Below are 221,206 nucleotides of genomic sequence, written 5' to 3'. Positions count from 1 at the left end.
GTGTTCGGGCAGGGGGCGAGGATGTAGTGCAGGTGGCGGCCGGGTGGCGCGAGGGTGGGGTCGGTGGTGGTGGGGCGGGTGATGAGCAGGGAGGGGTCGCTCATCAGGCGTCCGGTCTGGGTGAGTTCGCGGAAGGTGCGCTGCCAGGCCGCGCCGAAGGAGATGGTGTGGTGGGCGAGCCACGGCCAGGTGCGGTCGGTGCCGGCGTGCAGGATCACGGCGGAGGGGGAGAAGCGCAGGGACAGCGGCCGTCGGGGGACGTGTCCGAGCAGGCGGTAGGTGACGGGCAGGTCGGGGGTCAGGACGACGGCGTCGCAGGGGATCCGCTCGTCCTCGGTGACGACGGCCGTGACGCGGTCCCCGGAACGCTCCAGACGGGTGACGTTCTGGCCGAAGCGCAGGTCGGCTCCCGCCGCCTCGGCGGCGTCCGCCATGGCCTGGGGGAGGGCGTGCATGCCGCCGCGTGGGAAGTACACGCCGGCCACGGTGTCCATGTAGGCGATGACCGCGTAGGCGGCGAGGGCGCGTTCCGGCGCCACCCCCGCGTACAGCGACTGGAAGGAGAACACCCGGCGCAGTCGCTCGTCGTCGAGGAAGCGGCCGATGCGCGCGTCCAGGCGGCCGAATCCACCGAGTGCGGCCAGCCGGCCGAGGTCGGGGGTGAGCAGTTGCAGCGGGGAGTCGAAGTTGACGTCGATGAAGCGCCGCAGCTGTGCCCGGTAGAGCTTCTCCAGCCAGACGCGCAGCCTGCGGTACCCGGCGGCCTCGCGCGCCCCGGCGAAGCGTTCGACCTCCGCCTCCATCGCCGCGGCGTCGGTGTGCACGTCCAGCGTGCTGCCGTCGGCGAACCGCGCCCGGTAGGCCGGGTGCAGGGGCACCAGGTCGACGCGGTCGTACAGGCTCTCGCCGACGGCGGCGAAGGCCTCGTCGGCGAGGTCGGGCATGGTCAGCACGGTGGGGCCGGTGTCGATGTGGTAGCCGTGGCGCACCAGCCGTCCGGCGCGGCCGCCGGGTGTGGCGTCGCGCTCCACCACGGTGACCCGGCGGCCGGCGCCGAGCAGGTGCAGGGCCGCCGCCAGTCCGGACAGGCCGGCGCCCACGACGACGACGTGGTCGGTGCGGCCGGGAACGGTTCGGGTCATCGGCGGGCCCCTTCTTCCGCGGTGGTCAGCGACAGGGATACGGGGACGACGTCGTCCGGGGTGGCGTCGGGCGCCTGCGGTGGCGGGGTGCCGGCCGCGGAGCGCAGCAGCGCGCGGAGCCGGTTTCCGGCATGCGGTGCGAGCAGTGCGCCGTCGAGGTGGCGCAGGCCCTGGGCCACGAGCCGTTCGATCTTGGCCTCGACGGTGCTGCGTGCCCCGGTGACCTCGAACACCTCGCGTACGGCGGCCAGTTCGTCCTCGCAGAGGTCGGCCCGGCCGAGAGACGTCCGCAGGACGGCGAGGGCGTGCCGGTCGCCCGCGGACTCGGCCCGCGCCTCGGCGACGGCGGCGAGGTAGGTGGGTTTGCCGCTGCGGATGTCGCCGCCCGGGGGTTTGCCGGTGTCGCGGGGGTCGCCGTAGACGTCGAGGAGGTCGTCACGCAGTTGGAAGGCGATGCCGACGCAGCGGCCGGCCGAGCACAGGGCGCGTGTCGTGGTGGGGGTGGCTCCCGCCAGCGCGGCCCCCAGCGCGAGGGGGCGCTCCACGGAGTACAGGGCGCTCTTGAGGCAGGCGGCGCGGATCGCCCGGGAGAGTGAGCGCGCCGAGGTCGCCTCGCCGTGGAGGTCGAGGTACTGCCCGGCGACCATCTCCATGCGCATGGTGCGCCACAGGTCCCGTACCTCCCGGGCGGTGGCCGGGGGCAGCTCGGTGTCCGCCACGACGTCGTCCGCCCAGGCCAGGGCGAGATCGCCGGCCAGGATCGCGGACGCCTGCCCGAGGCGCGCGGCGCGTGGACCGGAGGTCTCGCTCGCGTACCGGTCCGCTATCTCGGCGTGCAGCGAGGGGCGTCCACGGCGCAGGGGCGCGCCGTCCATCACGTCGTCGTGGACCAGGGCGCAGGTCTGGATCAGTTCCAGGGCGGCACCTATGCGCAGGGCGGGCCGCAGCATCGACGGGTCGCCGCCGCAGGCGCGCATCCCCCACCACACCAGGCTGGAGCGGCTGAACTTGCCGCCGTCCTCCGTGAAGCGGGCGACGCGGGCGGCCAGGTCCCGCGCGAAGAGCGGATCGACGGCTTCGGCCGCCGAGAGCCGCCGGGCGAGCAGGTCGGCGAGCACACCGCGTACGGCGCCCGGCACGTCCGCGTCGACGGCGCGCAGAGCGTCCGATCCGGTCGGATGTGCGCTGTGCCGTCGAGTGCCGTGGGGGCGGTGTTCCTGTGCCGCGGTGGGGCTCATGCCGGTTCCCGTCATCGAGATCCTCGTGATCAGAGCTGGCTTCGTCGTCATGGGTTCCGGCCGGGCGCGCAAGACGGATGCGGTGCGATCCGGAAAACGACATGTAGGTGGGCAGGGTTTCGGCCGCTGTGCTTGCGCGAACACACCTTCTGGCCGGTGAGCTGCCGGGTCGGGGCGTGCACGGGTTCTGTTCGCGAATGTGACACGGGTGGGCGGCGATCACAGGGCGCATTTTTCGACGCACAGACGATGCAAGTTGTTCTCGCTGCATCGATTTCGGAGGGTGGAGCAGTCACCGTCGCTCCAGGCGGGGCAACCGGCGATGCAGAGGAGTAGTCATGACGACCGCCCCCCAGATCAGCGCAGACCTCCTCGACGACGCCGAACTCGTCGACGGGTTCCTCGCCGGCGACGAGGCATGCCTGGAGGTCGTGCACGACCGCTGGCGCTCGCTCGTGTACGGCCTCGCCATGCGCTCGCTGGGAGACGCGAGGGACGCGGAGGACGTCACCCAGATGGTCTTCCTCGCGGCGTGGCGGGGCCGCGCCGGATTCGCTCCCGACCGCGGCACCTTGCCGGGCTGGCTGGTGGGCATCACCCGCCGGAAGATCGCCGACGCGCTCGCGGCGCGCACCCGGCGCTCCGAACTCGTCGCCGCCGCCGGTGCCAGACTGATGGTGGCGGCTCCCCAGGAGACGGTGCGGCCGGAGGCGTCGCTGGACCGCGTGCTCCTGGACGACGAACTGTCACGGCTGCCCGCCCCGCAACGCCGCGTGCTCAACCTCGCCTTCCACGACGACCTGACCCAGACCCAGATCGCCCAGCTCACCGGATGGCCGCTGGGCACCGTCAAGAGCCACGTCCGGCGGGGGCTGCACCGCCTCGCCCGCCGCCTCGACACGGACGACGCCGAAAATTCACCCCGCACGGGCAGGTGACCAACGCATCCGCACGGGTACCGCTCCGGAAATGTTGTCGACAGGCCGAGCAGTGACACGAGAGGGGCTGAGGCGGACGTGCTCGAGGCGGAGGTCGCCATCATCGGAGCCGGAGCGGCGGGGCTGTCCCTGGCCCACCGGCTGTCCCGACCCCTCACCGGCGGCCGTCCCCCGTCCGCGATCCTGCTGGACGCCCCACCCGGCCCGCTGCGGCCGCCCCAGCGCACCTGGTGCTTCTGGGAAGCGGGCCGCGGACGCTACGACGCCGCCCTGACCGCGTCCTGGCGGCGCCTGCGCGTGCACCCGCCCGCGGGAGAGCCCATCGAGGACGACATCTCGCCCCTGAGCTACAAGATGATCCGCTCCGAGGACTTCGAGGCCCTCGTCGCGCGCGATCTCGCGCGCAGCGGCCGCGTGGAGCGCCTGGAGGCCGCGGTCGACCACATCGAATCACTTCCGCAGGGCGCCGAGATCCACGCCCGCGCCGCGGACGGCCGGGAACGGTCCGTGCGGGCCCGCTGGGTGTTCGACTCCCGCCCGCCCGGCAGCCTGCCCGCCGCACGCACCACCCTCCTCCAGCACTTCCGCGGCTGGTTCCTGCGCACCCACCGCCCGGTCTTCGACCCGTCCCGCGCCGACCTCATGGACTTCCGCACGGCCCAGCCCGCCAAAGGCCTCTCCTTCGGCTACGTCCTGCCCACCGGCACACGGCAGGCCCTGGTGGAGTACACGGAGTTCTCGCCTTCCGTCCTGTCCCAGGACGCCTACGACGCCGCGCTGAGCCATTACACCGACTCCGTCCTCGGCCTGAAGGACTACGAGATCGTCGGGACCGAGACCGGCGTCATCCCCATGACCGACGCCCCTTTCGCGCGCCAGACGGCGCCGTCCGTCTTCCGCATCGGCGCGGCCGGCGGAGCCACCCGGCCCTCGACCGGCTACACCTTCGCCGGCCTCCAGCGCCAGACCGCGGCCGTCGCCGCCGCTCTGCGCCACGGGCGCCGCCCGGTGCCGCCGCAGCCCCACTCGGCCCGCTCGCGCGCCATGGACGCCGTACTGCTGCACGCACTCGACAGCGGCCTGGTCGACGGCGCCGCGTTCTTCTCCGGCCTGTTCGCCCGCGTCCCCATGGCGCGACTGCTGCGCTTCCTGGACGGCACCACCCGGCTGCCCGAGGACCTCGGCATCGGCCTGCACACCCCTGTCCTGCCCATGCTCCGCGCGGCCGCGGAGGTCCCGCGGCTGCCCCGGCGCCCCTTCACCGGTTCCTGAACCGCGGTGCGCCCCGCCCACCCCACCGACCCAGGAGAACGCATGACCCTGCTGCGCGACGCGGACCTGGCCACCGCGTTCGACCATGCGGCGCACTCGTACGACACGCTGGTGGCGGCCAACCCCGGCTACCACGCCCATCTGCGCCGCTCCGCCCGCAGGCTGGGTCTGCCCGGCCCCGGCCGCGGGCTGCGCGTCCTGGACCTCGGCTGCGGCACGGGAGCGTCCACCGCGGCCCTCCACAGCGTCCTGCCCGACGCCGACATCACGGCCGTGGACGCCTCCGCCGGAATGCTGGAGCGTGCCGCGGCCAAGCCCTGGCCGGAGAACGTCAGGTTCGTGTGCGCCCCGGCGGAGAAACTTGCCGACGCGGGCGTCGAGGGCCCCTTCGACGCGGTGTTCGCCGCCTACCTCTTCCGCAACGTCTCGGACCCCGACGCCGTGCTGTCCACCGTCTTCTACGACCTGCTCGCCCCGCACGGGCGGCTCGCCGTGCACGAGTACACCCTCAGCGGCCGCCCGGTCCACCGCGCGGTGTGGACGGCCGTGTGCCGGGGGCTGGTGCTGCCCGTCGCCACCGCGCTGGGCGACGGCGAGCTGTATCGCCACCTGTGGCGCAGCGTCGTCGACTTCGACACCGTCGACGCGTTCGCCGACCGGCTGCGGGCCACCGGTTTCGACCGGGTGCGTGCCCTTCCTTTGCCCGGCTGGCAGACCGGCATCACCCACACCGTCGTCGGCCGGCGTGCCGGCGCCACGGCGCGGACCGCGCGATGACCGGCCCGACGGCGCGCGGCGCCCACCCCGGCCGGGACCGTCGTGCCGTGCACCTGCCCGCGCCGCCCGGCGCGGCCCGGCTGAGCGGACCACCGCGCACCACGGCCGTGGTGGGCGGCGGCATCGCGGGGCTGGCCGCCGCGACCGCCCTCGCCGAACGCGGCGTCGAGGTCACGCTGTACGAACGCGAGCCCTACCTGGGCGGTCGCGTGGGCGGCTGGCAGGTCGAGCTGTACGACGGGTCCACCGCGACCATGAGCCGCGGCTTCCACGCGTTCTTCCGCCAGTACTACAACCTGCGCGCCCTGTTGAGCCGTACCGACCCGAAGCTGGCCGGCTTCACCGGTCTGCCGGACTATCCGCTGCGCCACGGCGCCGGACTGCACGACAGCTTCCGCAGGGTTCCGCGCACCCCGCCGCTGAGCGCGATGGGCTTCGTGGCGCTCAGCCCGTCCTTCCGCTCGCGGGACCTGGTCCGCATGAACCCGGCCGCCGCGCTCCCGCTGCTCGACGTCCGCGTCCCGGAGGTCTACGAGCGGCTCGACACCGTCAGCGCCCAGGACTTCCTGGAGTCCCTGCGCTTCCCGCGGGCCGCACGGCACCTGGCCTTCGAGGTCTTCTCGCGCAGCTTCTTCGCCGACCCCAGGGAGCTGTCGGCCGCCGAGATGGTCCTGATGTTCCACATCTACTTCCTCGGCAGCGCCGAGGGACTGCTCTTCGACGTGCCCCGGGAGCCGTTCCCGACCAGCCTGTGGGAGCCCCTGGCGAACCATCTGCGCGGGCACGGGGCCATCCTGCGCACCTCGACGGCCGTCGACCAGGTGGCGCCCACCGAGGACGGCGCTTTCACGGTCCTGGCCGACGGGCGCGCGACACGGCACGACACGGTCGTCCTGGCCCTCGACACACCCGGACTGCGCTCGCTGGTCGGCCGCTCGCCCGGGCTGTCCGACACCGCCTGGCGCGAACGCGTCCACCGGCTGCGCACCGCGCCACCGTTCCTCGTCTCCCGCCTCTGGCTGGACCGGCCCGTGGACCGACGCCGGCCCGGGTTCCTGGGTACCGCCGGATACGGGCCGCTGGACAACGTCAGCGTGCTGGAGCGCTGGGAGGGCGAGGCCGCAGGCTGGGCCACCCGCACCGGCGGCTCCGTCGTCGAACTGCACGGCTACGCGCTGCCCGAGGGCGGCGACCCCGAGGTGGAGGGCAAGCGCCTGAGGGAGGAGCTGTGGCGGGTGTACCCCGAGACCCGCCACGCGCGGATCCTCGACGAACGGCACGAGTGGCGTCAGGACTGTCCGCTGTTCCCGGTCGGCGGCTACGACGACCGCCCGGGCGTGCGCACCCCGCACGACGGCCTGGTCCTCGCGGGCGATCTGGTGCGTACGGACCTGCCGGTCGCCCTGATGGAACGGGCCGCGACCAGCGGATTCATGGCGGCCAACGTCCTTCTGCAGTCCTGGGGCGTGCGCGGCCACCCGCTGTGGACCGTGCCCGACCGCGGCCGCAGCAGGCTGCTGCGCGCCTTGGCCGCCCGCGGGCAGGATGCCGGGCCGCGCCCGTGAGCGCGGCCCGGCCGGTTCAGCCCGCGGGCACGTCCTGGCGGTCCGAGGCGGGCCACACATAGGGCAGATCGTCGGGCACGCCGGGAAACAGGTCGGCGTAGACCTCCGGGTCCTTGCGCACGAGGGCCGAGCGGTGACTGCGGTGGAAGGCCTCGTCGCCGAGCCAGGGCGGCAGCTCCCGGCCGGCGGCCAGGTCCGCCTGGTCACGCACGGGCGCCCCGGGGCGGTGCGCCGCGAGTCCGGCGACGAGGGAGGCGGCGCAGCTGTCCTGGTGCCCCTGCTCGCGCCACACGCGGCAGATCTCCAGGCCGTAGCGGACCAGCGCCTCCTCGTAGCCGGTCCACATCTTCACGGCGGGGTGGCGGCGCCAGCCGTAGCCCGGCACGGTCAGCCCCCGCAGCACCTGAAGGGCCTCGACGCGCTGCTTGCCCAGGCGGCGGCGGTCCAGCAGGAGAGCCGAGGCCCTGAAGTCCGGGTCGGGCAGGAACGTCTGCATGGTGGTCGTTCCTCGCTGTCCTTGCGGCCGCATGGTGGCCGCCGCGTTCAGGCGGTGGAACGGGCCGCGGCCTGGTCGGCCTGGCCCCCGGCACCGAGCGGACCGGTGTGCTGCCAGGGCTGCCGCTGCTGCAGCCGCGGCAGTTCCCGCCGGGACAGCCGCAGCACCACCGGGGGCATGGCCGCGCGCACCGGCTGCGTCAGACGCATCCAGGCGGGGGCGTAGACGGCCGTACGGCGCCGCTCCACGGACCGCACCAGCCGTGCCGCCGCCACGTCGGCCGCCATGACCCGGCGGGCCGGGGGCGGCATGTGGGCGCGCAGTTCCCGCAGCACGGCGTGCCGGTCGGCGTCGCGCACCATGTCGGTGTCGAGCCAGTTGAGGTAGGCGATGCCGACACTGACCCCCTCGTGCGCCACCTCAGCCCGCAGCGAGTGCGCGAACGCCTCCACGCCCGACTTGGACGCGCAGTAGGCGCTCATCAGGGGGGCCGCGCCGATCGACGCCAGGGAGGCCACCTGCAGGAAGTGGCCGGACGTGGCCACCAGGTCGGGCAGGAAGACCCGGGCGGTGTGGGCGCTGCCGACGAGGTTGACCTCGATGACACGGCTCCAGGTGGCCGGGTCCGAGGAGGCGAACGGGCCGCCCTCGGCGATCCCCGCGTTCGCGACGACGACGGAGGGGCGTCCGAGGCGGCGCCGGATGTGCCGGGCGGCGTTTCGCAGCGCCTCGACATCGGTGACGTCGGCTTCCACGGCAAGAGCCGGGCCGGGAAGGGAGGCCGCGACCGCGTCGAGCGCCGCCTTCTCGTGGCCCAGCAGGGCGACTCGGCCGCCGCGTTCGGAGAACGCGCGGGCCAGCGCCGCGCCGAGACCGCGCGCGGCTCCGGTCACCACGATCGTCCGGCCCGACAGGGGACTGCGGTGCGTCGCCATGGGCACTCCTTCCGGCTCGGGGCGAGCACGTCCTTTCGACGTGCTTCGGCTGTGGCGCCTGGATCGGATGCGGGTCACTCCCGGGGCAGCGGCGGTCGTGCCGTGTGGTCCGGGTGACCCTGCGTGCGGCGCTCCTCCTTCAGCTCCGCCTCGAACAGGTGGTCCCGGTGCTCGGCCAGCTCGCCCTTGGCCGTCGCCTCCAGTTCGGTGAAGGGCCGGTAGTAGGTGGCGTTGTAGGCCTCGATGATCTGGAAGGTCCAGTGCCCGGGAATCACGTTGCGGCCGAGAACCTCTTCGCTGATCTTCTCGGCCCATTCGTGATGGCCGGCCTCCCGCAGGAGCCGCACCGCGTCGCCCAGCTGGAAGTCGGCCGTTCCGGTGAGCTGGTGGAAGTCGTACAGGCGGCCTCTGGCCCGTTCGGTCGTCTCCAGGGCCTTCGACAGGGCGGCCAGCGCCTCCACGGTCTTGTCGTCGGTACCGTCCGGGCGCCGGTGGTGCGGGTCGGCGGGGGTCTGGTGGTGGTTCATGGGTGCTCCTGGTGTTGCCGCCGCGGTGGGCGTCGCGGCGCCGGCGAGGTCAGCGTTTCTTTCCGGTGCGGTCGCGGTGGGTCAGCAGGCGCTGGGCGCGGGCCAGGCCGGGCGGCCGATGGCGACGCAGGGCGGCGCGCGCTGCGTTGGCGCCCGGCGCGCCGTGGACACCGCCGCCGGGGTGGGCGCCCGCGGAGGCGAGGAACAGGCCCGGGATCGGCGTCTCGGGCCGCCCGGTGCCCGGCACGGGACGGAACACCAGTTGCTGGTGGACAGCGGTCGTACCGCCGTTGATGGCGCCGTTGAAGAGGTTGCCGTCGAGTGACTGCAGGGTGGGCGGGGCCAGGACGCGGCGGGCCCGTACGAGCGAGCGGAAGCCCGGTGCGAAGCGTTCCACCTGCTGCTCGACCCGGTCGGCCATGCGCTCCTGGTCGGTGGCCTTCCACTGCCCGGTGATGCCGTCGTCGCCGGCGTCCGCGGTGATCTCGTGCGGCACGTGGGTGTAGGCCCAGGCCGCTTCGGTGCCGCTGGGGGAGCGGGACGCGTCGGCCTTGGTCATCTGGCCGAACAGCAGGAAGGGCCGGTCCGGGACCTGGTGCATGGCGATCTGGGCCGCGAACCGGGTCAGCTCGTCCATGCCGTCGGCCAGGTGCACGGTCCCCGCGCGAGCCGCCTGTTCCGCCTGCCAGGGCACCGGGCCGTCGAGGGCCCAGTCGACCTTGAACGTCGCGAAGTCCCACTGGAAGCGCCGCAGGTCGGCCAGGAGCTGGTCGGGCAGATGCTCGGGGGCGACGAGGTCGCCGTAGAGGGCGGGCACCGATACGTCCGCGAGGACCGCCCGCCCGGCCGCGTACGACTGCCCGTCCTGCGTCCGCACGCCCACCGCCCGCCCGTCGCGGACGACGACCGATGCGACGCGCTGCCCGCAGCGCACCTGTCCGCCCGCGGCCTCCAGGCGGCTGGTCAGGGCATGGGTGAGGGCGCCCGCTCCGCCGACGGGGACGGGGAAGCCGTAGGTCTGGCCCAGCATGGCCATCAGCCAGCCGAAGCCTCCGCTGCCGGTCGCCTCAGGGGCGAGGTCGGCGTGCAGCGCGTTCCCGGCGAGCAGCAGCCGGCCGCCCTGTCCCTCGAACTCCTCCTCGCCCATGCGGCGCACCGGCAGCGCCAGCGTGCGGGCCATGCGCAGCCCGCCCGCGGCCCGCAGCCGGACCGCGAGCCGGGCTACCGACTTGACCGGCGGGAAGGGGGTGAACAGTGTGCCGAGCAGGTCGGGCCGCAGCTGTTCCCAGATCTCGTGCAGGCGGTGCCAGGCGGCGCCGTCGCCCGGCGCGAAGGCGTCGAGGGAGGCGGCCGTGGCGTCGATGCGCCGGTCGAGCACGGCGCAGCGGCCGTCGGTGAGCGGGTGGGCGAGCACGCTGGGCGCGTGGCTCCAGCGCAGCCCGTGGTCCTGCAGCCGCAGGGAGGCCAGGACGGGGGACGCGGCCGCCAGGGGGTAGAAGGAGCTGAAGAGGTCGTTGACGAACGCGGGGTCGACTCCCCGGTCATGGCGTACGGCGCCGCCGGGCTCGGGCTGTTCCTCCAGTACCAGCACGCTCCAGCCGGCGTCCGCCAGCAGATTGGCGGCCACGAGACCGTTGGGGCCGGCACCGACCACTACGGCGTCGGTCACGTCAGGTCCCGCCTTCCGTCTGCGCTGCCGCCGCGGTGACCGGTGCCTGGCCGGGGGCGGGGCGTTCGTCGCCGGTCCGGCCTTCGCACAGCCGGGCGAGGCGGGCGAGCATCGTGCGATGGCGCAGGTGGATGAGGGCTTCGAAGGCGAAGTTGTGCCACCTGCCGCCGGCTCCCTGCAGGGGGTGTTCGTCGACGATCACCAGGCAGTACTCGCCCCACGGTCGCAGTTCGATCGCGATCCGGGCCGTACCGAGGATGCCCGCGTGCGCCTCCAGCTCGATGCGGGACACGGGCTCGCAGAAGCGGACGGTCGTCTCGTTGGACAGCCACACGGGCCCCAGATGGACCTGGTACCGGATCGCCGCCCCCGTCTGCGGCCACGTACCGCGGACAGGACGGGAGCTGGAGGTGCCGACGACCCAGTCCGCGTACCGGTTGGGGTCCGACAGCAGGTCCCACACGACCTCAGGTGCGACTTTGATCAGGCGATGGCGTACGGCCACGCGGGCCTCCCGTGCTTCGTCGGCCGACAGGGGCAACAGCCATCGCCGGGTGCCCTGGATCACCGGAGCCCAACCAGGGCATATGACGAGCCGCGCCAGGGACCGGATCCGTGGCGGTGGATCACGCCGATGGGGGTACACGGGCCGCATGGCATCCCAGAATGATCAGTTCACGTCGCTGCCGGCCGCGAGGCAACTGCGCCGCATGCGGGCCTTCTACACGGCGGGCGTCGTGCTGTGGACCGCGTCGAGCATCTGGACGGGATGGGACTCTCCGGGCAGCCGGCCCATGTGGACGTCCCTGCTGCTCCTGGCCGTCTTCGCCGCCCTGCTGGGGCTGGCCTGCAGCTGGCTGCGGGGCCTCGACGGCGACGGTCAGGCCAAGGCGGCCCACCGGGCGGCACCCCGGCGGGCCCCCGCGATACGTCATACGAGCGCCTGAACCCCCTCGGAAACCGGGTCCCCTCTCAGGGACCCGGCCGCGTGCCGCCGCCCCGCAGTCGTCGTGCTCGACTGCGGGGCGGTGCTGTGCACGCTTCGCGGGCGCTCAGTTGGTGTAGACGGCCGGCGAGCCGCTGACGCTGCTGTCCGCGATGGGGGCATAGGAGGCGGAGAAGTAGCCGTTGGCCGCGCACAGCCCCGATCCGGACACCTTGCTGAACGCCTGGTTGGAGAAGGACAGGCTGTTGTCGCTGTTGGAGCTCACCGCCGCCAGGCTGGGCGCCTGGTAGACGCAGGTGACCGAGCCCAGCAGGGTCGACAGGACCACCGTGGTCTGGATCGTGCCGCCCGCGGCGGGCGTCACCGTGACGGTGCCGTCGGAGGCGGCGGAGGTGGTGTAGGGCAGGCCGTTGACGGTGATGCTGCGCACGCCGGTGACGCCGAAGACGTTGCTGCTGCAGCCGCTGAACGTCTGCGAGGTCGCGGACTCGGTGGCGGTGCCCGGCGCGGCGGGGTTGTCGGTCACGGTGGCCGAAAGGGTCGAGCCGGTGCAGGTGATGCCGGAGGAGCCGCCGCTGCTGGTGGCGAGGGTGGCCTTCGTGCCGGAGGCGAGCGACGAGGTGAGGACGTCGCCGACGGAGACGGCGTTGCCGCCGGCGCTGCCGTAGGTGAGCACGGAACCGTCGGCCGAGGCCGCGGTGGCCGGCAGGAGGGCCAGGGTGGTCAGGGCGGTGGTGGCGAGGATGGCGGAGGCCAGGTGTCTGCGCATGGAGGGTCCTCTGGTACGGGGGGTGGCGAAGAGGGCGGGGTGCCGCTCCGCCGGTGGGGGAGCGGCACCCCGCACGGCCGTTCCCGGAAGGGGGGGAACGGCGGACCGGTGCGGGTGTCCGGCCCGGCGTCGGGGACGCGGGCGCACTTGTTGCGGCCTTGCGGGTGCGTGAAACTGACGGCTCCGGTGGCGAATCGCCGCCGGTCCGGCCGAGTGGAAAACCTGTGAAGGTTGTAAACCTGACGGGTATTCAACGTCAAGGCACCGCACGCGAGTTGGTGATGAAGAAAGGTGCGCGATGGCAGAAAGCTCCTCGAAGCCACCTGTGTTGGTGCTGCCCGGAACGCGTACGGGACGCGACCCGCAGCGCTCCCTGCGGCCGGGACCGCGCCGGTCCTCGGCCGAGGCGGTCGCCGCCAACCAGCGCGACCGGCTGCTCGACGGATTCGTCCGCACCGTGGCCCAGGTCGGATACGCCGGTACCCGGGTCAGCGACATCTGCAAGGCCGCGGGCGTGACCAGGCCGGTCTTCTACGAGCTGTTCAAGGGCAAGGAGGACGTCTTCCTCGCCGCCCACCACCACGGCACCTCCCTCGTCTTCAACGCCATGGAGGAAGCCCACGGCCAGGGCCCCGACTGGCCCGGCCGGGTACGGGCCGGACTCGGAGCACTGCTCGGCATCCTCGCCGAGGCGCCGGCGTTCGCGGCCATGGCCATCGTGGAGATCGACGCGGTCGGTCCCGCGGGCCGGGCGGCGCGTGAGGAACTGCTGGCACGCTTCCGGTACTTCTTCACCGACGCGCCCGAGACCGACCTGCCCGTGCCCACCCAGGACGTGGTCGACACGGTGGTCGGCGGGGTCTACTCCGCGATCTACCGGCATATCGCCGCGGGCCGCACCGCCGACCTCCCCGCCCTGCTCCCCGTCCTGACCTTCTCCGTCCTCGTCCCCTTCCTCGGTCCGCAAGGCGCCGCCGCCCGCCTGGCCGACCCGCCGCCCTCCACCGGCCCGCTGCCGTCCTGCCTGACACCGGACGCCTGACCCCTCTGCCTGCCGTACGTCACGACGGCGGTCGGTACGGCAGCGAGGTGTCGGCGTCGAGGGCCGCCGCGTCAAGGGCCGCCGACACCCGGTCGGCCGCATCGGCGGGCGGGTGGGGGAGGCGGGCCAGGAGCACGCGCCGCTGCTCCTGGGGACCGCCACGGACGGGCAGGACGCGCACGCCCGACGGCGCGACGCGGGCCAGCACAGCGGGCACGGTGGTAAGACCGCAGCCCGCCGCGACCAACTGCAGCCTGGCTAGCCAGTCGCGGACGGTGTGCGCGATCTCGGGCCGCTCGTCCAGCCCCGGCCACACGCCCATCGACGTGTCCTCCCCGGACGCGGAACCGGTGATCCACCGCTGCCCCCGCAGATCGCCCACGTCGACGAAGTCACCGCGGGCCAGGGGGTGGGCGGCCGGCACCGCCAGACACAGGGCGCGCTCGGTGAGCGTCCGCAGGACCAGCGGGGGCGACTCGGCGTCCGGCGACCGGAACGGCGGCGCCGAGGCGATCAGCGCGAGGTCGAGGCTCCCGGCCCGCAGGGCGCGCACCAGCGCCGGAGTGCTGCCCTCCCGGCCGACGACCTGAAGCCCGGGGTCCGTGCGGCGCAGGGCGGCCAGGGCGCGGGGCACCAGGACGGCACCGGCGCTGGGGAACCAGCCTAGGCGGACGGTGCCGGCCTGCCCGGGCAGACCGGACAGCTCGCGCGCGGTCGCGTCGATCTCGTCCAGCACGACCGACGCACGGCGCATGACGACACGGCCGGCGGAGGTCAGTCGTACGCCGTCGCGCCGCCGCTCCAGCAGCTCCGCGCCCGCGGCACGCTCGATCGCGGCGATCTGCCGGGAGACAGCCGACTGGGTGTAGCCGAGCGAGACGGCCGCCGCGGTGAAGGTCCCCTGCTCCGCGACGGCGCGGAAGACGCGCAGCGCGGTCAGCGACACATCCCTGAAGTCCATGACGTTTACGCATACCACGCGTGCTGAAGTCTCGTTGGACTCATGGGCCCGACCGTTCCTAGCGTTGCCTGCATGAAGACCTCGCGCATCGCCCTCGTCACGGGCGCCAACCAAGGACTCGGCCGCGCCCTCGTCGAAGGGCTGGCGGCCCGGATGAGCCCGGACGACCTGGTCCTGCTCACGGGCCGCAGTCATCGGCGCGTGACGGACGCCGCCCACCAGGTCGCCCGCCTGCCCGGCAGCCGGGCCCGGGTCGAGGGCCGGGTCCTGGACGTCACCGACGCCGACGCCATCGCCCGCCTCGCCGAGGACCTCCGCTCCCGGCACGGCGGGGTCGACGTCGTGATCTCCAACGCGGTCGCCCGCGTGCTGCCCGAGGAGTCCCAGGCGGCACGGGCGGACGAGTTCATCGACGTCTCCAACACCGCCACGCACGCGATCCTGCGCTCCTTCGGGCCCGTCCTGCGGCCGGGCGGCCGGCTGCTGGTCGTGGCCAGCAGCCTGGGCACCCTCGGCCACCTCGACCCCCGGCTGCACCCCCTGTTCGACGGGGCGAGCCTGGAGCAGGTCGAGCACGCCGTCGAGGAGTGGCGCCGCGCCGTGCGGCACGGGACCGCCCAGGATGCGGGCTGGCCGGTGTGGCTGAACGTCCCCTCGAAGGTCGCCCAGGTCGCCGCCGTCCGCGCCCTCGCCGCCGAACGCCGCGACGGCGACCTGGCCACCGGCACCCTGATCGCCGCCGTGTGCCCCGGCATGGTCGACACCGCCACCTCCCGCCCCTGGTTCAGCGACTACCGTCACGCCCAGTCGCCGGCCCGGGCCGCGACGGCGGTCCTCGACCTGATCTTCGCCGAGCACGTCGACCCCACCCTGTACGGCGAGCTGGTCCGCTTCGGCAAGGCCCTCGACTGGCACGCGGGAGCGCCGCTGCTGGAACAGGACCGCCTGCTCACACCTTGATCGCCGCGCCGGAAGGCGAGTTGCACGAGAGGACGCATTCCGGCCAACGGCAAGCCGGTAGAGGCGCGGGCCGAAACGCCTCACGAGTACCTGAAAGGGGCGAACGTGTGGCCCGAACCGAGTACCTGGCAGGGGTGTGCCACCCCAGCCTCCGATGGGTGATTTTCAGCCAGAGACTCGTTCACGCATCCGATACTGCGTTAGACCGAGAATCCGGGGTATTCGGCAGCGCGAGCGGCTGACCGGCTGTATCGAGGACGAGGGAGAGACATTCATCATGACGGCGGCGTTGACCACGGAAGTCGGCACGGGACAGCTGTCGGAGCGCGTCGATGCCTCCCGTATCGCCCCCAAGGACGCCCGCGAGCTGACCCGTCAGTTCCTGGCGCGGCTCGCGGTCCTTGAAGAGGGCACGCAGGAATACCAGTACGCGCGCAACACACTGATCGAGATGAACATCTCACTGGTGCGCTACGCGGCCTCCCGGTTCCGCAGCCGCGGGCCCCAGGAGATGGAGGACATCGTCCAGGTCGGCGTGATCGGCCTGATCAAGGCCATCGACCGCTTCGAGGTCTCCCGCGAAGTGGAGTTCACCTCCTTCTCCATCCCCTACATCGTCGGCGAGATCAAGCGGTTCTTCCGCGACACCTCCTGGGCCGTCCACGTGCCCCGCCGACTGCAGGAGGCCAGGGTCCAGCTCGCCCAGGCCACCGAGGAACTCAGCAGCCGCCTGGGCCGCACGCCCACCGTGGCGGAGCTGTCGCAGCTGATGAGCCTGTCGGAGGACGAGGTCATCGAGGCCCGTCTGGCCTCCAACGGCTACACCTCCTCCTCGCTGGACGCCGCCATCTCCACCAGCGAGGACGGCGAGAGCGTCCTGGCCGACTTCATCGGCAACGAGGACAACGCGCTGCAGCTCGTCGAGGACTTCCACTCCCTCGCACCGCTGATCGCCGACCTCGACGAACGCGACCGGCTGATTCTCCACATGCGCTTCGTGGAGGAGCGCACGCAGGCCGAGATCGGCAAGGCCCTGAACATCTCGCAGATGCATGTCTCACGGCTGCTGAGCCGTCTGCTGGAGCGGCTGCGCGCCGGCCTGCTGACCGTGGAGTGACACTCACACCTCCAGCCGAATCGTCCCGAGCCGGTGGGCGGGGACGGCCACCAGGGCACCGGGTGCGGCGAACGCCGCAGCTCCTGCCCCCGGCGGCCGTCCCCGCCCACCGGCTCAGGCCTGCGCGTCAGCCGGCCGACGCCTCCGTCGCCTCGTGCCCGCGACCGCTCATACGACGCGTTCCATGCAGACGAGCCGCTCCCTCGCGTCCCACGACTCGGAGACGCTGAATCCCAGCCGTTCGTACAGCGCCACCGCGCTCGTCCGCCACTCCCACACCGACAACCGCACCACGTCGACGCCGCTCGTCCCGGCCTGCGCGAGCGCGGCACCGACCAGGCCGGAGGCGATGCCCAGGCCGCGGTGGTCCGGGTCCGTCCACAGCCGCTTGATCTCCGCTCGACCGTCGACGGGGGCGGTGAGCACCAGGCACCCCACCGCGGCGTCCCCGCTCAACGCCAGCAGCACGACGTCGTCGACGAACGCCGCCCGCGGATCCAGCACTTCGGCCCGGTAGCGTTCCGGCAACTCGTCCACACCGGCGACTTCCTCACCCTTCTCGGCCTGAGTCCGCAGATGGTAGGCCGCCAACAACGTCGCCGGCCCACCCTCGGGCAGATCGCCCGACCCCGGCCACCGGACGACGGAAACCCCGCTGTGATCAGTCATGACGCCAGCATCACATGACGCACGCGGGGGGACTCAAGGAGATCCCGGGGCGGCCGGTACCGCCTTTCAGCCGAGCTCCTCCGCCAGCCCGACGACGATGTCCTCGGGGCCGCGGACGTAGCAGAGCCGGTAGACGTTCTCGTACTGCACGATCTCGCCGACCAGCTCCGCGCCGCGGGCCCGCAGGCGGGCCACGACGTTCTCGATGTCGTCGACGGCGAACATGACGCGGCGAAGACCGAGCGTGTTCGCGGGCGCGTGCGCCGGCTCGGGGGTGACGGCCTGCGGCCGGTGGAACTTCGCCAGCTCCACGCGTCCCTGGCCGTTCGGGACGCGCAGCATGGCGACGTCCTGCCGGACGCCCTGGAGCCCGATGACCCGCTCCGCCCCAGGCCAGTCGAGTGGACCCCGGCCCTCGAGCTCCATGCCGAGTTCGACGAAGAACGCGATCACCGCGTCCAAGTCCTCGACGACGATGAGGACGTTGTCCATCCGGTGGATCGCCATGTCGTGTCTCCTTCGCGAGGCACGGCCACAGTAGACGCTTCCGAATCCCGTTCGGGCTCGGCGGCGGTTCCCCGACGTCCGCGGTACAGGCGGCGGTTGCTCGGGCGATGGCAAAGAACTTCTTACTCAGAAAGGCCCGTCCGCCTCGTTGACACACCATCAGCACGGGCGTTTCACTCGACACTTGTGCATGGCAACGTTGTCAGGCCGTCGTCGAGGCGACCCACGAGCGTTGCCTGCGGCCGGTGTTCCGCGCTTCTCGGGGTGCCGGCACCTGATGGGCGAAGCACGAACTGCCGCGGAGGCAACCGATGGTGAGACCCCGACGTTCAGCCGCGCAACGCAACCGAAAGAGACTCCGTCAACGCCTGGCCGTGGTCTGCGTCCTGGGCATGACCGCCCTCCCGCTCACGACGGCGGGCAGTGCCGAGGCCGCGGGCGCGCCGGCCCTGGTGAAGGACCCCGCGTCCCTCGTCCGTCCGCTCATCGGCACATCGGGCGCCGTGGACACCTTCCCCGGGCCCGACATGCCGGCCGGCATGGTCCAGTGGGGCCCCGACACCACCCCCCACCGTCCCGACGGCGGCGGCTACGAGTACGAAGACAGCAAGATCTCCGGCTTCAGCCTCACCCACGTCTCGGGACCCGGATGCCCCGTCGCGGGCGACCTGCCCGTCCTGCCGGTGACCGGCGCGCTGTCGGGCAAGCTCGGCGACACCTCCGTCGGCTTCAGCCACGACCACGAGCAGGCGGGGATCGGCTCCTACAAGGTCACCGATGACAACGGTGTCAGGACCGAACTGACCGACACCACCCGCGCGGGCCTGGGCCGTTTCACCTTCCCGGCGGGTCAGCAGGCGAACCTGCTGTTCAAGCTCAGCGGCGGTGCCACGCAGGTGGACGGAACGCGGGTCCAGGTGGTGAACGACCACGAGATCAGCGGCGCCGTCGACAGCGGTCACTTCTGCGGGGCGAGCAACCGGTACACGCTGCACTTCGACATCAAGTTCGATCAGCCGTTCACCGCGAGCGGCACCTGGGTCGGCGGCACGATCAACCCCGACGCCACGTCGCTGAAGGCGGGCAAGGTCCAGCCCGCGCCCACGGCATCCAGGACGGCGCCGCGGAAGGAGAAGCACTTCACCGTCCCGGCGCGGCCTGCCCCCACGATCCACGGCGGCGGCGCCAAGGGCTCGGGTGCGCCGTCCCCGGCGCCGAGCGCGAGCACCGGACAGCGGTCCTCCGCCAAGGCCGCCCAGCCGCCCACCACCGGCGCCAACGGTATGTACCTGACCTTCGACACCTCCTCCACGCCCACGGTGAACGCGAAGGTCGGCATCTCCTACACCAGCGACGCCAACGCCGCGGCCAACCTCTCGGCCGAGATCAAGAAGTGGGACTTCGACGGCGTCCGGCAGGCCAACCACGACGCCTGGAACGCCGTGTTGAAGAAGGTCCGCATCGGCGGCGGCACCGCGGACCAGCAGGCGCAGTTCTACACCGCGCTCTACCACGCCCTGCTGCACCCCAACGTCTTCTCGGACGTCAACGGCCAGTACATGGGCATGGACAACCAGGTCCACAAGCTGGCCAAGGGCCAGCAGGCCCAGTACGCCAACTACTCCGGCTGGGACACCTACCGCTCCCAGACCCAGCTGATGGCGATGGTCGAGCCCAAGGTCACCGCGGACGTCGTCACCTCGATGCTCAACGGGTACGACCAGACCGGCCTGCTGCCCAAGTGGGCCTCCAACAACGGCGAGAGCTATGTGATGGTCGGCGACCCGGCCGCCGGCATCATCGCCGGCGCGTACGCCTTCGGCGCGACGGACTTCGACACCGGCAAGGCGCTCGCCGCCCTCCAGCACGAGGCAACCGTCCCCAACAACGACCGTCCCGGCGAGTCCGTGCGGGACGCCAAGGGCTACCTCCCCCTGGACGAGAACGACTACGGCTGCTGCAACTTCTACGGCCCGGTCTCCACCCAACTGGAGTACGACTCCGCCGACTACGCCCTCGCCGCCTTCGCGAAGTCGCTGGGCCGGACGGACGTCTACGCGAAGTTCGCCGCGCGTGCCCAGGACTGGATGAACGTCTTCAACCCGCAGACCGGCTACCTCCAGGCCAGGAACAAGGACGGCCAGTTCGCGAACGGGTTCACCCCCGGCACCTCCAACGGCTTCGTGGAGGGCACCTCGGCCCAGTACACGCCCATGGTCCCCTTCAACCTGCGGCAGCTCATCCAGGCCCGGGGCGGCGCCAAGGCGTACTCGTCCTACCTGGACAGCCTGCTCGACGACATCACCCACCCGGGCGGCACCGACGCCGACCTGAGCAACGAGCCCAGCGTCGAGATCCCCTGGGAGTACGACTACACCGGACAGCCGTGGAAGACCCAGGCAGCCGTCCGCGCCGCCCAGCAGAAGCTGTACTTCAACGCCCCGGTCGGCTCCTTCGGCAACGACGACCTCGGCGCCATGAGCTCCTGGTACGTCTGGTCCGAGCTCGGCATGTACCCCGAGACCCCGGGTGCCGACACCCTCGTGCTCGGCAGCCCCGTGTTCCCGGTGGCCCAGGTGACGCTCGGCGGCGGCAAGACCGTGCGGATCAACGCGCCGCAGGCCGCGACCGACGCGCCCTACGTGCAGTCGCTCGACGTCAACGGCAAGGTGTGGAACACCTCTTGGCTGACGTACCGCCAACTCAAGGGAGCCGGCAGCCTCGACTTCACGCTCGGCACCCAGCCCGACACGGCCTGGGCGTCCGGCCCGTCGGCGGCACCGCCGTCGGACACCACGGGCGGCGACAGGGTGCTGGCCGCCACCGGTCCGTCGAGCGACGGCCTGGTGCTGGAACCCGGCACGTCCGGTGACGCCACCCTCGACGTGACCAACCTCGGGAGCAAGGCGGTCACGGTCGACTGGAAGGCCACCGCGCCCTCGGGCGTCACACTGGACACCTCCTCCGGGGCCCTGACGGTGCCCGCCTCGGGCAGTGCCGAGGCGAAGGTCCGGGCGACGGCGGGCGCGAGCGAGGGAACCTATCCGGTCGCGTTCGCGCTGACCGACCACGGCACCGGTGCGGCGCTGAGCGCGGCGACCCTCCGGGTGGCCGTGGCCAAGGCCGGTGCGCTGTGGCCGTACGCCACCAACGAGGGCGTCTACCCCGACGGAGCCGCCTTCTCGGGCGGCTTCGACAACGGCGGCTGGGCGTTCTCGCAGAACGCGCTGGCGGCGGCGGGCGTCACGAGCGGCTCGACCGTCACGGCCGACGGCATCTCCTACGCGTGGCCGAAGGTGACGGCCGGTCAGCTGGACAACCTGGAGATGGCCGGCCAGACCATCCGGATGCCGGCCGGCACATCGGGTGCCTCGCTGGGCCTGCTGGGCGCGGCGGCCAACGCGCCGACCGACGGCAGCGGCGTCTCGGGAACGGTGACCGTCACCTACACCGACGGCACCACCGCGAAGGCGACGGTCGGCTTCTCCGACTGGACGCTCAACGGCGGCTCCAGCAAGCCTCTCCCGGCGAACACGACGGCCGTCACGACCGGCTACCGCAACACCGGTGACGGTGGCCGGAACAACGTCAAGACGTACGTCTTCGCGACGAAGGTTCCGCTGGACGCGTCCAAGCAGGTGGCCTCGATCACCCTGCCGGTGACGGGCTCCACGGGCACCGACCACCTGTTCGCCTACGGCTTCGGACAGTAGGAGCCGTCGGCATTCGTCGGCGCGGGAGCGGTGCACGTCCGCCGAGGCGGCGGGCGTGCACCGCCGCGCAACACCATGCAGTGACAGGTTCTGGTCAAAGACTCGCCAAGACGTCGTCCGTGTCCTCCCTTCCATGATCGGGTCACTGCCGACGGCTTTTCGATGTCCGTTTGGGAGGACCTGGTGCCAGCACCAACCCGTAGAAGACGATGGCTCACGATCTGTGCCATCACTGCATCCGCCGGCCTCGTCGCGATACCCGCGGGCGCCGCGCCAGGCGGGAACGGCAACCCCTTCGGGGTCCGTGCGCTCGACCGGCTCGCCGCGCAACGCGCCCACGAGGCGGGGACGATGAGCCCGAAGGCGAAGGCCGAGGACGAGGACGGCGGCAACGAGGCGGACGAGATCGCCGAGGGCGCCGACCAGTACGCCGAGGCCCGCACCTCGCCGGGTGTCGTGGCCGCCGGCGCGTACGGCGCGGCGTGGAGCAGCCTCGCCAAGCTGCGCAGCACCGGCGGCAGTTGGCGCCACCTCACCGACCTGCCCTACAACTCCGACGACTCCCGCTACCGGGACATCGACTCCAACTCCAGCGGCGGATCCGGCAATGTCACCGGCCGCATGGCGGCGATGGCCGCCGACGACGACGGATACGTGTACGCGGGCAGCGCCGGCGGCGGCGTGTGGCGTTCCAAGCGGGGCGGCGGGCACTGGAAGCCCCTCAGCGACAAGCTGCCTTCCCAGTCGACCGGCGCGCTCGCCCTGGACGGCGCCGGGCGGCTGTGGCTGGGCACGGGCGAGGCGAACACCAACGCCGACGCCTACCTCGGCAGCGGTGTCTACGTCCTGACCCACCCGCACCACGGCACCTTCTCCGCGCGCAGCCGGGTCGGCGGCGACGAACTGGAGTCGACCACCATCCGCCAACTCCGCTTCGGCGGCGGCAAGGTGTGGGCCGCGACCAGCGAGGGCGTGTGGAGCCACTCCACGAAGAAGCTGACGGGCGCCTGGAAGCTGGAATTCGCCCCCAACCCCGACTACCTGCCGGGCGGTTCGAAGGCGAACGACGACGCGGCCGCATACAAGAACATCACCAACGACATCGCCGTCGACCCCAAGGACCCCTCCAAGGTGATCCTCGCGGTCGGCTGGCGCAGCGGTGACGACTACAACGGCTTCTACACCCAGGACGCCAAGGGCACCTGGACGCGCATCACCAGCGGCTTCGGCGACCTGCCGACCGACGCGGACAACGTCGGCACGGTCACCTTCGCGCACGCCGCCGACGGCTCGCGCTACTACGCCATCGACCAGTCGCCCGAGCAGATGGCGTCCGACCCGGACAGCGGCCTGGAGGGCATCTACAGCGCCGCCTCGCCGTTCGGGCCCTGGACGAAGGTCGCCGACTACAAGCAACTGGCCGCCGACGGCTCGGCGCTGACCTCCAGCGGCTACATGCCGGGCGTGCAGGCCTGGTACAACCAGTTCCTCACCGTGGACCCGGCCAACCCCCGGCACGTGTACGCGGGCCTGGAGGAGGTCTACGAGTCCAAGGACGGCGGCGCCACCTGGTCGACCGTCGGACCGTACTGGAACTTCGGCTTCTCCTGCTGGAGCATCGACCCGGCCAAGCAGACCGGTGACTGCAACCAGACCACGCACTCCGACCAGCACGGCGTCGCCATCGGCCGCTACCACGGCAAGGGCTTCGTGTACGTCGGCAACGACGGCGGCGTCTACCGGCGCCCGTTGAGCGGCTCCCAGGACGCCTCCGGTCACGCCACCGACTGGACGTCCCTGAACGACGGCACCATCGACGCCCTGCAGTACTACTCGGTCGGCGTCGGCAAGGACCTCGACCACGGCGGCGTCTCCGTCACCGGCGGTCTGCAGGACAACGGCCAGTCCGTCCTGCGCAGCAACGACACCGTGATGGGCTCCAACTTCGGCGGCGACGGCGGCGATACGCTCACCGACCCCGCCAACGGCTGTGACATCGCGGAGGAGTACGTCTACCTCGCGGTCCAGATTACCCAGAACTGCGCTGTCAACGACGGCAGTTGGACCACCGACCCGGCCAAGGCGACCTCGTACAACGTCGCCCCCGCCGACAACGCCACCAGCGAGGCCCGCTTCATCGCTCCGCTCACGGCGGACATGAAGAACAGCGACACCTGGGTCGCGGGCGGCCGGCACATCTGGGTGCAGACCCACGGCTACGCCATCCGCAGCGGCTCCGAGTGGAAGAGCGTGTACGACCTCGGCGCCGGGCGCACCGCCACCGCCGTCGCCGCCTCGGGCGGCAAGGTGTACGCGGCCTGGTGCGGCCCCTGCAACAACCAGGGCTTCGCGCGCGGCATCTCCGTCGGCAACGCGGACGGCACCGGCTGGCACGACATCACCCTGCCGGCGGACGGGACCGTGCCCAACCGCTACCTCAGCGGCTTCGCCGTCGACCCCAAGAACGCCGACCACGTCTTCCTCGCGGTCAACGGCTTCTCCCGGCACTGGACCGAGGGCCCCGGCGCGGGTGTCGGCCACGTCTTCGAGTCCGTCGACGGCGGCACCACGTGGAAGGACGTCTCGGCGAACCTCCCCGACGTGCCGGCCGACTCGGCGATCGTTCTGCCGGGCGGCGGCCTCGCCGTCGCCACCGACCTCGGCGTCGTCTACCGCGCGCCGGGCCGCACCCGGTGGCAGCGCGTGGGCTCGCTCCCGGCCGTCGCCGTGCTCCAGCTGAAGCTGAGCCCTGACGGACGTACCCTGTACGCGGCCTCCCACGGCCGCGGCATCTACACCGTCAAGGTGCGCGACTGCGACTGACCGCGCACGCGTCGTGGGGGAGCGGTGACCCGGCCTCGGGTCACCGCTCCTCGGCGTACGCGGCCTCTTTCGTCAGGCGTGGCCCTCGGCGGCGACCGCGGCCGCGGCGGCGTGGGCCCGGTCCGGGGCGAGATAGGAGCCGCCCGGTACCAGCGGGCGCAGCCCGGGACCCAGACGGTAGACGAGCGGTTCCGCGGTGGGGATGTTGAGCGCGCGGACGGCCGGTTCGTCGAGCCGGTCCAGGAGGGTGACCAGGGACCGCAGAGAGTTGCCGTGAGCGGCGACCAGGAGCGTGGCACCCCGTCCGAGCCTCGGTGCCAGTACGTCGCTCCAGTACGGCTCCACGCGCGCGAGGAGGTCGGCGAAACTCTCCACGGGCGGAATGGTCTCGCCGGGCAGGGCGGCATAGCGCGGGTCGGCTCGCAGCAGGGCCAGCCGGTCGGCGGACAGGGGCGGCGGAACCGCGTGCAGGGAGCGCCGCCAGCGCTCGTAGCGCTCGGCGCCGGCCTCATGCCGCATGTGCCGCTTGCTCCGGCCGGTCAGGGCGCCGTACTGACGCTCGTTGAGCCGCCAGGTGCGGCGCACCGGTATCCAGGAGCGGTCGAGGCGGTCGGTGACGATCTGCGCAGTGCGGACGGAGCGGTGCAGCAGCGAGGTGTGCACCTCGTCCGGCAGGAGCCCGGCGCCGGCGATGAGCCGGGCCGCGTCGGCGGCCTGTGCCTCGCCGTGCGGGCTCAGCCGGAAGTCCGCCCAGCCGCCGAAGACTCCGGCGGCGTTGGCCTCGCTCTGCCCGTGCCTGAGCAGGATCAGCGTGCCGAAAGGCGGATCGCCGGGGCGGCTCACGCGCGCTCGACCGGCGGGCGCGTGGCGCGTTCGCGGGAGGCGGCGATCTCTTCGTACGCCTGCTCGCGGCCCTCCCAGTGCGATCCCTCGACGTCCTTGCCGGGTTCGAGGTCCTTGTAGACCTCGAAGAAGTGGGTGATCTCCAGCCGGTCGAACTCGGGGATGTCGGTGATGTCCTGCACGTCGGCGTAGCGGGGGTCGTGGGCGGGGACGCACAACACCTTCTCGTCCGGACCGTGTTCGTCCTTCATCACGAACATGCCCACGGCCCGGCACTCGATGGTGCAGCCAGGGAAGGTGGGGTCGCCGGTCAGTACGAGCGCGTCGAGCGGTTCGCCGTCGCCGCCGAGGGTGCCGTCGATGTAACCGTAGTCCGCCGGATACTGAGTGGAGGTGAACAGCATGCGGTCCAGGCGGATGCGGTGCAGGGCGTGGTCCATCTCGTACTTGTTGCGAGAGCCCTGCGGGATCTCCACGGTCACGTCGAACTCCACGTCGATCTCCTCGTCTTGTCGGTGCGGTGCAGAGGTCAAGGCGTACGACGGCCGGTGAGGCCGGTGCCACCGCCCACCCTTCTCTTCGGTTACCCGCATATACGCCCCCGGACGGCATGCGCGCGCCCCTCGGCCCATTCCAGGCCAGGTCCGCCGCCGTCCGACAGGGGCCGGACGGGACAGACCACCAGGACGGCCGGTACACGATCAGGTGAGAGACGCAGGCCCTGCCTCAGGTCGACGGTGCGCTCGAGCCGGTCCATGGCGGATGATCGTGGTGAGGTCCGTGTTCATGGCCGAGCTGTGAGGGAGGCTGACCGAATGGCCGTTGTCGTCTGGGTCGTCGAGGGCACCTGGCCCGCGTGCGTGGACGCCGCGCACCGGCACGCCGCGGCGGACGCCGACGTCGTGCTGTTGCACGTCACCCCGTCCGACCTGCCGGAAGTGGCGCACGGCGTCTTCGCCGGGCTGCTCGGCCGAGGCCACCGCGAACGCGATCCGGGCGACCGCGTCGAACACCTCGCCGCCGCCTCCGCCGAGCAGCTCCTGCAGGCCGCCGCCGAGCGCCTGGACCGGCCCTGCACCCGCACCGAGCGGACCGGGCGCGTCGAACGCGAGGTCGTCGCCGCGGCCGAGGACGCCGACCTGCTCATCCTGGCCCGTGACGGCGACCGCACCCACCTGGGCCCGCACAGCCTCGGCCCGGCCAGCCGCTTCGTCGTCGACCACGCCCCCTGCCCCGTCCTGCTGGTCTGGCCCGAACCCGCCCCCGGCCTGGCCACCATCCCGCCCCCACCTCCGCATCCCCCACACCCCCCGCACCACTAGCCGCCGCATCCCGGCCCACCGCGTCACTCGTCGTGGAGCGAGCCGACGGTGCTACCGGCCACAGCGGCGAGGCCCGCGTCCGAGGGCCCGGTCCGACGCTCTCGTGGCCGCCTTCGGCGACATCGGTGATGACAACGTTGTACAGCCTCTTATCGGCACCCCTGTCCAGGACGTACTCTCACGCCACTCGTGTAGTTCCAACGACCCGAGAACGAAACAGCGTTGCAGGGAAGGGGAGTCGACATGACAGCCGGATCGAAGAGGCGGCGCCTGAGATCCATACGGCGGCGGATCGGCGGGGCCGCGGCCCTGGCGGTCGCCGCCGCAACGGCGTTGACGGGCGCGGGACCCGCTTCGGCGGGCGGTTCGCACGCCGCCCGCATTCCCACGGTCACCTCGGGGGACGCGCGGTTCGAGATCCTCTCGCCGACACTGATCCGCACCGAGTACGCCGGAGACGGCACGTTCACCGATGCCGCGACCTTCAACGCGATCGGCCGCGACGGCTTCACCCCGGCCGCCTACACGGCGACGACGTCCGACGGCTGGCTGACCATCAGGACGAGCGCGCTGACCTTGCGTTACCAGGTCGGCTCAGGACCGTTCGACGCCCGCAACCTGTCGCTGAAGCTGGCGGCGGGCGGCGCGCCGGTGACCGCCGCGCCCTGGCAGCGCCTGACCTGCGCCGTCGGCGCGCTGTGCGAGGCCGAGAACCTGCGGCTGAACGGACTGTCCGTCGCCTCGGACCACGCCGGCCACACCGGCACGGGCTTCGCCGCTGGGTTCGAGGGCACCGGCAGCTCGGCCTCCGCTGACATCGATGTCAAGACGTCCGGCGCCTACGCGTTCGCCCTGCGGTACGCCAACTCCCGTGGCGGCGACGGCCAGACCCGCACCCGCACCCTGACCCTGACGGTGGACGGGGGCTCCCCCCAGACCGTGACCCTGCCGACCACAGCCGACTGGGACACCTGGAACCGGGTCACCGCGAACCTCGACCTGACCGCGGGCCACCACACGATCGCGCTGACCCGCACCGCCTCGGACAGCGGTGACGTCAACGTCGACAGCGTCGCCCTGGTCCGCCCCGGTGACCCCTACCCGCCCGTCTCCAGCACCGCCATCACCGACTGCCCGCTCGACACGAGCTGCGAGGCGGAAGCCGGGCGGATCGGCGGCACCGCCGTCACCGCCACCGACCACCCCGGATACGCGGGCAGCGGATTCGTCGCGGAACTCGACAAGGGATCGAGCCTGACCACCCACCTGGTCGGCGTCCCGGCCGACGGCACCTACACCCTGAGCGTGCGCTACGCCAACGGCACCGGAAGCGACGGCCTGCACCAGACCCGTACCGTCTCCGTCACCTCCGGCGGCGCCACCCACACGCTGTCCCTGCCTGCGACGGCCGACTGGAACGACTGGAAGACCGCTTCCGTCCCCCTCACCCTGAAGGGCCGGCGAGGACGACATCACCCTGGAGTGCCCCGAGACGTCGAGCTGCCATGTCAACCTCGACACCGTCTCCGTCACCGCACCGCAGCAGCCCGCACCGGCGCCTCACCTTGCGCTCGGCGGCTACCGTCGCGGACTGGACGGCGTGAACGGTGACAACGGGGCCCCGGTGACCACCCCCGGACTGCTGCACCGGGACGGCTGGTACCTCCTGGACGACACACCGTCGGCGCTGTACGACACCGCGACGAAGAAGGCCACACCTCGTCCCGGGCACGGCGGCACGCCCTACCAGGACGGCTACGTCTTCGGCTACGGACACGACTACAAGCAGGCTCTCACCGACCTGGCCACCCTGACCGGGCCGCCGCAGCTGCTGCCCCAATGGGCCTACGGTGTCTGGTACTCGGAGTACATCGACCGCACCGCGGCCGACTACGAGAACAAGATCCTCCCGGCGTTCCGGTCCGAACAGGTGCCGCTGGACGTCCTGGTGACCGACACCGACTTCAAGGCCGTGAACAACTGGAGCGGTTGGGAGATGGACCCGGGCCGCTTCCCCGACCCCAAGGGCTTCTTCGACTGGTCCGCCGCGCAGGGCCTGCACAACACGCTCAACGTGCACCCGAGCATCCTGGCCTCCGACCCGCAGTTCGCCCACGCGCAGGCCACGGCCAAGGGCAAGCTCACCAAGGGCGGTTGCGCCGGTGCCGCCTCGGTCGAGGACAACTGCTACACCTTCGACTTCGGCGACCCCGACCAGCTCAAGGCCTACCTGGACCTGCACCAGACCATGGACCAGCAGGGCAACGACTTCTGGTGGCTCGACTGGTGCTGCGACGCCTCCCAGTCGTCGCAGCAGGGCGTCACACCGGACGCCTGGATCAACCAGCAGTACGCCGACCTCACCGGTGAGACCCTCGGCCGCGGGTTCGTCCTCTCCCGTGCCTACGGCTCGCTGCAGGCCGGCGGGTACAGCGGCCAGCAGGCGCTGCCGACCGGACCGTGGGCGGACAAGCGCACCACCGTCCACTTCACCGGCGACACCGCCTCCACCTGGGGCACGCTGGGATTCGAGGTCGGCTACACGCCGGGGGAGTCCGCAGCGACCGGGATGGCGGCCATCACGCACGACATCGGCGGGCACAACGACACCACGGGGCTGACCGGTTCGGAGACGTACACCGACGGCGGCCAGACCCGCACCACGCACAAACTCCCCGACGACCTGTACGCGCGCTGGGTGCAGTTCGGCACCTTCCAGCCCATCGACCGGCTGCACAGCAACCACAGCGACCGGCTGCCCTGGCAGTACGGCACCCAGGCGCGGAACGCGGCCGACAAGTTCCTCAACCTCCGCGAGAACCTGGTGCCTTACACCTACGGCCTGGCCCAGGAGGCCAACCGCACCGGCGTGCCGATCGTCCGCCCCACCTACCTGGAGTACCCGGACCAGGCGAAGGCCTACGAGAGCGCCGGCAGCGAGTACTTCTACGGCTCCGACGTCCTGGTCGCCCCGGTGACGAAACCGGGCCCGACGGCGACCACCACGGTCTGGTTCCCGCCCGGCCGCTGGACCGACTATTTCACCGGCAAGACCTACCAGGGCGGCACCACCCAGGACATCACCACCGGCCTGGACACCATGCCGGTGTTCCTCAAGGCCGGCGCCATCCTGCCGACCCGCACCCACGACGTCACCGACAACGACCGCAACCCGCTCACCGACGTCACCCTGACCGTCGCCCCCGGTGCGTCAGGCTCGTACCACCTGTACGAGGACGACGGAACCACCGCCCGCAAGGGTCACGCCGCCACGACGACCGTCCGCTACGGCCACAAGGCCGGACGCCACACCGTGTCGATCTCCCCGGCCACCGGCGCCTTCCACGGCCAGGCGAAGAGCCGCCGGTGGACCCTGTCCCTGCTGGGAACGGCCCACGCGCCCACCAAGGTCACCGCGACCGGCGTCCGGCTGACCTCGCGCGACTACCACTGGAACAGCTCCACCGGCACCTTCACGATCACCCTGCCCCGACGCTCGGTCCACAGCCCGATCACCGTCACCTGGCAGTAGCCGACGCGGCGGTGACGACGAGATCGTCGCCGCCCCGTCCCACCGCGGCACCGACGGCCCCTGCCCCGGGCATCCCATCGGTGCCGCGTTCGGCTCACAGCAGCCGGGCGAGGGCCGCCTCGGAAGGGCTTCCCGGGGCCGCCTGGTACGCGATGACGACCAGCTGTTCGGCGCCGCCCACGGTGAGTGCCTGCCGTCGTAGGGCCAGCTCGCCGACGACCGGGTGGACGAACCGTTTGAGCTCGTCGCGGGAGGGACGTGCGTCGTGCCGGGCCCACAGCCTGCGGAAGTCGTCGCTCTCCTCCAGCTCGGCGACCAGCGACCGGGTCGCGGGGTCGCGCGGGTCGGCCTCGGCGCGCAGGGCCGCCGCCGTCTGGGCGGCGATGTCCGGCCAGTCCGGGAGGAGCTGCCTTGCCCGCGGATCGAAGAACATGTCGAGGGCCAGGTTGTGCCCGGGTTCGTACATGGGGGACAGCGCGCGGGTCATCTTGTTGGCGGCCTGCACGTCGAAGCGCCGATTGCGCACATAGGCCGGAGCGCCGGTGAAAGCATCCAGCAACTGGTGTACATCCGCGCTGACTTCGCTCTCCGGCGGGCGTTCGGGGCGCGGGGCGGCGAGCGCGAACAGGTGCGCTGTGGCGTCGGCGTCCAGCTCCAGTGCCCGCGCGAGCGCCGCCAGCACCTGGGGTGACGGGTGGCGGTCGACGCCCTGCTCCAGCCGGGTCAGATACGGCTCACTGATCCCGGCCAGCCGCGCCAGCTCCTCGCGCCGCAGCCCGGGGACGCGGCGGCGGCCGGTGGCGGGCAGGTCGGCGCGGGAGTGCGGGACCCGGCCCCGCCGCGCCTTGAGGAACTCACCCAGCACGTTGTCGCTCGCCATGGCTTCGAAGGGTAACCCTGTGGGGGTGCTGGCTGCCGTCCGGCGTGCCTCGCAGGGTGGAGGCATGACGAAGAAGACATGGTTCATCACCGGAGCATCCCGCGGCCTCGGCCACATCTGGGCGCGGGCCGCCCTCGCCCGCGGTGACCGGGTCGCCGCCACGGCGCGCCGCCCCGGGTCCCTGGGGCCCCTCGTCGACGCGTACGGTGACGCTGTCCTGCCCCTGCCCCTCGATGTCACCGACCGCGCCGCCGCCACGGATGCCGTGCAGCGGGCCGTCGACGCCTTCGGCCACCTCGACGTGGTCGTGAACAATGCCGGGTACGGCCTGTTCGGCATGGTCGAGGAGACCACCGAGGAACAAGCGCGCGCCCAGCTCGAAACGAATCTGTTCGGTCCGCTGTGGGTGACGCAGGCCGCCCTGCCCTTCCTGCGCGGCCGGCAGAGCGGTCACATCCTGCAGGTTTCCAGCCTGGGCGGGCTGGCCGCCTTTCCGGGCCTGGGGCTGTACAACGCCTCCAAGTGGGCGCTGGAGGGGATGAGCGAGGCGCTCGCCCAGGAGGTGGGCCCACTCGGTGTCCGCGTCACCATCGTCGAACCCGGGCCCTACGGCACCGACTGGTCCGGCGCCTCGGCGGTGCACACCCGGCCCATGGCCGCCTACGAGCCCGTCCGTGAGGCGCGCCGGTCCGGCGCCACGGCCCGCGCACCGCAGGATCCGCAGGCCACCGCCGACGTCATCCTCGAACTGGTCGACACCGACGAGCCGCCTCTGCGCCTGTTTCTCGGCACCTACCCCTATCCGGTCGTCGAGGCCGCCTACCGACAGCGTCTGGAGACCTGGGACGCGTGGCGTCCGCTGGCGGCCAAGGCCTGACGGGCGGGGCAGGCCCCCGTGCGACGGCGCGCCACGGCCGCACGGTGCGCGCCACCACGTCAGGCCGGTGCGTCCGTCCGCGTGGGAACTGCGGCTGTCACCGGGTCGTACCGGATACGGTCCGTGGGGAGGCCCAGGTCGGTCAGTCGGCGCACTGCGGCGGCGACCAGCCCCGGCGGGCCGCTGACGTAGGCCGTGTGGCCGCTGAAGTCGCCGTGTCCTGCCAGTGCCCCGGTGACCGGCGCCCGGTCGGATCCGCCGGGTCCCGCGTCGATGACGGGCACCACGCGCAGCCAGGCGCAGTGGCTCTCCAACCGAGCCAGGACCGAGGCGTCGTAGAGGTCGTCGGCCGTGCGGGCACCGAGGAACAGGTGGGCGCGGCGGCCCGGTGGGCGCCGTGCGGCCAGGTCCTCCAGCAGGGCCCTGGCGGTGGCCCATCCGGTGCCGCCGGCCACGATGAGCACGTCGCGTGTGAGGCCGTCGTCCAGCGTGGTCGTGCCCTGGGCGGGGCCCAGACGCAGGGTGTCGCCCACGCCGGTGCGGGTCACCAGGGCGTCGCTCACTCCGTCGGGTCCGGTGCGCCGGATGTGGAACTCCAGTTCGCCGTCCGCGCCCGGGGTGCCGGCCGGAGTGTAGGGACGCCAGGTGTGCGGCAGCAGGGGCGTCTGCAGGGTCGCGAACTGGCCGGGACGGTACGGGTACGGCTCGGCGGTCCGCACCCGCAGGACGGCGAGGTCGGGGCGGCGGCGCTGGTGGTCGACGACCGTGCCGTTCCAGTACGTGGGTTCGGCCAGTGCCTCGTTCGCCCCGTCCACCATGGCCGCGGCGGCGAAGCGCACCATGCGCAGCCACGCCCGCTCCGCGTCCGCGCCGAGGTTGCCGTTCGCCGTTCGGCGCAGCGCCTCGACGAGGGCCTCCTCGAACAGCGCGTAGTGCACCGGCAGTACGCCGAGTTTGCGGTGGTCGCGGCCGAGCCGGGCGCAGAAGGCGGCAACGTCCTCGGGGCGGTGCAGATGCTCGATCAGGTACCAGAAGGCCCGCTCCAGGTGGACCTGTTGGAACTCCATCGAGTCGGGGAACAGCTTCCGCAGGTACGGGTGGCGCTCGAACATCGCCTCGTAGAGACGGTCGATGAGATGGCCGAACGGGGTGACCTGCGCCAGGGTCCGGACGATCGCCTGCTGGTCCGCGGCGCCGTCGTAGTCGCCGGTCGCGAGGGAAAGTCCGGTGGATGTGCCGGTGCCTCGTCCGGGGAGGGAGGCGGGGGTGAGCAGGCGGTCGCGCAGGCGCATGGCCTCCCGGCGGGCGAGCAGGGCGTGGTAGTTGTCGGTCATGTGCGGGCCCTCCTCGTACAGGCACCGCACGATCCGCCGTCCGCGCAGCCGCCGCCTTCGGCCGAAGGGCCCTTCGAGCGGGAGCGGCGGGCGTAGTACCAGGCCATGTTCGACGTCAGTGCGGTCAGCGGCAGCCAGATCAGGCCCAGCCAGGATCCCCGGGCGAAGGAGATCACCGCGGCGCCCGCGGCCAGGACACAGACGAGGGGAGCGAGAACGGCTGGGCGAACCATCGGCACTGTTTCCTGTCGTTCCTCGGTTTCCGAAGGGTGTGCGACCCGCCGGAACTGCCGGCACCGCCCTCACCGTCGCGGCGGGGCCGGAGCGCACGGTCGCATCCCATCACCGAAGATCGCGCCCCGGGCACAGCCGATGGACCCGGTCCTGCGGACGAAGGACCTCTTCCGGCAGTGGTCCTTCGCCTCTGTTCCCGGCCCGTGATGTGTGCTTACGGCGACGGCGCGTGGAGGCGCCGTCGCCGACCGTCCGGACTGCTGTGCCCGGTCACTGCTTCCGCGCGTCGTCGGGCGTGCGATGCCCGGCCGCGGGCCTCCGCGGGCGCATGGAAGCAGGCCACGACCGACTTGCCGTGACGGCAGGACCGGGCCTCCCATTCGTCGGCCAGGGCGTCCACGAGGAACATGCCGCGTCCACCGACGCGGTCCGTGCTGACGCCCCGCGGGACCGGTGGCTCGCTCGACGCGTCATGAACGCTGATGTGCAGGCACTGTTCGTCCCAGGTCATCACCAACTGGGCGTTGCTGTGCGCGTGGACGTGCGCGTTGGTGACCAGCTCGGAGACGGTGAGCAGCACCGCGTCGACCGTCTCGGGAGCGGTCGTGGTCCACCCGAGCGCGTCGAGGTGATCACGTGCCCAGTCCCGGGCCTCCTTGACCTCACTGTGCATGGGCAGCGAGCGGGCCCAGCCGACCGCTCGCAGCGACGAACCCTCCTTCGCCGGCTTTCGTGGCTTGCCGATGTGTGGTTCAGGCATGTCCCGTCCTGGGTGAGTGCGCGGCATCCCCACGGCTGGTCAGGGGCGCCACCCGAGCGGGCCCATGCGGCTCGCTCGGGCGGCGCGCGGCTGACAGCCGGGGCTGTGCTGTGGCGGGCGCTCGGCGGTCAACGGTGGCCACGCAGCTTGCCCAGCAGGCGCTGGGCCTGCGCTCGACGCCGGGGATCGGCCGCGGCCCGCCGTGCCTGCTCGGCCGCACGCCGGCCCTGAGGACTCCTGGCGAACTCCTTGATGCGCTCCATCATGCCTGGCATGACGCTCCTTCCCTGCGGGGTCTTGTCCTTCGCTGCGGTTCGGTTACCCCCGACGGGTCGGCTCAGCCCTGCCGCCTCTGCACAGCGTGACCGTGGGCCCGCTGTGGTCGATCGCCGCCGGGATGGTGGTCGATGGGGCGTGCGCAGGCGAGTTGGCGCGAGAACGCGGCGAATCCGGTTTGGTGGCAGAGGAGTTGTCGCGGCGGTGGCGCCCGGGCGTCGGGATGGCGCCGCTCGAGTACCTGCCTCGCTCAGACCGGCAGTGCTGATCCGATCTCGCCGACCGACACTTCCGGCACCGTCGCCGTACCCTTGCGCCATGCGCATGCGCCCCACCCTGACCTGGACCCCCACCGAGGATCTGCCGCCGAGCACGACGGATCTGCGGCCGGTCGCCGACGCGCTGGGGGCCGGCGGTGTGCTGGTGCTCAGTGGCGCGGGCATCTCCACCGAGTCGGGCATTCCCGACTACCGCGGTGAGGGCGGGAGCCTGAGCAGGCACACGCCGATGCTCTACCAGGACTTCACCGGCAGCGCCCAGGCCCGGCGCCGGTACTGGGCGCGCAGTCACCTCGGCTGGCGGGCGTTCGGCCGTGCCCGCCCCAACGCCGGGCACCGGGCGGTGGCCGCGTTCGGGCGCCACGGGCTGCTCGCGGGCACGATCACCCAGAACGTGGACGGGCTGCACCAGGCCGCCGGCAGTGGCGGTGTCGTCGAGCTCCACGGAAGTCTCGACCGGGTGGTGTGCCTGGGATGCGGCGCCTTCAGTCCGCGGCGTGAACTGGCGCGTCGGCTGGAGGCGGCCAATCCGGACTTCGCGCCGGTGGCCGCGGGCATCAACCCGGACGGTGACGCCGATCTCAGCGAGGACCAGGTCGGAGACTTCCGGGTGGTCCCTTGCGCCGACTGCGGCGGCATCCTCAAACCGGACGTGGTGTTCTTCGGCGAGGCCGTGTCACCCCGGCGGGTCGAACGCTGCCGCGAGCTGGTCCGCGCGGCGGACTCGCTGCTCGTTCTGGGTTCCTCGCTCACGGTGATGTCCGGACTGCGGTTCGTGCGTCAGGCCGCGCAGTCGGGGAAGCGGGTGCTGATCATCAACCGGGACGCGACCCGCGGCGACCGGCACGCCGCCGCGCGCGTCGACCTTCCGCTGGGGGCGGCGCTCACGGCGTTGGCCGACGGCCTGGGCATCTCCCTCGACGACGAGACGGCACCCGTGGCCTGAACCGGGGCACTACCGTCCCAGCACCCCCAGCCATGGATGCCCGGGATGCATGCCCGCCAGCCATTCCCCGAGCAGGTCGCGGCGCGCCCGGTTCAGCAGCGGCAGGATGCCGTGGAAGTCGGCATGGTCCTTGGGCCGTGTGTCCTTGGCCTTGAACAGCAGCACCAACTCCGGTACGAGGTAGGGGATGCCGTCCGCCGTCCGCTCGATGACGACGTCGTACGGCAGTCGCAGGCTCGCGTCCCGCCGGCAGATCCACGTCCCGCCCTCGTGCGGCTCGCGGAAGACGTCCATGACGAATTGGCCGCTCGCCGGGTCCCGCAGCCAGGTCTGGTGGGTGACCGCGAGTGCCTCGGCTCCCGCATCCGCCCAGATGCGCCCCGAGCCCACCGCGTCGATCGCGTAACCGGGCAAGTGGTCTCGGACCTCGGAGAATCCTGCTGCGGGCAACGCGATCTCCAGATCGCCGTGCGGTCGCGACTGCTCTCCTCGGAACAGGTCCAGCGCCCACCCTGCCGCGATGCACCAGGGCGTGCAGATACCGGCCAACCGTTCCGCGACCTGGTCCGGCCGCCAGGCGTCGGCCCACCGGGCATCCAGTTCGCCCGCGTCGACAACGGTGCCGCCGGGCAGCGGGGGCTCGGTCATCGGAACACCGTACTGCCGGGAATTCACCGAGGTGCGGGCGTCGGGCTCGTGGGGGCGTGGCCGTTCCGTTTGCGTCGAACGCCGACCCGGCATAAGCCTCGAAAGCGAAGAAACCCGGCACGGTGACGACCGGCAAGGAGGGCAGCGGTGGACCTGGAGAGCGTCGCGGACGAGCTGTACGGGCTGCGGCCGCAGGACTTCACCGCCGCGCGGGACGCCCGCGCGGCCGAGGCCCGTCGCGCCGGCGACCGCGCGCTCGCCGGGAAGATCGGCACACTGCGCCGGCCCAGCCTGGCGGCCTGGGCGAGCAACCTCCTGGTCCGTGAGCAGCCCGAGGAGATCGAACCGCTGCTGCGGATCGGCGATGGGCTGCGGCAGGCTCACCACGATCTGGACGGGGCGCAACTGCGCGAGCTCAGCAGGCAGCGGCACCTCGTGGTCAACGCCCTGTCGCGGCAGGCCCGGCAGCTGACGGCCCAGGCCGGGCACCCGATCGGCGAGGACGTCCAACGGGAGGTCGAAGGCATCCTCCACGCCGTCCTCGCCGACCCCGCGGCCGCACAGGAGTGGGCCGCCGGGCGTCTGGTGAAGGCATTCGACCAGACCGTCGGCTTCCCGGCCGCAACCGACGGCGCCCGCGCACGGCCCGCCCGGGCGGCACGCACGCGCAAGGAGGCTCCGCCCGCCGAAAGCCGTCGGCACAAGGCCGACGAGGAGCGGCGCCTGCGGCTGGAGCAGGCCCGGCAGGAGGCGGAGGAGGCCGAGCGCGTGCTCGCGGCTCGGCGGGAGGAGGCCGCGGCCGCCGAGCGGCAGGCCGACGACGCGCAGGCCGCGGTGCGGACGGTCGAGGAGCGTGTCAGCGGGCTGAGCGAGGAGCTCGCGCGCCTCGAAGAGCAGCGGGGGCAGGCAGAGACGAGCGCACGCACGGCACGGGAACAGGCCGCCGAGGCGGACCGGCGCCTGCGGGAGGCACGGCGCCGCGCCGAGACCGCCGCGGCCCAGGTCACCCGCCTCGGCGCAGGAACCGGCGGGCGGCGCGCCACGAGCAGGAAGTGAGCACGGCCCTGCCCGTCTCAGGCCCGACAGCAGCGGACGCCGGCATCAGCTCCGCGCGGCCTGCGAAGTCCGGCCCCTGCGGCACCCGTCTGTGCCGGAAGGCCAGGTCGGTCGCCGTCAAAGGCGGGTCGGGGGAGCGGCCCGGGTGGGGCTGGGCGGTGGGAGGATCGGCGCCCATGCGACGACCGAGCCGAAGGGCGGTACCGCCCTGTCGGCCGGGACACAGGCTGTCTCGGCCGGTGTCCACCGCCGGTCCGCGGTGCCGTCGAAGGAGAAGTCGCAGTCGGCGCATCCCTGCGGGGCACAGGGAGAGCACGGCCAGTGGGATCGGCTCGGTGTCGGCCGGGGAGCGGGACAGGTCGATGCCCTCGGCTGTGGCATGAGCGCGCGGCATCCGGCCGAACGCGTGGTCCATGTCGACCAGGGCGTCGCCGATCACCGTCACCAGCGCCGGGCCGGCCGCCACGGGCGTCCTGTCAGCCGACGGGTCCTGTGGCGGTGATCTCGCCGGAGCCCCGCTCGATCAGCCGCGTCGGCACGGTGACCGTACTGGTGGGCGACTCGTCACCGTCGAGCCTGCGGAAGAGCATCTCCGCGGCCGTCCGGCCCAGTCGCTCGATGTCCTGGGCGATGACGGAGATACCCGGACTGAGGATGTCGGCCAGGGGGAAGTCGTCGAAGCCCACATGGGCGACGGTGTCCTGCAGCCCCAGGGCGCGCAGTGCGCGGACGGCGCCGATGGTGACGAAGTTCTGGCTGGTGAACAGCGCCGTGGGCGCATCGGGCAGCGACAGCAGCTCCTTGGTCGCGGCGATGGCGGCACTCTCGCTGGAGCCGACGTGCCGGACGATCTCGGCGTCGTACTCGATGTGCGCCAGCTCCAGTGCGTGCCGGTAGCCGTCGAAGCGCTGCGCGGCGGTGGAGATGGTCACCTCGTCACCGAGGTAGGCGATGCGGCGGTGACCGGACTTCAGCAGGTGCTCGATCGCGGTGACGGCGCCCTGCCGGTTGTCGGAGACGACGGCGTCCGCGTCGAGCAGGCTGGGCTCGCGGTCGACGAAGACCATGCAGGTGCCCGAGCGCTGCTCGCTGATCAGGTAACTGTGGTCGCGGCCGGCCGGGACGATGACGAGGCCGTCGACCCGGCGGTCGATGAGGGCCTGGGCCAGTTCCCGTTCCCGGGCCGGATCCTCGTCCAGGCTGCCGACCAGCACCAGGCTTCCGCGGCCGCGGGCCACGTTCTCGACGGTGCGGGTCAGAGCGGCCGAGAAGGGGTTCGCGGCGTCCTCGACGAGCATCCCGACGGTGGCCGTGCGGCCGTCCCCGCGGCGCAGGCTGCTGGCCGTCAGGTTGGGCCGGTAGCCGAGTTTGTCGGCCGCTTCGCGCACCCGGGCGGCGATGGCCGGATCGACGGTGGGAACCCCGTTGACCACCCGCGAGACCGTCTTGATGGCCACGCCGGCCAGCGCCGCCACCTCACGCATGGTGGGGCGGCTTCGGGGGGCCCGCAGCGGCGGCTCGCCCTGAGTCATCGTTGTCTCCCAACCGGTCGCGCGTTACCCACTCGTTGCGGACGCATGTCTACCAGTGCCTTGACGGACTCGTCCATACGGGCCCAGTATCCCGGTCAGTCAACGTTGTCTCAGCATGGACCACGGGACGGCTCCGAAAGGGATCAAGCCATGAACATCTCCTCCAGCCAGGCGTCGAGCCGCCGCAGTCGGCGTACCCGGGCGGCAGCGATCGGGGTCACCGTGTGCCTCGGTGCCACCCTCGCGGCCTGCGGTTCCTCCGACTCAGGCTCCTCCTCGTCCGGTTCGGGCGGCGGCGGGAAGGTGGGTGTCTCGCTGATTCTGAAGACGCTCACCAACCCGTACTTCGTGAGCATGGAGAAGGACGCCAAGACCCAGGCCTCCAAGGACAACGTGAGCCTCACGGTGGCGGCGGGCAACTCCGACGGCGACACCCAGACGCAGATCACCGCCATCGACAACGCCATCTCCCGGGGTGACAAGGGCATCCTGATCACCACCAACGGCGACGCCGTCAACGCCGCGCTGAAGCGGGCCAAGCAGGCCGGTCTGTTCGTCATAGCCCTGGACACCGCGCCCAACCCGCCGAGCGTCGCGGACATCACCTACGCCACCGACAACGAGCAGGCCGGCAAGCTCGACGGCCAGTACGCGGCCGCCGCCCTGAACGGCAAGCCCGCGGTCATCGCGATGCTCGACCTGTTCAACAACCAGGTCGTGTCCGTCGACATCCAGCGCGACCACGGCTTCCTGGAGGGCATGGGCATCGACCCGGGCAGCAAGACGGAGAACGGCAAGGAGGCCAAGTCCGGGAAGTACACCGGCGGCAAGGGCGGCACGTACAAGATCGCCTGCCACCAGCCCACCCAGGGCGCGATCGACGGCGGGCGCACCGCCATGGAGAACTGTCTCTCCTCCAACCCGGACATCAACGTCGTCTACGCGATCAACGAGCCCGCGGGCGAGGGCGCGTACAACGCCCTGAAGGCCTCGGGCAAGGAGAAGAACGTCGCGATCTACGCGATCGACGGCAGCTGCTCCGGCCTGAAGAACGTCACCAACGGCAAGTTCGCCGCCGACGCCGTGCAGTACCCCGGCAAGATGGCCGCGCTCGGCGTCAGTTCCATCGCGAAGCTGGCCCGCGGCGGCAGCAAGCCCAGCGTCACCGACGGCAAGACCTTCTTCGACACCGGTACCGCGCTGGCCGCCGCCAAGCCGATGGGCGGTCTGAAGGTCCAGACGCCGACGCAGGCCGCGTCCGCCTGCTGGGGCAGCTGACCCCCTCCGCGCCGGGTGCGCCGCCGGTCCCCGACCCCGGCGGCGCACCCGCGCCCCACGTGCCCATGACTTCGTACCAAGGCCCGCTCGCGGAAAGATTCCGGAAGGACCCCCTGTGACCACCCACGTGGACAGTCAAGCCACACCGGCACCGGCGGAGGAGTTCCTCAACCGGCCCGCCACCCCGGCCCAGCGCATCCACTCCGTGCTGCACCGGCAGCCCGCCCTCAGCCCGGCGATCGTGCTCGTCCTCGCCGCGATCGTCTTCTCCCTGGTCAACGAGCGCTTCTACGCGCTGCAGAACCTGTCCCTGGTCGCCCAGCAGGTCGCCGTCATCGGATCGCTCGCCGTCGGCCAGACCGTCATCATCCTGACCGCCGGCATCGACCTGTCCATCGGCGCGGTCATGGTGCTCGCCTCGCTGCTGATGTCGAAGCTCGTCGCCGACAACCACCTTCCGGGTGTGGTGGCCCTGCTCGCCGGTGCGGCCGTCGCCGTCGCCGCCCAGGCCGTCAACGGACTGCTGGTCACCAAGATCAAGCTGCCGCCGTTCATCGTCACCCTCGGCACCCTGAGCGTCTTCACCGCCATCACGCTCATCTACGCCAAGGGCCAGACCGTCTCCCTGCAACCGGGCAACATCCTGATGTGGAGCGGCGAGACCATCTCCATAGGGCAGTTGAACCTGACCTACGGCGTCCTGCTGATGATCGCCCTGTACGTGGTGATCGGCTACGCGCTGCGCTACACCGCCTGGGGCCGGCACCTGTACGCCGTCGGCGACGACCTCGAGGCCGCCCGGCTGGCCGGCATCTCCGTCAACCGGGTCCTGCTGAGCGCCTACGTGGTCGGCGGGTTCGCCATCGCCGTCGGTGCGTGGATCCTCGTCGGCCGGGTCGGCGGCGGTGACCCCAACAGCGGTCTCAACGCCAACCTGCAGTCCATCACCGCCGTCGTCATCGGCGGCACCAGCCTGTTCGGCGGACGCGGCGTGGTGATCGGCTCGCTGATCGGCGCGCTCATCGTCCAGGTCTTCGTCAACGGCCTCGCGCTGGCCGGCATCGACCCCAACTACCAAGTCCTCGCAGTCGGCATCCTCGTGATCGCGGCTGTCTCCGTCGACCAGTGGATCCGGAGCGTGAAGTCGTGACGACCACCACCGCCCCCGTGCTCGAGGCCAAGGGCCTGGTCAAGGTCTTCGGCAGGGTCGTCGGCCTCAACGACGTCGACCTGACCCTCTACCCCGGCGAGGTCCTCGCCGTCATCGGCGACAACGGCGCCGGCAAGTCGACCCTGATCAAGTGCCTGTCCGGAGCGCTGGTCCCGGACCGGGGCAGCATCCTCGTTGACGGCAAGGAGGTCGCCTTCAAGCGGCCCCAGGACGCCCGCGAGGCAGGCATCGAGACCGTGTACCAGACCCTGGCGGTCGCCCCGGCGCTGGACATCGCCAGCAACCTGTTCCTCGCCCGCGAGATCCGCCGCAAGGGCGTGCTCGGCTCGGTGTTCCGCATGCTCGACACCGGCGAGATGAAGAAGCAGGCGGCCGACCACATCAAGCGGCTGGGCATCAGCACCCTGCAGAACATCAACCAGGCCGTCGAGACCCTCTCCGGAGGCCAGCGCCAGTCCGTCGCGGTCGCCCGGGCGGGTGCCTTCGGCGGCCGGGTCGTCATCCTCGACGAACCCACCGCGGCCCTCGGCGTCCGCGAGACGGGCCAGGTGCTCAAGCTCGTCCGCGACCTGCGCGACCAGGGCCTCGGCGTCATCCTGATCAGCCACAACATGCCCAACGTCTTCGACGTCGCCGACCGCATCCACATCCAGCGCCTCGGCGGATGCGCCGGGGTCATCACCCCGCAGTCGCACTCCATGGAGGACGCGGTGGCCATCATGACCGGCGCGAAGAAGCTCGTTCCGGAAGCCGGCTGACGCAGAGGAGCACGACCCCGTGACGAAGACCCTGTACGCCGAGTTCACCGCCCGCGAGGGAGTGGAGGCCGACGTCGCCCTGCTGCTGCGGGACTACGCCGAGAAGGTGCGCCAGGAAGAGGGCAACCTCGCCTTCGACAGCTACACCCGGGCCGGCGACCCGCGCGCCTTCTGGATCTTCGAGGTGTACCGGGACGAGGACGCCTTCCAGGCCCATCTGAAGGCTCCCTACGGCGCCCCGTTCAATGCCGCCCTCGCCCCGCTGATCGAGGAGGACGCCTCCGTGCTGACGTTCCTCGACCGGCTGGAGTGACGCGTCCCGTTGCGGTCGCATTCGCCAGGGCCCTTCCGGTGTTCCTCCCTACCACCGGACAGGGCCCTGGTCCACGCTGCCGTCCACCGCGCCAGCTCGGCTGGCGCTCCCCGAGCCCGTCGCCCGCGTCATCCGGCCGAAGCCGTGCGGCCGGCGTCCGTGCCGCGCCCTGCCGCCAGCAGTGCCGCCCCGAGGTCGGCGACGGCGTGGGGGTCCGAGAGCGAACGGCCGGTGAGTTCCTCGATGCGGCGCAGGCGGTAGCGGACGGTGTTGGGGTGGACGTAGAGGCGCCGTGCCGCGGTCGCTGCGGAGCCGCCGGCCGCGAACCAGCTCTCCAGCGTCTCCATGAGACGCGTCCGTTCGAGGCCGGGGAGGTCCAGCACGGGTTTGAGGACCCTGTTCATCAGGTGAGCCGCCTCCGCGGGAGCCGCGGCGACGAGCATGGCGAGGGGATTGTCGTCGAAGCGCGCCACTCCCGGTCCGTCGCCCGGCAGGCCGGCCAGCGCCAGCCGGGCGAAGCGCAGGGCCTGCGGTGTCTCACGCAGCGACGCGAAGCCGGGACTGACCCCCACCCGGGCGCCCGCGCGGCGCAGGACACGCAGACCGGTGGGCTCCGCGTCCGGTGTGGTGAGGGCGATGAGGCCGATCTGCTGGTCGGGCAGCAACCGCCAGGCCGATGGCAGATGCGCCTGCCGCAGTGCGGTCTCCACACCCGGCAGGGGTTCCTCGCCGGGGGAATCGGCCGCCGCGGCGACGACGGCGTACGGTCCTCGCTCCGGCAGGCCCAGTTCACGGGCCGCGTCCCACAGCGTGATGCGGTCGCCGATCACACCGGTGAACAGCGCCTCCACGAGCGCCGAACGGCGGGCGCCGCGCTGTACGGCCAGTTCGGCGGTGGTCTCCCGGTGCGAGGCCGCCACCGCCTGGGCGTAGAGGCCGAACAGCTGCCAGATCTGCGCGGAGCGGTCCACCAGCTGGGCGTCGGGAACCGCGGAGTGGGCACGCGCCTCGGAGAGGATCTTCGACCACAGGAACTCGAAGCCGATCCGGTACGCGTGCAGGACGTCCGCCAGCGGCATCCCCTGTTCGGCGCGGATCCGGCCGGTCTCCCGGGCGGGTTCGGCATCGGGCGCGCCGGTACGGCGCAACTGCCTGAGCACCAGGTCCGCGTTGTCGGTGCACGACCGGCACAGCGAGTCGAACGGGATGAGTGACTCGTTCCGGTAGGCGGGGACCTCGGACCGAATGCGGTCCGCGACCTGCTCACCCAGCCCGGGAAGCTGGTCCTGGATCGCCGCGATCACGGCCGACAGTTCCATCACCGCAGCTTAACGCCCTCCTTTTGTTCCCGGGAACAGATGACGGCGGGCAATGGTGTCACCGCGTCCATAGCTGGCGAGGTGCGCTCTGAGCACCATGGCGTTCGCGTGTACGACAGATCTCGACGGTGAGTTCATGGAGGCGGGCGTGGCCAATTTGTCGGAGTTCCTGGTGGAGACCGCGGCTGCGCGGCCCGACCGTCCGGCGTTGCGGCTGGGGGACCACACCACCTCCTACGCGGACCTGGACGTCCGCAGTGCCCGCGCGGCCGCGCTGCTGCGGGCCGAGGGCGTCAGGCCCGGTGACCGGATCGCGTTGATGCTGCCGAACGTCCCCGAGTTCGTCGTCCTCTACTACGGCGCCCTGCGCGCCGGGGCGATCGTGGTACCGCTCAATCCGTTGCTGAAGGAGCGGGAGACCGCCTACCACCTCACCGACTCCGGCGCCGTCCTGCTGTTCGAGTGGCACCAGGCGCCCGGCGAGGGCGCGCAGGGGGCCGCCGCGGCCGGGGTGCGACGGGTGGCGGTGGAGCCCGCGTCCTTCGCCGCGCTGCTGGCTGAGCACGAGCCGTCCACCGACGTGGCGCGCACCGCCGACGACGACGTGGCCGTGCTGCTGTACACCTCGGGCACCACGGGCAAGCCGAAGGGCGCCGCGCTCACGCACGGCGGCCTGCGGCACAACACCGAGGTCATGAAGGTGCACGTCACGCGGATGACACCGGACGACGTGGTGGTGGGCTGCCTGCCGCTGTTCCACATCTTCGGCCAGATCTGCACGATGAGCGTGGCCGTGCGCAGCGGTGCCTCGCTCACCCTCGTCCCCCGCTTCGACCCGCAGACCGTGCTGGACGCCATCGCGGCGGACCGCGCGACCGTGTTCGGGGGCGTGCCGACGATGTACGCGGCCCTGCTCCAGCACCCGGCCGACGCGGACGTGACCAGCCTGCGGATGTGTGTCTCCGGCGGCGCTTCCCTGCCCGTCGAGGTCCTGCACGGCTTCGAGAAGCGCTTCGGCTGTGCGGTGCTGGAAGGCTTCGGCATGTCCGAGACCAGCCCGGTGGTGACGTTCAACCACCTCGACCGTCCCCGCAAGGCGGGCTCCATCGGCACCCCGATCCAGGATGTCGAGGTCCGGCTGCTGGACGACAAGGGCCGGGACGCCGGCGCGGGCGAGATCGGCGAGCTGGCCGTGCGCGGCCCGAACGTGATGAAGGGCTACTGGAACCGACCCGAGGAGACGGCGGCCGCCATCCCCGACGGCTGGCTGCGCACCGGCGACCTGGCCCGGCGGGACGAGGACGGCTACTTCTACATCGTGGACCGCAAGAAGGACATGATCATCCGGGGTGGCTACAACGTCTACCCGCGCGAGATCGAGGAGGTCCTGCACGAGCACCCGGCCGTCGCCCTCGCCGCCGTGGTGGGCGTCCCGCACCAGCAGCTCGGCGAGGAGGTCGCGGCCGCCGTGGTCCTGCGCCCCAAGGCCCGAGCCACGCCCGAGGAGCTGCGCCAGTACGTCAAGGACCGGGTCGCGGCCTACAAGTACCCCCGTACGGTGCGCCTGATGGACGCGCTGCCGATGGGGCCGAGCGGCAAGATCCTGAAGAGGGAGATCAGCGCCCGGGCGGCGAGTGGGCAGCTCGCCGCGAGCGGGGCCGGCCTCGGCGCCGGGACCGGGGACGGAGAACAGGGGCACTGAGGTCAGGGTGCTGTCGCGGGGCCGCCGGTGGCGAGGGCGACGGCCGGGGGCACGGGCATCAGGTGACCCGCCGGGAGAGTGTCATCGCGCATCACCGTGTGGATGAGGACGCGGCCGCCGGATACGTCGCCGACGCCGGCGAGACATCACCCTCGTCGAGAGAGGAGAAGCCACCGTGTCCAAGCCCCCGCTGCCGCCCGAGGCCCAGGAACCGCTGCGCCGAGCCAACCCGTGCGTGATGGCCACCCTGCGCTCCGACGGGACGCCCGTGTCGACGCCCACCTGGTACCTGTGGGAGGACGCCGTGCCCTGATCAGCCTGGACGAGGGCCGCGTCCGCCTGAAACACCTGCGCCGCGCCCCCCGCGTCACCCTCACTGTCCTCGACGGCGACGACTGGTACCCGCATGTCACGCTCATCGGCCGCGTGGTCGAGACGAACGAGGACGAGGGCCTGGCCGACATAGACCGCATCGCCACTCACTGCACGGGCAAGCCCTATCCGGACCGGGTGCGCCCCGGGTGAGCGCCTGGATCGAGGTCGAGCGCTGGCACGGCTGGGGCGCGATGAAGGACAGCGGCCAGGCCTCCACGTGAGGACGGCCGTCCGGGTCAGGAGGGTGATCTTCCGCGGCTGAGTTCCGCCAGGCAGGCGTCGAGCGGCTGGAGCGGGCCGGGCAAGGGCTCCCGCAGGTCCCACCAGCGGACGGCCACGATCTCGGCGTTGGGCGTGAAGCGCCGGGTGCCGTCAGCGGCTTGTCCGGTGAACAGGGCGCCGTATTCGGCGCGTTGATCGGGTACCAGGGTGAAGCGCGCGAATCCGGCGAACGACAGCCGCCCTTCGGCCGCGTGATCGGTCTCCTCCAGCAACTCGCGCGCGGCCGCTTCCCGCGGCGTCTCGCCGGGGTCGATCTTCCCGTCCGGAAGTTCCCAGGCTCGCCGGAACCGGTTGAGCGCCAGCAGGACCCGGTCGCCCTGCCACAGGGCCACCAGCGCGAGCGGCAGGGGCGCGTCCGCGGGCGGTTCGTCCTCCGCTCCCCGGTCGAAGGAGACCAGGGCGTTGCCCCGGTCGTCGACGGCGAGCGGTCGGGAGCCGAAAGCGGGCACCTTGACATGATGCCCGCCGTGACGTCGGACGGTCAGTGCGCAGCTGGGCCCGCCGGCGCTCCGGGGCGGGTGAAGCCGTGGCTGCGCTCGACTTTCGCCACATGCAGGGTGTAGCTCTGGTACCACTCCGCCTGTCCGCGCTTCTGCGCCGCGCGGTGCTCGGCGTCGCTCCGCCACTGCGTGAGGGCGTCGGCGTCGCGGAAGAATTCGACGGTGATCCCCAGTCCGCCGGGAGTCTGCGCGTGGTCCATCCCCAGGTAGCCGGGGACGTCCTTCACCAGGTCCTCCATGCGTGCGTTGGTCTCGCTGTAGCCGCTCTGGTCCTGCGTGCGCACGGCGGTGAAGACGGCAACATAGTAGGGCGGTTCGAAGGCTCGGACGGGCGTGACAGGCGCTTCGGGATGATCACTCATGGCGCCACTGTAGGGAGGGTGAGCTGACCGGTCCGGCGACTTTGCCGAACGGGAGACGAAAGGGATCAGGCTCTTGGCGAGCGTGCCCGCCGGCCGGCCTCGCTATCGGGTGACTGTCACGGTGACGTCGTAGCGTTCCTGCCCCGGCGAGCAGCGCATGGCCTCGCCGCAGGAGCGGCGTCGGGCGGTGACGTGCACCGTGCCGGGCCGTAGCGCGGTGAACTGCGCGGAGGACAGGCCGCAGCCCCGGCCGGGCGGGCAGGTGCCGGCGGTCGTCGTGCCGCCGCCGACGGCATCGAGAACCTGTGGATTCGAGCCGGCGGGGGTGGACCAGTAGGTGCTGTGCAGACGCACCACGAGATGCGTGCCGGCGGTCACTCGGACCGTGGTCCCCCGTGCCCGTTCGTCGAGAACGACCGAGTGGCCTGCGGAAGCGGAGGCGGACGGCGGGGGAGTGGTCGGTGCGGAGGACGCGGTTCCGGCCGAGCCGGCCGAGCAGCCGCCCAGCGCGCCGAGCGCGGCCGTCGCGGCCACGGTGGCGAGCCCTGCGCGCAGTGCGTGCCGGGCCGTGGGAACGCGGACCGGGGAAAGAGACAAGGGGTCCTCCGGTGGGTGCCGCCCGGGCCGGAGGCCGGGACGGGAGTGGGGGCGGGCCGTCGGCCCGCCCCCACCGTGCGGTGCGAGGGATCAGGAGACGGTCACGTCGTCGTAGTAGGTGTAGGTCGCGTCACCCGAGTAGTTGTCGTCCTTGTTGGTGAGGGTGAGCGTGTAGTTGTGGCCCGCGGTCACGCTGCCGGTGACCTGCTTCCAGCCTGCGCCCTGGGTGCAGGTCTTGGCGAGCAGGGTCGAGGTCGTGCCGGCCGTGGTGTCCTGGAGGGTGGCCGTGGCCCAGTCGTAGGTCACCGTGTCCGGGCAGGTGACGTTGTACCAGAAGGAGACCTTGCTGGTGCCGGACGGGGCGGTGAAGGACTGGGTGAGCGAGGAGGTGTTGGTCGGGCCGGTCGAGCCGACCATCGCGCCGTAACTGCCGCTGTGCGCCGCCGAGGTGGTGGCGGAGGTGCTGCCACTGGTGGTCCAGCTCGACAGGCTGCCGGTCTCGAAGGTGCCGTTGGTGAGGGTCCCGCCGCCACCGCTGCTGCCGCCGCCGACGATCGCGTGGGTGATGGCGCAGTTGTTGGTGTCGTTGGACCAGCTCGCCTGCTCGGCGAAGGTGCCGGTGCCCATGGTCACGTTGGCCGCTCCGCCCGTGCTGCCGGGCGAGATCCAGGCGCACTCGTCGGAGTTCTCCTGGCCGTCGTAGGAGCTGCCGGTGTGGTTGGTCCAGCCGCCGGCCGGGTTCTGGTCGGACATCATCTCCTGCCACTCGTGGCCGAGCGTCATGGTCCAACCGTCGAGCGTGCCGGGCGAGTTGACGAACCCGACGCCGCAGCCGGAACCGGAGTCCATGTTGTACGGCTGGTTGCTGAAGGCGATGTCACCGTAGGAGGAGGACACGGGGCCGCCGGAGAGCGTGCTGTCGCCGTTGTAGTCGTGCCAGGCGCAGTACTGGCCCTGGTAGTTGTCCGGGTTGGTGTTGTGCGGCGAGAGGATGACGTAGTACGCGTCACGGTTGGACGCGGCCGTGGTGTTGCCGAAGTGCCCGGCCGCCTTGACGGCCTCGGTGCCCAGCTGGTGGCCGGTCGCGGCGCTCGGGGAGGCTGCCGAGTTGTCGTACCAGACACCGGAGAGCACGCCGCCGCTCTGGTACGGGATGAAGTTCGCGTTGGACGGGCAACTGGTCGCGCCCGAGGACACGTTGGGTCCGTCGCACCACTGGGTGAGGTCCGCGGACCACCGCTCGCTGCCCGTGCCGATGTCCTTGAACATCTCCTGGGCGACGGGGGCGGCGCCGTCCGGGTCGCCGGAGAACGTGGCGTCACCGCTGCCGTTGGTGCTCTGCGTCCCCCACTGCGAGCCGTAGAAGACCAGGTAGACCTTGGAGTGACCGCTCTGGACGCCGATGCCGTCGATACCGCCGCCGTAGGACAGGGTCTGCGGGCCGGTCGCCGCAGCCGTGGCCGGGTGGCTGGCTGCCCACGACTTCATCTTGGCGTTGCGCTGGATGGTGGGAAGGGCGCCGTGCCGGTAGGGGTGCTTGTACGCGGGGCTGTAGGGGTTGGATCTCGCCGCGTGCACCGTGGCCTGGGGGGCGGCTGTCGCCTGCGGGGTGATGGCGAGTGCCAGACCGGTGGCCAGGGACAACGACGCGAGACCGGCGAGGGTTGCTCGGGCTGCGCCGCCTATGTGGGGAGTACCCATGGGTGATGGGGACCTTTCTTCGCACGGACCTCCGCCGTCGATGCGGGGAGGTGGGTTGCATGGGACGCCGACGGGGCGCACCACCCGACAGCCGCCTCCGGACGTCGACATCGACGCCGGCTTCGTCGCGGAGCAGGACAAGGGAGCCGAGCGGCGGCTGCTCACTGCACGGGCGGCGGTGTGCCGGCAGTGGGCAATTGACGCGCGGCATTGCTATCTGCGGGGAATCCAGTCCTGACCTGAACGAAGGAAAAGGGCAGTGAGAAGGGTCGCGCTGCACCTTTTTTGACGCTGGAAAGGTGATGCGTTGTCAGACGCGGCAGATCACATCAGATTTGACAGGCGCAGGTCAATGGAAGCGGACAGCTTTTACACAGGGGCGCGGACGACGCCCTCCCGTGCCCGGCCGCTCCCGCGTCGAGCGAGGTCGGTTTTGGCTGGTCGGACCACAAGTCAGGCCCCCTGCCCACCAGTTGACGAGGTGACGCACAGGGTGTGTTTCATGACTGATCGTTGACCAAGGGGGCGGGTGTCATGCACACCGGGCGAAGAAGGCGGAGAAAGCGGGGGGCAATACTTCACCAAGAACGGGTAAGCGGCTGTCTATTGCTTTGCATGGTTTCTTTTCGGATTCCCTGCCCCTTGATGGCGGGTGCCGCCGCCTATACTCCGGCGGTGAACAACATACGGTGCACCCAATGCGGTGCGGTGGGGCTGGAACCGGGCTTCGTGGAAGACGGGGGGCAGGGCGCTCGCGGGTACACGAGCTGGATCGCCGGGGCCCTGGAGCGAGGCCCGCTCGGCGGAGCCAGGAGAGCGGGCCGGCCGCACTGGCAGATCGATGCCTACCGCTGTCCGGTGTGCGGGCACCTGGAGCTGTTCGCGGTGCAGCCCGCCTGAGGGGGATGAGCGGAGGCGGGCACTGAGGGGACGTGGTCCTTGTGCATAGAGGGGACCGGGCGCTCAACTCAGGGGGCTCTTGCCCGCCTTCGCGACCCCTGCCTTGGTGCGCCCGACTCTCCACGGCGTCACTGGCACCCCCACGGCCAGGACCCCCCTCGATCGCCGCCAGAAGCAGGAATCCTCGGGTGGCACCCGCGGACAGGGTGATCCCCAAGGCGATGGCAGCACCGGCGGGGAAACCCCATGAAGGCCGCCAGTCATCGGTACGGATCACCGTCCAGCCCAGAAGCGGGAGCGAGAGAACCGCGATGACGGCGTGGACCCCGTACCAGCGCCGGTGACCATGTCCGCGGAGGGGTGCGGACCGGCGGCGGAAGTCCGGGGGCCGCCTGCTCCGAGGACCACGGGAACCTTGCTTGCGTCCCGTGAGGTGGCGTGATAGCGCCGCTTCGGGGCACTCGGGAGGTAACGTCCGGTCACGCCAGGAGGTACGTCATGATCGCGCTCGGCATCATTCTTCTCATCGTCGGTTTCCTCACCGGCATATCGATCTTGTGGACCATCGGCATCATCCTGGCCGTGGTCGGCGCCGTCTTCTGGCTCCTCGGATCCATGGGGCACGCCGTCGCCGGCCGACGCCACTATTGGTGACCGCGACGCTCCTCGAGCGGAGCCATACCTGACTCGAAGCCCGGCCTGGTGGTGACGGTGACCAAGGTGAAGGATCGAGGGCGCGGCCGCGCTGCCACAGCGCAGGCGGCCGCGCTCGACCCTGCGGCTCCCCGGCGCCGGTCACGAGTCAGAACTCTCCGATCGGACACTCGCACCAGCCTCCTTCGCGGCCGCCGGCCCCTTGGTCTCAGAGCCAGGGGCCGGCGGCCCGACGCTGTTCCGAGCCCCTGAACTGGGCGCCTTTCCCCGACGAACTCATGAGCCTTCGCCAGAAGATGCGTCCGCTGCCGTGCAAGAGGTGGCTGGGTGGGTACCTGCGTTCGGTGGCCGGCCGACGACGGGTGCCTGCCGATGCCGATCTGTGAAGCAGGGGGAGGGCGAGTTGAGGTTGCGTGAGGGGCAGGACGGACGGTCCACGCGGTGCAACGCTCGAATACTGGCGGGCCGTTACCGACTGGACGAGATGATCGGTTGGGGTGGCGCTGCGGACGTGCACCGCGGTTTCGACCTGAGCCTGCGGCGGCCCGTGGCGGTGAAGATCTTCCGGTCCGGTACCGGCTTCGACACCGAGGACGACTTCCGCAGCGAGGCAGTCATCCTGGCCCGGCTGCAGCATCCGGGACTGGTGACCGCCTACGACGCCGGACGGCACGACGGCGACGCCTACCTCGTCATGCAACTCATCGACGGCCCCACCCTCAAGACCCGCATCGCCGAAGGCCCTCTGCCGCCCGCAGCCGCCGCCAGGCTCGGTGCCGGGCTCGCGGACGCCCTGGACCACGCCCACGCAAAGGGCATCGTCCACCGGGACGTCAAACCGTCGAACATCCTCCTGGACCTATCCGACAGGCCTCATCTGACGGACTTCGGCATCTCCAGTCTGCTGGACGCCACCACCCACACCGCCACCGGCACCCTCATCGGAACGGCCGCCTATCTGTCCCCCGAGCAGGTACTGGGCAGGCCCGTCGGCCCGCCCGCCGACGTCTACGCTCTCGGACTCGTCCTCCTCGAGTGCCTGACCGGCCGGCTCGAATACGAAGGCGGCCCCCTGGAGGCGGCCATCGCCCGGCTGCACCGCCGGCCGGCCCTCCCCGACTTCCTGCCCGAGGCGTTCGGCGACTTGCTGAACCGTATGACGGCTCTGGACGAACAGGAGCGTCCCACGGCGCGCGACTGCGCCCGCGTACTGGCTCACCTCGCCGACGTCACGGCCACTGCGGAACCTGTTCGGCCGAAGGCCGCGACCCTGAGCAGCGCCGTGTCCCGGTCGACCGCGCACAGCGGGGCCGGCGACAGTGACCACACGCACCACAACCCCCTGCCCGCACAGCCGATCGGTGCCGCAGCCGCAGCAGCTGGGCTTCCCCGGGCGGCCTCCCGGCCCGCCTTCGCCCGCAGCCGTGTGGCGATGTACGGATCAGCGGCCGCACTGGTCGGCGTGATCACCGCCGGGCTCATCGCCGTCGACGGCTTCTCGCAGCACAGCGCCAACGGCGAAGCGGCTCGGTCCACCAGTGATCACACCGCTTCCTCCACGTCCCCGAAGACCTCGGCCGACGACGATGGCAGCCCCGCCGCGTCGAAGACCCCACGTTCCACCCCCTCGGCCGCTGCCCATCCCCTCCGCGCAACGGTTCCGGGCAGCAGTGTTGCCTCAGCCTCCGACGATCAGCCGACACGGCACCTGAAGGGTCCCGCTGCCCCGAAGTCCGGTGGCGGTACAGCAGACGAGGCGCCCGGGGGGAACGTGGCAGTCAAGACGAAGGGTCCCGTGGACCCGCCTGGGCATGCGCGCAAAGGCGGTGCAGGACAGCGCGGACGCGGGTGAAGGAGCGGGTACCGGCCGTACGGCAGTGGCGGCCCGGTGACGGTGACCCGCACACCATGGCGTTCCTGGCCGCTGGAGGGTCGTCCCCCTCAGTCGTCCCCCTGAGGTGATGGTCTCCACCGCAGCCGGTCGCGACCAGCGGTGGGCCACCCGAGGGACATGGGGAGGGACCGCCCGGCCAGGAGGGTCACAGGGAGGTCAGCCAGGCCGCGGTCTCGTCGGGATGCGCGAAACGGATGGTACGGAGAGGGGCGAAGCGGGCGTCGTTCACCCGGAGCGCTACTTCACGGTGGCGAGGCCCGTGTTGGGACCATGCCCACCAGGCCGGGTGTTCCCGGCTCAGCCAGTCCCTCCATGTCTCCCGGTTGCCGCCGAAGAGGGCCTCGCGCGTGAGGGTGCGCCGCAGGGACCGGCGCAGGACGCGAGGCATGATGACGCGCTTGGGGTAGTCCAGCCAGATCACCGTGTCGGCTCGGTTCCACAGCAGGTCACGGACTTCCGGATAACCGATGGAGTCGATGATCCAGCGCGGCTCGGAGGTCAGCCGTGAGACGTCCTCGATCAGCTCGTCGTTGACGGACCAGCCGGGGCCGTTGAAGTACAGGGCGTCCATCTCGTGGTGCGGCAGGCCCAGACGAGTACTCAAGACGCGGGCGAGTGTGGACTTGCCTGCGCCGGTGACGCCGACCACCAAGATCCGTTCCATTGAGGTCCCCAGTCCTGAGCTGCCCCTGCTCACACATCAGCGGCGACGACGCGTACGCGTTCGCGGCCATTGTCTCCCCGCGATGGTCGGTCAAGGGCCGGCCCCGGCTCAGGAACCACCGCGCTCGCGAGGGATCTTGTGCCCGGCCTCGATCGCCACCGGTAGCCGGTTCTCGGCCGGAGGCAGCGGGCAGGTGGCGAAGTCCGTGTACGCGCACGGCAGGTTCGCGGCCCGGTTGAAGTCCACGACGACCGTGCCGTCGGCGGCGGGTGCTTCCAGGATCAGGGACCGGTTGGCCGCGTAGGTGGTGACACCGGAGGTCGCGTCGGTGAACAGCACCATCAGCCGGCCCGCTCCCGGGCCTGGGAACGCGGTCAGCGACAGCTGTTGCCCGTTCAGCTCGAAATCGACCCGGCCCGGAGCGTCGTAGACGTGCTCAAGACCCTCCACCGCGGCGCCCACGGTGGTCGGCCGAGGCGTGTCGAACGGGAGGTATCGGCCCGTCACCGACCAGCGGAGGTCGGGGGCGTAGGCGGGCGTTCCGGTGAAGGCCGTGCGCAGCGGTGCGTCCGGGTGCCGGGGGCGCACGATGTCCTGTCCGCCGCGCCGGGCGACCTCGATCACGGCGTCTCCCCAGAGGGCGTCGACGCCGCCGCGCTCGGGGAGCACACCGAAACGGTGCTCACCGCGCACCGGGTTGCCGCCGACGACCAGTTCCTCGCCCTCGCCGAGGGCCACGACGACGCCGTCGGGACCGGTGTGCCAGTCGCCGGGCGCCTCCGGGAAGCGCTGCGGCCGGTCGTCGAGCCAGTGCAGGCCGGTGACCGCCAGGAACCCGTGCGGTGCGGCGAGCCGGGCGTCCTGGGCGCGGTACCACTCCAGCCATGTCTCGGTGAAGACATGGAGCTCTGTCGTGGTGGCCTCGGTGGTCATGAACAGACTCCTTTCGGGTCGGGGGTGTGTTGGTGCGGAATTCGTGGCGTCGCCAGCTCAACGGGCCTCTTCCGCGGTCCAGTTCGCGCAGCAGCTGCCTTGCGACGGCGGCCTTCTCGTCGCACATCAAGACAGGAATCGCCGAGGCAGGAGTCGTCGAGACAGGGGTCGCCGAGACAGGAGTTGCTGAGGGCAGGGGTTGCTGAGGCAGGGGCACGACGACACAGGGCTACGACAAGACGGCCGACGGGACAGCCGGCAGCTGTCAGATGTGTGTGGAAGGACAGACGGCGGAGGACGTACGGTAGAAGTCGACATGCCGCCGGGCAACGAGGTGCGCACCAGAGCATGCACCGTTGGGTGCCGCGCCTCGTGCGTGCATCAAAGCCTCCGGTGGTCAGCGAATTCCTTTTCAACGTATGTCGTTCTCCCCTGCGGGTGTCAAGGTTGGACCCGGCGGCGGGACATCTCGCCGGACGCGGTGCGGCGCTGCCTGTCCGCATGGCAAGACCTGTCCGGGAAGGCATTGACCGACGTGGGGAACTTCTGCTGAACTCCCGTCCCATGAACCCGCGCGTGGACCTGACTCGGCGGCGCCACATCGATCTGGCGCACGTCTCCAGCGCGTTTTGTTGTCGCTGACTCGCCGGCCAGTGGTCGTCGGCAGCGGCGAAGGTGCGTGCTCGGCGGACTGAAGCGGTGTGAATCCGCCCGCGCCGCGATGCTTCCCCAGGTGATTCGCCGTGCCCCTCTCCCGTGAGCTCTGCGCCTCGCAGCAGCAGGGAGTCCTTCCGCGTACGCCGCCCCGATCGCTGACAGCGCGGCCGTAGCGGTTCCGCGACCACGTACCTCTTCTCACCGGCCCGGCCGCCTCGGCATTCGGCGTGCCGGTCGATCGGCCCTGCGCACCGTCAGCGCCTTCATTCAGTCGTCCGGCACACCTTGCTGTGCCCATCCGTCCGAGAGGGACCCCTCATGCCTTTGTCCATCCATCAGCTCACCGGCCGTATCGGCGCAGTCGTCGAAGGCGTCGACCTGGCGGCGGCGCCGGACTTCTCGACCATCACCGCGCTCCGGGACGCCCTCAACGAGCACAAGGCGATCGTGTTCGACGACGTGCGCCTCGACAACGCCGACCAGGAGCGTGTGGCCGGGTGGTTCGGCGAGTTGACGACCGCGCATCCCAACGTGCCGGCGGCGGACGGCACGACGAACGTGCTCGCCGTCGACAGTGAGACGTCCAAGGCCAACACATGGCACACGGACGTCACCTTCGTGGTCAACCCGCCCCAACTCACCACGCTGCGCTCCGTGGTGGTCCCGCCGTACGGTGGCGAGACGCTCATCGCCAACGCCGCCGCGGCCTACCGCGACCTCCCCGAAGCGCTGCGCTCCCTCGCGGACTCGCTGCGGGTCGTGCACAGCAACCAGTACGACTACGCGCGCCCCGCGGCGGCGACCGCCGAACAGCAGGAGTACGACCGCCTCTTCGTCTCGACGCCGTACGAGGCGGAGCACCCGGTCGTGCGGGTGCACCCGCTGACGGGCGAACGCGGTCTGTTCGTCGGCGGGTTCGCCAAGAGGATCCTCGGCCTGTCGAGCAGCGAGTCCGCCGACCTGCTGCGCGTTCTCCAGTCGTACGTGACCCGCCCGGAGAACCTCCTGCGCTGGAGGTGGTCCCCGAACCAGCTGCTGATCTTCGACAACCGGATCACGCAGCACTACGGGGTCGACAACTACGACGACCATCCGCGTCGCCTCAACAGGGTGACCGTCGCGGGCGAGGTGCCCACCGGTGTCGACGGCCGGCGCAGCGAGCAACTCGTCGGAAATTCCTCGCACTACAGCAGTGTGTCGGCGGTGGCGGCATGACCGAGCTCAGCCTCGAGGCCCCCGCCGCCCTCGAGCGTCCGGACGCCGGGGCGACGAGCGCGCGGCCCCGGGAGGTGTTCCTGCCGCACGGCGCCCGCCGCCGGACGCCGCTCAGCGCACTCCGCGAGCGCCTGCGCTGGCCGCTGGGTATCTACACGACGCCGGTGCTGATCCTCCTCGCCTGGGAGGTACTCGCCCGGGCCGGAGCGGTGTCGAAGACCTACGCACCGGCGCCGACCTCGATCGTGAAGTCCGCTTTCGAACTCTGGCAACAGGGCGTCCTTGGACCGGACTTGGCCATCTCGCTGCAGCGGGCCGGTATCGGTCTCGCCATCGGCCTGACGGCGGGCATCGTCACCGGTGTGCTCGGCGGCCTGCTGCGCAGTGGCGAGTTCCTGTTCAACGGGCTTGTGCAGGTGCTCAACACGATCCCCCTCCTCGCGGTGCTGCCGTTGATGATCGTGTGGTTCGGCATCGACGAGCTCACGAAGGTGCTGCTGATCTCCTTCGGCGCCGGTGTCCCGATGTATCTCAACCTGTTCGCCGCGATCCGGGGCGTCGACCAGCGGCTGATCGAGATGGCGCGGACTACGGGTGCGGGCACCTGGCGCCTGGTGACGCGGGTGCTGGTGCCCGGCGCCCTGCCGGGGTTCCTGGTGGGCCTCCGGTTCTCCCTCGCGTACAGCGTCCTGGGTCTGGTCGCCGCCGAAACGGTCAACGCCGACAAGGGACTTGGCTTCCTCATCACTCAGGGGCAGACGTATCTCCAGACCAACCAGGTCTTCGTGGGGCTGGTGATCTACTCGCTCCTCGGTCTGCTCGCCGACCAGTTCGTCCGGGCTCTCGAGCGGGTGCTGCTGCGGTGGCGACCCAGTTATGAGGCGTCATGAGCAGCACGATTGCGACGGAGCCCTGTCGGCAGACCGGGGTCGTCGTCGAACAGGTGGTCCGCCGGTTCGGTGACCGGGTGGTCCTCGACCACCTCGACCTCACCATCGCCGACGAGGAGCTGGTGATCCTGCTCGGCCCTTCGGGCTGCGGCAAGAGCACCCTGCTGCGGCTGCTCGCGGGACTGGACCGCCCCGATGGCGGGCGCGTGGAGGTCCCCGCCCGGCGGGCGATCGTCTTCCAGGCCGACCGACTGCTGCCCTGGCAGCGGGTGCTGCGCAACGTCACGCTCGGCCTGCAGGGGCCAGACGCCGGACAGCGAGCCCGTGACGTGCTCGCCGAGGTCGGTCTCGCGGGCCGCGAGAAGGCCTGGCCCAAGGAGCTCTCCGGCGGTGAGGCCCAACGGGTCTCGCTGGCACGGGCGTTGGTTTCCGAGCCCGAACTCGTGCTGCTCGACGAGCCGTTCGCGGCTCTCGACGCCATCACCCGGCTGCGCATGCACGACCTCGTACGCGCGCTGCGGACCAGGCATCAGGCGGCCATGCTGCTCGTCACCCACGACGTCGACGAGGCGATAGCCCTGGCGGACCGCATCGTCGTCATGAACAACGGCCGCATCGGCACCTCGCACGAGGTGCACCTCACCGCCGCCGACCGTGAGGCGAGCGTCGCACGCGAAGAACTGCGCGCCCGGCTCCTGGAAGACCTCGGCCTGGCCGGCCGGCACTGACTGTCCGAACACCTTCACCCAGCACAGAAAGCACGACAACCCATGCGAACAAGACCCACGAGACTCATCGGCGCCGTCGGCTCGCTCGCTCTGGCGAGCAGCCTCGTCGCCTGCGCAGGATCGTCGTCGGACACCTCCGCGCCGCTGAGCAACGCCGTCAATGCGAGTGACGCCAAGCACCCCGAGTGGAGCAAGTACACCTTCACCATCGGCGACAACGGCGGTGACGGCAGCCAGGAACTGGCAGCGGTCACCGGCGTGTTCGCCAACGCGCCCTACAAGGTGAAGTTCGCCCGCTTCACCTACGGTCCGCCGCTCGTGCAGGCCGCCGCATCCGGCGACATCGACCTCGGCAGCGTCGGCGACGTACCGCCGATCACCGGCGCCGCAAAGGAGTACGGCTTCAAGGTCGTGGCAGTCAACCGCTCGCTCACACCCACCCAGTCGAACGAGAACATCATCGTGCCGAAGGGCTCGCAGCTGAAGACGGCCGCCGACCTCAAGGGCAAGAAGATCGCCGTCCCGCAGGGCAGTTCGGCCCACGGTCTGGCCCTCAACGCCCTGAAGAGCGTCGGTCTCACCCCGAAGGACGTGAAGCTGGTCTTCCTCGATCCGGCGGCTGGTGCCACGGCGTTCAACACCGGGAAGGTGGACGCCTGGTCGATCTGGAACCCGCAGTCGGCCATCGCGGTGAAGAACGGCGCGCGGATCCTGGTGAAGGGCCTCCCGCCCATCGACCAGACGAGCAGTTACTACGTCGCGAGCGACAAGTCGCTGAACGACAAGACCAAGCGGGCGGCTCTGACAGACGTACTGAGGAGGCTGTCGCGAGAGTTCGCCTGGGCCGTCAGGAACCCCGACAAGTACGCGCAGGCGCTCTCGAAGGAGCAGGGCATCCCGCTGGCCGACGCCAAGGCATCCGTGGCCGCTTACTCGAATCGGGTCACCCCGGTGGAGCAGCCGGACATCGAACTGGAGCAGAAGCTCGCCGACGCCTTCCTGGAGGCGGGGCAGATCACCAAGAAGGTCGACGTCCCGTCGATCGTCGACAACCTCCTCCCTGCCGGTTACGACAGCTCGAAGCTGAGGGGCACCTCATGAGCGCGGGACAGCGGCGGCTGCACCTGAATGCCTTCCTCATGGAGGGGGGCCACCACGAGGCGGCGTGGCGCCTTCCGTACAGCAACCCCCGCGCCGACTTCGACCTGCGGCACTGGATCGAACTGGCACAGCTCGCCGAGAGCGCCAAGTTCGACTCGCTGTTCCTTGCCGACGGTCCGGCCCTCATCGGCACCGGCGAGTTCAGGCCGCCGGGCCAACTGGAGCCGCTGACGCTACTCACCGCACTGTCGCAGGCCACCAGCAGGATCGGGCTCATCGCGACCGTGTCGTCGACGTACAACGAGCCGTACAACCTCGCCCGCCGGCTCGCGTCCGTCGACCACGTCAGCGGCGGCCGGGCCGGCTGGAACATCGTCACCTCGGCGGGAGCCGACGAGGCCGCCAACTTCGGCCTCGACAACCGCCCCGGCCACGCCGAACGCTACGCCCGCGCCGACGAGTTCCTGAAGCTCGCCAAGGCGCTGTGGGACAGCTGGGAGTCCGAGGCCGTCCTCGCGGACAAGGTAGCGGGACGCTACGCCGACCCCGCCCGGCTGCATCGGGTCGGTCATGACGGCACGTACTTCAGGGTGGCCGGACCGCTCAACGTCGAACGCCCGCCGCAGGGCTACCCGTTGCTCGTCCAGGCGGGCTCCTCGGAGGACGGCAAGGACTTCGCCGCCCAGCACGCCGAGGCCATCTTCACCGCCCACACCACGTACGAGCGCGCCGCCGCCTTCTACGCCGACATCAAGGCACGCACCAGTGCCGCCGGGCGTGAACCGGAGGGTGTGATCGTCCTTCCCGGCATCGTCCCCTACATCGGATCGACCGAGGAGGAAGCCCGCGCGCTCGCTCGGCGGTTCGACGAGCTGCGTATCCCGGAGTACGGGCTGCGCCAGTTGGCGGCGGTCTTCGAGACCGATCCGTCGGTCTTCGAACTCGACCGTCCGTTGCCGGAGTTCATCCTGGCGAGGCCGAAACTGGAGGGTTCGCAGAGCCGGTCCGATCTGATCATCGACCTGGCGGTGCGCGAGCGGCTGACGGTCCGCGAGATCATCTCGCGGCTCGGCGGCGGCCGCGGGCACTTCGAGTTCGTAGGGACGCCCGAGCAGGTCGCGGACACGATCATCGGCTGGTTCGAGGGCGGCGCGGCGGACGGCTTCAACATCATGGCCCCGGCGCTGCCGTCCGGCCTGGCGGCCTTCATCGAGCACGTCCTGCCGATCCTGCGGAGCAAGGGTCTGTTCCGCGAGGAGTACGAGGGCACGACACTCCGCGAGCACTACGGCCTTCCCGTCCCCGCGAACCAGTTCCATGGCTGAGCCGCGGGCAACCTGGCCGGCCGGGTGTCCTGGCGAGTATGTCGCCGTCCATCGGGATGTCCGCGATGCGGGACGGCCCTCTTGACGTCCGCGGCCCGTGGATCGACACTCGGTAAGGAATCCTAGTGAACAGGTAGGGAAACATGAGGCGGCTTGATGGGGTCACCGTCCGAGTGAGCCGTTCGCCTCTGCTGACCTCCCGGCGTCACATCGACCTGCTCCGCGTCTGCAGCGCACTCGGCCCCATGGGCTGACCTGCGCACCTGCCACGCCGCCGCCTCCCACGCAACGTCGTGCCGTTCGGCGTGCCCAGGTGAGCCCCGCTCCGGGGTTCCGTCGTCGCACCCCCGTAGCCCCCGGCGGGCCCGGCACCGAGTGCCGGGCCCGCCCTCCGGGCCGAGGAGGATCCGGCCACAGGGCCCAGCCCGATGTCGCATCCGCCGCGCGTTACTTCCGCGCCCGCTCTCGGGGAGAGTCATGACCGTCACATCGCCGGCCGCCCATGTTTCCGTCCGGCCCGCGCCCGCCTTCCGCGGTCGCATCGGCAGGGACGCGCGCAGCGGCCACTACGCCGTGCCAGGCCGCTACCGGCTCCATCTGTCGACTGCGTGTCCCGACGGCCTGCGCATCGCCGTCACCCACACCCTGCTCGGCCTGGACACCGTCTGTCCGGTGACCTTCCTCCCCGCCGTCCCTGACTGTCCCGAGGGCGGTCACTCGGCCCTGCTCCCGCTGTACGAGGCGAGCGCGCACCGCTACCGCGGGCCGGCCGCGGCGCCGGTGCTCAGTGACGGCTGGTCCGGGCGGATCGTCAGCACCCACGACCGGGACATCATGCGCGACCTCGCCCACCGCTTCGACACCGGCGGCTCCTCGCTCTACCCGTGCGGCGCGGAGTCGGAGATCGAGGCCGTGGAGCGGTTGTGCGTGGAGGGGATCGAGGGGGCGGCGCAGCGGGCCGGGGCCGTGGGCGGGGAAGCGACGGAACGTGACAGGGCACTGGCCACGCTGCTGCAGACCCTCGGAGCCCTCGACCGCTGGCTGGTCGACCGCGCCTACCTGATCCGCGGCGAAGTCACGCTCGCCGACGTCGAGTTGTGGGTCGCTCTGGTCCGGCTCGACACCGTGCACCGGCACCACCTCGACGCCGCCGCGATCCAGCGCATCGCCGGCCACCCGGTGCTGTGGTCCTACGCCCGCTGTCTGACCGCCCACCCGGCCTTCGGCGCTCACCTCGACCTCGACGGCATCGACCGCCGTCACCACTCCCAGTGTCGCGGGCTGGAGGCAGCAGGATCGGCCGTCCAGATCCTCGACTGGGCGGCACACTCCGCCCGTTAGCCGTTCCACCTGGTGGACCGGCGTTGACATACGTTCGGGCCATTGTCTTAACTACGGCCCAGAACGGTCATGAGTGTCAGCGACAAGCCCTGGCTTGCTGACCGGCAACCCTCGCACCGCGGTGGGGTGCCCCAGGTGACGACCCGGCCGATGACCCATCGGCAAGCGCGAGGCCCCCAGGGCCGGAACAGTGACGGTGACGCCATGTACGCAGCTCCCAGAACGGCCGCACGCCGTTCCCAGGGCTGCGTACGGACGTACGCGAACATGCTTGTCGCCAACCGCGCCGTCGATCTGCTCCGCGTCAGCAGCGCACTGTGTACCGCACCGGGCCGTGCCCGCTGTCGGGGCTGACACCTCCCCGCAGCTCCCGCACCCCCTGACGAACACCGCCCGCGCGGTGTGCCGTTGCCCTCCCCACCCCCGGCCTCACGCAGCCGTGTGCGACCCCGCATGCCGCCGCGCCTCCGGGGTGTGCCCACGACTCCGGAGCCCACCATGAGCGAACCCCCAGGCGCCACTGCCCGAGGCGCCCGCCACCACCGAACCGCCCAAGGCCCTCACCGCCCAGCGGGTCCAGCCACTGAGGCGCCCGGGGCGCTGGATCGCCACCGCGGTCGTCCTGGTCCTGGTCGCCCAGTTCGTCCACGGACTGGTGACCAACCCCTTCTACCAGTGGGACCGCTGGAACTACTGGTTCCTGCGGCCGACCATCTTCGACGGCCTCCTCATCACCCTCGAAGTCGCCGCTTACAGCGCCCTGTTGGGCCTTGCCGGCGGTGTCCTGCTCGCTCTGGCGCGGCTGTCGAAGAGCCCGGTGCTGCGCGCCGTCAGCTGGACCTACGTCTGGGCGTTCCGCTCCATCCCGCTCATCGTGGTCCTGATCTTCCTCTACAACTTCAGTGCGCTGTACAAGACGTTGAGCGTCGGCATCCCCTTCGGGCCGGCCTTCTTCTCCTTCGACGAGTCGAAACTCGCCACCGACATGGTCGTCGCCGTCGTCGGCCTCAGTCTCAACGAGGCCGCCTACGCGGCCGAGGTGGTGCGCGGCGGCATCCTCTCCGTCGACCAGGGCCAGCACGAGGCGGCCGCGGCCCTCGGCCTGCCCAAGGGCTACCAGTTCCGCAGAATCGTCTTTCCGCAGGCGCTGCGCTCCATCATCCCCAACTACGTCAACCAGTTGATCGGCCTGATCAAGGGCACTTCGCTGGTCTTCTACGTCTCGCTGCTGGACCTGTTCGGCTCCGCGCAGACCATGGGCTCCACCTACCCCGGCGACATCGTGCCGCTGCTGCTGGTCGTCACCGTCTGGTACCTGATCCTGACCAGCGTCGTCTCCGTCATCCAGTTCTACGTCGAGCGGTACTACGCCCGCGGCGCCACCCGCAGCCTGCCGCCGACGCCACTGCAGAAGCTCCGCACCGGTCTCACCGACCTGCGGGCCCGAATCCGCCGGGAGGCCGCCGTATGACCGCCAAGACCGCCGACGCCCCGGCGGACGTCGAAGCCGCCACCGTCGAGGTCCACGACGTGCACAAGTGGTACGGCAGCCACCGGGTCCTGGACGGCGTCGACCTGACGATCCGTCCCGGCGAGGTCACCGTGATCCTCGGCCCCTCCGGCTCCGGCAAGTCCACCCTGCTGCGGCTCGTCAACCACCTGGAGAAGCCCGAGATCGGCCACGTCAGCATCAACGGCGAGCCGATCGGCGTGAAGCGGCACGGCGACCGGCTGAAGGAGCTGAGCGAGCGCGCCATCCTCACCCAGCGCGGACGCATCGGGTTCGTCTTCCAGAACTTCAACCTCTTCCCGCACCTGACGGTCCTGGACAACGTGGCCGCGGCCCCGGTCGCCACCGGCCGGCTCGGCAGGCCCCAAGCCCAGGAACTGGCCCGCGAACTCCTCGTCCGGGTCGGCCTCGCCGACAAGACCGGCGCCTACCCGCGCCAGCTCTCCGGCGGCCAGCAGCAGCGCGTCGCCATCGCCCGCGCCCTGGCGCTGCGCCCCGGAGTCATCCTCTTCGACGAGCCCACCTCCGCCCTGGACCCCGAACTGGTCGGCGAAGTCCTCGCCGTCATCCGGGACCTGGCCTCCAGCGGCACCACCCTCGTCATCGTCACCCACGAGATCGGCTTCGCCCGCGAGATCGCCGACCGGGTCGTCTTCATCGACGGCGGCAAGATCATCGAGCAGGGGCCGCCCTCCGAGGTCCTCGACACACCACGGCACGAGCGGACCAGGGACTTCCTCAGCAAGGTCCTGTGACCCGCCGCCCCCACGACCTCCCCCCCCCACGCCACCACTCTCATCACCGCCCCTGAGCGACAAGGAACGGCCATGCGCACCCACTTCACCCGACGCAGCCTGATACGCGGCATCACCACGGCGACCGCCGTCGCCTCCCTGGCCACCGGGCTCGCCGCCTGCGGTGGCGACAGCGACGCGGCCACCACCACCGACACGGCCGCCACATCCGGCGAGGTAGTCATCGGCCAGGTCTCCAACGGCGCCGCCCAGCAGACCGCAATCAAGGTCTCCGAGGTCAAGTCCATCAGCGCCGAACTGCCCGCCGCCCTCAGAAAGAGCGGCAAGCTGGAGATCGGCATCGGCGCCCTGCCGGCCGGCTTCCCGCCGCTGGCCTACGTGGGCAGCGACCAGAAGACCCTCACCGGCGCGGAGCCCGACTTCGGCCGCCTGGTCGCCGCCGTCCTCGGACTCAAGCCCGAGGTGAAGAACTCCACCTGGGAAAACCTCTTCGTCGGCATCGACAGCGGCAAGGTCGACGTGGCCTTCTCCAACGTCACCGACACCGAGGAACGCAAGAAGAAGTACGAGTTCGCCTCCTACCGCCAGGACAACCTCGCCTTCACCGTGCCCAAGAAGAGCACCTGGAACTTCGGCGGCGACTACGAGAACCTCGCCGGCAAGACGGTCTCCGTGAGCGCCGGGACCAACCAGGAGAAGATCCTGCTGGAGTGGAAGACCAAGCTGGCCAAGGAGGGCAAGAAGCTCACCGTCAAGTACTTCCAGGACAGCAACAGCGTCTACCTGGCCCTGTCCGGCGGCAAGATCGACGCGTACCTCGGCCCCAACCCCGGCATCGCCTACCACAACCGGCAGACCGCCAACACGCCCAACGCCACCCGTACAGCTGGTACTTACTCCGGCGCCGGAGCGAACCTCCAGGGGCTGATCGCGGCCACCGCCAAGAAGGACAGCGGCCTGGCCAAGCCCCTCGCCGACGCCATCAATTACCTGATCAAGAACGGTCAGTACGCCGAGTGGCTCAAGGCCTACAACCTCTCCAACGAGGCCGTCGCCAAGTCCGAGGTCAACCCGCCCGGACTCCCGCTCGACAACTCCTGACCACCGCGTCCCGGGGACTCCACCACCCATCTCGCGGTGGCGTCCCCGGCACGCCGGACACCCCGAGCCGCACCCGGAGACCGCCACGCCATGTCCGTCACCACCGCCGAAGCCACGTCCTCGCACGTCCTGGACAACCCCGCCTGGGCCGCCCTCACCGGACCCCACGCCCACTTCGCCGAACGCATCGGCCACGCCGCCCGCTACCGCCAGGACGTGGCCCCCTTCCACGCCCTCTCCGACGAGGACGACCCGCGCGCCTGGGCCGACCTGGGCCACCTCGTCGGCCCCGGCGGCACCGCCGCGGTACGAGGCGTCACAGAGGCGCCGGACGGCTGGGAGGTCGTCAGCCTCGGACACGGCGTCCAACTCGTGGACACCTCCCTGCGGGCCGAGCCCGACCCCGAGGCCGTACGCCTCGGCCCCGACGACGTACCCCAGATCCTCGATCTGATCGCCCGCACCGAACCCGGCCCCTACCGGCGCCGCACCGTCGAGATGGGCACCTACCTCGGCATCCGCCACCGCGGCCGGCTGATCGCCCTGGCCGGCGAGCGGCTGCACCCGCCCGGTTGGACGGAGATCAGCGCCGTGTGCACCGACCCCGACCACCGGGGGCGGGGGCTGGCCACCCGGCTGGTCCGTGCCGTCGCCGCAGGCATCAAGGAGCGGGGCGAACAGCCCTTCCTGCACGCCGCGGCCGCCAACGCGCACGCGATCCGGCTGTACGAGTCGATCGGCTTCACCCTGCGCAGCCGCACGGTCTTCTCGCTCGTCCGGCACACCGGCGCCACGGCCCTGGAAAGAACGGCATGACCACGCCGTCGCCCCTCTCACTCCACCTCCAGGAAGGCACCCCGGTGTCCGCAACTCCACGCACTCCTCTGCACCTTGCCGTCGCCCTCGACGGGACAGGCTGGCACCCCGCCTCATGGCGTGAGCAAGTCGCCCGCCCCCGTGACCTGTTCACCGCCGGACACTGGGCGGGCCTCGTCGCCGAGGCCGAGCGCGGACTGCTCGACTTCGTCACCTTCGAGGACGGCCTCGGCCTGCAGTCCTCGCACTACGGTGAGTTGGACGGCCGCACCGACCAGATCCGCGGCCGGCTGGACGCCGTACTGACCGCCGCCCGGATCGCACCCCTGACCCGGCACATCGGCCTGGTGCCGACCGTGATCGCCACCCACACCGAGCCGTTCCACATCTCCAAGGCGATCGCCACCCTCGACTACGTCAGCACCGGCCGCGCGGGCCTGCGCGTGCAGATCTCCGCGCGGCCGCACGAGGCCGACCACTTCGGCCGTCGCACCTTTCCGCCGATCGACCTGAGCGAACTGCGGAGCCCGGTCGGGCAGGAACGCTTCACCGACCTCTTCAACGAGGCCGCGGACCACGTCGAGGTCATGCGCCGGCTCTGGGACAGCTGGGAGGACGACGCGGAGATCCGGGACGCCGCCACCGGACGCTTCATCGACCGCGACAAGCTGCACTACATCGACTTCCAAGGCGAGCACTTCAGCGTCAAGGGCCCCTCCATCACCCCGCGCCCGCCCCAGGGCCAGCCCCTGGTCACCGCCCTCGCCCATCAAACCGTCCCCTACCGGCTGGTGGCCCGCCAGGCCGACGTCGGCTACGTCACCCCGCAGGACGCCGCGCACGCCCGGGCGATCGTCGCCGAGATCCGGACCGAGCAGGAGGCCGCCGGACGGGCCGGAGAACCCCTGCACGTCTTCGGTGACCTGGTGGTCTTCCTGGACGACGAACAGGCCGCCGCCGAGAACCGGCGCGCACGGCTCGACGCCCTCGCCGGGGAGCCGTACACCAGTGACGCCCGGATCTTCGCCGGCACCCCCGTACAACTTGCTGATTTCTTGCAGGAGTTGGCGGGGGAGGGGTTGAGCGGCTTCCGACTCCGGCCCGCAGTCGCTGGACACGACCTGCCGGCCATCACCCGCGGTCTGGTCCCGGAACTCCAGCGCCGGGGTGTCTTCCGCACCGCTTACGAAGCCGACACCCTGCGCGGCCTGCTGGGCCTCGCCCGCCCCGCCAACCGCTACACCGCCGCCTGAGCCGGAAGGACCCCGCACCGACATGAGCAGCAAGCCGTTGAAGCAGATCCACCTGGCCGCCCACTTCCCCGGCGTCAACAACACCACCGTGTGGAGCGACCCGAAGGCCGGCAGCCACATCGAGTTCACCTCCTTCGCCCACCTCGCCCGAACCGCCGAACGCGCCCGTTTCGACTTCCTCTTCCTCGCCGAAGGGCTGCGACTGCGCGAACAGGGCGGAAAGATCTACGACCTGGACGTCGTCGGCCGCCCCGACACTTTTACAGTCCTCGCCGCGCTCGCCGCCGTCACCGAGCACCTCGGCCTGACCGGCACCATCAACTCGACGTTCAACGAGCCCTACGAGGTGGCCCGCCAGTTCGCCAGCCTCGACCACCTGTCCGGGGGCCGGGCCGCCTGGAACGTCGTCACCTCCTGGGACGCCTTCACCGGCGAGAACTTCCGCCGCGGCGGCTTCCTGGCGCAGCAGGAGCGCTACTCCCGCGCCAAGGAGTTCCTGGCCACCGCCAACGAGCTCTTCGACTCCTGGCACGGCGACGAGATCGTCGCCGACCAGGGAACCGGCGTCTTCCTGCGGGACGCGAAGGCCGGCTCCTTCGCCCACACCGGACAACACTTCGACATTCACGGCCAGTTCAACGTCCCGCGCTCTCCGCAGGGCCGTCCGGTGATCTTCCAGGCCGGCGACTCCGAGGAGGGACGCGAGTTCGCCGCCTCCAGCGCCGACGCCATCTTCAGCCGGCACGCCACCCTGGAGGGCGGTCGGGCCTTCTACGCGGACGTCAAGAACCGGCTCGCCAAGTACGGCCGCCGCCATGACCAGTTGCTGATCCTGCCTGCCGCCTCGTTCGCCCTCGCCGACACCGACGCCGAGGCCGAGGACCTCGCCAGGCAGGTGCGCCGCCAGCAGGTCAGCGGTGCCACCGCCATCAAGCACCTGGAGTTCGTCTGGAACCGGGACCTGTCCTCGTACGACCCGGAAGGGCCGCTGCCCGACGTCGACCCGGACGTCGGCGACCACCACATGTCCAAGGGCCGTGCCCAGGTGCGCATGTACCGCGACCCGCTGGCCACCGCCCGTGAGTGGCGCGAGCTGGCCGCCGCCAACAACTGGTCCATCCGCGACCTGGTCATCCACACCGGCAACCGGCAGACCTTCGTCGGCTCCCCGGCGACCATCGCCAGGACCATCAACGACCATGTCCAGGCGGACGCGAGCGACGGCTTCATCCTCGTGCCGCACATCACCCCCACCGGCCTCGACGACTTCGCCGACAAGGTCGTCCCGCTCCTGCAGGAACAGGGCGTCTTCCGCACCGACTACGAGGGCCCCACCCTCCGCCACCATCTGGGGCTCGCCCACCCCGAGGCCGTCGACGACCGGGTCGCCTCGTGAAGTTCCAGGACACGCCGTGCGCGTGGCCACTGGTGCTTCCGGCGACGCCCCTCACCAAGGAGTCCATCTATGCCTGACATCGCCCTCGGCGTCCTCGATCTGGTCCCGATTCCGTCCGGCTCGACGGCAGCGGATGCCCTGCGCAACTCGATCGACCTCGCGCAGCAGGCCGAGCGTCTGGGATACGCCCGCTACTGGTTCGCCGAGCACCACCTCAACCCGGGAGTGGCCGGCACCTCACCCGCCGTCGTCCTGGCCCTGACCGCTTCCGCCACCTCGACCATCAGGCTCGGCTCCGGGGCCGTGCAGCTCGGACACCGCACCGCGCTGTCCACCGTGGAGGAGTTCGGGCTGCTCGACGCGCTGCATCCGGGCCGCTTCGACCTGGGCCTGGGCCGCTCCGGGGGCCGTCCGCCGGGACAGTCGGACGCACCGCCGCCCACGACGACCCCGGTCGTCGACGGCCGCGCCCCGAACGGCCTGCTGATCCCGCCCCCCTTCTCCTTCGCGCAGTTGCTCGGCTCCCCGCGCATCGCCCTGCAACGCAGGCTCCTCCTCCTGCCGGGCGCGGAATCACAGGACTACACCGAGCAGATCGACGACATCCTTGCGCTGCTCGCCGGCACCTACCGCTCCCCGGAGGGCGTCGAAGCGCACGTCGTGCCCGGAGAGGGCGCCGATCTCGAGGTGTGGATCCTGGGCAGCAGCGGCGGCCAGAGCGCGTCCGTCGCGGGCCGCAACGGCCTGCGGTTCGCGGCGAACTACCACGTCAGCCCCGCCACGGTCCTGGAAGCGGTGGAGGGCTACCGGGCCTACTTCCAGTCCTCCGAGGTCCTCGACAAGCCCTACGTCAGCGTCTCGGCCGACGTCGTCGTGGCCGACGACGACGCCACCGCCCGCGAACTCGCCACCGGCTACGGCCCGTGGGTCCGCAGCATCCGCACCGCCGGGGGCGCCATCCAGTTCCCCACGCCGCAGGAAGCGCGCGCCCGCACCTGGACCGACGCGGACCAGGCCCTCGTCCAGGACCGCCTCGACACCCAGTTCGTCGGCTCGCCGGGCCAGGTCGCCGACCAGCTGGAACAGCTCCAGGAGGCCACGGGCGCGGACGAGTTGCTCATCACGACGATCACCCACGACCACAAGGACCGGGTCCGCTCGTACGAACTACTCGCGGAGGAATGGCGCCGAAGGGGTCACTCGCCCCAGCCGCCGAGCTGATACGTACGCCCGTCCGCGAGGAAGTTCACCCCGACCAACCGAAAGGTCCTGCCATGGCCACCATCCTGTCCGTCTCCGGAAGCCCCTCCCCGACCTCCCGCACCGGAAGGCTGCTCCGCCACCTCGACCAGCGGCTCACCGCCCAAGGGCACGAGGTGATCCCCCTGGACGTGCGCACGCTCCCGCCGGAGGCCCTGCTGCACGCCGATTTCGGCCATCCCGCGATAGCCCGGGCCGCAGCCCTGTTCGAGCAGGCGGAGGGCGTCGTGATCGGCACCCCCGTCTACAAGGCCGCCTCCTCCGGGCTGCTGAAGGCGCTGCTGGATCTCCTGCCGCAGTACGCGCTGGTGGGCAAGACCGTCCTGCCGCTGGCCACCGGCGGCAGCACCGCCCACGTCCTGGCCATCGACTACGCCCTGCGGCCGGTCCTGGCCTCCATGGGCCCCGCCCACATCACCCCCGGCTGGTTCACCCTCGACAAGGACATCACCGTGCGCGACGACGGCACGCTGACCGTCGCGCCGGGCTCGGCCGAGGCGCTGCTCCAGGTCACCGACCAGTTCTCGGCCGCGCTGGGCGGTCGTACGACGCTGCTGGCGGCCACCGGATGACAAGCGCAACGGCCATAGGGGGTTCGGCGAGGGCGTGCTGCCGAGGGTCGCGGCGCAGGGCCTGTGGCGGCATCCTTTCGACACGCAGAGCGCCCCCGCCGCGTAGGTGCCGTCCGCGTGAACGGGCCTGAGGGGAGCGTGAATCAGCCAGATCACTTCTCTATCCCTAGTATTCCTATCGAATTACTAGGAAAATGGCAGGGGTAGTCGAAGGTCGTATTGAGCGGGGGCAAGCGTGACGGTGACGGCGGACGACGCGACCGAAGCGGCAGCCGGGCCGCGGGCCGACTGGGCGCTCATCGCCCGTGAGGTGGCCGACGACCTCGCCACCGACGCGGTCGAACGCGAGCAGGCCGGCAAGGCGCCGCTCGACGAGGTCACCCGGCTGCGTGACGCGGGCCTGCTGTCGCTGCTGGTACCGGCCGAGCACGGGGGAGGGGGCGCGGACTGGCGTACGGCCTACACGGTCGTGCGAACGGTCGCAGCGGCCGACGGGGCCATCGGCCACCTGCTGGGCAGCCACTACTTCCTTTCCTCCAGCTCCCGTTTCCTCGCCGGGCCCGGCCACATCGCCCGTGTCGAACGGGAGTCGGCGGCGGGGCAGTGGTGCTGGGGAGGCGGCATCGCCGCACACGAACCGCCGCTCATGCTGATCCCCACGGCGGACGGCCATCTGCTGGACGGCTACCAGAGTCTCGCCACCGGAGTCGGGGTCGCCGACCGGCTACTGGTCCGCGCCTTCAGATCCGGCACCGCCGAGCCGCTGGCCGTCCTCGTCGACCCCGCCCGCCCGGGCGTCGTGACCGGAAGCGGCGGGGACACCTTCGGGCAGCGGCTCGCGGCCGGCGGGAGCGTCGAGTTCGACTCGGTGCCCGTCGCGGCGGACGACGTACTCGGTTCGCTCTCACCGGACGAGGGCGTCCTGTCGCCCTTCGCCTGTCTCGCCGCGCCGACCGCCCGTCTGGTCTCCGCCCACGTCTGCCTCGGCATCGCCGAGGGCATGCTCGACGAGGTCCGCGAATACGGCCGGATCGTGAAGTCCCCCTGGCAGCCCTTCTCCGCCCAGCCGTGGCCCGGCAGCCCACCGCAGGACCCGCACGCACTGGTCGCTTACGGCGAACTCACCGTCACCGCCCGGGCCGCGTCCGCCCTCGCCGACCAGGCGGTGGACGCCCTGCTCCGCGGCCTCGCACAGGGAGAGGCCCTCGACGACGAGGAGTGCGCGGAGATCACCGTCCTCGCGAGCGCGGCCGAGGCCGCCGCCTCCCGCGTCGTGCAGGAGGTCACCACCCGCGCCCTGGACGTCATCGGCGCCTCTGCCGCCTCCTCTCCATCCGGCTTCGACCGCTTCTGGCGCAACGCCCGCACCCACACCCTGCGCGAGCCGCGCACCCACCGGCTGCGCGAGGTCGGCGACTATTTCCTCAACGGCGCACACCCGCCCTTCGCGCTTCCGGCATGACGACGCCCGTCGTCGGCTGACCGGGCCGCCGTATTCGCTGGGCGATCTCATCGCCGGCCGGTACCGTGTGGCCTGGGAGCGAGGGGGATGAGCCGGTGCCGCCGGTGTTGTTGGTGGATGTCGACGGGCCGCTGAACCCGTACGCCGCGAAGCCGTACCGTCGGCCCGAAGGCTATCGGACGCACCGTCTGCTGACCCCGCGCTGGGAGGCCGCCGAGCGGCGGCGCCTGACAGAGTGGGGTCTGCCGAACCGGCCGGTCAAGCCGCTGCGGGTGTGGCTCAACCCGGATCACGGCCCGGAGTTGGAGGCACTTCCCTACGACCTCGTGTGGGCGACGACGTGGGAGCAGGAGGCCAACGTCTTCGTCGCACCGGTCCTGGGACTGCCCGAACTGCCCTTCATCAGCTGGCCCTCACCGCGACCCGAGCCCGCGGACGGCGTGTTCTGGAAGACGCCCGAGACCGTCGCGTGGGCAGCAGGCCGTACGTTCGCCTGGATCGACGACGAGATCACCGAGGCGGACCGAGCCTGGGTGAAGGACCACCATGACGGCCTCGCCCTCTTGCATCGGGTCGACCCCCGACGCGGTCTCACCCGTGACGACTTCGCGGTGCTGGCGGCATGGGCGAACAGCATCGACTGACACACAAGGCAGAGAAGATGACCACGCAGATCCAACAGCCCGACCACGAACTGATCCAGGCCGCCGCCCAGGTCGCGCGTACCCGCTGCCGCGGTGACAACCACACCATGGCGGCGGCCGGCCGTGCTCCGGACGGCCGCATCGTCACCGCGGTCAACGCCTACCACTTCACCGGAGGCCCCTGCGCCGAACTGGTCCTCATCGGCACGGCGGCCGCCCAGGGCGTCTACCAGCTGGACACCATCGTCGCCGTCGGCGACCGCGACCGCGGGGTCGTTCCCCCGTGCGGCCGCTGCCGGCAGGTCCTGCTCGACTACTTCCCTGCTCTGAAGGTCATCGTCGGCGCGGGTGACCGCACCCGAACCGTCCTCATCTCCGACCTGCTGCCCGAGAGCTACGTCTGGGCCGACCATCAACTCGACGCCGAACAGATGCCCTTGCCGTAGCCGAGTCGTTCGGTCAGCTCCTCACGAGCAGGCCGCGGCTGCGCAGGACCCGGCGTTCGAGGGGGCTGAAGACGATGAGGTCGATGGCGATGCCGACGAAGAGGATGAGGAGGATGGCTTCGAAGACCATGGCCATGTCGGAGGCGGTGCGGGCGTTTTCGAGGAGTTGGCCGAGGCCGACGCCGAGGTCGGGGAAGCTGGCGATGATCTCGGCGGCCATGAGGGAGCGCCAGGAGAAGGCCCAGCCCTGTTTCATGCCGGCGACGTAGCCGGGCAGGGCGGCGGGCAGGGTGATGTGCCAGGTGCCCTTGAGGCCGGTGGCGCCCATGGTGCGGCCGGCGCGCAGGAAGAGCGGGGGGACCTGGTCGACGCCGGAGACGAGGCCGTTGGCGATGGAGGGGACGGCGCCGAGCAGGATGACGGCGTACATCATGGAGTTGTTCAGGCCGAGCCAGATGACGGCGGGGGGTACCCAGGCGACGGAGGGCAGGGACTGCAGGCCGGAGAGGATGGGGCCGAGGGCGGCGCGGACGAACTTCACGCGGGCGACCAGCAGGCCGAGCGGGGTGCCGATGAGCAGGGCGAGGCAGAAGCCGAGCAGGCCACGCGAGACACTCGTCCAGATGTAGCCCAGCAGCGTGCCGCTGAGCCAGGACTCCCTCAAGGTGCCGGCCACCGCGCCCGGCGACGGCAGCTTCGAGGGATCGTCGACGATCGGGTAGAGCACGTACCAGGCGACGAGGACGACGGCGATCGCCGTCATCGGCGGCAATATCTTGTCGACGAACGTCTTCCGGAACGGCGTCCGTCCGGTGGTGGTGGTCTCCAGGGCGTCGAGGCCGGCCTCCACGCTCCCGGCGTCCTGGGCCGGTGTGGTGTCAGTGCTGGCCATGGCGGCGGATCTCCCCACGCAGGACTTCGGTGATCTCCAGGGACAGTTCGGCCACGGGCGCGTCCTCGATCCGGCGCGGCTGGGGGATGTCGACCCGCCACTCGCGGGCGATACGGCCCGGGCGGGAGGACAGCAGGATCACCCGCTGGGCCAGCCGGACGGCCTCGCGCACGTTGTGGGTGACGAACAGCACCGACAGGCCCGTCTCGGCCCAGATGCGGGTCAGTTCGTCGTGCAGCACGTCGCGGGTGATGGCGTCCAGCGCGGCGAACGGCTCGTCCATCAGCAGCAGCCGGCTGTCCTGCGCGAGCGCGCGGGCCATCGCCACGCGCTGGCGCATGCCGCCGGACAGCTCGTGCACCCGCTTGCCGTACGCGCCCGTCAGCCGCACGAGTTCCAGCAGTTCCTCGGTGCGCTCGCGGCGCTCGGGTTTGGCAACTCCGCGGAGTTTGAGGGCGAGTTCGATGTTCTTGCCCGCGCTCAGCCAGGGGAACAGGGCGTGTTCCTGGAACATCAGGGCCGGGCGGCCGTCGGTGGTGATGGTGCCGGTGCTGGGCCGGTCCAGGCCGGCGACCAGGTTGAGCAGGGTGGACTTGCCGCAGCCGGAGGCGCCCAGGAGGGTGACGAACTCGCCGGGGGCGACATCGAGGCTGATGTCGTCCAGGACGAGCTGCTGCCCGGCGGGGGTCGCGAAGGACTTCGAGACGTGCTCGATGCGGGCGGCCTGCCCGACCGTCTCGTCGGCCTTGGCGAGCGTCGTGATCGTGGCCATGGTCGTCACCTCCTGGGATCTCGTCGGACCTGTGTCAGCCGACGCCGAGACCGGCGTCGTCGACCGTGCTCTCGCCCTCGGCCTTGAGGACCTTGTTGAGGAGAGCGAGGTCGTAGATGCCCTTCAGGTCGGGCTTGGTGAGCAGTCCGGCCTTGACGGCGTGGGCGGCCTCGGTGTCGAGGGTGGCGGCCAGTGGGTCGTCGGTGAAGCTGATCGAGGACCAGGCCGGGTCGAGGACGTTCGAGGGCAGGGCCTTGCCGGAGTCGGCCTCCAGCTGCTTGTTCGCCGCGGCCTTCGCCTCATCCGGGTTGGCGTTGATCCACTTGTTGGACTCGACCGAGGCCTTGAGCACCGCCTCGACGGCCTTGGGGTGGGCGTCGAGGAACTTCTGCGACACGATGATGTTGGTGATCACGAACTTCTTGTCCGGCCACAGCGACGACTCGTCCAGCAGGACCTTGCCGCCCTCGGCGACCAGCTTGGAGGCGGTCGGCTCGGGCACCCAGGCGCCGTCGACGGAACCGGACTTGTAGGCGTCCGGGGTGATCTTGTTGTCGGTGCGGACGACCGTGACGTCGCCCTTGCCGCTCTCCGGGTCGATCTTGTAGCCCTGCTCCGCGGCCCAGTTGAGGAAGGCCACGTCCTGGGTGTTGCCCAGCTGCGGGGTGGCGATCTTCTTGCCCTTGACGTCCTTCAGCGACGTGATCTTCTTGGGGTTGACCACCAGCTTCACGCCGCCGGATGCCGAACCGCCGATGATGCGCAGGTTCTTGCCGTCCGACTTGGTGTAGCCGTTGATCGCCGGGGACGGACCGATCCAACCGATGTCGATGGAACCGGAGTTGAGCGCCTCGATCTCCGAGGGGCCCGCGTTGAAGGTGGCGTACTCGGCCTTGGTGGCTCCGAGCTCCTTCTGGAACAGGCCCTGCTCACGGCCCACCAGCGCGGTGGCGTGGGTCAGGTTGCCGAAGTAGCCGATCCTGACCGAATCCAGACCGTCGATCTTCTTCGCCCCGGCGGCGACCTTGGCGGTGTCGTCGCTCTTCGCCTGGGAGCCGTAACCGCAGGCGGTGAGCAGGAGGGGGAGCGTCGCTATGGCGGCGAGGGTGCGCAGGGTGGCGAGCGGTCTTGCGGCAGACACGAAGGTGTCCTCTCAGGGGAAGGAAGGGAAAGGCGTACGGCGCGACGGGGCGTGTGCGGCCCTGGGGCGCTTATCTGAACCTGGCCGGTGTTGCGGACGGCCTCAGACAAGGCGACAGATGGCGCTGGACGTACGGCGGAGGTCGATGTGACGCCGCGAGGTCAGCAGAGGCAGCGACGGCTCTGCGAAGTCACGCGCGCTCATACCCACCCCCGAGATCCCTAGTTTTCCTACCTGCTTGCTAGGGATCGTGACAGAAGGAAGGGCCGAGCCCAAGGGCGTGTTCATATGATGGACAGACGGATCTCGCGTATTGAGATGCGTGAGATTTGCCCAGCTGGGGGCCCTGTCCGTGCGGCCGCCGAGCAGGGGGCGAGGAGCTGGGCGCTCGCCGACAGGGACTACGCCCGGCGGCGGGTCGACCGGAGCGAGCGCGGCTGGTTCGTGGCCTGGACGAGCGAGCGGACGTTCCGCACCGCGTGCGGGCCGGTCAGCTTGGCCGAGGCGCTCGGTCTGTTCCGCACCTGGGTGTCCGAAGGCGCCGCTTGAGCAGCGTGGTCGTGGGGGTGAGGGTCATCACGATCACTTCGCGAGGATCGCCCCCGCGACCACGTCGACGAGGTGGCCGGCGCGCGGTGCGAGCGACGGCTGGTCGCCGAGCCAGGCGAGGGCGGCGATCAGCGCGAACAGGTCGGCACCGTCGATGTCGTCGCGTGCCTGCCCCGCGGACTGGGCGCGGGTGAGCAGCCGTGCACCGGCCGTGCGCAGGGTGACGCAGGCGGCGTGGAGTGCGGACTCGGGGTCGTCGATGGCTGCCGCCATCAGTTCGGTCACCCCTCGGTATTCGGTCGTCCAGGCGACGCAGTCGCGCAGCCATGAGGCGAGGGCCTCTTCGGGCGAACTCGCCGTCTCGAGCTCGCCCGCCTTGGCCGTGAGTTCTTCGAAGCTCGCCCGCAGGAGTGCGTCGAGCAGTGCCTCACGCGTGGGGAAGTGGCGCAGCAGCGTCGCGAGCCCGACGTCAGCCCTGCGCGCGATGTCGCGCAGGGACACCTCGACGCCCTGCTCGGTGATGGCGCTTCCCGCCACGGCGAGGAGGTGGTCGCGGTTCTTCCTGGCGTCGGCCCGCATGTGTCCCTCTTGCTATCCGGATCAGTGGTCCATATATTCGGATCAGTGGTCCACTTATGTGGATCGCTGATCCGAATAAGCCTATCCCGCGATGCGGGCAGGAGTGAGCGATGTCGACACCCACGACACCCACCATGAAAGCCGTCCGGCTCCATGAACACGGCGGGCCCGAGGTGCTGCGGTACGAAGACGCCCCGATCCCCGAGCCGGGAGCGGGTGAGGTCCTGGTCCGCGTGCACGCGGCCGGCGTCAATCCTCCGGACTGGTATCTGCGCGGAGGGCTGACCGAGATGCCGGGGGAGAAGGGGTCGGCGGTCAGCCTGCCGGTGATCCCGGGCACGGACGTGTCGGGTGTCGTCGAGGCCGTCGCCCCGGACGTCGAGGACTTCGCCCCCGGGGACGAGGTCTTCGGCCTGCTGCGCTTCCCCAGCTTCGACGGCAGCGCGTACGCCGAGTACGTGGCGGCGCCCGCGTCGGACCTCGCCCACAAACCGGCCGGCGTCGACCACGTGCACGCCGCCGCCGTGCCCATGGCCGGGCTGACCGCGTGGCAGTTCCTGATCGAGGTCGGCCACGACCACCCCTCGCCCTTCCAGCGGGCCCCGCATCGCCCGACAGCCCTCGACACCGGCACGACGGTCCTCGTCAACGGCGCCGCCGGAGGCGTCGGGCACCTCGCGCTCCAACTGGCGAAGTGGAAGGGCGCACATGTCACCGCTGTCGCATCGAGCGCGCACGAGGCCTTCCTCCGTGAACTCGGCGCCGACCGGTTCATCGACTACACCAAGCATCGTCCCGAAGACCTGGTCCACGACCTCGACCTCGTCCTGGACACCGTGGGCGGCCCCGCCGGCAGCCGCTTTCTGCGCACACTCAACCGCGGCGGCTCCCTGTTCCCCGTCTTCCCCGCGGAGGTCGCCGAGGAAGAGGCGACGAAGCTGGGCGTGACGGTGTCGACCGCACAGGTCCGCTCCAGCGGCGCGCAACTCGCCGAACTGGGGAGGCTGTTGGACAAGGGAACGGTCCGCGTCGCGATCGACGGCACGTTCGCCCTCTCGGATGCCCGGGCGGCACACGAGCGTGCTGCCCGGGGGCACATCCAGGGCAAGGTCGTCCTCACGGTCCGATGAGGTTCGAGTCGGTCGAACTGCGGCTGCCGGCGCGTGAAGTGTCTTCTGTGCACGCAGTTGGCCGAAAACCAGCGTTCCTGTCGTGAACGAGACGTTCCGGAGAGCGAATTCGGTCGCCGGTTGATCGGGTGACGGGGCCGCTCCGAGCGGACATCCGGGGTGTGTCGGGCGTTCCGGATGCGGAACGGTCTCTATCACGTCGATCTGTCGAAGCGACGTGATCGCGACGAAATCGAATCGTGGGCGGACTATGCAGCTTGTCCGATCTCGGGGTGCTGAGGAATGACTAGCATGAGCCGGTGTTCGGTCCTCCGGATCGAACCGTCGCGTGTCGGCCAAGCCTGTTTTTCCGTTTCCCGTTCCCAGGACCGAGGACCGCTGAATGTCCGTGCCTGCACCGCCCAGTCAGCATGGGTCAGTCAAACCGCCCCGTGCCGTGCCGGTCGCACCTCTGGCCGTACTGCTGGTGGGCGCTGCCGGCGCCGGCGCCGCCGTCGCGATGGCACCCGCGAACGCCCGTACCTGGACGCTCGTCACGGCCCTGGTCGCCTGGCTCCTCATGGCGGTCGTCGTGCTCTCCAGCGCCGTGCTGCTGCGCCGCTCCGGCCGGTCCACCACGGCGCTGACCGCGGAAGTCGCCCATCTCAAGGCGCAGTTGTCACAGCAGTCGGCGGAAGCCGCCCACCTGGGGAACGTGACACTGCCCGCCGTCGCCAAGCGGCTGCGGGACGGCGCGCGGGCCGGTGAGGTGCTCGCCGGCATGCCGGTGCCCTCCGAGCCCCAACTGCGGCTCATCGTCAACGCGTTCGCCGCCACGGTCGAGCAGGACGTCCGGCAGGCCGCCGCCCTGGACGCCGAACGGCAACAGGTGCGGCGCGAACTGGACGCGGGCGCAGCCGAACTGGAACGGCTGACGACCGAGACCCTGCCCGCCGCGGTCGCCATGCTGCGCGAGGGCAACTCCGCCGACACCGTGCTCGCCGAACTGGACTGGCCGCGGCTGCCGTTGCTGTACCGGCCCGCCGAGTCGTTCGTGCGCGAACTGGCCCAGAGCGAACGACGGGCCGCCGCCGCCCAGGCGGCCTCGGCCAAGGCGCTCAGCCGGGTGCAGGCCAAGGCCGTCAGCATGCTCGCCGACCTGCGGGACATGCAGGAGCGGCACGGCGAGGAGGTCTTCGGTGACCTGCTGAAGCTGGACCACAGCACCTCGCAGCTGGGCCTGATGACCGACCGGCTGGCCCTGCTCATGGGCGGTCGCGCCAGCCGCGCCTGGAACAAGCCGATCGTGATGGAGAGCATCCTGCGCGGCGCGGTCGGCCGTATCGCCGCCTACCAGCGTGTACGACTGCACTGCCCGACGAGCGCCGCGATCTCCGGCTTCGCGGCCGAAGGCGTCATGCACCTGCTCGCCGAACTGATGGACAACGCCGCCAACTTCTCGCCGCCCATCGACGAAGTCCATGTCTACGTCGAGGAACGCAGCGCCGGCATCGTCGTCACCATCGAGGACAGCGGCCTGAAGATGGCCGACGCTGCCATGCGGCGCGCCGAGGAGGCGGTGTCGGGGCGGATGACCGACCTCGCCACGCTGCAGGGCACCCGGCTCGGCCTGGCCGTCGTCGGACGGCTCGCCGTCAAGTACGGCATCAGCGTCAACTACCGCCCCTCCTCGCGCGGCGGCACCGGCGTCGTCGTACTGCTGCCCCTGCAACTCCTCGCCCAGCAGCGCGAACCCGCGCCGCGGGAGAGCGTGCGCCCGACGGCGGCCGCGGTCGCGACACCCGGGCCCGCCGCCGCGGAGGTGCCCGCCACCGCGCCGCCGCCCGCCGCACGCCCCGCCGCGCGGCCGGCGGCCCCCGAACCCGATACGCACCAGCGTGCCGCGGGCTCCACGCCGAACGGTCTGCCCGTCCGCGCCCCCGGCCGCACCATGGCCGAGGCCGAACAGGAGCGGCAGCAGCGCAGGGCACGCGCCGACGCCCCCGCCCGGGACGAGGACCGGTCCGGCGGACGCCCCGCACCGCGCAACGCGGGCGCGAGCTTCGGCGCCTTCCACCGCGGTCGCCAGGCCGGCACCGGGACCTCCGGTGCCGGAGGCCGCCCCGAGGACGAGCCGCCACCCGGCGCGTAGGCCCCTCTCCTTCCCTGTACGGCGCCCAGGGCTCTGGCGCACATGCCCCCGCTCGACTTCCTGAGATTGGAGGAACGGGTCGGTGACCGGACAGCCGGGCACTACCGCCCCATCACCCACCATGCAGACCACCGACAACAGCCTCGTCTGGCTCCTGAAGAACCTTCTGGAGCGCACCCCCGGCACGCGGCACGCCCTCGTCCTGTCCCGGGACGGCCTCAAGCTGTGCTGGACCGAGCACCTGACGCTCGACCAGGCGGACCAGCTGGCGGCGATCTGCTCGGGCATCCAGGCCCTCGCGCAGGGAGCCTCTGTCGAGTTCGGCGACGGGTCCGGCGGCGTCCGCCACTCCATGACCGAGTTCCACGGCGGCCTGCTGTTCATCGTGGAGGCCGGTGAAGGAGCGCATCTCGCGGTCCTCGCCGAGGAGAACGCCGATCCCGGCGTGGTCGGCCATCAGATGACCGAGCTGGTGGAGCAGATCGGCGAGCATCTGCGGGCCGAGCCACGCCAGCGCATCCAGGAGAGTGCCTCGTCGTGACGCGCAAGCCCGTGGACACCGGTGATCCCGACCGGCTCTACACGGTCACGGGCGGACGCAGCCGCGCCGACGACTCGTTCGACCTGGTCACCCTGGTGGTCAGTGAGTGCGAGCCGACCAGCGGCATGCAGTCGGAGCACGCTCGCATCCTCGACCTCTGCCGGCATCCCACGGCCGTGGTCGAGGTCTCCGCGGAGCTCGGACTGCCCATCACGGTCGTGCGCATCCTGCTCGGCGACCTGCTCGCCATGGGCCGCATCACCGCCCGCCATCCGCGCGCGGCGCAGTCCGTCGCCTCGCTCCCCGATTCCGCCCTTCTCAAGGAGGTGCTCCATGGGCTCCGTAACCTCTGAGCTGCCTTCCCGGCGAACGCCCCTGGCCGACGCTGCCGAGACCGGCCTGAAGATCGTCGTCGTGGGCGGATTCGGAGTCGGCAAGACGACCCTGGTCCGCTCGGTCAGCGAGATCCGGCCGCTCAACACCGAGGAGGTGATGACCCAGGCCGGCGTCGGCGTGGACGAGACGCAGGGGGTGGCGGCGAAGACCACCACCACGGTCGCCTTCGACTTCGGGCGGATCAGCCTCAACGAGCAGATGGTGCTCTACCTCTTCGGCGCCCCGGGCCAGGAGCGTTTCTGGTTCCTGTGGGACCGCCTCTTCTCCGGCACGCTCGGCGCGGTCGTCCTGGTCGACACGCGCCGGATGGACGACTCCTGGTACGCCATCGACCGGCTGGAGCACCACAAGACGCCGTTCGTCGTGGCCGTCAACCGGTTCGACGACGACCCCTCCCGCTACTCCCTGGACGAGATCCGCCAGGCGCTCGCCCTGCCGCAGCACGTGCCGCTGATCGACTGCGACGCGCGGGTCAGGACGTCGGGCAAGGACGTGCTGATCACCCTCGTGAACCATCTCTACGAACTGGCCATGACCCGGGAGACGACACCGTGACCGACGCCGGATCCTCCTCCCCGCCCGAAGTCCCCGCGGGCTGCCCCGCCCACCCGGGCGCGGTCCGCCTGGGTGGTCTGGAGTACCAGCAGACGCCGTCGCAGCTCTACCGCGAACTGCGCAGGAGGCACGGCTCGGTGGCTCCCGTGCTGCTGGACGGGGACATTCCCGCCTGGCTGGTGCTCGGCTACTCCGAGGTCAGCTATGTGACCAGCCACGACGAGCTCTTCGCCAGGGACTCGCGGCGCTGGAACCAGTGGGAGCACATCCCGGCCGACTGGCCGCTGATGCCGTTCGTCGGATACCAGCCGTCGGTGCTGTTCACCGAGGGCGAGGAGCACCGGCGGCGGGCGGGGGTGATCACGGACGCGCTGGAGGGCGTCGACCAGTTCGAGCTGGCCCGCGACTGCCAGCAGATCGCCGACCGGCTCATCTCGGACTTCGCCGGCAGCGGCCAGGCGGAGCTGATGAGTGCCTACGCGCACGCCCTGGCGATGCGTGCCGCCGTGCGCATGTGCGGGATGCCGGCGACCGGCGAGGACACCCAGCAGCTCGTGGAGGACCTGCGGATCTCCCTCGACGCGGCGGAGGGCGACGACCCGGTGGCCGCGTACGGGCGGGTGGGTGCGCGGATCCAGCAGCTGGTGAAGGACAAGCGCGACCGACCCGGACCGGACGTCACCTCGCGGATCGTGCTCCATCCGGCCGGGCTGACCGACGAGGAGATCGTCCAGGACCTGATCTCCGTCATCGCCGCCGCCCAGCAGCCGACGGCCAACTGGATCTGCAACACCCTCAGGCTGCTGCTCACCGACGAGCGCTTCGCCCTGAACGTCTCGGGTGGCCGGCTCAGTGTGGGTGAGGCACTGAACGAGGTGCTGTGGCTGGACACGCCGACGCAGAACTTCATCGGCCGCTGGGCGGTGCGCGACACCCAGCTGGGCGGGCGGCAGATCCGGGCCGGCGACTGTCTGGTGCTCGGGCTGGCCGCGGCCAACACCGACCCGCAGATCTGGCCCGACTCCTATGTCGGGGCCGAGAACGCCGCGCATCTGTCGTTCAGCAACGGCGAGCACCGCTGCCCGTACCCGGCCCCGCTGCTGGCCGACGTCATCGCCCGTACGGCGGTCGAGACACTGCTGGAGCGGCTGCCCGACCTGGTGCTGTCGGTGGAGCCGGCGGAGCTGACCTGGCGGCCGTCCATCTGGATGCGGGGACTGACCTCGCTGCCGGTGCAGTTCACCCCCGTGGTGCACTAGCGTCCGGGCCGGCGGGGGACGGGGTGGGCTGTGGGGCGCCCACCCTCCGGGCTTGCGCGAGGGTCAGCCGGTCACCGGCGTGAACCGCACCGGCAGGGACTGCGGGCCCCGGGTGAACACGCCCTGCTCCACGGGGTCGTAGCCCTCGGCGAGCCGCATGTCGGGCATGGCGTCGAGGAGTTGGTCGACGCCGATCTCGACTTCGGCCTTGGCGAGCAGGGCGCCCACGCAGAAGTGCCGGCCGAGGGCGAAGGCGAGGTGGTCGGCGGCGGCCGAGAAGGCGGTCGCCGACGTCAGGTCCTCGCGGAAGATGTCGAACCGGTCCGGCTCGCTGTAGCGGTTCTCGTCCCGGTTGGCCGCGCCGATCAGGCAGGTGACGGTGGCGCCGGCCGGGATGGTGCCGCCGCTGAGTTCGACCTCGGCCGCCGACTGCCGCATGATCATGTGGACGGGCGGGGTGTAGCGCAGCGTCTCGGCGAACGCGCGGGCGATCAGGCTGCGGTCCTCGCGGACGGCGGCAAGCTGCTCGGGGTGCAGCAACAGGTTCGCGAAGATGCTGGCGATGGCCTTGTCGGTGGTCTCGCCGCCCGCGGCGAGCAGCAGGCTGCAGAAGGCCTTGATGTCCTCGTCGCTCATCTTCACGCCGTCCACCTCGGCGGCGCACAGCGCGGACAGCAGGTCGTCGCCGGGCTTCTCGCGGCGCTCCCGGATGATGGGGAACATGTACTCGGCGAACTCCACCCGGGTCCGCTCGCCCGCCGCGGTCACCTCGGGGTCGCCGGAGAGGTTGCCGAGGAAGGCGATGACCGAGGTGTACCAGCGGTGGAAACGCGGGTGGTCGGCCTTGTCCAGGCCCAGCATGTCCGCGATCACGTTCACGGGGAAGCGGGTCGCGTAATCGGCCACCAGGTCGGCGGAGCCGGTGTGGCGGAAGGCGTCTATCAGGGCACGGGAGTTCTGCTCGATGACGGGCAGGAACTTCTCCTGCAGGTCGCTGCCGCGGAACGCCGGGGCGACCAGTGCCCGGCGCACCGCGTGCTCGCGTCCGCTGAGCTGGAGGATCGTCTTGCCGTGTACCGGCTCGATCTGCCAGTTGTAGTTGTCGGTGGTGAACTCGCTCTTCTTGTCCTTGAAGACGCGCTCCACGTCGTCGTAGCGCGAGATGATCCAGCTCTGGGTGGGCTCGTGCCAGATGAGCGGAGCCGTTTCGCGCATGACGCGGTAGGCGCTGTAGGGGTTCGCGGCGAACTCGGGCGAGAGGATGTCGGGGACCTGTTGGGCGGTGGACATGGAGCTCCCTGAGGGCAGTGACGAACCGGTCGCCTCAGGTTATTGATCATCTCCCGCACGCAACAGCCGTGTCCTGGCCGACTGTTGAGTAATGGACAATGGCTGGCCGAAAATCGCCGCTCGCCCGTGCCTACTTCCCGCTGTCGGCCAGCGGGTCGTGACCCCAGTTCATCAGCGAGTGGCGCCAGCGCGTGTCACGCACGTCCCCCTCGGGGCGCTGGGCGAGGTGGCGGTGGATGTACCCGTTCACCTTGCGCATGTGCGCGTAGTCCGCGTCCGTCAGGTCGCCCTTCTTCTTGCGGAGGATGTCCGCGATGGCCCGGCCGGAGGCGTGCCCGGTCGACTCGCCGCCGTCCTTGTGCCGGCCGGCGGCCTCGGAGTCGTCGGTGGCGAGCCACTTCTCCAGCGAGGAGGGTGTCATGTTCACCAGCTCGCGAAAGCTGTCCCAGGTCTCGCGCTTGTCGTCGTCGTTCGTCACGTCGGCCCGTCGCCTACTTCTTCTTGTTCTTCAGCGCGGAGGGCTTGTGCACCGCCGTACGTCCGGACTTGTCGCTGCGGACCTCGTACTGGGGCTCCTCCTCGGAGGCGTCGACGGTGCGCCCGGCCGCCTTCGTCCGCTCGGTGATCTTCTTCTCGACGGTGCCGGTGGTTTCGCTGCCGTGACTGCTCCAGGCGACCTTGTCGCCCTTAGCCGGCTCCTTCTTCCCCCGGTTGTCCTTGTTCTTCGCCATCACGGACTCCTTGCATGCGGGTCGGTACTCGTCCACCCACCACCTTGGGGGCGGTGACCGGGGTCCGCATCCGGAGTGGGCAGGCTCATGCCCGATGCAGTGCCGTGTAGATGGTCGCGGTCATCGGTGCGGTCACCGGGCCGGGTCCGAGGCGGTCCGTCATCTTCCGGGTCACGGCGGCCTGGAGGGTCTCGGCGTCCGGGCGGGCCTGCAGGGCGGCGCTGACCGGCGTGCCGTTGAGGAAGCCGGTGGCGACGGACGCGGCCGACTCCGCGACGCCGTCCAGGGTGATCTCCTCGGCGTCGGCCAGGGTCAGCCCGGCGGCCGTCAGGTCGGAGGCAACGACGGCAGGATCGGTGTAGCCGTGGGGCACCTCCCTCAGGAACGGAGGTGCTTCGCCGGGCAGGCACTCTTCCAGAGCGGTCTGGAAGGCGTCGTCGAAACCGTGCGCCGCCAGCGGGCCCCAACTGCTGAACACGAACCGTCCCGGCGGTGCCAGGACCCTGCCCACCTCGGCGTAGGCGGTGGGCCGGTCGGGGAAGAACATCACTCCGAACTGGCACACGACGAGGTCGAAATAGCTGTCCTCGAAGGGGAGTTGCTGGGCGTCCGCCTGCTGCCAGTGCGCGCGCGGCTCGCGTGCGGAGCCGGCGGTGACCATCGCTTCGTTGAGGTCGGTCGCCACCATCGACGCCTCGGGCACGGCGGTGAGCAGAGCCGAGGTCAGCGCTCCGGTTCCGGCGGCGAGCTCCAGGATCCTGCCGGGCCGAAACACGGCCGCCCTTGCGGCCAGGGCGGCCGCGAAGGGACGGAAGAGGGCCGGTACCAGGTGACGTTCATAGGCCTCGGGCATGGACGCTGTCCATCGCCGGTTCGCATCGTCTGCGTTCACTCGACGCAGAGTAGACCCGGGAAAGACGCGACGGCGGGCGGTCGCGGCGACCGCCGTTTCGTGTCGACCTCGCAGGGAGGAGATGCTTCCCGCGATGCCCTCTGTCGGGCTGGTTACGCCGGCCCGCCATGATCGACCGGAAAGGTGGCCGTCATGAGCCAGTACTTCGACATCGGCGACGAGACGGTGTGGAACCCGTCCAACGGAGTCGCCCGCCTGTTCCTGCGCCAAGTGGCCGTGTTCGAGGCGGAGCTGGGGCTCGCATCGGGATTCGGGCCGATGGAGAACGACGAGTGCCGGATGGACCCGGCCGCCTTCGAGATCTTCGTCAATGCCCTGCTGGCTCAACACCGAAGAACCGGCCACGCCATCATCCTCGCCCTCGGTGAAGGCTTCACCGCCACGACGCTTGTCCTGGCCGAGCGGGCCGGCATCCCCGTGGACCGGGCCCTGCTCGGCGCCCCGCCCCAAGGCGCGCTCACGGATGTGCAGGTGTCGTCGCCCACGGGCCTGTCCGCACCGCCGGACGGCGAGACATGGGCGTCGCGCCTGCGGCAGAAGGCGCAGGAGCTGGCGCGTTCCATGCCTCGGTGACCCGCAGCCGCCTGGGTTGCGCCGGCGCGTAGGGTGCCGGAGTGATCGCGATGCCGGAGGAATTCGCACGGGGCACCATCGACCGCGAGGGGGAGGCGGGGGCGGCGTGGCTCGCCGCGCTCCCCGGGATCGTGGAGGAACTGCTGGGGCGCTGGGGGTGTGTGCCGGACGGCGAGGTGGGACACGGCGGTGTCGGCGTCATCGTGCCCGTGCGGCGGGCGACCGGTGAGAGCGCCGTGGTGAAGGTGTCGTTCCCGCATCCCGGCAACGTCCATGAGCCGGACGCGTTCGTGGCATGGGGCGGACGCGGTGCCGTCCTGCTGCACGAGCGCGACGACGGACGGTTCGCGATGCTGCTGGAGCGGGTGCGGCCGTCGACCCTGGCCGAGATCGAGGACGGCGACGAGGTGGTGGCGGTCGCGGGGCGGCTCAATCGCCGTCTGGCGATCCCCGCACCGTCTGGCCTGCCCCGGCTGCGCGAACAGGCCGATGCCTGGGACGAGGAGCTGGGCAAGGACGCCGGGGAGTTCCCGCACGCGCTGCCTCGCCGGGTCCTGGACGCCGCCCTGGAGACCGTTCGTGAGCTGGGGCGGACCCAGCCGGACACGCTCATCCATGGCGACCTGCATGCCCGCAACATCCTGCGGGCCGGCCGCGAGCCATGGCTGGCCGTCGATCCCAAGGGATACGCGGGAGACCCCGCCTACGACGGCGGCACCCTGCTGAAGTCACGCGCCCTGACACTCCTGGAAGCCGACGACCTGGGCCGGGCCGTCCACCGCGTCCTGGACGTCTTCGCGGAGGCCGCGGAACTCGACCGCGGGGCTGTCCAGCGGTGGGCCCAGTTCCATGCCGTCCGGGCTGCCTTCTGGGGCCGCCGTCACGGTTTTCGTATCGCCCGCAGCGGACCGCGGCTGGACTGGCTCACCGAGTTCGTCGACCGCCTGGCCGAGATGCTCACCGGATCCTCGTAGACCGGGACCTTCGGGTGGAGGGAGCCGGTCGTCCGTCTGAGGCCGAGGAGGACGTTTCCCCCGTTCGGCGCAGACTGGTTGTGCAGGGGTGGGGCATTCGATGGTCACCCCCGGGGCGTGATCCTCCTGGCGCGCCTCGGGGTGTGGAGGTGCGGGTGTCGTGGCCATCCCCGAGTCGCTGCGGCACACCGCCCGTCCCTCGGCAGCGGCCCCCTTCGCTGCTGTCCCGGCCGAAGAGGTGCGGCGGCCCGAGACGTTCAGAGGCCGAGGGCTTGGTGGAGGGTCTCGCGGCAGTCGATGATGTCGTCCACGCCGACGATCTGCAGGGTGCGCCGGACCGACCCGCTGGGGGCGGCCAGACGCAGCCAGCCGTTGGCCTGCAGGTGCGTGCGGTGGGCGGCGATGAGGATGTTGATGCCGGTGGAGTCCATGAAGGTCAGCCGGCTCAGGTCGAGGACGGTGCGCGGGCGGGCGCCGTCGGCCGCCTCCAGGGCGTGGCGGAGGATCACCCCGGTGTCGTGGTCGATCTCACCGGTCAGGCGAAGCACACGGATGCCGTCGGTGGTGGCGGTCACGACCGACAGCCTGGCGGGGGATCTGGTCGGTTCGGTCACGTGTCCTCGTCCATGCCGGTGATACTGGCGGGAAAGCCTGGGCCAGAATGGTGCGACACACCGTACGGGTGACGCACGTACGAGGTGGGCCATCCGGGGGTGGCGGAGGGTCAGGCCCGCGTGTACGGGTACACGCGTAGGTGTGAAACGGGGAGTGGAGGCGACGGTGATGGATCCAGGGCCGACGGTCGACCGCGACAGTACCGCGCTCCGGCACGGTCTGCGTGGCTTGCAGACGTCCGTCGCGTTGGACGGGGACGGCGCCTGCATCGCCCGCGCCCGCCATCTGGCGGCGGACTTCCTCGCCCACGTCCAGGCCGAGCGCGGTGTCGAGGTGTCCGCCCGGGCGCTGGACCTGACGCAGTTGGTGGTCAGCGAGCTGGTCACCAACGCCTGCAAGTACGCACCGGGACCGATACTGCTGCACCTGAGGGTGACCGGTGCGGTGGTGGAGGTGGTGGTGTGGGACTCGGAGCCGGCGCTGCCGGTGGCGCGAGGTGCCGACGCCGGGCGGGTGGGGCAGCACGGTCTGGAGATCGTGACGGCCCTCGCGCAGAGCGTCGACGCCCGCCGTGAGCCGTCCGGCAAACGCATCACCGCTCGAATCACGTTGAAGGACACCGCCCCTGGCCGGTAGCAATACCTGCATGACGACGGAGAACGAACGGGCTGTGCAGGCGGCGATCGACGGGGAGCTGCGGCTTCTCGACCCCGAGGTGCGTGCCTCGCCGGAGCGTGTGCTGGCGCTGCTGGATCCGGAGTTCACCGAGATCGGGGCCTCCGGACGCCGGTGGGACGCGGAGTCGATCCTCACGGTGATGAGCGGCGGTTCGGTGTCGGCGGACTCTCCTGTCGAGGTCCGTGACATGGCGGGAGTGGTGCTCGCGCCGGGTGTCGTCCATCTGACGTACTTCGCCGACAATCAGGGTCGTCGGGTGTGGCGGAGCTCGCTGTGGCGTCTTACGGAGGCGGGCTGGCGGGTGTTTTTCCACCAGGGCACGCTCACGGACTGAGCTGCCGTCCGCCGGTTCCCGTCCAACAGAGGGTGCGCGACAGAAGGCCCGCAACAGAAGGCCCGTTGTCCAGGCACACATGCGTGGACAACGGGCTCTGGCCAGTGGACGGTCGGTGACTGCTCAGCGCTGTTGCCTGGCCTCATCGGTGATCTGCTGCCCCGACGCGCGCGCCTGATCCGTCACCTGTGTGCCTTGGTCGCGTACCTCTTCCTGGGTGGCGCGAGCGGCGTCGGCGGCGGTGGACCTGACCTCTTCGGTAGCCGTCTGCGCGGCTTCCTTCGCGCCTTCCTTGAGGTGCTGCGCCGATTCCAGGGCGGCCTGCTTGACCGGCTCCAGTGCCTCCCCCTCGCGTTCCATGAGAGCGGAGACCGCTTCTTCCTCCGTGGAGGAGGCAGGCAGCAAGGAGGAGGCGAGGACACCGACACCGAAGGCGATCAGTCCCGCGGCCAGGGGACTTCCCTGGGTCTGCCGCATGACCTGGTCGGGTGCCCGTCGCACGGCGTCGCCCGCCTGTCCCGCGGTCTCGCGCACCGAGTCGGTCGCCTGCCCGGCACTGTCCTGCAGCGAGTCCGCCGCCGACCTGGCACCTCCCTTGACCCCGTGAGCGGTGTGCGAGGCGGATCCCATGACCCGGTCCCGCAGGCCCGTGAAGGTGCCCTTCGCCCGTTCGGCCCGGCGGTGCACCATGCGACGAGGGCTGGTCCGGTCGGCCAGCTGGTCCACGTTCGCGGACAGTTGGTCGCGGGTCGCATCGATGTCGGCCCTTATCCGCTCGGGTGACGTGCCCATTCGGCGTTCTCCTTCATCGTTTCGACGGTCTGCTGAGGCGTGGGCGAGACGGTGCGCATCTGGGTGCGGCCGCGTTGGTACAGCACTGCAGCGACGATCGCCCACACTCCGGTGACGATCAGGGAGGCCCAGCCGCCGTCCATGACGTTGGACAGGCCCAGTACGGCGGCCAGGGACAGGAACAGCAGCACCATGTAGCCGGCGAAACCCGCGCCGCCGTACATGCCGGCCGCCTTGCCCGCCTTGGTCGTCTCCTGCCTCACCTCGGCCTTGGCCAGTTCGATCTCCTGGCGGAACAGCGTCTGGACATCGGACGTCACCGCCGACAGCAGTTCGCCCACCGACCTGTCCTGCCCGTGTTCGGCCGGGTCCCGGGGGAACGAGGACATCTCACACCTCCGGATAGGGCCGAATCGGCGGCGGGTCCTGCGCCGGCTCGAAGGGGTACGGCGCCTGTGCGCCGGCCGGCGGTACGGGCGGCACCGGCGGGGCCTGAGGCACGGAGGCGGGCGGAAGGGGCGGGACAGCCGTCTCGTTGGGCTGCTGCGGAAGCTCGGAGGTCGCCGCCGAACCGCGCTGCCCGGACGACGACTGTCCGGCCCGGCCCGCAGCCTTGGCCAGTCGTCCGACCGCCAGGCCCGCCAGCACAGCGCCGCCCAGGAACGCGCCCGGCCGCCTGCGGGCGAAGTGGCGAAGATCGGTCAGTACGCCGTCGACGCCCTGTTTCTCGAGGTAGTCGGCGGCCCGGTGACCGTTGTCGGAGATCTGGGAGGCAAGGTTGCGGGCGGGGGAGTCACCCGGCGCGTGATCGGCGAGGCCCCCTATGTCGTCGGACCACTGGCGTAGTACTCCCGCGGCGCGCCGGGCCTGTTCCTCGGCCTCGGCCACCGTGCGGCTGCGCAGGTCGTCGAGGGCGCGGCCGGCCTGGTGCCGTGCCTCGCCGACCACGGCCTTGCCCTGGTCCGCGACGGTTTCCTTGATCTGCCCCGCAGCCTGCCTTGCCTGGTCGGCGGTGGCCGTGGCCTCGGTCCTGGCCGTCTCACCGGTTTCCCTGAGCCTTTCGGCACGGTCCTGTTCGGCATCACTCATTACGACGTTCCTCCTGCCGCGGAGTGGTTCCATGGGCGATCCGTAAGACCGGTGGCCGTGATGGCGTTCGGGTCCCTCGGCCATGCATCCGCTGCAGCCCCGAGTAACAATCCGCCGGGGGTCGACACATAAATCAGCTCATTGCTTTTATGTCACGTCGTGAGGGTTTCTGTTCGGACAGCCGGGCTCGCCGCCGGTGCGGCGAGCCCGGCTCGCTCGGCTCAGCTCAGGCCGAACCTCTGGGCGGTGGCTCCGTTGCAGTCCCAGATCTGCAGGCGGGTGCCGTTGGCGGTGGCGCCGTTGGGGGAGTCGAGGCAGCGCCCGGACGGGGGGTTGAGGAGGGAGCCGTCGGCCTGCTGGACCCATTTCTGGCCGCCGACGCCGTTGCAGTCCCACAGTTCCACCTTGGTGCCGTTCGCCGTGCCGTTGCCGACGATGTCCAGGCAACGGCCCAGGGTGGAGAGGGAGTTGTCGGATTGGTGGACCCAGTGCTGGTCCTCGGCGTAGGTCTGGCAGTCCCACAGCTGGACGGCGGCGCCGTTGCCGCCGGTGTCGTCGGCGGCGACGTCGACGCACTTGCCGCCCGGCCCGGTGACGGTCCCGCCGCCGTTGACCGAGAACTTCTGCGCGGCTGCGCCGTTGCAGTCCCAGATCTGCAGGCGGGTGCCGTTGGCGGTGGCGCCGCTGGGGGAGTCGAGGCAGCGCCCGGACTGCGGATTGCGCAGGGAGCCGTCGGCCTGCTGCACCCACTTCTGACCGCCGACGCCGTTGCAGTCCCACAGTTCGAGCTTGGCCCCGGCCGCCGTGCCGTTGTTCTCGATGTCGAGGCAGCGGCCGAGGGTGGAGAGGGAGCCGTCGGGGTTGTGGGTCCAGTGCTGGTCCTCGGCGTAGGTCTGGCAGTCCCACAGCTGGACGGCGGCGCCGTTGACGCCGGTGTCGTCGGCGGCCACGTCCATGCACGTGCCGCCCGGTCCGGTGACGGTGCCCTGTGGCCCGTTCGGGACGTCGGTCTCGCCGCTGTAGCCGACGGAGGTGATGTTGGCCTGCACGGCGTTCTCCGCGGCGTCGGTGGGATAGCCGGAGACCATGACGCCCTCGAAGAACGTGCCCCGGTTCCAGTTGCTGTTGTCGCCGCCGATGCCCAGGATGATGCCGCCCTCCTGGTGCATGGGCTGGTAGCCGCCTCGCGTGGGCAGCGCCCCGTCCCACCAGGTGGTCAGGCCGCCGGATTGCGCGTTGCCGCCCTTGAGCGCGTATCTGGTCTGCCCGTTGTTCTTCAGGACGGCGGTGACGAAGGTCGACTTGTTTCCCAGGTTGGCGGTGTTGGAGCCGTTGCCGCCCTGGAACATACCGTTCTCCAGGTCCGCCTCGATCCACGGACCGGTTCCGGTGCAGGGGGCGAAGTAGCAGGTGGTGGCGATGGATACGGCGTCCATGTGCCCGTTGCCGGTGTCGGCCGGGGTGCTTTCGGCGTTGCCGTAGTCGAAGCAGCAGGCGGAGCCCACGTGGGTGCCGCTGGCCACCATGTAGGCCCCTTCGGGCTGGCCGTTGACGGCGACGCCGGAGGCGACACCGGTGTAGCGGTAGCCGACACCGGGCGAGATCCACAGACCGTAGACCTTGTGGCCGCCCGCGCTGACGGAGATCTCGGAGGCGTCGGCGCCGCGGTCGGCGCCCGTGCCGGCGGTACCCGCGGGGCCGGGGGTGAGGTCGTTGTGACGGCCGCTCTGGTCGTAGATCTTCGTGATGCGACAGCCGCCGCTGGTGGCGCAGAAGGCGTCCTGCGCCCCCGCGTCGGCGTAACCGCCCTGCGCGAGCAGGCCGATGTCGCTGGTGGCTCCGTCGGAGACGCGGGTCACCTGGTAGAGCGGTCCGTTGTACGAGGACAGCAGGGCGCGGGTGACGCTGTGCGCGGCCACGCACGGGGTGCCGGCCGCGGCGTAGATGTCGCAGGGGAGGGAACCGGCCGCCTCGGAGGCGGCGGGGAAACCGAGCAGGGCGCCAAGGGCGAGGACCAACGCGCTCAGCAGGGTGGCCGCGGACCGCCAGGGTGCGCGCGCCGGACGCCGGAGGAGGCGTAGTGGCGTTCTTGGCGGGCGCATGACAGCCCGAGAGGCAGGAGGGGAACCGTGCATGGAAGTCCCTTCGATGCTCGACGAGCGGGGGTGGACGCGCCGTTGGCATGACGGTGCGACTCTTCGATCGGCACGCCCGGAACCTACGCACGCTGTTCGAGAAGGTCAATATTTGTTGCCTTTTTTGGTACAGACCAAAGAGGGTGGCAGGGGCATCCACTGCCGTCGGAGGTTGACCGCAAGCATCGAGCCGCGGGGACACTGTGCCATCCCTGATCTTGCGTGGGTATCCCCGGCTTCAGCCGGGGAGGGAAACGCATCCTCGACCGGAGGCGCGCAGCGCTGGAGTTCGCTGCGCATCTTCGATGACGGTCAGGTGGGCCGCTTCTGGCCCTCGATGTAGTGACGGACGGCGCTGAGTGGTGCGCCGCCGCCCGATCCGGCGAAGTAGGAGCGGGACCAGAACACGGAGCCCAGCCCGATGCGGTTGATGCGGCCGGTGTACTCGGCGCGCAGGTGGCGGGAGCTGACTCCCTCATTGCCCGCCGTGCGCACCGCACGTGTTCGTGGCACCGGCACGAACCACGCGTCGAGCGATGGGCGCGTCCGGCTGCTGTAGTCCGACTGCTGGTCAGTATCGCCGCCCGTGGCTGTGTGCCGCACTGGCTGGCGTCGCGGTTTCGTCGCTCCGCACTCGCCCACCGTTGACGGCATTGGCCGTACCTCACTGGGGCCAGGAGACCGCTGGTTGGGGCGGCGGCACCTTGAGAAGTGGCCCGGATCCGCACGGTGGATCGGCGGGGTCCCGGAGTCCGGGGCGCTGAGGCCCCGGGTGGGGCGGTGTGTCTGGGGTGTGCTGGGCCCCGGGCCGGGTCTGTGTGTGGGGCCCGCAGGAGCCTTAAGCAACTTTGAATTGGGCCATCATGCCCATCGCGGAGTGGTCGATGAGGTGGCAATGGTAGAGGTAGGTGCCGCGGTAGGTGTCGAACGTCGCCTGCAGTTTCACTGTCTCACCCGGCATCACCATCACCGTGTCCTTGAGGCCTGACTCGGCGGGACCCGGGGCCTGACCGTCGCGTTCGAGGATGCGGAACTGCACCAGGTGGAGGTGCAAGTTGTGCGGGACGAACTGGTTGGTGTTCGTGACGGTCCATATCTCGCTGGCGCCGTGGCGGATCAGGGTGTCTATGCGGTCGGGGTCGTAGGTCTTGTCGTTGATGTAGCCCTGGGGGTCGGGGCGGCCGTCTTCGTCCATGTGCAGGGTGATGGTGCGTTCGGCGGTGGGGGTGGGCAGTGGGGGCAGGGTGCGGAGCTGGGCGGGGATCTCGCTGTGGTCGACGGCGGTGCGCACGACGTCGAAGCGCATGACCTCGCTGAGTTGGTCGGCGGGTCCGCCTTCGAGGTTGGTGTTGTTCAGGATGAGTTGAGTGCCGAGCGGGTATCGGGAGAAGTCGATGATGACGTCGGCGCGTTCGCCGGGCGAGAGGGCGATGGCGTCGGTCGTGTGGGGGCGGGGGAGCAGGCCGCCGTCGGAGCCGATCTGGACGATGTCGGAGCCGTCGGCAAGGCGCAGGCGGATCGAGCGCAGGTTGGCGCTGTTGAGCAGGCGCAGGCGGTAGGTGCGGGCGGCGACGCGGAGGTACGGGTAGGCGCGGCCGTTGGCGAGCAGGGTGGTGCGGTTGGGGTGGTCGCCCATGACGTAGATGAGCTGGCCGCTTTCGTCGAAGCGGGCGTCGCGGATGGCCAGGGGGATGTCGTAGGGGCCGGTGGGCAGGGGTAGGTCTTGTTCGAGGTCGTCGGTGAGCAGGTAGGTGCCGGCCAGGCCGCGGTAGACGTGTTCGGACTCCATGTGGTGGGCGTGGTCGTGGAACCACAGGGAGGCGTGGGGTTGGTTGTTGGGGTAGGTGTAGGTGCGCTGCTGGCCGGGGGCGATGGTGAGCATGGGCTTGCCGTCGTCCTGCTCGGACACCGAGGCGCCGTGCAAATGGACCGAGGTGGGCATGTCGAGGGCGTTGTGCTGCTCGACCGTGACGGGGCGGCCGGAGCGGGCGCGGATGACGGGACCGGGGAAGTGGCCGCCGTAGGTGAGGACGTCGGTCCACAGGCCGGGCAGGATCTGTGCGCGGGCCGGCCGCATGGTCAGGCGGTAGCGGTCTGTGCCGTCGGCTGTCGAGTAGGGCTGGAGCGCCCGCGGCAGCGGCAGGGGCAGACTGTACTTCTGCACCAGGGGCGCGGTGGCCGCGACGGGGCGGGTGGCCGGCGTGTGCCGGTTGCGCAGCAGCGGCCCGAGGGCACCTGCGGTCCAGGCGGCAGAGCCGGCTGCGGTCAGGCCCGCGGTCAGTACGGAACGGCGCGTGGGCATGGTTCTCCTTCATCGACGGGCCGCGCTTGGGACGGGGAGTGTTGCGCGGTGGGTGCCGACTTCAGCAGGTGTGCCTTGAGCGGTGGTGGGCGGAGCGAGGAGATCCGCTCCGCCCGTCCCAGACGGCACCCCACCCGCCCACGTCCGGCATGCTGAAGTGGCCCGGGAGGCGGTGTCGAGGGCGACGTCGGACGCTTCCGCCGTAACCGCCTGGTCCGGTCCCCGAGATACCAACCTGGCCGAGACGCATGGGATGCCGCAGACAATCGGCGTCGCGTCGGCGCCAGGCCGCGGACCGTGGGCAAGTGATTCGCCACCGAATAGCCGCTGCTCAGGCCGTTTCCTGACGAGCCGTTCAAGGCCGGCCGCTGGTCCGGCCTGCGGGTGGACCGCTCCGGACAGGTCAGCGTCCGTATCACTCGCCACTCGGTCCCGGTGCGGCTGATCGGACGGCAGGTGTGGGTCCTGCTGCACGTCTTCGGGGTGGTCGTCTACGACGGCCGCGCGGAGGTCAGCGTGTCGCCCGTGACGCCCGCATGCGTACGCGCAAGAAGGGGCGCTCGTAGGCTGGTCCTGCTCGAGGCTCGTCGCGGGGAGCCCTACCAAACGGTGTCCCCGTTGCCCGGGCTGGTCGTCGTCCTGACTCTGCTGGCCTTCGCCGACCAGTTGATGCTGCGCGCGGGGCGGGCCGGCGTGCTCCCGTGGCGCAACGGCGTGCGGCAGGGGCAGGTGGCGGCGACCGGGTTCGAGCAGCTGCACGCGAGTCTTTCGCCCGGCAAGCAGAACGAGTTGAAGGAGCGGCAGTCGGCCCTGGTCATGCCGGACGGCGAGGACGACGGAGCTCCGCCGAACAGGACCACGGTGGACCTGTACGGAGGAACCGCGGTCGTCCGGATGCCTTGCCGCGACCGATGAGGCAACACCCCCAAGGGGTGCGGGGCGCACGGGAGGCGGGGCCACGGTGGCCCACTCGACCAGGGCGCGGGTCTGGTCGAGTGCGGCTGTGCGTGGGCCTTCCGCGCGGCACCGTGATCACATGGCGGCCGTCGAAGCGGCTCCCCGACGGTGGTCAGGCAGGCTGCTGTTCCGCCTGCTCGCTCTGCTGAGCGGGCTCGGAGGTCTCCGGAGTGGTGTAGAAGACGGACCTGCCCTGCTTGGTGCGCTGGGCCTGGTTCTTGGCCACGAGCCCTTCGAGGGTGAGGCGCACGATCTTGGCCTTGAACTCGCGCTCGGGATGCTGCTGTTCCAGGGAGGTCGCGATCTCGGCGGCGGAGCGGGGCTCGTTGAGTCCGGCCAGGTGTTCGCGGACGAGATCGACGAGCTTGGTCGAAGGTGCCTGAGCGGCCGGTGACGCGGCGGCACTCTTCTTGGCCGCTCGCTTGCGGGCCGGGGCGGAGGACTTGCGGGCCGGGGCGGAGGACTTGCGAGCCCGAGCCGGCTTGGCCGCGGCCGGTGCGGCTGATGTCTTGCGCTTGCGAGGAGCGGGCACCGCCGCGACGGCCTCCGGCTCCGGCTCGACGGATGCCGCCGGGCCTCCCAGAGCCTGCTGGATGTTCACAAGGACCGTCTGGTCCTGCTGCAGGGCGGTCAACTGCGCCTGCAGTGCCTCGATCTCGCCCTGGACGCGCTCCTGCTCCTTGAGGTTGCGCTCAAGGTCGCCGGCCACCTGCGTGCTGTACTGCGACGTCAACTCGGTGGTGTTGGTTGTGGTTTCGGACATCGTGCTCACACCCTTTCCCTGGCGCCACGGCCGGTGGGTAGCAGGCTGCGGCATGTGCGGAATTTCATGCGTGTGCTGTTCATCCTGATAGCCAGGTTCGCGGCAGCCGTTACTGCTGCACACCTGTGTCTTAGCGATAGTACGGAAGACATGCGCATTGTTCTCCACCGCATGGCTGAAATTCAACAAATGGGGTGGTGGCCTCGGTCGAGGAGCAGAGCTGTGTGCGGCGGGGTATATGTCGTGCGGCAGGCGAGCCAGCGAGACAGACAGCTTCTGCCCGCCGACTCGGCGACTGTCTCGACGAGCACGCGCGGAGGTCGACCGCGACAACGAAGTGGCCTTGCGCAAGGGCTCCTCAGAAAGCTTCCTGTCACGGCAGGGTGATCTGGCCGCACAGGTCGGCGAGGCCGCTTGGGCGCGCATCAGGCGTCCGGGAAACGACGGGAAGCCCATCCTCAGGTGACCGGAAATCCGCTCCCACCTCCCGGCCCGCGATCCTGATCCATCCGGAAACGGGCACCCATCGGGCACGTCGGGGTCCGCTTGCAGTCACCCGGTCCCCCCTCCCCGACGCGTTCCGCCGCGGCGAGCAGGGAATCCGTGTCCGGCGAGACGGTCACATTCGGTCACGAACTTCGTGACGACGAACCTGGTCAGCAGCCGCTGTCCCCTTGTAGAAATTTGGCCACCGGAGCCCGAACGGGACGGGCTCGGGGATCGGCCCACTCGGGCACATCATGCGGAGCCGTGGAACGGAGGTGTCGCCGTGGACACCGAGGAACGAAGACGGGGAATCCTGGAGACGGCACGCCGTGACGGATCCGTCGACGTCGGGCAGCTCGCCGTAGAGCTGCGGGTCTCCAAGGAGACCGTGAGGCGAGACCTCAACGCACTGGAGAGGCACGGGCTCGTCCGCCGTACGCACGGCGGCGCACACCCTGTGGAGAGCGCTGGCTTCGAGACGACGCTCGCCTTCCGCACCACCAGGCACGTCCCCGAGAAGGCCAGGATCGCCGGCGCCGCGGTCGAACTCCTCGGTGACGCCGAGACCGTCTACATCGACGAGGGCTACACCCCGCAGCTCATCGCCGCCGCCCTGCCCCGCGACCGGCCACTGACCGTGGTCACCGCCTCGCTGTCCACCGCCGGCGCCCTGGCGGCCGCCGAGAACATCAACGTGCTGCTGCTCGGCGGCCGGGTCCGCGGCGGGACGCTGGCCACCGTCGACCACTGGGCCACCCGCATGCTGTCCGGCTTCGCCATCGACCTGGCGTTCGTCGGCGCGAACGGCATCTCCCGCCAGTACGGACTCACCACTCCCGACCCCGCCGTCGGCGCCTTGAAGGCCGAGGTCATGCGGGTCGCCAAACGCCGGGTGTTCTCCGGCGTCCACACCAAATTCGGTGCCGTCAGCTTCTGCCGTTTCGCGCAGGTCACCGACTTCGAGGCCATCGTCACCGACACGGGACTGCACAGTTCCGAGGCCCGCCGCTACGCGCTGCTGGGTCCTCAGGTCATCCAGGCCTGAGCCGCAGCCCATCCCTCGTCCATCCCACCCCGCAAGGCCGGGGCGTGGTTCCCCATGCCCTCGAACACCCTGGAGTCAGTCATGCGTACACGGAGAATGGTTCATGTTCTCGCCACGGCCACGGCCGCCGGCTCACTGCTGGTCGCCTGCAGCGGCGCGGGTGGTTCGTCGAGTTCCGGTGGCGGCGGCAAGAGCATCAACGTGCTGATGGTGGGCAACCCGCAGATGGAGGACATCGCCAAACTGACCAAGAGCACGTTCACCAAGGACACGGGCATCAAGGTCAACTTCACGATCCTTCCCGAGAACGAACTGCGCGACAAGGTCACCCAGGACATCGCCACCCAGGCCGGCCAGTACGACGTCGCCACCATCGGCGCCTACGAGGTGCCGATCTGGACCAAGAACGGCTGGCTGCACGAGCTGGGTTCCTACGCCGACAAGGACGCCGGCTTCGACAAGGCCGACCTGCTCAAGCCCATCGTCACCTCCCTGTCCGGAGCCGACGGCAAGCTGTACGCCCTGCCGTTCTACGGCGAGTCGTCCTTCCTGATGTACAACAAGGACGTCATGAGGGCGAAGGGCGTCACGGTGCCCGAGCACCCCACCTGGCAGCAGATCGCGGACATCGCGGCCAAGGTCGACGGCGCCGAGCCCGGCATGCGAGGCATCTGCCTGCGCGGTCTGGCCGGCTGGGGCGAACTCGGCGCACCGCTGACCACCGTGGTCAACACCTTCGGCGGCACATGGTTCACGAAGGACTGGAAGGCCCAGGTGGACAGCCCCGCCTTCAAGAAGGCCACCAACTTCTACGTGGACCTGGTCAAGAAGCACGGCGAGGCGGGCGCGGCGCAGTCCGGCTTCACCGAGTGCCTGAATGCCATGAGCCAGAAGAAGGTCGCCATGTGGTACGACGCCACCAGCGCCGCCGGATCTCTTGAGGACCCCGCCTCCAGCAAGATCGCCGGGCACGTCGGCTACGCCTATGCCCCGACCGCCCAGACGAAGAGCAGTGGGTGGCTGTGGTCTTGGGCCTGGGCCATGCCCAAGACCACCAAGAACGCGGACGCCGCGGCGAAGTTCATGCTGTGGGCCGGCAGCAAGAAGTACGAGAACCTGGTCGGCCAGAAGCTCGGCTGGGCCCGGGTTCCCTCCGGCAAGCGGGCCAGCACGTACGCGATCCCGCAGTACCAGAAGGCCGCCGGGTCCTTCGGTGACATCACGCTGAAGTCGATCGAGGGTGCCGACCCGGCCGACCCGGGCGTCCAGCCCCGCCCGACGGTCGGTGTCCAGTACGTGGCCATCCCGGAGTTCCAGGACCTGGGCACGAAGGTCACCCAGGAGATCTCCGCCGCCATCGCCGGCAAGACCAGCGTGGACACGGCACTGAAGGACGGCCAGAAGCTCGCCGCCGACGTCGCCGAGAACTACCAGAAGTGACCTCGACCGCCCGGCCGGTCCTCCCCCCGGCCGGGCACCGCTTCCCCCATTCCGGCCGTCCCGGCAGAGGAACCCTCCATGACCACGCTCACCGCCCCACCCAAGACAGCTCCACCTCCCGTCCGCCCCCGCGCCTCCCGCGGTGCCGGCGCCTGGAAACGCCGCTTTCCGCTGCTGCCCGCGCTGGTCTTCACGATCGTCGTGACCCAACTGCCCTTCGTGGCAACCCTCGTGATCTCCACCCTCCAGTGGAACATCCTCAAGCCGGGCGAGCGGCACTTCGTCGGCCTGTCCAACTTCACGTTCGTCTTCACCGACGAGCGGCTGCGCACCGCGGTCCTCAACACCATCGTCCTGACCGCGTCGGTGGTCCTCATCAGCGTGCTCCTCGGCCTCGGTCTGGCCCTGCTGCTGGACCGGCGGTTCGCCGGCCGCGGCCTGGCCCGGACGATGCTCATCGCGCCGTTCCTGGTCATGCCGGTCGCGGCGGCGCTGCTGTGGAAGCACGCGATCTACAACCCCGACTACGGCCTGCTCAACGGCACCCTGAACGCCGTATGGCGACTGTTCGGAGCCGCCAACGGCCCCACGGTCGACTGGGTCTCGTCGTACCCCATGCCCGCCGTCGTCATCTCCCTGGTCTGGCAGTGGACACCGTTCATGATGCTGATCCTGCTGGCCGGCCTCCAGGCCCAGCCCGGTGACGTGCTCGAAGCGGCCCGCATGGACGGGGCCTCGGCGACGCAGACCTTCCGCCACATCACGCTGCCGCACCTGCGCCAGTACATCGAACTGGGCGTCCTGCTCGGCACCATCTACGTCGTGCAGACCTTCGACGCGGTCTACACCATCACCCAGGGCGGTCCCGGCTCCCAGACCACCAATCTGCCCTACGAGATCTACCTGACCATGTTCCGCAAGTACGAGTACGGCCAGGCGGCCGCCGCCGGTGTCGTCGTCGTCCTCGGCTCGATCGTGATCGCGACCTTCGCACTGCGCACGATCGCGTCCCTGTTCCGTGAGGAGGTGTCCCGATGACCGCTCACGCAGCGACAGCCGCGCCCGGCGCTCCCGGCGCGCGGCTGAGGAAACTCGTCCGCCGCCGTGACGACCATGGCGACGCGCCGAGGCTGTCCCCGCTGTGGACCTTCGTGGCCTGGCTCGCCACGCTGGCGTTCTTCGCGCCCGTGGCCTGGATGGTGCTCACCTCCTTCCACCAGGAGGCGGACGCGGCCACCAACCCGCCGAGCCTCCTCGCACCTCTCACCTTCGACCAGTACAAGCTGCTGTTCAGCCGGGACATCACCCCGTTCCTGCTCAACTCGGCCATGGCCAGCGTCATTTCGACCCTGCTGGTTCTCGCCCTGGCGGTGCCGACGGCCTACGCGCTGTCCATCAAGCCGGTGCGGAAGTGGACGGACGTCATGTTCTTCTTCCTGTCCACCAAGTTCCTCCCGGCCATCGCGGCCCTGCTGCCGGTGTACCTGATCGTCAAGGACGCCGGGATGCTCGACAACGTGTGGACACTGATCGTCCTCTACACCGCCATGAACCTTCCGATCGCGGTGTGGATGATGCGTTCCTTCCTCGCCGAGGTCCCGAAGGAGATCCTGGAGGCCGCCGAGGTCGACGGGGCCAACCTGCTCACCGTGCTGTGGCGGATCGTCGCCCCGGTCGCCATGCCCGGCCTCGCCGCCACCGCGCTGATCTGCTTCATCTTCAGCTGGAACGAGTTCATGTTCGCGGTCAACCTCACCGCGACCAACGCCTCGACCGCGCCGGTCTTTCTGGTCGGCTTCATCACCAGCGAAGGCCTCTTCCTCGCCCGCCTCTGCGCCGCCGCCACGCTGGTGTCCCTGCCCGTGCTCATCGCCGGTTTCGCCGCCCAGGACAAACTGGTCCGCGGCCTGTCCCTAGGAGCAGTCAAGTGAAAGCCGCCGTCATCGAAGCCCCCGGCCAGGTCACCGTCACCACGGTGCCCGACCCCACCCCCGGGCCGCGCGAGGTCGTGGTCGACGTGGCGGCCTGCGGACTGTGCGGAACGGACCTGCACATCCTGCAGGGGGAGTTCGCACCGACCCTGCCCGTCGTCCCGGGCCATGAGTTCGCCGGCGAGGTCGTCGGCCTCGGCAGCGAGGTCACCGAGCTCGCCCTCGGCGACCGGGTCGCGGTCGACCCCTCGCTGTACTGCAACGAGTGCCGCTACTGCCGGGCCGGCCGCAACAACCTCTGCGACCGCTGGCAGGCGATCGGCGTGACCGTGGCGGGCGGCGCCGCCGAGTACGCCGTGGCTCCGGTCGCCAACTGCGTACGACTGCCCGAGCATGTCGAGGTCCAGGACGCGGCGCTCATCGAGCCGCTGTCCTGCGCCGTGCGCGGCTACGACGTCCTCAACAGCAGGCTCGGCGCGCACGTCCTGATCTACGGCAGCGGGACGATGGGCCTGATGATGCTGGAACTCGCCAAGCGCACCGGAGCCGCCTCGGTGGACGTCGTCGACCTCAACCCGGAGCGGCTGGCGACCGCCGAGAAGCTGGGCTGCTCCCAGGCAGCCGCCAACGCCGATGAGTTGGGGCGACCGCGGGGCTGGGACGTGGTGGTCGACGCGACCGGCAACGCCGCCGCCATCCAGGACGGCCTGGAACGCGTCGCCAAGGCCGGCACCTTCCTGCAGTTCGGCGTCTCGGACTACGCGACGACGGCCACCATCTCGCCGTACCGCATCTACAACCAGGAGATCACCATCACCGGTTCCATGGCCGTCCTGCACAGCTACGAGCGGGCGGCGGAACTGTTCGCCACGGGGGTACTCGATCCCCAGGTCTTCATCAGCCACCGCCTGCCCCTGACCCAGTACCCCCAGGCACTGAACCAGTTCGCGGCGGGCCAGGGCCGCAAGATCGTCGTAGTGCCCTGACCCGGACCTCATGGCGATGGCCGGTCGCCGAGAACCTCAACTCGGGAGGGAGCGCAGGTACTGGGTGAGGGTGCGACCAGGGATCGAGCCGGACGGCACGCGGCCCACGGCGACGCCTCCCATGGCCTCGTAGAAGGGCTCGGCGTTCGGATCCGCGTCGATGGTGAACTCGGTGAATCCCAGCACCTTGGCGGTCTGCGCCACCTGGTTGAACAGCATCCGGCCGATGCCCTGCCCGATGACGTCGGGATCGACGAACATCATGCCGAGAACGCCCCGCGGTGGCTCGCCCTCGAAAGTCGTGAAGCCCACGATGCGGCCGTGGTGTGCCGCAACAGCCGTACGACGGGCGGCGAGTTCCGTACTCCTGAGGGTGAGTTCCTCGCGACACGACGCGAGGAACTCTGGGTCGTACCCCCAGTGGGCCTTCGAGCGAAGAGCCAGATCCGTCAACAGGGCCGCTTCCTCTTCCCGGGCGGGCCGGATCGAGATCGTCACGAGGTCATGCCTCCTGCTGCGCGTCGATCTCGGTGATGAGGGCCTCGATGCGCTTGCGGATCTCGTCGCGGATGGGGCGTACCACCTCGACGCCCTTGCCCGCCGGGTCCTCCAGGGCCCAGTCGAGGTAAGTCTTGCCCGGGAAGACGGGGCAGGCGTCGCCGCAGCCCATGGTGATGACGTAGTCGGACGCCTGGACGGCCTCGGTGGTCAGGATCTTCGGCGTGGCCGCGGAGATGTCGACGCCGACCTCGTGCATGGCCTCGACCGCGGCGGGGTTGACCTGGTCCCCGGGGACCGAGCCGGCCGAGCGTACCTCGATCCGGTCGCCCGCGAGGTGGTCGAGGAATCCGGCGGCCATCTGCGAACGGCCGGCGTTGTGGACGCAGACGAACAGCACGGAAGCGAGAGGGCTGGAGGACATCGTTCTTCCTTCGTCGGTGGACGTCGGTGGACCAAGGGGGCGGGAGAGGCCGGACGTTGGGACGACGCACAACACATCAGTGCTGGCTGGTATCAGCTCACGGTGATGTGACAGTATCAGCCCATGATGATGTCGGTCGACACTGATCTGATGCGCGTCCTCGCGGACCCGCTGCGCCTTCAGATCGTCACCTTGCTGGCCCGGGAGACGCTCTGCACCACCCACCTCATCGAGGAGACCGGTGCCCGGCAGACCAACCTGTCCAACCACCTGAGAGTGCTGCGCGAGGCGGGGGTCGTGGAGACGGAGCCGTGCGGCCGGTACACGTACTACAGGCTGCGCCCCGACGTCATCGCCTCGCTGGCCGGCCAGTTCGCCGAACTGGCCGAGTCCGCTCGCCGCGCCGCCGAGAACAAGAGGGCCTGCCCATGACCCGCACAGAGACCGCGACCGCCAAAGAGTCCTCGGTCGTCGCGCAGTTGTCGACGCTCGACCGTTTCCTCGCCGTCTGGATCCTGGCCGCCATGGCCGCCGGCCTCGGTCTGGGCCGGGCCGTCCCCGGCCTGAACGACGCCCTCGCCCGGGTCGCGATCGGGGGTGTCTCGCTGCCGATCGCGCTCGGCCTGCTGATCATGATGTACCCGGTCCTGGCCAAGGTGCGCTACGACAAGCTCGACGCCGTCACCGGCGACAGGCGGCTCATGATCTCGTCGCTGGTCATCAACTGGCTGATCGGCCCTGCCGTGATGTTCGCGCTGGCATGGATCTTCCTGCCGGACCTGCCGGAGTACCGCACCGGCCTGATCGTCGTCGGGCTCGCCCGCTGCATCGCCATGGTCATCATCTGGAACGACCTCGCCTGCGGCGACCGCGAGGCGGCCGCCGTCCTCGTCGCGCTCAACTCCCTCTTCCAGGTCCTGGCGTTCGGTCTGCTCGGCTGGTTCTACCTCGAACTGCTGCCCGGCTGGCTCGGATTGGGCGACGGCCGGCACCTGGACATCTCCATGGGAAAGATCGCTCTGAACGTCGTCATCTTCCTCGGTGTCCCGCTGCTGGCGGGCTTCCTCACCCGTCGCATCGGCGAACGGAAGCTGGGCCGCGACGGGTACGAGACGCGCTTCCTGCCCAGGATCGGCCCCTGGGCGCTGTACGGCCTGCTCTTCACGATCGTCGTCCTTTTCGCCCTGCAAGGAAAGACGATCACTTCCCAGCCCCTGGACGTGGCCCGCATCGCCCTGCCGCTGCTGGCCTACTTCGCGATCATGTGGTTCGGCACCTTCGCCCTCGGCAAGGCCATCGGCCTGGCCTACGACCGCACGGCCACCCTCGCCTTCACCGCCGCGGGCAACAACTTCGAGCTGGCGATCGCCGTCGCCATCGCCACCTTCGGCGTCACCTCCGGCCAGGCGCTGTCCGGCGTCGTCGGTCCGCTGATCGAGGTGCCCGTCCTGGTCGCGCTCGTGTACGTGTCCCTCGCCTGGCGGGGCAGGTTCGCGGCCGCCCGGCAGTCCGCACTCGCGGCGCAGGAGAGCTGAGGCCCGGCCCGCCCGCTGTTCCCCGCCGTCCGGCTCAGACCGCGGACGGCGGGATCGTCAGCAGTCGGCCCATCGTGGCGAGGACGGACGGCTCGACCCGGTAGTAGACCCAGGTGCCGCGCCGTTCGGAGGTGAGCAGACCGGCGTCCTTGAGCTTCTTCAGGTGGTGGGACACGGTCGGCTGCGAGACGCCGACGTCGGAGATGTCACACACGCACGCCTCGCCGCCCTCGTGCGAGGCGACCGCGGAGAACAGCCTCAGCCGCACCGGATCACCCAGGGCCTTGAACATGCGCGCGGCGCTCTCCGCTTCGTCCGCGGTGAACGGGCGCTCGGTCAGGGGCGGGCAGCACGGCGCCGTCCCCTCACCGGTGGCGGGTTCCAGCAGCGGCAACACCTTGGTGTTCGACATACGTCTATGTTGACACATGTCGAACCAAGGTCTTTGATTCGATATCTGTCTATGTTGACGCTCGTCGAATCAGATGGCATGGTGGGCGCAGAGACATCGACGAACGTCGAAGCAAAGGGGAATCCCGTGGCTGTGCCCACCAACAGCGTGTCCGCGACCGAGCAGCTGCCCGTCGTGGTCGTCGGAGCCGGGCCCATCGGCCTGGCCGCCGCCGCCCATCTCGTCGAGCGCGGCATCGAACCGCTGGTCCTGGAGGCCGGACCGTCCGCCGCCACCGCCGTACGGGCCTGGGCGCACGTCCGGCTGTTCTCGCCGTGGGCCGAGGTCACCGATCCCGCCGCCGAGAAGCTGCTCGCCCCGACCGGTTGGACCCGCCCCGACGGTGCCGTCTATCCGACCGGCGGAGACTGGGCCCAGAAGTACCTGCAGCCGCTCGCCGACGCCCTCGGGGACAAGGTCCGCTACGGCGTCACGGTCACCGGCGTCGCCCGCGCGGGCCGTGACCGCATCGTCGACTCCGGCCGCGACGAGCAGCCCTTCGTCGTGCACGTCCGTACCGCGAGCGGCCATGAGGAGCGGATCACCGCCCGCGCCGTCGTCGACGCCTCCGGCACCTGGTCCACCCCCGGCCCGATGGGCGCGGACGGCTTGCCCGCCCTCGGCGAGAAGGCCGCCGCCGACCGTGTCTCCTACCGCGTACCCGACCTGAGCGACCCGGCCGTGCGCGCCCGGTACACGGGCAGGCGGACCGCCGTCGTCGGCTCGGGCGCCTCCGCGTTCACCGCCCTGGCCTACCTCGCCGACCTCGCCGAGGAGGACAACGCCACGCACGCGGTGTGGATCCTGCGGCGCGGCATCCGTACCGACACCTACGGCGGAGGCGAGGCCGACCAGCTCCCCGCGCGAGGAGCCCTGGGACTGCGCGCCAAGGCCGCCGTCGACAACGGCCACGCAGGCGCGGTCACGGGCTTCCGCATCGCGGCCGTCGAACGCGACACCGACGACCGGCTGGTCCTGGTCGCCGAGGACGGCCGCCGCCTCGACCCGGTCGACGAGGTGATCGTCCTGACCGGCTTCCGCCCCGACCTGTCGTTCCTGTCCGAGGTCCGCCTCGGCCTCGACGAGCGCCTCCAGGCCCCGACCGCGCTGGCCCCGCTGATCGACCCGAACGTCCACTCCTGCGGCACCGTCTACCCGCACGGCGTCAACGAGCTCTCCCATCCCGAGCAGGGTGTCTACCTGGTCGGCATGAAGTCCTACGGCCGTGCCCCCACGTTCCTCGCGATGACCGGCTACGAGCAGGTCCGCTCCATCGCCGCCGCGATCGCCGGCGACCGCGAGGCCGCCGAACGCGTGGAGTTGACCCTGCCGGAGACCGGCGTCTGCGGGGGCGCGGGCCTGTTCGACGACCCCGACGCCGTACAGGGCGCTGAAGGCGGCGGATGTTGCGCCGCCCCGGCCACGCTCCAGATCGGCATCGGTGCCCCGGCGGCTTCAGGCGGCTGCTGACGCGCCGACGGCCCGCACCCCGGCGCCGCCCTCGGACCGCATCCCCGGCGCACGGTGCGGCGACAGCGCGCAGGACGGGTACTCGCCGCGCGACGGTCGCGCTGCCCGGCGACCGCGTACGGACGCCCGGAAGGGGAGCCCATGGCTGCCGACCAGCCCGAGGTCCTGGTCTTCGACGTCAACGAGACGCTCAGCGACCTCACGTCGCTGCGCGTCCGCTTCGAGGACACAGGGGCCCCGGGGCATCTGCTGCCGACGTGGTTCGCCGGGGTGCTGCGGGACGGTTTCGCCCTGACGGCCGCCGGTGCCTACGAGGACTTCACGTCCGTGGCCCACGAGGGGCTGCGGACGTTGCTGTCCGGCCTCGACGGCTGGGAAGGCGAGGAAGAGGCCGCGGCCGGGCACATTATGGGCGGCTTCTCCCAGCTGGACGTCCATCCCGATGTGCCGGACGGGGTACGGACGTTGAGCGAGGCCGGGTATCGGCTGACGGCGATGACCAACGGCAGCGTCGCCTCGACCGAGCGGCTGCTGGACAGGGCGGGAGTGCTGCACTGCTTCGAGGTCCTGTCGGACGTCTCCGGCCCTCGCTGCTGGAAACCCGCGCCCGCCGCTTACCACCATGCCGTCGAACGGGCCGGCATACGACCCGGGCGGGCGATGCTGGTCGCCGTGCACCCCTGGGACACCGACGGTGCGCGGCGAGCGGGACTGCAGGGAGCGTGGCTGCGGCGCGGAGCGTCCGTATATCCGCGGACGATGACCCCTCCCACGCGCAGCGCACAGGACCTGCGGGACCTCGCGGACGAACTGGCCGCCGCGCGGCGGAAGAGCGGAGGCGTCCACGGGGGCACCGTGTGACGTTCCCGGTGTGCCACCCACCCCCCTGCATCCGCCCGGCGGCCGACCGGCGAACCAGACACGTACGTCCAGGTGGTCGGCTGCGAACGGGAGGCAGGGCATGGACCTGCGCGGTGCACGGATTCTGGTGCCCGGCGCCACCGGGGAGATCGGGGGCGCGCTCGCCGTCCGTCTGCACACCCTGGGCGCCCGCACGGCACTGGCCGGTCGTGACCGCGAGGCCCTCACCCGTGTCTCGGCGGCGTGCGGGCACGCCCCCGCCTGCACCTTCGACGCCTGGGACGTCGACTCCTGCGCCAAGACGGTCGACTGGGCGGTGGCGGAGCTGGGCGGCCTGGACGCTGTCGTCGTGTGTGTCGGCGTCGCCGCCTTCGGGCCGGTCGGGGAGGTGGAGGACGCGGTCCGCGAACACCTGATGGCGGTGAACGCGCTGGCCCCGATGGCGTTCCTGAGGGCCGCCGCGGACCGGGTGCCCGAGGGCGGTGTGCTCGCCGCCGTCACCGGGATCGTGGCCGAGGCGGCACCGGCCCGGATGGCGGACTACGCCGCCGCCAAGGCGGCGCTGGCCACCTGGCTGACCGCGGTCCGCCGCGAGCAGCGGCGCAAGGGCGTGAGCGTACTGGAGGTCAACCTGCCCCACATGGACACGGGCTTCGCCGCGCGCGCCGTCGTGGGTGACGCGCCGCCGCTGCCGCCGGGACTGCCGGTCAGGGAGGGCGTGGACGCGATCGTGGAGGCGCTCTCCGCGGGAGCGAGGCTGGTTCGCCCCGGCTCCGGCGCGACGCTCGACGTGGTGCGGTAGAGCGGCCATGCCCAGAAGACGTCTCGCGTACAGCCCCCCGTCCCACCGCGCCCGGCCCGCGGAGGCGCTGACACCGCTGGCTCCCCGTACGGTGCGGCGCGTGCTGTTCCGGCAGCGCTGGCGGGACCTGGTGTTCCTGCACTGGCCCGCCGACCCGTTCGAGGTGGCCCGGCTGCTGCCGGCCGGTACCGTGCCCGACCTGTACCGGGGCCGAGCCTACGTCGGCCTGGTCTTCTTCCGCATGGACGACCTCGCCTTCGGCCGGACGCCGGCGCTGCCGTACCTGGGGAGCTTCGGCGAGGTCAACGTCCGGCTGTACAGCCGCGACGCCGCGGGGCGGCGCGGGGTCGTGTTCCGCTCGCTCGACTGCGACCGGCTGCTGCCCGTGCTGACGGCGCGCGGCGCTTTCGGGCTGCCCTACCGGTGGTCCCGCATCAGCGGCCAGTGGTTCGACAACCGGCTGCTGTACAGCACGCAGCGGCGCCAGGGTACGCGCGCGGGGGCACGTGTGTGGCTGGACGTCCAGGACGAGGCGGTGGCGGCCGGGCCGCTGGAGGAGTTCCTCACCCAGCGGTGGGGGCTGCACGAGCGGTTCCTCGGGCGCACCTACTACCTCCCCAACGCGCACCCCGCCTGGTCCTTCCGCAGGTGCAACCTGCTGGGATGGGAGGACGACCTGGTCGCGGAGGCGGGTCTGTCGAGGCCGCAGGGCGAGCCCGTGAGCGTTCTGTACGCGCCCGGCCTCCCGGTGGTCTTCGGACCGCCGGTGCGGCTGCCCACATCCGGTATGCCGTTCGACTGACCGCCGCCGGGCGTGTGCCGGGGCGACGGCGCCGGATCAGTCCGCCGACGTCCGCCGGGCCATGGCGGCCAGCAGTTCACCGGCTGCCCACCGGGGCCCCCGCCGCCGTACCGACGCGGCCAGGTCGGGCATGCGCGGGCTCACGGTGCGCCACACCGTCTCCAGTGCCGCGGGAACGTCGGCCGGCGAGAGCCTGTTCGGGTCGAGGACCACACCGGCGCCCGAACGCTCCGCGTCCCGGGCCACGGAGAACTGGTCGCTGGAGAACGGCAGCACCACCGCGGGCACGCCCGCCCTCAGGCACTCGGTGAAGGAGTTGCTGCCGCCGTGATGCACCATCGCGTCCACCCGCTCCAGCAGCGCGCGCTGGGGCACCGACGGCACCACCACGGCCCGCTCGCCGGCGAGATCGGCCAGCGCCGCGGACCGTTTCCCGGCGGCGACGACGACCGACACGTCCGGCCTGCCCTGGAGCAGCCCCGTGACGACCGTGCGCAGGACGTCGTCCCGTGCGGACAGGAACGTGCCGAGCGCGACGAGGACGATCCGCTCCTCCCCGCTCGCTCGCAGCTTGCGCAGGCGCGTGTCCCACTCCTTGTCGAGGGGCTCCGGGGCGGCGGCCATGTGCCCGGCGTACAGGCGGGCCGGCCCCGGCGGAGGTGTCGGCAGCCACGCGAACTCCGGGTAGGCGTAGACGACGGCATGCGGCGAGCTGAGGGCGAAGGCCCGGCCCGGAGCCGGCCGCGCGGGCGCGTGCCGCCGGGAGAAGGAGGCGAACAGGGCCGTGAAGGCCTCGTCGTTCTCCCGCGCTGCGGCCCGCAGTTGCCCCAGGGGGTCCGGATCGGGGCGCAGCGCGTCGGGCCAGGCGCAGGGGACGCCGAAGTAGGCGTCGGGGCCGCTGAGCACGTAACTGGGGTGCCCGGGACAGAAGGTCGCGTAGGGCAGGCCGAGGCAGTGCAGTGCCAGGGTGACCGGGTAGCTGAGCTGGTCCACGACGTACCAGTCGGGCCGCAGCCGCCGGTCGGCCGAGCGCAGCGCGTCGAGCACGCCGTCGGGGTCGGCCAGCATGTCCGCGCGCCGGTGGCGGGCCTGGGCGAGCAGCGTGGAGACGGCGCCCTCCCTGGTCGCGTCGAGGAACTCGGCCAGCCGCGCCGCCTCTTGGGCGTCCTGCTCGGTCGCCTCGGCCACCCCGGTGTTGGCGTTGCGCGTCACGGACAGCGGCTCGAAGCCCACCCCCGCCTCCCGGGCCAGGTGCTCGAACGCAGGAGCACAGGCGAAGTACACGTCCGCCCCCCGCAGATGCAGGGCACCGGCCAGGACCGACAGCGGCCGCGCATGGGACATGAACGGGGGACTGACGACAACGACACGCGGCATACGCACCCCTCGGCGAGACATCGTGCGCCCACCCTCCGTCGAAGCGGCGCCAGCGCATCGTAGGCACGTTCGGGCAGGTCGGACGGTGTGGCGATGGGCACGGACGGCAGGTGCATCCAGAAGGCCGACACCCCGGGAACCACAGAGGTCAGCGCCGTCCCTGAGACAGGAGAACCCGTGGCCGGCACCGCTTTCGCATCCCCCTCGGCCGCTCACGAGCCCGGACGGTCGGCAGAAGTCGGCCACGGGGGCCGTGACCCCTTGGTGGCCGCCCGGACCGCGTTCTTCGACGGCTCCGGCTGGACCGCACACCTTCCCGAGCCGCGACCCGACAGACGCCTTCCGGACGCGGCGGGCGAACTGGCGAGGCTGCTGGAAGCCGAATACGGGCTGCGGCCACGCGCCGTGTCGCCCGGCGACGGGCCCGGCGTCGACCGCCACGACAAAGCCGTGGCGGGGCTGCGCCGCGCCGCCCGCCTGGGCGTACCGCTGACGCCGGAGGCCCTGCTCGCCCACGGGGCGAGCGACCCGCGGCTCATGGCCGTCCTGACGGAGCTGTGGCCGGAGACCGTGCGCTGGCACGGCCCCCGGCACGCCGAGGAGGTGCTGCGCGCCACGCTCGGCGACTCGCGCGACGGACCGCCCGTGGGCCGGCTGCTGGACCTCGCGGTGGCCTCCGGCCTGCGTCCCTTCACCCCCGCCGAGGGCGCGTCACTCTCGCGGGACACCACCCACCGGGCCGTACGCCATGCCGCCTGGCGCTACCTGCACCAGCTTCCCGGCGGCCGGGCCCACCTGCCCGGCACCTCCCACGCCGAGGACGCCTACGAACGCCTTCTGCTGGCGCCGCCGACGCCCGTGCTCGGCCCGCAGGGGGAGAAGCTCGCGGGCCGGCTGGTCGCCCAGAGCATGCTGCTGGGCGGCCTGGACACTCCCGGGCAGGGGCTGAGCGGTGGACTGGCGGTGCTGCTCGGCGGGCTCGGCGACCGGCTGGCCGAGACCGAGGACATAGCCGGTGTGATCACGGTCGTGACGGCCGGGCACGAGGACCTGGCGGCGGACGGCCGGCTCGCTCATGAACGCGCGCCCGGGCACTGGGTGCTGCGGCTGCCCGTGGACGCGCCCTCGGCGCCGGCCCAGCCGGAGATGCACCGCCACCGCCCGGCGCTCACCTGGTGGGCGACCCGTCTGCTCGGGGACATGCCCCGCCCCTTGGACGTCCTGCACGTCAGATACGCCGACGACGGCAGCCTGGCACTCGCCGACGCCGCCGAGCGCCTGGGCGCGGCCCTGGTCTTCACGGCCACCCCCGACCCGCATCGCGGCCTCGCCGAACGCCATGCCGCCAGTGATCCGGCCGACCCGGCGGCGGCGGAGGCACTGCGCAACGACCTGCACCGGGTGTTCGTGGCCGACCGGCTCGTCGAGCGCGCGGACACGGTCGTCGGCATCCCCGGACGCGGTGGCACACAGGACCTCGTCCGCCACTTCCCCGGCCTCGCGCAGCTGAACGGGGGAAGCGGACCCAGCGCGCCGCCCGAGGGCATCGCCCCCTACCGGGACGCACCCGACGAGGACGACCGGCGGCGCGAGGCGCTGGCGCGGCTCTACCGGGACGGGTCGCGCCCCGACGCCCTGGACCCCCGCGACCGTGACCTGCCCGTGCTGCTCTGCGTGGGCCGGCTGCACCCGGTCAAACAGCAGGACCTCCTGCTCCGGGCCTGGCTGGCGACGGGTGCCCACCGCACCACGACGCTGGTCCTCGTCGGCGGCAGCCCCGGGACCGGCACACCGGTCGAGGACGACATCCGCCGCCGTATCGACGCCCTGCTCGCCGCATGCCCCGAGGCGGCCGGTCGCCTGGCTCTGCTGCCCGCCCTGCCGAACGCCGAGGTACGCCGCCTGCAGCGTGCCCTGACGGAGCGCACGGCCGACGCCTGCTGCTGGTACGTGTGCCCGAGCGCGAAGGAGGAGTTCGGGATCGCGGTGCTGGAGGCGATGGACGCGGGCCTGCCTGTCGCCGGTCCCCGCCGCGGGGGCGTCGCGCACTACCTGCGCGACCAGGTCAACGGCATCCTGATGGACACCTCCAGCCAGACCGGACTGATGAGAGGGCTGCGACGTATCGCGGCCACCTCCGCCGACGACCGAGGCCGCTACGCGGCCGAGGGCAGGAAGCTGGTCGCCGAGCGGTTCTCCGTGGGCCGCATGGCGGACGAACTGGCCGCCGAGTACACAGCCCTGCGCCCGCGCTGACGAACGGGGCCCGAAGGACACCAGTTGGACGGTGTCCTTCGGGCCCGCAGGCGGGACGTCACCACATCAGGGTGCCCGGCGCGCCCTTGAACGGCCCCCGCACTTCCGAGGTGATCCAGCCGCCGTAGAAGTCGCCCTCCTGCGCCGTGACGTCCTCCCCGTCGACGGTGCAGCGGTCCATGCTGCCCGGGTAGAAGGCGAAGAAGCGGGTGAGGGTCGTGTAGCCGGGCTCGGGCTCCGGATAACTCCACGCGGCACGAGCCCGTACGTCGTCTCCCACGACGACGTCCCAGTACCGGGCCGCTCCCTTCCACTCGCACCAGGTGCGACCCGAGACCGCCGGAAACAGAAGGTCCGTGCGGACGTCCGCCGGAGGAATGTAGAAGACGGGGGGATGGCTGGTCTCCAGCACCCGGACCGCCCTCCGGCTCTCCGCCACCACCTGGCCGGCGCACTCGACACGCACGAGGCGGTCGTCCTCCTGCACGGCGGGAGGCCGCGGGTAGTCCCAGACCGACTCGGGCGTCCTCGGCGCGGAACGTGGCACGGACCCTTCCGGGAGCGGATCCAGGTACACCTCGTCCTCGTAGCACCAGGCCCATTCCTGGCCGGCCGCCAGGGAACGTGCCACGGGGTGGCCGCCGGAGTGGAAGTGCGCCGTGGCGTGGGCACCGGGGGAGCTGTCGTCGCACCCCACGTGCCCGCAGGTCAGGCAGAGCAGCAGGCCTGACGGCGCACGCCCGCGCGCCAAGCACTGGGCGCACGTCTCACCCTGCGGCGCGGGGTCCGCGGTCCAGATGTGGGAGCAGGACCTGCCCGAGGGCCGTCCGCCGTCGGGCCGGGGCATCCACTTCGTCATCGGGGACCCCCCGCCGGTGATGTGCCGTTCACGATCTCTCCTCTGCAGTCCCGGTCTCGCCCTTTGCTTCACCCCCACCCCGTGCCGGGGATGCAGACCCGAGCAGGTGGGACGCGCGTCGAGCACGTCGGACTTGCCATGGAGTGCGCTCCAAGTCATAGCGTCGAGGACGTAAGGGCGCACAAGGACTGGGAAAGGCTGGGACACGACATGCGGAAGCGCAGTCTGCGGGACTTGCAGGTATCGGCCATCGGCCTGGGGTGCATGGGGATGTCCGCCTTCTACGGATCCGCCGACGAGGCCGAGGGCATCGCGACCATCCGGCACGCCCTCGACCTCGGGGTGGACTTCCTCGACACCGCGCAGATGTACGGGCCGCTCACCAACGAGTCCCTCGTCGGCGAGGCGATCCGGGGGCACCGTGACGCGTACGTGATCGCGACGAAGTTCAACTACCGGATGGACGACGCGGTACCGGGCGACATCAGCACGGTCGGCCCGCAGGACGGCTCGGCAGAGCACGTCCGCAGCTCCGTGCACGGCTCCCTGAAGCGTCTGGGCACGGACTACATCGACCTGTACTACCAGCACCGGGTCGACCCGAACGTGCCCATCGAGGAGACCGTCGGCGCACTGGGCGAGCTCGTCGCCGAGGGCAAGGTGCGCCACATCGGGCTGAGTGAGGCGAGCGCGCAGACCATCCGGCGCGCCCACGCCGTCCACCCGGTCACCGCGGTGCAGAGCGAGTACTCGCTGTGGTCGCGGGACGTGGAGGCCGAGGTGCTGCCCGCCTGCCGGGAGCTGGGCATCGGCTTCGTGCCGTACTCGCCCCTCGGCCGCGGCTTCCTCGCCGGGCGGTTCACCTCGCCGGACGACCTGGACGTCGACGACTGGCGCCGCCAGAACCCCCGCTTCCAGGACGCCAACCTGGAGGCGAACCTGCGGCTGGCGGCCAAGGTGAAGGAGATCGCCGCCGAGAAGGACGTGACGCCGGCGCAGCTGGCCATCGCCTGGGTGCTGGCCCAGGGCGAGGACCTGGTGCCGATCCCGGGCACCAAGCGCCGCACCTACCTGGAGCAGAACGCCGCCGCGGTCGACATCACACTGACCAAGGACGATCTGGCCCGTATCGACGCCGAGTTGCCCCAGGCGTCCGGCGAGCGCTACGACGAGGCGGGCATGCGCTCCGTCAACCGGTAGGCGCGGGCTGTCTCATCGACCCGCTGAGCGCCTGACCGAGCGTGGTGAGGCGCCCAGCTCCCGGTGGCAGGTCTTGTTGAACGCCTGCAGGTCGGGAATGCCGACGGTCGCGGCGATCGCCGGGATGGCGAGCGTCGAGGCGATCAGCAGGTGCCGGGCGCGTTCCATCCGGCGGTGGCGGATGTAGCCGACGACGGTGAGCCCGGTGTCCTTGCGGAACAGCCGCGTGAGCTGCGTGTGGGAGATCCCGGCGGCACGGGCGATGTCCGGGACGTTCAGCTGCTCCGCCAGACGCTGCTCGATGTGGGCCATGGCAGCCCGCAGGGCGGGGTGCCGGGCCCCGTCTCCGGTTCCGGACGTGCGCGCCAGGGTGGTCGTGCGCCACAGCACGGTCCACAGTTCCGCGGCGGCGCGCGTGGGGGACTGGGTGCCCGCCGCGACCGTCTGCCGCAGCATCGCGGTGAGCATCGCCGCGTCCGCGCCCGCGTCCTGCATCGCCGGGACGCGGCGCCGCTCGCCGTCTCCGGGCAGCGTGAAATGGGCGTACAGGTGCTGGCTGGGCGCGTGGTCGTAGTGGAAGTGCACTTCGGTGGCGGGCGGTACGAGGCTGACGTGTCCGGGGCGGATCGGATGCCGGAAGCCGTCGAACTCCAAGGTGCCGGAGTAGGCGTACAGATGGAGCTGCCACAGGTGCGGCAGCCGGAACACCTCGTGAGGGCCGGCGTGGCCGTGGACGCCCACCCCGGCGTTCTCCACGTGCGGAGGCAGGTCCAGGGCCGGCTCCACGTAGTGCGTCATGGCGGAAAAGTACCAGCGGCCGCTGATTACAGCCCATTACGGAACGGCCGTCCTTTCCTACGGTTGCCGTATGCCAACCACACGACAACTGCTGAGCTCCGCCCAGGTGGCGCGGTTCGTGGCCCACGGTTTCCTGCGCCTGGACGGCGTCGTGCCCCGTGAACTCAACGAGGAGGCGCCCGGCGTCTTCGCCGCGGGCCTGCCGTCGGTTCCGTACGGCACCGCCGTGCCGAAGGCGTTCGCCGAGCGGTCCTTCGCCCGGCGGCTGGTCGAACTACCTTCGGTTGCGGGCGCGTTGGAAAGCCTGGTGGGCCCGAACCCCACGGTCGACCACCACTTCGTGCACACGCGTGAGCCGCGCGAGGGCAGTGCGCAGCCGCTGCACGCCGACGCCCTGATCGACCTGCGCACCGACGCCTTCGACGTGCAGCTGATGTACTACCCGCAGGAGGTCACCGCGGACATGGGCGGCACGCTCATCGTCCCGGGCAGCCATCTGCGGCGCACCAACGAGTCGGACACCGGCCGGTACCAGAACCTGCGCGGGCAGACCCGGCTGACCTGCCCGGCCGGCACGGTCGTCCTGCTGCACCACGGCATCTGGCACGGCGGCCGCCGCAACGACAGTGACACCGTCCGCCACATGTACAAGATCCGTTTCAACCCGACGGTGCCGCAGGTACGGCTGTGGGACACCACCGACCTCCACGACCCCGCTGTGCGCGAGGAGTTGGGGCGCACCTTCCCCTGGTACGAAACGGCCACCGGCCGTCTGGAGATCCACAACCGGATCAGGCTCTGGCGGGCCCTGTCCGCCGACCCCGACTTCGACATCGAGTACTGGGCCACCCGGATCTCGAACCGACCCGCGCAGAGGAGCCACGCGTGACCAGCTCGGACACCGTACGGCAGCAGGTGCTCGTCCTGTACCTGGACACCTCGGCACTGGATTCGCCGGTCGTCGGATGGGCTCGGTACGACGGCACCGGCGCGAGCCGGCCCACCACCGGGGACGCGGACGAGCCGCCGTACGAGACCGGCGTCGCCGCCCTGCAGGACGGCTGGCGCCTCTTCCAGGCCGCCCAGCTCATCCCCCCGTACCCGGGGGCGGAACACGAGACGTCGTTCCTCAAGCACGAGTTCTTCTTCGAGAGACTGGTGACCCTGTGAGCCGGGTACGACGGGGGTGCGGGTGCGTCCGGCAACGTGACTGAGCCGGACGGCCCAACACCTCCCGCCGCGCGCTGCTGCCTGCTGCGGCTTCAGTCGGTGGGTTCGCCGAACCAGCGACCGAGGTGGTCGTCGAGTTCGTGCTGGTCGTCGCCGACCCAGGCGACGTGGCCGTCGGGGCGCAGCAGAACGCACGGGACGTCCAGGGCCGCGGTGGGATCGGCGACGTGGTCGACGCGGTCCGACCAGCCGCCGGCGGTCAGGCGTTCGGTGCGGTCCAGCAGCAGCCCGCGGCCGCGGTGCAGCAGACCGTAGAGGCGCCCCCGCTTCACGTCGATGTCCCGCAGCCGGCGGCCGAGCAGATCGTGGCCAGCGCCGAAGTCGTAGCGGATGCCGATCGCGGTGATCTTCTCGGTCAGGAAGCGGTTGACCTCGTCGAAGTCCATCAGTTCGGTGAGCAGCCTGCGCACGGCCTGCGGGCCCGGTTCGGTGGAGTACAGATCCATCTGGGCGCGGGTGTTGTCGAGGACGTCCTCGGCGACCGGACGGCGTTCGCGCGGGTAGGTGTCCAGGAGTGTCTCCGGTGCCCAGCCGTGGATCTGCGCGGCCAGTTTCCAGCCGAGGTTGAAGGCGTCCTGGAGGCCCAGGTTGAGCCCCTGTCCGCCGGTGGGCGGATGGATGTGGGCGGCATCGCCGGCCAGCGGCACCCGCCCGACCCGGTAGCGTTCGGCCAGCCGGGTGGCGTCCCCGAAGCGGGACAACCAGCGCGGGGAGTGGATGCCGAAGTCGGTTCCGGCGACGGCCCGCAGCCGGCGCCTGAAGTCTTCGAGGGTGGGTGGTTCCGCGCGGTCGCTGACGGCGGCGGCGGGGACCACGAGGCTGTAGACCCGCTCGCCGACCGGCCGCAGCCAGAATCGCGGCTGGGCCGCGCGGATCTCGCTCACCTTGGCGGCGATCTCGTCCTGCGGCACGCCCACTTCCACTTCGCCCATCAGCGTGTCGTTCCGTGAGGCTTCGCCGGGGAAGCCGACGCCGAGCAGTTTGCGTACCGTACTGCGTCCGCCGTCACAGCCGACGAGATAGCGCGAACGCAGCCGTTCGCCGTCGGCCAGTTCGACGGTCACGCCCTCGTCGTCCTGGTCCAGAGCGGTCACCGCACTGCCGTGCCGGACCTGCGCACCCAGGTGGACCGCGTGTTCCTCCAGCAGGCGCACGACGGTGGGCTGCGGGATGCCCAGCAGATAGGCGTGCGCGGAATCCAGGTCCTTGGGCGCGGGTTTGGCGATCGCGGCGAAGAGGCCGCCGGCCGGGCGCTGCCGTCCGTGGGCGAGCATGCGCTCCAGGAGCCCGCGCATGTCCAGCAGTTCGAGGCTGCGTGCGTGCAGACCCACGATGCGGGCGAAGGACACGGGTTCGGTTTCCCGCTCCACGACGAGTACCCGCACGTCGTGCAGGCGCAGTTCGGCGGCCAGCGTAGCGCCGGTCGGCCCGCACCCGGCGATGATCACGTCGAACTCGCGGGGCGCGCGGTGGGCGTCGGAAGCCTGCGAACGGGGTGCAGAGTCCATGGGTGTTGCCTTTCGGGAGTGCCTTGTGGTGGAGGCGCTCCCGGCGACCTGTACGTCAGTCGCCGGCCGTGACCACAAGGGGGAGCACCCACGTCGATACAGCGTTCATGGGTCTCACCTCCTCGGGCGGTGTCACGGTCCACTGCAAGCTACAAGCCCGGGCATCGCCCGTCCAACGCTTTTCGCGGCCATGCCGCCTGCCGGGCTCGTCGGACCGGCCGCTGCGCCCTTCCCCTTGCCGACGGCAGGGCGTCGAGAAGGGGAAGGGCGTCCGTGGGCGTCGGCGGGTCAGAACCGCGTCGCGTAGGCCACGCGCCGGCGCAGGGACTTGGTGCGCTGCGCCTCGTGGAAGCGGTCGTCCTGTTCCAGGACCTCGGTGGCCTGCCGCACGCGGTGGTGCGCCTGGTCGATGGCCTCGTCGAGCGGCATCACCAGGGGCAGGCCGAAGATGTCGACGATCTGCGCCACCCGGTCGCGGACGCTGCCGCCCACGACGTGGTACGGGATCTGCAGTTCCTCGAGCGTCTCGATGAGCAGGTCGTCGGAGAGCTTGCGGAACTTCTCCGACACCGGGCGGTGACCGTCGGCCTTCATGGCGAACTCGACGGGCAGGTGCACATAGGCGTCGTAGATGCGCTTGGCGCGTGCCTTGGTGACCGCGCCGTAGGCGTCCATGTACTGGCGGTAGAACCGCTTCACCGGCAGCCCGGCGATGTTCTTCACCGTCTTGACCAGGAGGCTGGCGCCCGGATTGATGCCGACGCGCATACGCGCCTCGCCGTAGATCCACTCGTGGATGACGGAGCCGTCCGAGATGAACGGTCCCGCGCCCGCCTCGTGGTGGATGCGTTCTTCGAGGCGCCGCAGGCCGAGCATGGTGAGCTCGGACGCGCTCAGTTCCTGCACCTGTTTGCCGGGGACGAGATCCATCAGGATCTCGCGGGAGGTCATCGCGTGGGTGCGAGGGATGCCGGTCGCGATCGACAGGGCCTCGGTCGTGGTGCTCTTGCCACTGGAGTACGTCCCGGAGATGGCCAGGTGGAGGCCGCGCTCCGGCGCGGGCGCCGCGGACGGTGAGTCGGTCCGGGGCGTCGGGGTGTGCGTGTCGGTCATGGCGTGTTCTCTTCTCGTCGTTGGTGTCGTGGCGGTCTCGTCGCCGGTGTCATGGCCGGGACGGGCGGGCCGGCGGCCAGGGACCGCGCGAAGGCGGAGCCGGCGGTGCTGCGGCCGGTGGCGTCGCGGGTCAACCGCCCAGGCCCAGGCCGCCGCTGACGGGCAGGACGGCTCCCGTCACATAGCGGCCCGATTCGCCGGTCAGGTACCGGACCGCGGCGGCGACGTCCTCCACCTCCCCGGCGTGGCCCAGGGGCGTGATGGCCAGCAGGTGCCGGCGCCGACCATCGGTGATCGCACGGCTCATGTCGGTGTCGATCAGACCTGGTGCGACGACGTTGACCGTGATGTTGCGGGGACCGAGCTCCCAGGCGAGGCTGCGGGCCATACCGAGCATCCCGGCTTTGGCGGCGGCGTAGTTGACCTGTCCCGGCGCCCCGTACGCGTAGGTCATCGAGGACATCAGGACGATACGGCCCCAGCGGGCACGCATCATGCCGCGCACCGCGCGCCGCACCGTGCGGAAGGCGCCTTGCAGGTTCACGTCGACGACGTCGGTGAAGTCACGCTCCTCCATGCGCAGGAGCAGCCTGTCGCGGGTGATGCCCGCGTTCACGACGAGGACTTCGACCGGCCCGTGTTCCGCCTCCGCCTTCTCGAACGCGGTGTCGATGCTCTGCGGATCGGTCATCTCGGCGCGCACCGCGAGGAGCCCGTCCGGCGGCCGGGTGTCGCGGTGGGTGACGGCGACGCGGTCGCCGTCCGCCGCGAGGGCTCGGGCGACGGCGAGTCCGATGCCGCGGTTGCCGCCGGTGACCAGCACCGAGCGTCCCATCAGTGGCTCCTTCGGGAATCGTCCTGGTGGTGCGGGAGACGGCGGTCCGCGGCACGTCGGCGGGCGAGCATGAGGTTGGCGGCCGCGGTCGCGGCGATCAGCGAACCGATCTCCGTGTGACTGGGCATCTCGAAGAGGCTGTCCGGGAGGACGGTGGGCAGTTCGCCCCGGCCGAGGCCGCCGTGCGGGAGGTGTTCGTGAGCGCGGAGCGTGCCCATGGTGGCCTTCGTGCCGCTGCCGGCAGCGATGCGGCTGTTGTGAGGTGGGTGCTTCATCGGCCTGCCCCGCTTCCCGGACCCGCCGCGGCGCATCGCTGCGAGGCCTCCGCGAAGAGGTGCTCGACGGCCGCGGCGAGCCGGTCCGCGGGCAGGACGCCCGGCAGGATGCGGCGGGCGAAGCGGGGGCTCGGCGGCAGCCCGTCGTGCCCGTCCTCGGTCAGCAGCGGCGGCAGGAGTGCCACCGGTGTGCGGGACAGGGTCTCGTCGCTGTCCTTCAGGAACCGGGCGGCACGGTCCCGGTGGGCGTCCGGGAGCCAGTCGAGGAAGGGCAGGCGCAACTCCACGACCTCGTCCTCCCCGGACTCGTCGGAGTGGGCGCGGGTCAGGGACTCGAGCAGCTGACAGGGTGCGGACCGCATCTCCTGGCGCAGCACCGGCACATGGCTGCGGGCCTCGTCCAGCAGCACCAGAAGCGGTCGTTCCTTTTCGATGTGTTCGTGCACCATCGCCAATTGGTCTTGATCCGGCCAGATTCCCGCGGGTGTCCAGGACCGGGTGCCGGGTTGCCGCGGCTGCTCTTTCCAGAGCACGCGCGCCGGTCCTTCGAGTACGACGATCACTTCTCCGAAGCGTAACGTCGGTGAAAAAAGCATGACTGATATTCCCCCGTACGTTCCTGCAATTTCGCGATACCGCACAGTCGAATTCCCGATGGGCAGGCCGAGTTCCTGGCATGGTCCGTTCGGGCATACTGAGCGGATTGAATACGGCCTTTCGCCGCGATGTCGCGCCGTGCGGTCAGGAGGCCGCGGGCAGCCGGTGCGCGAGTGAGCACCGGCCGCCGATCCCCGCGAAGTCGTCGACGGCCAGGTCCGCGGTGCGCCAGGTCTCCCCGCGCATGGTGACCAACCGGGTCCCGGTGGTGCGGACGTTCGTGGCGAAGCTGCGGCCCAGCGGCCGTACCGGCGTACGGGCGCCGATGACGAAGCGCCTCATCCACAACGTGTCGGTACGGCCCCGGGACAGCCCGTCCTGCGCGTAGAGCAGGGCCTGGGCCAGCTGGGCCACCCCAACGAGCGCGTCGATCGGCGAGACCGAGGGCCCGTACTCCGCTTCGGCGCCGTGGGTGTCCGTGCCCGCACCCGGCTGTTCGGGTACGACGCGCTGGCGGCCTTGGATGCGCTGTCCGTCCAGGTCGACGTGGACGTGGTTCGCGTACTGGATGCGGTTTTTGTAGCCCTCGCCGTAGTGGCGGCCACTGGCCGGCCCCAGGGCCTGCGAGGCGTCCGCGTAGGTGTGCGGGCCACCGCTTGCGTGTTGATCCCGTTCGTGCGCGAGAGTGCAGCGCACCCGCAGGCCGCCGACCCGGCAGCCGAACGTGGTGCTGACCGGCGCGGAGGGGCCGGAGTCCGGACCCTTGGACGTGAGCAGACGGCCCTCCACGGGGAAGTCCGCGAGGTCCTCGTGCGGGGTGCTGCCGGCGCGTACGTCGGCCTCCCGCAGCCAGGTGCGCCGCTGTTGCGCCGGTGTCAGCCCGAAGGCCCGGCCGATGTGCGTCTCGGCCAGCGTCACGGCAAGTACCAGCGCGTCGATGCTGCTCAGATGCGGCCGCAGCTCGCCGGCGCCCGACTTGCGGGACCAGTCCTGCGGGTAGTGCAGGGTGCCCCGCGCGGTGACGAGAGCTCCCGGTTCGGCCGAGCCGTCGGTGCTGATGTTCCTGAGGTCCTGGCCGACTCGTTTGTAACCACTTCCGAAGAAGCGTGCGCTGCCCGGACCGAGGCAGCTGTCGAAAGATCCGTAGAACAAATCCTTGCTGCTCATTCCCCCGTTGACCTTTCCCCCTGTTGCGGGCTTGACCCGCGTGCCGGATCCGACCTGGATCGGTCGGCTTCGGACACAACGAGACTAACACGGTCGAGTTGGGGTCCAGCGGGAATCAAGGACCATGTGAGACTGTCCACAATTCCGCCTGAAGGTGTATCAGGAGGGGATTATCGAATTCCGCGGACAGGCTCACGGAAACTCATGAAGGATCGCGAAATGCGGATTTATGAATTCCGGCGAAGCGGAGAAGGAGAAACCGTGCCCGCGCGCCCGCAGGACGGTCACTCGCAGGCGATGACCCGCGGCCAGCGGTCGGCGAGCAGTTCGCCGAGCAGCGTCCGCAGTCGCTCACGGTCCGCCTCGGGTACGGCGGCCAGGAACTCCCGCTCCACCGCGTCGACCGCGTGACCCGCGCGCTCGAGGGCCTCACGGCCGGCGTCGGTCAGGCTCAGGATGTAGCGCCTGCGGTCCGAGGGGTTGCGGCGGCGCTCCACATGGCCCGCGCCCTCCATCTCGTCCACCAGCGCGACCATGGTCGTCGGATCGAGGTTCAGCAGCCGGCTCAGGTCCTGCTGGGACAGGCTGAGGCCACTCTCCAGGGCCGCGAGGACGTAGAAGTAGCGCATCCTCATCCCCTGTGCCGCCAGGGCCCGTTCGGCATCCTCCATCAGCAGCACGCCGGCCTTGTGCAGCAGATATCCGGTCCTGCGGACAAGTGGCAGGTCCAGCCCGGCGGGCTCCGCCGGGCCGCGCATCGCCTGTGTCATCCGGGCCGCTCCCCTTGTCGAATGAGGTGACCGGGACCTGCCGGGAGACCCTTGGCGTTGCCGAGCGTCCCCCGTGCCGATCATCGGTTCTTCGAAGCGTAACGGCAGTGGTGCCGGCCTCCAAGACCGGGCAGCCACGCCCCCTGGTCCGTGGCTGCCCGGTCGCTCGTCCGGCCCGTCAGTGGGCCTCGCCGGCCGGCTCCCGGCTCTCGCTCCGGCTCCACGCGACGGAAACGGCGCCACTCTGTTCCGCCTCGTCGCCCGAAACGGCCGCGGGTGCGCCGGCGTCCTTCGACGTCTCCGTACGGGCACTCTCGTGGAGGTCCCGGGTGCGGACGAAGGCGAATCCGACCAGCGCCCCGACGGCCGCGACGGCGGCACACACGAGCATGACGTCGGTCAGGCCGTCCACGAAGGCCGTGCGCGCGGCCTCGTCGAGGGCCGGAACCAGGTGCCGGGGCGCGCGGCTGAGGGCCTCGGCACCGCCGCCGGCCGCCACGGCCTCGCCGAACCCGTGGGCGGCGGGGCCCAGTTGGCGACCTGCGGCGGCCTGGGTGAACAGGTCCGTCACCCGGCTGTGGAAGACGGCGCCGAAGCCGGCGATACCGATGGCCACGCCCACCTGCTGGAACGTCTCACTTATGCCGGAGGCCATACCCGCCTTCGACGGCTCCACCACGGCGATGGACAGCGATGCGCGGGAGGGGTTGAACAGCCCCATGCCGATACCGATGCCGAACATGCTCGGCAGCAACGCGGTCCAGGCGGTGTGCGGGCCGGTGAGCGCGACGAGGGCCAGTCCGACGGCGATGAGAGCCATGGAGGTCCCCATCAACAGCCGTTGCGGCACCCGGGTCGTCAGCGAACCGGCGACGGCGGCGGCCACGAACAGGGTCAGGGTCAACGGCAGGAAGCGCAGTCCGGTCTCCCACGGCGAGAACGCCAGCACGTTCTGGACGTAGGAGACGAGCAGGAAGATCGCCGACATGGTGGCGGCGGCGCACAGCAGCGTGACGGCGGAGACGCCGTTGAAGGTGACGTTGCGGAACAACGACAGTTGCAGCATGGCCTGTTCGCCGCGCCGCCTCTCGACGACGGTGAACAGTGCCAGCAGAACCACGGAGGCGCCGAACATGACCGTGATCGGCAGGCTGCTCCAGCCGTCGGTCTCGCCGCGCAGCAGCCCCAGCACGAGGAGGCTCAGCGCTCCGGAGAACAGCACCAGACCCCACCAGTCCAGAGCCGGCGCCTTTTCGGGGTGCCATTCACGCATCCGCAGCAGGCTGATGGCCAGCGCGACGAGGCCGACCGGAACGTTCACCAGGAAGATCCATCGCCAGCCCAGTCCGTCGGTGAGCGCGCCCCCGATCAGCGGCCCGAAGGCGATGGACAGGCCGACGACACCACCGAAGACGCCGAAGGCCCGGCCCCGGTCCTGGCCCCGGTACTCCTGCCCGATGAGCGCGGGACCCACGGCGAACAGGACGGCGCCGCCCAGTCCCTGTACACCGCGCGAGACGGAGAGGGCCACGGTGTCGTCGGCGAGGCCGCAGGCGAGCGAGGCCAGGAGGAACACGACGAAGCCCGCGTTGAAGACGCGCTTGCGGCCCAGCCTGTCCGCCAGCGAGCCGGCCGTCAGCAGCACCGCCGCCAACCCCAACGCGTAGGCGTCCAGCACCCATTGCAGGGACGTGAAACTCGCGTCGAAGGCCTCCCGGATGTCCGGCAGCGCCACGTTCACCACGGTCAGGTCCAGCAGCAGCATGAACGTGGCGACACACACCACGGCCAGTGTCCACCCCCGGCCACCGGGACCCGCCTCGGCCGCGGGCCCGGACGCCGACTGCGGCGGCCTGGTCGTTCGTTCGTCCATCGTTCCCCCGAATCTCGATGATCAATAGTTCAAATCATCGGCAACGCCGATGATTTGAAAAGCTATGGATGTCCCGGGACGCCTGTCAATGCGCCGACCGCCTTTCGGCCGACACCGGGCCGGAAAACGCGCCTCGCCGCCGGGCGAAGGGAGGGGGCGTCGTGCCCGTGACGTCGGCACTGTGCCGGTCTGTCTGGGGCCCACTCGGCCGGCGGTCGCGCCCGGGGCTACTTCACGGGTTTCGCCGGCGCATCCCCCTTCACACCAGCTACACACGGCGTGCGAAGATGCCGTCGCCCGGTACGTACATCGGTGTGCCGGCAGAGGGGAAAATCGAGTGAAATCAAGGAAACTGAGCCGCAGACGGCGTCACGTGACCATAGTGACGGCGGCCGCAGCATCGGTGGTCGCCGGTGCGGCGCTGCTGCCCAACTGGAGCGCGGGTGCCGCGGTCGGGGCCGACCAGCCGACCGTGGACCCGACGACCAAGGCCACCTTCCAGAAGCTGGCCGACGCGGTCTTCACCGAGCGCACCGACGCTCTGCTGGACAGCGGCAAGGGGCGCAACAAGCCGCTGTCGTCCCGGTTCTCCGGCGACGTACGCATGTCCTCCACGCTGTCGGACGACGAGAAGTCCGCTCTGTCCCAGCTGCGCACCCGCAAGTCCCGTCTGCGGGCGCTCGGCGAGAGCTACAGCGCGGGCAACACCAAGGTGTCGCTGGACCGGACGGTCGTCCAGGGGCGGCATGCCACGGTTCAGGTCACCGAGACCACTACGCTGACGTACAAGAAGGTCAGCGGTAAGAAGGTCAGTGGCAACGAGCCGAAGACGACCGGCTTCCAGGCCCACCACCGGCTCACCTTCACGGCCGACGCCAACGGCAACTGGCAGCTGTCGAAGATCCGGGAGACGGACGCGGGCTACCTCGCCGTCAACCAGCCGGCCAAGCCGTCCATCAAGGCGGCGCCGACCACGGCCGACGACAACATGCCGCAGGCGGCTCGCTCCGCCACCACGTGGCCCGCGCCGTCGAACCCGAAGAACTTCTCCGCCAGCGGCTACGACTACAAGGCGATGGCCGCGTACGCGGAGAAGTACTGGAGCAACTACAACCCCGCCTACCCGAACTTCAACGGTCAGGGTGGCGGCGGCGACTGCACCAACTTCGTCAGCCAGTCGCTGAAGGCGGGCGGCTGGAAGCACGTCCCCGGCTACGTGTACGACTACACCAAGTGGTTCGGCAACTCCGACATCCAGTCGGACTCGTTCGTCGGCGTCAACGAGTTCTCCTGGTTCGCCCTGAACTCGAAGCGCGTCACCAGCCTCGCCAACGTCTACCAGCTGGACGTCGGTGACGTGCTGCAGATGGACTTCGACAAGGACGGGTCCAAGGACCACACGATGATCGTCACCTACCGCAGCCCGCAGGGCGTGCCGTACGTGACGTACCACTCCACCAACACCTACCGCAGGTCGGTGGCCAGCATCATCGCGTCGTACCCGAACGCGGCGTACTACGCCTACCGGACCTGACCGGTGCGTGAATGGGGACCGGGCGACCGGTCCCCGATTCCGTCGAGCGGTGGTGAGGGGCGACCGTCCGGGCTGCCGGGCGCATGCCGGGAAGTCCGGACGGTCAGCCGATGACCCGGCTCAGAGCCGGTCGAGGATGCTCTGCAGCTGCTCGACCTCGACCGACTGGCTCGTGGCGATGTTCCCGGCCGTCTTGACCGCGTCGGGGTTCTTGCCGTTCTTCTGCTCTTCCTTGGCCATGGTGATCGCGCCCTTGTGATGCCCGATCATCATCTGCGCGAACATCTTGTCGAACGCGGCGCCCTTCATGGCCTTGAGCGCCTTCATGTTCCTGTCGGACATCATGCCCTCGCCCATGTCCATGCCGGGCATGTCCCCCATGGCCACCGGCCTGCCCCAGGACCGCAGCCAGCCCTTCATCGCCGTGATCTCGGGGTTCTGGGCCTTCTCGATCTTGCCCGCGAGGCTCTTGACCTCCGAGTCCGCGGCCCGGCCGTCGGCGAACCGGGCCATCTCCAGCGCCTGCTCGTGGTGCGGGATCATCATCTGGGCGAACGTCACGTCCGCGTCGTTGAAGTCGCCGGCGGAGGGAGTCTTGCCGGCGTCGGCGGCCGCGGTGGAGGACGGCGTGCCGCTGCCGTGGTTCATGCCGGGCATGCCGGCCGTGTCGTCGCCGTTGCCGCCGCAGGCGGAGAGCAGCAGGGCTCCCGCCGCGACGACGCTCGCGGCGGCGACGCGGCGGGCGGGCGTGCGGCGCAGGGCACGCGTGAAGGCAGTCATGATCGATGTCACCTCGTGTGTCTGGTGTGTCCGGTTCTTGTGGCTGTTTCGGCGCATACGACGTCGCCGGCGCGCGCGATGGCACGCGACCGCGAGGACGGTTCGGCCTACAGCCTCAGAACCGACAACCGGGTGAGATCGGGACCTGGTGGGGGAGGGGCGGGCCACAACTGGGCCAAGGCCCGGGACAGCAGATGCGCCGGCCGGTCGGGATGACGGGCGAGGGCGGAGCGCAGAAGCGCGGCCAGGACCCAGGCCCCGAGCAGCACGGCCAGACACAGCGTCAGCATGTCCATCGCCATCAAAGGCATCTGCAAGACCGGCGCGTGCGTGAACTGCAGGTGCTTCAAGGGCATGTACGCGGATGACGCCTGCGCCGGGTCCGCCGCCCCGTGCGCGTCCACGCGGGTGACGGCGGCTGCGTGAGCCGCGGCAGCGTCGCCCGTCGCCGCTGCCGGCGCGTGGGACGCCGCGCTCATCGCGGCCGAGGACGCGTCGGCCTGGTGTCCCACGGTGTGCATGACGAAGACGCTGAGTGCGAGCACCACGACGAGCAGCAGATGCCCGAGGGCGCTTGCCGCGCGCACGCATCGGCTCACTCGCACCGCGTACTCCTGTCCGCTCGCTGTGGATCACTGCCTCTCGACAGTAGCGGAGGGGCGGTGGGTGCGCAGTCGGATGCCCGGATGGACCACATACCCCGTCTGGGTATAGTGGGGGCCTGTCGGACGAAGCAGGGTGCGAAGCGATGGCGGCAGTCACGGATGAGCGGGCCCGCCCCAGCGGCGGCGCCGTCCGCTGCGCACGGGCGGTCGTCGTCGCGCTGCTCGCGGCACTCGCCGTGCTCGTCCATCACGACACGACGTCCATGGCCATGCCCGCTCGTGCCATGAGCGCGATGACCGGCATGGGCCACGCCTCCGCGCACGCGGACATGACGGCAACGACCACCTCCACCGAGGACGCCACAGTGCTCCGGACGGTGGACCTCCCCATGAACGGTGACGACGGGGCCTGTTCCGGTTCCGCGATGCAGCACTGTTCGGCCGGCGACATCGGTACGGCGAAGCTCGCACCCCCGGCCGCCGCCGTCATCGTCGGCCGGTCGCCCCTTCCCCCTGCCGCGTTCGCCGGGCACCGGTGGCCCGGCAGGTCACACCGTGCGCCCCCCGATCTCTCGCTCCTCTCCCGGCTGTTGATCTAGGCCGCTGTGCGCGAGCCGCCGCCTTCGCACGGACATGCGAGCGGCGCCGCCCACGCTCGGTCAGGCCAACGACACGTCGACAAGAGGACCTTCCCCATGAACAGCATCCACCGCCGCTCCGTCCTGCTGGCCGGACTCGGCGCCGCGGGCGCGGGCGCGCTCGCCGCGTGCAGCAGCGGCTCCGGCGGCTCCAACGGCGCCCCGTCTCTGGTCAGCCCCGACGACAAGGTGGTGGCCGCCACCGACAAGAAGCGCAGGAACACCGGCACGGTGCGGCAGGTGACCCTGACCGCCGCGTCGGCCGTGCTCGACCTCGGCGGCGGGGTGACGGCCAAGAGCTGGGCCTTCAGCGGCCGCACCCCGGGCAAGGAGATCCGGTTGTCGGCGGGGGACACGCTGGCCGCCGAACTCTCCAACCAACTGCCGGACCGGACCACCACCTCGATCCACTGGCACGGCATCGCTCTGCGCGCCGACATGGACGGCGTGCCCCCGGCCACCCAGACCGCCGTACGAGCAGGCAGCACCTTCACCTACCGCTTCATCGCCGACGCCCCCGGCACCTACTTCCTCCACCCGCACGTCGGCGTCCAGCTCGACCGCGGCCTCTACGCCCCACTGATCGTCGAGGACCCCAAAGAGCCGCTGTCGTACGACGACGAATGGGTGGTCGTCCTCGACGACTGGGCCGACGGTGTCACCGGTACCCCCGACCAGGTCTTCGCCGAACTCAGGCAGGGCATGGGGGGCATGGACATGGGCGGGATGGACATGAGCGGCGGAGGTACGGGCGGCGGAAGCATGGGCGGGATGAACTCCTCACCCTCACCCGCCTCCTCCTCCGGGGGCATGTCGATAAAGTTCATGCTCACAGGCGCCGAGAGCGAGCTGCTCGGCGGCGACGCCGGCGACGTCAGGTACCCGTACCACCTCGTCAACGGCCGCATCCCGGCCGATCCGGACAGCTACACCGGCAAGCCCGGCAAGCGCGTCCGGCTGCGCATCATCAACGCGGGCGGCGACACCGCGTACCGGGTGGCGCTCGGCGGCCACAAGCTGACCATCACCCACACCGACGGCTTCCCGGTCCAGCACCAGCAGGCCGACGCCCTGCTGGTCGGCATGGGGGAGCGCTACGACGTCCTGGTGACCCTCGCCGACGGGGTCTTCCCGTTGGTGGCGCTGGCGGAGGGCAAGGGCTCCGGCGGGATGGCGCTGGTGCGCACCGGCTCCGGCAGCGCGCCGAAGCCGACCGTGCGCCCTGCGGAGCTCAACGGCCTGATCATGACCGCCGCGCAGCTGAAGGCGGCGAACGATGTCCGGCTCGACTCGAAGAAGGTCGACCGAGTGCACCGCATCGAGCTGACCGGCGGAATGATGCACTACGACTGGGGCATCAACGGCAAGCGGTTCGACATGAACAACCCGACGGCGAACCCCATCCTGGTCGAGCAGGGCCAGCGCGTGCGGCTGGACTTCGTGAACACGACCACCATGTGGCACCCGATGCACCTGCACGGCCACACCTACCAACTGGGCACCGGCGGCCCGCGCAAGGACACCACCCTCGTGCTGCCCAAAAAGACGGTGTCGGTCCACTTCGACGCCGACAACCCCGGCCAGTGGATGCTGCACTGCCACAACGCGTACCACGGTGAGGCCGGGATGATGGCGCTCGTGGCCTACCAGGCCTGACGACGGATCCCCCCGGCCGGCACCGTCCTCGGGACACGGCCGGCCGGCGGGATTCATCCCGACTGTTCCAGCTCGCTGCCCCAGGTCGGGGCGGGTGTCGTAAGAGTCGCGTCAAAGGCGTGTAGGTCGGCGTATGAGCGCCGTCAACGGCGCTCGGATGCGGTCGGAGATGGGGTTTTCTCTATCCGTCCGATCCGCTCGCGGATACCCGCACCCCACTCCAGGAGTTCACGATGGCCGACCTGGCCTTCGTCCTCACCACGATCGCGTGCTTCACGCTGGTGGCTCTCGTCGCCAAGGGGGTGACGAAGCTGTGACCGCCGAGAACATCGTCGGCCTGGTCGCGGCCGTCGCCCTGCTGGGCTATCTCGTCCTCGCCCTGATCTTCCCGGAGAGGTTCTGAGGCACGACATGGGTCCCGTACCGGCCGGCTTCCTCCAACTGCTCGCCCTCATCGGCGCGCTGGCCCTCGCCCACATCCCGCTCGGCACCTACATGGCCAAGGTCTACTCCTCCGACAGGCATCTGCGGGCCGAGCGCTGGATCTACAAGGGCATCGGCGTCGACCCCGACATGCAGATGCGCTGGACCGCCTACCTGCGTGGCGTCCTCGCCTTCTCCGCGGTCGGCGTCCTCTTCCTCTACCTGCTGCAACGGCTGCAGGGCGGCCTGCCCGGCTCCCTCGGCTTCTCGTCGGTCGAACCCGCGCAGGCGTTCAACACCGCCGCGTCCTTCGTGACCAACACCAACTGGCAGTCGTACTACGGCGAGCAGACCATGGGGCACGTCGTGCAGACCGCCGGTCTGGCCGTGCAGAACTTCGTGTCGGCGGCCGTCGGCATCGCCGTCGCGGTGGCGTTGGTGCGCGGCTTCGCGCGCTCGCGCACCGGTGAACTGGGCAACTTCTGGGCCGACCTGGTGCGCGGCACGACACGGATCCTGGTGCCCGGCGCGGCGATCGCCGCGATCGTGCTGGTGGCATGCGGCGTCATCCAGAACTTCTCCGGCATCCACGAGGTCGGCCAGTTCATGGGCGGCTCCCAGCAGTGGAACGGCGGCGCGGTCGCCTCGCAGGAGGCGATCAAGGAGTTGGGTACCAACGGCGGCGGTTACTTCAACGCCAACTCCGCCCACCCGTTCGAGAATCCGACACCCTTCACCAACCTCTTCGAGATCTTCCTGCTGCTGGTGATCCCGTTCTCGTTGACCCGCACCTTCGGCGTGCTCGTCGGCTCGGTGAAGCAGGGCTACGCGATCCTCGCGACGATGGCCGGCATCTGGGTCGGCTTCGTCACCCTGATGATGGGGAGCGAGTTCGCCCACCACGGCCCGGCCCTGCAACTGGCGGGCGGGGCGATGGAGGGCAAGGAGGTGCGCTTCGGAGTCGGCTCCTCCTCGATCTTCGCGGTGTCCACGACGCTGACGTCGACCGGTGCGGTGGACTCCTTCCACTCGTCGTTCACCGGCCTCGGCGGCGGGATCGCCCTGCTCGGCATGATGCTGGGCGAGATCGCGCCCGGCGGCACCGGATCGGGCCTGTACGGCATGCTGATCATGGCCGTGATCGCGGTGTTCATCGCCGGTCTGATGGTCGGCCGTACGCCCGAGTACCTGGGCAAGAAGATCGGCTCGCGCGAGATCAAGCTGGCAGCCTGCTACATCCTCGTCACACCGGCGCTGGTGCTGGTCTTCACCGCGGCGTCGATGGCCCTGCCGACACCCCCGCACTCGATGCTGAACTCCGGTGCGCACGGCTTCTCCGAGGTGCTGTACGCCTTCACCTCGGCGTCCAACAACAACGGCTCGGCCTTCGCCGGCCTGAACGCCAATACCGACTGGTACAACACGATGACAGGGCTGGCCATGATCCTCGGCCGCTTCCTTCCCATGGTGTTCGTGCTGGCCCTGGCCGGGTCCCTCGGCGAGCAGCGGCCGGTCCCGGTCACCGCGGGCACCCTGCGCACCGAGAAGCCGTTGTTCGCCGGCCTGCTGGTGGGAGCGATCCTGATCGTCACCGGTCTGACGTACTTCCCGGCGCTGGCGCTGGGTCCGCTGGCCGAGGGGCTGGCGTCATGACCACCCGTACCGAGAACCAAGAGGGCTCGATGTCCACAGTCACACCGACCCGGGCGCCGCACAGTGACCTACCCACCGGGCACAAGCCCGCCGAAGGACGCGTCGGCGCCGGCCTCTTCGATCCCCGGCAGCTGGTCAGATCGCTGCCGGACGCCCTGCGCAAGCTCGACCCGCGGGTGATGGTCAAGTCCCCCGTGATGTTCGTCGTGTGGATCGGCTCCGTGCTGACCACGGTCTTCTCCTTCACGAACCCGGGGGACTGGTTCGGGTGGGCGATCAGCGCCTGGCTGTGGCTGACCGTCGTCTTCGCCAACCTCGCCGAAGCCGTCGCTGAGGGCCGCGGCAAGGCCCAGGCCGACACCCTGCGGAAGGCCAAGACCGACACGGTCGCGCGCCGACTGCTCACGGACGGCACCGAGGAGCAGGTCCCGGGCACCGCCCTGACCGTCGGAGACCTCGTGGTCTGCGAGGCCGGCGACGTCATTCCCGGCGACGGTGACGTGGTCGAGGGGGTGGCGTCGGTCGACGAGTCGGCGATCACAGGGGAGTCGGCGCCGGTCATCCGGGAGTCCGGCGGCGACCGCTCGGCGGTCACCGGCGGGACGAAGGTCCTGTCCGACCGCATCGTCATCAGGATCACGACCAGGTCGGGCGAGACCTTCATCGACCGGATGATCAACCTGGTCGAAGGCGCCGCCCGGCAGAAGACGCCCAACGAGATCGCGCTGAACATCCTGCTCGCCTCGCTGACGATCGTCTTCCTCCTCGCCGTGGCGACCCTGCCGCCGTTCGCCGACTACGCCGGCACCGACCTCTCCATGGTCGTGCTGGTGGCGCTCCTGGTCTGCCTGATACCGACGACGATCGGCGCGCTGCTGTCCGCGATCGGCATCGCGGGCATGGACCGGCTGGTCCAGCGCAACGTCCTGGCGATGTCCGGCCGGGCGGTCGAGGCAGCCGGTGACGTCTCCACCCTGCTGCTCGACAAGACCGGCACCATCACCCTCGGCAATCGACGGGCGTCTGCGTTCGTGCCCGTCCCGGGCACCACCGAGGCCGAGGTCGCCGACGCCGCCCAGCTGTCCTCGCTGGCCGACGAGACACCCGAGGGGCGCTCCGTCGTCGTACTGGCGAAGGAGGAGTACGGACTGCGCGAGCGCCACCAGGGTGAGCTGGCGCATGCCGAGTGGATCGAGTTCACCGCGCAGACCCGTATGTCGGGCGTGGACGTGGACGGGCGAAGGATCCGCAAGGGCGCGGCCGCTTCGGTCATCGCCTGGGTCGAGGAGCACGGCGGAACCGTCGCGACGGACGCCCGCACGCTGTCCGACCGGATCTCCGAGGCGGGCGGCACCCCGTTGCTCGTCGCGGTCGAGGACGACCGGGGCGCCCGCGTCCTGGGCGTCATCCACCTCAAGGACGTCGTCAAGGACGGCATGCGGGAGCGGTTCGAGGAGCTGCGCCGCATGGGCATCAGGACCGTCATGATCACGGGTGACAACCCGCTGACGGCCCGGGCGATCGCCGAGGAGGCGGGCGTCGACGACTTCCTCGCGGAGGCCACCCCGGAGGACAAGATGGCCCTCATCAAGCGGGAGCAGGCCGGCGGCAAGCTGGTCGCGATGACCGGTGACGGCACCAACGACGCCCCGGCCCTCGCCCAGGCGGACGTCGGCGTGGCGATGAACACCGGAACGTCGGCCGCCAAGGAGGCCGGCAACATGGTCGACCTCGACTCCAACCCGACCAAGCTGATCGAGATCGTCGAGATCGGCAAGCAACTCCTCATCACCCGCGGGGCGTTGACGACGTTCTCCATCGCCAACGACGTCGCGAAGTACTTCGCGATCATCCCGGCGCTGTTCGCGGCCGTCTATCCGGGCCTGGACAGGCTCAACATCATGGGCCTGTCCTCGCCGAACTCCGCGATCCTGTCCGCGGTCGTCTTCAACGCGCTGATCATCATCGCGCTCGTCCCCCTGTCCCTGAAGGGTGTGCAGTACCGGCCGGTCAGCGCCGACAAGATGCTGCGCCGCAACCTGACCGTCTACGGCCTGGGCGGTCTGATCGCCCCGTTCATCGGCATCAAGCTCATCGACCTGCTCATCTCCCTCATTCCCGGGCTGTAGTTTCTGGAAAGCGTGCTGATCGCCATGAACAACTCCGTGACCCACACCGCCCAGTTGCTCGCGGCGGGCCTGCGCGCCCTGCTCGTGCTGACCTTGGTGACCGGCGTCATCTACCCCTTGATCGTCACCGGCATCGCCCAGGCGCTGTTCCACGGCAAGGCCAACGGCTCCGCGATCACGGCGGACGGCAAGGTCGTCGGCTCCTCCCTGATCGGGCAGTCGTACAACCTGTCGCCGAAGAAGGGCCGGCCCACCCCCGAGCCCGACCTGAAGTGGTTCCAGGGCCGTCCGGCCAACGGGCTGGGCAGCAACAGCATCAACACCCGCTACCAGCTGATCCTGTCCGGCGCCACCAACCTCTCCGCCGACAACAAGGACCTGATCCAGCAGGTCAAGGCCGCCAAGACCGCCGTCGTCAAGGACAACTCGGTGCCCGGCTGCACCGTCAGGCCGTCCGAGGTCCCCGCCGACGCGGTCACGTCCTCCGCCTCCGGCCTGGACCCGGACATCTCCCCGCAGTACGCGCGGATCCAGGTCCACCGGATCGCCGAGCGGAACGGCCTGTCGGTCTCCGAGGTCGGCAAGCTGGTCGAGGACCACACCCAGGGCCGTACGCTCGGCTTCATGGGCGAGCCCCGGGTGAACGTCCTCGAACTCAACATCGCGCTCAGGACACTCGTGGCCAAGACGAGCTGAGGCGTCCCCCGACGATCCGCACTGCAGCCGGCGACCGCGACGCGGTCCCGGCTCTGCCGCCTTCGCGGGGTGTCGACGCGGGGGCTGGTCTCAAACGCCGATGCGGGGGCCCGCAGCGCGGCGGAGGCGGTTGGCGATCGCCAAGCCCAGACCTTCCTCCACGGGCAAGGAGGCCACGATCAGGTCGCAGCCCTGTCGGTCGAGGTCGCGCAGGAACCCGAACAGGTTGTGCGCGTAGGCGGTCATCGAGTCGGGTACCGGGACCACGGCGTGGGCCTTGAGCGCGGCATCGGCGTAGGAGGAGGGAAGGAAGACACCCACCTGGTGCCCCAGTGCCTGCGCGCGCTCGGCCTCGGCGACGACGCTGTCGGGATCGACGAGGACGACTCGCGCGCGCGGCGCGTAGTGGGACGGATGCTGGCCCGGCACGCGGATGTCACTGGTCGTGGGGACCGCGAGTGGATGTCCCAGTACCGCTTCCAGGTCCTCGCGCGTGACCCCGCCGGGCCGCAGGATGGTGGGCACCTCTCCCGTGGCGTCGACGATGGTCGACTCGACGCCGACCTCGCAGGGGCCGCCGTCGAGCACGCAGTCGACCGCGTCGCCGAGCTCGGCCCGGACATCGTCCGCCGTGGTGGGGCTGACAGAGCCGAAGCGATTGGCGGACGGGGCGGTGACGCCGCCGCCGAAGGCCGACAGCAGAGCGAGGGCGGTGGGGTGGGCGGGCACGCGTACGGCCACCGTCTCCAGGCCGCCGGTCGCCTCCAGGGGCACGCGGGGACCGCGGCGCAGGACCAGGGTGAGCGGTCCCGGCCAGAAGTGCTCAGCCAGCAGGCGAGCCGTTTCCGGTACGTCCTCGGCCCAGTCGCCGAGCTGCTCCGCGCTGCCGATGTGGACGATCAGCGGGTGGGACGGCGGACGTCCTTTGACCTGGAAGATGCGCGCGACGGCGGCGGGGTCCTCGGCGTTGGCACCCAGGCCGTAGACGGTTTCGGTCGGAAGGCCCACCAGGCCGCCGGCGCGCAGCACGCCGGCTGCCTTGTCGATATCACTGAAGCTTGCCGTCACGCTCGTCATTCTAGGTGCGGCCAGGACCGACGCCGTCCATGATCGATCTCGGGCGGGGTGTTGACGAGGAGTTCTCGGTGGAGGCAAGTCGGGGCCGGTGACCCAGGTCACGGCTTTCGCCGGGGGCGCAGGTCCCCGGCCCTTTGAGGTCTCCCGCGAAGCGGTACCGCCGCGGGGCAGAGCCGAGTGGTGGCGCTTCGGTGCGAGGGGCCGGTGTCACATGTGCGGCTGCGCAGAAGTGATCACGAGGTGGAGGAGGACGGTCCAGGCGCATGCCGCGGTCGCGGCGACGCGCAGTCTGCGGCGGCGCGTGGGCGTGATCGGGACCTGGTCCTACGGGGAGCGCGACCGGAACCGGGGCTTGTTCCGGCACGGCCTCGGGCCTCGCGGATGTCCCCGAGGCCGGCGGCCGCGGCGTGGGTCGGCTCTCGGGCCGGCCGGTGCGCGCATGGCATCGTAGGGCGCGGTCAGCTATGCGGGTTCGGGACTGATGGTGGACCAAGGGCCGGTCTCCGCCGCCGGTTCGCTGCGGGTGGCCGGGACGGTCGGGTGCGGCACCGAGGGTGCCGACGGACGGTGCACGGTCAGGGTTTCGACGCGGTAGGACAGTTCGGTGGCCTCGGGGTCGGGGGGCGGGTGGTACCGGCCCGCGCACACGGAGAGGTTGACGATCAGGTAGGCGCGCCAGTGCGATCCGACACCCCGCCCATCGGCGAAGACCTGCGTTCCGCCGAGGGACCACACCACGTCGCGGTGGCCGAACGTGACCTCCAGGTCGACGGTCGCGCCGGGGCGCACCGACGGGTGCCGGAGATAACGGTGGCCTTGGCGCACGTGGTTGGAGAGTTCCAGGAGGTCCGGGTTGTCGGGGTGGTACTCGAAGACGTCGACCTCGTTGCCGCCGTCCCGCCAGGTCCAGATCGCGGGCCACGCACCCAACCCGGTGGGCAGGCGGACCCTCGTTCTGAGCTGGTCGCCGGTGCGGACGGTGAAGCCTTCCTGGCTCCCTTCGGTGGTGAGCAGACCGGCGTTCCACCAGCCGTCCGTTCGGCGTGTGGCGCGGAACGTGCCAGTACGGGAGTAGGCGGGGTCCGGGGTGAGGTAGTCCAGTTTGTTGTCGCCCGGGTTGGTCGGGCCGCCGTCGGGATAGGCCCACGAACGGCCCGCGACCCACTGGCGTTCGGAGGTGAAATCGGCTGAGAAGACGACATCGCTCACGTGCGTGCTCCGTGGTGGCCGAATACCGCGTAGGGATCGGCCGAGTGCTGCCCGCGCGGAACCTCGGCCATGCGGCGGCCGCCGCACCACGCTCCCCTTTCGTTCTCCCGGGTGAGCGACGTGCGTCGTGCGGTCGAACGCCCGGATGAGATGCGAATGCAGGCGCCCTTCGTCGCGATGCGCGAGCGAGGTGTCGCCTCATGCGCTCCCGCGCCCTGACGGCCCGGCCAGCAGGAGATGTTCCATGGCCTCGTAGCGGTCTCCTTCTCGTGCGGCCGTCCGTCTGCGCGTCAGTACGGTGCCCAGTACGCCGCACAGGAAGCCCGCCGGTACCGAGACCAGGGCCGTGGTGGTGAAGGGGAACCAGTTGAAGTCGGCGTCGGGGAAGGCCGATTGCGGGGTGCCGGAGACGAGATTGGTGCCGGTGATGAGGACCAGGACGCTCAGCGTGCCGCCGATGAGGGTGCACAGCAGCCCGGTGCGCGTGTAGCGGCGCCAGAAGAGGCTGTAGACGAGCGCGGGGGCGATCGCCGAGGCCCCCAGGCAGAAGGACAGGATGGCGAGCGGCTGGAGGCTGCGGTGCTGGGCCACCACGGCGAGCAGGATCACCGGCAGGCCGACGGCGAGTGCGGCCAGCCGCGCCAGGGCCGTCTCCCGCTGCGGCCCCAGGGGGCGGCGCGTGGCGGCGACGTCGTGGGCCAGGGAGTTGGCGCAGGCGAGCGTCATGCTGGAGACGGAGGCCAGCAGCGTCAGGAAGATCGCCGTGGTGACCGTGGTGAACAAAAGGCTCTCCGCGTGGGACAGCCGCATCCCGAACGCCGCCCGGGCGCCGAGCAGGTAGGCGGTGTTGCCGCGCGCGTCCGCGGCGGTGACGCCGGTCCGCCCGATGAGGGCCGTGGCACCGACCGCGATGACGACCACGACGGCCATGAACAGGGCCACGGTGGAGACCGCCCAGCTCATCGCGCGCCGCACCTGGCGTGCACTGCCGGCGCTGTACATGCGCATGGTGACGTGCGGCAGACAGGCGCCGCCGAGCACGATGGCGCACTGGGTGCTGACCATGTCGAGGTCGCTGTGCGGGCCGTTGGCGAACTGCAGGCCGGAGCGCAGGTAGGCGTCACCGGCTCCGCTGCGCCGCGCGGCTGTGCGGAAGAGGCTCTGGGGGTTCCACCCGAAGGTGTGCAGGATGAGCCCGGCGACGATCAGCCCGGAACCGAGCAGCATCACCGTCTTGAGGATCTGGATCAGCGCCGTGCCCCGCATGCCCCCGAGGGCCGCATACGTGATCATCAGGCCGCCTGCTCCGATGACACAGCCGGTCCGCATCGCGCTGTCGGTGAAGCCGAGCACATACGCCAGCAGTTGGCCCACTCCGGCGAGTTGCACGACCATCATCGGCACCAGCGATGCCAGGGTGACCACACACGCAGTGATGCGCACGGCGCGCCCCGACAGCCGTCGGCCCAGTGCGTCGCCCATGGTGAACCGGCCGGTGTGATGCAGGGGTTCGGCCAGCAGGACCATCAGCAACAGCAGCGAAAGCAAGGTGCTCAGGGCCAGTACGACACCGTCGTACCCGCAGAGGGCGATGACGCCGCCGATGGTGAGCACGGTGGCCGCGGAGATGTAGTCACCGGCGATGGCCAGTCCGTTGCGCAGGGGCGACAGGGAACGGTAGCCGGTGTAGAACTCGGCGAGGTCGTCGCGGTCCGGGCCGGTCAGCACGCACAGCAGAAGGGTGAGGGTGACGACCGTGCAGAACGCGACGAGCGACCAGGACTGGGCGGTGCCGGAGAAGTCGGTCACGGCCGCCCCTCCCCGTCGTCGGCGCCGCATGCGTACCGGCGCACGCGCCGGGCAAGGGGGTCGACGTACCGGCGTGCGGTGAACTCGTAGAGGAGCACCGCCAGCCAGGTCACGGGGAGTTGGGCGAGGGCCAGCAGAAGGCCGGTGGGCAGCCCGCCGGGTGCGGGGCGGGTCATGAGGGAGGGGAACTGGACGGTCAGGGTGAGGAAGACGGCGAAGTAGCCCAGTGCGGCCAGCGTCGCCACGCGGCGCAGGTGTCGGCTCGCCCGCCGCAGCAACCGCAGATCGCGGTGGGGACCTGTCCATGAACGGACGCGAGTCGGGACCCGCACCTCGCTCGCGCGACGCGACTGCGGGGCCGGGCCGGGGAAGGCGTGGCGGGCGGGCCGGTGCTGCGCCGGATATAACTCGGAGCTGTCGGAGGACATCCCAAGATCTCCTGGTGGTCTGGGCCCAAGAGGTGCGGACCGCGGTGTGTGGGGGAGCGGTTCGGGATACCGCACGTTATGCGGCCTGCGGGCCGTGCGCAGTGGCTTCCGGTGAACTGCCTGGTGGCGCCCAGTTCCCGCGTTGACCTCGGGTGTTGCGGGTGTGGCGAGTGTGGCGAAGGTGCTCGGCCGGGTGCAGCGACGGCGACGCGTACGGCTCCGTCCCGGGGGTGCGCCACGGACCGGCAGCGTGATCGTCGTCAGGCGCCGCCGGGGAGACGGACGCGGGATTCACCTGTGCGGCCCAGTGTGGGTGCGCGCGGGCGGGGCAGTCGATGGTCACCTCCGGCAGGTGATCCTCCTCTTGCCTTCCGGGGGATGCAGGCGCGGATGCCGCAGCCATCCCCGAGTCGGCTGCGGCATCTCGCGCTTTTCCAGTGCCGGGATGCTCGCGTGGAGAGGGTGCGGCGGAGCTCGCGCGGAGGTGCCTTGACCCGGCCTGAGCGCGCGGTAATCGCGTGTCGACCTGCTTCCGTGGCTTTCTGCCGGACTTGGCTGGAGTGCACGGAGCAGCACTGCGAAGCCCTCCCCGATGGCGATGAGGATGCCGACTGATCGCGACGAATTGTTTCTGCCGAGCAACAGTTGGCATATAAACTTGTCAGGGTCTCGGCAAGGCCTTTCATCGGGCGGGGACCGGTCTTCACCTGGCACGCACAACTTGGGGGGCGTCAGTGGCCTGGTTCTCGAAGCGAAGACGGGACGAGCCTGCCTGCGACGCCCGAGACACCCCCGTGGCCTTCGCGCTGAGTCAGACGGACTTCAGGACTCTCGTCCGCGTGGTCGAACATGCCAGAGAGCGGATGGAGGCCACCGGCGGCAGTGATGCCGACACCATCCGCAACGCCAGCGGGGCTGAACTCCTGCCGGTGCTCTATCCCCGCGTAGGGACCGCGGTCGCTCGCGGTCACGGTGTCGCGATGCTGGTGTCCGAGATCCGGCATGTGGAGGCTGCCGTCATCAACCTGGAGTCCTACGGGGGCCACGAGACCGTCCTCGCGGAGGGCTACGCCCTCTTGAAACGGCTTGCCACGCTCAAGGAACAGGCCGCGGCGGCGGAGACGGTCGACGGCATCCTCACCCTGCCGCCACCCACACCCCACGCCCCTTGCGGCTGACTCGCCGACTGGCTGAAACGCGATGCCACATGGCTGTTGCATATCGGCCGCATTGTCACGGAACGTCTGCGAGGCGGTGGGCGCATGGTCACGGACGGCAACCAGGCCGGACCGGTACCGGTTGAAGACGTCATGAACGAGCACCCCCAGCACGATGAGTACGTTTCCGGTGTCCGCGCCGAACAGTTCCTGCCGTCCGTCCATGACGACAGCTGTCATGCGGGCACCGGTGTGGAGTGCGCCTGGTGTGCCCAGATGCAGGCCGCTGAGGAGGCGGCTGTGCGTGCGGGGCGACAGGACAAGCCCACCTTCCAATGGCCGTGACGCAGGTGTCGCGGCTTTGTCGCCGTCCGCGCATCGGCGGATATGACAAACACCGGATTGCATCCTCTGCGTGATTAGGTCCGCAGATCGCAACTGACAGCCCAACGAATCGCCTCTCCCACATCGACAACCACACCACCTGTGAGCAAGGAGCGCGGCATGACCCTGACGACCCACTCGGTGATCAGCTCTCTCCACACCGACGACCACCTGCTGCCGCCTCCCAACCCCGCGCACCGGCTGCCCCGCCACATCGAGCCGCGTGATCTGCGCCGTCTGGAGCTGCACGCGGTGCTCACCGCGGCCGGCATCGCCCCGCTTCCCGGCGACTGCGAGGCCATCGACCAGATCAGTGCGCTGCCCGCCGAGGTGCATCAGGCCCTGCACCGGTGGCTGACCGCGTAGGCGACCGGGGGACCGACCGGTGGGGTGACGACGCCCCGCGGTGCGGCGGAGTTGGCGGAGACCGGCCGCCATACAGCGGCAGATGGACGCAGAGGCGGGGCCGCTCGGCCCCGCCCGCTCCACGCTCGGCCCCGCCCGCTCCACGCTCGGGCCCACCGCTCCGCGCGCCCGTGCGGAAGGCCGGCCGAGTGCGTCCCGCCGCCCTGGATGCCTGGTCAGCTGCCTGCGGCCACCCCTGTCTGGAAGCGGTGGTGCGGGGCATGCATACAGTGGGGGCGGGTGTTTCGTCCGGAAGCACCCGCATGATGCGCTCGTGCGCGCAGCACCATCGTGTGACGCCGCACGGTCGCCGCGAAGGTCTGGAGGCCCGACCGTGACCGACACCCCCAGCATGCCCGTCGCGCCGTCGGGCGGGGAGCGCCCCGTCACCGGGGACGCCGTACGGGACGCCGAGGAGGACGTCGTCGGGCAGCGGAACCGGCGGCTGGCGCACGCCGGTGTCGCACGGGCCGAGGAACTGCTCATGTCGCGTTACGGGATCTCGTCCCGCCAGGAGGCCTTCGATCTGCTACGGCGCACGTCTCAGCGGTTCAACATCAAGCTCCACGTTCTCGCGGACGTCGCGGTGCGCCTTCCCGCCCCCCAGATGCAGGCTCCCCACTGGGCGCCGAGCCGTCCGCGCAGGCCTGAGCCGCCGGTGCCCGCGCTGCGGGCGAGCGGACCGGCGCGGTCCGGCTACGGTGCGCTCCTCAAGGCCGCCCTGGAACGGACGCTGCACCTCACGGGTGCCGAGATGGGGAACGTACAGGTGGTGGAGAGCGGGGTGCTGCGTATGGAACGGCACACCGGCCTGGACCGCTCCTTCACCGACTACTTCGCTTTCGTGGCCTCTTCGACGACCTCCTGCGCGCAGGCCGCCGAAGAGGTCCGGCAGGTCACCGTCAAGGACGTCGGGGCCTCCGACATCTTCGACGAAAGCTCCCGGCAGACGATCCTGGACGCCGGTAGTCAGGCCTGCCACAGCGTGCCGCTGCTCGGTCCGAACGGCGCCGTGAGGGGCATGATCTCCTCCCATCACGCACGGCCGTTGAACGATCTGTCGCCCGACCGCCTCGGCGCGCTGCACGAACTGGGCAGACAGGTCGGCCTTTGGCTGTCGTGGCACCGCGGCACCGTCGTCCCCTCCGCGCTCGACCACCTCCACCGGACCGTCACCGGCAGGCGCTGACGGTCCGCTGCCTGCGGCGCGTTGGGGTACCCGACGACACCTGCGCCCTGCGGCTACGGCCCCGACGAAACGGAGTGCGGATGTCGGTCGACCTCATCGGCTTTCTCGGAGTGGTCCTGGCGGCCTATGTCGTCCCCGGCCCCGACTTCCTCGTCGTGCTCAGATCGGCTGCCGAACACCCCCTCAAGGGGCGGGCCGCAGCGCTGGGGGCCCAGGCCGGCTTGTGCGTGCACATGCTCGCCGCGGCCCTCGGGCTCTCGCTGGTCGCCGCGCGTTCGCCCGTGGTCTTCGACGTCGTCAGGCTGCTGGGTGCGGCTTACCTCGTCCACCTGGGAATCCGGGCGGTCTCGGCCGCTCGCCGGGCGATCCGGGAGCGGCGCGCCGGGCGCGCGGAGACCTGCGGCGCCGAGACCTGCGGCGCGGGGAGCGAGGGCACGGGAACCGTCGACACGAGCACCGGCGACACGGAAGCCACCGCAACACCGCTCAACTCGCCGGAGGGTGAAGCCGGTCACCGCCGCTGGCGGTCCGGTTTCACCCAAGGCCTCCTCACCAACGTACTCAACCCCAAGGCCGCGTTGTTCTTCCTCAGTGTCCTGCCGCAGTTCGTCCATGGCGGCGGATCGACGACCCGGCAGATCTTCTTCCTCGGCTTCCTGGACGTGCTGATCGGCGTCGCCTACTGGTTCGCCCTGGTCGCCGTCGCGGGACGGCTGCGGGCACTTCTGGCCCGTCCGAGGATCCGTGACAGGTGGGAGCTGACCACCGGCTGGCTGTTCATCGCGATCGGCATCGGCGTCGCGGCTGCCTGAGAGACACGCCGCTCGCCACGACGATCCGCCGCTTTCAGCCGGCGCTGCGCGCGCCGGGCCGGGTGGCCGGTGACGCGGCGGGAGGTGTGTCCGCGGTGCCGAAGAGCCGGCGTCGCAGGGGCGGATGGAGGTTGGCCCGGGTCAGGTCACTGGTGTAGTGCGTCATCAGCCGGTGGTCCATCACCCGGCGCCACAGCGGCGGGAACCAGGCCAGCACGATCATGGTGGCGTAACCGGAGGGGAGTTGGGGCGCCTCGTCGAAGTGACGGAGGGTCTGGTAGCGGCGCAGCGGGTTGGCGTGGTGGTCGGAGTGCCGCTGCAACTGGAAGAGGAACAGGTTGCTGACCGTGTTGTCACTGTTCCAGCTGTGGCGGGGAGCCACGCGCTCGTAGCGGCCGTCCGGTCGGCGCCGGCGCAGCAGGCCGTAGTGTTCCAGGTAGTTGACCGTCTCCAGCAGGCAGAAGCCGAGCACGGCTTGCAGCGCCAGGTACGGCAGGACCTGCCAACCGAACACCACGGTGAGTGCGGCGAACAACGCGGCCGAGAGGGCCCAGGCGGTCAGGATCTCGTTGTGCGGGCCGTACACCGCGCGTTTGCGCCGGGTCAGACGGCGCGTCTCGAGTTCCCAGGCCGAGCGGAGGCTGCCCCACACCGTGCGCGGAAGGAACCGCCAGAAGCTCTCGCCCATCCGGCTGCTCGCGGGGTCCTCGGGTGTGGCGACCCGCACGTGGTGGCCGTGGTTGTGCTCGACGTAGAAGTGCCCGTACCAGGTCTGCGCGAGCGCCATGCGGCTCAGCCGCCGTTCCAACTGCTCACGCTTGTGGCCCAGTTCGTGGGCCGTGTTGATGGCGACGCCGGCTACGACTCCTGTCGTCGCGGCAAGACCCAGGTCGTCGGCGACCGACAGCCGACCGGTCGCCCACTGGCCGCAGGCCCAGATGAGGGCGCCGAACTGAAGCGGCAGATAGAGGTAGGTGCACCAGCGGTAGTAGCGGTCGGCCTCCAGGCGCGGCATGGCCTCGTCCGGCGGGTTGGCACCGTCCGGTCCCGTCAGCCAGTCGATGAGCGGGATCAGGGCGAAGGCGAAGAACGGTCCCCACCACCAGAAGGCGCGCAGGTGCGTGAGGGCGACCAGGCCGCCCGCCTGGAACGGCAAGGTCGGCACTGCGAGGGCGAGCAGCCACAGGGGGCGCTTGGGATCCCGCCAGGCGCGGGCATCGTACGGCGCTGGCTCCATGAGGACTCCTTGACGAGGGCGCGGGCTTCCGCCGCACCGATCCGGGACGGCGGAAGCCCGCGCTGGGGGGGGGTGGGCCGACAGTGCCACGGAGACGAGAGCGCTGACAAAGGGGGCGCCGTGTAAACATTCTGACCTCAAGTCAGATATGCGGTATGCGGCTCGGGGTCACGGGAAGACGAGGGGATGGCACACTGCCGGGGTGCGTGAGAGCCGTCCTTCCCTTCCCTTCGAGCCCCGCCCCGATCCGCCGCGTGTGGCGTGGCGCAAGCAGATGCGCGAGCGGGTGCTCGAAGAGGCCCGCGCGCTGGCCGCCGAGGGCGGCTGGGACCGGGTGAGGGTGGCCGACCTCGCGCTGCGGGCGGACGTCTCCCGGCCCTCGATCTACAAGGAGTTCGGTGACCGGGCGGGCATCGGGCAGGCGCTGGTGTCCCGCGAGACGGAGAAGTTCCTGCTGGGCCTCGCCGTGGTGCTGGACGCGCGCCGTGACGACCTCGCCGCCGCGTTGCGGGCCGGGGTCGCCTACGCCCTGGTCGAGGCGGGTGCCAACCCGTTCATCGGCGCCGTACTGACCGCGGCGCGTGGTGGTACGGACGCGCTGCTGCCGTTCCTGACGAGCAGATCCGAGCCCGTCTTCACCAGCGCCTGGCAGCTGCTGGCGGAGTGGCTGGGCGAGGTGGCGCCGGGGGTGGCGGCAGAGCGCCGGGTGGAGGCGGCCGACCTCGCGGTGCGGCTGACGATCAGCCACATGCTGCTGCCCTCCCCGCTGACCCCGGACGCGCCCGAGCGCGTCTCGCGCGCCGCATGCGCGGTCCTGGGGCTGCCGGCTGCTTCCTGAACAGCGAGCGAGGGTACCGAGTTCCCGATCACCGGGCGCGGACATCGAGCTCGCGGCCACAGGGCGCGGACATCGAGTTCCCGAACACCTGGCGGGGCCGACTTCAGGACGGCCGTCCGGCACCCCGCCGCACCGCTGTGATCCCCGCCGTCCGGCCGGGCCGCCTGCCGGGCCTCGCGGTGTCCGCTGTGACCTGCGTGGGTGCAGCGGAGGACGCGGCGGGGGTGCCAGTGACCCCCGTCGCACCCGTCAGGCGGTGCGCCGGAGCAGATGGAACATGGGCTCCGCCTTACGCAGTGGAGCCGGCATCCCCTCGGTGGGGGCGGGCTCGCTGTCGATGAGGCGCCAGCCGGGAAACGCGATCTCGATGTCCGTGGCATCGGCGCCGCGCGGCAGAGGCTTCGGCACGGCACCCGGCCGGAACGCGAGCAGGATCAGCAGAGCGTCCGGCGCCGCCACTGCGGTGACCGAACGTCCCATGGCGGCGCGCTGTCCGTCGTCCAGGCCGTGGAAGCAGCCGATGTCCACCAGCAGGCGGTACGGCCCGCCGACCTCGGTCCGTTCCAGCGCGGTGACGTCACCCTGAAGAACACGGGCCGCCACGCCCGCATCGGCCAAGCGGGCCCGGGCCCGGCGCACGGCCTTGCCGATCAGATCCACGCCGGTGGCCTGCCAACCGCGCTGGGCGAGAGCGACGAGGTGCAGCCCCGATCCGCAGCCCAGGTCGAGCGCGCGTCCCGGGCCGCCGAGCTCGGCCTCGGCCCGGGCGATCAGTTTGTCGAGTGCGGCCGCGCCACCGGTGCCGGCGCGCTCCCAAGGCGTGAGGTTCAGTGCGTACGCGACGGCGTATCCCCTGCTCATGACGGCTCCCGGGTCGAATCGTTTGGGGTGACCGTAGGAGCCGGCCGTGGTCGTCCGCATCGGCAGAACTATGCAGATCGCCCGCAGATCGCCCGCAGATCGACCGTCGCGTCAGACCAAGTGGTGTTCGTAGGCGAACGCGGTGGCCGCCGCCCGCGACGACAGGCCGAGCTTGGTGAAGATGTTCGCGACGTGCCGGGCGACCGTCTTCTCCGACAGGAACATCGCCTCGGCGATCGCGCGGTTCGTGGCGCCGGTCGCCACCGCCCGAAGCACCTCGACCTCCCGCAGGGTCAGCCCACCGGGACGAGCGGGCACGTCGGACCGGTGGGTCAGGCGGTCCATGCGCCCGATCTCCGGTACGGCTCCCAGCTGCTCGAAGATCCAGCGGGCCGCGTCGTACGGGGCCGGAATCGCCTGGGCCAGCGAACAGGCCCGGCGCAGGCAGGGCAGCGCCGCCGCGGGGTCGCCCTCGGCGAGTCGGACGGCTCCGATCGCCTGCTCGGCGGCCGCGTCGAGCAGCGGGGCCGACCGGCGGCCGGAGACCTCGACGAGTTCCTCGGCCGCGCGCCGGGCCGCCTCGACGTCGTCGGCGGCGAGCGCGATCTCGACGTACGCGGGCAGCATGCGCACGCGCAGTGACGGACGGCTCGCTTCGTCGACGGCGCGGCGGATCGCGGCGAGCGCCGCGCCGGTTCGCCGTTCGGCCAGGCGCAGCAGGGCGAAGCCCGGCTGTGGGTCGTGCCCGACGCGAAGCGCCGCCTGGTAGGCCGTGTCGGCGGCGACGAAGTCGCCCCGCAACCGCAGGAGTTCACCGTGCTGGTAGAGCGCCATCCCGGTGGCCGGGTCATGGGCGAGGGCCTCGGCCTGCGCACGCGCCCGGGCGACCTCCGCGTCCGCATCCGGCCAGGAGCCGGTGAGCTGGAGGATCTCGGCACGGTGGACGGTGCACTGCCCGCGGTAGGAAACCAGGTCCGGTTGTGCGGCGCACCACCGGCTGAGCGCGCTGGTCCACTCCCTGCTGCGGCGGACGTCGAAGACGTCCCGGCAGGTGTTGATGACCGCGCAGTAGACAAGGCCGACCAGTTGAGGCGAGACGTCCTCGGCGGTGGTCACCCGGACCATCACCTCGTCCAGCTCGGAGAGTCCGGCTTCGACGTCACCGCCGCCCACCAGGGCCTGGCCGTGCGCGTTGTGGGCAAGGACGGCCAGGTCGGCGTCGCCGAACCGCCCGGCGTACTCGATCGCCTGCTCCGCCACGGCGAGCGCCGTCGGCAGATCGTTGCCGAAGAACGCGGCCATGGCGCGCGGCACGAGCAGGAACCCGGCCCACACCGAATCGGTCACGCTGTGAGCGTCGAGGACGCTTCGCACCCGACCGAACCATCCACCGCCGCGGGCCGCCTCGCCGCGCAACGTGAGGGCGAGGGCCAGCCAGTACGCCACCCTGCACGCACCGTCGACGTCACCCGCGCGCGCGTAGGCGTGGTGCGCCCGCTCGCGGGCGGCGTCGGACTCGGCGTCATGGCCGGTCAGGAACGCGGCGAGCCCCCACCGCTCCAGGTCTACGGCGGTGAGGTCGCCGCCCGCCGCAGCGGCGAAGAGAGCACGGGCGGCGCCCCATCGATGCTGGGCGTATGCGGCACGCGCCGCCTCCGGTCCTGCCGTCACAGCGGGGATCATATGCGGGGCGATGCCACTCGGGTCGGTCCGTGGCCGGTGTCTTATGGTTCCGGAATGAGCAACTCGGCTGCGTCTGCTGTTCTCACCACCGGTGACCTGTCTGAAGCGATATGTGCGGCGCGCACCTTGCTGGGTCTGGCGGACCTCAGTCAGGCAGAGGTCGATTTCGAAGCCGTCGTCAGGTCACCGGGTGTCCTGGCGCAAGTACGTCACGTACTGCCTGATCTGCAATGGTGGGCGCTGGCCGGCAAGGAGCACGGTTCGGCGGAGGCCCGGCGACGACCCGGCGGACTGCCTGCCGATCCGCGTGTTCGACTGGTGTCGTCCGCTGGACCGTGCCGAGCCCTTCATCGCCGCTCTGGGGCCGGACCCCGCGGCCGTCCGGTGGGATCTCACTGCCTGGCCCGCGGTTCCCGAAGCGGGACTGGAGGAGATCTCGCAGAAGTACGCGTACCTCACGCTGACCGTGAACTCCCGGGATCTCTACCAGGACGAGCCCTCGCAGGACCATACCGTTCATGTGCACGGCCGGGATGGCGACGCCGACCAGATCGCCCGTGTCCACTGGTCGGCCGCCCGGGTGGGTGGTCGATTCACGGGCAGAGTGGAGTTGGCACCTCTCTAGCAGCGGGTAGGGCGGCCGTCGGCCGACCCGACGCTGATCGGTGGGCTCTGCAAACATCGCCTAACGCCTCCGTGCCCAGGAAGCAAGCGCCGGTCACCCGAAGGTGTGACGCTGCGGCGCAGATGCAGGAACGGTCCTCCTGGCAACGTAACGTCATATGCCGGTCGATCATGGCCGGAGGCAACCCGCAGGACGATGACGGGAGAGGACGGCATCACGCAATGACGGAGACGGACTGGAGTGAGCAAGGGCTGTGCAGGAAGGCCGACCCCGACGCCCTGTTCGTCGAGGGGGCCGAACAGAACCGCGCGAAGGCGCTGTGCAACGGCTGCATCGTCCGCACGGAGTGTCTCGCCTACGCCTTGGACCAGCGCATCGAGTTCGGTGTGTGGGGCGGCATGACCGAGCGAGAACGTCGTGCCCTGCTGCGGCGACGGCCGACGGTCACGTCCTGGAGGCGTCTGCTGGAGATGGCCCGGGTGGAGCACGGACGTACGGGAGCCGTCACCGCGGCCGTCCGGCAGGCGAGTTGATGCTCCGCTGACCTACCGGGAGCCGACGGGGCCCCTCAGGCAGGGGAGGGGGCCGGGCCGTGCGCTGCCGCTGTCAAGCCGTTCCAGGCGTCCTGGGCGCTGGCATGGGCGGGGAAGCGGTCGAGCAGACCGCCCGTCAGCAGCACGAAGTCGATCACCGTACTGCTGTGGACGACGCGAACCCAGCCCTGCCGGGCCCTGCAGTCGTCCCACGCCGCCGCCAGCGGCTCCAGGATGCTCGTGTCGGAGAAGGTCACTTCACGGAGGTCGACGATGAGGAAGACGCGCCCCGCTCCGGCGCGAGCCTCATCCAGGGCGTGGGCCAGGGATGCGACGGTCCTCGGGCCCAGATCGCCCCGGGCGAGCACCATGCGGCATTCGGCGAACAGTTCGGGCGTGGGGGAGGGCTCGGCTGGGTCGGGACGAGGACGCATACGGTCCATCTCCTGTGTCCGGTCTGTCCGGTGAACGCTGTGACGAGGGGCGGCCGAGTGCCCGTCGCAGGTGTCACGCGTCGCGTCGGACGGGGCTCCCGAGCAGTGCTGAGGCGACCTGGAGAGGGGTGAAGGCTTCCGGGGCCTCGGGTGTGGCGGCCTCGGGACGGCGGTGGCAGGTGAAGCCGAGGTGGGTCATGGCGCGGGTCACCTCGCCGCCGGTGAAGTCGCGGCGGTCCTGCCGGGTGATCACCTCACCTACCTGCATCACGGGATAGCGACGGCGGCCGATGGTCACGGAGTCGCCGATGACCGGTTCGGGCCGGACCCCGGCCATGGAGGCCAGCACTCCGTTCCTGGTCAGTTCGAACGGGTACCGGGCGATGACGCAGCGCATGGTGCCTCACAGGGAGAAGACGGAAGGGGAGACGGCGACCGGGCGCGGAGCGCCGAGGACGTCACGGAGGCGGACGCGGTCGGTGTAGGCCAAGCTGTCGCGGTGCGCGACGAGTTCGGCCCGGGAGACGGAGCCGGTGCGCTCGTCGTCCGCGTCGCACAGGAGCAGGCGCGCCACCCCGGCGCCGGCCATGACGGACAGAGCCACCTCGACGGTCATGTCGTCACCGACCCGCAACTCGGTCGAGTCCAGGTGGTCGGGCCTGGTCGCAAGACCGGAACCGAAAGCGGTGTGGCTGGGACGGGTCTGAACGGGTGTCACGGCTGCCTCCTGCGGCACGAGTGGGTGTGGGGCATGGGATGGCATCGGACCGGCGGTCGGCGCCGGGTCGGTGGCGGGCCGCCGCCCCGTCACGCGGCGCGTCGTGTTCCCGTGGACCGGCCTCGGGCGGTGCCCCCTCGTCGGCCTCGGGACGACGCCGACGTGCCTGCCGCGGTCCGGCGGGCGGGTTTCACGGTCGGCGCGGCGATGACCACCGGCACACCCGACGGGGCCTGGGCGCCCGTGATGCGGCTGAGCGCCACCTCACCCGAACGCACCGCAGTGACCGTCGGTTTGATGCCGGCCGTAGCCATCATCCGGGCCACGCCCCGGCGTTGGCCGGCGGTGACGAGGGTGACGACACTGCCGGACGCGCCGGCCCGGGCCGTACGGCCGCCGCGGTGCAGGTAGTCCTTGTGGTCGCCGGGCGGGTCCACATTGACGACCAGGTCGAGGTCGTCGACGTGGATGCCGCGCGCCGCGACGTTGGTGGCCACCAGCACCGTGACCTGGCCGTCCTTGAACTGGGCCAGTGTGCGGGTGCGTTGCGGCTGGGACCTGCCGCCGTGCAGGGCGGCGGCGAGAACGCCGTTGCCGAGCAGGTGCTCGGTCAGCTTGTCCACCGCGTGCTTGGTGTCGAGGAACATGATCACTCGGCCGTCTCGCGCCGCGATCTCAGTGGTCGTGCGGTGCTTGTCCGCCTCGTGCACATGGAGGACGTGGTGCTCCATCGTGGTGACGGCACCGGCCGAGGGGTCGACGGAGTGGACCACCGGGTCGCTCAGGTAGCGGCGCACGAGCAGGTCGACGTTGCGGTCCAGCGTGGCGGAGAAGAGCATGCGCTGACCGCCGGGACGCACCTGGTCGAGGAGGGCGGAGACCTGGGGCATGAACCCCATGTCGGTCATCTGGTCCGCTTCGTCCAGGCCGGTGACGGCGACGTCGTGCAGGCGGCAGTCACCCCGCTCGATGAGGTCCTTGAGCCGCCCCGGTGTCGCGACGACGACCTCCGCCCCGTCCCGCAGCGCACGCGCCTGCCTGCCGATCGACATCCCGCCGACCACCGTGGCCAGCCGCAGTCGCATGACGCGGGCGTAGGGGGTGAGCGCGTCGGTGACCTGCTGCGCGAGCTCGCGGGTGGGCACGAGAACGAGTGCCAGCGGCTGCCGCGGTTCGGCGCGCCGGCCCGCGGTACGGGCCAGCAGGGGCAGACCGAAGGCGAGGGTCTTTCCCGAGCCGGTACGGCCACGGCCGAGGACGTCACGGCCGGCCAGGGAGTTCGGCAGAGTGGCCGCCTGGATCGGGAAGGGAACGGTCACGCCCTGTTGGCGGAGCGCGGCAAGCAGGGCCGCCGGCATGGCGAGTTCCGCGAACACCTCGACCGGGGGCAGCGCCGGTTCGATCGTCTTGGGAGGCTCGAACTCGGCGTGTGCAGCGGGAGAGGGGACCCCGCGGCCCTGCGGACGGCTCCTGGTGTGGGTGCGGCCCGCCGACGGGTTCGCGGAGCGGTCGTACGAGAACGGGGTGCGGGTGGCGCGTGATGAGCGAGCTCGGTTCATGCGGAACCTTCCTCGATGCGGGCGCGTATCAAGGAATTCCCGCAGCACGTCGAACGGTGCAGAGAATCGCCGGAACGTGCCGAAGGCAACGGGGGTGAATCCCCCGTGAAAAAGCAGCGAACTGGGGCCCGCACCCCAAGGTGCGGGCCCCAGCTGCGAAAGATGCGTCAGAGCCGGTGTCAGGCCGGGACGATGTTCTCGGCGGTCGGGCCCTTCTGGCCCTGAGCCACGTCGAACGAGACCTTCTGGCCTTCCTGAAGCTCACGGAAGCCCTGAGCGGCGATGTTCGAGTAGTGCGCGAAGACGTCGGCGCCGCCGCCGTCCTGCGCGATGAAACCGAAGCCCTTTTCGGCGTTGAACCACTTCACAGTGCCGGTGGCCATGTCATTTCTCCTTCGGAAACGGTGCGCGGAGGCGCTCGTGCGCACTCCGTGTCGCCGTGATGATCAACCCGTCAGAGAATGAACCCTTTTGGCAAACCACAACTGCAACCTGATTCGACAGTAGCACGGCGTGCTCGATCATGGGGCCGGGAATAATCTCGTGAATTTCGTGTTTCAGCGCCGATTTACCGTCCGGCCCCGGCCGAAAATCGGGCGGCCGTGTCGGCGGGCTCCCTGGACGGTACGACAAGAGACACCCAGCGTCCCACCGTCTCGCAGTCCAGGGTGATCAGGCCGGTGTCGTGGACGGCATCGGTCGACTCCACGGTGATCACGCGGCCGGGCGTCATCACAGTGGGGGGTCAACAAAGCCACGAGCGAAGGCAGTTCGAGCAGTTCGAGTTCCAGGAAGCCGCGTACGGCTGTCCGTCGCGTCACTCGCCGGGAACGGGCCTGCCTTCCCTTCGCCGGGGCGCTCAGGCTCGCAGGAGGCGACCGGCGAGCTCCCGGTACTCGCGCAGGGCGAGGCGACATTCGGTGGACTGGGCCTCGGGGTCCAGGTCCGCCCAGCTCGCGCGGAGGGCCCGCCGCCGCTCGGCGAGAGCGTCGACCAACTGGGCCGCGGCTTCGTCGAACGCGCCCTCCGCCTCCTCCAGAGCCGCGCGCGGGTTGTCCGCGAAGGCGTTGACGGCGTGACCGAGGCGGCGCACGATCTCTTCCCGCCCGTCCGGGGGGAGCAGCGGCTCCGGGCCCGTGGCACGGCGTCCAAGGGGAGCGGAGGCCCCGTCCGCGGGCTGCTGTGCGCGTGTCTGGTCGTACATGGTCGTGTGTACCGCTTTCCTGGAAGTTGGGGCACCGTCCGAAGACGCCGTTCGCCTTCTCGACGGTTCGCTGCAGGCTTGAGGAGACCCTGTCGACCCTGCCCCTGCGGGCCCTGCGCCGTCCAGCCAGTCAACGTCCGACGACCACAGGTGTCAACGTGACTCCGCCCGGACGCGCGCCTGCCCAGGGCGCCCATCAGGAACACTGCGGTCTTTCCCGCACGAAGAGTAGGGTGGGGACGGCAGGTAGGTCCCGCCTACCCGACAGGTCGTCCCGGGCACACCACCATCCCCAGCGGCAGTCCGTGACCTCGGCCGCATCTCGGCTCCAGTGGCCCGGCCAAGCGCAGGGCCGTTTCCGCGTCAACCAGCCCCAGACCTACGACGGCCCCCTTCTCCTCCGCCGGACGGCCAGGCTTCCGCGCGTGAGGGAGCAGAGTGGCCGTGCCACGCCGGGTCGCAGCTCGCTAAGCCCGACCTCGGCCTCTCATTCGTGCAAAGGCAGTTGCCAGGAGCCGTCATGAACACTGCACAACCACCCCCGCCTCCCCTCCCTCCCCCCTTGCGTCTGCGGCTGGTGCCCCAGGGTGCCCTGCCCAGGCCCATCGACGGAGCGTGGTGGCCCCGTTCGTACGACCTGCTCGCCGAACTTCCCAGCCTGCTCGCCGGGTTGCCGCGGACGTGGGGTCACGTCACCAGCGTCACCGTCAACGGCGCGGTCTGGCCCACGACGGCGGGCCGGATGCTCGTGTTCAACCAGGTCGTACACGTGCACAGGACTCTTGCCGCGTCCGCCCCGCACACAGTCGTTCTGCTCGCCCCGGGCCAGGGACGCTGGGACCTGCTGGTCGTACCTCCGGACACGACCGCGGAAGCCGCGGAACCGCTCATGGCGGCCGCGGCGGGCTCCTCCACGGGAGGCTGACCATGGACACCGGCCAGCATTCTCCGCAGGCGCCCCGACTCGCGCCGCACGTCCACGGCGACGTGAAACCCGGTACGGCCGTCGTACGTCTGGAAACGACGGATGATCGGCAGGGCGTGCTCGACGGGGCGTGGTGGCCGCGCTCCCACGACATCGCGGCCGAACTTCCCTCCCTGGTCTCCGCGTTGACCGCGCACCTGGGGCCGGTCACACGGATTGGCCTGGACGCGGCGGCCTGGGAGGAACTGCCGACGCGGCTGATCGTCGACGACCGTGTCGTCCACATCGACTCCTTCCCGGTCGGCGACGACACCGTCCTCGTCACCCGGGGTGAGGCGGACCACTTCTCCCTCCTCGTGATCCCGCCGGACGCCACGCCCGAATCGGCGCGCGCCGCCATGGCCGAAGCGGTCCGCGCCGACAATGCCACCCCGGCCGCACAGATCCTCATCGACACCGGCATCGGGATGTAACAGCGGCCGGCCGCCGCGGGCCGGCGTCCCGGTGTCGATGTCGGTGCCCGCCCGTAGCCTGACGGGTATGTACGAGACCCGGCTCACACGGCACCTCAACGCCTCGCGCACGGCGGTCTACCGCGCGCTCACCGACCCCGAGGCGCTCGCGAAGTGGCGGGTGCCCGACAACATGACCAGCACAGTTCATGAGTTCGAGGCACGAGAAGGCGGTGCGTTCCGGATCTCGCTCACGTACACGACTCCCGGTGACACGGGTAAGTCGTCCGAGCACACCGACACCTACCACGGCCACTTTCGACGACTCGTCCAAGACGAGAGGGTGGTGGAGGTCTTCGCGTTCGAGACGTCCGATCCCGCGCTCTGCGGCGAGATGACGCTGACGACGACGCTCGCGGATGCGCCGGGCGGCGGCACGGAGGTCACCATCCATCACGAGGGCGTCCCGGACGCGGTGCCGCCCGCGGACAACGAAGTGGGGCAGCGCATGGCCCTGGACAACCTGGCGAAGCTGGTGGAGAAGCCGGCCTTCTGAGATCGGCACCGCACGTGGGTCGAGCGACGTGCTGGGAGAGATCGGGCGGCGGTTCGGCAAGCCGGTGCTGATGGATCCGGAGGGTGGTTACGGCCGTCCGCTGCTCGGGTTCGATGTCGCGGCCGACCGCGTCGTTCTCCTCGCGGAGCCACTGGCCAGGTGCGCGCACCCCGACGCCGACCGGTGAGCAGGGGCCCGGTGGTCAGGAGTCGACGGTCACTCTTCGGCCCGTGTGAACGGGGCCGTGCCAGTCCAGGCACAGGGTGGTGGCGTCGTCTCGTACGAACCCGTTGCAGGCCTCGCTGACCTCGGTCACCAGGGTGCGCACGACCTCGCGCGGGTGCTCGGAGGCGGTGGAGCGGATGAGGTCATGCAGGTCGACCTTCGCCGCTTGGCGTTCCTGCATGCCGTCCGTGTAGAGCACCAGGCGGTCACCGGGGCGCAGGTCGAGGTCCTGCACCTGGTACGGGCCCTGCCAATGGACACCGAACGGCAGGTTGACGGTCAGGCGCAGTACCTCGACCTGGCCGTCGCGCAGCCGGAGCGGCCATGGGTGGCCGGCGTTGACGAGCTGCGCGCGGGTGCCGTCGAGGGCGATGCGCAGGAACTGGCCGGTGGCGAAGGTCCGTCGACCGTGGTCCAGAAGGGCCTGGTGGGTCAGGCGGGCCTGTTCGGCCAGGTCGACGCCGGAGCGACGGGCGCCCCGAGAGGCGTTGACCAGCAGGGTGGCCATGAGTGCGGCGTTGACGTCGTGGCCCATGGCGTCGGTGATGGACAGGTGCAGGGTGTCCTGATCGAGGGAGTAGTCGTAGGTGTCACCGGCGATGTCGGAGGCCGGGACGAGAGCGCCCGCGAGCGCGAACTGGGCGGCTTCACAGGACGGGGCCGACGGCAGGAGCTGGCGCTGGATCTCGGCGGCCAGGCTCACCGAGGTGGTGCGGTTGCCCCAGTGGTAGAGGTCGGTGAAGCGGCGGTCGGTGACGATGATGTAGGCCAGCGCGTGCGCGGCCTCTTCCACCTGCTTCAGCACGTCCTCTGTCACATCGGTGAGGAACAGTTCCAGTACGCCGATGGCGTCGCCGCGGTTGGTGACGGGGGCGAGTACGCGTTGTCCCTGCTCGCCCTCGGGCGCCAGCACCAGTTTCTGGGTGCGCAGGACCTCGTCGTAGACCCCGCTGCCGCTGAGAGGGACCTGATCGGTGCGTTGCCCCGGCCGTGTCTCCGCCTCGTCGCTGACCCGCAGCAGGCGCCGGCCCACGACGTCGACGAACAGGAAGGACACGTACCGCGCGTCGAACCGGTCGCGCAGATTGCGTGCCACGACATCCAGGGAGCCCACCGGCGCGGCGTCCTCCGCCGCCGTGAGCACCTCAGCCAGTCCGATCCGATCGCTTGCCACTCCAGCCTCCCTGGGTCGGTAATCCTTCTTCCCCCTGAGACGGCGGTATTGCATCCGAGCTGCGGACGAGGCTTCGGCCAGGGCGGTACGGCGCCCCTGGCGACTCGCGGCCCACCGAGCAGGCCCCGCGCGGGCGACACTCCCTACGGTGGTTAATCACCGGGTGACCGAGAAGAACTGCCGGAGGCGGATGTGACAGTGAAGCGGCTCGGCCTGGTCGTCCACGGTGGGCGTCCCGAGGCCGTGGAGGCGGCCGGCGTGGTCCGTGCGTGGTGCGAGGAGCACGCCGTGCGGTGCGCGGACATCGACGTGTGGCACGACGGCGGGCGGCGCGGCGCCCGCGAGGAGGTCGCGGCCGCGGGCGATCCCGAGCTCGTCGTCACCCTCGGCGGGGACGGCACCTTCTTGCGCGGTGCCCGGCTGGCGGCGAAGAACGACGCCCTCGTCCTGGGGGTCGACCTCGGCCGGGTGGGCTTCCTCACGGAGGTGTCGGCCGCCGGGGTCCGGGAGGCACTGGACGCGGTGCGCGAGGACCGCATCGGGATCGACAGCCGCATGCTGCTCGCCCTGCGGGCCTCCCGCCGCCTGGAGGTGCCGGAGCACATGGAGCCGTGGGTGCGGTACGGCCGCGGCCCGCTGCTGCCGCCGCCTCAGGTGCGTAGCGACTGTGACGTGGATGCCGACTGGGGCATCCCGCTAGACGTCACGGCCCTCAACGACATCGTCCTGGAGAAGCTGGCCAGGGACCGCCAGGTCTCCGTGGGCGTCTACGTCTCCGGCCGCCTCCTGGCCTCCTACTCCGCCGACGCCTTGCTCGTGGCCACCCCGACCGGCTCCACCGCCTACAGCTTCGCCGCAGGCGGCCCCGTCGTCTCGCCCCGTGCCGAGGCCCTGATCTTCACACCGGTCGCCCCGCACATGGCCTTCAACCGCTCCATCGTCACCGCCCCCGACGAACCGATCGGACTGCGCGTGCTGGAACGTTCGGGACCGGCGGCGGTCAGCATCGACGGCCAGCTGCGGGGCGTACTGGATCCGGGCGACTGGATCGGGGTGTACGCCGCCCCGCGGCGTCTGCGAGCGGTGCGGCTGGGTCCGATGGACTTCTACGGCCGCCTGCGCGAGCGCATGAACCTCACGGACGCCCCGGCCGCGGTGGCCGACGGGTCCCCGCCGCCGCTGTGGTCCGTGACGACGCCTCCGCCCGCGGACCTCGCCCATCTGGCACTGCTGACCACCCCGGACGGCTCCTCACCGCTGTGGTGAGCGCCGTCACCAAGGTTCCGCGTCCGGGTCCTGGCCCAGCAGCTTCGCTGCGGCCGCGCAGAGGTCTCTGCCGAAGATCTGGTTGCTGCCCCAGTCGGAACCCCACAGGTCGGACGCGGCCCTGCGCCACCGCGCGCCAGGAGTAATCCTCATCGCATCGCCACCTGCGGATCTGCGCGGCCATCTCCGGTGTGATCGTCGTCGGGTCACCGATGCGCTCTGTCATTCCGGCGACCCTAGGGACGCCGGGCGAAGGGGGCCACCGCACCGGATCGCTCGCCTGCCTTCGGCGCGGGTGTCACACGGTCGTCAGCGTTCGCCCGCTCGGCACCCGCACGTTTGGTGCGGCGAAGCCGCTGCGCACGCGGGCCGGGATGCGCCGCAGGCTGATCCTCAGGTCCTGGTCGGGGACGGTGCAGTCCAGGTCGGCCAGGCGGATCGCGAGGGCTTCGAGGAGACCGATCGTGAGGCCTTCGCCGGGGCAGCGGTGGCCGGTGCGCGGCTCGCCACCGCCCTGCGGGATCAGTTCGTCCCGCTGGACCGTGCGGTGAGAAGCCGTCGTCGGACATCTTCCAGCCGCTGACACTCACCGTGATCGCACCGGTGTTGTACAGCTCCACCGTGTCGTTGTTCGAGGAGGTGACCTCGTCGATGCGGACGTTCTGGTAGCCCGCCGGATCCGCGGCGGCCGCGGGCTGAGCGGCGACCAGCCCGGTGGCGAGCAGTCCTGAGAACGTCAGAGCCGCGGCGCACACGGAGGCGACGCCGACGCGTGAGTGTGAAGTAGGCACGAGGCGGAACTCTGGTGAAACCACTTTGAAACGGCGTGGACTCCGGCTGAATGCCGCCTGCTGGCCGTCGGAACGCCAGGCGATCGCGCCGGTCCCGCCGGAGACGGCCATCTGCTGCCGTGAACGCCCGACAGTCCATATGGCCTCACCCCGCGCCTGCCTGACGGGCGCGAGCCGGCGCCCGCTCGGCCCGGCGCTGGAAGCCCGGGCCGTACCTGCCCTCCGCGATTCCCCGTACGACGCCGTCCACGGCCGCTCGCCGGGCCGCGTCGTCGACCAGGGACAGGGCCTGGTCGAGGTCGTCGCGCAGACGCCGGGGCGCGTCCCGTTCCGGGCCGCTGGTGGTGCGGCGCCACGTCGGCCTTCGCAGCCTGCCTCCCATGCCGTGCCTCCTCCGTCTGTCCGTGAGCACGAGCCTGACGGGGTGTCATGAGCCGGATGTCAGGGGAGTGTTCGGTGCGTGTAAGGGGCGTCGGGGCGTGACGGGAGCCGAACGGTGAAGCAGGCGCCGCCCTCGGGGGCCCGGCCCGAGGCGGTGATGGTGCCGCCGAGGCGGGTGGCGAGACGGTGGGCGATGGCCAGGCCCAGACCGCTGCCGACGGGTCGCACCCCGCGGTAGCGGTCGGTGAGCGCGCCGCGTTCGAAGGCGACCGCGATGTCGTCGTCGGTGAGGCCGGGGCCGCCGTCGCGCACCTCCAGCAGAGCGCCGGGTTCCTCCGCCCGGACGGCGAGGACGAGGGGTTTTCCGGCCGGGGTGACGCGCAGGGCGTTCTCGGCGAGACCGTCCACGAGTTGCCGTACCCGGAAACCGTCGGTGATCAGCGGCAGCGGGTGTGCCGGGCGTTCGACGCGGAAGTCCACGGCGTGCTGCGCGCAGCGCACCGACCATGCCTGCGCGGCCTCCGCCACCAGCGCGTCGAGGTCGACCTCGACGCTGTCGAGCCGGAAGTCGTCGGCCTCCAGGCGGGCCAGGGCCAGCAGGTCGCCGACGAAGCGTTCGAGACGTTCGATCTCGCCGCGCAGGATACGGCCGGCCTCGGGCACCTCGTCGCCGGTGACGACCTCGTCGGCGAGGGCCTCGGCGTAGCCGCGTGCCGTGGTCAGCGGGGTGCGGATTTCGTGGGACACGGAGAGCAGGAATTCCCGCTGCCGGTCCTCGCTGTGGGTCAGCGCAGCATCGAGCAGGTTGAGCGCACCGGCCAGCTCCGCCACCTCCGCCGGGCCCTCGGCCGGCACGGTCAGCCCGCGCTCGCCCTGCGACAGGCGGTGCGCGGTCCGCGCGGCCGACACGAGCGGACGGGCCAGGCGGCGGGCCAGCAGCGCACCGGCGAGGGCCGCGCCGGTCAGGCCCAGGACGAACGGCAGGACGAGGCTGCCGCGCATGCGGTCGGTGGCCTCGTCGACGGCGCTCATCGGCTGGGTGAGGACCAGGCCGCCGCCGGTGGGCGTCGGCGCTCCCTCCACCAGCACCTCGCGGCCATCGAGCCGTGCCGTCGCGGACAGTTCCTCCCCGGACAGCAGCGCCTCGCGGCTCTTGGCGTCGACCGCGGCCGCCGCGGGCCCGTCCACCGCGCCGGAGGGGCGGACGAGGGCGAGCCGGATGTCGTCGGCGCCGGCGATGCGCTCCTGCCGGTCGAGCATCCAGGCGGCGAGCGGGGGAGTACGGGCGAGGACCTCGGCCTGCCGGGAGAGTTGCCGGCGTTCCTGGGTCTCCGCGTTCGTGCGGATGACCCGCCAGGCGAACAGCCCGGTCAGCACGACGGCCACGGCGGCCACGGCGGTGGTGAGCAGCACGATGCTGCCGGCCAGGGAGCCGCGGCGGCCGGGTCCGCGCAGGGTGATCATCGGCCGTCGGCGTCCGTGACGCTGTAGCCGACCCCGCGGACGGTGCGCAGGGGGCTGGCGGAACCGAGCTTGGCGCGCAGCTGCGAGACGTAGACGTCCATCACGCGCGTGTCGCGGTAGCCGGCGTACCCCCACACCTGGGCGAGCAGCTGCTCGCGGGTGAAGACCTGGCCGGGGTGCCGCATCAGGAAGGCGAGCAGGTTGAACTCGGTCGTCGTCAGCTCCACCGGCCGGTCGTCGACGTGCAGGGTGCGGCGGCCGGCGTCCAGCGCGAGACGTCCCACCCGGCGCACGGGGTGCTGCGGCGGTCCGGCGGCGCGCCGCAGCAGGGTCTTGACGCGGGCCACCAGCTCCTGCGGCGAGAACGGCTTGGTGAGGTAGTCGTCGCCGCCCAGTTCCAGGCCGAGGATGCGGTCGGTCACCTCGTCCCGTGCCGTCACGAACAGCACGGGCGTCCAGTCGCCCTCCTCGCGCAGCCGTCGGCAGACCTCCATGCCGTCCATGCCGGGCAGCGCGATGTCCAGGACGACCGCGACCGGGCGCATGCGACGGACGGCGGCCAGAGCGGCGTCACCGGTGCTCTCGACGTGCACGCCGAAGCCTTCCCGGCTGAGGTAGCGCCGTTGGAGGTCGGCGATGTTGCGCTCGTCCTCGACGACCAGGACGAGCCCCTTGCTCTCCGGCATGTGCCTCTCTTTCCGCAGCCCGGCCACTGATGCTAGCCACCTCCGGCCGGCCCGAGCGTCCGCGCGAGCGGCCCTTACACACCCCGAACATGCGCCGAACCTCCCGCTCGTACGCCCCGGCCACGCTGAGACCGCCGATCAAGAGACGGCCGAAGGGCTGACCCGCTCGCCGGGCGGCCATGGACCACCGGCAGGGTGTACCCCACCGGTGCGCCACGACCAGGGACAAGGCCGCCGGCGCAGCACCCCGCCCTCACCCGACACCACCACTGACCACCCCCACACACCACCGACCCAGAGCCATGAGACGTGGCCCGAGAAGGAACGACTGCATGACCGACGCGCCGGCCACCTCCCCACTACCCGACCGCCCCGAAGCGCCCGAACGCGCCGGACGGCTCCATCGGCTCGGCCGGTGGTGCGCACGGCGACCGTGGTGGGTGATCTCCGCCTGGCTGCTGGTGCTGCTCACCGCGCTGGCCGCCGACCGTGCCTGGGGCGGCAGTTACGACGACGATTTCGCCCTTCCCGGCACCTCCGTGCAGACCGGTTCCGATCTGCTGGACGCGCACGGCTCCGACAGCGTCCGCGGCACCGCCGCCCAGATCGTGCTGCACACCGCCACCGGTTCCCTCGCCGCACACAGGAGCGCCGTCGACACCGCGGTCACCGACTTGAAGAAGCTGCCCCAGGTGATCGCGGTGGCCGATCCGCTGAGCACGCCCGGCGCGGTCTCCACCGATGGCACCACCGGCATCATGACGGTCCGCTTCACGGAGAACCCCGCCCGCTTCGCCCCCTCCTACCTCGACGGTGTCGACGACGCGGTGCACGGCCTGCGCGCCGACCGCGTCCAGGTCGAATACGGCGGCCCGCTGGGCCAGTTGGCCCGCCCCAAGGCCGCCGACCGGCTGTCGGAGGTGATCGGCCTCGTCACCGCCGTCGTCGTGCTGCTGGCCGGATTCGGCAGCGTGGCCGCCGCCGGACTGCCGCTGCTGACAGCGGTCGTCGGGCTGCTGACCGGGATCTCGCTGCTCGGGCTGCTGGCCGCGGCGTTCACCTTCGGCAACGCCGCACCCACGCTGGCCACGATGATGGGCCTGGGCGTCGGCATCGACTACGCCCTGTTCCTGATCACCCGGCACCGCCGGTTGCTGCGCGACGTCGACGATCCGGCGCCGGCCGCCGGCCGGGCCGTCGCCACCAGCGGCCGGGCCGTGATCGTCGCGGCGGCCACCGTCGCCCTCGCTCTCGGCGGCCTGTACGTGTCCGGCGTGACCTTCATCGGCACCCTCGGTGTCGCCGCCGGTCTGACCGTCCTGATCGCCGCCGGCGCCGCGCTCACCCTCGGACCCGCCTTCCTGGGAGTGGCGGGCCGCCGCATCGACCGGTGGCGGGTGCGCACCCCCGTCGACGAGCCGACCGGCACCGGCGACACCTGGCATCGCTGGGCCGCCACCGTGGGCCGCCGACCCTGGCAGTTCCTCGCCGTCGGCGCACTCGTGCTGGCCGTCCTCGCGATACCGGCCGCCTCCATGCGCCTGGGGCACGTCGACAACGGTGCCGACCCGGCCGACTACACCGACCGCCGCGCCTACGACCTGATCGCCGACGGCTTCGGACCGGGCACCAACGGCCAGTTCACGGTCGTCGCCGACCTCACGGACGCACACGTCGACAGTGCCGCGCTGTCCCGGACCCTGCATGACGCTCTGGCCGCGACCCCCGGCGTCGCCCGTGTCACCCCACCTGCCGCCGTCGACACGACCCTGCTCATCGCCACGGTCACACCGCACACCGGCCCACAGGAGCAGGGCACCTCTGACCTGATGCATCGCCTGGAGGACCACACGCTCCCCGACGCCCTCGCCGACTCCGGCGCCCGCGGCTACGTCACCGGCGTCACCGCGGCCCAACTCACCTTCCGCGACGTGGTCCTGGACCGTCTGCCGGTCATCGTCGCGGTGGTGGTCGCGGCGGCCTTCCTCCTCCTGCTCACCGTCTTCCGCAGCCTTCTGGTCGCCCTCAAGGCCGCCCTGCTCAACCTGCTGTCGATCGGGGCCGCCTACGGAGTCGTCGTCGCGGTCTTCCAATGGGGCTGGGGCGGCTCGCTGCTCGGCGTGGACGAACCCGTCCCCGTGGAGTCGTACGTACCGATGATGATGTTCGCGATCGTCTTCGGCCTGTCCATGGACTACGAGGTCTTCCTGCTCTCCCGCATCCGCGAGTCCTGGCTGCACACGAAGGACAACCACGCGAGCGTCGCCGCCGGGCTGGCCGGCACCGCCCGCGTCATCACCTGCGCCGCCCTCATCATGACCAGCGTCTTCCTGGCCTTCCTGCTCTCCACCAACGTGGTGATCAAGATGCTGGCGCTCGGCCTGGGCGTGAGCGTGATCCTCGACGCCACCGTGGTGCGGCTCGTCCTGGTGCCCTCCACCATGTACCTGCTCGGGCGGGCGAACTGGTGGCTGCCGCGGTGGCTGGACCGGCTTCTGCCCCACCTGGACCCCGAAGGCCCCGCGCCCGCCCAGGCCCCGGCCGGCCAGGCCCTGCCGGCCGCGACGACGGGAGGCAACGGATGATCCGCGCCGCGTTCCGGCGACACCGGGCGGCAGCCGTCACCGCCCTCGCCCTGGCGCTCGTCCTGCTGACCGTCACCGCGGCCGAAGTCGCCGCGCGCACGATGCTGCGGGAGCGCCTGGCCGTGGCGGCCGGCCGGGCCCTCGGCCAGGACAGCACCGTCGACATCGACGGCGGCCCGGCCCTGCTCGCCCTGCTCGACCGGCACCTCGACGCCGTGACCATCAGCAACGACCACGCCACCCTCGGCCGTATCCCCGACGTGTCCGTCCGCGCCCGCCTTCAGGACGTACGCCTGACCGGGGACCGCTCGGGCACCGTCTCCGCCGTTCACGCCGACGTCGACGTCCCCGCGGCGTCCCTGCGGAGCATGACCGGCGCGAACGGGGGCCGGCTGCCCGTCACCGGCGTGCGCCTCGACGAGAAGAGCGGCACCGTCGTCCTGGACCTCGGCCAAGGCGGCCTCGGGCAGGCGACCGTGCGACCCGCCCTCCAGGACGGCCATGTGACGCTGCGTCTCCAGGAGGCCGAGATCCTCGGCCGTCCCGCGCCCACCCGCCTGGTCGGCCGTATCCAGAACGCACTGACCGCGCGGACCGACGCCGACTACCCCCTGGGCCTGAAGGCCACCCGCCTCGACGTCACGGCCTCAGGTCTGTCCATCGGCCTCGACGCCGGCCGCACCCGGCTGCCGGAGCGGACGAAGACATGACGAGGGAACGTGGCGATCTGAGCGAGCGACGGTTCGCGGACAACGTGGGCTGCACGGGTCGCCGGCGCCGTGCAGGAAGGCACTCGAGGGTCTCACCCCGACCGCTGAAGCGCACCGGGCGAAGTGGCCCGTGCGCCGACGAACCGGGAAGTGCCAGAGGTGCGGGTATGGTCCTGACCCTTCCCGGCCGTCGCCCACATGATCGAGGGTGCGACCCCCGGTCCCGATAGGGCCGAACAGTCCCTGCCTGAGCCTGTCCATAGGGGCCAACGGCCCTATTTTTGGAAGCGGTTGAGACCTGACACCGGCTGTCGGCCCCGGGGCCTTCCCGTAGGGGCCGGACACCTCATGGCTTGACGAACTCATTACGAACCCAAGAGGTTTTCCGGGGCTCGGCATACGTATCCCTGGGAGTGCGGGTATCGAATCAGAAGCAGGAGAGACGGTGCTCGTTTCACGGAAAGCGGCGGGAACCCTGTTCGTGGGTGGTGCGCTCGCCACCACCTTGGGGGCCCTCCTCTACCCCAGCATGCTCGGAGTCCAAAGGGTCAGCAGCGAACCAGAACTGGTCATCGCCCACCCGGCGACCGGGCCGCTGACCCAAGCCGACCGGGACTTCGTGGTCAAGGTGCGCTCCGCCGGCCTGTGGGAGTACCCCGTCGGTCAGATGGCGCTGAAAAAGAGCGCGACGAAGCCGGTCAAGGCGGTCGCGGAGCAACTGATCGCCGGTGATGCCACGTTGGACGCCGCCGACCGCAAGGCCGCCGCCCAGCTGGGCATCACGCTGCCCAACCAGCCATCGCCGCAGCAGCAGGACTTCGTGACCCGGTTGAACGGGGACAGCGGCAAACAGTTCGACACCGACCTGACCACCATCCTGCGGGCGACGAACGGCCAGATGCTCGCCACGATCGCGAGTGTCCGCACCACCACCAGGAACTCACTGGTCCGTGACCTGGCCGACCTGGCGAACAACACGGTCCTGGATCACATCACGACCGTGGAGAAGACCGGCCTGGTCGACTTCGACCAGGCCCTGTCCCTGCAGACCACCGCACCCCAACTCCCCGCCCGGGACCTGACCCCGCCGCCCCCGGCCGCGGGCCAGCCCCAGGTCGTCCTCACCCCGCCGGCGAACAGAACGGTCTCTCCCAGTCCTACGGTGAGGTGAGGCCCCGGGCCGAGCCGCCCCTTGCCGACCGTGGCCGGCAAGGGGCGGCCGTGGCCGGCGCGGGCAAGCGGTCGGCGCACGCTGAGGATCGTGCGCCGACCGCCGTCACGGCTCACGGCGTCCGGAACCCCCGGAAGGTCACCTGCGTGCGGCTTTCGAAGCCGAGCCGGTCGTAGAGGGCGATCGCGGCGGTGTTCGTCTCGGCGACGTGCAGAAAGGGACGTTCGTTCCGGGACAGGACGCCTGAGACCAGTGCGCTCACCAGCCGGGCGGCGTGGCCTCGCCCGCGCGCCTCGGGCGCCGTACACACGGCGCTGATCTCGGTCCATCCGGGCGGCCGGAGCCGTTCGCCCGCCATGGCCACCAGGCTGCCGCCCTCACGGACTCCCACATAGGTGCCCAGCTCGTGGGTGCGCGGCCAGAACGGTCCGGGCTGCGTCCGTGCGGCGAGGTCGAGCATCTCGGGCACGTCGGTCGCGCTCAGCTCGACCAGGTCGCCGCTCACGGCGCGGGGCTCGACAGGGCGGTCGCGGGTCCAGATCATCTGCCGTCCGTCCAGGGCGAAGACCGGCTCCCAGTCCGGCGGCGGTACCGCCTGGCAGCTGAACAGGTCCGCGAAGCCGTCCCGGCCGAGCAGCCGGGCGAGGTCGGCCCAGTCGGTCGCGTCCGGATCGCGGGGTACGGCGCAGAACGTCGCGACTCCCGGCAGGTAGGTGTCGGCCCGGCCGAGTCGACGAGCGAGCGCGGTGTGGTGGCCCCGCAGCGACTCGCCCACCGGATCGTCGAGTACGGAGGCGTCCTCGCTCCTCATCGCGCTGTCGCCTTTCTCGTACCGTCACAGACATTCACGCACCGGGGAACCGCCCGAGACGGTGACCGGAATGATGCGGACAGACACCCTGTCCCCGTCGCGCATTCCCGCGGACGCGCCCGGTAGTGGCTCGGCGGTCACGGAGCCATAACCGCTGTCAATCACCGGTGCTCTCGGCGGCCTCCTGCGTGAGAGCCGCGACGAAGTCCTCCAGGTCGGCCGCGAGCGGTGTGCCGTTGTCCCAGACGGCCTCGTACGCGATCTCCACGGGCGCCCCGGCCCGCACGAGGGGGCGGTAGCCGCCGTGGGCCTGTGTGATCTTCGACTGGGGCAGCAGCGCGGCGGCCACGCCCATGCGCGCCCATTCGTCCAGCACACGGTAGTTGGAAGCCTCACCGGGATAGGTGCGCAGCGCCAGGTCGTGGCTGCGGAACAACTCGGTGGTGAACGTGGTCAGCCCGCAGCTGTCCGGTACGAGGATGTAGGCGGCGTCGGCCGCGGCCCGCAACTCGACGGGGCTCTCGGTCCGGGTGGCGGCCGGGTCGATCACGACGACCGGTTCGCGGGCGATGACGCGGTGCCGGAAGGCCGGCATGGCTTGTACGGCCGGCACGAGGAGGATGTCCAGGAGGCCTGCCTGGAGGTCCTTGCGGAGGTGGGTGAGATCGGCCTCCCGCAGGACCAGGTCGCGCGGGCGGTCCAGGGTGCGGGCGGCGTCGAAGGCCCGAGCGACGAGCTCGGCCCCGATCAGCGGGGAGACGCCCATGCGGATGGTGTCGGGCGCCGGGTGGGTCAGCCGTCGCGCCTCGGCGACGATCGCGTCCAGGGCGTCCAGCGCCTGGTCGATCATGGGCAGGATGCGGGTGCCGTCCGGGGTCGGCCGGGCCCCGCGCGGCGATCGCTCGAACAGCGTCACGCCGAGCTCCTGCTCCAGCCGCGCGATGCCGTTGGACAGCGCCGGCTGCGTGACGCCGTAGGCCCGGGCGGCCGCACTGAACGACTTCGTCGTGGAGACGGCGCGGGCATACCGCAACCCCTCGATGTTCATGACGCTCCCCTCCCGGCCATAGCCGCCCCTTATACCCCCATTCACCATGATCCTCTACCGGGCCCGTCCGGGAGGCTCTACCGTGCAGACGGAATCACGCGCGAGCCATTTCCTTGGATATCGGCTCCTCTTTTCCTTACAAGGAGAGATTTTTCGTGCCCCCCGACGTCCATCATGCTCACACAGCCGCACAAGTCGCGGAGTCCGGGGCCGCTTTGCGGGTCGTCCCGGTGCGGGGGCAAGAACCCGGCATCGGCGAGGTGCGCATCGACGTCGAGGCGACCGGCATCTGCGGTGCCGACGTCGGCACCGCTACCCCGCCCCCTTCTGGCGGGACGCGGGACTCGCGGGGGCCGCGATCAGCAGAACCGGCCCGCTGCGGGAACTGCACGACATCTCGGGCCCCGGCGGGCGGCCCGCCGCGCTGTTCGGCTTCGCCGCGGCCCAGACCACCGGCCGTGACCTGGAAGAAGCCGTCACCGCCCAGCTGGCCCAGCTGTTCGGTCCTGCCGCGGCCGAACCCGAGACACTCCACCTGCAGGACTGGAGCGGCGAGCGGTGGACCGCACCGCCCGGCGTCCACCGCCTGACCGACTACTCCCTGTTCGGCCACCCCCTCTACCGACGGCCCGCGATGGAGGGCAGGCTGCACTGGGCCTCGACCGAGACGGCCACCCGGTACGCCGGGCACATCGAGGGCGCCCTCGCCGCCGCCGACCGAGCGGTGACCGCGTCCCTGACCACGAAAGAGGCGAACCCATGCTCCGGGTAGACGCACTGCTGCGCGAGTACGACCGAGCTCGTGCCTACACCGACGACCTGTGGAAGGACCTCACCCCGGACGAGGTGACCTGGCGCCCGCACGAGAACTCCAGCGCCATCGGCTGGCACCTGGGCCACCAGGCCCACGTCGCCCACTTCATGATCCGCAACCTCACCGCGGCCGAGCCCAGCCCCGACCCCGAGCTGGACGCCCTGATGGACTCGGCGAACCCGGAGAAGTTCCGCGGCACACTGCCCACGGTCAAACGGCTCACCGAGTTCCGCGACACCGTCGCCGAACGCGTCCACGCCCGCATCGGCGACATCGCCGCCGGCCGCGTCGGCGCCCCCACCCAACTCACCATCGTCGCCACGCACTTGCTCACCGCGTTGATCAACCACGAATACCAGCACGACCAGTGGATCAGCGAAGTCCGCGCCGGCAACCTCGGCCACGCACTCCCGCCCGACCCCGACAGCGAGCACCTACGCCGCATCGACGGCTATCTCGTCCTCGACGTCCTGCAGCCATAGCCATAGCCATAGGGAGACACCCCCGTGACAAGCACAGCCGCGGACGCCGCCGCCGGTATATCCCCGCGACCCGAGGCACAGCGCCGCGTCCTCGCCGTCCTCGTCACCAGCCAGATCCTCAGCGGGGCCGGCCTCGCGGCAGGCGTCACCGTCGGAGCCCTGCTCGCGCAGGACATCCTCGGCTCCACCGACCTCGCGGGCCTGCCCAGCGCCCTGTTCACCGCAGGCTCGGCCCTCGCCGCCGTTGCGGTGGGCCGCATCTCGCAAGCCCACGGCCGCAGACCGGGCCTGGCCGCGGGATACCTGACCGGCGCCGTCGGCAGCGCGGGCGTCATCGCCGCCGCCGTCGCCGACAACCCCGTACTGCTGTTCATCGCCCTGTTCGTCTACGGCGCCGGAACCGCCACCAACCTCCAGGCGCGCTACGCGGGAGCCGACCTCGCCGCCCCCGCCCACCGCGCCCGCGCCGTCTCCACCGTCCTCGTCGCCACCACCCTCGGCGGCGTCGTGGGCCCCAACCTCGCCGCACCCACCGGCAACCTCGCCCGCCACCTCGGCATCCCCGCCCTGGCCGGGCCGTTCCTGCTCGCGGGTACCGCCTACGCGCTGGCCGCCCTCGTCCTCGCCGTATGGCTGCGCCCCGACCCCCTGCTGCTCGCCCGCACTCTCGACCTCCGTCAGCCGACCGAAGCCACCCCGGCGCGGAGGGGCGGACCCGGGCTGATACCGGGCTCGCTGACGATGATCCTCACCCAGCTCGTCATGGTGGCGATCATGACGATGACGCCCGTGCACATGCACGACCACGGTCACGGCACCGCCGCCTCCGGCCTCGTCATCGCCATCCACGTCGGCGCGATGTACCTGCCCTCCCCTCTGACCGGCCGGCTCGTGGACCGTCACGGTCCCCAAGCGGTCGCCGTGGCGTCCGGTCTCACCCTCCTGGCCGCCGGCACCACCGCCGCCGCGGCACCCGAGGGCCTCGTCTCCGGCACCGCGATGATCACGAACGCCGTGCCGCTGGCCACCAGGGCGAAGACCCAGGGCACGGTCGACGTCGCCATCGCCATCGCCGGCGCCACCGGCGGTCTGAGTTCGGGCGTCGTCGTGGCCGCCGCCGGCTACCCCGTGCTCGCCCTCGCCGGCGGCGTCCTCGCCCTCGCCGTCCTTCCCGCCATCGCCGCCACCGCGACCAGCCGGTGACCCGGCCCCCGCGTCCACCGAGGCACCGAGCGCCGAAGTCGCCCTCCCGGTCAGCAGTCGTAGGTGAAGCGGGCGCTGCTCTCCCGGTGGGTGGGGGAGAGGATGCGCAGTTCGGCCCGGGCCGTGCGATGCCCCTTGCCCCGGTAAGTCCATCGCAGGTGGAGACGCGCGTGCTTCTGGCCCCGGACCATCACTTCGTGGAGCACACCGGAGGCGGTCCCGTCGCTGCGGACCCAGCGATAGGACAGCGTGCCCGCCCGGCCGTTCGTGATCACCAGACCGACGACGTCCGCGGTGCCGTCGCACCCCAGAACCGCCGGCCGTGAGGTGACGGCGACTCCGCTGACCTGCACGGACGGTGCCGAGCGCTGCCACAGCAGAAAGGCGAGCACGGCAAGCACCACAAGCGCCGGCAAGGCGTGCCTGCGCAGTCTCCGACGCCGGGGCACAGGTGGGGGCGACAGGGGTGCGGCGGCCGGCGTCCGCTGATGACGGTGCTCGACGACGGCGGTCACGCCCGGACCGAACCGCAGCACAGTGCCGTCGACGCGATCAGGGCGCACCGATGGAGCGCTGGTGGGCGACTCCTCCGACTCCTCCGACTCCTCGACGAGGGTCCGGTCGAGCTCGGGCCGCTGAATCCAGTGGCTGGCCAGGACGGTGGCGCTGTAGCCGTCGTCCGCGTCGGCGGGAGTGTCGCCCGGGGTTCCGCCGTCGGTGGCGTCGAGGTGGACAGTGGCGGCCTGCGCGTCGACGGGAACGAGCCTTCGGGTCGCCTCTTCCTCCTCCGCGGGCGGGGGAGTGACATCGTCGTGAGTGGTCATCGCAGCTCGCACTGTCTGGTCAGGATCTGCTGGGAGGAGCTGCCGGAGGCGGCTGCCGGGGTCGTCGTGGCCTGCACTGCCCAGTAGCAGCCGGCGTTCTGGAAGGTGTGCTGGACGGCGAGCGTGTAGTGGGTGGCTCCGCTTCGCTCGAAGGTCTGTGACGCGCCGTCCGGGGAGCCGAGCGGGCCGGCGAGGTTGCCCGTGAACCAGGAGACGGTGAGGGTGACCGGTCCGGTCCCGTCCGTGGTGATGTCGACGGTTGCCGTCGCGGTGGAGGGGCCCGTCTGTTGGAGTGCCGACACGGCGACGTTCTTGACGGCGGCAGCGGCGGGCGAGGTCGGGGAGGACGCCGTCGGGGTGGCCGGCGCGGTCGTCGCGCCGGTGGTCGTGTCCGAGGTGGGTGCGGAGGGGGCGGACGCGGTGGGGTCCGGGGTGTCGGTGCTCGCCGAGGCCGAGGGGGAGAGAGAGGGGGAGGGCGACGCGTCGTCCGACGGGGACGGTGACGTGGGCGGGGCCGTGTCTCCCGGTGACGCGGCTCCGGTGTGGGCGCTGGTGGTGGCCAGGGCCTGGGCGGACCGCTGCGCGGCGGCTCCCGGGGCGGCGTGGATGCCGTAGGTGAGAAGGACGCCCAGGAGCACGGCGGAGCCCGACACGAGCATCCCGGGGCGGCCGGGCAGCCATGACCGCGCCCCGCCGAGGTGCGGCTTCTGGCTCAGGATCGTGCGCGCGGTGTCGGTGGTGGTCCGGGGAGCGCGGGCCGACGGCAACAGCATCGCCAGCAGGGCCACCAGGGCGGCGAGGCGGGCGCGGCCGCGGTTCTCCCAGTCGGGGCCGTAGGCGGTGAGGGCGGCCGTCTCCAGTTCCGTGACGAAGGCATCGGCCTGGGACGGTCGTTCGTCCGGTTGCTTGGCCAGACCGCGGCGGACCAGTTCACGTACCGCCTCGGGGACCTCGTCGACCGGGATGGGGGCGTCGACGTGCTGCAGGGCGAGTTCGGCGAGGTTCTCGCCCGCGTACGGCTTGTGTCCCGTCAGGCACTCGAAGAAGGTGGCCGTGGCCGCGTATACGTCCGTGGCGCAGGAGGCGGGCTCGCCGGTCCACTGCTCGGGGGCCATGTAGGAGGGGGTTCCGGCCACGCCGGCGCTGGTTCCGGCGTCCACCGCGATGCCGAAGTCGACGAGCTTGGACGATCCGTCCGAGGCGACCAGGACGTTCTCGGGCTTGTAGTCGCGGTGGACGACACCGATGCCGTGCGCGTCGGCCAGGCCGAGCAGTGATCCCTTGAGAAGGACGAGCGCGGCCTCGGGTTCGAGTGGGCCCTGGCGTTTCAGCAGGGTCCGCAACGAGACTCCGTCGACCAGTTCCATGACGATGGCGGCGCCGTGCGGGCTCTCCACGTACTCGTAGAAGCCGGTCACGTGCAGGCTTTCCAGGCCGCCCAGGAGGCGTGCCTCAGCCCGGAAGTCGTGTACGAAGCCCGGGCGCTCGCGCAGGGACTCGCTGAGGTACTTGACCGCGACGGGAACGCCCGTGTCCCCGTGCACGGCCGATACGACGCGTCCGCTCGCCCCTGACCCGAGTTCGTACGACTCGGTGTATCCGGGAACCACCCATGTGTTCACATCTTCCCCCCGATCGTCCTGCTGCCGTGCACGGCCACCTCCGAAGCGGCTGCACCACGCGTTGAGAGACACATTTTCAGCCACAGCGGTTGCGGCGCAGCACCCTACCGGCCTTCCGACCGGGCGCTGCGCCTGATCGCCCCCGTAAGCCTGAGCTCACGGGGTGAACTCCTCGTCCAGCCGGTCGATCGCCCCGTCGGCGCCCAGGTGGTACTTGAACACCAGCCCGCTGTTCGGGTGCGCTTCCAGCCAGTCGAGGAACTCCTGGACACCGATGTGCTGGTTGTCGGTGCTCTCCACGATGGGGTTGGTGACGGTGATGTACGCCGCCTGGTCCATGGGCATGTACGTCTCCTTGCCCACGGTCTCGAAGGGTGCGCCGTCGGAGTCCGCCGGGGCGCAGCCCCAGTTGCCGTACTTGACGATGAGGCTGAGGGAGCCGCCTTCGGGGGTGTAGCGGTAGACCGCCACCTCGTCGGGTGAGATGGGCATCTTGTGGTCGCAGCCGTCGTCGCCGGCCGTGCCGGAGGCGAGGGGTTTTGCCGGAGCGGGTGCCGAGGGGGCGGGCTTGGTGGCGGCGGACGACGATGTGCCGCTGCCTGTGCCCGTGGGCTTGGTCGCCGGCTTGGCGCCGGTCGTGGGGGCACCGGCCGCCGTGGCCTTGCCGCCCGCCGTCGCCGTCTTTGCGTCGGCGGGGGAGGCTGTCGAAGTCCCGTTTCCGTTGCAGGCCGTGAGCACCAGTGAGAGGACGGCGGCGGAGGCGCCGATCACGGTCGTACGGAGAACGGTGCCGGGTCTGTGCCGGTCGGACTTCGTGGAGGTCGTCATGGTGATCCTGTCTGGTGAGTGGCAGTCGAGGGTGACTGTCTCAGGCACAAACGATTTCCAGCCAATCACCGGTTGCTTTGGTCACCGGGCCGTTGCCGGGTCGTGACACGGCTACAGGCCCGCCTGGGTGCTTCAGAATGCTCGGATGGTCATGCTGGAGACTCCCCGTCTGCTCCTGCGCCGCTGGCGCGAGGACGACGCCGCGCCCATGGCGGCTGTCAATGCGGACCCCGAGGTCATGAGGTGGATCGGTGACGGCAGCGTCCGCGACGCCCGGCAGACGCGCCTCGGGATCGAGGCGATCGAGCGCGAGTGGGACGCCCGGGGCTTCGGGCTGTTCGCCGTGGAGATCCGCTCGACGGGGGAACTGGCCGGGTTCACCGGTCTTTCGGTCCCTGACTTCATGCCGGAGTTGCTGCCCGCGGTCGAGGTCGGCTGGCGGTTGGGTCGGTCCCACTGGGGGCGGGGTCTGGCCACCGAGGCGGCTCGGGCCGCTGTGCGGTTCGGGTTCGAAGAGCTGAGGCTGGAGCGGATCGTCAGCGTCGCTCAGGTGGGTAACGGCGCATCCGAACGGATCATGGCCAAGCTGGGGATGCACATAGTTCAAGAGGCCGTCGATCCCGGCTGTGGGCGCCGCGTGCGGGTGTTCAGCCTGTCGTGCGATGAACGTGTCAGGGCCATCGGTTGAGGCGCACGGGGCGGGAGGCGGCCGGCCTCACGCAGAAGGGGGTCACCGAGGGCTGGGCGAGGGTCGCGTCCGGTCGGTGGTGGTGATGCGTGTGACGGCTTCGCGCGTGAGGCGCCGGTCGTGCGGTGCGGTGTCGAGTGCGCGGTGGAGGGCGAGTCCCTCGATGAGGGCGTCGAGTTGGCGGGCCGTGTCGGCGTCGAAGTGGCGTTCCAGGAGCTCTCGGCTGCGGATCATCCATCGGCGTGTCAGCTCTCGGTACTGGGGGTGCCGGGCCGCGAGGGTGTAGAGCTCGTGGGTGATGATCAGATCGCGCTGCGGTCCGTCGGAGAGTTCGTGGATGAGGTCGGTGACCGCTTCGCGCGCCTCGTCGGCGCTGCCGGCCCCGTTCAGGTGCTGCTCGAAGAGGGCGACGACATGGTCGGCGAAGCCGGTGAAGGCTTCGTGGAGCAGTTCGCCGATGCCTTCGAAGTGATAGGTCATCGAACCCAGCGGCACCCCGGCCCTGGCGGCGATCTTCCGGTGGGAGACGCCGGCGACGCCTTCGTCGGCGATGTGGTCCAGGGTGGCGCTGAGGATGCGCTCGCGGCGCTGTGGGTCGGTGTGTCCGGTGGCCATCGCAGGTGGGTTCAGAGGCTGCGGACGGGGCGGGCGGGGCTGCCGACGGCGACGACGTTCGCAGGGATGTCCTTGGTGACGACCGATCCGGCGCCGATGACGCTGTCGTCGCCGATGTTCACCCCGGGGCAGACGATGACGCCGCCGCCGAGCCAGACGTTGTCCCCGATGGTGATGGGCAGGGCGGCCTCCAGCTTGTCGCGGCGGGGCTGGGGCTCCAGGGGGTGAGTGGGGGTGAGGAGTTGGACGCCCGGGCCGATCTGGCAGTCCTCGCCGATGGTGATCGCCGCCACGTCGAGCGCGGTCAGGTTGTAGTTGACGAAGGTACGGGCCCCGATGGAGATGTTGCTGCCGTAGTCCACGTACAGCGGCGGCCGCACCTCGATCTCCTCACCCGCGAAGCCGAGCAGATCCTCGAGGAGCGATCGGGCGTCGGCGGGATCGTCCAGGAACGCAGCCCTGTAGCGCTCGGCGAGGCGCATGGCGTGGCGTTGCCTGGTGGCGATCTCGGGGTCGTCGGCGATGTAGAGATCGCCCGCGAGCATGCGCTGCAGGTTGGTCCGCGGGTCATCGGCAAAGTGGTCCACCGTCATGCGTACGATCGTACGCTCCAGAAGGTACGTTCGTACACTCCCGCCGTCGGCACCACACGGGACGTCGTCGCCGCCCCCGGCCCCGGCGGCTAGACGCGCTTCGTGTCCTCGGGTCGACGATGCGAGACCTGCTCTCGTGCGGTGCGCCAGCGCAACCGGGCCTGTTCGATGATGCCGTCCCACTGCTGGCGGATCTCGTGGTCCGAGGGGCGGTCGCCGGCACGGATCCGGGTGAGTTCCTCGTGGACCTCGCGTCCCAGGGCCGCCGAGGCCACCGTCACCAGCATGACCCCGAACAGGGCCGAGATCATCGCGAAGACGGCGCCGATCGCTCCGTAGCGGGCGGCATAGGAGTTGAACAGTCTCGGCAGGTACACCTTCGCCCCTACGGAATAGACGGAGGTGAGTGTCGCCGTGATGATCCCGAAGGGGAGCAGCCGTATCAGGCTGATCCGTTTGGCGGACAGGACGCGGCCGCTCCACAGGAGGAACACGGCGGTCACCGGTGCCTCGACCAACGCGGCCGTGAGGCCGAGCCGGCCGCCGCCGAGTACCGCCTGGATCCAGCCCGAGACCGCCGCGTAGGCGCCGACACTGACGATCCACACCAGGTCGTTGCGTGTGTTGCGCATGCTGAGGGGTTTGAGTTCCCAGCACTGTTCGAACAGGCGTTGCGCCGCGCGGGCGAAGCTCAGCGCGGAGATCGTCAGGAACACCACGCCCAGGATGCCGACGCTCGCGCCGCCGCCCTCGGCCGGATCGAGGAGCGAGCGTACCGCGTCCGCTCCTTTGCCGGTGAGGCCGTACCGGTTGATGATGCGTTCGGCCGCGTCGTAGTGCACGAAGTTGCTCAGGACGGCGCCCGCGAGGATCGCGAGGGGAATGAGCGCGGTCAGGGCGCTCGAAGCCAGGGCCATCGCCCGGTCGAACCCCACGATCTTCTGGAAGCGGTTGAGGACGCGCAAGGAGAAGGCAGGGCGCAGCCAGAACGTCAGGGTTCTGACAAGGCGCTCGCGCCTGAGTCTTTCGTGGCCGTCGACGTCCGGCATGCCGCGCCTAGTAACGCAGGGCCCTGGCGACTTCGGCGCGGACAGGACCGGAGAGCTTGCGGTTGCTGCGGGCGGTGGCTTTGCCGTCCTTCCCGGCGGCGACGTTGTCGACCGTCACGACGCATGTGTCCAGGAGATTGCCCTTGCTGTCGTTGAGGCTCACCTGGACCACGAACGACTTGGCCGAGTTCGCGGTGTTGTGCACGGTGACGGGGACGGTGATCCGGCCGTCACCGGCCGAGGCCGGGGCGCCGAGGCTGACCTCGTCCTTGGCGTTGATTCCGTTCTTCACCTCGTCCAGCCGGCGCTTGGCCTCTGCCGAAGCCGAGGCCAGCGCGGAAGCTCCCTGAGATGCCAGGGAGGCCACGGCGGAGGAGGCCGCTGACGCCGCCGCGGACGCCGCCGAGGCTGCCTTGCTGCGGGCAGGCGAGGTCGTTGACGAACTGCCGGAGCAACTGCTCACGCCGGCCACGGCACACGCCATGAGCAGGGCGACCGCGGTGCACCGGTGTTTGCTCTTGCCCATTCGTCCTGCCATGTCTTCTCCCGTGCTGGACCGGCGGTTACGGACTTCCAGTCAAGGACACCCGGCGGGGGGCCGCATGCCGCACGGGGGTGGGCCAGGACGGTTCACCCGTATGGCAGGGCAGGCACCGCGGGTGGGATCTCAGTGGACCGGGTCCTGGATCCCGCCCCCGCTGAAACCACCCACCGAGTCTTCCGGCGAGCGGAGCGGGCGCGTATCACCCTTTCCGGGTGAGCGACCGCCGGTGGCGGGAAGGATTCACGATCGCTGAGCGGTGTCAGTGGTGCCCGTTACTGAGCGGGCATGGGCTCGAGTGGGCGGTCGAGCCAGACGCGGTCGCGGAGTTCGATGCCGTCGACGAGGGTGCCGGGCTCGTAACCGGTGCGGGCAGTGAAGGCGTCCCGCTCGATCGTCCTGATGCGGAACCCCTGGCGCTGGTAGAAGCGCAGGTTGCCGATGTCGGCCGCGGCAGTGGCGACCAGCAGACGGGTTCCCCTCTCCCGTGAGACCAGGTCGATCGCACCACGCATCAGAAGCCTGCCCACACCGCTGCGCTGCAGGTCCTCGCGCACGGCCATGTTCTTGATCTCGAAGGTGTCGGCGCGGTCGGTTGCCACCAGCTGCAGGTGACCGATGGGAGTCGTTCCGCGCAGGGCGACGAGCACACGTCCGTCGTCGATGTAGGAGGCGAGTTGTGCCGCTGAATCCTCGGCCAGTTCGAACAGCGGGCGCAGTTCCTCCCGGGCGCCGTCGAACTGCACCACGCGCACCTCGTCCGTGGCGTCGGGCTCCGGACTCCTCGAGGCGGCCTCCTTCACCAGGATGGCGCGGGTGTACAGCAGGTGGAATCCCCGACGCTGCACGTTCTGCTGGGACTTGGAGGCGGGTTGGGTGGTGACGACGGCGATGTCGCAGCCGGCGGCGGCAGCGTCGGCCAGGCGGGTCGAGAGCAGGGCGGTCTGCACACCTCGGCGGCGGTGCCGCGGGGCCGTCGCCGCACCTGTGAGCTGCGCGACGCCGTCCGCGATGCGCAGGCTGCCCCCTCCGGCGACGGTGCCGTCGCACAGGGCGATGTAGTGCAGCACGCCGGCCGCGGCGAAGTCCCGTTCGGCGTTCGCGAGCGCCTGACGCGGGAACTCCTCGTGCGCGGGAACGCCCTGGTCGTCGGGGTGAGCGAAGCCGTCGGCCACGGCATCGAGCCAGGCATCGAACTCTTCCTCGCGGCATTGCCTCACCTCGATGCCCGGGGGAGTCACCCGTTCGAACGTGCCGTCGAGGGCGAGCCCGAGGACGTTCTCGAACGACGTCAGCCGGTATCCGCGATCCGTGAACAGGGCGCCGACCGCCGGGTCGGCCAGCTGGGCCACCTCGGCCTGCACGGCGGCACCGCGGTCGGCGAAGGCGCGCTCGATGCGGTCGAGCACGGCGGCGTCGGGTACGCCGTCGAATCCGAGTCCGGCGATCTTGTTGAAGGGGGAGTCGTCCTCGGCGAACGTGGCCACCGCGCCGGCCACCCGCAGCACGAACCCCGCGTCGTCTCCTCGGCGCAGGCGAGCGGCTTCCGCGGCAGCGGTCATCAGCTGGGTCTCGGCGCGCTCGATACGCTCCGCCAAGGCCACTTCACAGAAGAGCGGCGATCGATTCATGTCCGGCCGTACCCCGTGTTCACGCTCATGGTCCGAGGCTAACCGCGGGTTCGCGGCCGAAGCGATCGAGATTCTTACGGTTTCGGGAACGGGCCCGCGCACAGACCGCGTCCGGTGTCTCCACGAGGTCTGGGCTACCGCTTCCCGACGGTGTAGGTCAGGTGGGTGACCCGCGACGACGGGTCGACGCGTGTCTGGTCCAGCGTGAGGTGATCGGGGTCGACGCGGTCGAAGAGGCGGATGCCGGTGCCGAACAGTACGGGCGCCAGGCTGATTGAGAACTCGTCGATCAGGCCGCTGTCCAGGTACTGCTGGATGGTCTCGGCGCCCCCGGCGATACGGACGTCGCGGTCGCCGGCTGCCTCGCGGGCCTGGTCGAGGGCGCTGGAGATGCCGTCGTCGACGAAGTGGAAGGTGGTGCCGCCCGGCCGCTCCCACGGTTCGCGCCTGGTGTGGGTGAGGACGAACACCGGGGTGTGGAACGGCGCTTCCTCCGGCCAGGCCAGCTCGCCGGCGTCGAACATCCGCTTGCCCATCACGCTCGCACCGGTGCGCTCGTACGTCGCCCGTGCGATGTCGTTGTCGACGCCCTCCTCGCCGCCCTCGCCGAGCTTGAGGTTCTCCCGGAACCACCGCTGGGGGAACAGCCAGGCCTGCAGTTCCGACCACTTCGTCAGCCAGCGCTGGGCCCTGGGGTCGTCTCGGCCTTCGGGCGAGAACACGTGCTCGACGGGCACGGGCTCGGGCGCCATGAAGCCGTCGAGCGACATCGTCACACAGAAGAACACCTTGCCGGCCATCAGCTCGTGGTTCCTTCCTGTCCGGTCTCCCGCTCGGTCGTGGTCTCGCCGGCCGTCGTCGGCCCATGGCCCGTGGTGCGCTCCAGGGCGATGTCGGCGACGTACGCCGCGAGGTTGGCCAGCGTCTGCTCGCCGCCCTCGACCGCGTGGTACTTCTCCACCGCCTCGTCGCGGTGTTCCCTGGTCGGGAACACCGTGCGCATCACGATCCGGGTCTTGTCGGCTGTGGGCTCGAACGTGACGACGGACTCGAAGGCGTTCGGGTCGTCGCGGGCCTCGCCGTGCAACAGAGCGATGCGCTGCGGCGGGACGATCTCCCGCCAGGTGATCCACTCCTGGTAGTCGGTGCCGTCGGGTCCGTGCATAACGAAGTCCCACTCGCCGTCCACGCGGAACTCGAAGGACCGCGTCGTGGTGGTGAAGCCTTCCGGTCCCCACCACCGCGACAGGTGCTGGATGCGTGTGAACGCTTCGAACACCAGCTCCCGCGGGGCGCCGATCACCCGGGAGATCACGATCTCGCGGTCCGCGGTCGTCCGCGCGGGTTCGCCGCCGCTACCGGTCGTCGCCATCGTGTGGTTCCTCGTGTCTTGCCCGCTCCAACTCCTGCACGTACGCGTCCAGTCGGTCGAAGCTCCCGTTCCAGAACCGTTCGAAGCCGCCCACCCACTCGTGGACCGGCCGGAGGCCGCGGGCATCCAGGTCGTACAGCCGCTGCTTGCCCGACCCGCGGACCCGCACCAGCCCGACCTCCCGCAGGACCCGCAGGTGCTTGGACGCCTGGGGCTGGGTCATGCCGAGGTCCCGGGCCAGTTCGGTCACCGGGCGTTCGCCGCCTCGCAGCAGCACCAGGATCTGTCGCCGCTGCGGTTCGGCGATCGCGTTGAACGCGTCCGAGGTAGTCGCCGCCCTTGCCATGACTTCATCGTATGCCTATATCGGCATGTGTCAACGGTGCGTCTGGCGCGTGCGGTCGGTCGGGGTGTCTACGAGTCGTTCAGGAAGGGACTCGGCGGCCGGTCGGCCGACGGGCTCGCTCAGTGATGTACGGCGAGTCCCGGGCGGTGGCGCCGCATCGCGTCCACGATCTCCTCGGGCGGCACCGGCAGGGTGTTCGTCGCCATGTTGGCCGGACCGAAGCCGAGCCGTGCGTTCATCGACGCGGTGCTGCGCACGAGCTTGGGTGCCCGCGCCAGGTAGGCCTCCGGGTCGTGCAGCACCAACTCGATGAACCGCTGGGAGGTGTTGCGTACCTGCTGCTCGCGTATCCGCACGGCGGCTATCTCGTCCCAGCCGAAGCGGCCCAGCCGCACGTGCTCCACACCGGCGTCGTCCAGCACCAGCTCAGGGCGGCCGCGGAACAGGCGCTGGACGATGAGCACGGCGCACAACCCGAAGAAGGGCACGGCCAGTGCTCCCGCGACGGTCATCTTGACGGTGCTGTGGGCTATCAGGAACACGATGCCCAGAGCGACGAAGAGCAGAGAACCGACCAGCATGAGCCATACGCGGGTCTTGGCGAGCGGGTAGACCGTCGGGGACTGTGGAACGCCGTTTGTGATCACGGGCTCAGACGATAGGGCCGAAGCGCTCGTCGGCGGAAGTCTTCGAAGGACCGTGCGGGTACCCGGTCCCGGCAGCGAGCCGTCATGCTCCGGGCACGGGCCCTCCGCCGGCGGCCCAGGAGACGAGCGTCTGCCGGTCGCAGGCGGCCGCCTGCCGGCAGATGGCGTCGTAGTTCCTTTCGCCCATGGCGTCCACGAGCCTGTCCTCGCAGTCGTCGCGCAGTGACGCCAGCTCCGGTGTGCCGCGCTGGGGATGGCCGACGGTCTGCCACAGGTGCGCCGCCGCACCGAAGGCGTAGGCCGCGGCGTGGTGGTCTCCCGTGTCGGTCAAGGAGATGGCCAGGAGGTCCATGATCATGGCGATCCCGAAGGCGTCTCCGATGTGCCGCTTGGCGGCCAGGGCGGCCCGCGAGTGGCCGACGGCGTCCTGGGTGCGCCCTTCCAGGAAGGAGATCAGGGCCAGTTGGTGCTCGGCGTAGGAGAGCGTCCAGTACTCGTCGGACGCCCTGCAGACGGCGCGCAGCTCACGGGCCTCGTGGCGGGCCTGCGGCAGGCGTCCTGACCCGGTGAGGGCGAAGACGTGGACGAGACGGCACATGGCCGTCGGGCCGCTCGGCTGCCCGGAATCGGAGGCGTCCGTGCCCGACGTCATCGACTCCACGACCTGTGCCGCCGCGAGCGGGCGGCCCTGCAGCAGGTGCAACAGGCCGGACAGATAGGCTGCGCGTGCCATTCCGTCCGTGTCGAAGACGGCCGCGGCGGCGTCCCGGCAGTCGGCGGCCACCAGTTGCGCCGCCCGGTGTTCGCCCTGCAGCGTCAGGGTCAGCCCCAGACTCCACAACCCCTGCACCCAGACGTCGTCCTGGCCCTCCTCGACGGCTTCCGTCGCCAGCTCCAGGTAACGGCGAACTTCGTACAGGTAGCCCGAGCACACCCAGAAGAGGGTGACGTTGCCGATCAGCTCCAATGCCGCCGCCGGGTCGGTGGCCAGGAAGTGATCGGCCGCGAGGCGGATGTCCGCGTGGAGGAACTCGATCCGCTGGTACCAGCCGCGCTGGGCGGGGCCGAACCACTCGAGATGGGCCTGGCGGGTCTGGGCGAGCACGTGCTCGGCGTGGCGGCGCGCCAGCTCCTGCTCGCCACCGAGCTCGTGCAGCCACATCCGGCCGTACTGCCGCACGGAGTCCAGCATCCGGTACGTGCCGGTCCGCTGGACCACCACGGACTTGGCGCACAGAGAGGCGAGGGTCTGCGCGACCCGGCTCGGAGAGAGAGGTCCCCCGCTGGCCACCTGCCAGGCGGTGGTGCCGTCGAACGAACCGGGCAGGAACGACAGTCGGGCCCACAGCAGCCTCTCCAACGGGGTGCACAGCTCGTGGCTCCAGCCGATCGTGGTACGCAGGGCGGCGTGCCGCGGCGGGTGGGTGTGAGCCTCCGCCGGGGGAAGGTCGATCGCCGAGAGGGGCCCCGTGCAGAGCTCGGTCAGTGGCATGCCGCGCAACTGCGCCGCGGCCAGTTCCAGCGCCAGCGGCAGGCGGTCAAGGTGCTCGCACAGGCTCGCAGCCAGATGGTGGTCGCTCTCGTCCTTGAGCGGGCTGCCCGCCGCGGCGGCACGGTCGGCGAACAGCGCGACCGCGTCCTGCGCCGACGCGAAGGGTTCGATCTCGACGACCGTCTCGCCGTGCACACGCAGCGGTTCCCTGCTGGTGGCCAGGATCGTCACGTTCGGGCAAGCCGCCAGGAGATCGCCTGCCAGAGTGCGGCACTCGGCCAGCAGGTGCTCACAGGAGTCGAGGACCAGCAGGACAGGGTGGTCGCCGATCCAGGCGCAGACCGCCTCCGTCGGCAGCCGTGGGGTGTGATCGGACAGCCCCAGCGCATCCGCGACCGTGGCCGCCAGGAGCGGGGGGTTGAGCAAGGGCGACAGATCCGCCCAGGCGACGTCCCGCTCGGTCTGCGGCCTGGAGAGAGACGCGACGCGCCCGGCGAGCCGCGTCTTGCCGACCCCGCCCGTCCCGGTGAGCGTCACCAGTCGGCTGCAGCCCATCGCCGCGCGGATCAGACCGAGTTCCTCCGACCGGCCGATGAAAGAGGTCTCTTCGTCCCAGAGCATCCACACCATGGCGGCATTTTCACCGGTGATCTGACGTGTTATCAGCAGATCAGGCAATATCGCACGGACTATGTCCCGAGCTCTTACCATGGAACGCCCACTGCCGCAGATCTCCGGGCCGCGTCATCGTTGGCCGTGGCGCCTCGCAGCCGGTTCGGTCGCTCTATCGTTGGCCGGCATGAGGGCGTTGATCATCGGGGGCAGCGGGTTTCTGGGTACCGAGCTGGTACGTCAGGCGGCTGCCGCCGGCTGGGAGACCGCCGCAACCTGCTTGTCCCGCCCGGGCGGCATGCCCGAGGCCTCGTGGTACCCCCTCGATGTTCGAGTTCCCGGACAGGTCGACGAGGTACTGGCGGCGGTCGCACCCCACGCCGTCGTCAACGCGATGAGCGGAGGCAGTGACTGGGCGGTCACCGCAGACGGCGTGTTCCACGTGGCGGCGGCCGCGGCACGACACGGCTGCCGCCTGGTCCACCTCTCCAGCGACGCCGTGTTCTCCGGTGCTCGCATCCCGTACGACGAGACCTGCCTGCCCGATCCGATCACTCCGTACGGTGCGGCGAAGGCCGCCGCGGAGACCGCTGTACGGTTGCTGGCGCCGACCGCTGCCGTCGTCCGCACCTCGTTGATCATCGGGCAGGGCCGGTCCGTGCACGAGCGTATGGTCCACGCCCTGGCCGACGGCTCTTGGGACGGCGTCCTGTTCACCGACGACATCCGCTGCCCGGTGCATGTCGAGGACCTCGCCTCCGTCGTGCTGGAACTCGCCGTGTCCGACGAGGCCGGGATGTTCCATGTGGCCGGCGCCGACGCCCTCAGCCGCCATGAACTCGGTGTGCTGATCGCGCGACGGGATGGACTCGACGCCTCCCGACTGGCCTCCGGCCGTCGCTCCGAGAGCACCGTGCCCGGGCCCCTGGACGTCCGACTCGACTGCCGTGCCACCCAGCAGCGCGTTCGCACACGCCTGCGTGGTGCGCGGGAGTTCCTCTGCGGCAGGTGAGTGCGGGAGAGTGGGCCGTCGTTCCCGTACATGATCAGCTCGGCGTGTTCTTGTTCGACGTTCGTGCGCGACCGCTATCTTGGCCCGATCATCCGACAGGCGGAGCGGCAATGCAGGAAACAACAGAACGCATCGAGACGGCCGAGCATGCCGACTCGGACACGACCGTCGATGCCGAGGCCGCTCCCGGCCGGCCGCGGACCTGGCCCCTCATGCTCCTCGGGGCGGCCATCGTGCCCGGCACGGTGCTGTACCTCGTGGGCAAGGGGCTGCAGACGCCGGCCATGCAGGCATGGCGGACCGTCTGCCTCGCCGTGACGGTACAGGCGCTGCCGTTTCTCCTTCTCGGCACGGCCCTGTCCGGTGCCATCAACGCGTTCGTGCCGGCACGGGTGTTCAGCCGCGTGCTGCCCCGTCGTCCGGTCCTCGCCGTGCCGGTGGCCGGCTTGGCGGGGGTCGTGCTGCCGGGTTGTGAGTGCGCGTCGGTACCGGTGGCGAACAGTCTGATCGGCCGGGGCGTCACGCCCGCTGCCGCGTTCGCCTTCCTGCTGTCGGCGCCGGCGATCAACCCGGTGGTGCTGACAGCCACCGCTGTCGCCTTCCCCGGACAGCCGGCCATGGTCGCCGCCCGACTGCTGGCCTCGATCGTCACGGCGTCGGTGATGGGCTGGCTGTGGTTGGGGCTGGGGCGGGCCGAATGGCTGCGGCCGGTCGCCCGGCACACCGGGCATGAGACGGGCGCCAGCCGGTGGCGCGAGTTCCGGGCCGGCTTCCAGCACGACTTTCTGCACGCGGGCGGTTTCCTGGTGGTGGGAGCGATGGCGGCGGCCACGTTCAACGTCGCGGTGCCCCGTTCCGTGCTGGAGACGTTCTCCGGTTCCGCCTGGTTGTCGGTGCTGTTCCTGGCCGCACTGGCGATCGTGCTGGCGGTGTGTTCGGAGGCCGACGCCTTCGTGGCGGCCTCGCTGACCGGGTTCTCCCCGGTCGCGCGCCTGGCGTTCATGGTGGTCGGCCCGATGGTCGATCTGAAGCTGATCGCTCTGCAGACCGGTACCTTCGGCCGGGCCTTCGCACTCCGGTTCTCCGCCGCCACGGTCGTCGTCGCGGTCCTGTCCAGCGCGCTGATCGGAGGAGCACTGCTGTGAGACGACCGCTTCAGATCACCCTGCTCGTCCTCAGCGGGATCGGCCTGCTGCACATCGCCCTCTTCACCGACTTGTACCTGCGCTACGTCAAGGAGGGGATGCGTCCGCTGCTCGTCGCCTCCGGAGTGCTGCTGATCCTGCTCGGTGTGGCGGACGCGGCGTCGTACGGGCGGCGGGACAAGCACGAGGAGCACGCTCCCCACAGCGAGAGCGGCCACGGGCACGACCACTCCAGCGCACCCCGGGTCGCATGGCTGCTGTTCCTTCCCGCTCTGAGCCTGCTGCTGTACGCCCCGCCCGCCCTGGGCGCGTACACCGCGTCCCGCGAGCCCGCCAAGGCGGTCACACATCAGGACGCGTTCGACCCGCTGCCCGCCACCTCGCCGATTCCGATGACCCTCACCGACTTCACCCTGCGCGTGCAGGAGGACCGCACGCGGGCCGTCAAGGGACGCACGGTCCAGTTGAGCGGTTTCGTCACGCCCGGCACACAGCAGGGCAGCTGGTTTCTGACCCGGATCATCATTTCCTGCTGCGCGGCCGACGCCCAGTCCGTGAAGCTCCGCATCTACGGCTCGGCGCCGAAGGCCGACACCTGGGTGTCCGTCACCGGTACCTGGCACCCCGGCGGAACCCTCGGCACCAGCTCCGCGTCCGTCGCGCTCGACGCCCGTTCCGTGGAGGAAGTGGCCAAGCCGGTGAACTCGTACACCGACGACCTCCCGCTGACCCCGACGCGGTAGTCAGGCAGAGCGAAGCGCGCGGCCGCTACGCCGTCGATCGGCCGGTGTCGGGGTCGACCAGCCAGGCGACGAGGGTTCTCCACTGCTCGGGCTGGTCGGTGTCGCGCGGCCCGACGAGGTAGACCTCCTCGACGAGGTCCTGGGACCGCAGGCCGTTGCGGGCGGCGAAGGAGCCCACGGCGCTGTAGGTGACGTCGAGGTCGTCGTGCGGTCCGCGATGCGTGGCGACGGCGGCGGTTCGCCGAGGGAGGTGGAGCACCTGCACGGTGGAGGGCGCTCCCGGTGGCAGAGGCGCTTCGGCGGGGAGATAGACGGTGGCGTGGCCGTGCCCGTCGGTGAAGAGGGTGTGCTGGTAGCGGCCGCCCGGAGGGAGCACCGGACGACCGGCGGCCGCTGCGTCCAGGTCGTTCATGGCGGAGTCGTACCAGCTCAGGTCGGCTCGGGGCGGCACGTCGAGGGATACCGCGAGAACCTGCTGCGGCGGTAGATCCTCCAGGCTCACGGTGCGCTCGGCCCGCGGGTCGAGGAGTTCCCGGAGTGTCCGCACCGCCCGCTGGGTGCGGCCGAGCCGGTCTTCGAGCCGGCGGAGATGGGCGGCGACGATCTGCTGTGCCGCCGGATGGCCCGTCTCGTCCGCGGCGCCGGACCCGGTCCGGAGGAAGTCCCGGACGTCCGCCAGCGGGAGGTCGAGTTCCCGCAGCCGCCGGATGGTCAGCGCCGGCCTGATCTGCGCGGGGGTGTAGTAGCGGTAGCCCGTGACCGGGTCGACCTCCGCGGGGACGAGGAGGTCCTGCTCGTGGTAGCGGCGGAGTGTTCGGATGCTCAGGTGAGTGATCCGGGAGAACTCCCCGATGGTCCATCGTTCTGCCACGCCGTCCTCCTCGTCGTCCGCGTCCGGCCTCGCCGGGTCTCGATATCAGGGTGCGATGTCCAGCAGAGTGATCTTCCCTCGTGCGTCGCGTTCGAAGCTGAAGCGGAGGGTGACCGGGCTGCCGGGGAAGTCCCCGGAGACCTCCGCGACGGCCGTGCAGGCGGGGGCTGTGCCGGTGACGCCATGGATGTCGTAGCGCACGGGCGGGACCTCGGCGCGCCAGCGGCGCACCGCCGCGAGTCCCTGGTGGCTGTGGCCGTCGTCGTGTACGACGACGTCGTCGTCGAAGAGCGCGAAGTAGCGCTCGCGGTCCGAGGCGATCGCCGCGTCGAAGTACTCCTTGGCGAATTGCTGGGCGTCCTGCACGGCGTTCTCCCTAAGCGTGAGAAGGCGGCTGGTCAGAGGGTGCGGACGGTGCCGCCGTCGATGACGTGCTCGGCCCCGGTGACCGCGCTCGCCCGGTCCGAGGCGAGGAAGGCGATCAGTTCGGCCACTTCTTCCGGCTCGGCGGGCCGCCCCAAGGGGATACCGCCGAGCACCGTCATCAGATCGTCGAGGGCGGCCTCGCGCGTGACGCCGCCCTCGCTCATCCGCCGTGCCAGGAGGCGCTCGGCTCCGTCGGTGCGGATGAAGCCGGGAGCGACCGAGTTGACCCGGACACCCATCGGCGCCACCTCGTTCGCGAGGCCCTTGCTGTAGGTGGCCAGGGCGCTCTTGGCCGCGGCATAGGCCAGTGTCGAGTCGTGCAGCGGCATCCGGCGTTGGATCGAGGTCACATGCACGACGGCACCCGACCCGCGGGCGGTCATCCCAGGGATCAGCGCGCGATCCAGCCGGACCGCGGCGAGCAGATTGAGGGTGAATTCCTCCGCCCACGCTTCGTCGTCCAGAGCGGCATACCCGCCGGCTGGCGCGCGAGAGCCGCCCGTGACATGCACGAGGATGTCCGGGGCGCCGATGAGGTCGCCCACTGCCGCGGCCGCCGACGCGGTCCCCTCGGGTGTGCTCAGATCGGCCCGGACGAAGAGGGGGTCGGCTGGTTCCGGCGGCGTACGGGCGATGGTGACCACCTGCGCCCCGCCGGCTCGAAGCCGGCGTCCTGTCGCCAGTCCGGTTCCCTTGCTGCCGCCCGCCACCACGGCACGGCGTCCATGGAGATCATTGCTGTTCATGGCTGCGACCCTGGACCCTCCCGCGGGGAGAGGGTCAAGACGGATCGTCCGGTGGCGAAGGGGCCGGGCGCGTCCTCTTCGCTGTCTCGTCGGCTTCGAGAGAGGCGGCGGTTCCTTCAGACCGCGGTGATTCCCTCCATGCCGGACTCGGCGAAGGGAGGCAGTCCGGTGGCCGTGGTGACCTTGGTGAGGGAGCCGTTCCTGCCGATGCGGAAGCCGTCCACGGTGCCGGACGTCGCGTTCTGGACGTACAGGAACTTCCCGTCCTGGGTCACCGCCAGGTCGATGACTCCCTGGGACATGGCGGAGGGTGCGGTGGCGATGCCGACCTCGTTGGTGAGGGCGAGCCGGCCGTGCCGGTCGCTGCGGTAGCCGGTGACGGTGGAGTTGCCGGTGTTGCCGCCGTAGAAGAAGTCGCCGGCGCGCTCCAGCCAGCACAGCGTGTTCTGACCGTTGGCCAGGGGCTTCTGGACGAGCCTGAGCCGGCCGTCGGCGAGCACCTTGTAGGTGCTCACCGTCGATTTCGCGGCCTCGGCCACCAGCATCCGGCCCGTCTTGTCGAAGGTGATCGCGAACGGAACGGCGCCGGCCGACTTGTTGACCTGAGCCCGATGTGCGGGACGTCCGTCGGGGCCCATCGGGAACACCTCGATGGTGTTGGCCGACTTCGTGGTGACGACCAGTTCACGCCCCTTCGGCGTGAACGCGACCTGGCCGGGCGAGCTGCTGAACAACGGCACCTTCTCGTTCGCAAGCCCCAGAGAACGGTGGGAGCCGACCAGCGGCTCGAGTCCGGTGGCCGTGATCCTGAAACCCTGGACGCTGCCGGCGCCTCCGGCGTTCATGACGTAGGCGAGGGTGCCGAAGACCGTGACGGACGAAGGGAAGTCACCGCCGGTGCGCACCACCTGCCGGTTCGTCAGCTTCTGTCCCTCGACCCGGAAGGACGTCACGGTGCCGCTGCCCGCGTTGACCGCCAGCAGCAGATGCGAGCGGCGGTCGTAGACGAGCGAGCCCTGGGAGGCGAGGGAATCGGTGGGTGCGTCGACCTGGTCCCCGCCCTTGCCGCCGGTCGGATAGGTGCCCGCGGCGGTCAGCCTTCCGTCCTCGCCGCGCTTGAAGACGTGGATGGTGTTTCCGGCGGGTTCGTTGCCCTGGACGAAGACGGCGTGGTCGGCTCCCGCCTCGGCGCTCTTCGTCGTGGCGACCGCCCGGTCGTGGGGGACTTCGTCCGCCGAGGCGATGGCCACCGTGGTCGCGACCGCCGCCGAGGCGAGAACGCCGAGGCCGGCGACCGTCATCCGGACCTGTGATGCCGACCTGCGCCTGGTATGCCTGCTCACGTCTGACTCCTCGTCCGTCGTGGCCACCGCTGGTCGGTGACCCGATGTCAGAGTTGCGTGTGGGGCGGATGGGACGCCGGTGTTCGATCGTCGCGTCAGCTTCTCGTAAGAACTTCCGCCGTGCCGTCAGTGGCGGTCGGTGGCCACGAGGTGGGCGAGGAGTACGGCTGCGTCGTCGTTCGGGTGGGCGGTGGTGAGGCAGGCGGTGGTGATCTGGTGCAGGGCGAGGGCGGCCGCGTCGTGCACGGTGGCCGCGAGCTCTGTGTGGAGCTGCCTTCGGGCCTGGTCGGGGTCGGTGTGAGGAGTGTCGGTGAGCCCGTCGGTGTGCAGAAGGAGTCTGCTCCCGGGCGGAAGGGTCACGCGGGTGGTCGCGTACGACGCATCGGCGAGGACGCCCAGCGGGAGGCCGGGCGTGACATGAGGGGCCGGCACGCCCTCCGGGGTGTGGACGAGGGGCGGGGGGTGGGCTGCCGTGGCGCAGTCGAGGCGGCCGGTGTCGGGATCGAGGGCCATGAGGCAGCAGGTCGCCAGGAGGGCTTGCTCGGGCTCGGCGTCGTTCTCGGCGGTGAGGAGGTTGTTGGTGTGGTGGAGGATCGTGGCGGGGTCGGGGGTGAGGGCTGCGTAGGCGCGCAGGGCTGTGCGGAGACGGCCCATGAGGGCGGCGGCCTTGGTGTGGTGGCCTTCGACGTCCCCGATGGTCAGGGCGATGCGTCCGTCGGCCAGAGGGAAGGCGTCGTACCAGTCGCCGCCGGCGTGGGCGTGCGGGGCGGCGGGGTAGTAGGCGGCGGCCAGGTGCAGGCCGGGGTGCTGGGGCAGGTGGGCGGGCAGCAGGCTGCGCTGGAGGCGGACGGCGCGCTCGTGCTCGGCGTCGTAGGTGCGGCAGCGCTCCAGGGCGCGTCCCAGGAGCGCGCCGGCGGCGATGAGCAGGGGTTGGTCGGAGGCGTGGAAGGCGTGGGGGCGGTTGAAGGAGAGCATGCAGGCGGCCGGGATGTCGGGGTCCGCCAACGGCAGCGGCAGAGCGGCCCAGGCGTGGCGTTTGAAGCGGGGCAGAGTGGCGGTGCAGTGGGGGTAGGCGGACAGCAGGTCGTGACGGGAGGGGGAGAACACGGCCTGCTGGTTGCGCAGGGCGTCGGTGAGCGGGGTGCGGGCGGTGAGGCAGACGCGGTCGACAGCGGCGCGGTGTTCGTCGTCGTAGCCGACGGTGGTGACAACGTGGGTGCGGCCGTGGCGTGCCTCTGCGATGACCAGGGCGTCGGCGCCGAAGACGGCCAGGGCCTCGCAGGCGGCGGCCGCCAGTTCCTGTGTTCCGCTCGCGCTGGCGGCGCTGGCCGCGAGGGAGATCATGCGGTCCGCGCGGCGGATTTGTTCGCGCAGGAGTGCTTCCCGCTGGCCGAGTTGCTCCGTGTCGTCGGTGATGTCGGTGACGTGGCCGGTGACCGTCGTCGACTTGCCGGCGTCGTCCAGGTCGCTGGTGCAGTGTGCGCGCAGGTGGCGCATGCGGCCGCCGTCCGTGGTGAGGCGGTAGTTCGCCTCGAAGGTGCCGGGTTGGGCGCGCAGGCGGTGCAGGATCTCCTCGATGGACCCCAGGTCGTGGGCGGGGATCCGGCGCAGAATGTCGGTCAGTGGGTGGCGTCCGGGACCGGGCAGGGCGTGTTGCCGGGCGAAGGTCTCGTCGCACTGCACTTCCTCGTGGGCCAGGTCGAGGCGGAAGACGCCGGTCGCGCGTGGTGTGAGACGTGGGACGGATGCCTCGGTGCGGCTCGTTCCCACCACGCCGGGGAGGTAACGATCCATCAGGTTCGCCGCTTCGCGCAGGAAGTCCTGCTCCGTGGGCGGGAAGGAGACGATGCCGGGACGCAATGCCACCGCGACTCCGTGGCCCTTGGTCAAGGGCACCACCATCCAGGCCGTGACCCCGGCTTTCGCCGGCAGGGGGAAGGGGCCCGGTGTTCCGCAACCGGCACGCTCCTGGCCGAGGGCCGCCCGGCTCACCGGCCACACCTCGCCCGTGGACAGGGGGCGCAGCGGAGGCTGCCAGCGTCCGCCGAGGCCGGCCACCCCGCACGGAAACAGATGCGTGCCGTCCACTTGGAAGAGCATCACGGTCCAGCCCACGCGGCCCATCCACCCACACGCCCGTGCCAGCGCTTCCGTCATGCCCCCCAGATCGGCCGCCACGGCGAGCGACTGCTCCAACTTGCCCAGCCTGGGGGCGGCGTGACGGTCCTCTGCGCTGTCCCCGATGCTCACGGCAGCCTTCTCCTTTCACCGCCTTGCTTGGGAAGAAGACGACCGTATATCTGACATAACGACCTTTCATGTCGCTGTCCGTTAATGACCGTTAAAGGGAGGCGCTGGGCCGTGTGGGAGGCGGAGGCTGGCCTTGTGCGGTGCGAGCACGTGTCGAATCGGCACGTGCATCGGTTCTGCCTCGTTTGACGGACGGGCCGGTTCATCACTCCGCGGCCGGGTGGCGGACTCAGGCGAAGTCTGCTGCCGTGAGGCCGTCGGCGTGTCCGGAGGGCCACTCCACCAACTCGATCCGGTAACCATCCGGGTCCGTGAGCCACGATGTCTTCGGGCCGTGCGGGCCGCCCGGGCACTGGAGGGGTTCGGGGCTCAGACCGGCCTCGGTCAGCCGGTCCAGCGTGGTGGCGAGGCTCTCCACCTGGATCGCGAGATGGTCGAAGCCACTGCCCACGTCGACTGGATCGTGGCCGGGGCGGTGGACCAGTTCCAGCGAGGCCGCCGGTTCTCCGGGGAACTTGAGGATCAGGAGGCGAGCCCCGTCGCCGGCCTCGACCCTGCCCAGTTCGTCGTAGCCCAACGCCGTGTAGAAGCCGAGCGAGCGATCCAGGTCGGTGACGCGATAGGAGACGAACAGCGTCTTCACGCGGCCTCCCCGGACCGACGCACCCGATAGCGCAGATGCGTGACGTCTCGGTCCTCGAGCCGCCGGACGAGGTCGAGTTCGACGTGATCGCCGCCCAGACCGTCGAACAGCCGTCGACCCTCCCCGAGGAGGACCGGAACCAGGTGGATCTCCATCTCGTCCATCTGGCCGGCGCGCAGCAGTGCTTGAGCCGCCCCCGCCCCGTGCACCATGACCGGCCGGTCTCCGGCGGCGGCGCGAGCCTGACGGGCGCAGTCCTCGACGTCGGTGACGAAACGCGCGTGGCCGGGTGGCACGTCCCCGTCGTCGACCTGGTGGGTCAGGACGAAGATCGGCACGCCGTCGTGATGGTCGCCCTGCCAGCGCCCGGCGAGTTCGAAGGTCCGTCGGCCGGAGATCAGCGCGCCGGTCGCCAGCGCTTCGCGGTAGACCTGCCCGCTCGGGCTCTCGGATTCCCGGTCGTCGAGCCAGTTGAAGAGCCGTCCGCCGTCGCGTCCGAGCTCCTGCCCCGGCCGATCGTCCGGGCCGGCGATGCAGCCGTCGAGCGACATCGACATGTACAGCCGAATCGTATTGCTCATCCTGGCCTCCCTCTCCTCCGTGATACCGGAATCGCGCTTGGTCCGCCGATGCGGCGGACCCGTCACAAGGAAGACCTCGGGCACCCGGCGAACTCATCGCAAGGGCGGAGCGGAGGGGTGGCAGACGCCATGGGGCTGGTCTGTTTCGATCCTCGGCGGAGTCGGCTCGGGCCGGCACAGCAGGGAGGGCGGCACAGGTGCGCACCTTGTGCCGCCCTCCTGCCGCACTGCGTCAGACGGCTGGCTGAGCGGCCTCCGCGGTCGGGGCGGGCTCCGTCTGTGCCGCGGCGGCCCGGCCGGGCAGGCTGAGCACGGCCAGGAAGCCGGCGACCGCCACGGCGGCGAAGAAGTAGAAGCCCCAGGGGTGGCCGATGCCGGCCGCCACGAGGGTGCCGGTGATCGACGGGCCGACGATCGAGCCGATACGGCCGATGCCGGAGGCCGAGCCGAGGGCGGTGCCGCGGACCGCGGCCGGGTAGAAGTTCGTCACGTACGCGTAGACCAGCACCTGGGCCGAGAAGACGAACACGCCGGTGAGGAAGACGACGGTGTCGAGCAGCAGGTCGCTGTGCATCCGGATGCCGAGGCAGGCCGGCATGGCCACCGAGACCGCGAACCAGCCGAGCGTGGTGAGCTTGATACCGCGCCGGTCGGCCACGAAGCCGCCCAGCACCAGACCGGCGACACCGCCGACGTTGAGGATCAGCAGTTGGGTGACGGCCGTGGGGACGGGGTAGCCGGCGTCGTTCATCAGCTGGGGCAGCCAGGTGTTGAGTCCGTAGACCAGGAGCAGACCCATGAAGGAGGCGACCCGGATGCCGATGCCGGCGCGCAGGTAGGCGGGCTCGAGGAGTTCGCCGAACGCCACGCGCCGGGAGGCGGGTGCGTCCTTGGCGCGGACGAACGCCTCCGACTCCGGCAGGCGGAACCATTGGATGGCCGCGACGAGGAGTCCGGCGACGCCGAGGACGTAGAACAGGACCTGCCAGTTCTTCGTGACCTGCAGGGCCAGCAGGGACGCGATCACGGCACCGGTGTGGTAGCCGGTCATGGTCAGTGTGCTGGCGCGCGCCCGGCGTGCGGCGGGCAGGTGCTCGGTCATCATCGTCAGCGACGCCGGCATGCAGGCACCTGCTGGAGCACACCGACCTCATCGCGATCGCCCCGAGTACGTCGGCGAGGTCTTCACCGCCTCCCACCGCCTTCGCCTGGTGAGACTCCCGTTCGACACGGAGCCCATCGAAGTGGCGTTGTACGCCCGGCGCGAGGCGTCACGCACTCCGTCCCAGCGGTGGCTGGTGCAGTTCATGGCGGACGTGCTGGGGGAGCTCGTCAGCCCGGCACAACTGCCGCCGAGCGCCCCCTGAGCGGGGAGGGCCTGTTCCCGCCCTTCGCACGCCCGGGGCCTGCGCGTGCGCGCGTCTGACGGCTCGGCGGCCGCTGCACCAGGGATGATCGCCGGTAAGCTGCGACGGTGCGCACAGTCGAGCTCCTGTTGGACCAGTCGGCGGAGTCGGCGGTCCGCGAAGCGTGGCGGCGGCTCGCGGACGCGGGGCTCCCCAGCCAGGCACGCCACCGGTCACCGACCAACAGGCCCCACCTCACCCTGGCCGCCTGCCCGGAGCTGACCGCCCCGATCCGCTGGGAGCTCGCCGAAGTGGCAGCCTCCCTGCCGCTGCCGGTGCGCTTCACCGGCGTGATCCGCTTCGAGCGGCCCACCTCGGTACTCGCCTGGGCGCTGGACTGCGACTCCGCGCTGGTCTCCCTGCACCGCCGCGTGTGGGACGCGGTGGCCTCGGACAGCGCGCCCGGGACCCTCAACCCCTTCCACGAGCCCGGGCGTTGGAGCCCACACATCACCCTCGGCCGGACCCGCCGGGCCGGTGCCTTCGCCGACCGGCGCGTGCCCGAACTGCTGCCGACGCCCCCGCTGTCGGTCCATCTCACCACTCTGCGCAGCTACGACACCGAGACGGGCGCCCTGGAGGTGCTCCGGCCCCGCCCGTGAGACGGTTCTGCCTCGGAACGGGACTGCCGCGACGCCCGCCGGACACCGCCGACCGTCCTACGGCCCCTCAGACCACTGCCTCGAAAGGCACAAGCCGTCACCGCGACGGCGCCGATACCCTCACGGACGTGATCGACGAGGCGACGACAGGCATGGGTGGAGGCGCTCCCACGACGGCGCGTCTCCGCGATGTCCTCCACCGCGCCGCACGATGAGTGATCGCCGAAACACCTCCTGCCGAGGTGCATTCCGCCGACGTGGCCCGGATCGTGGCGAGCGATGCCGCGATCGCCGAACTGGCCGAGCTGCTGGCCGTCGTGGACGGCGGAACCGGCGACCGGTTTCGCTGTGAAGGCTGGCCGACGACCCTGATCTACGGCACGACGGGCGAGCAGATCGCCTGCTGGACGCTCCATCACCGATCCGGTGTTCGCGGCATCGGTGACTGCGATGCCGATCTGCGAGACGGCCCCGCACTCACCGAGTGGCTGGCGGAGCGCGGGCTTACCCGATCCCGGGCGGTCCAGGAGGAATTGGCCGCGCGACGGGCCGAGGAGGACCGGCGCCGGCTGCGGTGGGTGCAGGCAGCGCCCGCCGGGCTGCGCGTCGCGGCCAGGAACGTCTGCAACCCGCCGGGACCCGACACGCAAGCCTGGTCAACACGGCTCGGCCAAGGCCCGGCTCGGCGCACTAGCCCACGACAGCTACCCCGACGGGATCGAACGGATCCGCGTCCTGATCGCTTGGGCCGGGGTGACCGCCAGAGAGTCCACCGGCGGCCTGAAATGGTATGACATGGCGGTCCAGCAGCAGTTGCTCGCCGAAGATCCCGATCACATTTTCGCCGCGCTCACCGTCCACCGGCCGAACCCTGCCCAACTCGACGGCGCGCCCAGCTCTTCGCGTCGCTCGAGTGGATCGGAGCGTATGGCCGTCAACTGCCCGAACCCTTGCGGTCAATGCTGATCGAGCACATCCGGACACATGGCACCGAGCCCACGAAGTTCCGGATGCGCCCACGGCTCTACGGCACCGAGAAATCCGTCTGACAACCCATCACGCGCACGACCACCGCGCGTACGACACCCCGTCACCCGGCGGCAGCCACACGCCGCAGAAGCTCCTCCTGCGTCACGTCTTCGACGTGGGTCAGAAACACCCACAGGTGACCGGCAGGGTCCTTGAGGATGACAGTGCGGTCACCGTGGAACATGTCCTTCGGCGGCTGGACGATCTCAGCCCCCGCGGCTTTCGCGCGTGCCGCAAGGGCGTCGACGTCCGGCACGAAAACATGCAGCGTGACGGACGTACCTCCGCCGAGCGAGGCAGGCGCGGCGAAGGAGGCGGCCTCCGCCTCGTCCACGCTGGCGTCGCCCAGCATCAAGGTCGACCGTCCGACGGTGATCTCGGCGTGCAGAATCCCGCCGCCCGGAGCGTCGACCCTGAAGTCCTCACGGGCACCGAACGCCCGCTGGTAGAAGTCGATCGCCGCGGCAGCGTCGTCGACCATGATGTGGGGGATCACGGCATAGCGGTAGCGGTCGGGGATCTCGATGGGGGCGGTGTGCTCGGTCACGTCGAACCTCCAGGAAAGGCACCGCCGGTCGGTCCCTGCGGCACTGGAACGAACCTAGAAGCTCGAGCTTGGTTGAGGTCAAGCGTGTGAGTCTCCGAGCGGAATGCCCGCGCTACCAATCGTGGACGGTTCCGTCGCGCAGCCTGTTCACCGGCAGGTATGCCGGCTGGTAGGGGAACCGGGCCGCTGCCTCGGTGTCGAGGTCGACACCGAGGCCGGGGGTGTCGGAGGGGTGCAGCAGCCCGTCCTTGAACCAGTACGAGGTGCGGAAGACCTCCAGCGTCCGGTCGGAGTGCTGCATGTATTCCTGGATGCCGAAGTTGTGCACGGCGAGGTCGAGATGGAGTGCGGCGGCCATGCCCACGGGTGAGATGTCGGTGGGGCCGTGCATCCCGGACTTGATGCCGTAGACACCCGCGAGGTCGAGCAGCTTCTTCATCCCGGTGACGCCGCCGGCGTGGGTGACCGCGGAGCGCACGTAGTCGATCAGCCGCTCGTGCAGCAACGTGGTGTAGTCGTAGACCGAGTTGAAGACCTCGCCGATGGCCAGCGGTGTCGTCGTGTGCTGCCGGATCAGGCGCAGCGCCGCCTGGTCCTCGCCCGGTGTGGCGTCCTCCAGCCAGAACAGGTCGTAGGGCTCCAGTGCCTTGCCCAGCCGTGCGGCCTCGATCGGCGTCATCCGGTGGTGCCCGTCGTGGAGCAGGGGCAGTTCGGGGCCGAACTCGGCGCGTACGGCCTCGAAGACGGTGGGGAGGTGCCTCAGGTAGGCGCGGGTGTCCCAGGTCTCCACTGCGGGAAGCGGCCGTTCGCTGCCGGCGGTGGCGCGGCGTGCGGGTTCGTAGTCGTAGCGCTCGCCGCCGCCGGCGCTGGAGGTGGCGACGCCGTACACGGAGTCCAGGCCGGGTATGCCGGTCTGGATGCGGATGGCGCGGAAGCCCGCCTCCAGGTGTGCGCGGACGGAGTCGAGGAGTTCGGGCACGTCACGGCCGGAGGCGTGGCCGTAGGCGAGCGCTCCGGTGCGGGACGCGCCGCCGAGGAGCTGGTAGAGGGGCATGCCGGCGGCCTTGGCCTTGATGTCCCACAGCGCCGTGTCGACGGCCGAGATGGCCGCCATGGTGACGGGACCGCGCCGCCAGTACGCGCCGCGGTACAGGTACTGCCAGGTGTCCTCGATGCGGGAGGCGTCGCCGTCGGCGATCAGCGGCAGGACATGGTCCTGCAGGTAGGACCTGACGGCCAGTTCGCGGCCGTTGAGCGTGGCGTCGCCCAGGCCGACGAGGCCGTCCTCGGTGGTCAGACGCAGGGTGACGAAGCTGCGTCCGGGGCTGGTGACGATCACTTCGGCGGACTTGATGCGCATGGCGGTTCCCCCAGTGTTCGGTCGGTCGGTCGGTGGTCCGGCAACACGCCCAGCGGGGCTGGGAGTCGGGCGTCAGTGGGCGCGGATGCGCCGGGCCAGTTCGGTCTGGACCTCGGCGACGATCCGCTCGGGAGGCAGGGTCGCGTCGAGCGTCATGCCCGCCTCGTCCTCCTCCAGCGGTTCGAGGTCGGCGAATTGCGTGGACACCAGGGAGGCGGGCATGAAGTGGTCCTCCCTGCCCGCCACTCGGGCTCTGGCCTGGTCCTCGTCGAGCGCGAGGTGGACGAAGAACACGTCGGGGCGGGCGACGCGCAGCAGTTCGCGGTAGATGCGTCTGAGGGCGGAGCAGGTGATCACCAGCCCCTCCTCCGGGGCGGCGGCCCGCATGCGGTCGGCGATGGCGGCCAGCCACGGGCTGCGGCTGCGGTCGTCGAGGGGGTTGCCCTTGGTCAACGACTCACGGTTGCGCGGGGGATGGAACAGGTCGCCCTCCTCGAACGGAACGCGCAGCGAGTCCGCCAGGTAGCCGCCGACGGTGGTCTTGCCGCATCCGCTGACCCCCATGACGACGACGGGGACGTGCCCGGCGTGGATGACGGCGGCCATGGCTTTTCGGAAGCCCGAACGGTAGGCGGCGGGCAGCCCGTCCACGTCGAACTGGCGCAGCCCGGCGCGCAGTCGGGCGAGGACGACGGGGTCGTGCAGTCGCCCGCGCCGGATCTCGGCCATGATGGCCTCCGCGAAGGCCTCTGCGGCCGTCGCCAGCCCCTGGTCGACGGCGTAGGCCAGTCCCATGTGGAACCACATGGCGATCGGCTGCGGCCGTACCGGATAGTTCTGGACGGTGTCGGCACCGGCACCGACGGCGGCCGGTACGGGGGCCAGCCTTGGCTCCTCGTCCCCGTAGGACCACCGGTCGATACGGTGGTTGAGGGCCATCACGACCGGGTGCGCCAGGCGCAGGAAGAGCTCGTTGCGCGAGCCGGCGAGAAGGCTGCGGTGGAAGGCCGCGTCGACGTCCCGGAACCGCTGGCGGACCGCGGCGCCCTCCCGCCGACGCGCGAAGTCCGGGTCCTCGCTGAGCGCGAGCAGGGTGCGGGCGTGGCTGGTCAGGTCGTGGCAGATCTCCGCGGAGCGGCTGACGGCAGCCAGTCTGGCGGCGCGGGGCTCGATCACCTCGCGCAGCTCGGTGAGCGAGCGCATCTGGCTGGAGGGCGCCACTTCCAGCCGCCAGGAGATGACGTCGGCGTCCAGCAGGTCCCAGCGTTCCAATGGCTGTACGGTGGCGCCGATCCGGGCCTGCAGATTGACCAGGCCCTTTTGGTGCAGCGCCTGCAGCGCCTCGCGGGCCATGGGTCGGGTGACCCCGAACTCGTGCATCACGGCGTCCACCGTCAGGTGCTGGTCGCGGGGCTTGCCGCCCTCCACGATCTGACACCCCAGCCGGCCGACCAACTTCGCCGTAGAACCCCGCAACGCGTCCTCGGACCCTGCGGGCAGGTCCGGTTCGGGACCAGTCATGGCGTTGATGCTAGGTCACAGCACTCCTCTGGTCACCGCTCCAGCGAGGGATGGAAGGAGTGCGGGGAGCTCTCGGGGGCGCACGGCGGAGCGCATATGCGGCAACGACTGCTCCCGAGCGACCTGTTGGCGACGTGATAACACATCAGAAGCCTTTTCTGATACTGCTCACATGCGTACCGTGGTCGACATTCGAGTTGCTTCGGTGGCGCCGGAGCGCCGGCCGGGAGTGCGCGTCCGAGGCGACGCCACCGGGCCGGTGCGGGCGCGCGGCAGCCGGCACCGGGCTGCCCCATCCCGTCCTGACGCAGCCGCAGGAGAGCCGCATGCCCGAACCGACCTCGCCCACGCCCCCGCCGGAGCGATTGTCACTGCGCTGGGCCCTGATCCTGCTGGCCTCGGTAGTGGCGGGCCTCCTGGCGGGCCTGCTCACCTACGCCGGATCGGGCAACTGGCCCGGCTCCCTGCTGGCGGCGCTCGGCGCGAGCGGAGCGGCATTCACGGCACTGCCCCTGCTGCTGTGACACCGCCCGCGATGAACCGGGACCTCACGGACGTGATCCACGAGAGAACTCGCGCTGTCCGCTGCCCGGCACGCGACCGAGCCGATCGCCGGCGATGTCGACGCGGCGCAACTGCGCGACTGCTACCGGTCGTAGGATCTGCTGCCTGGTGGCCTGGAGACCGTCATCGGCGCCGACGGCTCCCTGAATGACACCGTCGACCGCATCATGAACGACACGGGTCTGGTCCACCTGCCCGCCATGGAGCGTTGACTTGCTCAGGGATGTCACAGAGGGTGCGCTCGCACGCCGTGTGACCGGGGGAGTGCCGGTGAGCCGCGCGGCATCGGGCTAGCCTTCTGCCGTGGAGCCCTACTTCGATCCGGTACCTCTGCTCGGCGAGGCGCGTGAAGCGTTCCTGGGGCGATGGCCGGATCGGAAGTGGCTCAACGTGCCCGGGCCGTTCTACGGGGCCGAGACCGACAACTGCGGCACGGGCCGACTCCATGCCCCAGGGCTCGTGCTCTACGAAGCGGACCACTTCACGGAGTACGTCTACCGGCAGCCCCGGACGACGGACGAGCTTCGGCGGCTGGTCGACGCGGCGCAGGCCGAGACGTTCTCGGGTTACGGCTGTGACGGCGACACCCACTGGACGCCGGCAGCGGTCCGGGAGTGGTGGCGCGACCGTGGGCGGGTCAAGGAGTATCTGGTGAGCCGGCGAGCCGACTGGGAGGCCGACGACGCGAAGGCGGGGCAAGGGGTGGCCTCGGCCGCCGAGCACTACGCCGCCTACCTCGACGGCGAGCTCGCTGCGCACCTGCGGGCCTACGTCTTCTGGTTGGAGGAGCGACGGTCTCCGACGGAGGCGGACCGTCTGCCGCTGCTCTGAGCGGGGCGTCGCCGAGCGTTCGGCAGGCCGGGACGGAACGCCCCGGCCGTACACAACGTGCCTACTCCTTGGGCGGCTTGACGGCGATGTCGAGGTAGAAGGCGTCGATGCTGCGGACGGCCGCCTCGAAGTCCTCCAGGTTCACCGGCTTGGTGACGTAGGCGTTGGCGTGGTGATGGTAGGCGCCGGTGACGTCGTCGGGGGCCGCGGAGGTGGTCAGCACGACGACGGGGATGGTCCGCAGGTCGGCGTCCTCCTTGACCACGGCGAGGAATTCACGGCCGTTCATGCGGGGCATGTTGAGGTCGAGCACGATGAGGTCGGGGCGCTCGTTGTTCGGGTCGCGCAGGTACTCGAGGGCCTCGACGCCGTCGGAAACCTGCGTGAGGTTGCGGGTGCCGCGTTCGGCGAGGGCGTCCTGTATCAGCATCGCGTCGGCGAGATCGTCCTCGACCAGCAGCACGTCGTAGGGGCGGGTTGCGGCGGCAGCGGCCATGAGTCACGAACTCCAGGGTGTGGGACGGGGGGCTGGGTGGGCGGTGCTGTTGGTGATCAGGCCGGGCCAGCGACGCCGGGCTCCTTGACGGCTCATGCTCAGGGCACGGCCGATCTCGGGATAGCCGGCTCCGCTGGCGGCCGCGGCGTGGGCGGCCTGGTCCTCCAGACGACGTGCGGCGAGTTTGACGCCTGCGAGGATCTGCAGCCGCAGCAGAGCGTGTCGCCGCAGGTCTTCGGCCGCCTCGGCGGCGGGTTCCACCGAGGCGCCAGGGCTTTCCTGCATCAGCTTTCGGGTGAGCTCCTCCACCAATTGAGTCAGCAGCGTGGCCATGTCCTCGTTCGGCGGATGAGTGGCGAAAGGCGGACGGGGCATGGGATCACCCTAAGACGTCGATCTCGGATGCGACAACACACGTTGTCGGTGCCACGGGTAAAGTGTGCTGGCCGCGCATCACGGCGCGACCCGGATGGCCGGCCGAGGGAGAGTTGTGGACCGCGATGACGAGTAAGCCGTCGCATCATGAGGGCGCGTTTTCCGCGTGGACCACGCGGCGCTGGCTGCGGCTGGGCGTGGCAAGCACGCTGGCCGTCCTGACGGTGCTGGGATCCCTCGGCGGCTGGGCCGTGTGGCGCACCTCACAGACCACGGCTTTGCTGACGGACCGGCGCTCACCCGCTCTGATCGAGTCCATCCGCTTGGAAGAAGCCCTGGTCAACCAGGAGACCGGCATTCGCGGCTACGGCATGTCCGGACGGCAGGACTTCCTGGCCCCTTACGCGGAGGGTGTGTCCGACCAGAAGGCGGCCATCAAGCGGCTGCGGCCCCTGCTCCGCGGCGATGAACGAGCCCTCGGCGACATGGCCGAGGTGGAGAGGCGTATCAGCACCTGGCAGGACCGAATAGCCCGCCCGGTTTCCGCTGCGTCCCCCGCCCGGGCAGCTCAGATCTCCACGGCACGTACTGGCGAGGGCAAGACCACGTTCGACGCGCTGCGTCGGGCGATGGCCGACCAGCAGACCCACCTGCAGGACGAACGGACGGCGGCGACCCGCGACCTGCGACGCGCGGAAACCCTGCGCAACTGGATGTTCGCCATCATCGCCGCTGTCATCGTCATGGTCGCCGTCCTCGTCTTCGAGGGCCTGCGGCGTGGCATCACCGGGCCGCTGAGCCGGCTCAGCGCAGCCGCCCGCGACGTCTCGCAAGGGCGTTTCGACCGATCCCTCACGGGCGCCGGCCCCGCCGACCTGCGCCGGCTCGCCTCCGACCTGGAGGCCATGCGCCTGCGCATGCTGGAAGAGTTGCGGTTCAGCGAGGCCGCCCGCACGCTGCTGGACGAGCAGGCGGAGGACCTGAAGCGCTCCAACACGGAGCTCGAGCAGTTCGCCTACGTCGCCTCACACGACCTGCAGGAACCGCTGCGCAAGGTGTCCAGCTTCACCCAGCTCCTCCAACGCCGCTACGGAGGGCAGCTGGATGCGAGGGCCGATCAGTACATCGCCTTCGCCGTCGACGGCGCCAACCGCATGCAGACCCTCATCAACGACCTGCTGGCCTTCTCCCGGGTCGGCCGCGTCCACAACGACCATCAGACGGTGGATCTCGAAGCGGTCCTCGGCCGGACTCTGGACACGTTGAGCGTGGCCGTCGAGGAGAGCGGCGCCGAGATCACCCACGAGACCCTGCCCACCGTCGTCGGAGACCCGACGCAGATGGGCATGCTCTGGCAGAACCTGCTGTCCAACGCCATCAAGTTCCGCAGCCCCGACCGGCCGCCCCGCATCCACATCAGCGCCACCTCCGACGACGGCCTCTGGGAGTTCGCGGTCACCGACAACGGCATCGGCATCGCGCCGGAGTTCCAGGAGAAGATCTTCGTCCTCTTCCAGCGGCTGCACACCAAGGACGCCTACCCCGGAACCGGTATCGGCCTGGCCATGTGCAAGAAGGTCGTGGAGTTCCACGGCGGCACGATCAAGATCGACCCCGAGTACAGGCAGGGCACCCGCGTCGTCGTCAGCCTTCCCGCCATGACGGCCGAGACCACTGCGGCCGCCGAGACCGCTGCCACCTCCGAGACGGTCGCAATCGCCGGGGCGGCCGCAACGGCTTCGACGGGGGACGCAGACAGGAGACAGTCGTGACCGCCCCCCTCGCAGGCCACGACGGGTCGTACGACCTGCTGCTGGTGGAGGACGACGACGGCGACGCCCTCCTCGTCGAGGAACTCCTCTACGACACCGATCTGCCGCACAACCTCACCCGCTGCCGTACGGCCGCCGACGCGCGTCGCGTGCTGGCCGCACGTGCCGTCGACTGCGTTCTGCTCGACCTGCACCTGCCGGACGCGTCCGGGGTGGAGACGGTCAAGGCGATCCAGAAGGACACCCACGCCGCCATCATCGTCCTGACCGGACTGGACGAACCCCGTGCCGGAGTCGACGCCCTCGCGGCCGGCGCCCAGGACTACCTGATCAAGGGCAAGGTCGAACCGGACCTGATGCAGCGCGCCATGCGCTACGCCATTCAGCGAAAGCAGGCCGAACGCGCCAACGCCGCCCTGCAGATCGGCCGCTTGCGCGCCGAGGAGAACGCACGTCTCGAACGGGGCCTGCTGCCGGAGCCCCTCCTGTCGTCCGCGACCGTCACCGCCTCCAGCCGCTACTACCCCGGACGGGCACAGGCCCTGCTGGGAGGCGATTTCCTCGATGTCGTCCAGACCGACGACGGACAGGTCCACGCCGTCATCGGAGACGTCAGCGGCCACGGACCCGACGCCGCGGCACTCGGCGTGTGCCTGCGCATAGCCTGGCGCGCACTGACCCTCGGCGGCCACCGCAACCAGCAGCTGCTCCACCTGCTGGAGCAGATCCACATCGCCGAGCGCGCCGGCAGCGACCTGTTCACCACCTGCACCCTCATCACGCTCGACCCGAACGAGGCCAGCCTCACCCTGCACCTGGCCGGCCACCACGAACCGCTCCTCATCACCCCCGACGGGACCGGCGAGGTCACCGCCGCACACGGAGTCGCGCTGGGCATCGCACCCGGGCTGGGCAAGTGGCCCGCCACCACGCTCGCCCTCCCGCCGCGTGGCGCGCTCCTCGCCTACACCGACGGTCTCATCGAAGGCTACGCGGGTGACACGACCACACGGCTGGGTGTGGAGGGACTTCTCCGTATCATCGACACACTCCCCACATCCGACCCCGGCACTCAGCTGGACGATCTCATCGCCCGCACCCGCACCCTCAACGCCAGCAGGCACACCGACGACCTCGCCGTCCTGCGTCTCGACTGGAACACCGACGCTCCTCGTCGTGCGGCTACGAGGCGGAGCAGCGCAACGTAGCCCCTGCGGCATACTGACGTGTTCGGCGCCGCACAAGCCCAGGAAGCCTGGGGGATCATCGCGCCTGTTCCCTGGGCCGTGCGGCACGCCTCGCTTGGATGCGGAGGTGCGGGGCGCCCTCAGAACGCTGACAGTGTGAGTGCGACGCCGGTCGGCCGGGTGTCCTGGATGTACGAGGCGAAGTCCGCGACATCGTCGAACGCGAAGCCGTAGGCCTTGCCGTCCTTGGTCGCCGCGTGGATCGCCTTCGCGTAGTGGTTGGTCAGCTCGCCCTGGTAGAAGGCGGCGGGGTCGGTGGCGGGCTGGGCGGTGTCGGTGAGCAGCGTCGAGCGGTTGAAGCCCGCCCCCAGGACGGCGGCGACGGGGCCGGTGGTGCCGTCGTTGGGCGCGGCGAGTTTGCCGTCGCAGAAGAGGACGTCGCGGGTCGAGGGCTTGGCGAAGGAGACCGAGGCCGGCCCGTCGAAGGCGAGGCGCTCACCGCGCACGCGTCCGGTGAACGTGCCGGCGTCGGTGGTGACCTTGAGGTCCTTGCCGGTGTACGTGCTCCACACCTCGTCGATGTACGGGGCGAAGTAGTCCGCGGCGAACAGGCCCGCGTCCAGACCGTGACCGGGAGCGATGATGCGCGTGTCGCCCACGACGAGCCGCGCGAACTCCTCGACCTGCTTGACGGCGGCGAAGGCGGCGGCGCGCCCGCCGTCGCGCAGGGCACCCGTCGTCTGGTCCTTGTCACCGGTGAGCCGGATGCTCATGGGCACGCTGAACATGTCCACCATGGTGGTGTTGCAGAACATCCCGGCCGCGTTGTACGTGAACTCGGCGCAGTCGTGCAGGATGCCGTAGTTGGGGTCCGAGGCGACCCACCCGGCCGGGTACTGGAGCGCCGCGTTGCCGTTGCCGTCGGTGACGGCCTTGAACTTGAGTTTCTCGCCGAGCGAGACGTAGATGCGGCCCGACATGTAGGGCAGGGACAGCTTCGTGTCGCCGCTGCCGGACAGGGGGATGGCGTAGTCGGTGAAGCCGTCGGCGCCGTTGTCCGACAGGGAGATGGGGGCGACGGTTCCGTCCGGGGTGAGCCGCACCTGCTTGCCGTCCAGGTTGCCGACGACGTAGAGGTGCACGGAGGTGTTGGCGAACGAACCGCTGTTGTTGACGACGGTCACCGGGAGCGAGTCGCTCGCGGCGGTGCCGTCCTGGCTTGCCAGGGCATACGGGGCGATGGTGGCGATCGCCGGGACGGCGACGGCCGCGCCGCCGAGGGCGAACAGCATCTTGCGACGGGTCAGGTTGCGCTGATGACGGGGTGTCATGAGGACTCCTTGGGTCCCGGCCTGCGAAGCCGGGGTGCTCGGGGGAACGGGGAGAAAACGCGGGTGGCCGGCCGCGAGCCGGGGAGGCTCAGCTGAGGGTCCACTTCTGGTTCGCGGCGCCGGTGCATGTCCAGATCTGCAAGGGGGTGCCGTCGGCGGAGGAGTTGCCCTTGGCGTCGAGGCACCTGTCGGCACCGGTGTTGGTCAGGTCGCGAGCGGCGGTGTAGGTCCACTGCTGGGCCGCCGTACCGTTGCAGGTGTAGAGCTGTACGACCGCGCCGTCGTCGTGCGAAGCGGCCTTGACGTCAAGGCACTTGCCGAGGGCCCGTACGGTGCCGTCGCCGCCCAGGGTCCACTTCTGGGCGTCGTTGCCGGTGCAGTCGTGCAGCTGGACGGGAGTGCCGTCGGCGGTGCCGGCGCCCGCGACGTCCACGCACATGTCGCCGATGCCCTTGATCGCGCCGGTGCCCGTGGTGGTGCCGGTACCGCTGCTGCCGGAGTCCGAGGTGGTGACGTGCACGTAGTCGACGGTCATCGTCTGTGGGAACGAGGTGGTGGCGTCGGGGCTGCCGGGCCAGTCACCGCCGACGGCGAAGTTCAGGATGACGAAGAACGGATGGTCGTAGACCCACTTGTTGCCGTCCACGTCGGCGGGGGTACGGGTCTCGTAGACCTGGCCGTCCACGGACCATTTGATCGCGGACGGGCTCCAGTCGACGGCGAAGACATGGAAGTCGTCGGCGAAGGACTTGCGGTTCGGCAGGGTGTACGCGGCGCCGATGCCGCCCGAGCCGGAGTACCCGGGGCCGTGGATCGTGCCGTGGACGGTGCCGGGCTCGCTGCCGACGTTCTCCATGATGTCGATCTCACCGCTGTCCGGCCAGCCGGCGCTGCCGAGGTCGTCGCCCAGCATCCAGAACGCCGGCCAGACGCCTTGGCCCCGCGGCACCTTGATGCGGGACTCGAAGTGGCCGTACTTCTGAGTGAAGGTCTTCGCCGTGTTCAGCCGCGCCGACGTGTACTGGCAGGTGCCGTACCAGCATTGAAGGCCCGGGTCGCTGTTCTTGCGGGCGGTGATGACCAGGTTGCCGTTGCCGTCGAGAGCGGCGTTGCCGGTGCTGTTCGTGTAGTACTGCAACTCGTGGTTGCCGTTGCCGCCGCCGCCCGTCTCCAGGGTCCACTTCGAGGAGTCGGGCGCGCTGCCCGCGGCGCCGTTGAAGTCCTCGGACCATGTCTGCGCCGCGGCGGCGTTCGCGCGGTTGGTGGCCGGACCGGTGGTGCTGAAGAGGACGGCGCACGCGAGGGCGGTGGTGATCAGCAACACCAGCCCTCCGTACGACCAGCGGCGAGCGCGATGAGCTGCCATGCGGGAACACACCTCGTCTGTGGGGAAGTTGGGCGGCGGGCGGCGGGCGGCCCGTCGGGGTGCACGGGCAGGGGAGCGCTTGGGGGAGGCTGAGAGCGCTCTCTCGCTGCGCACCGGGGTGCCGCCGGTGAGCCACGACCATACGCACGATCACTGGCCCTGCCAACCGGAACGCAAAGCCTCAAATGTCGCTGACCTGGGTTTACTTGAGGAAGCGGGTGAGATCGAAGAACGTTTAATACGCGTTTAAACCACGCTTAAGGCGGCGGCCGCCGGTCGCGATCGCCATGTCCGGGATGCCCTACGGCCACCGTGGCGAGAGCGAGGCTTGAACATCGTCACTCTGCGAGCCGGCGTCCGGGGCGAGCCGGGGGCTCACAGCTCGATCTGCCCTGTCAGCCGCCACTCGAGGTACTCGGCCAGACTCGGTGCCACCCAGGTGCGGCTGTCGTCCTCGTTGTTCCAGACGAAGACGTCGGGCCGGTCGACCCTGGAGCCCTTCTGAGCCTGGCTTTGGGGTGAATCGACTCACCGCCCGCCTGTACGGGTGCGGGGCGGCGACTTGACCAGTGTGACTGTTACCCCGCACGAGCGGCGGGCGACCATCTCGCCGCACTTGGCGAAGCGCTTGCGGGGCGTCGGGCAGCTAGCCGGCTCTCTTGGCAACGATCGCGATCAGCGCTGTGTCGTAGGCATCTGATAGGCCATGGCCATGACGTTCTTGGTGATGGTCGAGGGAGATGCGGGCGGATGGCACGTCGATCGGGATGCGCTGACCGAGGTGATCCGCAATCGGTGGGCCGACGCCGAGATCGATCCATCAGATCGCAGTGAAGTCCGCAGTCTTGTCTGGGAGTTCGATACGGACAACGGCCGAGGTGAGGCCTACTTGCACAAGGACGGTACCTGTCTGTACATGGACGTCTGGGAGGACGAAGGGATCTGGTTGGCGATCGCCTTCCGCAAGCTGACACCCGTGCACCTCGACCTAATGTTCTGCGACGCGGGTTATACCTTCGACGTGCGTCTGCCAACCGGGACAACTGAGGCCGAACTGATGGCGCTGGTCAACGCTGAAGGCCGAGTTGAGCCCGACATGGCGAGGTGAAAGACCAGGCGGTCGACATGGCGTCGGTCCTGCGGGCCGTACCCCATCGGGACTTCCGCAGCAGGCACCTTGCTTCAGGGTGGCCGTGGTTTGCTCGCCGAGCCGCTCAGCAGACCAGGCCGCGTCGGTGCGGCTGCCGGTGGCTCATGTCATGATGCGCCTCGTGAGTGACCATCGACTTTCCCGCGCGTGGCTGGCGGCCTGGGCAGGCACAGTCTCCGGGATCCTCAGGGCGATGACAGGCGAGTTCGCGTCGCGTCACGGCTTTCCCCCCGGCATCAACCAGGTCCGACTGGCCGACTGTGACGATCAAGCGGCGGCTCGCGCGCTTGCCAAAGTGAGCGTCATGCCGGCAGACCTGGTCACCTTGTACGACAGCGTCGGCGACATCACCTGGGCGGACGTCGACAGCGGCTACTTCCTGTACCCCGCAAGTGGCGTCCTGCTGCGGCTCCAGGAGTATGGCCTTGTCGACTTGGGCGCGGACCACAAGAGCGATGGGCTGGTCATCGGCTCGAACGGCGGCGGCTTGTCCTACGTGCTGGGCACTGATGGGACGGTTCACCGGACACGGACCGCGTCATTGGACGAACCAGAACTCGACAAGGTGGCCGATGATTTGCGGCACCTTCTGGAGCTATGGGAACGATCCCTGAGACGGTTCGTCGCCAATACCGGACCTGGCTATATGTGAGTCGGCTCCAGAGGAGGCCGGCCGTCGAAATCCCGCAGAACCGACTGCGGCGAGCGCCATGCCGACGAGTGGGGAGGTCGCAGTCCGCAATGAATCGCAGTGACCAGCACGTCCCAGCCAGAGCCTAGAAACGGATGTGCGTGTCCGCACTCCCTCCGAAGCGGGAATTATGGGGACCGGCACGCAGGTCCCGCCTCTCAGCCACGCCAAGAAGGCCGGGACTGGGTTGTCGCTCCGGGCGTGTGAGCCGCCGTGCCCCGCCGCACCTGGCTGTTGCTCGAACGGTGACAGCGGTGAACGTGGCGGATCAGATGTACCTCATCAGCATCGCGTCGTTCCGGCCCGGCGTTTCCGCTGCCGGACCGCGTCCTCCGCGCGAACGCGATGCGTGAACATCGTCCCGTCCTCGGACCAGTCCGTGGAGGCCACGGAGCAAAAGAATTCGCGGGACACTGGGACCCGGAGCAGGGCCGACCGGCCCCTCGCGTCAGCCGTTCCCCGCCCGGTATGCAGGGATGAAGCGACAGGGCCCACGGCGAAAGGCGCCGCACGGGGCACCGGCCGCCGGTGCGGACAGGCACACGGCCAGCCGCATCGACGACCGCCGTGCCGGTGCCCGCACCCCGCGGGGGCCGTAGGTGCGCGATCCCTCGAGCCCCGCGTACCGGACTCCAGTCTCCTGCCGCGCGTCTCCACGACCTGGCGCACCCATCTTGACCAGGGAGGACACGATGAACGAGCAGCAGTCATGCCGACGGCGATCGCAAAGCCGTCTGCTCACCTTCACGGTGGCCTCCGCCGCCCTGGCGCTCTACGCACTGCGGTTCAGGCCGCGCTTGCTGACCTGGGGCGCAACCCCTGACGAGGCCGTCTGCGCTTACCCCGGCGACGAACTCGTTCCCGAAGCCGACGGCGCCTCGACCATGGCCACCACCCTGCCGGCGCCACCCGAGAAGGTCTGGCCCTGGCTGGTGCAGATGGGTGGAGACCGCGCCGGCTGGTACAGCTGGGACCTGCTGGACCACTTCGGAGAACCCAGCGCCAGTCACATCGCACCCCAGTGGCAGACCCTGCAGGAAGGGCAGCGACTGCCGGCGACGCGCGACGGCCAGGCGTGGTTCACGGTGGCCCGCCTGGAGCCGAACCGGACCCTCGTGCTGCGCTCCGATCTCGGCCTGCCTTCCGGCCACTCCTTCGACCCGGACTGGGAGGCTCGTCCAGCCGCGCGCATGGGCGGTGTCTGGAGCTTCCATTTGCGGCCGACCGCCGACGGCATGACCCGCCTGGTGGTCCGCACCCGCGGACAGAGCCGTCCACGGCTGCTCATGCGGCCGTTCGACCTGCTCATGGGCGAACCTGCCCACTTCATCATGCAGACCCGGCAGTTCCACAACCTGCGGACCCGGCTCGCCGCCGCAGCCTGACGCGGGGCTGAGCCGCCGTGGCAGGCGCGCCGTCTTCGGCCGGCCGGAGTCGGCAGTCCGGAGCCGGACCGAGGGGCGCGGCCACCGTGCCGACCCGTCGCTGGGCCTATCTGACGTCAGGGGTGTTTACCGCATTCGGGTCATTCAGAATAATGGGGACATGTTCGACTCGGTCAGCCCCTTGGACCCGGATGTGCGGCGCGCCTACCTCGCGCGTCTCGACGTCGAACCGGCGCCACCGTCCGTGGAGGCCATGCGGCTGTTGGTACGGCGTCACGCTGAACGCGTTCCGTACGAGACTCTGTGGATCCAGGCCGGTGAAGCCTGGAACATCGACCCGTACGACTCCGCGGCGCGGATCGCTCTGCGCGGCCGAGGAGGCTACTGCTATCACATGAACGGGGCACTGGGCCTGTTGCTCACATCGCTCGGTTATGTCGTACGCGGCCACGTCGGGGGAGTGCACGGCCCGGAGGGCCCCCACGCCGAGGTGATGGGGAATCACCTCGTGCTGACGGTCGAGCAATTGCCGAGCGACACGAATCCGGGCGGTGTCTGGTACGTCGACAACGGGCTGGGCGATGCTCTGCACGATCCGCTGCCGTTGACCGAGGGCAGGCACGAGCAGGCGCCCTTCGTACTCGGTCTGGAGCAGAGCCCCGACGGGGCGCAGTGGCACCTGACCCACGACCCGGCCGGCGGCTTCACCGGAATGACCTGGACCATGGCTCTCGCGCACCCGGCCGAGTTCGAGGCGCAGCACCGGTGGTTGTCCACGTCGCCGGAGTCGGGGTTCGTCCAGGTCCCGATGGCGGAACGCCGCGATGCCAGCGGAGCGGACGTCATTCGTGGCCTGGTGCTGAGCCGGATCGGTGACGGTGCGCGCAGGCATGAGCCGGTCACTCGCCGCTCGGAGTGGTTCGACCTGCTCGCTGACCTGTTCGGCCTCAGGTTGCACACCATGGTCGCGGAGAGGCGTGAACAACTCTGGACGAACGTTCTCTCGGCGCACCAGCGCTGGGAGGAGTCGCAGGATGCGCGCCATTGAGCCCGGGGGCCCACCGGTGGCTCATGCCAGTTCCATGAGGATGTCGGCGCGGGCGTAGTAGTCGGCCACGGGGAGGCGGTCGCGGGGGATTCTGACGAACCCCGCATCCTCGTAGAGGTGAAGAGCGGGCGCGAGTTTCGAGTTCGTGCCGAGGAACAGACGCCTCGCCCCGAGAGTGTGGGCGCGTTCGACGGCTGCGGCGACGAGTCGGCGGCCGATGCCGCGTCCTTGCGCTGCGGGGGCCACGGCCATCTTCGCCAGCTCGAAGACGGCGTCCGCATGCGCCAGTAGGGCGATGCAGCCGAGTACGGTCCCGCTGCCGGCCACGCGCGCCACGAGCACGTCGCCGCCCGCAGCCACGATGCGGCCGAACGGGTCGCTGAGAACGGCCCGGTCCGCCTCCTCCAGGGTGAACAACCGGGAAATCCACTCCTCGTTGAGCGCGTAGAAGGCGTCGGCGTCACTCTGCGAGGCGATCGAAGTGACGCTGGTCGAGGCGGAGGAATGCGGCATGAGAAAGGTTTCCTTCCCGGCGTGGCTGCCTGTAGCCTCCGATCCCGCTCACCCATATGTCCAATACAGACACCGACGCCTATCCATAAGATTGAGCTATGGATCGCCGCATCGAACTCCGTCATCTGCGGTACTTTCTGGCCCTGGCAGAAGAACTGCACTTCGGCCGCGCCGCCCAGCGACTCCACATCGCCCAGCCCGCCCTGTCCCAGCAGATCAGGCAGCTGGAGAAAATCGTCGGCGTCGAACTGTTCCTACGAACCTCTCGAAGCGTCCAACTGACCGAGGCGGGAGCGACTTTCCAACCAAGAGCCCGCGTCCTTCTGGACCGTCTGGCGGCCGACCTCGACGAGGCCGCGCGCGTCGGCCGCGGCGAGGCCGGCCGACTGGACGTCGCTTTCATCACCTCGGCCGCCGCGATCGTCAGCGAGCATCTGCGTGCATTCGCCCGTCGCCGCCCCGAGGTGCGGGTCAAGCTGCGGGACGGCTTCACCACCGACGTCCTCGCTGCCCTGGAACGGGGCACCGCCGACGTCGGCATCGTCCGGGATGCCGAGGAGCGGGACGACATCGACCTCTCCCTCTTGGCGTCGGAACGGTTCGTCGCGGTCGTCCCCGCTGAGCACCCCGCGGCCAAGGGCGACCGGCTGGACGTGAGGGAGCTGGCCGCAGATCCGCTGATTCTGTTCCCGCGCTCGGCAGGACCTCAGGCGTTCGACACGAACACGCGGCCTCTACGAAACGCCGGCATCGACGTCCGGATCGCGCAGGAGTGCTCCGACTGGCACACCATCATCACGCTCGTCGCGGCCGGCCTCGGTGTCTGTATCGCCCCCCACAGCGTCACAACCCTGCTGCCCGCCAGCGCACGAAGGCTCGAACTCGCCGGACCTCCCACCATGAGCCGGATCTTCATGGCCACCCGCCGAGGGGACGACCGCGCCCTTTTGAAAGCCTTCGTCGCAGCATCCGAACGTCTGGCCGAGCATGGCCACGCCCGGACGACGGAAGTGCTCTGACCCCGCGCGAGCAATGCCAGGGAGGGGTGCGATCAGGTCCGCGCGGCCTCACATCCGGGATCTCAGCACGTCGACCTCGCAGCCCGGTGCGAAGGGGTCGAAGCCGTGCTCGGTCAGCCAGCGAACGATCAGCAGGCTCCGCAGCGACCACCAGGCATGGATGACGTCGAGGTCGATGTCGGTGCCGTAGCCGGCGATGACGTCGTCGAGATGCTCCTCGTGTCCGAGAGTGAAGGTGGCGAGGTCGTACAGGGCATCGCCCTGGCCTGCCTCGGACCAGTCGATGATGCCGGTGACCTCGTCGCCGTCGACGAAGACGTGATCGATCTGCAGGTCGCCGTGGGTGAAGGCCGCAGTCCAGGGCCGGAGCGCGGCCTCGGCGACCTGGCGGTTGCGGTGGACTAGGTCGGCGGGCAGGACGGCGTTCGTCACGAGCCGCTCGCACTCGTCGTCGAGTTCCACCGCCAGTTCGACGCGGCTCCGGCCGGCCCGGCCCGTTCGGGGCGGCAGCGGTGCTTCGTGAACCTTCCGGATGGCGGCGCCCGCCGCGGCCCACGCCGCCGGCGTCCCGATCGACGGCCCGCCGAGGCGCCCGAGCGTCGTCCCCCGGAGTGCGGCCATCGCGAGGACGTGGGGCTTGTGCCACAGGACCTGCGGAGTCGGGACCGGCACCAGGGCCATCGCCTCGATCTCGACGTCGATGCGCGCCTGATCGGCGTCCACCTTCAGGAACAGGTCACCGACGCGCAGCGTCGCGCGCTCGGAATGGGCGACGACGACTTCGACCTCATCCATGGGCGACCAGTATTCCGGGGCCGATCGCCGACGTCGCCGGCTTTATGACGAGCGATGACGCGGCTGACCGCACCTGTCACCAGTCGGCGCCGTGCGCGTCCCCGAACTCTGGAAGTCCATGGACGACGAGCCGGTTCTGCGCTCCGTCGAAGGTGTCGGCCAGGACCTCGGCCTCCTGCCGTTGCCCGTTGAAGAGGCCCCGCTGGTCGACGTGCACGACCAGGATGTCGTGACCGTCGATCCTTTCAGAGATGCCTCGGGTCTCGATCGTGTCCGACCACGCGTTCAGGTTCCGGCCTGCCAAGCAACGTTGCCCTGCCGGGCGTGGGCGTGGGCGTGGGCGTCGGCGGGCGTGGGCGGGTCTTCTCGGTCGTATGCCCATGTCTTCGCCCGCCCCGCAGAGCCTGACGGGGCGGGCGAAGATGGCGGGCGGTGCTACTTGGTGAGGGGGGCCAGCTTGGGGTCGTTGGCGTAGGCCTCGGCCGCGTTCTTCTTCGTCACGATCACGGGCGGCAGGAGGTAGGCCGGGACGACCTTGTCACCGTTGTTGTACGACTTGGTGTCGTTGACGGTTGGCTTGTCGCCCTTCTGCAGCGACTTGATCATGTTGACGGTCTCCGCGACGAGCTTGCGGGTGTCCTTGTTGATCGTCGAGTACTGCACACCGGCCATGATGGACTTGACCGACTCGACCTCGGAGTCCTGACCGGTGACGACCGGGACCGGCTTGCCGGCACCCTTCACCGAGGTGAGGATCGCGCGGGCCAGGGTGTCGTTGGGGGACAGGACGCCGTCGAGCGTCTTCTTGCCGCTGTACGCCGAGGTCAGCAGGGAGTCCATGCGCTGCTGGGCGTTCTCCGCCTTCCAGCCCTGCGTGGCGGTCTGCTTGATGTCCTTCTGACCGGACCCGACAACGATGTCGCCCTTGTCGATCAGAGGCTGGAGGACCTTCATGGCGCCCTCGAAGAAGACCTTGGAGTTGTTGTCGTCCGGCGAGCCGGAGAACAGCTCGATCGTCCAGGGGCCCTTCGGCTTCTTGGCCTTCATGCCGTCGATCAGGGCCTGGCCCTGGAGTTCGCCGACCTTGAAGTTGTCGAAGGCGATGTAGTAGTCGACGTCCGGGGTGTTGGTGATGAGCCGGTCGTAGGCGATGACGGTGGCGCCCTCGTCCTTGGCCTGCTTGACCTGGGTGGCCAGCTGCGAGGCGTCGGTGGCACCGATGACGATGACCTTCGCGCCCTTGGTGACCATGGAGGAGATCTGCGCCTGCTGGTCGGCGACCGTCGTCGAGGCGCCCGCGTACTGGACGTCCGCCTTGAAGCCCGCGTTCTTCAACCCGTTGGTGAACAGGTCGCCGGCGAGCACCCAGTTCTCGGAGGTCTTGGCGGGCAGGGCGACGCCGATCAGGGAGCCCTTCGAGAAGCCCTTGCCGCCGGCGTTGTCACTGCCGGAGGAGCCTTCGCGCTCGTTGGAGCAGGCCGTGGCCAGGGTGAGGAGGGCGGCGGCGCCGACGGCGGTGATGCTTTTGATGAGGGTTCTGCGCATGGTGGAGTGGTGCCCTTCGTGGGTGCTGGTTGCGGGTGTGCGGTGTGCCGTCGAGCGCGGCTGAGGTGGTGCGGTTCGAGCGCCGGACTGTGTGTCGGTGCCGGGTGGTGCGGGTTGGGGGAGCCGGACACCCGGTGGTCAGGGGACCGGGTGTCCGGCCGTCCGGGGTGGTGGTGAGCGGACGGTTCGTGGAGCCGGGTCGGGGACATGTGCGTCCGGTCCTGGCTCGGCGAGCAGGCGGTACGGTCAGCCCGCGACCTTGGTCTTGTCCGTGTCGGAGGTCGGGGCGGGCGGTGCGGCCGTGCCGGCCGGGTCCTCGCGCCGGAACGGGCGTGTCAGCGTTCCGATGATGGAGAAGCGCCCCTGGCTCTTGTTGTAGACGTCGAAGGCGACGGCGAGCAGCAGGACCAGGCCCTTGATGATCTGGACCATGTCCGAGCCCACGCCCTGCAGTTGGAGTCCGTTGTTGAGCAGGGCCATCACCAGGCCGCCGACGATCGAGCCGCTGACGGTGCCCAGGCCGCCGGAGACCGCCGCCCCGCCGATGAACACGGCCGCGATGGCGTCCAGTTCCCAGCTCAGGCCGTCCTGCGGGCCGGAGGCCGCGGAACGGGCCACGAAGATCATGCCGGCGAGAGCGGCCAGCACCGACATGTTCATCATGACGGCGAAGTTGACCCGCTTCAGTTTCACGCCGGACAGCTCGGCGGCGCGTGCGTTGCCACCGACGGCGTAGATGTGGCGGCCGCCGATGGTGTTGCGCGTGTAGTGCGAGTACGCCAGGACCAGGGCGATCAGGATGATGCCGGAGATCGGCAGGCTGGTGCCGACGCGGCCGCCGGCGAAGCGCAGCGTGGCGAAGACGACGACGCCGATCATGACGGCCAGACGGACGCCGGTGACCCACAACGGCGCGAGGTCCGCGTTCATCTCGCGTCGGGTCTGTCGTGCCTTCCACTCGCGCCAGACGACGCCCGCGCAGGCAGCCAGGCCCAGCAGCAGGGTGAGGTTGTTGTACCCGGTGTCCGGTCCGACCTCGGGCAGGAAGCCGGCGCCGATCTTGCGGAAGCCCTCGGGCACCGGAACGGTGTCGGCGTTGCCGATGTACTGGTTGGCGCCGCGGAACAGCATCATTCCGGCGAGGGTCACGATGAACGCCGGCACCCCGATGTAGGCGACCCAGAAGCCCTGCCAGGCGCCGATCGCCGCGCCGACGAGCAGGCCGAGCAGAATGCCGAGGGGCCAGGGGAGCGAGTGCTCCTGCATGGCCTTGGCGACGACGATGCCGGTGAGCGCCGCGACGGAGCCGACCGACAGGTCGATGTGCCCGGCGACGATCACCATCAGCATCCCGACGGCCAGGATCAGGATGTAGGAGTACTGGCTGACGACGGCGATGAGGTTGCCGGAGGTCAACGTCAGGCCGTCGGTCCAGATCTGGAACAGTACGACGATGGCCACCAGGGTGGAGATCATGCCGAACTGGCGGGCGTTGGAGGTCGTACCCCCGAAGAGGTTCTTCTGCAGGTCGGTTATGCGGCTCATGGAGTGGGGCTCTTCTTGTTGGCGGTCATCTGCTTCATCAGGACTTCCGGGTCCGCGTCCGCGCGGGTCACCTCACCGGTGATGGCGCCCTCGAACACCGTGTAGATGCGGTCGCACAGGCCGATCAGCTCGGGCAACTCCGAGGAGATGACGACGACGCCCTTGCCCTGGGCGACGAGCCGCTGGATGATCCCGTAGATCTCGAACTTGGCGCCTACGTCGATCCCTCGGGTCGGTTCGTCGAGAATCAGCAGGTCGGGGTCGGTGAACATCCACTTGGCCAGCACGACCTTCTGCTGGTTGCCGCCGGAGAGCTTGACGACGCCCTCGTCGACGCTGGGTGTCTTGATCCGCAGGTTGGTGCGGTACTCCTCGGCGATGCGGTGCTCCCGCACCGGGTCGATGACGCGTCGGCGGGCGATCTTGGACAGCTTGGCGGCCACCATCGAGGTCTTGACGTCGTCGAGGAGGTTGAGGCCGATGGACTTGCGGTCCTCGCTGACGTAGGCCAGTCCGTGCCCGATGGCGTCCGCCACGGTCTTGAGCCGGATCTCCTTGCCGTCCTTGAAGACCTGCCCGGACAGCCAGGTGCCGTAGGACCGGCCGAACAGGCTCATGGCGAGTTCGGTGCGGCCCGCGCCCATGAGTCCGGCGAAGCCCACGATCTCGCCGCGGCGGACCTGGAAGGAGGAGCCTTTGCAGACCATCCGTTCGTCCGAGGTCGGGTGCCGCACCGTCCAGTCGCGGACCTCGAAGAAGACCTCGCCGATGTCGGGGGTGCGGTCGGGGAAGCGGCTGTCGAGCTCGCGGCCGACCATGCCCCGCACGATGCGGTCCTCGTTGACGCCGTCGGCCTTGACGTCGAGGCTCTCGATGGTGCGGCCGTCGCGCAGGATCGTGATGGTGTCGGCGACCGCCTCGATCTCGTTCAGCTTGTGCGAGATCATGATCGAGGTGATGCCCCGCTCGCGGAAGCCGCGCAGCAGGTCCAGCAGATGCTGGGAGTCGGCCTCGTTGAGGGCCGCGGTGGGCTCGTCGAGGATGAGCAGCTTGACGTCCTTCGCGAACGCCTTGGCTATCTCGACGAGTTGCTGCTTTCCGACGCCGATGTCCTTGATCAGGGTGTCGGGGTCCTCGCGGAGTCCGACCTGCTCCATCAGTTCCAGGGCCCGGCGTCGGGCGCTCTTCCAGTCGATCGAGCCGCGGCGGCGTGGCTCGTTGCCGAGGAAGAGGTTCTCGGTGATCGACATGCCGGGCACCAGGGCCAGTTCCTGGTGGATGATCACGATGCCGGCCTGCTCGCTGGCCCGGATGCTGTCGAACCGGACCTTCTCGCCCCGGTAGACGATGTCGCCGCTGTAGCTGCCGTGCGGGTGGACCCCGCTGAGCACCTTCATGAGCGTGGACTTGCCGGCGCCGTTCTCGCCGCAGATCGCGTGGATCTCACCTTCCCGTACGGCGAGGCTGACGTCGGCGAGCGCGGTGACGCCGGGGAAGGTCTTGGTGATCGACCGCATCTCCAGCAGGTTCGGGGCGGTGGGGGTCATGAGCGGCGCTCCTGACCGCCGTGAACGCGCGGAGGCGTCCCCGGGCCTTGGGGCCTGCGGCATTGCATGGACATCAACTTGCCTCCGATGGCACTGCCCTGTGCCGTCGTGTCCGAGATTTCGTCTGCGGCACCGGACACTAAATCCATTTGTTTTACTAAGTCAATGGGCCGCGAGAGATAGATTGGCGAGGGGTAACGAGAGAGGACCGTGCGTGCGGCAGGCAGGAACGAACCTTCCGAAGGTCGGGCGATACAACCGGGCCGTCGTCCTGGACCAGATCCAGCTCGCCGACGGCATCAGCCGCGTCGAGATCGCCGAGCACACGGGCCTCACCCCGCAGACGGTGTCGGGCATCGTGCGCCGGCTGCTCGACGAAGGCATCGTGCGCGAGGACGGTGCGAGCAGGGTCTCCAGCGGCGGCAAGCCCCGCACCACCTTGCGCATCAACGCCGACGCGGGCAGCGCGGTCGGCCTGCACTTCGACCCCGTCCAGCTCAGCTGCACCGTCGTCGACCTGCTCGGCCGCCCCCTGGTCGTCAAGAAGCGCCCCACACATCCCGGCGACGATCCGGCCGAGGTCGTCAAGGCCATGGCGGAGCTCGTCGCCGACGTCCTGGCCGAGACGGGCGTCGACCGCGACAAGATCCTCGGACTGGGACTGGCCACGCCCGGGCCGATCGACCTCGAACAGGGCGCGATCGTGGGCGCGCCGCAGCTCGCCCGCTGGACGCGGGTGCCGGTGCAGCACATGCTGAGCGAGGCGACCGGCCTGCCGGTGACCCTCGACAACGACGCCACCGCCGCCGCGGTCGGCGAGCGCTGGTCCGGTGCGGGCAGGGGCGTGGCGGACTTCGCCTACTTCTTCTTCGGCACCGGCGTCGGCGGCGGCCTCATCCTCAACCACCAGGTGTACAGGGGCGGTTCGCTCAACGCGGGCGAGTTCGGGCACTCCTCCGTGCTGCCCGAGGGCCCCGAGTGCTACTGCGGCAACCGCGGCTGTCTGGAACGCCTCGTCAACCCGACGGCCATCGTCGCGCAGGTGCACCGCAGACTCGCCGCCGAGCCCCACCCCGACAGCGCCCTGGCGCGCGCCTTCGCCCACGCCCCCGAGAGTGTCGACCACGCGGCCATCGGGCTGGCCGCGGCGGCCGGTGACCCGGTCGCGGCGGCGGTCATCGACGAGACCGCGCAGCACGTCGCCTCGGTCGCGGTCGACATCGTGAACTTCATCGACGTGGACCTGATCGTCCTGGGAGGGCACGGCATCCAGCACGTGGAGCAGCGCTACGTCGAGGTCGTCGCCGCCGCGCTGGCCAGCCGCCCGCTCTCCCGTCATGTGCGGGTCGTCGACGTGGAGGCGTCCTGGCTCGGCACGGACGCGGCCGTCGTGGGCAGTGCGGCACTCGTCCTGCACGCCACGTACTCCCCGCAGCTGTCGGCACTGCTGGGCGCCAACGTGGCTCCCGCCGGGAGGCGTTGACCCGGCCCGACGCTGCGCCTCTTCCGGGTGCTCGGTGCACGATGCCGCTCGCCGCAGGAAGGGTCGCCGGAGCGAAGAGCCGACCCGCTGCCTGGTCCTGGCCCGCGCTCACATGGCCACGGCAACAGCCGTCAAGTGGGCCGCACCCTCAGGCTGTCGCAGCGATCTCGACCTGCGAAGATCAGCCTGCACATGTGTCCGCCCCGTCGGTGTCGGGCGGCAGTGGGGGGAGTTCCGATGACAACGATCGACGAGTATCAGCGACGCTGCGAGCAGCTGTTCCTGGCCGGGGGGAACCCGGCCGTGAGGCGCGCCGCGAAGCAAGGCCTGGACGAGCTGGGCCCCCACCCCGATCTCTATTGTTGGCTGGCCCTCGGACACGCCGCCGAGGACGACGACGACCACGACGACTCCGCGGAGGAAGCCTTCCGGGCCGGACTCGCGATCGACGGCGACCATTTGGGACTTCTGGCCGGTTACGCCGAACTGTGCCTGCGTGCGGACGCCTTCGAATACCCGGGCAGGGCCGCGCGGGCGGTCACCCTGTCCAAGCGGCTGAAGGAGCTGGCACCGCAGTCCGCCGAAGCCGACCGGCTTGCCGCCGCCGAACACTGGGCCCGGCGCGGCTATTGGGACGATCTGCGGATGCGAGCCGCGGCGAGTGCGGTCCGGGGCCGTGCCACCGAGGCGCAGGCGCGTGCCCTGGCCGAGGATCGCCGGCAGGGCGGCGACGCGGCGATTGGCAGCGTGAACATCGAGGACCGCGAAGCCGTCGTACGCGCCGCCACCATCAAGGCGCTGTCCGGGCCCTGGAACGCCCCGGTGCGCTTCCTGGGCCGGCATCGCACAGCAGTCTGGATCGTCAGCGGCATCCTGTGCTTCCTGACCAACACGATCCTGCGCCGGACGGGAGTCGTCAGCTCCTTCAGCGTCTGGGGCTACCTCTGGGCACTCCCGGTACTCATCGTCGACCGCCGTTTCGCCACTATCCGCAGGGAGGCAGAGGCGCAGCACATCGCCATCCTGGAAGCGGCGCTCGCCGAACCGCGCTGACGGCGGGCATTCGGCATCTGGCTGCCTGCGGGCGGGCGGGCGTGAGTGAGCGCAGGCGATGGTGGCGACGGCGGTCAGCGGTGCCGAGGACGTCGATGTGACGCGTCCCGTGCCGCTGCCTCGCAGGACCTCATCCGCGACCGGCTGCCTGCGTTCGCCGGCGGGGAGGGGGTTGCGATCCGAAGTCCTCTCCCCGCCAGTGAGCATCGCCACGGTGTCCGGCGGCGGGCGCAGCCGGATGCGGGCGTCGAGACCGGTGCCGGGGG

General features: G+C 70.7%; 223 protein-coding genes, 10 pseudogenes and 1 riboswitch (2 of these 234 cut by a window edge). Of the genes and pseudogenes, 114 read left to right on the top strand and 119 right to left on the bottom strand.

Features of this window, described 5'->3' with window-relative positions:
* On the bottom strand, positions 1 to 1,142 hold the 5' portion of the coding sequence (gene crtI, locus LN251_RS30565; RefSeq protein ID WP_458247400.1) for a phytoene desaturase family protein. Its footprint begins 403 nt before the window's first position; 1,142 of the gene's 1,545 nt are visible here — the first part of the coding sequence; its start codon is at positions 1,140 to 1,142; the stop codon falls past the left edge of the window.
* Positions 1,139 to 2,380, bottom strand: coding sequence for a polyprenyl synthetase family protein (locus tag LN251_RS30560; RefSeq protein ID WP_458247399.1), 1,242 nt, complete (start codon positions 2,378 to 2,380; stop codon positions 1,139 to 1,141). Before LN251_RS30560 ends, crtI begins: the two co-directional genes overlap by 4 nt.
* Positions 2,381 to 2,718: 338 nt before the next feature.
* Here LN251_RS30560 and LN251_RS30555 point away from each other — a divergent pair, with 338 nt between their 5' ends.
* From LN251_RS30555 to LN251_RS30540, 4 genes are all read left to right on the top strand, one after another.
* Positions 2,719 to 3,318, top strand: coding sequence for a sigma-70 family RNA polymerase sigma factor (locus LN251_RS30555; RefSeq protein WP_458247398.1), 600 nt, complete (start codon positions 2,719 to 2,721; stop codon positions 3,316 to 3,318).
* Positions 3,319 to 3,396: 78 nt separating this feature from the next.
* On the top strand, positions 3,397 to 4,590 hold the full coding sequence (locus LN251_RS30550) for a lycopene cyclase family protein (RefSeq protein WP_458247397.1): 1,194 nt from the start codon (positions 3,397 to 3,399) through the stop codon (positions 4,588 to 4,590).
* Between the two features lie 42 nt (positions 4,591 to 4,632).
* Positions 4,633 to 5,367, top strand: coding sequence for a class I SAM-dependent methyltransferase (locus LN251_RS30545; RefSeq protein ID WP_458247396.1), 735 nt, complete (start codon positions 4,633 to 4,635; stop codon positions 5,365 to 5,367).
* Positions 5,364 to 6,932: an FAD-dependent oxidoreductase gene (locus LN251_RS30540; RefSeq protein ID WP_458247395.1), complete on the top strand. Its 1,569-nt coding sequence runs from the start codon at positions 5,364 to 5,366 to the stop codon at positions 6,930 to 6,932. Before LN251_RS30545 ends, LN251_RS30540 begins: the two co-directional genes overlap by 4 nt.
* A 16-nt stretch (positions 6,933 to 6,948) precedes the next feature.
* On the opposite strand, the gene LN251_RS30535 is transcribed toward LN251_RS30540, so the two are convergent.
* From LN251_RS30535 to LN251_RS30515, 5 genes are all read right to left on the bottom strand, one after another.
* On the bottom strand, positions 6,949 to 7,428 hold the full coding sequence (locus tag LN251_RS30535; RefSeq protein WP_458247394.1) for an MSMEG_6728 family protein: 480 nt from the start codon (positions 7,426 to 7,428) through the stop codon (positions 6,949 to 6,951).
* A gap of 47 nt (positions 7,429 to 7,475) precedes the next feature.
* Positions 7,476 to 8,363 (bottom strand): SDR family oxidoreductase, encoded by an 888-nt coding sequence (locus LN251_RS30530; RefSeq protein ID WP_458247393.1) that lies wholly within the window; start codon positions 8,361 to 8,363, stop codon positions 7,476 to 7,478.
* 74 nt (positions 8,364 to 8,437) lie between these two features.
* Positions 8,438 to 8,890, bottom strand: coding sequence for a hypothetical protein (locus LN251_RS30525; protein WP_458247392.1), 453 nt, complete (start codon positions 8,888 to 8,890; stop codon positions 8,438 to 8,440).
* Between the two features lie 49 nt (positions 8,891 to 8,939).
* The gene (locus LN251_RS30520) at positions 8,940 to 10,559 is read right to left on the bottom strand and encodes a phytoene desaturase family protein (protein ID WP_458247391.1); all 1,620 of its coding nucleotides are present in this window, start codon (positions 10,557 to 10,559) and stop codon (positions 8,940 to 8,942) included.
* 1 nt (position 10,560) lies between these two features.
* Entirely contained in the window at positions 10,561 to 11,064 is a 504-nt protein-coding gene (locus tag LN251_RS30515) for an SRPBCC family protein (RefSeq protein ID WP_458247390.1), read from the bottom strand.
* Positions 11,065 to 11,212: 148 nt separating this feature from the next.
* On the opposite strand from LN251_RS30515, the gene LN251_RS30510 reads away from it, so the two are divergent.
* Positions 11,213 to 11,506 (top strand): hypothetical protein, encoded by a 294-nt coding sequence (locus LN251_RS30510; RefSeq protein ID WP_458247389.1) that lies wholly within the window; start codon positions 11,213 to 11,215, stop codon positions 11,504 to 11,506.
* A gap of 105 nt (positions 11,507 to 11,611) precedes the next feature.
* Here the strand turns inward: LN251_RS30510 and LN251_RS30505 are convergent, their stop codons facing one another.
* Positions 11,612 to 12,274 (bottom strand): Tat pathway signal sequence domain protein, encoded by a 663-nt coding sequence (locus LN251_RS30505; RefSeq protein WP_458247388.1) that lies wholly within the window; start codon positions 12,272 to 12,274, stop codon positions 11,612 to 11,614.
* Between the two features lie 298 nt (positions 12,275 to 12,572).
* On the opposite strand from LN251_RS30505, the gene LN251_RS30500 reads away from it, so the two are divergent.
* A complete protein-coding gene (locus tag LN251_RS30500) occupies positions 12,573 to 13,316 on the top strand; it encodes a TetR/AcrR family transcriptional regulator (protein ID WP_458247387.1) in 744 nt (247 codons plus the stop codon).
* Between the two features lie 19 nt (positions 13,317 to 13,335).
* Here the strand turns inward: LN251_RS30500 and LN251_RS30495 are convergent, their stop codons facing one another.
* On the bottom strand, positions 13,336 to 14,277 hold the full coding sequence (locus LN251_RS30495; RefSeq protein WP_458247386.1) for a LysR family transcriptional regulator: 942 nt from the start codon (positions 14,275 to 14,277) through the stop codon (positions 13,336 to 13,338).
* Between the two features lie 72 nt (positions 14,278 to 14,349).
* Between LN251_RS30495 and LN251_RS30490 the strand changes: the two genes are divergently transcribed.
* Complete coding sequence (locus LN251_RS30490) at positions 14,350 to 15,237, top strand: SDR family NAD(P)-dependent oxidoreductase (RefSeq protein ID WP_458247385.1); 888 nt, start codon at positions 14,350 to 14,352, stop codon at positions 15,235 to 15,237.
* A gap of 277 nt (positions 15,238 to 15,514) precedes the next feature.
* A complete protein-coding gene (locus LN251_RS30485; RefSeq protein ID WP_458247384.1) occupies positions 15,515 to 16,354 on the top strand; it encodes a SigB/SigF/SigG family RNA polymerase sigma factor in 840 nt (279 codons plus the stop codon).
* Positions 16,355 to 16,522: 168 nt separating this feature from the next.
* Here LN251_RS30485 and LN251_RS30480 read toward each other — a convergent pair whose 3' ends face one another.
* Together LN251_RS30480 and LN251_RS30475 are read right to left on the bottom strand one after the other, a co-directional pair.
* The gene (locus LN251_RS30480; protein ID WP_458247383.1) at positions 16,523 to 17,023 is read right to left on the bottom strand and encodes a GNAT family N-acetyltransferase; all 501 of its coding nucleotides are present in this window, start codon (positions 17,021 to 17,023) and stop codon (positions 16,523 to 16,525) included.
* A gap of 66 nt (positions 17,024 to 17,089) precedes the next feature.
* A complete protein-coding gene (locus LN251_RS30475) occupies positions 17,090 to 17,530 on the bottom strand; it encodes a VOC family protein (RefSeq protein WP_458247382.1) in 441 nt (146 codons plus the stop codon).
* 392 nt (positions 17,531 to 17,922) lie between these two features.
* Here LN251_RS30475 and LN251_RS30470 point away from each other — a divergent pair, with 392 nt between their 5' ends.
* Both LN251_RS30470 and LN251_RS30465 read left to right on the top strand, forming a co-directional pair.
* Positions 17,923 to 21,243: a lectin gene (locus LN251_RS30470; protein WP_458247381.1), complete on the top strand. Its 3,321-nt coding sequence runs from the start codon at positions 17,923 to 17,925 to the stop codon at positions 21,241 to 21,243.
* 162 nt (positions 21,244 to 21,405) lie between these two features.
* Complete coding sequence (locus LN251_RS30465; RefSeq protein WP_458247380.1) at positions 21,406 to 24,066, top strand: glycosyl hydrolase; 2,661 nt, start codon at positions 21,406 to 21,408, stop codon at positions 24,064 to 24,066.
* A 72-nt stretch (positions 24,067 to 24,138) separates the two neighbouring features.
* On the opposite strand, the gene LN251_RS30460 is transcribed toward LN251_RS30465, so the two are convergent.
* Entirely contained in the window at positions 24,139 to 24,909 is a 771-nt protein-coding gene (locus LN251_RS30460; protein ID WP_458247379.1) for a 2,3-bisphosphoglycerate-dependent phosphoglycerate mutase, read from the bottom strand.
* Positions 24,906 to 25,403: an inorganic diphosphatase gene (locus LN251_RS30455; protein WP_458247378.1), complete on the bottom strand. Its 498-nt coding sequence runs from the start codon at positions 25,401 to 25,403 to the stop codon at positions 24,906 to 24,908. The genes LN251_RS30460 and LN251_RS30455 overlap by 4 nt, the downstream gene beginning before the upstream one ends.
* A gap of 321 nt (positions 25,404 to 25,724) precedes the next feature.
* Between LN251_RS30455 and LN251_RS30450 the strand changes: the two genes are divergently transcribed.
* Together LN251_RS30450 and LN251_RS30445 are read left to right on the top strand one after the other, a co-directional pair.
* Positions 25,725 to 26,231 carry a universal stress protein gene (locus LN251_RS30450; RefSeq protein ID WP_458247377.1) on the top strand — a complete coding sequence of 169 codons (507 nt, stop codon included), beginning with the start codon at positions 25,725 to 25,727 and terminating at the stop codon, positions 26,229 to 26,231.
* A 243-nt stretch (positions 26,232 to 26,474) separates the two neighbouring features.
* A pseudogene (locus LN251_RS30445) lies at positions 26,475 to 29,763 on the top strand (TIM-barrel domain-containing protein).
* 94 nt (positions 29,764 to 29,857) lie between these two features.
* On the opposite strand, the gene LN251_RS30440 reads toward LN251_RS30445, so the two are convergent.
* Positions 29,858 to 30,643, bottom strand: coding sequence for a helix-turn-helix domain-containing protein (locus tag LN251_RS30440; protein WP_458247376.1), 786 nt, complete (start codon positions 30,641 to 30,643; stop codon positions 29,858 to 29,860).
* A 64-nt stretch (positions 30,644 to 30,707) separates the two neighbouring features.
* Between LN251_RS30440 and LN251_RS30435 the strand changes: the two genes are divergently transcribed.
* On the top strand, positions 30,708 to 31,520 hold the full coding sequence (locus LN251_RS30435) for an SDR family NAD(P)-dependent oxidoreductase (RefSeq protein ID WP_458247375.1): 813 nt from the start codon (positions 30,708 to 30,710) through the stop codon (positions 31,518 to 31,520).
* A gap of 59 nt (positions 31,521 to 31,579) precedes the next feature.
* Here the strand turns inward: LN251_RS30435 and LN251_RS30430 are convergent, their stop codons facing one another.
* The 4 genes and pseudogenes from LN251_RS30430 to LN251_RS30415 form a co-directional block, all read right to left on the bottom strand.
* Positions 31,580 to 32,854, bottom strand: coding sequence for a globin domain-containing protein (locus LN251_RS30430; protein WP_458247374.1), 1,275 nt, complete (start codon positions 32,852 to 32,854; stop codon positions 31,580 to 31,582).
* Positions 32,851 to 33,087, bottom strand: coding sequence for a hypothetical protein (locus LN251_RS30425; RefSeq protein ID WP_458247373.1), 237 nt, complete (start codon positions 33,085 to 33,087; stop codon positions 32,851 to 32,853). The genes LN251_RS30430 and LN251_RS30425 overlap by 4 nt, the downstream gene beginning before the upstream one ends.
* Before the next feature lie 311 nt (positions 33,088 to 33,398).
* Positions 33,399 to 33,761, bottom strand: a pseudogene (locus LN251_RS30420) (ATP-binding protein); the annotation flags it as partial.
* 215 nt (positions 33,762 to 33,976) lie between these two features.
* On the bottom strand, positions 33,977 to 34,123 hold the full coding sequence (locus LN251_RS30415; protein ID WP_203237777.1) for a hypothetical protein: 147 nt from the start codon (positions 34,121 to 34,123) through the stop codon (positions 33,977 to 33,979).
* 319 nt (positions 34,124 to 34,442) lie between these two features.
* On the opposite strand from LN251_RS30415, the gene LN251_RS30410 reads away from it, so the two are divergent.
* Positions 34,443 to 35,348: an NAD-dependent protein deacetylase gene (locus tag LN251_RS30410; RefSeq protein WP_458247372.1), complete on the top strand. Its 906-nt coding sequence runs from the start codon at positions 34,443 to 34,445 to the stop codon at positions 35,346 to 35,348.
* A gap of 9 nt (positions 35,349 to 35,357) precedes the next feature.
* On the opposite strand, the gene LN251_RS30405 is transcribed toward LN251_RS30410, so the two are convergent.
* On the bottom strand, positions 35,358 to 35,996 hold the full coding sequence (locus LN251_RS30405; protein ID WP_458247371.1) for a nucleotidyltransferase domain-containing protein: 639 nt from the start codon (positions 35,994 to 35,996) through the stop codon (positions 35,358 to 35,360).
* 147 nt (positions 35,997 to 36,143) lie between these two features.
* Here LN251_RS30405 and LN251_RS30400 point away from each other — a divergent pair, with 147 nt between their 5' ends.
* The gene (locus LN251_RS30400) at positions 36,144 to 37,052 is read left to right on the top strand and encodes a hypothetical protein (RefSeq protein WP_458247370.1); all 909 of its coding nucleotides are present in this window, start codon (positions 36,144 to 36,146) and stop codon (positions 37,050 to 37,052) included.
* Here LN251_RS30400 and LN251_RS30395 read toward each other — a convergent pair.
* Positions 37,000 to 37,518: a hypothetical protein gene (locus LN251_RS30395; RefSeq protein WP_458247369.1), complete on the bottom strand. Its 519-nt coding sequence runs from the start codon at positions 37,516 to 37,518 to the stop codon at positions 37,000 to 37,002. The genes LN251_RS30400 and LN251_RS30395 overlap by 53 nt on opposite strands.
* Before the next feature lie 10 nt (positions 37,519 to 37,528).
* Positions 37,529 to 38,584, bottom strand: coding sequence for a LacI family DNA-binding transcriptional regulator (locus LN251_RS30390; RefSeq protein WP_458247368.1), 1,056 nt, complete (start codon positions 38,582 to 38,584; stop codon positions 37,529 to 37,531).
* Positions 38,585 to 38,734: 150 nt separating this feature from the next.
* Between LN251_RS30390 and LN251_RS30385 the strand changes: the two genes are divergently transcribed.
* From LN251_RS30385 to LN251_RS30370, 4 genes are all read left to right on the top strand, one after another.
* Complete coding sequence (locus LN251_RS30385; protein WP_458247367.1) at positions 38,735 to 39,862, top strand: substrate-binding domain-containing protein; 1,128 nt, start codon at positions 38,735 to 38,737, stop codon at positions 39,860 to 39,862.
* Positions 39,863 to 39,977: 115 nt separating this feature from the next.
* Positions 39,978 to 41,012 carry an ABC transporter permease gene (locus tag LN251_RS30380; protein ID WP_362993467.1) on the top strand — a complete coding sequence of 345 codons (1,035 nt, stop codon included), beginning with the start codon at positions 39,978 to 39,980 and terminating at the stop codon, positions 41,010 to 41,012.
* Positions 41,009 to 41,791, top strand: a complete 783-nt coding sequence (locus LN251_RS30375) for an ATP-binding cassette domain-containing protein (RefSeq protein ID WP_142148495.1) — start codon at positions 41,009 to 41,011, stop codon at positions 41,789 to 41,791. The genes LN251_RS30380 and LN251_RS30375 overlap by 4 nt, the downstream gene beginning before the upstream one ends.
* Before the next feature lie 19 nt (positions 41,792 to 41,810).
* Entirely contained in the window at positions 41,811 to 42,104 is a 294-nt protein-coding gene (locus tag LN251_RS30370) for a putative quinol monooxygenase (protein WP_362993471.1), read from the top strand.
* A gap of 128 nt (positions 42,105 to 42,232) precedes the next feature.
* Here the strand turns inward: LN251_RS30370 and LN251_RS30365 are convergent, their stop codons facing one another.
* Positions 42,233 to 43,423: a PucR family transcriptional regulator gene (locus tag LN251_RS30365; RefSeq protein WP_458247366.1), complete on the bottom strand. Its 1,191-nt coding sequence runs from the start codon at positions 43,421 to 43,423 to the stop codon at positions 42,233 to 42,235.
* Positions 43,424 to 43,571: 148 nt separating this feature from the next.
* Between LN251_RS30365 and LN251_RS30360 the strand changes: the two genes are divergently transcribed.
* Both LN251_RS30360 and LN251_RS30355 read left to right on the top strand, forming a co-directional pair.
* Positions 43,572 to 45,125, top strand: a complete 1,554-nt coding sequence (locus LN251_RS30360) for a long-chain-fatty-acid--CoA ligase (RefSeq protein WP_458247365.1) — start codon at positions 43,572 to 43,574, stop codon at positions 45,123 to 45,125.
* Between the two features lie 175 nt (positions 45,126 to 45,300).
* A pseudogene (locus LN251_RS30355) lies at positions 45,301 to 45,721 on the top strand (PPOX class F420-dependent oxidoreductase).
* 15 nt (positions 45,722 to 45,736) lie between these two features.
* Here the strand turns inward: LN251_RS30355 and LN251_RS30350 are convergent.
* From LN251_RS30350 to LN251_RS30335, 4 genes are all read right to left on the bottom strand, one after another.
* Positions 45,737 to 46,231, bottom strand: a complete 495-nt coding sequence (locus LN251_RS30350) for an NUDIX domain-containing protein (protein WP_458247364.1) — start codon at positions 46,229 to 46,231, stop codon at positions 45,737 to 45,739.
* 32 nt (positions 46,232 to 46,263) lie between these two features.
* Positions 46,264 to 46,644 (bottom strand): antibiotic biosynthesis monooxygenase family protein, encoded by a 381-nt coding sequence (locus LN251_RS30345; protein WP_458247363.1) that lies wholly within the window; start codon positions 46,642 to 46,644, stop codon positions 46,264 to 46,266.
* A gap of 102 nt (positions 46,645 to 46,746) precedes the next feature.
* Positions 46,747 to 47,241 carry a hypothetical protein gene (locus LN251_RS30340; protein ID WP_458247362.1) on the bottom strand — a complete coding sequence of 165 codons (495 nt, stop codon included), beginning with the start codon at positions 47,239 to 47,241 and terminating at the stop codon, positions 46,747 to 46,749.
* A gap of 90 nt (positions 47,242 to 47,331) precedes the next feature.
* Complete coding sequence (locus LN251_RS30335; RefSeq protein WP_458247361.1) at positions 47,332 to 48,942, bottom strand: hypothetical protein; 1,611 nt, start codon at positions 48,940 to 48,942, stop codon at positions 47,332 to 47,334.
* 675 nt (positions 48,943 to 49,617) lie between these two features.
* Between LN251_RS30335 and LN251_RS30330 the strand changes: the two genes are divergently transcribed.
* The 3 genes from LN251_RS30330 to LN251_RS30320 all read left to right on the top strand — a co-directional run bounded on the left by LN251_RS30330 (position 49,618) and on the right by LN251_RS30320 (position 52,348).
* On the top strand, positions 49,618 to 49,842 hold the full coding sequence (locus tag LN251_RS30330) for a hypothetical protein (RefSeq protein WP_249838873.1): 225 nt from the start codon (positions 49,618 to 49,620) through the stop codon (positions 49,840 to 49,842).
* Between the two features lie 498 nt (positions 49,843 to 50,340).
* Entirely contained in the window at positions 50,341 to 50,496 is a 156-nt protein-coding gene (locus LN251_RS30325) for a DUF6131 family protein (RefSeq protein ID WP_142148474.1), read from the top strand.
* 484 nt (positions 50,497 to 50,980) lie between these two features.
* Entirely contained in the window at positions 50,981 to 52,348 is a 1,368-nt protein-coding gene (locus LN251_RS30320) for a protein kinase domain-containing protein (protein ID WP_458247360.1), read from the top strand.
* A 187-nt stretch (positions 52,349 to 52,535) separates the two neighbouring features.
* Here the strand turns inward: LN251_RS30320 and LN251_RS30315 are convergent, their stop codons facing one another.
* The gene (locus LN251_RS30315; RefSeq protein ID WP_458247359.1) at positions 52,536 to 53,054 is read right to left on the bottom strand and encodes an adenylate kinase; all 519 of its coding nucleotides are present in this window, start codon (positions 53,052 to 53,054) and stop codon (positions 52,536 to 52,538) included.
* Positions 53,055 to 53,162: 108 nt separating this feature from the next.
* The gene (locus tag LN251_RS30310; RefSeq protein ID WP_458247358.1) at positions 53,163 to 53,987 is read right to left on the bottom strand and encodes a DUF1684 domain-containing protein; all 825 of its coding nucleotides are present in this window, start codon (positions 53,985 to 53,987) and stop codon (positions 53,163 to 53,165) included.
* A gap of 975 nt (positions 53,988 to 54,962) precedes the next feature.
* On the opposite strand from LN251_RS30310, the gene LN251_RS30305 reads away from it, so the two are divergent.
* The 18 genes and pseudogenes from LN251_RS30305 to LN251_RS30220 all read left to right on the top strand — a co-directional run bounded on the left by LN251_RS30305 (position 54,963) and on the right by LN251_RS30220 (position 72,459).
* Entirely contained in the window at positions 54,963 to 55,859 is an 897-nt protein-coding gene (locus tag LN251_RS30305; RefSeq protein WP_458247357.1) for a TauD/TfdA dioxygenase family protein, read from the top strand.
* A complete protein-coding gene (locus LN251_RS30300) occupies positions 55,856 to 56,749 on the top strand; it encodes an ABC transporter permease (RefSeq protein ID WP_458247356.1) in 894 nt (297 codons plus the stop codon). Before LN251_RS30305 ends, LN251_RS30300 begins: the two co-directional genes overlap by 4 nt.
* Positions 56,746 to 57,477: an ABC transporter ATP-binding protein gene (locus tag LN251_RS30295; protein WP_458247355.1), complete on the top strand. Its 732-nt coding sequence runs from the start codon at positions 56,746 to 56,748 to the stop codon at positions 57,475 to 57,477. The genes LN251_RS30300 and LN251_RS30295 overlap by 4 nt, the downstream gene beginning before the upstream one ends.
* 42 nt (positions 57,478 to 57,519) lie before the next feature.
* Complete coding sequence (locus LN251_RS30290) at positions 57,520 to 58,578, top strand: aliphatic sulfonate ABC transporter substrate-binding protein (RefSeq protein ID WP_458247354.1); 1,059 nt, start codon at positions 57,520 to 57,522, stop codon at positions 58,576 to 58,578.
* Complete coding sequence (locus LN251_RS30285; RefSeq protein WP_458247353.1) at positions 58,575 to 59,903, top strand: LLM class flavin-dependent oxidoreductase; 1,329 nt, start codon at positions 58,575 to 58,577, stop codon at positions 59,901 to 59,903. The genes LN251_RS30290 and LN251_RS30285 overlap by 4 nt, the downstream gene beginning before the upstream one ends.
* Positions 59,904 to 60,046: 143 nt before the next feature.
* Entirely contained in the window at positions 60,047 to 60,157 is a 111-nt protein-coding gene (locus LN251_RS30280; RefSeq protein ID WP_362993508.1) for a putative leader peptide, read from the top strand.
* A 223-nt stretch (positions 60,158 to 60,380) separates the two neighbouring features.
* Positions 60,381 to 61,244 carry a glutathione S-transferase C-terminal domain-containing protein gene (locus LN251_RS30275; protein ID WP_458247352.1) on the top strand — a complete coding sequence of 288 codons (864 nt, stop codon included), beginning with the start codon at positions 60,381 to 60,383 and terminating at the stop codon, positions 61,242 to 61,244.
* A 65-nt stretch (positions 61,245 to 61,309) separates the two neighbouring features.
* Positions 61,310 to 61,418, top strand: a riboswitch (SAM riboswitch).
* Between the two features lie 324 nt (positions 61,419 to 61,742).
* Positions 61,743 to 62,715: pseudogene (locus LN251_RS30270) on the top strand (amino acid ABC transporter permease).
* A complete protein-coding gene (locus LN251_RS30265; protein WP_458247351.1) occupies positions 62,712 to 63,509 on the top strand; it encodes an amino acid ABC transporter ATP-binding protein in 798 nt (265 codons plus the stop codon). The pseudogene LN251_RS30270 and the gene LN251_RS30265 overlap by 4 nt, the downstream one beginning before the upstream one ends.
* A gap of 72 nt (positions 63,510 to 63,581) precedes the next feature.
* Entirely contained in the window at positions 63,582 to 64,610 is a 1,029-nt protein-coding gene (locus LN251_RS30260; protein ID WP_458247350.1) for an ABC transporter substrate-binding protein, read from the top strand.
* A 90-nt stretch (positions 64,611 to 64,700) separates the two neighbouring features.
* The gene (locus LN251_RS30255; protein ID WP_458247349.1) at positions 64,701 to 65,426 is read left to right on the top strand and encodes a GNAT family N-acetyltransferase; all 726 of its coding nucleotides are present in this window, start codon (positions 64,701 to 64,703) and stop codon (positions 65,424 to 65,426) included.
* A gap of 44 nt (positions 65,427 to 65,470) precedes the next feature.
* On the top strand, positions 65,471 to 66,679 hold the full coding sequence (locus tag LN251_RS30250; protein WP_458247348.1) for an LLM class flavin-dependent oxidoreductase: 1,209 nt from the start codon (positions 65,471 to 65,473) through the stop codon (positions 66,677 to 66,679).
* A gap of 22 nt (positions 66,680 to 66,701) precedes the next feature.
* Complete coding sequence (locus LN251_RS30245; RefSeq protein WP_458247347.1) at positions 66,702 to 68,075, top strand: NtaA/DmoA family FMN-dependent monooxygenase; 1,374 nt, start codon at positions 66,702 to 66,704, stop codon at positions 68,073 to 68,075.
* A gap of 69 nt (positions 68,076 to 68,144) precedes the next feature.
* On the top strand, positions 68,145 to 69,296 hold the full coding sequence (locus LN251_RS30240) for an LLM class flavin-dependent oxidoreductase (protein WP_458247346.1): 1,152 nt from the start codon (positions 68,145 to 68,147) through the stop codon (positions 69,294 to 69,296).
* A 53-nt stretch (positions 69,297 to 69,349) separates the two neighbouring features.
* A complete protein-coding gene (ssuE, locus tag LN251_RS30235) occupies positions 69,350 to 69,907 on the top strand; it encodes an NADPH-dependent FMN reductase (protein WP_458247345.1) in 558 nt (185 codons plus the stop codon).
* A gap of 241 nt (positions 69,908 to 70,148) precedes the next feature.
* Complete coding sequence (locus LN251_RS30230) at positions 70,149 to 71,369, top strand: acyl-CoA dehydrogenase family protein (RefSeq protein WP_458248196.1); 1,221 nt, start codon at positions 70,149 to 70,151, stop codon at positions 71,367 to 71,369.
* A gap of 104 nt (positions 71,370 to 71,473) precedes the next feature.
* The gene (locus LN251_RS30225) at positions 71,474 to 72,013 is read left to right on the top strand and encodes a hypothetical protein (protein WP_458247344.1); all 540 of its coding nucleotides are present in this window, start codon (positions 71,474 to 71,476) and stop codon (positions 72,011 to 72,013) included.
* Between the two features lie 17 nt (positions 72,014 to 72,030).
* A complete protein-coding gene (locus tag LN251_RS30220; protein WP_458247343.1) occupies positions 72,031 to 72,459 on the top strand; it encodes a cytidine deaminase family protein in 429 nt (142 codons plus the stop codon).
* 13 nt (positions 72,460 to 72,472) lie between these two features.
* Here LN251_RS30220 and LN251_RS30215 read toward each other — a convergent pair whose 3' ends face one another.
* The 4 genes from LN251_RS30215 to LN251_RS30200 all read right to left on the bottom strand — a co-directional run bounded on the left by LN251_RS30215 (position 72,473) and on the right by LN251_RS30200 (position 75,468).
* The gene (locus LN251_RS30215; RefSeq protein ID WP_458247342.1) at positions 72,473 to 73,351 is read right to left on the bottom strand and encodes an ABC transporter permease; all 879 of its coding nucleotides are present in this window, start codon (positions 73,349 to 73,351) and stop codon (positions 72,473 to 72,475) included.
* Positions 73,338 to 74,123 (bottom strand): ABC transporter ATP-binding protein, encoded by a 786-nt coding sequence (locus LN251_RS30210; RefSeq protein ID WP_458247341.1) that lies wholly within the window; start codon positions 74,121 to 74,123, stop codon positions 73,338 to 73,340. The genes LN251_RS30215 and LN251_RS30210 overlap by 14 nt, the downstream gene beginning before the upstream one ends.
* A gap of 34 nt (positions 74,124 to 74,157) precedes the next feature.
* On the bottom strand, positions 74,158 to 75,264 hold the full coding sequence (locus LN251_RS30205; RefSeq protein ID WP_458247340.1) for an aliphatic sulfonate ABC transporter substrate-binding protein: 1,107 nt from the start codon (positions 75,262 to 75,264) through the stop codon (positions 74,158 to 74,160).
* 102 nt (positions 75,265 to 75,366) lie between these two features.
* A complete protein-coding gene (locus LN251_RS30200; protein ID WP_458247339.1) occupies positions 75,367 to 75,468 on the bottom strand; it encodes a putative leader peptide in 102 nt (33 codons plus the stop codon).
* A 114-nt stretch (positions 75,469 to 75,582) separates the two neighbouring features.
* Here LN251_RS30200 and LN251_RS30195 point away from each other — a divergent pair, with 114 nt between their 5' ends.
* A complete protein-coding gene (locus tag LN251_RS30195) occupies positions 75,583 to 75,813 on the top strand; it encodes a hypothetical protein (RefSeq protein ID WP_458247338.1) in 231 nt (76 codons plus the stop codon).
* A gap of 33 nt (positions 75,814 to 75,846) precedes the next feature.
* On the opposite strand, the gene LN251_RS30190 is transcribed toward LN251_RS30195, so the two are convergent.
* Complete coding sequence (locus tag LN251_RS30190) at positions 75,847 to 76,392, bottom strand: TetR/AcrR family transcriptional regulator (RefSeq protein ID WP_458247337.1); 546 nt, start codon at positions 76,390 to 76,392, stop codon at positions 75,847 to 75,849.
* A 134-nt stretch (positions 76,393 to 76,526) separates the two neighbouring features.
* Here LN251_RS30190 and LN251_RS30185 point away from each other — a divergent pair, with 134 nt between their 5' ends.
* The 6 genes from LN251_RS30185 to LN251_RS30160 all read left to right on the top strand — a co-directional run bounded on the left by LN251_RS30185 (position 76,527) and on the right by LN251_RS30160 (position 82,404).
* Positions 76,527 to 77,522 (top strand): NADP-dependent oxidoreductase, encoded by a 996-nt coding sequence (locus tag LN251_RS30185; protein WP_458248195.1) that lies wholly within the window; start codon positions 76,527 to 76,529, stop codon positions 77,520 to 77,522.
* A gap of 382 nt (positions 77,523 to 77,904) precedes the next feature.
* Positions 77,905 to 79,653, top strand: a complete 1,749-nt coding sequence (locus LN251_RS30180; RefSeq protein WP_458247336.1) for an ATP-binding protein — start codon at positions 77,905 to 77,907, stop codon at positions 79,651 to 79,653.
* 121 nt (positions 79,654 to 79,774) lie between these two features.
* Complete coding sequence (locus LN251_RS30175; protein WP_058927503.1) at positions 79,775 to 80,194, top strand: roadblock/LC7 domain-containing protein; 420 nt, start codon at positions 79,775 to 79,777, stop codon at positions 80,192 to 80,194.
* Positions 80,191 to 80,547: a DUF742 domain-containing protein gene (locus tag LN251_RS30170; RefSeq protein ID WP_058928645.1), complete on the top strand. Its 357-nt coding sequence runs from the start codon at positions 80,191 to 80,193 to the stop codon at positions 80,545 to 80,547. Before LN251_RS30175 ends, LN251_RS30170 begins: the two co-directional genes overlap by 4 nt.
* Positions 80,528 to 81,145 carry a GTP-binding protein gene (locus tag LN251_RS30165; RefSeq protein WP_058927504.1) on the top strand — a complete coding sequence of 206 codons (618 nt, stop codon included), beginning with the start codon at positions 80,528 to 80,530 and terminating at the stop codon, positions 81,143 to 81,145. The genes LN251_RS30170 and LN251_RS30165 overlap by 20 nt, the downstream gene beginning before the upstream one ends.
* Entirely contained in the window at positions 81,142 to 82,404 is a 1,263-nt protein-coding gene (locus LN251_RS30160) for a cytochrome P450 (RefSeq protein ID WP_458247335.1), read from the top strand. Before LN251_RS30165 ends, LN251_RS30160 begins: the two co-directional genes overlap by 4 nt.
* Positions 82,405 to 82,467: 63 nt before the next feature.
* On the opposite strand, the gene LN251_RS30155 is transcribed toward LN251_RS30160, so the two are convergent.
* The 4 genes from LN251_RS30155 to LN251_RS30140 all read right to left on the bottom strand — a co-directional run bounded on the left by LN251_RS30155 (position 82,468) and on the right by LN251_RS30140 (position 85,278).
* Complete coding sequence (locus LN251_RS30155; protein WP_458247334.1) at positions 82,468 to 83,694, bottom strand: cytochrome P450; 1,227 nt, start codon at positions 83,692 to 83,694, stop codon at positions 82,468 to 82,470.
* A 130-nt stretch (positions 83,695 to 83,824) separates the two neighbouring features.
* Positions 83,825 to 84,172: a DUF3140 domain-containing protein gene (locus LN251_RS30150; RefSeq protein WP_458247333.1), complete on the bottom strand. Its 348-nt coding sequence runs from the start codon at positions 84,170 to 84,172 to the stop codon at positions 83,825 to 83,827.
* A 13-nt stretch (positions 84,173 to 84,185) separates the two neighbouring features.
* Positions 84,186 to 84,425 (bottom strand): hypervirulence associated TUDOR domain-containing protein, encoded by a 240-nt coding sequence (locus tag LN251_RS30145; RefSeq protein ID WP_058928647.1) that lies wholly within the window; start codon positions 84,423 to 84,425, stop codon positions 84,186 to 84,188.
* Positions 84,426 to 84,510: 85 nt separating this feature from the next.
* Complete coding sequence (locus tag LN251_RS30140; protein ID WP_458247332.1) at positions 84,511 to 85,278, bottom strand: class I SAM-dependent methyltransferase; 768 nt, start codon at positions 85,276 to 85,278, stop codon at positions 84,511 to 84,513.
* A gap of 192 nt (positions 85,279 to 85,470) precedes the next feature.
* Between LN251_RS30140 and LN251_RS30135 the strand changes: the two genes are divergently transcribed.
* Complete coding sequence (locus LN251_RS30135; protein ID WP_458247331.1) at positions 85,471 to 85,911, top strand: DUF6086 family protein; 441 nt, start codon at positions 85,471 to 85,473, stop codon at positions 85,909 to 85,911.
* Positions 85,912 to 85,952: 41 nt separating this feature from the next.
* Complete coding sequence (locus LN251_RS30130) at positions 85,953 to 86,885, top strand: aminoglycoside phosphotransferase family protein (protein ID WP_458247330.1); 933 nt, start codon at positions 85,953 to 85,955, stop codon at positions 86,883 to 86,885.
* Between the two features lie 257 nt (positions 86,886 to 87,142).
* Here LN251_RS30130 and LN251_RS30125 read toward each other — a convergent pair whose 3' ends face one another.
* Entirely contained in the window at positions 87,143 to 87,460 is a 318-nt protein-coding gene (locus LN251_RS30125; RefSeq protein ID WP_458247329.1) for an STAS domain-containing protein, read from the bottom strand.
* A 208-nt stretch (positions 87,461 to 87,668) separates the two neighbouring features.
* Here LN251_RS30125 and LN251_RS30120 point away from each other — a divergent pair, with 208 nt between their 5' ends.
* Positions 87,669 to 88,136, top strand: a complete 468-nt coding sequence (locus LN251_RS30120) for an ATP-binding protein (protein WP_458247328.1) — start codon at positions 87,669 to 87,671, stop codon at positions 88,134 to 88,136.
* Between the two features lie 10 nt (positions 88,137 to 88,146).
* A complete protein-coding gene (locus tag LN251_RS30115) occupies positions 88,147 to 88,512 on the top strand; it encodes a nuclear transport factor 2 family protein (protein WP_458247327.1) in 366 nt (121 codons plus the stop codon).
* A 123-nt stretch (positions 88,513 to 88,635) separates the two neighbouring features.
* Here the strand turns inward: LN251_RS30115 and LN251_RS30110 are convergent, their stop codons facing one another.
* From LN251_RS30110 to LN251_RS30085, 6 genes and pseudogenes are all read right to left on the bottom strand, one after another.
* Complete coding sequence (locus tag LN251_RS30110; protein ID WP_458247326.1) at positions 88,636 to 89,304, bottom strand: DUF3618 domain-containing protein; 669 nt, start codon at positions 89,302 to 89,304, stop codon at positions 88,636 to 88,638.
* Entirely contained in the window at positions 89,280 to 89,693 is a 414-nt protein-coding gene (locus tag LN251_RS30105) for a phage holin family protein (protein WP_458247325.1), read from the bottom strand. The genes LN251_RS30110 and LN251_RS30105 overlap by 25 nt, the downstream gene beginning before the upstream one ends.
* A 1-nt stretch (position 89,694) precedes the next feature.
* Positions 89,695 to 90,393: a hypothetical protein gene (locus LN251_RS30100; protein ID WP_458247324.1), complete on the bottom strand. Its 699-nt coding sequence runs from the start codon at positions 90,391 to 90,393 to the stop codon at positions 89,695 to 89,697.
* Positions 90,394 to 90,614: 221 nt separating this feature from the next.
* On the bottom strand, positions 90,615 to 92,528 hold the full coding sequence (locus LN251_RS30095) for an arabinofuranosidase catalytic domain-containing protein (RefSeq protein WP_458247323.1): 1,914 nt from the start codon (positions 92,526 to 92,528) through the stop codon (positions 90,615 to 90,617).
* A gap of 312 nt (positions 92,529 to 92,840) precedes the next feature.
* Positions 92,841 to 93,005 (bottom strand): annotated as a pseudogene (locus tag LN251_RS30090) (transposase); the annotation flags it as partial.
* Between the two features lie 361 nt (positions 93,006 to 93,366).
* A complete protein-coding gene (locus LN251_RS30085) occupies positions 93,367 to 94,830 on the bottom strand; it encodes a multicopper oxidase family protein (protein WP_458247322.1) in 1,464 nt (487 codons plus the stop codon).
* Positions 94,831 to 95,157: 327 nt separating this feature from the next.
* On the opposite strand from LN251_RS30085, the pseudogene LN251_RS30080 reads away from it, so the two are divergent.
* Positions 95,158 to 95,334 (top strand): annotated as a pseudogene (locus LN251_RS30080) (Mu transposase domain-containing protein); the annotation flags it as partial.
* A 165-nt stretch (positions 95,335 to 95,499) separates the two neighbouring features.
* Positions 95,500 to 95,745: a DUF6191 domain-containing protein gene (locus LN251_RS30075; protein ID WP_458248194.1), complete on the top strand. Its 246-nt coding sequence runs from the start codon at positions 95,500 to 95,502 to the stop codon at positions 95,743 to 95,745.
* Between the two features lie 154 nt (positions 95,746 to 95,899).
* Here LN251_RS30075 and LN251_RS30070 read toward each other — a convergent pair whose 3' ends face one another.
* Positions 95,900 to 96,550, bottom strand: coding sequence for a hypothetical protein (locus LN251_RS30070; RefSeq protein ID WP_458247321.1), 651 nt, complete (start codon positions 96,548 to 96,550; stop codon positions 95,900 to 95,902).
* Between the two features lie 769 nt (positions 96,551 to 97,319).
* On the opposite strand from LN251_RS30070, the gene LN251_RS30065 reads away from it, so the two are divergent.
* The 5 genes from LN251_RS30065 (at position 97,320) to LN251_RS30045 (ending at position 102,438) form a co-directional block, all read left to right on the top strand.
* Positions 97,320 to 98,081 (top strand): DeoR/GlpR family DNA-binding transcription regulator, encoded by a 762-nt coding sequence (locus tag LN251_RS30065; RefSeq protein WP_458247320.1) that lies wholly within the window; start codon positions 97,320 to 97,322, stop codon positions 98,079 to 98,081.
* A gap of 81 nt (positions 98,082 to 98,162) precedes the next feature.
* Positions 98,163 to 99,521 carry an ABC transporter substrate-binding protein gene (locus LN251_RS30060; RefSeq protein WP_458247319.1) on the top strand — a complete coding sequence of 453 codons (1,359 nt, stop codon included), beginning with the start codon at positions 98,163 to 98,165 and terminating at the stop codon, positions 99,519 to 99,521.
* A gap of 78 nt (positions 99,522 to 99,599) precedes the next feature.
* Complete coding sequence (locus LN251_RS30055) at positions 99,600 to 100,559, top strand: carbohydrate ABC transporter permease (RefSeq protein WP_458247318.1); 960 nt, start codon at positions 99,600 to 99,602, stop codon at positions 100,557 to 100,559.
* Entirely contained in the window at positions 100,556 to 101,452 is an 897-nt protein-coding gene (locus LN251_RS30050) for a carbohydrate ABC transporter permease (protein WP_249835265.1), read from the top strand. Before LN251_RS30055 ends, LN251_RS30050 begins: the two co-directional genes overlap by 4 nt.
* Positions 101,449 to 102,438, top strand: coding sequence for a zinc-dependent alcohol dehydrogenase family protein (locus tag LN251_RS30045; RefSeq protein WP_458247317.1), 990 nt, complete (start codon positions 101,449 to 101,451; stop codon positions 102,436 to 102,438). Before LN251_RS30050 ends, LN251_RS30045 begins: the two co-directional genes overlap by 4 nt.
* Positions 102,439 to 102,474: 36 nt before the next feature.
* Here LN251_RS30045 and LN251_RS30040 read toward each other — a convergent pair whose 3' ends face one another.
* Positions 102,475 to 102,936: a GNAT family N-acetyltransferase gene (locus LN251_RS30040; RefSeq protein ID WP_458247316.1), complete on the bottom strand. Its 462-nt coding sequence runs from the start codon at positions 102,934 to 102,936 to the stop codon at positions 102,475 to 102,477.
* A 4-nt stretch (positions 102,937 to 102,940) separates the two neighbouring features.
* Positions 102,941 to 103,360: an arsenate reductase ArsC gene (locus LN251_RS30035; RefSeq protein ID WP_458247315.1), complete on the bottom strand. Its 420-nt coding sequence runs from the start codon at positions 103,358 to 103,360 to the stop codon at positions 102,941 to 102,943.
* Between the two features lie 123 nt (positions 103,361 to 103,483).
* Between LN251_RS30035 and LN251_RS30030 the strand changes: the two genes are divergently transcribed.
* Both LN251_RS30030 and arsB read left to right on the top strand, forming a co-directional pair.
* A complete protein-coding gene (locus LN251_RS30030; protein ID WP_458247314.1) occupies positions 103,484 to 103,792 on the top strand; it encodes an ArsR/SmtB family transcription factor in 309 nt (102 codons plus the stop codon).
* Positions 103,789 to 104,895: an ACR3 family arsenite efflux transporter gene (gene arsB / locus LN251_RS30025; protein ID WP_458247313.1), complete on the top strand. Its 1,107-nt coding sequence runs from the start codon at positions 103,789 to 103,791 to the stop codon at positions 104,893 to 104,895. Before LN251_RS30030 ends, arsB begins: the two co-directional genes overlap by 4 nt.
* A 34-nt stretch (positions 104,896 to 104,929) precedes the next feature.
* Here the strand turns inward: arsB and LN251_RS30020 are convergent, their stop codons facing one another.
* Positions 104,930 to 105,307: an ArsR/SmtB family transcription factor gene (locus tag LN251_RS30020; protein WP_458247312.1), complete on the bottom strand. Its 378-nt coding sequence runs from the start codon at positions 105,305 to 105,307 to the stop codon at positions 104,930 to 104,932.
* Between the two features lie 132 nt (positions 105,308 to 105,439).
* On the opposite strand from LN251_RS30020, the gene LN251_RS30015 reads away from it, so the two are divergent.
* From LN251_RS30015 to LN251_RS30000, 4 genes are all read left to right on the top strand, one after another.
* Complete coding sequence (locus LN251_RS30015; RefSeq protein ID WP_458248193.1) at positions 105,440 to 106,816, top strand: NAD(P)-binding domain-containing protein; 1,377 nt, start codon at positions 105,440 to 105,442, stop codon at positions 106,814 to 106,816.
* Between the two features lie 141 nt (positions 106,817 to 106,957).
* Positions 106,958 to 107,677, top strand: a complete 720-nt coding sequence (locus tag LN251_RS30010; RefSeq protein WP_458247311.1) for a haloacid dehalogenase type II — start codon at positions 106,958 to 106,960, stop codon at positions 107,675 to 107,677.
* 100 nt (positions 107,678 to 107,777) lie between these two features.
* The gene (locus tag LN251_RS30005) at positions 107,778 to 108,479 is read left to right on the top strand and encodes an SDR family NAD(P)-dependent oxidoreductase (RefSeq protein ID WP_458247310.1); all 702 of its coding nucleotides are present in this window, start codon (positions 107,778 to 107,780) and stop codon (positions 108,477 to 108,479) included.
* A 7-nt stretch (positions 108,480 to 108,486) separates the two neighbouring features.
* Positions 108,487 to 109,281 (top strand): YqjF family protein, encoded by a 795-nt coding sequence (locus LN251_RS30000; protein ID WP_458247309.1) that lies wholly within the window; start codon positions 108,487 to 108,489, stop codon positions 109,279 to 109,281.
* A gap of 36 nt (positions 109,282 to 109,317) precedes the next feature.
* Here the strand turns inward: LN251_RS30000 and LN251_RS29995 are convergent, their stop codons facing one another.
* Positions 109,318 to 110,658 (bottom strand): glycosyltransferase, encoded by a 1,341-nt coding sequence (locus LN251_RS29995; RefSeq protein ID WP_458247308.1) that lies wholly within the window; start codon positions 110,656 to 110,658, stop codon positions 109,318 to 109,320.
* Positions 110,659 to 110,835: 177 nt separating this feature from the next.
* Between LN251_RS29995 and LN251_RS29990 the strand changes: the two genes are divergently transcribed.
* Positions 110,836 to 112,914 carry a glycosyltransferase family 4 protein gene (locus LN251_RS29990; protein WP_458247307.1) on the top strand — a complete coding sequence of 693 codons (2,079 nt, stop codon included), beginning with the start codon at positions 110,836 to 110,838 and terminating at the stop codon, positions 112,912 to 112,914.
* 58 nt (positions 112,915 to 112,972) lie between these two features.
* Here LN251_RS29990 and LN251_RS29985 read toward each other — a convergent pair whose 3' ends face one another.
* Positions 112,973 to 113,491: a DUF427 domain-containing protein gene (locus tag LN251_RS29985; RefSeq protein WP_458248192.1), complete on the bottom strand. Its 519-nt coding sequence runs from the start codon at positions 113,489 to 113,491 to the stop codon at positions 112,973 to 112,975.
* Positions 113,489 to 113,761 (bottom strand): annotated as a pseudogene (locus LN251_RS29980) (UBP-type zinc finger domain-containing protein); the annotation flags it as partial. The gene LN251_RS29985 and the pseudogene LN251_RS29980, both read right to left, overlap by 3 nt.
* A 222-nt stretch (positions 113,762 to 113,983) precedes the next feature.
* Here LN251_RS29980 and LN251_RS29975 point away from each other — a divergent pair.
* Entirely contained in the window at positions 113,984 to 114,973 is a 990-nt protein-coding gene (locus LN251_RS29975) for an aldo/keto reductase (RefSeq protein ID WP_458247306.1), read from the top strand.
* A 12-nt stretch (positions 114,974 to 114,985) separates the two neighbouring features.
* Here LN251_RS29975 and LN251_RS29970 read toward each other — a convergent pair whose 3' ends face one another.
* Positions 114,986 to 115,771, bottom strand: coding sequence for a helix-turn-helix domain-containing protein (locus tag LN251_RS29970; RefSeq protein WP_458247305.1), 786 nt, complete (start codon positions 115,769 to 115,771; stop codon positions 114,986 to 114,988).
* A gap of 70 nt (positions 115,772 to 115,841) precedes the next feature.
* On the opposite strand from LN251_RS29970, the gene LN251_RS29965 reads away from it, so the two are divergent.
* Entirely contained in the window at positions 115,842 to 116,660 is an 819-nt protein-coding gene (locus tag LN251_RS29965) for a phytanoyl-CoA dioxygenase family protein (RefSeq protein WP_458247304.1), read from the top strand.
* Positions 116,657 to 116,941 carry a hypothetical protein gene (locus LN251_RS29960; RefSeq protein WP_458247303.1) on the top strand — a complete coding sequence of 95 codons (285 nt, stop codon included), beginning with the start codon at positions 116,657 to 116,659 and terminating at the stop codon, positions 116,939 to 116,941. Before LN251_RS29965 ends, LN251_RS29960 begins: the two co-directional genes overlap by 4 nt.
* 92 nt (positions 116,942 to 117,033) lie before the next feature.
* Here the strand turns inward: LN251_RS29960 and rox are convergent, their stop codons facing one another.
* The 8 genes from rox to LN251_RS29920 all read right to left on the bottom strand — a co-directional run bounded on the left by rox (position 117,034) and on the right by LN251_RS29920 (position 125,139).
* Positions 117,034 to 118,509 carry a rifampin monooxygenase gene (gene rox / locus LN251_RS29955; protein ID WP_458247302.1) on the bottom strand — a complete coding sequence of 492 codons (1,476 nt, stop codon included), beginning with the start codon at positions 118,507 to 118,509 and terminating at the stop codon, positions 117,034 to 117,036.
* Between the two features lie 288 nt (positions 118,510 to 118,797).
* Positions 118,798 to 119,622, bottom strand: a complete 825-nt coding sequence (locus tag LN251_RS29950; protein WP_458247301.1) for an ATP/GTP-binding protein — start codon at positions 119,620 to 119,622, stop codon at positions 118,798 to 118,800.
* A gap of 130 nt (positions 119,623 to 119,752) precedes the next feature.
* Positions 119,753 to 120,457, bottom strand: coding sequence for a 3-oxoacyl-ACP reductase FabG (gene fabG / locus LN251_RS29945; RefSeq protein WP_458247300.1), 705 nt, complete (start codon positions 120,455 to 120,457; stop codon positions 119,753 to 119,755).
* Positions 120,457 to 120,732: a hypothetical protein gene (locus tag LN251_RS29940; RefSeq protein WP_458247299.1), complete on the bottom strand. Its 276-nt coding sequence runs from the start codon at positions 120,730 to 120,732 to the stop codon at positions 120,457 to 120,459. Before LN251_RS29940 ends, fabG begins: the two co-directional genes overlap by 1 nt.
* On the bottom strand, positions 120,729 to 121,181 hold the full coding sequence (locus tag LN251_RS29935; protein WP_458247298.1) for a hypothetical protein: 453 nt from the start codon (positions 121,179 to 121,181) through the stop codon (positions 120,729 to 120,731). Before LN251_RS29935 ends, LN251_RS29940 begins: the two co-directional genes overlap by 4 nt.
* A 292-nt stretch (positions 121,182 to 121,473) precedes the next feature.
* Positions 121,474 to 122,496, bottom strand: coding sequence for an AvrD family protein (locus LN251_RS29930; protein WP_458247297.1), 1,023 nt, complete (start codon positions 122,494 to 122,496; stop codon positions 121,474 to 121,476).
* A gap of 284 nt (positions 122,497 to 122,780) precedes the next feature.
* Complete coding sequence (locus LN251_RS29925; protein ID WP_058927533.1) at positions 122,781 to 123,266, bottom strand: MarR family winged helix-turn-helix transcriptional regulator; 486 nt, start codon at positions 123,264 to 123,266, stop codon at positions 122,781 to 122,783.
* Positions 123,267 to 123,444: 178 nt separating this feature from the next.
* Positions 123,445 to 125,139: an MFS transporter gene (locus LN251_RS29920; protein WP_458247296.1), complete on the bottom strand. Its 1,695-nt coding sequence runs from the start codon at positions 125,137 to 125,139 to the stop codon at positions 123,445 to 123,447.
* 373 nt (positions 125,140 to 125,512) lie between these two features.
* Between LN251_RS29920 and LN251_RS29915 the strand changes: the two genes are divergently transcribed.
* On the top strand, positions 125,513 to 126,673 hold the full coding sequence (locus tag LN251_RS29915) for an amidase domain-containing protein (protein WP_458247295.1): 1,161 nt from the start codon (positions 125,513 to 125,515) through the stop codon (positions 126,671 to 126,673).
* 120 nt (positions 126,674 to 126,793) lie between these two features.
* Here the strand turns inward: LN251_RS29915 and LN251_RS29910 are convergent, their stop codons facing one another.
* The gene (locus tag LN251_RS29910) at positions 126,794 to 127,453 is read right to left on the bottom strand and encodes a DUF305 domain-containing protein (RefSeq protein ID WP_458247294.1); all 660 of its coding nucleotides are present in this window, start codon (positions 127,451 to 127,453) and stop codon (positions 126,794 to 126,796) included.
* Between the two features lie 107 nt (positions 127,454 to 127,560).
* The gene (locus LN251_RS29905) at positions 127,561 to 128,040 is read right to left on the bottom strand and encodes a DUF6153 family protein (protein WP_458247293.1); all 480 of its coding nucleotides are present in this window, start codon (positions 128,038 to 128,040) and stop codon (positions 127,561 to 127,563) included.
* A 161-nt stretch (positions 128,041 to 128,201) separates the two neighbouring features.
* Between LN251_RS29905 and LN251_RS29900 the strand changes: the two genes are divergently transcribed.
* The 6 genes from LN251_RS29900 to LN251_RS29875 all read left to right on the top strand — a co-directional run bounded on the left by LN251_RS29900 (position 128,202) and on the right by LN251_RS29875 (position 135,253).
* On the top strand, positions 128,202 to 128,657 hold the full coding sequence (locus LN251_RS29900) for a hypothetical protein (RefSeq protein WP_458247292.1): 456 nt from the start codon (positions 128,202 to 128,204) through the stop codon (positions 128,655 to 128,657).
* Positions 128,658 to 128,753: 96 nt separating this feature from the next.
* Complete coding sequence (locus LN251_RS29895) at positions 128,754 to 130,352, top strand: multicopper oxidase family protein (RefSeq protein ID WP_458247291.1); 1,599 nt, start codon at positions 128,754 to 128,756, stop codon at positions 130,350 to 130,352.
* 313 nt (positions 130,353 to 130,665) lie between these two features.
* The gene (gene kdpF, locus LN251_RS29890) at positions 130,666 to 130,755 is read left to right on the top strand and encodes a K(+)-transporting ATPase subunit F (protein WP_362997316.1); all 90 of its coding nucleotides are present in this window, start codon (positions 130,666 to 130,668) and stop codon (positions 130,753 to 130,755) included.
* Between the two features lie 8 nt (positions 130,756 to 130,763).
* Positions 130,764 to 132,428 carry a potassium-transporting ATPase subunit KdpA gene (gene kdpA / locus LN251_RS29885; RefSeq protein ID WP_458247290.1) on the top strand — a complete coding sequence of 555 codons (1,665 nt, stop codon included), beginning with the start codon at positions 130,764 to 130,766 and terminating at the stop codon, positions 132,426 to 132,428.
* Positions 132,425 to 134,557, top strand: coding sequence for a potassium-transporting ATPase subunit KdpB (gene kdpB / locus LN251_RS29880; protein ID WP_458247289.1), 2,133 nt, complete (start codon positions 132,425 to 132,427; stop codon positions 134,555 to 134,557). The genes kdpA and kdpB overlap by 4 nt, the downstream gene beginning before the upstream one ends.
* A gap of 24 nt (positions 134,558 to 134,581) precedes the next feature.
* A complete protein-coding gene (locus tag LN251_RS29875; RefSeq protein WP_458247288.1) occupies positions 134,582 to 135,253 on the top strand; it encodes a potassium-transporting ATPase subunit C in 672 nt (223 codons plus the stop codon).
* Between the two features lie 90 nt (positions 135,254 to 135,343).
* On the opposite strand, the gene LN251_RS29870 is transcribed toward LN251_RS29875, so the two are convergent.
* The 4 genes from LN251_RS29870 to LN251_RS29855 form a co-directional block, all read right to left on the bottom strand.
* Positions 135,344 to 136,321, bottom strand: coding sequence for an L-threonylcarbamoyladenylate synthase (locus tag LN251_RS29870; RefSeq protein ID WP_458247287.1), 978 nt, complete (start codon positions 136,319 to 136,321; stop codon positions 135,344 to 135,346).
* Positions 136,322 to 136,792: 471 nt separating this feature from the next.
* On the bottom strand, positions 136,793 to 137,539 hold the full coding sequence (locus LN251_RS29865) for a beta-glucanase (RefSeq protein WP_458247286.1): 747 nt from the start codon (positions 137,537 to 137,539) through the stop codon (positions 136,793 to 136,795).
* Between the two features lie 198 nt (positions 137,540 to 137,737).
* On the bottom strand, positions 137,738 to 139,348 hold the full coding sequence (locus LN251_RS29860) for a sodium/solute symporter (RefSeq protein WP_458247285.1): 1,611 nt from the start codon (positions 139,346 to 139,348) through the stop codon (positions 137,738 to 137,740).
* Positions 139,345 to 139,776 carry a DUF485 domain-containing protein gene (locus LN251_RS29855; protein WP_458247284.1) on the bottom strand — a complete coding sequence of 144 codons (432 nt, stop codon included), beginning with the start codon at positions 139,774 to 139,776 and terminating at the stop codon, positions 139,345 to 139,347. The genes LN251_RS29860 and LN251_RS29855 overlap by 4 nt, the downstream gene beginning before the upstream one ends.
* An 839-nt stretch (positions 139,777 to 140,615) precedes the next feature.
* Here LN251_RS29855 and LN251_RS29850 point away from each other — a divergent pair.
* The 5 genes from LN251_RS29850 to LN251_RS29830 all read left to right on the top strand — a co-directional run bounded on the left by LN251_RS29850 (position 140,616) and on the right by LN251_RS29830 (position 143,723).
* Positions 140,616 to 140,954 (top strand): hypothetical protein, encoded by a 339-nt coding sequence (locus LN251_RS29850; RefSeq protein ID WP_458247283.1) that lies wholly within the window; start codon positions 140,616 to 140,618, stop codon positions 140,952 to 140,954.
* 84 nt (positions 140,955 to 141,038) lie between these two features.
* Positions 141,039 to 141,278 (top strand): hypothetical protein, encoded by a 240-nt coding sequence (locus tag LN251_RS29845; protein ID WP_458247282.1) that lies wholly within the window; start codon positions 141,039 to 141,041, stop codon positions 141,276 to 141,278.
* A gap of 159 nt (positions 141,279 to 141,437) precedes the next feature.
* The gene (locus tag LN251_RS29840; RefSeq protein WP_458247281.1) at positions 141,438 to 141,683 is read left to right on the top strand and encodes a hypothetical protein; all 246 of its coding nucleotides are present in this window, start codon (positions 141,438 to 141,440) and stop codon (positions 141,681 to 141,683) included.
* Positions 141,684 to 142,056: 373 nt separating this feature from the next.
* Positions 142,057 to 142,911, top strand: a complete 855-nt coding sequence (locus LN251_RS29835; protein ID WP_458247280.1) for an ANTAR domain-containing protein — start codon at positions 142,057 to 142,059, stop codon at positions 142,909 to 142,911.
* An 80-nt stretch (positions 142,912 to 142,991) separates the two neighbouring features.
* Positions 142,992 to 143,723 carry a LysE family translocator gene (locus tag LN251_RS29830; protein ID WP_458247279.1) on the top strand — a complete coding sequence of 244 codons (732 nt, stop codon included), beginning with the start codon at positions 142,992 to 142,994 and terminating at the stop codon, positions 143,721 to 143,723.
* A gap of 34 nt (positions 143,724 to 143,757) precedes the next feature.
* Here the strand turns inward: LN251_RS29830 and LN251_RS29825 are convergent, their stop codons facing one another.
* Positions 143,758 to 144,960: an alkane 1-monooxygenase gene (locus LN251_RS29825; protein ID WP_458247278.1), complete on the bottom strand. Its 1,203-nt coding sequence runs from the start codon at positions 144,958 to 144,960 to the stop codon at positions 143,758 to 143,760.
* A 202-nt stretch (positions 144,961 to 145,162) separates the two neighbouring features.
* Here LN251_RS29825 and LN251_RS29820 point away from each other — a divergent pair, with 202 nt between their 5' ends.
* On the top strand, positions 145,163 to 145,798 hold the full coding sequence (locus LN251_RS29820; RefSeq protein ID WP_458247277.1) for a TetR family transcriptional regulator: 636 nt from the start codon (positions 145,163 to 145,165) through the stop codon (positions 145,796 to 145,798).
* 249 nt (positions 145,799 to 146,047) lie between these two features.
* On the opposite strand, the gene LN251_RS29815 is transcribed toward LN251_RS29820, so the two are convergent.
* Both LN251_RS29815 and LN251_RS29810 read right to left on the bottom strand, forming a co-directional pair.
* Complete coding sequence (locus LN251_RS29815; RefSeq protein WP_458247276.1) at positions 146,048 to 146,719, bottom strand: class I SAM-dependent methyltransferase; 672 nt, start codon at positions 146,717 to 146,719, stop codon at positions 146,048 to 146,050.
* Between the two features lie 51 nt (positions 146,720 to 146,770).
* Positions 146,771 to 148,330, bottom strand: a complete 1,560-nt coding sequence (locus LN251_RS29810) for a LuxR C-terminal-related transcriptional regulator (protein ID WP_458247275.1) — start codon at positions 148,328 to 148,330, stop codon at positions 146,771 to 146,773.
* A gap of 202 nt (positions 148,331 to 148,532) precedes the next feature.
* Here LN251_RS29810 and LN251_RS29805 point away from each other — a divergent pair, with 202 nt between their 5' ends.
* Both LN251_RS29805 and LN251_RS29800 read left to right on the top strand, forming a co-directional pair.
* Positions 148,533 to 148,967: a hypothetical protein gene (locus LN251_RS29805; RefSeq protein WP_458247274.1), complete on the top strand. Its 435-nt coding sequence runs from the start codon at positions 148,533 to 148,535 to the stop codon at positions 148,965 to 148,967.
* A 221-nt stretch (positions 148,968 to 149,188) separates the two neighbouring features.
* Positions 149,189 to 149,500 carry a WhiB family transcriptional regulator gene (locus LN251_RS29800; RefSeq protein ID WP_058927550.1) on the top strand — a complete coding sequence of 104 codons (312 nt, stop codon included), beginning with the start codon at positions 149,189 to 149,191 and terminating at the stop codon, positions 149,498 to 149,500.
* 35 nt (positions 149,501 to 149,535) lie between these two features.
* Here the strand turns inward: LN251_RS29800 and LN251_RS29795 are convergent, their stop codons facing one another.
* The 7 genes from LN251_RS29795 to LN251_RS29765 all read right to left on the bottom strand — a co-directional run bounded on the left by LN251_RS29795 (position 149,536) and on the right by LN251_RS29765 (position 153,415).
* Positions 149,536 to 149,934, bottom strand: coding sequence for an STAS domain-containing protein (locus tag LN251_RS29795; RefSeq protein ID WP_458247273.1), 399 nt, complete (start codon positions 149,932 to 149,934; stop codon positions 149,536 to 149,538).
* 73 nt (positions 149,935 to 150,007) lie between these two features.
* Positions 150,008 to 150,331, bottom strand: a complete 324-nt coding sequence (locus LN251_RS29790) for an SCO5918 family protein (RefSeq protein ID WP_458247272.1) — start codon at positions 150,329 to 150,331, stop codon at positions 150,008 to 150,010.
* 6 nt (positions 150,332 to 150,337) lie between these two features.
* On the bottom strand, positions 150,338 to 150,652 hold the full coding sequence (locus tag LN251_RS29785) for a CBS domain-containing protein (protein WP_458247271.1): 315 nt from the start codon (positions 150,650 to 150,652) through the stop codon (positions 150,338 to 150,340).
* Positions 150,653 to 150,741: 89 nt separating this feature from the next.
* On the bottom strand, positions 150,742 to 152,211 hold the full coding sequence (locus LN251_RS29780) for a DEAD/DEAH box helicase (protein ID WP_458247270.1): 1,470 nt from the start codon (positions 152,209 to 152,211) through the stop codon (positions 150,742 to 150,744).
* 179 nt (positions 152,212 to 152,390) lie between these two features.
* On the bottom strand, positions 152,391 to 152,594 hold the full coding sequence (locus LN251_RS29775) for a cold-shock protein (RefSeq protein WP_314197735.1): 204 nt from the start codon (positions 152,592 to 152,594) through the stop codon (positions 152,391 to 152,393).
* A 185-nt stretch (positions 152,595 to 152,779) separates the two neighbouring features.
* Positions 152,780 to 152,944 carry a hypothetical protein gene (locus LN251_RS29770; protein WP_458247269.1) on the bottom strand — a complete coding sequence of 55 codons (165 nt, stop codon included), beginning with the start codon at positions 152,942 to 152,944 and terminating at the stop codon, positions 152,780 to 152,782.
* Between the two features lie 126 nt (positions 152,945 to 153,070).
* Entirely contained in the window at positions 153,071 to 153,415 is a 345-nt protein-coding gene (locus LN251_RS29765) for a hypothetical protein (RefSeq protein WP_458247268.1), read from the bottom strand.
* 520 nt (positions 153,416 to 153,935) lie between these two features.
* On the opposite strand from LN251_RS29765, the gene LN251_RS29760 reads away from it, so the two are divergent.
* From LN251_RS29760 to LN251_RS29745, 4 genes are all read left to right on the top strand, one after another.
* Complete coding sequence (locus tag LN251_RS29760) at positions 153,936 to 154,340, top strand: DUF5994 family protein (protein ID WP_458247267.1); 405 nt, start codon at positions 153,936 to 153,938, stop codon at positions 154,338 to 154,340.
* A 2-nt stretch (positions 154,341 to 154,342) separates the two neighbouring features.
* Positions 154,343 to 154,813 carry a DUF5994 family protein gene (locus LN251_RS29755; protein WP_458247266.1) on the top strand — a complete coding sequence of 157 codons (471 nt, stop codon included), beginning with the start codon at positions 154,343 to 154,345 and terminating at the stop codon, positions 154,811 to 154,813.
* A gap of 67 nt (positions 154,814 to 154,880) precedes the next feature.
* Positions 154,881 to 155,348 carry an SRPBCC family protein gene (locus LN251_RS29750; RefSeq protein WP_458247265.1) on the top strand — a complete coding sequence of 156 codons (468 nt, stop codon included), beginning with the start codon at positions 154,881 to 154,883 and terminating at the stop codon, positions 155,346 to 155,348.
* A 28-nt stretch (positions 155,349 to 155,376) separates the two neighbouring features.
* Positions 155,377 to 155,535: a hypothetical protein gene (locus LN251_RS29745; RefSeq protein WP_458248240.1), complete on the top strand. Its 159-nt coding sequence runs from the start codon at positions 155,377 to 155,379 to the stop codon at positions 155,533 to 155,535.
* A gap of 15 nt (positions 155,536 to 155,550) precedes the next feature.
* Here LN251_RS29745 and LN251_RS29740 read toward each other — a convergent pair whose 3' ends face one another.
* Positions 155,551 to 156,747 carry a PP2C family protein-serine/threonine phosphatase gene (locus LN251_RS29740; RefSeq protein WP_458247264.1) on the bottom strand — a complete coding sequence of 399 codons (1,197 nt, stop codon included), beginning with the start codon at positions 156,745 to 156,747 and terminating at the stop codon, positions 155,551 to 155,553.
* A 192-nt stretch (positions 156,748 to 156,939) separates the two neighbouring features.
* Between LN251_RS29740 and LN251_RS29735 the strand changes: the two genes are divergently transcribed.
* Positions 156,940 to 158,013 (top strand): NAD(+)/NADH kinase, encoded by a 1,074-nt coding sequence (locus LN251_RS29735; protein WP_458247263.1) that lies wholly within the window; start codon positions 156,940 to 156,942, stop codon positions 158,011 to 158,013.
* Positions 158,014 to 158,019: 6 nt separating this feature from the next.
* Here the strand turns inward: LN251_RS29735 and LN251_RS29730 are convergent, their stop codons facing one another.
* The 5 genes from LN251_RS29730 to LN251_RS29710 all read right to left on the bottom strand — a co-directional run bounded on the left by LN251_RS29730 (position 158,020) and on the right by LN251_RS29710 (position 161,335).
* Entirely contained in the window at positions 158,020 to 158,166 is a 147-nt protein-coding gene (locus tag LN251_RS29730) for a hypothetical protein (protein ID WP_458247262.1), read from the bottom strand.
* 145 nt (positions 158,167 to 158,311) lie between these two features.
* The gene (locus LN251_RS29725) at positions 158,312 to 158,599 is read right to left on the bottom strand and encodes a hypothetical protein (RefSeq protein ID WP_458247261.1); all 288 of its coding nucleotides are present in this window, start codon (positions 158,597 to 158,599) and stop codon (positions 158,312 to 158,314) included.
* A 350-nt stretch (positions 158,600 to 158,949) separates the two neighbouring features.
* The gene (locus LN251_RS29720; RefSeq protein ID WP_458247260.1) at positions 158,950 to 159,186 is read right to left on the bottom strand and encodes a hypothetical protein; all 237 of its coding nucleotides are present in this window, start codon (positions 159,184 to 159,186) and stop codon (positions 158,950 to 158,952) included.
* A gap of 59 nt (positions 159,187 to 159,245) precedes the next feature.
* Positions 159,246 to 160,649, bottom strand: a complete 1,404-nt coding sequence (locus LN251_RS29715; RefSeq protein WP_458247259.1) for a sensor histidine kinase — start codon at positions 160,647 to 160,649, stop codon at positions 159,246 to 159,248.
* Positions 160,646 to 161,335, bottom strand: coding sequence for a response regulator transcription factor (locus LN251_RS29710; protein WP_458247258.1), 690 nt, complete (start codon positions 161,333 to 161,335; stop codon positions 160,646 to 160,648). The genes LN251_RS29715 and LN251_RS29710 overlap by 4 nt, the downstream gene beginning before the upstream one ends.
* A gap of 332 nt (positions 161,336 to 161,667) precedes the next feature.
* Between LN251_RS29710 and LN251_RS29705 the strand changes: the two genes are divergently transcribed.
* The 3 genes from LN251_RS29705 to LN251_RS29695 all read left to right on the top strand — a co-directional run bounded on the left by LN251_RS29705 (position 161,668) and on the right by LN251_RS29695 (position 165,801).
* Positions 161,668 to 163,920, top strand: a complete 2,253-nt coding sequence (locus LN251_RS29705) for an MMPL family transporter (protein ID WP_458247257.1) — start codon at positions 161,668 to 161,670, stop codon at positions 163,918 to 163,920.
* Complete coding sequence (locus LN251_RS29700; protein WP_458247256.1) at positions 163,917 to 164,630, top strand: LmeA family phospholipid-binding protein; 714 nt, start codon at positions 163,917 to 163,919, stop codon at positions 164,628 to 164,630. The genes LN251_RS29705 and LN251_RS29700 overlap by 4 nt, the downstream gene beginning before the upstream one ends.
* Before the next feature lie 481 nt (positions 164,631 to 165,111).
* A complete protein-coding gene (locus LN251_RS29695) occupies positions 165,112 to 165,801 on the top strand; it encodes a DUF4142 domain-containing protein (RefSeq protein WP_458248191.1) in 690 nt (229 codons plus the stop codon).
* Between the two features lie 112 nt (positions 165,802 to 165,913).
* Here LN251_RS29695 and LN251_RS29690 read toward each other — a convergent pair whose 3' ends face one another.
* On the bottom strand, positions 165,914 to 166,612 hold the full coding sequence (locus LN251_RS29690; RefSeq protein WP_458247255.1) for a GNAT family N-acetyltransferase: 699 nt from the start codon (positions 166,610 to 166,612) through the stop codon (positions 165,914 to 165,916).
* Between the two features lie 157 nt (positions 166,613 to 166,769).
* Positions 166,770 to 167,660, bottom strand: a complete 891-nt coding sequence (locus tag LN251_RS29685) for a LysR family transcriptional regulator (protein WP_458247254.1) — start codon at positions 167,658 to 167,660, stop codon at positions 166,770 to 166,772.
* A 46-nt stretch (positions 167,661 to 167,706) separates the two neighbouring features.
* Between LN251_RS29685 and LN251_RS29680 the strand changes: the two genes are divergently transcribed.
* Genes LN251_RS29680 through LN251_RS29670 form a run of 3 tightly spaced genes read left to right on the top strand, consistent with a single transcriptional unit; the run spans position 167,707 to position 170,159 of the window.
* Positions 167,707 to 168,432 (top strand): FAD-dependent oxidoreductase, encoded by a 726-nt coding sequence (locus LN251_RS29680; protein WP_458247253.1) that lies wholly within the window; start codon positions 167,707 to 167,709, stop codon positions 168,430 to 168,432.
* Positions 168,420 to 168,956, top strand: a complete 537-nt coding sequence (locus LN251_RS29675; protein ID WP_458247252.1) for a DinB family protein — start codon at positions 168,420 to 168,422, stop codon at positions 168,954 to 168,956. The genes LN251_RS29680 and LN251_RS29675 overlap by 13 nt, the downstream gene beginning before the upstream one ends.
* Before the next feature lie 24 nt (positions 168,957 to 168,980).
* Positions 168,981 to 170,159 carry an MFS transporter gene (locus tag LN251_RS29670; protein WP_458247251.1) on the top strand — a complete coding sequence of 393 codons (1,179 nt, stop codon included), beginning with the start codon at positions 168,981 to 168,983 and terminating at the stop codon, positions 170,157 to 170,159.
* A gap of 50 nt (positions 170,160 to 170,209) precedes the next feature.
* Here the strand turns inward: LN251_RS29670 and LN251_RS29665 are convergent, their stop codons facing one another.
* From LN251_RS29665 to LN251_RS29655, 3 genes are all read right to left on the bottom strand, one after another.
* Entirely contained in the window at positions 170,210 to 170,983 is a 774-nt protein-coding gene (locus LN251_RS29665; RefSeq protein ID WP_458247250.1) for a hypothetical protein, read from the bottom strand.
* A complete protein-coding gene (locus LN251_RS29660) occupies positions 170,980 to 172,605 on the bottom strand; it encodes a serine/threonine-protein kinase (protein ID WP_458247249.1) in 1,626 nt (541 codons plus the stop codon). The genes LN251_RS29665 and LN251_RS29660 overlap by 4 nt, the downstream gene beginning before the upstream one ends.
* A gap of 156 nt (positions 172,606 to 172,761) precedes the next feature.
* Complete coding sequence (locus LN251_RS29655) at positions 172,762 to 173,433, bottom strand: hypothetical protein (RefSeq protein ID WP_458247248.1); 672 nt, start codon at positions 173,431 to 173,433, stop codon at positions 172,762 to 172,764.
* A 151-nt stretch (positions 173,434 to 173,584) separates the two neighbouring features.
* On the opposite strand from LN251_RS29655, the gene LN251_RS29650 reads away from it, so the two are divergent.
* Entirely contained in the window at positions 173,585 to 174,121 is a 537-nt protein-coding gene (locus tag LN251_RS29650) for a GNAT family N-acetyltransferase (protein ID WP_458248190.1), read from the top strand.
* A 42-nt stretch (positions 174,122 to 174,163) separates the two neighbouring features.
* Here the strand turns inward: LN251_RS29650 and LN251_RS29645 are convergent, their stop codons facing one another.
* From LN251_RS29645 to LN251_RS29600, 10 genes are all read right to left on the bottom strand, one after another.
* Complete coding sequence (locus tag LN251_RS29645; RefSeq protein WP_458247247.1) at positions 174,164 to 174,736, bottom strand: TetR/AcrR family transcriptional regulator; 573 nt, start codon at positions 174,734 to 174,736, stop codon at positions 174,164 to 174,166.
* Positions 174,737 to 174,747: 11 nt separating this feature from the next.
* Positions 174,748 to 175,329 carry a sugar O-acetyltransferase gene (locus tag LN251_RS29640; RefSeq protein ID WP_458247246.1) on the bottom strand — a complete coding sequence of 194 codons (582 nt, stop codon included), beginning with the start codon at positions 175,327 to 175,329 and terminating at the stop codon, positions 174,748 to 174,750.
* 89 nt (positions 175,330 to 175,418) lie between these two features.
* Entirely contained in the window at positions 175,419 to 176,378 is a 960-nt protein-coding gene (locus tag LN251_RS29635; protein ID WP_458247245.1) for a YhjD/YihY/BrkB family envelope integrity protein, read from the bottom strand.
* 7 nt (positions 176,379 to 176,385) lie between these two features.
* On the bottom strand, positions 176,386 to 176,916 hold the full coding sequence (locus LN251_RS29630; protein ID WP_458247244.1) for a hypothetical protein: 531 nt from the start codon (positions 176,914 to 176,916) through the stop codon (positions 176,386 to 176,388).
* A gap of 278 nt (positions 176,917 to 177,194) precedes the next feature.
* The gene (locus LN251_RS29625) at positions 177,195 to 178,523 is read right to left on the bottom strand and encodes a GNAT family N-acetyltransferase (protein WP_458248189.1); all 1,329 of its coding nucleotides are present in this window, start codon (positions 178,521 to 178,523) and stop codon (positions 177,195 to 177,197) included.
* 161 nt (positions 178,524 to 178,684) lie between these two features.
* Positions 178,685 to 179,350 (bottom strand): dihydrofolate reductase family protein, encoded by a 666-nt coding sequence (locus LN251_RS29620; protein WP_458247243.1) that lies wholly within the window; start codon positions 179,348 to 179,350, stop codon positions 178,685 to 178,687.
* Positions 179,350 to 179,922 carry an SRPBCC family protein gene (locus LN251_RS29615; protein WP_458247242.1) on the bottom strand — a complete coding sequence of 191 codons (573 nt, stop codon included), beginning with the start codon at positions 179,920 to 179,922 and terminating at the stop codon, positions 179,350 to 179,352. Before LN251_RS29615 ends, LN251_RS29620 begins: the two co-directional genes overlap by 1 nt.
* Positions 179,906 to 180,268, bottom strand: coding sequence for an ArsR/SmtB family transcription factor (locus LN251_RS29610; protein ID WP_458247241.1), 363 nt, complete (start codon positions 180,266 to 180,268; stop codon positions 179,906 to 179,908). The genes LN251_RS29615 and LN251_RS29610 overlap by 17 nt, the downstream gene beginning before the upstream one ends.
* A gap of 119 nt (positions 180,269 to 180,387) precedes the next feature.
* Entirely contained in the window at positions 180,388 to 180,915 is a 528-nt protein-coding gene (locus LN251_RS29605; RefSeq protein ID WP_458247240.1) for an STM3941 family protein, read from the bottom strand.
* Between the two features lie 82 nt (positions 180,916 to 180,997).
* Positions 180,998 to 183,037, bottom strand: a complete 2,040-nt coding sequence (locus LN251_RS29600; RefSeq protein ID WP_458247239.1) for an ATP-binding protein — start codon at positions 183,035 to 183,037, stop codon at positions 180,998 to 181,000.
* Between the two features lie 169 nt (positions 183,038 to 183,206).
* Here LN251_RS29600 and LN251_RS29595 point away from each other — a divergent pair, with 169 nt between their 5' ends.
* The 3 genes from LN251_RS29595 (at position 183,207) to LN251_RS29585 (ending at position 185,919) form a co-directional block, all read left to right on the top strand.
* Positions 183,207 to 184,031: an SDR family oxidoreductase gene (locus tag LN251_RS29595; protein WP_458247238.1), complete on the top strand. Its 825-nt coding sequence runs from the start codon at positions 183,207 to 183,209 to the stop codon at positions 184,029 to 184,031.
* A 110-nt stretch (positions 184,032 to 184,141) separates the two neighbouring features.
* A complete protein-coding gene (locus tag LN251_RS29590) occupies positions 184,142 to 185,176 on the top strand; it encodes a permease (protein WP_458248188.1) in 1,035 nt (344 codons plus the stop codon).
* Entirely contained in the window at positions 185,173 to 185,919 is a 747-nt protein-coding gene (locus LN251_RS29585) for a TIGR03943 family putative permease subunit (protein ID WP_458247237.1), read from the top strand. The genes LN251_RS29590 and LN251_RS29585 overlap by 4 nt, the downstream gene beginning before the upstream one ends.
* Positions 185,920 to 185,944: 25 nt before the next feature.
* Here LN251_RS29585 and LN251_RS29580 read toward each other — a convergent pair whose 3' ends face one another.
* The 8 genes and pseudogenes from LN251_RS29580 to LN251_RS29545 form a co-directional block, all read right to left on the bottom strand.
* Complete coding sequence (locus LN251_RS29580; RefSeq protein ID WP_458247236.1) at positions 185,945 to 186,790, bottom strand: MerR family transcriptional regulator; 846 nt, start codon at positions 186,788 to 186,790, stop codon at positions 185,945 to 185,947.
* A gap of 45 nt (positions 186,791 to 186,835) precedes the next feature.
* Positions 186,836 to 187,156, bottom strand: coding sequence for a nuclear transport factor 2 family protein (locus LN251_RS29575; RefSeq protein WP_458247235.1), 321 nt, complete (start codon positions 187,154 to 187,156; stop codon positions 186,836 to 186,838).
* 32 nt (positions 187,157 to 187,188) lie between these two features.
* Positions 187,189 to 187,962, bottom strand: a complete 774-nt coding sequence (locus LN251_RS29570) for an SDR family oxidoreductase (RefSeq protein ID WP_458247234.1) — start codon at positions 187,960 to 187,962, stop codon at positions 187,189 to 187,191.
* A gap of 116 nt (positions 187,963 to 188,078) precedes the next feature.
* Entirely contained in the window at positions 188,079 to 189,305 is a 1,227-nt protein-coding gene (locus tag LN251_RS29565; protein ID WP_458247233.1) for a lactonase family protein, read from the bottom strand.
* Between the two features lie 126 nt (positions 189,306 to 189,431).
* A complete protein-coding gene (locus tag LN251_RS29560) occupies positions 189,432 to 191,555 on the bottom strand; it encodes a SpoIIE family protein phosphatase (RefSeq protein WP_458247232.1) in 2,124 nt (707 codons plus the stop codon).
* Between the two features lie 229 nt (positions 191,556 to 191,784).
* On the bottom strand, positions 191,785 to 192,198 hold the full coding sequence (locus tag LN251_RS29555; RefSeq protein WP_458247231.1) for a VOC family protein: 414 nt from the start codon (positions 192,196 to 192,198) through the stop codon (positions 191,785 to 191,787).
* Entirely contained in the window at positions 192,195 to 192,779 is a 585-nt protein-coding gene (locus LN251_RS29550; protein ID WP_458248187.1) for a dihydrofolate reductase family protein, read from the bottom strand. The genes LN251_RS29555 and LN251_RS29550 overlap by 4 nt, the downstream gene beginning before the upstream one ends.
* Positions 192,780 to 193,011: 232 nt before the next feature.
* Positions 193,012 to 193,911 (bottom strand): annotated as a pseudogene (locus tag LN251_RS29545) (MFS transporter); the annotation flags it as partial.
* Between LN251_RS29545 and LN251_RS29540 the strand changes: the two are divergent.
* The 3 genes and pseudogenes from LN251_RS29540 to LN251_RS29530 form a co-directional block, all read left to right on the top strand.
* Positions 193,908 to 194,146 (top strand): annotated as a pseudogene (locus tag LN251_RS29540) (LysR substrate-binding domain-containing protein); the annotation flags it as partial. The pseudogenes LN251_RS29545 and LN251_RS29540 sit on opposite strands and share 4 nt — an antisense overlap.
* A gap of 107 nt (positions 194,147 to 194,253) precedes the next feature.
* Positions 194,254 to 194,787: a 2'-5' RNA ligase family protein gene (locus LN251_RS29535; protein ID WP_458247230.1), complete on the top strand. Its 534-nt coding sequence runs from the start codon at positions 194,254 to 194,256 to the stop codon at positions 194,785 to 194,787.
* Positions 194,788 to 195,044: 257 nt separating this feature from the next.
* Positions 195,045 to 195,581 carry a hypothetical protein gene (locus LN251_RS29530; protein WP_458247229.1) on the top strand — a complete coding sequence of 179 codons (537 nt, stop codon included), beginning with the start codon at positions 195,045 to 195,047 and terminating at the stop codon, positions 195,579 to 195,581.
* Positions 195,582 to 195,877: 296 nt separating this feature from the next.
* On the opposite strand, the gene LN251_RS29525 is transcribed toward LN251_RS29530, so the two are convergent.
* The 3 genes from LN251_RS29525 to LN251_RS29515 form a co-directional block, all read right to left on the bottom strand.
* Positions 195,878 to 196,363, bottom strand: a complete 486-nt coding sequence (locus LN251_RS29525) for a VOC family protein (protein WP_458247228.1) — start codon at positions 196,361 to 196,363, stop codon at positions 195,878 to 195,880.
* A gap of 112 nt (positions 196,364 to 196,475) precedes the next feature.
* Complete coding sequence (manD, locus tag LN251_RS29520) at positions 196,476 to 197,723, bottom strand: D-mannonate dehydratase ManD (RefSeq protein ID WP_458247227.1); 1,248 nt, start codon at positions 197,721 to 197,723, stop codon at positions 196,476 to 196,478.
* Between the two features lie 72 nt (positions 197,724 to 197,795).
* Positions 197,796 to 199,244 carry a gluconokinase, GntK/IdnK-type gene (locus LN251_RS29515; RefSeq protein WP_458247226.1) on the bottom strand — a complete coding sequence of 483 codons (1,449 nt, stop codon included), beginning with the start codon at positions 199,242 to 199,244 and terminating at the stop codon, positions 197,796 to 197,798.
* Between the two features lie 326 nt (positions 199,245 to 199,570).
* Here LN251_RS29515 and LN251_RS29510 point away from each other — a divergent pair, with 326 nt between their 5' ends.
* Positions 199,571 to 199,768, top strand: coding sequence for a hypothetical protein (locus LN251_RS29510; RefSeq protein ID WP_458247225.1), 198 nt, complete (start codon positions 199,571 to 199,573; stop codon positions 199,766 to 199,768).
* A gap of 343 nt (positions 199,769 to 200,111) precedes the next feature.
* Positions 200,112 to 200,639, top strand: a complete 528-nt coding sequence (locus LN251_RS29505; RefSeq protein WP_458247224.1) for a ferredoxin — start codon at positions 200,112 to 200,114, stop codon at positions 200,637 to 200,639.
* A 61-nt stretch (positions 200,640 to 200,700) separates the two neighbouring features.
* On the opposite strand, the gene LN251_RS29500 is transcribed toward LN251_RS29505, so the two are convergent.
* Together LN251_RS29500 and LN251_RS29495 are read right to left on the bottom strand one after the other, a co-directional pair.
* Positions 200,701 to 201,135, bottom strand: coding sequence for a response regulator (locus LN251_RS29500; RefSeq protein WP_383669012.1), 435 nt, complete (start codon positions 201,133 to 201,135; stop codon positions 200,701 to 200,703).
* 3 nt (positions 201,136 to 201,138) lie between these two features.
* Positions 201,139 to 201,510 (bottom strand): hypothetical protein, encoded by a 372-nt coding sequence (locus tag LN251_RS29495; protein ID WP_458247223.1) that lies wholly within the window; start codon positions 201,508 to 201,510, stop codon positions 201,139 to 201,141.
* A gap of 125 nt (positions 201,511 to 201,635) precedes the next feature.
* Here LN251_RS29495 and LN251_RS29490 point away from each other — a divergent pair, with 125 nt between their 5' ends.
* Together LN251_RS29490 and LN251_RS29485 are read left to right on the top strand one after the other, a co-directional pair.
* A complete protein-coding gene (locus tag LN251_RS29490; protein ID WP_458247222.1) occupies positions 201,636 to 203,282 on the top strand; it encodes a sensor histidine kinase in 1,647 nt (548 codons plus the stop codon).
* Entirely contained in the window at positions 203,279 to 204,490 is a 1,212-nt protein-coding gene (locus LN251_RS29485; protein WP_458247221.1) for a PP2C family protein-serine/threonine phosphatase, read from the top strand. Before LN251_RS29490 ends, LN251_RS29485 begins: the two co-directional genes overlap by 4 nt.
* A 119-nt stretch (positions 204,491 to 204,609) precedes the next feature.
* Here LN251_RS29485 and LN251_RS29480 read toward each other — a convergent pair whose 3' ends face one another.
* A complete protein-coding gene (locus tag LN251_RS29480) occupies positions 204,610 to 205,800 on the bottom strand; it encodes a beta-1,3-glucanase family protein (RefSeq protein WP_458247220.1) in 1,191 nt (396 codons plus the stop codon).
* Positions 205,801 to 205,888: 88 nt separating this feature from the next.
* Entirely contained in the window at positions 205,889 to 207,166 is a 1,278-nt protein-coding gene (locus LN251_RS29475; protein ID WP_458247219.1) for a family 16 glycosylhydrolase, read from the bottom strand.
* Positions 207,167 to 207,878: 712 nt separating this feature from the next.
* Here LN251_RS29475 and LN251_RS29470 point away from each other — a divergent pair.
* The 4 genes from LN251_RS29470 to LN251_RS29455 all read left to right on the top strand — a co-directional run bounded on the left by LN251_RS29470 (position 207,879) and on the right by LN251_RS29455 (position 211,440).
* Complete coding sequence (locus tag LN251_RS29470) at positions 207,879 to 208,274, top strand: hypothetical protein (protein WP_458247218.1); 396 nt, start codon at positions 207,879 to 207,881, stop codon at positions 208,272 to 208,274.
* A 235-nt stretch (positions 208,275 to 208,509) separates the two neighbouring features.
* Positions 208,510 to 208,968: an SMI1/KNR4 family protein gene (locus LN251_RS29465; RefSeq protein ID WP_458247217.1), complete on the top strand. Its 459-nt coding sequence runs from the start codon at positions 208,510 to 208,512 to the stop codon at positions 208,966 to 208,968.
* A gap of 731 nt (positions 208,969 to 209,699) precedes the next feature.
* Positions 209,700 to 210,392: a hypothetical protein gene (locus LN251_RS29460; protein ID WP_458247216.1), complete on the top strand. Its 693-nt coding sequence runs from the start codon at positions 209,700 to 209,702 to the stop codon at positions 210,390 to 210,392.
* 160 nt (positions 210,393 to 210,552) lie between these two features.
* Complete coding sequence (locus tag LN251_RS29455; protein ID WP_458247215.1) at positions 210,553 to 211,440, top strand: arylamine N-acetyltransferase family protein; 888 nt, start codon at positions 210,553 to 210,555, stop codon at positions 211,438 to 211,440.
* Between the two features lie 21 nt (positions 211,441 to 211,461).
* Here LN251_RS29455 and LN251_RS29450 read toward each other — a convergent pair whose 3' ends face one another.
* Positions 211,462 to 211,953, bottom strand: coding sequence for a GNAT family N-acetyltransferase (locus LN251_RS29450; RefSeq protein WP_458247214.1), 492 nt, complete (start codon positions 211,951 to 211,953; stop codon positions 211,462 to 211,464).
* Positions 211,954 to 212,051: 98 nt separating this feature from the next.
* Between LN251_RS29450 and LN251_RS29445 the strand changes: the two genes are divergently transcribed.
* A complete protein-coding gene (locus LN251_RS29445; RefSeq protein ID WP_458247213.1) occupies positions 212,052 to 212,972 on the top strand; it encodes a LysR family transcriptional regulator in 921 nt (306 codons plus the stop codon).
* Between the two features lie 48 nt (positions 212,973 to 213,020).
* On the opposite strand, the gene LN251_RS29440 is transcribed toward LN251_RS29445, so the two are convergent.
* From LN251_RS29440 to mmsA, 5 genes are all read right to left on the bottom strand, one after another.
* Positions 213,021 to 213,767: a phosphotransferase family protein gene (locus LN251_RS29440; protein ID WP_458247212.1), complete on the bottom strand. Its 747-nt coding sequence runs from the start codon at positions 213,765 to 213,767 to the stop codon at positions 213,021 to 213,023.
* Positions 213,768 to 213,843: 76 nt separating this feature from the next.
* Positions 213,844 to 214,071, bottom strand: a complete 228-nt coding sequence (locus LN251_RS29435) for a hypothetical protein (protein ID WP_458247211.1) — start codon at positions 214,069 to 214,071, stop codon at positions 213,844 to 213,846.
* 131 nt (positions 214,072 to 214,202) lie between these two features.
* Entirely contained in the window at positions 214,203 to 215,312 is a 1,110-nt protein-coding gene (locus LN251_RS29430; RefSeq protein WP_458247210.1) for a substrate-binding domain-containing protein, read from the bottom strand.
* Between the two features lie 246 nt (positions 215,313 to 215,558).
* The gene (gene mmsB / locus LN251_RS29425; RefSeq protein ID WP_458247209.1) at positions 215,559 to 216,857 is read right to left on the bottom strand and encodes a multiple monosaccharide ABC transporter permease; all 1,299 of its coding nucleotides are present in this window, start codon (positions 216,855 to 216,857) and stop codon (positions 215,559 to 215,561) included.
* Positions 216,854 to 218,404 carry a multiple monosaccharide ABC transporter ATP-binding protein gene (mmsA, locus tag LN251_RS29420; protein ID WP_458247208.1) on the bottom strand — a complete coding sequence of 517 codons (1,551 nt, stop codon included), beginning with the start codon at positions 218,402 to 218,404 and terminating at the stop codon, positions 216,854 to 216,856. The genes mmsB and mmsA overlap by 4 nt, the downstream gene beginning before the upstream one ends.
* Positions 218,405 to 218,618: 214 nt before the next feature.
* Here mmsA and LN251_RS29415 point away from each other — a divergent pair, with 214 nt between their 5' ends.
* Together LN251_RS29415 and LN251_RS29410 are read left to right on the top strand one after the other, a co-directional pair.
* Positions 218,619 to 219,887 (top strand): ROK family transcriptional regulator, encoded by a 1,269-nt coding sequence (locus LN251_RS29415; protein WP_458247207.1) that lies wholly within the window; start codon positions 218,619 to 218,621, stop codon positions 219,885 to 219,887.
* A gap of 237 nt (positions 219,888 to 220,124) precedes the next feature.
* Entirely contained in the window at positions 220,125 to 220,940 is an 816-nt protein-coding gene (locus LN251_RS29410) for a hypothetical protein (RefSeq protein ID WP_458247206.1), read from the top strand.
* 237 nt (positions 220,941 to 221,177) lie between these two features.
* On the opposite strand, the pseudogene LN251_RS29405 reads toward LN251_RS29410, so the two are convergent.
* Positions 221,178 to 221,206, bottom strand: a pseudogene (locus LN251_RS29405) (sensor histidine kinase); its annotated part runs 148 nt beyond the window's last position; the annotation flags it as partial.

This window comes from Streptomyces sp. MAI_2237 (assembly GCF_054189285.1).
This window is presented reverse-complemented; position numbering and strand designations above follow the sequence as displayed.

Excerpts from the sequence above, each read along its gene's own strand:
- LN251_RS30560 (WP_458247399.1), bottom strand. The coding sequence starts at position 2,380 with ATGAGCCCCACCGCGGCACAGGAACACCGCCCCCACGGCACTCGACGG.
- LN251_RS30555 (WP_458247398.1), top strand. The coding sequence starts at position 2,719 with ATGACGACCGCCCCCCAGATCAGCGCAGACCTCCTCGACGACGCCGAA.
- LN251_RS30545 (WP_458247396.1), top strand. The coding sequence starts at position 4,633 with ATGACCCTGCTGCGCGACGCGGACCTGGCCACCGCGTTCGACCATGCG.
- LN251_RS30540 (WP_458247395.1), top strand. The coding sequence starts at position 5,364 with ATGACCGGCCCGACGGCGCGCGGCGCCCACCCCGGCCGGGACCGTCGT.
- LN251_RS30535 (WP_458247394.1), bottom strand. The coding sequence starts at position 7,428 with ATGCAGACGTTCCTGCCCGACCCGGACTTCAGGGCCTCGGCTCTCCTG.
- LN251_RS30530 (WP_458247393.1), bottom strand. The coding sequence starts at position 8,363 with ATGGCGACGCACCGCAGTCCCCTGTCGGGCCGGACGATCGTGGTGACC.
- LN251_RS30525 (WP_458247392.1), bottom strand. The coding sequence starts at position 8,890 with ATGAACCACCACCAGACCCCCGCCGACCCGCACCACCGGCGCCCGGAC.
- LN251_RS30510 (WP_458247389.1), top strand. The coding sequence starts at position 11,213 with ATGGCATCCCAGAATGATCAGTTCACGTCGCTGCCGGCCGCGAGGCAA.
- LN251_RS30505 (WP_458247388.1), bottom strand. The coding sequence starts at position 12,274 with ATGCGCAGACACCTGGCCTCCGCCATCCTCGCCACCACCGCCCTGACC.
- LN251_RS30500 (WP_458247387.1), top strand. The coding sequence starts at position 12,573 with ATGGCAGAAAGCTCCTCGAAGCCACCTGTGTTGGTGCTGCCCGGAACG.
- LN251_RS30495 (WP_458247386.1), bottom strand. The coding sequence starts at position 14,277 with ATGGACTTCAGGGATGTGTCGCTGACCGCGCTGCGCGTCTTCCGCGCC.
- LN251_RS30490 (WP_458247385.1), top strand. The coding sequence starts at position 14,350 with ATGAAGACCTCGCGCATCGCCCTCGTCACGGGCGCCAACCAAGGACTC.
- LN251_RS30485 (WP_458247384.1), top strand. The coding sequence starts at position 15,515 with ATGACGGCGGCGTTGACCACGGAAGTCGGCACGGGACAGCTGTCGGAG.
- LN251_RS30480 (WP_458247383.1), bottom strand. The coding sequence starts at position 17,023 with ATGACTGATCACAGCGGGGTTTCCGTCGTCCGGTGGCCGGGGTCGGGC.
- LN251_RS30475 (WP_458247382.1), bottom strand. The coding sequence starts at position 17,530 with ATGGCGATCCACCGGATGGACAACGTCCTCATCGTCGTCGAGGACTTG.
- LN251_RS30470 (WP_458247381.1), top strand. The coding sequence starts at position 17,923 with ATGACCGCCCTCCCGCTCACGACGGCGGGCAGTGCCGAGGCCGCGGGC.
- LN251_RS30465 (WP_458247380.1), top strand. The coding sequence starts at position 21,406 with ATGTCCGTTTGGGAGGACCTGGTGCCAGCACCAACCCGTAGAAGACGA.
- LN251_RS30450 (WP_458247377.1), top strand. The coding sequence starts at position 25,725 with ATGGCCGTTGTCGTCTGGGTCGTCGAGGGCACCTGGCCCGCGTGCGTG.
- LN251_RS30440 (WP_458247376.1), bottom strand. The coding sequence starts at position 30,643 with ATGGCGAGCGACAACGTGCTGGGTGAGTTCCTCAAGGCGCGGCGGGGC.
- LN251_RS30435 (WP_458247375.1), top strand. The coding sequence starts at position 30,708 with ATGACGAAGAAGACATGGTTCATCACCGGAGCATCCCGCGGCCTCGGC.
- LN251_RS30430 (WP_458247374.1), bottom strand. The coding sequence starts at position 32,854 with ATGACCGACAACTACCACGCCCTGCTCGCCCGCCGGGAGGCCATGCGC.
- LN251_RS30425 (WP_458247373.1), bottom strand. The coding sequence starts at position 33,087 with ATGGTTCGCCCAGCCGTTCTCGCTCCCCTCGTCTGTGTCCTGGCCGCG.
- LN251_RS30415 (WP_203237777.1), bottom strand. The coding sequence starts at position 34,123 with ATGCCAGGCATGATGGAGCGCATCAAGGAGTTCGCCAGGAGTCCTCAG.
- LN251_RS30410 (WP_458247372.1), top strand. The coding sequence starts at position 34,443 with ATGCGCATGCGCCCCACCCTGACCTGGACCCCCACCGAGGATCTGCCG.
- LN251_RS30405 (WP_458247371.1), bottom strand. The coding sequence starts at position 35,996 with ATGACCGAGCCCCCGCTGCCCGGCGGCACCGTTGTCGACGCGGGCGAA.
- LN251_RS30390 (WP_458247368.1), bottom strand. The coding sequence starts at position 38,584 with ATGACTCAGGGCGAGCCGCCGCTGCGGGCCCCCCGAAGCCGCCCCACC.
- LN251_RS30385 (WP_458247367.1), top strand. The coding sequence starts at position 38,735 with ATGAACATCTCCTCCAGCCAGGCGTCGAGCCGCCGCAGTCGGCGTACC.
- LN251_RS30365 (WP_458247366.1), bottom strand. The coding sequence starts at position 43,423 with ATGGAACTGTCGGCCGTGATCGCGGCGATCCAGGACCAGCTTCCCGGG.
- LN251_RS30345 (WP_458247363.1), bottom strand. The coding sequence starts at position 46,644 with ATGAGTGATCATCCCGAAGCGCCTGTCACGCCCGTCCGAGCCTTCGAA.
- LN251_RS30335 (WP_458247361.1), bottom strand. The coding sequence starts at position 48,942 with ATGGGTACTCCCCACATAGGCGGCGCAGCCCGAGCAACCCTCGCCGGT.
- LN251_RS30325 (WP_142148474.1), top strand. The coding sequence starts at position 50,341 with ATGATCGCGCTCGGCATCATTCTTCTCATCGTCGGTTTCCTCACCGGC.
- LN251_RS30320 (WP_458247360.1), top strand. The coding sequence starts at position 50,981 with ATGATCGGTTGGGGTGGCGCTGCGGACGTGCACCGCGGTTTCGACCTG.
- LN251_RS30315 (WP_458247359.1), bottom strand. The coding sequence starts at position 53,054 with ATGGAACGGATCTTGGTGGTCGGCGTCACCGGCGCAGGCAAGTCCACA.
- LN251_RS30310 (WP_458247358.1), bottom strand. The coding sequence starts at position 53,987 with ATGACCACCGAGGCCACCACGACAGAGCTCCATGTCTTCACCGAGACA.
- LN251_RS30305 (WP_458247357.1), top strand. The coding sequence starts at position 54,963 with ATGCCTTTGTCCATCCATCAGCTCACCGGCCGTATCGGCGCAGTCGTC.
- LN251_RS30300 (WP_458247356.1), top strand. The coding sequence starts at position 55,856 with ATGACCGAGCTCAGCCTCGAGGCCCCCGCCGCCCTCGAGCGTCCGGAC.
- LN251_RS30295 (WP_458247355.1), top strand. The coding sequence starts at position 56,746 with ATGAGCAGCACGATTGCGACGGAGCCCTGTCGGCAGACCGGGGTCGTC.
- LN251_RS30290 (WP_458247354.1), top strand. The coding sequence starts at position 57,520 with ATGCGAACAAGACCCACGAGACTCATCGGCGCCGTCGGCTCGCTCGCT.
- LN251_RS30285 (WP_458247353.1), top strand. The coding sequence starts at position 58,575 with ATGAGCGCGGGACAGCGGCGGCTGCACCTGAATGCCTTCCTCATGGAG.
- LN251_RS30280 (WP_362993508.1), top strand. The coding sequence starts at position 60,047 with ATGAGGCGGCTTGATGGGGTCACCGTCCGAGTGAGCCGTTCGCCTCTG.
- LN251_RS30275 (WP_458247352.1), top strand. The coding sequence starts at position 60,381 with ATGACCGTCACATCGCCGGCCGCCCATGTTTCCGTCCGGCCCGCGCCC.
- LN251_RS30265 (WP_458247351.1), top strand. The coding sequence starts at position 62,712 with ATGACCGCCAAGACCGCCGACGCCCCGGCGGACGTCGAAGCCGCCACC.
- LN251_RS30260 (WP_458247350.1), top strand. The coding sequence starts at position 63,582 with ATGCGCACCCACTTCACCCGACGCAGCCTGATACGCGGCATCACCACG.
- LN251_RS30255 (WP_458247349.1), top strand. The coding sequence starts at position 64,701 with ATGTCCGTCACCACCGCCGAAGCCACGTCCTCGCACGTCCTGGACAAC.
- LN251_RS30245 (WP_458247347.1), top strand. The coding sequence starts at position 66,702 with ATGAGCAGCAAGCCGTTGAAGCAGATCCACCTGGCCGCCCACTTCCCC.
- LN251_RS30240 (WP_458247346.1), top strand. The coding sequence starts at position 68,145 with ATGCCTGACATCGCCCTCGGCGTCCTCGATCTGGTCCCGATTCCGTCC.
- ssuE (WP_458247345.1), top strand. The coding sequence starts at position 69,350 with ATGGCCACCATCCTGTCCGTCTCCGGAAGCCCCTCCCCGACCTCCCGC.
- LN251_RS30220 (WP_458247343.1), top strand. The coding sequence starts at position 72,031 with ATGACCACGCAGATCCAACAGCCCGACCACGAACTGATCCAGGCCGCC.
- LN251_RS30215 (WP_458247342.1), bottom strand. The coding sequence starts at position 73,351 with ATGGCCAGCACTGACACCACACCGGCCCAGGACGCCGGGAGCGTGGAG.
- LN251_RS30210 (WP_458247341.1), bottom strand. The coding sequence starts at position 74,123 with ATGGCCACGATCACGACGCTCGCCAAGGCCGACGAGACGGTCGGGCAG.
- LN251_RS30200 (WP_458247339.1), bottom strand. The coding sequence starts at position 75,468 with ATGAGCGCGCGTGACTTCGCAGAGCCGTCGCTGCCTCTGCTGACCTCG.
- LN251_RS30195 (WP_458247338.1), top strand. The coding sequence starts at position 75,583 with ATGCGTGAGATTTGCCCAGCTGGGGGCCCTGTCCGTGCGGCCGCCGAG.
- LN251_RS30190 (WP_458247337.1), bottom strand. The coding sequence starts at position 76,392 with ATGCGGGCCGACGCCAGGAAGAACCGCGACCACCTCCTCGCCGTGGCG.
- LN251_RS30185 (WP_458248195.1), top strand. The coding sequence starts at position 76,527 with ATGAAAGCCGTCCGGCTCCATGAACACGGCGGGCCCGAGGTGCTGCGG.
- LN251_RS30180 (WP_458247336.1), top strand. The coding sequence starts at position 77,905 with ATGTCCGTGCCTGCACCGCCCAGTCAGCATGGGTCAGTCAAACCGCCC.
- LN251_RS30175 (WP_058927503.1), top strand. The coding sequence starts at position 79,775 with ATGCAGACCACCGACAACAGCCTCGTCTGGCTCCTGAAGAACCTTCTG.
- LN251_RS30165 (WP_058927504.1), top strand. The coding sequence starts at position 80,528 with ATGGGCTCCGTAACCTCTGAGCTGCCTTCCCGGCGAACGCCCCTGGCC.
- LN251_RS30155 (WP_458247334.1), bottom strand. The coding sequence starts at position 83,694 with ATGTCCACCGCCCAACAGGTCCCCGACATCCTCTCGCCCGAGTTCGCC.
- LN251_RS30145 (WP_058928647.1), bottom strand. The coding sequence starts at position 84,425 with ATGGCGAAGAACAAGGACAACCGGGGGAAGAAGGAGCCGGCTAAGGGC.
- LN251_RS30140 (WP_458247332.1), bottom strand. The coding sequence starts at position 85,278 with ATGCCCGAGGCCTATGAACGTCACCTGGTACCGGCCCTCTTCCGTCCC.
- LN251_RS30135 (WP_458247331.1), top strand. The coding sequence starts at position 85,471 with ATGAGCCAGTACTTCGACATCGGCGACGAGACGGTGTGGAACCCGTCC.
- LN251_RS30120 (WP_458247328.1), top strand. The coding sequence starts at position 87,669 with ATGGATCCAGGGCCGACGGTCGACCGCGACAGTACCGCGCTCCGGCAC.
- LN251_RS30115 (WP_458247327.1), top strand. The coding sequence starts at position 88,147 with ATGACGACGGAGAACGAACGGGCTGTGCAGGCGGCGATCGACGGGGAG.
- LN251_RS30110 (WP_458247326.1), bottom strand. The coding sequence starts at position 89,304 with ATGGGCACGTCACCCGAGCGGATAAGGGCCGACATCGATGCGACCCGC.
- LN251_RS30105 (WP_458247325.1), bottom strand. The coding sequence starts at position 89,693 with ATGTCCTCGTTCCCCCGGGACCCGGCCGAACACGGGCAGGACAGGTCG.
- LN251_RS30100 (WP_458247324.1), bottom strand. The coding sequence starts at position 90,393 with ATGAGTGATGCCGAACAGGACCGTGCCGAAAGGCTCAGGGAAACCGGT.
- LN251_RS30095 (WP_458247323.1), bottom strand. The coding sequence starts at position 92,528 with ATGCACGGTTCCCCTCCTGCCTCTCGGGCTGTCATGCGCCCGCCAAGA.
- LN251_RS30085 (WP_458247322.1), bottom strand. The coding sequence starts at position 94,830 with ATGCCCACGCGCCGTTCCGTACTGACCGCGGGCCTGACCGCAGCCGGC.
- LN251_RS30075 (WP_458248194.1), top strand. The coding sequence starts at position 95,500 with ATGCTGCGCGCGGGGCGGGCCGGCGTGCTCCCGTGGCGCAACGGCGTG.
- LN251_RS30070 (WP_458247321.1), bottom strand. The coding sequence starts at position 96,550 with ATGTCCGAAACCACAACCAACACCACCGAGTTGACGTCGCAGTACAGC.
- LN251_RS30060 (WP_458247319.1), top strand. The coding sequence starts at position 98,163 with ATGCGTACACGGAGAATGGTTCATGTTCTCGCCACGGCCACGGCCGCC.
- LN251_RS30055 (WP_458247318.1), top strand. The coding sequence starts at position 99,600 with ATGACCACGCTCACCGCCCCACCCAAGACAGCTCCACCTCCCGTCCGC.
- LN251_RS30050 (WP_249835265.1), top strand. The coding sequence starts at position 100,556 with ATGACCGCTCACGCAGCGACAGCCGCGCCCGGCGCTCCCGGCGCGCGG.
- LN251_RS30035 (WP_458247315.1), bottom strand. The coding sequence starts at position 103,360 with ATGTCCTCCAGCCCTCTCGCTTCCGTGCTGTTCGTCTGCGTCCACAAC.
- LN251_RS30030 (WP_458247314.1), top strand. The coding sequence starts at position 103,484 with ATGATGATGTCGGTCGACACTGATCTGATGCGCGTCCTCGCGGACCCG.
- arsB (WP_458247313.1), top strand. The coding sequence starts at position 103,789 with ATGACCCGCACAGAGACCGCGACCGCCAAAGAGTCCTCGGTCGTCGCG.
- LN251_RS30020 (WP_458247312.1), bottom strand. The coding sequence starts at position 105,307 with ATGTCGAACACCAAGGTGTTGCCGCTGCTGGAACCCGCCACCGGTGAG.
- LN251_RS30010 (WP_458247311.1), top strand. The coding sequence starts at position 106,958 with ATGGCTGCCGACCAGCCCGAGGTCCTGGTCTTCGACGTCAACGAGACG.
- LN251_RS30005 (WP_458247310.1), top strand. The coding sequence starts at position 107,778 with ATGGACCTGCGCGGTGCACGGATTCTGGTGCCCGGCGCCACCGGGGAG.
- LN251_RS30000 (WP_458247309.1), top strand. The coding sequence starts at position 108,487 with ATGCCCAGAAGACGTCTCGCGTACAGCCCCCCGTCCCACCGCGCCCGG.
- LN251_RS29995 (WP_458247308.1), bottom strand. The coding sequence starts at position 110,658 with ATGCCGCGTGTCGTTGTCGTCAGTCCCCCGTTCATGTCCCATGCGCGG.
- LN251_RS29975 (WP_458247306.1), top strand. The coding sequence starts at position 113,984 with ATGCGGAAGCGCAGTCTGCGGGACTTGCAGGTATCGGCCATCGGCCTG.
- LN251_RS29970 (WP_458247305.1), bottom strand. The coding sequence starts at position 115,771 with ATGACGCACTACGTGGAGCCGGCCCTGGACCTGCCTCCGCACGTGGAG.
- LN251_RS29965 (WP_458247304.1), top strand. The coding sequence starts at position 115,842 with ATGCCAACCACACGACAACTGCTGAGCTCCGCCCAGGTGGCGCGGTTC.
- rox (WP_458247302.1), bottom strand. The coding sequence starts at position 118,509 with ATGGACTCTGCACCCCGTTCGCAGGCTTCCGACGCCCACCGCGCGCCC.
- LN251_RS29950 (WP_458247301.1), bottom strand. The coding sequence starts at position 119,622 with ATGACCGACACGCACACCCCGACGCCCCGGACCGACTCACCGTCCGCG.
- fabG (WP_458247300.1), bottom strand. The coding sequence starts at position 120,457 with ATGGGACGCTCGGTGCTGGTCACCGGCGGCAACCGCGGCATCGGACTC.
- LN251_RS29940 (WP_458247299.1), bottom strand. The coding sequence starts at position 120,732 with ATGAAGCACCCACCTCACAACAGCCGCATCGCTGCCGGCAGCGGCACG.
- LN251_RS29935 (WP_458247298.1), bottom strand. The coding sequence starts at position 121,181 with ATGGTGCACGAACACATCGAAAAGGAACGACCGCTTCTGGTGCTGCTG.
- LN251_RS29930 (WP_458247297.1), bottom strand. The coding sequence starts at position 122,496 with ATGAGCAGCAAGGATTTGTTCTACGGATCTTTCGACAGCTGCCTCGGT.
- LN251_RS29925 (WP_058927533.1), bottom strand. The coding sequence starts at position 123,266 with ATGACACAGGCGATGCGCGGCCCGGCGGAGCCCGCCGGGCTGGACCTG.
- LN251_RS29920 (WP_458247296.1), bottom strand. The coding sequence starts at position 125,139 with ATGGACGAACGAACGACCAGGCCGCCGCAGTCGGCGTCCGGGCCCGCG.
- LN251_RS29910 (WP_458247294.1), bottom strand. The coding sequence starts at position 127,453 with ATGACTGCCTTCACGCGTGCCCTGCGCCGCACGCCCGCCCGCCGCGTC.
- LN251_RS29900 (WP_458247292.1), top strand. The coding sequence starts at position 128,202 with ATGGCGGCAGTCACGGATGAGCGGGCCCGCCCCAGCGGCGGCGCCGTC.
- LN251_RS29895 (WP_458247291.1), top strand. The coding sequence starts at position 128,754 with ATGAACAGCATCCACCGCCGCTCCGTCCTGCTGGCCGGACTCGGCGCC.
- kdpA (WP_458247290.1), top strand. The coding sequence starts at position 130,764 with ATGGGTCCCGTACCGGCCGGCTTCCTCCAACTGCTCGCCCTCATCGGC.
- kdpB (WP_458247289.1), top strand. The coding sequence starts at position 132,425 with ATGACCACCCGTACCGAGAACCAAGAGGGCTCGATGTCCACAGTCACA.
- LN251_RS29875 (WP_458247288.1), top strand. The coding sequence starts at position 134,582 with ATGAACAACTCCGTGACCCACACCGCCCAGTTGCTCGCGGCGGGCCTG.
- LN251_RS29855 (WP_458247284.1), bottom strand. The coding sequence starts at position 139,776 with ATGTCCTCCGACAGCTCCGAGTTATATCCGGCGCAGCACCGGCCCGCC.
- LN251_RS29845 (WP_458247282.1), top strand. The coding sequence starts at position 141,039 with ATGGTCACGGACGGCAACCAGGCCGGACCGGTACCGGTTGAAGACGTC.
- LN251_RS29840 (WP_458247281.1), top strand. The coding sequence starts at position 141,438 with ATGACCCTGACGACCCACTCGGTGATCAGCTCTCTCCACACCGACGAC.
- LN251_RS29830 (WP_458247279.1), top strand. The coding sequence starts at position 142,992 with ATGTCGGTCGACCTCATCGGCTTTCTCGGAGTGGTCCTGGCGGCCTAT.
- LN251_RS29825 (WP_458247278.1), bottom strand. The coding sequence starts at position 144,960 with ATGGAGCCAGCGCCGTACGATGCCCGCGCCTGGCGGGATCCCAAGCGC.
- LN251_RS29815 (WP_458247276.1), bottom strand. The coding sequence starts at position 146,719 with ATGCGGACGACCACGGCCGGCTCCTACGGTCACCCCAAACGATTCGAC.
- LN251_RS29800 (WP_058927550.1), top strand. The coding sequence starts at position 149,189 with ATGACGGAGACGGACTGGAGTGAGCAAGGGCTGTGCAGGAAGGCCGAC.
- LN251_RS29795 (WP_458247273.1), bottom strand. The coding sequence starts at position 149,934 with ATGCGTCCTCGTCCCGACCCAGCCGAGCCCTCCCCCACGCCCGAACTG.
- LN251_RS29790 (WP_458247272.1), bottom strand. The coding sequence starts at position 150,331 with ATGCGCTGCGTCATCGCCCGGTACCCGTTCGAACTGACCAGGAACGGA.
- LN251_RS29780 (WP_458247270.1), bottom strand. The coding sequence starts at position 152,211 with ATGAACCGAGCTCGCTCATCACGCGCCACCCGCACCCCGTTCTCGTAC.
- LN251_RS29775 (WP_314197735.1), bottom strand. The coding sequence starts at position 152,594 with ATGGCCACCGGCACTGTGAAGTGGTTCAACGCCGAAAAGGGCTTCGGT.
- LN251_RS29770 (WP_458247269.1), bottom strand. The coding sequence starts at position 152,944 with ATGACGCCCGGCCGCGTGATCACCGTGGAGTCGACCGATGCCGTCCAC.
- LN251_RS29765 (WP_458247268.1), bottom strand. The coding sequence starts at position 153,415 with ATGTACGACCAGACACGCGCACAGCAGCCCGCGGACGGGGCCTCCGCT.
- LN251_RS29760 (WP_458247267.1), top strand. The coding sequence starts at position 153,936 with ATGAACACTGCACAACCACCCCCGCCTCCCCTCCCTCCCCCCTTGCGT.
- LN251_RS29755 (WP_458247266.1), top strand. The coding sequence starts at position 154,343 with ATGGACACCGGCCAGCATTCTCCGCAGGCGCCCCGACTCGCGCCGCAC.
- LN251_RS29750 (WP_458247265.1), top strand. The coding sequence starts at position 154,881 with ATGTACGAGACCCGGCTCACACGGCACCTCAACGCCTCGCGCACGGCG.
- LN251_RS29730 (WP_458247262.1), bottom strand. The coding sequence starts at position 158,166 with ATGAGGATTACTCCTGGCGCGCGGTGGCGCAGGGCCGCGTCCGACCTG.
- LN251_RS29720 (WP_458247260.1), bottom strand. The coding sequence starts at position 159,186 with ATGGGAGGCAGGCTGCGAAGGCCGACGTGGCGCCGCACCACCAGCGGC.
- LN251_RS29715 (WP_458247259.1), bottom strand. The coding sequence starts at position 160,649 with ATGATCACCCTGCGCGGACCCGGCCGCCGCGGCTCCCTGGCCGGCAGC.
- LN251_RS29710 (WP_458247258.1), bottom strand. The coding sequence starts at position 161,335 with ATGCCGGAGAGCAAGGGGCTCGTCCTGGTCGTCGAGGACGAGCGCAAC.
- LN251_RS29705 (WP_458247257.1), top strand. The coding sequence starts at position 161,668 with ATGACCGACGCGCCGGCCACCTCCCCACTACCCGACCGCCCCGAAGCG.
- LN251_RS29700 (WP_458247256.1), top strand. The coding sequence starts at position 163,917 with ATGATCCGCGCCGCGTTCCGGCGACACCGGGCGGCAGCCGTCACCGCC.
- LN251_RS29690 (WP_458247255.1), bottom strand. The coding sequence starts at position 166,612 with ATGAGGAGCGAGGACGCCTCCGTACTCGACGATCCGGTGGGCGAGTCG.
- LN251_RS29685 (WP_458247254.1), bottom strand. The coding sequence starts at position 167,660 with ATGAACATCGAGGGGTTGCGGTATGCCCGCGCCGTCTCCACGACGAAG.
- LN251_RS29680 (WP_458247253.1), top strand. The coding sequence starts at position 167,707 with ATGATCCTCTACCGGGCCCGTCCGGGAGGCTCTACCGTGCAGACGGAA.
- LN251_RS29675 (WP_458247252.1), top strand. The coding sequence starts at position 168,420 with ATGCTCCGGGTAGACGCACTGCTGCGCGAGTACGACCGAGCTCGTGCC.
- LN251_RS29665 (WP_458247250.1), bottom strand. The coding sequence starts at position 170,983 with ATGACCACTCACGACGATGTCACTCCCCCGCCCGCGGAGGAGGAAGAG.
- LN251_RS29655 (WP_458247248.1), bottom strand. The coding sequence starts at position 173,433 with ATGACGACCTCCACGAAGTCCGACCGGCACAGACCCGGCACCGTTCTC.
- LN251_RS29650 (WP_458248190.1), top strand. The coding sequence starts at position 173,585 with ATGCTGGAGACTCCCCGTCTGCTCCTGCGCCGCTGGCGCGAGGACGAC.
- LN251_RS29645 (WP_458247247.1), bottom strand. The coding sequence starts at position 174,736 with ATGGCCACCGGACACACCGACCCACAGCGCCGCGAGCGCATCCTCAGC.
- LN251_RS29640 (WP_458247246.1), bottom strand. The coding sequence starts at position 175,329 with ATGACGGTGGACCACTTTGCCGATGACCCGCGGACCAACCTGCAGCGC.
- LN251_RS29635 (WP_458247245.1), bottom strand. The coding sequence starts at position 176,378 with ATGCCGGACGTCGACGGCCACGAAAGACTCAGGCGCGAGCGCCTTGTC.
- LN251_RS29630 (WP_458247244.1), bottom strand. The coding sequence starts at position 176,916 with ATGGCAGGACGAATGGGCAAGAGCAAACACCGGTGCACCGCGGTCGCC.
- LN251_RS29620 (WP_458247243.1), bottom strand. The coding sequence starts at position 179,350 with ATGGCCGGCAAGGTGTTCTTCTGTGTGACGATGTCGCTCGACGGCTTC.
- LN251_RS29615 (WP_458247242.1), bottom strand. The coding sequence starts at position 179,922 with ATGGCGACGACCGGTAGCGGCGGCGAACCCGCGCGGACGACCGCGGAC.
- LN251_RS29610 (WP_458247241.1), bottom strand. The coding sequence starts at position 180,268 with ATGGCAAGGGCGGCGACTACCTCGGACGCGTTCAACGCGATCGCCGAA.
- LN251_RS29600 (WP_458247239.1), bottom strand. The coding sequence starts at position 183,037 with ATGGTGTGGATGCTCTGGGACGAAGAGACCTCTTTCATCGGCCGGTCG.
- LN251_RS29595 (WP_458247238.1), top strand. The coding sequence starts at position 183,207 with ATGAGGGCGTTGATCATCGGGGGCAGCGGGTTTCTGGGTACCGAGCTG.
- LN251_RS29590 (WP_458248188.1), top strand. The coding sequence starts at position 184,142 with ATGCAGGAAACAACAGAACGCATCGAGACGGCCGAGCATGCCGACTCG.
- LN251_RS29570 (WP_458247234.1), bottom strand. The coding sequence starts at position 187,962 with ATGAACAGCAATGATCTCCATGGACGCCGTGCCGTGGTGGCGGGCGGC.
- LN251_RS29550 (WP_458248187.1), bottom strand. The coding sequence starts at position 192,779 with ATGAGCAATACGATTCGGCTGTACATGTCGATGTCGCTCGACGGCTGC.
- manD (WP_458247227.1), bottom strand. The coding sequence starts at position 197,723 with ATGCGCATCAAGTCCGCCGAAGTGATCGTCACCAGCCCCGGACGCAGC.
- LN251_RS29515 (WP_458247226.1), bottom strand. The coding sequence starts at position 199,244 with ATGACTGGTCCCGAACCGGACCTGCCCGCAGGGTCCGAGGACGCGTTG.
- LN251_RS29510 (WP_458247225.1), top strand. The coding sequence starts at position 199,571 with ATGCCCGAACCGACCTCGCCCACGCCCCCGCCGGAGCGATTGTCACTG.
- LN251_RS29500 (WP_383669012.1), bottom strand. The coding sequence starts at position 201,135 with ATGGCCGCTGCCGCCGCAACCCGCCCCTACGACGTGCTGCTGGTCGAG.
- LN251_RS29495 (WP_458247223.1), bottom strand. The coding sequence starts at position 201,510 with ATGCCCCGTCCGCCTTTCGCCACTCATCCGCCGAACGAGGACATGGCC.
- LN251_RS29490 (WP_458247222.1), top strand. The coding sequence starts at position 201,636 with ATGACGAGTAAGCCGTCGCATCATGAGGGCGCGTTTTCCGCGTGGACC.
- LN251_RS29480 (WP_458247220.1), bottom strand. The coding sequence starts at position 205,800 with ATGACACCCCGTCATCAGCGCAACCTGACCCGTCGCAAGATGCTGTTC.
- LN251_RS29475 (WP_458247219.1), bottom strand. The coding sequence starts at position 207,166 with ATGGCAGCTCATCGCGCTCGCCGCTGGTCGTACGGAGGGCTGGTGTTG.
- LN251_RS29470 (WP_458247218.1), top strand. The coding sequence starts at position 207,879 with ATGACGTTCTTGGTGATGGTCGAGGGAGATGCGGGCGGATGGCACGTC.
- LN251_RS29465 (WP_458247217.1), top strand. The coding sequence starts at position 208,510 with ATGACAGGCGAGTTCGCGTCGCGTCACGGCTTTCCCCCCGGCATCAAC.
- LN251_RS29460 (WP_458247216.1), top strand. The coding sequence starts at position 209,700 with ATGAACGAGCAGCAGTCATGCCGACGGCGATCGCAAAGCCGTCTGCTC.
- LN251_RS29455 (WP_458247215.1), top strand. The coding sequence starts at position 210,553 with ATGTTCGACTCGGTCAGCCCCTTGGACCCGGATGTGCGGCGCGCCTAC.
- LN251_RS29450 (WP_458247214.1), bottom strand. The coding sequence starts at position 211,953 with ATGCCGCATTCCTCCGCCTCGACCAGCGTCACTTCGATCGCCTCGCAG.
- LN251_RS29445 (WP_458247213.1), top strand. The coding sequence starts at position 212,052 with ATGGATCGCCGCATCGAACTCCGTCATCTGCGGTACTTTCTGGCCCTG.
- LN251_RS29440 (WP_458247212.1), bottom strand. The coding sequence starts at position 213,767 with ATGGATGAGGTCGAAGTCGTCGTCGCCCATTCCGAGCGCGCGACGCTG.
- LN251_RS29430 (WP_458247210.1), bottom strand. The coding sequence starts at position 215,312 with ATGCGCAGAACCCTCATCAAAAGCATCACCGCCGTCGGCGCCGCCGCC.
- mmsB (WP_458247209.1), bottom strand. The coding sequence starts at position 216,857 with ATGAGCCGCATAACCGACCTGCAGAAGAACCTCTTCGGGGGTACGACC.
- mmsA (WP_458247208.1), bottom strand. The coding sequence starts at position 218,404 with ATGACCCCCACCGCCCCGAACCTGCTGGAGATGCGGTCGATCACCAAG.
- LN251_RS29410 (WP_458247206.1), top strand. The coding sequence starts at position 220,125 with ATGACAACGATCGACGAGTATCAGCGACGCTGCGAGCAGCTGTTCCTG.